The sequence below is a fragment of the Psychrobacter sp. JCM 18900 genome, assembly GCF_904846625.1.
Classification (GTDB): Bacteria; Pseudomonadota; Gammaproteobacteria; order Pseudomonadales; family Moraxellaceae; genus Psychrobacter.
Genome location: NZ_CAJHBL010000003.1, coordinates 173,015 through 403,700, shown reverse-complemented (window position 1 = coordinate 403,700; position 230,686 = coordinate 173,015). Strand labels below are relative to the sequence as shown.

At 42.9% G+C, this 230,686-nt stretch carries 191 protein-coding genes, 4 tRNA genes and 1 riboswitch (1 of these 196 only partly in view); of the genes, 79 read left to right on the top strand and 116 right to left on the bottom strand.

Annotated elements, in window-relative coordinates:
• Window positions 1–346: 346 nt before the first annotated feature.
• Complete coding sequence (gene dxs, locus JMX96_RS07325) at window positions 347–2,419, bottom strand: 1-deoxy-D-xylulose-5-phosphate synthase (RefSeq protein ID WP_201568310.1); 2,073 nt, start codon at window positions 2,417–2,419, stop codon at window positions 347–349.
• A 633-nt stretch (window positions 2,420–3,052) separates the two neighbouring features.
• On the opposite strand from dxs, the gene ribA reads away from it, so the two are divergent.
• From ribA to JMX96_RS07310, 3 genes are all read left to right on the top strand, one after another.
• Window positions 3,053–3,781: a GTP cyclohydrolase II gene (ribA, locus tag JMX96_RS07320; RefSeq protein WP_201568308.1), complete on the top strand. Its 729-nt coding sequence runs from the start codon at window positions 3,053–3,055 to the stop codon at window positions 3,779–3,781.
• Between the two features lie 7 nt (window positions 3,782–3,788).
• Window positions 3,789–4,799, top strand: coding sequence for an oxygen-dependent coproporphyrinogen oxidase (hemF, locus tag JMX96_RS07315; protein ID WP_370587159.1), 1,011 nt, complete (start codon window positions 3,789–3,791; stop codon window positions 4,797–4,799).
• Between the two features lie 376 nt (window positions 4,800–5,175).
• A complete protein-coding gene (locus JMX96_RS07310; RefSeq protein ID WP_057758167.1) occupies window positions 5,176–5,652 on the top strand; it encodes a c-type cytochrome in 477 nt (158 codons plus the stop codon).
• Window positions 5,653–5,779: 127 nt separating this feature from the next.
• Here JMX96_RS07310 and JMX96_RS07305 read toward each other — a convergent pair whose 3' ends face one another.
• From JMX96_RS07305 to JMX96_RS07295, 3 genes are all read right to left on the bottom strand, one after another.
• Window positions 5,780–6,757: a mechanosensitive ion channel family protein gene (locus JMX96_RS07305; RefSeq protein WP_201568306.1), complete on the bottom strand. Its 978-nt coding sequence runs from the start codon at window positions 6,755–6,757 to the stop codon at window positions 5,780–5,782.
• A gap of 72 nt (window positions 6,758–6,829) precedes the next feature.
• Window positions 6,830–7,393, bottom strand: a complete 564-nt coding sequence (gloA, locus tag JMX96_RS07300; RefSeq protein ID WP_201568304.1) for a lactoylglutathione lyase — start codon at window positions 7,391–7,393, stop codon at window positions 6,830–6,832.
• 186 nt (window positions 7,394–7,579) lie between these two features.
• Window positions 7,580–8,218: a carbonic anhydrase gene (locus JMX96_RS07295; protein WP_057758161.1), complete on the bottom strand. Its 639-nt coding sequence runs from the start codon at window positions 8,216–8,218 to the stop codon at window positions 7,580–7,582.
• Between the two features lie 401 nt (window positions 8,219–8,619).
• Between JMX96_RS07295 and potA the strand changes: the two genes are divergently transcribed.
• The 4 genes from potA to JMX96_RS07275 all read left to right on the top strand — a co-directional run bounded on the left by potA (window position 8,620) and on the right by JMX96_RS07275 (window position 12,551).
• The gene (gene potA / locus JMX96_RS07290) at window positions 8,620–9,861 is read left to right on the top strand and encodes a spermidine/putrescine ABC transporter ATP-binding protein PotA (protein WP_201568302.1); all 1,242 of its coding nucleotides are present in this window, start codon (window positions 8,620–8,622) and stop codon (window positions 9,859–9,861) included.
• On the top strand, window positions 9,861–10,739 hold the full coding sequence (gene potB, locus JMX96_RS07285; RefSeq protein WP_201568300.1) for a spermidine/putrescine ABC transporter permease PotB: 879 nt from the start codon (window positions 9,861–9,863) through the stop codon (window positions 10,737–10,739). Before potA ends, potB begins: the two co-directional genes overlap by 1 nt.
• Entirely contained in the window at window positions 10,739–11,545 is an 807-nt protein-coding gene (gene potC, locus JMX96_RS07280; RefSeq protein WP_201568298.1) for a spermidine/putrescine ABC transporter permease PotC, read from the top strand. The genes potB and potC overlap by 1 nt, the downstream gene beginning before the upstream one ends.
• A 115-nt stretch (window positions 11,546–11,660) precedes the next feature.
• Complete coding sequence (locus JMX96_RS07275; protein WP_201568297.1) at window positions 11,661–12,551, top strand: LysR family transcriptional regulator; 891 nt, start codon at window positions 11,661–11,663, stop codon at window positions 12,549–12,551.
• A 301-nt stretch (window positions 12,552–12,852) separates the two neighbouring features.
• On the opposite strand, the gene JMX96_RS07270 is transcribed toward JMX96_RS07275, so the two are convergent.
• The 6 genes from JMX96_RS07270 to JMX96_RS07245 form a co-directional block, all read right to left on the bottom strand.
• Complete coding sequence (locus JMX96_RS07270; RefSeq protein WP_201568295.1) at window positions 12,853–12,990, bottom strand: hypothetical protein; 138 nt, start codon at window positions 12,988–12,990, stop codon at window positions 12,853–12,855.
• Window positions 12,978–13,295 (bottom strand): hypothetical protein, encoded by a 318-nt coding sequence (locus JMX96_RS07265; RefSeq protein ID WP_201568293.1) that lies wholly within the window; start codon window positions 13,293–13,295, stop codon window positions 12,978–12,980. The genes JMX96_RS07270 and JMX96_RS07265 overlap by 13 nt, the downstream gene beginning before the upstream one ends.
• 890 nt (window positions 13,296–14,185) lie before the next feature.
• Entirely contained in the window at window positions 14,186–14,557 is a 372-nt protein-coding gene (gene crcB, locus JMX96_RS07260) for a fluoride efflux transporter CrcB (RefSeq protein ID WP_201568291.1), read from the bottom strand.
• A 44-nt stretch (window positions 14,558–14,601) separates the two neighbouring features.
• Complete coding sequence (gene tsaD, locus JMX96_RS07255; RefSeq protein WP_201568290.1) at window positions 14,602–15,660, bottom strand: tRNA (adenosine(37)-N6)-threonylcarbamoyltransferase complex transferase subunit TsaD; 1,059 nt, start codon at window positions 15,658–15,660, stop codon at window positions 14,602–14,604.
• Between the two features lie 237 nt (window positions 15,661–15,897).
• A complete protein-coding gene (locus JMX96_RS07250; RefSeq protein ID WP_201568289.1) occupies window positions 15,898–16,428 on the bottom strand; it encodes a c-type cytochrome in 531 nt (176 codons plus the stop codon).
• Between the two features lie 125 nt (window positions 16,429–16,553).
• Window positions 16,554–16,925, bottom strand: coding sequence for a hypothetical protein (locus JMX96_RS07245; RefSeq protein ID WP_201568288.1), 372 nt, complete (start codon window positions 16,923–16,925; stop codon window positions 16,554–16,556).
• 638 nt (window positions 16,926–17,563) lie between these two features.
• Between JMX96_RS07245 and rpsU the strand changes: the two genes are divergently transcribed.
• Window positions 17,564–17,779, top strand: coding sequence for a 30S ribosomal protein S21 (gene rpsU / locus JMX96_RS07240; RefSeq protein ID WP_010195908.1), 216 nt, complete (start codon window positions 17,564–17,566; stop codon window positions 17,777–17,779).
• A 203-nt stretch (window positions 17,780–17,982) separates the two neighbouring features.
• A complete protein-coding gene (locus tag JMX96_RS07235; RefSeq protein ID WP_057758141.1) occupies window positions 17,983–18,432 on the top strand; it encodes a GatB/YqeY domain-containing protein in 450 nt (149 codons plus the stop codon).
• A gap of 42 nt (window positions 18,433–18,474) precedes the next feature.
• Here JMX96_RS07235 and JMX96_RS07230 read toward each other — a convergent pair whose 3' ends face one another.
• Entirely contained in the window at window positions 18,475–20,046 is a 1,572-nt protein-coding gene (locus tag JMX96_RS07230) for a M48 family metalloprotease (RefSeq protein WP_227676962.1), read from the bottom strand.
• Between the two features lie 547 nt (window positions 20,047–20,593).
• Between JMX96_RS07230 and JMX96_RS07225 the strand changes: the two genes are divergently transcribed.
• The 4 genes from JMX96_RS07225 (at window position 20,594) to thiS (ending at window position 22,879) form a co-directional block, all read left to right on the top strand.
• Window positions 20,594–21,049 carry a sulfurtransferase TusA family protein gene (locus JMX96_RS07225; protein WP_201568287.1) on the top strand — a complete coding sequence of 152 codons (456 nt, stop codon included), beginning with the start codon at window positions 20,594–20,596 and terminating at the stop codon, window positions 21,047–21,049.
• 240 nt (window positions 21,050–21,289) lie between these two features.
• The gene (rpoH, locus tag JMX96_RS07220; RefSeq protein ID WP_197099889.1) at window positions 21,290–22,153 is read left to right on the top strand and encodes an RNA polymerase sigma factor RpoH; all 864 of its coding nucleotides are present in this window, start codon (window positions 21,290–21,292) and stop codon (window positions 22,151–22,153) included.
• A 24-nt stretch (window positions 22,154–22,177) separates the two neighbouring features.
• Window positions 22,178–22,552 carry a DUF423 domain-containing protein gene (locus JMX96_RS07215; protein WP_201568286.1) on the top strand — a complete coding sequence of 125 codons (375 nt, stop codon included), beginning with the start codon at window positions 22,178–22,180 and terminating at the stop codon, window positions 22,550–22,552.
• A 126-nt stretch (window positions 22,553–22,678) separates the two neighbouring features.
• A complete protein-coding gene (gene thiS / locus JMX96_RS07210; protein WP_201568285.1) occupies window positions 22,679–22,879 on the top strand; it encodes a sulfur carrier protein ThiS in 201 nt (66 codons plus the stop codon).
• Window positions 22,880–23,099: 220 nt separating this feature from the next.
• On the opposite strand, the gene hpf is transcribed toward thiS, so the two are convergent.
• Both hpf and rpoN read right to left on the bottom strand, forming a co-directional pair.
• Window positions 23,100–23,480: a ribosome hibernation-promoting factor, HPF/YfiA family gene (hpf, locus tag JMX96_RS07205; protein ID WP_057758130.1), complete on the bottom strand. Its 381-nt coding sequence runs from the start codon at window positions 23,478–23,480 to the stop codon at window positions 23,100–23,102.
• Between the two features lie 359 nt (window positions 23,481–23,839).
• Window positions 23,840–25,498 carry an RNA polymerase factor sigma-54 gene (gene rpoN / locus JMX96_RS07200; protein ID WP_201568283.1) on the bottom strand — a complete coding sequence of 553 codons (1,659 nt, stop codon included), beginning with the start codon at window positions 25,496–25,498 and terminating at the stop codon, window positions 23,840–23,842.
• A 287-nt stretch (window positions 25,499–25,785) separates the two neighbouring features.
• On the opposite strand from rpoN, the gene JMX96_RS07195 reads away from it, so the two are divergent.
• Window positions 25,786–26,655 carry a nitrilase-related carbon-nitrogen hydrolase gene (locus JMX96_RS07195; RefSeq protein WP_201568281.1) on the top strand — a complete coding sequence of 290 codons (870 nt, stop codon included), beginning with the start codon at window positions 25,786–25,788 and terminating at the stop codon, window positions 26,653–26,655.
• A 33-nt stretch (window positions 26,656–26,688) separates the two neighbouring features.
• Here JMX96_RS07195 and JMX96_RS07190 read toward each other — a convergent pair whose 3' ends face one another.
• The 4 genes from JMX96_RS07190 to lptM all read right to left on the bottom strand — a co-directional run bounded on the left by JMX96_RS07190 (window position 26,689) and on the right by lptM (window position 30,854).
• Window positions 26,689–27,711 carry a tyrosine recombinase XerC gene (locus JMX96_RS07190; protein ID WP_201568271.1) on the bottom strand — a complete coding sequence of 341 codons (1,023 nt, stop codon included), beginning with the start codon at window positions 27,709–27,711 and terminating at the stop codon, window positions 26,689–26,691.
• Window positions 27,712–27,757: 46 nt separating this feature from the next.
• Window positions 27,758–28,645 carry a diaminopimelate epimerase gene (gene dapF, locus JMX96_RS07185; RefSeq protein ID WP_201568270.1) on the bottom strand — a complete coding sequence of 296 codons (888 nt, stop codon included), beginning with the start codon at window positions 28,643–28,645 and terminating at the stop codon, window positions 27,758–27,760.
• Between the two features lie 329 nt (window positions 28,646–28,974).
• Window positions 28,975–30,204 carry a diaminopimelate decarboxylase gene (lysA, locus tag JMX96_RS07180; protein WP_201568593.1) on the bottom strand — a complete coding sequence of 410 codons (1,230 nt, stop codon included), beginning with the start codon at window positions 30,202–30,204 and terminating at the stop codon, window positions 28,975–28,977.
• Window positions 30,205–30,539: 335 nt separating this feature from the next.
• The gene (gene lptM, locus JMX96_RS07175; RefSeq protein ID WP_201568269.1) at window positions 30,540–30,854 is read right to left on the bottom strand and encodes an LPS translocon maturation chaperone LptM; all 315 of its coding nucleotides are present in this window, start codon (window positions 30,852–30,854) and stop codon (window positions 30,540–30,542) included.
• An 805-nt stretch (window positions 30,855–31,659) separates the two neighbouring features.
• Between lptM and JMX96_RS07170 the strand changes: the two genes are divergently transcribed.
• From JMX96_RS07170 to JMX96_RS07110, 13 genes are all read left to right on the top strand, one after another.
• A complete protein-coding gene (locus JMX96_RS07170; protein ID WP_201568268.1) occupies window positions 31,660–32,892 on the top strand; it encodes an acetate/propionate family kinase in 1,233 nt (410 codons plus the stop codon).
• Between the two features lie 153 nt (window positions 32,893–33,045).
• Entirely contained in the window at window positions 33,046–35,193 is a 2,148-nt protein-coding gene (gene pta, locus JMX96_RS07165) for a phosphate acetyltransferase (protein WP_201568267.1), read from the top strand.
• A gap of 219 nt (window positions 35,194–35,412) precedes the next feature.
• On the top strand, window positions 35,413–36,375 hold the full coding sequence (locus tag JMX96_RS07160; protein ID WP_201568264.1) for a nicotinate-nicotinamide nucleotide adenylyltransferase: 963 nt from the start codon (window positions 35,413–35,415) through the stop codon (window positions 36,373–36,375).
• Window positions 36,376–36,506: 131 nt separating this feature from the next.
• Window positions 36,507–36,920, top strand: a complete 414-nt coding sequence (rsfS, locus tag JMX96_RS07155) for a ribosome silencing factor (protein ID WP_057758112.1) — start codon at window positions 36,507–36,509, stop codon at window positions 36,918–36,920.
• A 214-nt stretch (window positions 36,921–37,134) separates the two neighbouring features.
• Window positions 37,135–37,914, top strand: coding sequence for an MOSC domain-containing protein (locus JMX96_RS07150; protein WP_201568262.1), 780 nt, complete (start codon window positions 37,135–37,137; stop codon window positions 37,912–37,914).
• Window positions 37,915–38,071: 157 nt separating this feature from the next.
• Window positions 38,072–39,424, top strand: coding sequence for an APC family permease (locus JMX96_RS07145; protein WP_201568260.1), 1,353 nt, complete (start codon window positions 38,072–38,074; stop codon window positions 39,422–39,424).
• 28 nt (window positions 39,425–39,452) lie between these two features.
• On the top strand, window positions 39,453–40,334 hold the full coding sequence (locus JMX96_RS07140) for an N-acetylmuramoyl-L-alanine amidase (RefSeq protein ID WP_201568259.1): 882 nt from the start codon (window positions 39,453–39,455) through the stop codon (window positions 40,332–40,334).
• A 29-nt stretch (window positions 40,335–40,363) separates the two neighbouring features.
• The gene (locus JMX96_RS07135; protein ID WP_201568257.1) at window positions 40,364–40,561 is read left to right on the top strand and encodes a hypothetical protein; all 198 of its coding nucleotides are present in this window, start codon (window positions 40,364–40,366) and stop codon (window positions 40,559–40,561) included.
• Between the two features lie 394 nt (window positions 40,562–40,955).
• Window positions 40,956–42,146: a glycine C-acetyltransferase gene (gene kbl, locus JMX96_RS07130; RefSeq protein ID WP_201568255.1), complete on the top strand. Its 1,191-nt coding sequence runs from the start codon at window positions 40,956–40,958 to the stop codon at window positions 42,144–42,146.
• 63 nt (window positions 42,147–42,209) lie between these two features.
• Window positions 42,210–43,235 carry an L-threonine 3-dehydrogenase gene (tdh, locus tag JMX96_RS07125; protein WP_201568253.1) on the top strand — a complete coding sequence of 342 codons (1,026 nt, stop codon included), beginning with the start codon at window positions 42,210–42,212 and terminating at the stop codon, window positions 43,233–43,235.
• Window positions 43,236–43,352: 117 nt separating this feature from the next.
• Window positions 43,353–43,523: a hypothetical protein gene (locus tag JMX96_RS07120; RefSeq protein ID WP_201568252.1), complete on the top strand. Its 171-nt coding sequence runs from the start codon at window positions 43,353–43,355 to the stop codon at window positions 43,521–43,523.
• A gap of 113 nt (window positions 43,524–43,636) precedes the next feature.
• Entirely contained in the window at window positions 43,637–44,338 is a 702-nt protein-coding gene (locus JMX96_RS07115) for a hypothetical protein (RefSeq protein WP_201568251.1), read from the top strand.
• A complete protein-coding gene (locus JMX96_RS07110) occupies window positions 44,328–45,407 on the top strand; it encodes an XRE family transcriptional regulator (protein WP_201568249.1) in 1,080 nt (359 codons plus the stop codon). Before JMX96_RS07115 ends, JMX96_RS07110 begins: the two co-directional genes overlap by 11 nt.
• 128 nt (window positions 45,408–45,535) lie before the next feature.
• On the opposite strand, the gene JMX96_RS07105 is transcribed toward JMX96_RS07110, so the two are convergent.
• Window positions 45,536–46,039: a hypothetical protein gene (locus tag JMX96_RS07105; RefSeq protein WP_201568248.1), complete on the bottom strand. Its 504-nt coding sequence runs from the start codon at window positions 46,037–46,039 to the stop codon at window positions 45,536–45,538.
• Window positions 46,040–46,425: 386 nt separating this feature from the next.
• Window positions 46,426–50,454 (bottom strand): phosphoribosylformylglycinamidine synthase, encoded by a 4,029-nt coding sequence (gene purL, locus JMX96_RS07100; protein WP_201568247.1) that lies wholly within the window; start codon window positions 50,452–50,454, stop codon window positions 46,426–46,428.
• 482 nt (window positions 50,455–50,936) lie between these two features.
• Here purL and JMX96_RS07095 point away from each other — a divergent pair, with 482 nt between their 5' ends.
• The gene (locus JMX96_RS07095; protein ID WP_057758090.1) at window positions 50,937–51,431 is read left to right on the top strand and encodes a pyridoxamine 5'-phosphate oxidase family protein; all 495 of its coding nucleotides are present in this window, start codon (window positions 50,937–50,939) and stop codon (window positions 51,429–51,431) included.
• A gap of 102 nt (window positions 51,432–51,533) precedes the next feature.
• On the opposite strand, the gene pgsA is transcribed toward JMX96_RS07095, so the two are convergent.
• The 9 genes from pgsA to JMX96_RS07050 all read right to left on the bottom strand — a co-directional run bounded on the left by pgsA (window position 51,534) and on the right by JMX96_RS07050 (window position 63,691).
• Complete coding sequence (gene pgsA / locus JMX96_RS07090; RefSeq protein ID WP_057758088.1) at window positions 51,534–52,217, bottom strand: CDP-diacylglycerol--glycerol-3-phosphate 3-phosphatidyltransferase; 684 nt, start codon at window positions 52,215–52,217, stop codon at window positions 51,534–51,536.
• Between the two features lie 610 nt (window positions 52,218–52,827).
• A complete protein-coding gene (locus JMX96_RS07085; RefSeq protein ID WP_201568246.1) occupies window positions 52,828–54,027 on the bottom strand; it encodes an NAD(P)/FAD-dependent oxidoreductase in 1,200 nt (399 codons plus the stop codon).
• Between the two features lie 281 nt (window positions 54,028–54,308).
• Window positions 54,309–56,270, bottom strand: a complete 1,962-nt coding sequence (acs, locus tag JMX96_RS07080; RefSeq protein WP_165597556.1) for an acetate--CoA ligase — start codon at window positions 56,268–56,270, stop codon at window positions 54,309–54,311.
• A gap of 414 nt (window positions 56,271–56,684) precedes the next feature.
• Window positions 56,685–57,929: an ABC transporter substrate-binding protein gene (locus JMX96_RS07075; RefSeq protein WP_201568245.1), complete on the bottom strand. Its 1,245-nt coding sequence runs from the start codon at window positions 57,927–57,929 to the stop codon at window positions 56,685–56,687.
• Between the two features lie 121 nt (window positions 57,930–58,050).
• The gene (locus JMX96_RS07070; RefSeq protein WP_201568244.1) at window positions 58,051–60,027 is read right to left on the bottom strand and encodes an AMP-dependent synthetase/ligase; all 1,977 of its coding nucleotides are present in this window, start codon (window positions 60,025–60,027) and stop codon (window positions 58,051–58,053) included.
• A 5-nt stretch (window positions 60,028–60,032) separates the two neighbouring features.
• The gene (locus JMX96_RS07065) at window positions 60,033–60,827 is read right to left on the bottom strand and encodes an ABC transporter ATP-binding protein (RefSeq protein WP_201568592.1); all 795 of its coding nucleotides are present in this window, start codon (window positions 60,825–60,827) and stop codon (window positions 60,033–60,035) included.
• Window positions 60,828–60,874: 47 nt separating this feature from the next.
• On the bottom strand, window positions 60,875–61,642 hold the full coding sequence (locus tag JMX96_RS07060) for an ABC transporter ATP-binding protein (protein ID WP_201568243.1): 768 nt from the start codon (window positions 61,640–61,642) through the stop codon (window positions 60,875–60,877).
• Window positions 61,639–62,736: a branched-chain amino acid ABC transporter permease gene (locus tag JMX96_RS07055; protein ID WP_201568242.1), complete on the bottom strand. Its 1,098-nt coding sequence runs from the start codon at window positions 62,734–62,736 to the stop codon at window positions 61,639–61,641. Before JMX96_RS07055 ends, JMX96_RS07060 begins: the two co-directional genes overlap by 4 nt.
• Window positions 62,737–62,812: 76 nt before the next feature.
• Window positions 62,813–63,691, bottom strand: a complete 879-nt coding sequence (locus tag JMX96_RS07050; RefSeq protein ID WP_201568241.1) for a branched-chain amino acid ABC transporter permease — start codon at window positions 63,689–63,691, stop codon at window positions 62,813–62,815.
• A gap of 347 nt (window positions 63,692–64,038) precedes the next feature.
• On the opposite strand from JMX96_RS07050, the gene JMX96_RS07045 reads away from it, so the two are divergent.
• Together JMX96_RS07045 and JMX96_RS07040 are read left to right on the top strand one after the other, a co-directional pair.
• Window positions 64,039–65,379: an NAD(P)/FAD-dependent oxidoreductase gene (locus JMX96_RS07045; RefSeq protein ID WP_201568240.1), complete on the top strand. Its 1,341-nt coding sequence runs from the start codon at window positions 64,039–64,041 to the stop codon at window positions 65,377–65,379.
• A 241-nt stretch (window positions 65,380–65,620) separates the two neighbouring features.
• Window positions 65,621–66,586 carry a pirin family protein gene (locus JMX96_RS07040; protein ID WP_201568239.1) on the top strand — a complete coding sequence of 322 codons (966 nt, stop codon included), beginning with the start codon at window positions 65,621–65,623 and terminating at the stop codon, window positions 66,584–66,586.
• Window positions 66,587–66,673: 87 nt separating this feature from the next.
• On the opposite strand, the gene JMX96_RS07035 is transcribed toward JMX96_RS07040, so the two are convergent.
• Both JMX96_RS07035 and JMX96_RS07030 read right to left on the bottom strand, forming a co-directional pair.
• Window positions 66,674–67,777 (bottom strand): alkene reductase, encoded by a 1,104-nt coding sequence (locus JMX96_RS07035; RefSeq protein WP_201568238.1) that lies wholly within the window; start codon window positions 67,775–67,777, stop codon window positions 66,674–66,676.
• A gap of 244 nt (window positions 67,778–68,021) precedes the next feature.
• A complete protein-coding gene (locus JMX96_RS07030; RefSeq protein WP_201568237.1) occupies window positions 68,022–68,951 on the bottom strand; it encodes a DMT family transporter in 930 nt (309 codons plus the stop codon).
• Between the two features lie 604 nt (window positions 68,952–69,555).
• Here JMX96_RS07030 and JMX96_RS07025 point away from each other — a divergent pair.
• From JMX96_RS07025 to JMX96_RS07010, 4 genes are all read left to right on the top strand, one after another.
• Window positions 69,556–69,969 (top strand): hypothetical protein, encoded by a 414-nt coding sequence (locus JMX96_RS07025; protein WP_101205128.1) that lies wholly within the window; start codon window positions 69,556–69,558, stop codon window positions 69,967–69,969.
• Window positions 69,970–70,257: 288 nt separating this feature from the next.
• Window positions 70,258–71,262 carry a lipoate--protein ligase gene (locus tag JMX96_RS07020; protein ID WP_201568236.1) on the top strand — a complete coding sequence of 335 codons (1,005 nt, stop codon included), beginning with the start codon at window positions 70,258–70,260 and terminating at the stop codon, window positions 71,260–71,262.
• Between the two features lie 210 nt (window positions 71,263–71,472).
• The gene (locus tag JMX96_RS07015; protein ID WP_191114585.1) at window positions 71,473–71,889 is read left to right on the top strand and encodes a VOC family protein; all 417 of its coding nucleotides are present in this window, start codon (window positions 71,473–71,475) and stop codon (window positions 71,887–71,889) included.
• A 128-nt stretch (window positions 71,890–72,017) separates the two neighbouring features.
• Window positions 72,018–72,785 (top strand): lysozyme inhibitor LprI family protein, encoded by a 768-nt coding sequence (locus tag JMX96_RS07010; RefSeq protein ID WP_201568235.1) that lies wholly within the window; start codon window positions 72,018–72,020, stop codon window positions 72,783–72,785.
• 145 nt (window positions 72,786–72,930) lie between these two features.
• Here JMX96_RS07010 and JMX96_RS07005 read toward each other — a convergent pair whose 3' ends face one another.
• Window positions 72,931–75,066 carry an NADPH-dependent 2,4-dienoyl-CoA reductase gene (locus tag JMX96_RS07005; protein ID WP_201568234.1) on the bottom strand — a complete coding sequence of 712 codons (2,136 nt, stop codon included), beginning with the start codon at window positions 75,064–75,066 and terminating at the stop codon, window positions 72,931–72,933.
• A 403-nt stretch (window positions 75,067–75,469) separates the two neighbouring features.
• Between JMX96_RS07005 and JMX96_RS07000 the strand changes: the two genes are divergently transcribed.
• Window positions 75,470–77,134: an AMP-binding protein gene (locus tag JMX96_RS07000; protein ID WP_201568233.1), complete on the top strand. Its 1,665-nt coding sequence runs from the start codon at window positions 75,470–75,472 to the stop codon at window positions 77,132–77,134.
• Window positions 77,135–77,338: 204 nt separating this feature from the next.
• On the opposite strand, the gene JMX96_RS06995 is transcribed toward JMX96_RS07000, so the two are convergent.
• The 4 genes from JMX96_RS06995 to hemA all read right to left on the bottom strand — a co-directional run bounded on the left by JMX96_RS06995 (window position 77,339) and on the right by hemA (window position 81,433).
• Window positions 77,339–77,758 (bottom strand): DUF6691 family protein, encoded by a 420-nt coding sequence (locus JMX96_RS06995; RefSeq protein WP_201568232.1) that lies wholly within the window; start codon window positions 77,756–77,758, stop codon window positions 77,339–77,341.
• A 98-nt stretch (window positions 77,759–77,856) separates the two neighbouring features.
• A complete protein-coding gene (locus JMX96_RS06990; RefSeq protein ID WP_165597767.1) occupies window positions 77,857–78,294 on the bottom strand; it encodes a YeeE/YedE family protein in 438 nt (145 codons plus the stop codon).
• 234 nt (window positions 78,295–78,528) lie between these two features.
• On the bottom strand, window positions 78,529–79,665 hold the full coding sequence (locus JMX96_RS06985; RefSeq protein WP_201568231.1) for an aminotransferase class V-fold PLP-dependent enzyme: 1,137 nt from the start codon (window positions 79,663–79,665) through the stop codon (window positions 78,529–78,531).
• 355 nt (window positions 79,666–80,020) lie between these two features.
• The gene (gene hemA / locus JMX96_RS06980; RefSeq protein ID WP_201568230.1) at window positions 80,021–81,433 is read right to left on the bottom strand and encodes a glutamyl-tRNA reductase; all 1,413 of its coding nucleotides are present in this window, start codon (window positions 81,431–81,433) and stop codon (window positions 80,021–80,023) included.
• Window positions 81,434–81,984: 551 nt separating this feature from the next.
• On the opposite strand from hemA, the gene JMX96_RS06975 reads away from it, so the two are divergent.
• From JMX96_RS06975 to JMX96_RS06930, 10 genes are all read left to right on the top strand, one after another.
• Window positions 81,985–83,940, top strand: a complete 1,956-nt coding sequence (locus JMX96_RS06975; protein ID WP_201568229.1) for a tetratricopeptide repeat protein — start codon at window positions 81,985–81,987, stop codon at window positions 83,938–83,940.
• 191 nt (window positions 83,941–84,131) lie between these two features.
• On the top strand, window positions 84,132–84,764 hold the full coding sequence (gene lolB / locus JMX96_RS06970) for a lipoprotein insertase outer membrane protein LolB (protein WP_101205138.1): 633 nt from the start codon (window positions 84,132–84,134) through the stop codon (window positions 84,762–84,764).
• A 90-nt stretch (window positions 84,765–84,854) separates the two neighbouring features.
• Window positions 84,855–85,820 carry a 4-(cytidine 5'-diphospho)-2-C-methyl-D-erythritol kinase gene (gene ispE, locus JMX96_RS06965; protein ID WP_201568228.1) on the top strand — a complete coding sequence of 322 codons (966 nt, stop codon included), beginning with the start codon at window positions 84,855–84,857 and terminating at the stop codon, window positions 85,818–85,820.
• Window positions 85,821–85,987: 167 nt separating this feature from the next.
• A tRNA-Gln gene (locus JMX96_RS06960) sits at window positions 85,988–86,063 on the top strand.
• A 240-nt stretch (window positions 86,064–86,303) separates the two neighbouring features.
• Window positions 86,304–86,379, top strand: a tRNA-Gln gene (locus JMX96_RS06955).
• 109 nt (window positions 86,380–86,488) lie between these two features.
• Window positions 86,489–87,436, top strand: coding sequence for a ribose-phosphate pyrophosphokinase (locus tag JMX96_RS06950; protein ID WP_057758042.1), 948 nt, complete (start codon window positions 86,489–86,491; stop codon window positions 87,434–87,436).
• A 421-nt stretch (window positions 87,437–87,857) separates the two neighbouring features.
• Window positions 87,858–88,538 (top strand): 50S ribosomal protein L25/general stress protein Ctc, encoded by a 681-nt coding sequence (locus JMX96_RS06945; protein ID WP_057758040.1) that lies wholly within the window; start codon window positions 87,858–87,860, stop codon window positions 88,536–88,538.
• 176 nt (window positions 88,539–88,714) lie between these two features.
• Entirely contained in the window at window positions 88,715–89,296 is a 582-nt protein-coding gene (gene pth / locus JMX96_RS06940) for an aminoacyl-tRNA hydrolase (protein WP_101205142.1), read from the top strand.
• A gap of 100 nt (window positions 89,297–89,396) precedes the next feature.
• A complete protein-coding gene (gene panD / locus JMX96_RS06935) occupies window positions 89,397–89,777 on the top strand; it encodes an aspartate 1-decarboxylase (RefSeq protein ID WP_010196068.1) in 381 nt (126 codons plus the stop codon).
• A 188-nt stretch (window positions 89,778–89,965) separates the two neighbouring features.
• The gene (locus JMX96_RS06930; RefSeq protein ID WP_201568227.1) at window positions 89,966–90,991 is read left to right on the top strand and encodes a calcium/sodium antiporter; all 1,026 of its coding nucleotides are present in this window, start codon (window positions 89,966–89,968) and stop codon (window positions 90,989–90,991) included.
• Between the two features lie 79 nt (window positions 90,992–91,070).
• On the opposite strand, the gene JMX96_RS06925 is transcribed toward JMX96_RS06930, so the two are convergent.
• The 3 genes from JMX96_RS06925 to JMX96_RS06915 all read right to left on the bottom strand — a co-directional run bounded on the left by JMX96_RS06925 (window position 91,071) and on the right by JMX96_RS06915 (window position 92,424).
• Window positions 91,071–91,733, bottom strand: coding sequence for an RDD family protein (locus JMX96_RS06925; protein WP_201568226.1), 663 nt, complete (start codon window positions 91,731–91,733; stop codon window positions 91,071–91,073).
• A gap of 343 nt (window positions 91,734–92,076) precedes the next feature.
• Window positions 92,077–92,153, bottom strand: a tRNA-Arg gene (locus JMX96_RS06920).
• Window positions 92,154–92,334: 181 nt separating this feature from the next.
• Window positions 92,335–92,424 (bottom strand) — tRNA-Ser (locus JMX96_RS06915).
• Between the two features lie 351 nt (window positions 92,425–92,775).
• On the opposite strand from JMX96_RS06915, the gene JMX96_RS06910 reads away from it, so the two are divergent.
• A complete protein-coding gene (locus tag JMX96_RS06910) occupies window positions 92,776–93,570 on the top strand; it encodes a hydroxymethylpyrimidine/phosphomethylpyrimidine kinase (RefSeq protein ID WP_201568225.1) in 795 nt (264 codons plus the stop codon).
• Between the two features lie 103 nt (window positions 93,571–93,673).
• On the opposite strand, the gene JMX96_RS06905 is transcribed toward JMX96_RS06910, so the two are convergent.
• From JMX96_RS06905 to ppx, 5 genes are all read right to left on the bottom strand, one after another.
• Window positions 93,674–94,243, bottom strand: coding sequence for a YggT family protein (locus JMX96_RS06905; RefSeq protein ID WP_201568224.1), 570 nt, complete (start codon window positions 94,241–94,243; stop codon window positions 93,674–93,676).
• Window positions 94,244–94,362: 119 nt separating this feature from the next.
• On the bottom strand, window positions 94,363–95,196 hold the full coding sequence (proC, locus tag JMX96_RS06900) for a pyrroline-5-carboxylate reductase (protein WP_201568223.1): 834 nt from the start codon (window positions 95,194–95,196) through the stop codon (window positions 94,363–94,365).
• 177 nt (window positions 95,197–95,373) lie between these two features.
• The gene (gene tilS, locus JMX96_RS06895; protein ID WP_201568222.1) at window positions 95,374–96,936 is read right to left on the bottom strand and encodes a tRNA lysidine(34) synthetase TilS; all 1,563 of its coding nucleotides are present in this window, start codon (window positions 96,934–96,936) and stop codon (window positions 95,374–95,376) included.
• Window positions 96,937–97,103: 167 nt separating this feature from the next.
• On the bottom strand, window positions 97,104–97,907 hold the full coding sequence (locus JMX96_RS06890) for an acetyl-CoA carboxylase carboxyltransferase subunit alpha (RefSeq protein WP_102078709.1): 804 nt from the start codon (window positions 97,905–97,907) through the stop codon (window positions 97,104–97,106).
• Between the two features lie 177 nt (window positions 97,908–98,084).
• Window positions 98,085–99,650 (bottom strand): exopolyphosphatase, encoded by a 1,566-nt coding sequence (ppx, locus tag JMX96_RS06885; protein WP_201568221.1) that lies wholly within the window; start codon window positions 99,648–99,650, stop codon window positions 98,085–98,087.
• Window positions 99,651–100,110: 460 nt separating this feature from the next.
• On the opposite strand from ppx, the gene JMX96_RS06880 reads away from it, so the two are divergent.
• Entirely contained in the window at window positions 100,111–100,446 is a 336-nt protein-coding gene (locus JMX96_RS06880) for a DUF962 domain-containing protein (RefSeq protein WP_227676987.1), read from the top strand.
• Between the two features lie 125 nt (window positions 100,447–100,571).
• On the opposite strand, the gene JMX96_RS06875 is transcribed toward JMX96_RS06880, so the two are convergent.
• From JMX96_RS06875 to JMX96_RS06865, 3 genes are all read right to left on the bottom strand, one after another.
• A complete protein-coding gene (locus JMX96_RS06875) occupies window positions 100,572–102,293 on the bottom strand; it encodes an AMP-binding protein (RefSeq protein WP_201568219.1) in 1,722 nt (573 codons plus the stop codon).
• A gap of 264 nt (window positions 102,294–102,557) precedes the next feature.
• The gene (gene hemL / locus JMX96_RS06870) at window positions 102,558–103,859 is read right to left on the bottom strand and encodes a glutamate-1-semialdehyde 2,1-aminomutase (protein ID WP_201568218.1); all 1,302 of its coding nucleotides are present in this window, start codon (window positions 103,857–103,859) and stop codon (window positions 102,558–102,560) included.
• Between the two features lie 103 nt (window positions 103,860–103,962).
• Window positions 103,963–104,316, bottom strand: a complete 354-nt coding sequence (locus JMX96_RS06865; protein WP_057758016.1) for a zinc ribbon domain-containing protein YjdM — start codon at window positions 104,314–104,316, stop codon at window positions 103,963–103,965.
• Between the two features lie 468 nt (window positions 104,317–104,784).
• Here JMX96_RS06865 and JMX96_RS06860 point away from each other — a divergent pair, with 468 nt between their 5' ends.
• On the top strand, window positions 104,785–105,537 hold the full coding sequence (locus tag JMX96_RS06860; protein ID WP_201568217.1) for a YgfZ/GcvT domain-containing protein: 753 nt from the start codon (window positions 104,785–104,787) through the stop codon (window positions 105,535–105,537).
• A gap of 91 nt (window positions 105,538–105,628) precedes the next feature.
• Window positions 105,629–106,954 carry a D-amino acid dehydrogenase gene (locus JMX96_RS06855; RefSeq protein WP_201568216.1) on the top strand — a complete coding sequence of 442 codons (1,326 nt, stop codon included), beginning with the start codon at window positions 105,629–105,631 and terminating at the stop codon, window positions 106,952–106,954.
• A 92-nt stretch (window positions 106,955–107,046) separates the two neighbouring features.
• Here JMX96_RS06855 and JMX96_RS06850 read toward each other — a convergent pair whose 3' ends face one another.
• Complete coding sequence (locus JMX96_RS06850) at window positions 107,047–109,245, bottom strand: molybdopterin oxidoreductase family protein (RefSeq protein ID WP_201568215.1); 2,199 nt, start codon at window positions 109,243–109,245, stop codon at window positions 107,047–107,049.
• A 63-nt stretch (window positions 109,246–109,308) separates the two neighbouring features.
• Window positions 109,309–110,007 (bottom strand): TetR/AcrR family transcriptional regulator, encoded by a 699-nt coding sequence (locus JMX96_RS06845; RefSeq protein ID WP_201568214.1) that lies wholly within the window; start codon window positions 110,005–110,007, stop codon window positions 109,309–109,311.
• 210 nt (window positions 110,008–110,217) lie between these two features.
• On the opposite strand from JMX96_RS06845, the gene JMX96_RS06840 reads away from it, so the two are divergent.
• The 4 genes from JMX96_RS06840 to JMX96_RS06825 all read left to right on the top strand — a co-directional run bounded on the left by JMX96_RS06840 (window position 110,218) and on the right by JMX96_RS06825 (window position 113,942).
• Window positions 110,218–111,459: an NADH:flavin oxidoreductase/NADH oxidase family protein gene (locus JMX96_RS06840; protein WP_201568213.1), complete on the top strand. Its 1,242-nt coding sequence runs from the start codon at window positions 110,218–110,220 to the stop codon at window positions 111,457–111,459.
• A 435-nt stretch (window positions 111,460–111,894) separates the two neighbouring features.
• Window positions 111,895–112,098 (top strand): CsbD family protein, encoded by a 204-nt coding sequence (locus JMX96_RS06835; protein ID WP_057758006.1) that lies wholly within the window; start codon window positions 111,895–111,897, stop codon window positions 112,096–112,098.
• Window positions 112,099–112,821: 723 nt separating this feature from the next.
• Entirely contained in the window at window positions 112,822–113,484 is a 663-nt protein-coding gene (locus JMX96_RS06830; protein ID WP_201568212.1) for a hypothetical protein, read from the top strand.
• 83 nt (window positions 113,485–113,567) lie between these two features.
• Entirely contained in the window at window positions 113,568–113,942 is a 375-nt protein-coding gene (locus JMX96_RS06825) for a hypothetical protein (protein WP_201568211.1), read from the top strand.
• A 142-nt stretch (window positions 113,943–114,084) separates the two neighbouring features.
• Here JMX96_RS06825 and JMX96_RS06820 read toward each other — a convergent pair whose 3' ends face one another.
• From JMX96_RS06820 to JMX96_RS06785, 8 genes are all read right to left on the bottom strand, one after another.
• The gene (locus JMX96_RS06820; protein WP_201568210.1) at window positions 114,085–114,396 is read right to left on the bottom strand and encodes an NGG1p interacting factor NIF3; all 312 of its coding nucleotides are present in this window, start codon (window positions 114,394–114,396) and stop codon (window positions 114,085–114,087) included.
• A gap of 37 nt (window positions 114,397–114,433) precedes the next feature.
• The gene (locus JMX96_RS06815) at window positions 114,434–115,066 is read right to left on the bottom strand and encodes a DNA-3-methyladenine glycosylase (RefSeq protein WP_201568209.1); all 633 of its coding nucleotides are present in this window, start codon (window positions 115,064–115,066) and stop codon (window positions 114,434–114,436) included.
• 290 nt (window positions 115,067–115,356) lie between these two features.
• Window positions 115,357–115,866, bottom strand: coding sequence for a hypothetical protein (locus JMX96_RS06810; protein WP_201568208.1), 510 nt, complete (start codon window positions 115,864–115,866; stop codon window positions 115,357–115,359).
• Window positions 115,867–116,091: 225 nt separating this feature from the next.
• The gene (gene purC / locus JMX96_RS06805) at window positions 116,092–116,805 is read right to left on the bottom strand and encodes a phosphoribosylaminoimidazolesuccinocarboxamide synthase (protein ID WP_057757995.1); all 714 of its coding nucleotides are present in this window, start codon (window positions 116,803–116,805) and stop codon (window positions 116,092–116,094) included.
• Window positions 116,806–116,933: 128 nt separating this feature from the next.
• Window positions 116,934–117,260, bottom strand: a complete 327-nt coding sequence (locus JMX96_RS06800; protein ID WP_370587156.1) for a hypothetical protein — start codon at window positions 117,258–117,260, stop codon at window positions 116,934–116,936.
• 141 nt (window positions 117,261–117,401) lie between these two features.
• The gene (dapA, locus tag JMX96_RS06795; RefSeq protein WP_201568207.1) at window positions 117,402–118,307 is read right to left on the bottom strand and encodes a 4-hydroxy-tetrahydrodipicolinate synthase; all 906 of its coding nucleotides are present in this window, start codon (window positions 118,305–118,307) and stop codon (window positions 117,402–117,404) included.
• A 449-nt stretch (window positions 118,308–118,756) separates the two neighbouring features.
• Entirely contained in the window at window positions 118,757–119,965 is a 1,209-nt protein-coding gene (locus JMX96_RS06790) for a hypothetical protein (RefSeq protein WP_201568206.1), read from the bottom strand.
• Window positions 119,966–120,230: 265 nt separating this feature from the next.
• Window positions 120,231–121,595 (bottom strand): Do family serine endopeptidase, encoded by a 1,365-nt coding sequence (locus JMX96_RS06785; RefSeq protein ID WP_413786739.1) that lies wholly within the window; start codon window positions 121,593–121,595, stop codon window positions 120,231–120,233.
• Window positions 121,596–122,530: 935 nt separating this feature from the next.
• Between JMX96_RS06785 and JMX96_RS06780 the strand changes: the two genes are divergently transcribed.
• Window positions 122,531–124,804 (top strand): cation:proton antiporter, encoded by a 2,274-nt coding sequence (locus JMX96_RS06780; RefSeq protein WP_201568205.1) that lies wholly within the window; start codon window positions 122,531–122,533, stop codon window positions 124,802–124,804.
• A 160-nt stretch (window positions 124,805–124,964) separates the two neighbouring features.
• Here the strand turns inward: JMX96_RS06780 and tmk are convergent, their stop codons facing one another.
• Together tmk and mltG are read right to left on the bottom strand one after the other, a co-directional pair.
• A complete protein-coding gene (gene tmk / locus JMX96_RS06775; protein ID WP_413786735.1) occupies window positions 124,965–125,696 on the bottom strand; it encodes a dTMP kinase in 732 nt (243 codons plus the stop codon).
• An 88-nt stretch (window positions 125,697–125,784) separates the two neighbouring features.
• On the bottom strand, window positions 125,785–127,074 hold the full coding sequence (mltG, locus tag JMX96_RS06770) for an endolytic transglycosylase MltG (RefSeq protein WP_201568204.1): 1,290 nt from the start codon (window positions 127,072–127,074) through the stop codon (window positions 125,785–125,787).
• A 170-nt stretch (window positions 127,075–127,244) separates the two neighbouring features.
• On the opposite strand from mltG, the gene JMX96_RS06765 reads away from it, so the two are divergent.
• Window positions 127,245–128,009, top strand: coding sequence for a DpnI domain-containing protein (locus JMX96_RS06765; RefSeq protein ID WP_201568203.1), 765 nt, complete (start codon window positions 127,245–127,247; stop codon window positions 128,007–128,009).
• Here the strand turns inward: JMX96_RS06765 and JMX96_RS06760 are convergent.
• Entirely contained in the window at window positions 128,001–128,567 is a 567-nt protein-coding gene (locus JMX96_RS06760) for a hypothetical protein (protein ID WP_201568202.1), read from the bottom strand. The two genes, JMX96_RS06765 and JMX96_RS06760, sit on opposite strands and share 9 nt — an antisense overlap.
• A gap of 143 nt (window positions 128,568–128,710) precedes the next feature.
• On the opposite strand from JMX96_RS06760, the gene JMX96_RS06755 reads away from it, so the two are divergent.
• Window positions 128,711–128,908, top strand: a complete 198-nt coding sequence (locus JMX96_RS06755) for a DpnD/PcfM family protein (RefSeq protein ID WP_227676961.1) — start codon at window positions 128,711–128,713, stop codon at window positions 128,906–128,908.
• Window positions 128,909–128,911: 3 nt separating this feature from the next.
• Here JMX96_RS06755 and JMX96_RS06750 read toward each other — a convergent pair whose 3' ends face one another.
• Complete coding sequence (locus JMX96_RS06750) at window positions 128,912–129,922, bottom strand: aminotransferase class IV (RefSeq protein WP_201568201.1); 1,011 nt, start codon at window positions 129,920–129,922, stop codon at window positions 128,912–128,914.
• A gap of 3 nt (window positions 129,923–129,925) precedes the next feature.
• Window positions 129,926–130,588: a hypothetical protein gene (locus tag JMX96_RS06745; protein WP_201568200.1), complete on the bottom strand. Its 663-nt coding sequence runs from the start codon at window positions 130,586–130,588 to the stop codon at window positions 129,926–129,928.
• Between the two features lie 490 nt (window positions 130,589–131,078).
• Between JMX96_RS06745 and aroE the strand changes: the two genes are divergently transcribed.
• A complete protein-coding gene (gene aroE / locus JMX96_RS06740) occupies window positions 131,079–131,942 on the top strand; it encodes a shikimate dehydrogenase (RefSeq protein ID WP_201568199.1) in 864 nt (287 codons plus the stop codon).
• 31 nt (window positions 131,943–131,973) lie between these two features.
• Here aroE and JMX96_RS06735 read toward each other — a convergent pair whose 3' ends face one another.
• Window positions 131,974–133,095, bottom strand: a complete 1,122-nt coding sequence (locus JMX96_RS06735; protein ID WP_201568198.1) for an FUSC family protein — start codon at window positions 133,093–133,095, stop codon at window positions 131,974–131,976.
• Window positions 133,096–133,476: 381 nt separating this feature from the next.
• Between JMX96_RS06735 and JMX96_RS06730 the strand changes: the two genes are divergently transcribed.
• Window positions 133,477–135,297: an acyl-CoA dehydrogenase C-terminal domain-containing protein gene (locus tag JMX96_RS06730; RefSeq protein ID WP_201568197.1), complete on the top strand. Its 1,821-nt coding sequence runs from the start codon at window positions 133,477–133,479 to the stop codon at window positions 135,295–135,297.
• A 113-nt stretch (window positions 135,298–135,410) separates the two neighbouring features.
• Here JMX96_RS06730 and JMX96_RS06725 read toward each other — a convergent pair whose 3' ends face one another.
• Both JMX96_RS06725 and ybaK read right to left on the bottom strand, forming a co-directional pair.
• A complete protein-coding gene (locus tag JMX96_RS06725) occupies window positions 135,411–135,785 on the bottom strand; it encodes a 5-carboxymethyl-2-hydroxymuconate Delta-isomerase (protein WP_101204592.1) in 375 nt (124 codons plus the stop codon).
• Between the two features lie 204 nt (window positions 135,786–135,989).
• A complete protein-coding gene (gene ybaK, locus JMX96_RS06720) occupies window positions 135,990–136,478 on the bottom strand; it encodes a Cys-tRNA(Pro) deacylase (protein ID WP_201568196.1) in 489 nt (162 codons plus the stop codon).
• A 406-nt stretch (window positions 136,479–136,884) separates the two neighbouring features.
• Here ybaK and plsB point away from each other — a divergent pair, with 406 nt between their 5' ends.
• Window positions 136,885–139,521 carry a glycerol-3-phosphate 1-O-acyltransferase PlsB gene (plsB, locus tag JMX96_RS06715; RefSeq protein ID WP_370587176.1) on the top strand — a complete coding sequence of 879 codons (2,637 nt, stop codon included), beginning with the start codon at window positions 136,885–136,887 and terminating at the stop codon, window positions 139,519–139,521.
• A 102-nt stretch (window positions 139,522–139,623) separates the two neighbouring features.
• Here the strand turns inward: plsB and ettA are convergent, their stop codons facing one another.
• On the bottom strand, window positions 139,624–141,285 hold the full coding sequence (gene ettA, locus JMX96_RS06710; protein WP_057757965.1) for an energy-dependent translational throttle protein EttA: 1,662 nt from the start codon (window positions 141,283–141,285) through the stop codon (window positions 139,624–139,626).
• Between the two features lie 449 nt (window positions 141,286–141,734).
• Between ettA and JMX96_RS06705 the strand changes: the two genes are divergently transcribed.
• From JMX96_RS06705 to JMX96_RS06690, 4 genes are all read left to right on the top strand, one after another.
• Complete coding sequence (locus tag JMX96_RS06705) at window positions 141,735–142,934, top strand: flavin reductase family protein (RefSeq protein WP_201568194.1); 1,200 nt, start codon at window positions 141,735–141,737, stop codon at window positions 142,932–142,934.
• Window positions 142,935–143,092: 158 nt separating this feature from the next.
• Complete coding sequence (locus tag JMX96_RS06700; protein ID WP_227676960.1) at window positions 143,093–144,553, top strand: fatty acid desaturase family protein; 1,461 nt, start codon at window positions 143,093–143,095, stop codon at window positions 144,551–144,553.
• Between the two features lie 200 nt (window positions 144,554–144,753).
• Window positions 144,754–145,047, top strand: a complete 294-nt coding sequence (locus tag JMX96_RS06695) for a GNAT family N-acetyltransferase (RefSeq protein ID WP_201568193.1) — start codon at window positions 144,754–144,756, stop codon at window positions 145,045–145,047.
• 155 nt (window positions 145,048–145,202) lie between these two features.
• Window positions 145,203–145,496: a 4a-hydroxytetrahydrobiopterin dehydratase gene (locus JMX96_RS06690; protein WP_057757953.1), complete on the top strand. Its 294-nt coding sequence runs from the start codon at window positions 145,203–145,205 to the stop codon at window positions 145,494–145,496.
• Window positions 145,497–145,629: 133 nt separating this feature from the next.
• Here the strand turns inward: JMX96_RS06690 and JMX96_RS06685 are convergent, their stop codons facing one another.
• Window positions 145,630–145,785 carry a DUF1328 domain-containing protein gene (locus JMX96_RS06685; protein WP_082624527.1) on the bottom strand — a complete coding sequence of 52 codons (156 nt, stop codon included), beginning with the start codon at window positions 145,783–145,785 and terminating at the stop codon, window positions 145,630–145,632.
• A 502-nt stretch (window positions 145,786–146,287) separates the two neighbouring features.
• Here JMX96_RS06685 and JMX96_RS06680 point away from each other — a divergent pair.
• Entirely contained in the window at window positions 146,288–147,574 is a 1,287-nt protein-coding gene (locus JMX96_RS06680; RefSeq protein ID WP_201568192.1) for a saccharopine dehydrogenase family protein, read from the top strand.
• 750 nt (window positions 147,575–148,324) lie between these two features.
• Window positions 148,325–148,903 (top strand): hypothetical protein, encoded by a 579-nt coding sequence (locus JMX96_RS06675; RefSeq protein ID WP_201568191.1) that lies wholly within the window; start codon window positions 148,325–148,327, stop codon window positions 148,901–148,903.
• A gap of 115 nt (window positions 148,904–149,018) precedes the next feature.
• Here JMX96_RS06675 and JMX96_RS06670 read toward each other — a convergent pair whose 3' ends face one another.
• Window positions 149,019–151,565, bottom strand: a complete 2,547-nt coding sequence (locus tag JMX96_RS06670; protein WP_201568190.1) for a Tex family protein — start codon at window positions 151,563–151,565, stop codon at window positions 149,019–149,021.
• 378 nt (window positions 151,566–151,943) lie between these two features.
• Here JMX96_RS06670 and ompR point away from each other — a divergent pair, with 378 nt between their 5' ends.
• Complete coding sequence (gene ompR / locus JMX96_RS06665; protein ID WP_057757943.1) at window positions 151,944–152,702, top strand: two-component system response regulator OmpR; 759 nt, start codon at window positions 151,944–151,946, stop codon at window positions 152,700–152,702.
• A gap of 64 nt (window positions 152,703–152,766) precedes the next feature.
• Window positions 152,767–153,993: a CobW family GTP-binding protein gene (locus JMX96_RS06660; RefSeq protein ID WP_227676959.1), complete on the top strand. Its 1,227-nt coding sequence runs from the start codon at window positions 152,767–152,769 to the stop codon at window positions 153,991–153,993.
• 251 nt (window positions 153,994–154,244) lie between these two features.
• Here the strand turns inward: JMX96_RS06660 and JMX96_RS06655 are convergent, their stop codons facing one another.
• The 4 genes from JMX96_RS06655 to ubiG form a co-directional block, all read right to left on the bottom strand.
• Window positions 154,245–154,511 (bottom strand): DksA/TraR family C4-type zinc finger protein, encoded by a 267-nt coding sequence (locus JMX96_RS06655; RefSeq protein WP_101204603.1) that lies wholly within the window; start codon window positions 154,509–154,511, stop codon window positions 154,245–154,247.
• A 149-nt stretch (window positions 154,512–154,660) separates the two neighbouring features.
• Window positions 154,661–155,497, bottom strand: a complete 837-nt coding sequence (locus JMX96_RS06650) for a YciK family oxidoreductase (RefSeq protein WP_227676958.1) — start codon at window positions 155,495–155,497, stop codon at window positions 154,661–154,663.
• Between the two features lie 75 nt (window positions 155,498–155,572).
• Window positions 155,573–156,283 carry an HAD family hydrolase gene (locus JMX96_RS06645; RefSeq protein WP_101204604.1) on the bottom strand — a complete coding sequence of 237 codons (711 nt, stop codon included), beginning with the start codon at window positions 156,281–156,283 and terminating at the stop codon, window positions 155,573–155,575.
• A 67-nt stretch (window positions 156,284–156,350) separates the two neighbouring features.
• Window positions 156,351–157,178 carry a bifunctional 2-polyprenyl-6-hydroxyphenol methylase/3-demethylubiquinol 3-O-methyltransferase UbiG gene (gene ubiG, locus JMX96_RS06640; protein ID WP_201568189.1) on the bottom strand — a complete coding sequence of 276 codons (828 nt, stop codon included), beginning with the start codon at window positions 157,176–157,178 and terminating at the stop codon, window positions 156,351–156,353.
• 504 nt (window positions 157,179–157,682) lie between these two features.
• Here ubiG and JMX96_RS06635 point away from each other — a divergent pair.
• Window positions 157,683–158,303, top strand: a complete 621-nt coding sequence (locus JMX96_RS06635; protein ID WP_057757933.1) for a thiol:disulfide interchange protein DsbA/DsbL — start codon at window positions 157,683–157,685, stop codon at window positions 158,301–158,303.
• A gap of 200 nt (window positions 158,304–158,503) precedes the next feature.
• Here the strand turns inward: JMX96_RS06635 and yjgA are convergent, their stop codons facing one another.
• The 8 genes from yjgA to mazG form a co-directional block, all read right to left on the bottom strand.
• Complete coding sequence (gene yjgA / locus JMX96_RS06630; protein WP_057757930.1) at window positions 158,504–159,016, bottom strand: ribosome biogenesis factor YjgA; 513 nt, start codon at window positions 159,014–159,016, stop codon at window positions 158,504–158,506.
• 49 nt (window positions 159,017–159,065) lie between these two features.
• Window positions 159,066–160,031 (bottom strand): RNase adapter RapZ, encoded by a 966-nt coding sequence (gene rapZ, locus JMX96_RS06625; protein WP_201568188.1) that lies wholly within the window; start codon window positions 160,029–160,031, stop codon window positions 159,066–159,068.
• Between the two features lie 51 nt (window positions 160,032–160,082).
• Complete coding sequence (gene panC, locus JMX96_RS06620; RefSeq protein ID WP_201568187.1) at window positions 160,083–160,985, bottom strand: pantoate--beta-alanine ligase; 903 nt, start codon at window positions 160,983–160,985, stop codon at window positions 160,083–160,085.
• Between the two features lie 66 nt (window positions 160,986–161,051).
• On the bottom strand, window positions 161,052–161,852 hold the full coding sequence (gene panB / locus JMX96_RS06615) for a 3-methyl-2-oxobutanoate hydroxymethyltransferase (RefSeq protein WP_201568186.1): 801 nt from the start codon (window positions 161,850–161,852) through the stop codon (window positions 161,052–161,054).
• A gap of 126 nt (window positions 161,853–161,978) precedes the next feature.
• Window positions 161,979–162,500: a 2-amino-4-hydroxy-6-hydroxymethyldihydropteridine diphosphokinase gene (folK, locus tag JMX96_RS06610; protein WP_201568185.1), complete on the bottom strand. Its 522-nt coding sequence runs from the start codon at window positions 162,498–162,500 to the stop codon at window positions 161,979–161,981.
• Between the two features lies 1 nt (window position 162,501).
• A complete protein-coding gene (gene pcnB / locus JMX96_RS06605; protein ID WP_201568184.1) occupies window positions 162,502–164,706 on the bottom strand; it encodes a polynucleotide adenylyltransferase PcnB in 2,205 nt (734 codons plus the stop codon).
• Between the two features lie 166 nt (window positions 164,707–164,872).
• Window positions 164,873–165,247, bottom strand: coding sequence for a ComEA family DNA-binding protein (locus tag JMX96_RS06600; RefSeq protein WP_201568183.1), 375 nt, complete (start codon window positions 165,245–165,247; stop codon window positions 164,873–164,875).
• Window positions 165,231–166,097 carry a nucleoside triphosphate pyrophosphohydrolase gene (mazG, locus tag JMX96_RS06595; RefSeq protein WP_201568182.1) on the bottom strand — a complete coding sequence of 289 codons (867 nt, stop codon included), beginning with the start codon at window positions 166,095–166,097 and terminating at the stop codon, window positions 165,231–165,233. Before mazG ends, JMX96_RS06600 begins: the two co-directional genes overlap by 17 nt.
• Before the next feature lie 138 nt (window positions 166,098–166,235).
• Here mazG and JMX96_RS06590 point away from each other — a divergent pair, with 138 nt between their 5' ends.
• Window positions 166,236–167,723 carry a phosphomannomutase CpsG gene (locus JMX96_RS06590; RefSeq protein ID WP_201568181.1) on the top strand — a complete coding sequence of 496 codons (1,488 nt, stop codon included), beginning with the start codon at window positions 166,236–166,238 and terminating at the stop codon, window positions 167,721–167,723.
• A gap of 101 nt (window positions 167,724–167,824) precedes the next feature.
• Here JMX96_RS06590 and JMX96_RS06585 read toward each other — a convergent pair whose 3' ends face one another.
• The 20 genes from JMX96_RS06585 to sdhC all read right to left on the bottom strand — a co-directional run bounded on the left by JMX96_RS06585 (window position 167,825) and on the right by sdhC (window position 195,504).
• Complete coding sequence (locus JMX96_RS06585; protein WP_227676957.1) at window positions 167,825–169,210, bottom strand: UDP-glucose/GDP-mannose dehydrogenase family protein; 1,386 nt, start codon at window positions 169,208–169,210, stop codon at window positions 167,825–167,827.
• Between the two features lie 37 nt (window positions 169,211–169,247).
• A complete protein-coding gene (gene pgi, locus JMX96_RS06580) occupies window positions 169,248–170,927 on the bottom strand; it encodes a glucose-6-phosphate isomerase (protein WP_201568180.1) in 1,680 nt (559 codons plus the stop codon).
• Window positions 170,928–170,930: 3 nt separating this feature from the next.
• Entirely contained in the window at window positions 170,931–171,815 is an 885-nt protein-coding gene (locus JMX96_RS06575; protein ID WP_201568179.1) for a UTP--glucose-1-phosphate uridylyltransferase, read from the bottom strand.
• Between the two features lie 115 nt (window positions 171,816–171,930).
• Window positions 171,931–175,470: a hypothetical protein gene (locus JMX96_RS06570; RefSeq protein WP_201568178.1), complete on the bottom strand. Its 3,540-nt coding sequence runs from the start codon at window positions 175,468–175,470 to the stop codon at window positions 171,931–171,933.
• A 31-nt stretch (window positions 175,471–175,501) separates the two neighbouring features.
• Entirely contained in the window at window positions 175,502–176,551 is a 1,050-nt protein-coding gene (pseI, locus tag JMX96_RS06565) for a pseudaminic acid synthase (RefSeq protein ID WP_370587174.1), read from the bottom strand.
• Window positions 176,552–177,016 (bottom strand): GNAT family N-acetyltransferase, encoded by a 465-nt coding sequence (locus JMX96_RS06560; RefSeq protein WP_201568176.1) that lies wholly within the window; start codon window positions 177,014–177,016, stop codon window positions 176,552–176,554. It abuts the gene before it with no gap.
• Window positions 177,013–178,113: a UDP-2,4-diacetamido-2,4,6-trideoxy-beta-L-altropyranose hydrolase gene (gene pseG / locus JMX96_RS06555; protein WP_201568175.1), complete on the bottom strand. Its 1,101-nt coding sequence runs from the start codon at window positions 178,111–178,113 to the stop codon at window positions 177,013–177,015. The genes JMX96_RS06560 and pseG overlap by 4 nt, the downstream gene beginning before the upstream one ends.
• Window positions 178,110–178,799, bottom strand: coding sequence for a pseudaminic acid cytidylyltransferase (gene pseF / locus JMX96_RS06550; RefSeq protein ID WP_201568174.1), 690 nt, complete (start codon window positions 178,797–178,799; stop codon window positions 178,110–178,112). Before pseF ends, pseG begins: the two co-directional genes overlap by 4 nt.
• Window positions 178,792–179,964 carry a UDP-4-amino-4,6-dideoxy-N-acetyl-beta-L-altrosamine transaminase gene (gene pseC, locus JMX96_RS06545; RefSeq protein WP_201568173.1) on the bottom strand — a complete coding sequence of 391 codons (1,173 nt, stop codon included), beginning with the start codon at window positions 179,962–179,964 and terminating at the stop codon, window positions 178,792–178,794. Before pseC ends, pseF begins: the two co-directional genes overlap by 8 nt.
• A complete protein-coding gene (pseB, locus tag JMX96_RS06540; RefSeq protein WP_201568172.1) occupies window positions 179,964–180,962 on the bottom strand; it encodes a UDP-N-acetylglucosamine 4,6-dehydratase (inverting) in 999 nt (332 codons plus the stop codon). Before pseB ends, pseC begins: the two co-directional genes overlap by 1 nt.
• A 223-nt stretch (window positions 180,963–181,185) precedes the next feature.
• On the bottom strand, window positions 181,186–182,238 hold the full coding sequence (gene galE / locus JMX96_RS06535) for a UDP-glucose 4-epimerase GalE (RefSeq protein ID WP_201568171.1): 1,053 nt from the start codon (window positions 182,236–182,238) through the stop codon (window positions 181,186–181,188).
• Between the two features lie 94 nt (window positions 182,239–182,332).
• Window positions 182,333–183,208, bottom strand: coding sequence for a succinate--CoA ligase subunit alpha (gene sucD, locus JMX96_RS06530; RefSeq protein WP_101204626.1), 876 nt, complete (start codon window positions 183,206–183,208; stop codon window positions 182,333–182,335).
• A gap of 150 nt (window positions 183,209–183,358) precedes the next feature.
• Complete coding sequence (gene sucC, locus JMX96_RS06525) at window positions 183,359–184,525, bottom strand: ADP-forming succinate--CoA ligase subunit beta (protein ID WP_057757869.1); 1,167 nt, start codon at window positions 184,523–184,525, stop codon at window positions 183,359–183,361.
• 158 nt (window positions 184,526–184,683) lie between these two features.
• Entirely contained in the window at window positions 184,684–186,138 is a 1,455-nt protein-coding gene (gene lpdA / locus JMX96_RS06520) for a dihydrolipoyl dehydrogenase (protein ID WP_179798602.1), read from the bottom strand.
• A 261-nt stretch (window positions 186,139–186,399) separates the two neighbouring features.
• Window positions 186,400–187,647, bottom strand: a complete 1,248-nt coding sequence (gene odhB, locus JMX96_RS06515) for a 2-oxoglutarate dehydrogenase complex dihydrolipoyllysine-residue succinyltransferase (protein WP_101204629.1) — start codon at window positions 187,645–187,647, stop codon at window positions 186,400–186,402.
• A 155-nt stretch (window positions 187,648–187,802) separates the two neighbouring features.
• On the bottom strand, window positions 187,803–190,679 hold the full coding sequence (locus tag JMX96_RS06510; RefSeq protein ID WP_201568170.1) for a 2-oxoglutarate dehydrogenase E1 component: 2,877 nt from the start codon (window positions 190,677–190,679) through the stop codon (window positions 187,803–187,805).
• A 915-nt stretch (window positions 190,680–191,594) separates the two neighbouring features.
• Window positions 191,595–192,305 carry a succinate dehydrogenase iron-sulfur subunit gene (locus tag JMX96_RS06505; RefSeq protein ID WP_055123743.1) on the bottom strand — a complete coding sequence of 237 codons (711 nt, stop codon included), beginning with the start codon at window positions 192,303–192,305 and terminating at the stop codon, window positions 191,595–191,597.
• A 223-nt stretch (window positions 192,306–192,528) separates the two neighbouring features.
• A complete protein-coding gene (gene sdhA / locus JMX96_RS06500) occupies window positions 192,529–194,379 on the bottom strand; it encodes a succinate dehydrogenase flavoprotein subunit (protein WP_057757857.1) in 1,851 nt (616 codons plus the stop codon).
• A 331-nt stretch (window positions 194,380–194,710) separates the two neighbouring features.
• The gene (sdhD, locus tag JMX96_RS06495) at window positions 194,711–195,115 is read right to left on the bottom strand and encodes a succinate dehydrogenase, hydrophobic membrane anchor protein (protein WP_057762261.1); all 405 of its coding nucleotides are present in this window, start codon (window positions 195,113–195,115) and stop codon (window positions 194,711–194,713) included.
• Between the two features lie 2 nt (window positions 195,116–195,117).
• Window positions 195,118–195,504 carry a succinate dehydrogenase, cytochrome b556 subunit gene (sdhC, locus tag JMX96_RS06490; protein WP_082624524.1) on the bottom strand — a complete coding sequence of 129 codons (387 nt, stop codon included), beginning with the start codon at window positions 195,502–195,504 and terminating at the stop codon, window positions 195,118–195,120.
• A 1,016-nt stretch (window positions 195,505–196,520) separates the two neighbouring features.
• Between sdhC and gltA the strand changes: the two genes are divergently transcribed.
• Window positions 196,521–197,801, top strand: a complete 1,281-nt coding sequence (gene gltA / locus JMX96_RS06485) for a citrate synthase (protein WP_201568169.1) — start codon at window positions 196,521–196,523, stop codon at window positions 197,799–197,801.
• A gap of 132 nt (window positions 197,802–197,933) precedes the next feature.
• Here the strand turns inward: gltA and JMX96_RS06480 are convergent, their stop codons facing one another.
• Together JMX96_RS06480 and JMX96_RS06475 are read right to left on the bottom strand one after the other, a co-directional pair.
• A complete protein-coding gene (locus JMX96_RS06480) occupies window positions 197,934–198,866 on the bottom strand; it encodes a hypothetical protein (RefSeq protein WP_201568168.1) in 933 nt (310 codons plus the stop codon).
• 219 nt (window positions 198,867–199,085) lie between these two features.
• On the bottom strand, window positions 199,086–199,619 hold the full coding sequence (locus tag JMX96_RS06475) for a type IV secretion protein Rhs (protein ID WP_201568167.1): 534 nt from the start codon (window positions 199,617–199,619) through the stop codon (window positions 199,086–199,088).
• A 437-nt stretch (window positions 199,620–200,056) separates the two neighbouring features.
• On the opposite strand from JMX96_RS06475, the gene JMX96_RS06470 reads away from it, so the two are divergent.
• Complete coding sequence (locus JMX96_RS06470; RefSeq protein ID WP_201568572.1) at window positions 200,057–201,346, top strand: replication-associated recombination protein A; 1,290 nt, start codon at window positions 200,057–200,059, stop codon at window positions 201,344–201,346.
• A gap of 345 nt (window positions 201,347–201,691) precedes the next feature.
• Window positions 201,692–202,804 (top strand): bifunctional 3,4-dihydroxy-2-butanone-4-phosphate synthase/GTP cyclohydrolase II, encoded by a 1,113-nt coding sequence (gene ribBA / locus JMX96_RS06465; protein WP_201568166.1) that lies wholly within the window; start codon window positions 201,692–201,694, stop codon window positions 202,802–202,804.
• A gap of 142 nt (window positions 202,805–202,946) precedes the next feature.
• Here the strand turns inward: ribBA and JMX96_RS06460 are convergent, their stop codons facing one another.
• The 6 genes from JMX96_RS06460 to JMX96_RS06435 all read right to left on the bottom strand — a co-directional run bounded on the left by JMX96_RS06460 (window position 202,947) and on the right by JMX96_RS06435 (window position 208,932).
• Window positions 202,947–203,438 (bottom strand): acyl-CoA thioesterase, encoded by a 492-nt coding sequence (locus JMX96_RS06460; protein WP_201568165.1) that lies wholly within the window; start codon window positions 203,436–203,438, stop codon window positions 202,947–202,949.
• 52 nt (window positions 203,439–203,490) lie between these two features.
• A complete protein-coding gene (locus JMX96_RS06455; protein WP_201568164.1) occupies window positions 203,491–204,525 on the bottom strand; it encodes a hypothetical protein in 1,035 nt (344 codons plus the stop codon).
• A 60-nt stretch (window positions 204,526–204,585) separates the two neighbouring features.
• The gene (locus JMX96_RS06450) at window positions 204,586–205,572 is read right to left on the bottom strand and encodes a uroporphyrinogen-III synthase (protein ID WP_201568163.1); all 987 of its coding nucleotides are present in this window, start codon (window positions 205,570–205,572) and stop codon (window positions 204,586–204,588) included.
• Window positions 205,573–205,669: 97 nt separating this feature from the next.
• Complete coding sequence (gene hemC, locus JMX96_RS06445; protein ID WP_201568162.1) at window positions 205,670–206,704, bottom strand: hydroxymethylbilane synthase; 1,035 nt, start codon at window positions 206,702–206,704, stop codon at window positions 205,670–205,672.
• 228 nt (window positions 206,705–206,932) lie between these two features.
• Window positions 206,933–207,670 (bottom strand): LytR/AlgR family response regulator transcription factor, encoded by a 738-nt coding sequence (locus tag JMX96_RS06440; protein WP_102078269.1) that lies wholly within the window; start codon window positions 207,668–207,670, stop codon window positions 206,933–206,935.
• Window positions 207,671–207,999: 329 nt separating this feature from the next.
• On the bottom strand, window positions 208,000–208,932 hold the full coding sequence (locus JMX96_RS06435) for a histidine kinase (RefSeq protein ID WP_227676956.1): 933 nt from the start codon (window positions 208,930–208,932) through the stop codon (window positions 208,000–208,002).
• Between the two features lie 332 nt (window positions 208,933–209,264).
• Between JMX96_RS06435 and argH the strand changes: the two genes are divergently transcribed.
• Window positions 209,265–210,638: an argininosuccinate lyase gene (argH, locus tag JMX96_RS06430; protein WP_201568570.1), complete on the top strand. Its 1,374-nt coding sequence runs from the start codon at window positions 209,265–209,267 to the stop codon at window positions 210,636–210,638.
• Window positions 210,639–210,955: 317 nt separating this feature from the next.
• A complete protein-coding gene (locus tag JMX96_RS06425) occupies window positions 210,956–211,246 on the top strand; it encodes an oxidative damage protection protein (RefSeq protein ID WP_057757820.1) in 291 nt (96 codons plus the stop codon).
• A 99-nt stretch (window positions 211,247–211,345) separates the two neighbouring features.
• Here JMX96_RS06425 and phoU read toward each other — a convergent pair whose 3' ends face one another.
• The 5 genes from phoU to pstS form a co-directional block, all read right to left on the bottom strand.
• Complete coding sequence (gene phoU, locus JMX96_RS06420) at window positions 211,346–212,128, bottom strand: phosphate signaling complex protein PhoU (protein ID WP_057757817.1); 783 nt, start codon at window positions 212,126–212,128, stop codon at window positions 211,346–211,348.
• A 119-nt stretch (window positions 212,129–212,247) separates the two neighbouring features.
• Window positions 212,248–213,084: a phosphate ABC transporter ATP-binding protein PstB gene (gene pstB, locus JMX96_RS06415; protein WP_201568568.1), complete on the bottom strand. Its 837-nt coding sequence runs from the start codon at window positions 213,082–213,084 to the stop codon at window positions 212,248–212,250.
• A gap of 172 nt (window positions 213,085–213,256) precedes the next feature.
• Window positions 213,257–214,162, bottom strand: a complete 906-nt coding sequence (pstA, locus tag JMX96_RS06410; protein WP_201568160.1) for a phosphate ABC transporter permease PstA — start codon at window positions 214,160–214,162, stop codon at window positions 213,257–213,259.
• A 61-nt stretch (window positions 214,163–214,223) separates the two neighbouring features.
• Window positions 214,224–215,177: a phosphate ABC transporter permease subunit PstC gene (pstC, locus tag JMX96_RS06405; protein WP_102091376.1), complete on the bottom strand. Its 954-nt coding sequence runs from the start codon at window positions 215,175–215,177 to the stop codon at window positions 214,224–214,226.
• A gap of 209 nt (window positions 215,178–215,386) precedes the next feature.
• Window positions 215,387–216,553 (bottom strand): phosphate ABC transporter substrate-binding protein PstS, encoded by a 1,167-nt coding sequence (pstS, locus tag JMX96_RS06400; RefSeq protein ID WP_201568159.1) that lies wholly within the window; start codon window positions 216,551–216,553, stop codon window positions 215,387–215,389.
• 292 nt (window positions 216,554–216,845) lie between these two features.
• Window positions 216,846–216,990: riboswitch (TPP riboswitch) on the top strand.
• A 248-nt stretch (window positions 216,991–217,238) separates the two neighbouring features.
• Between pstS and thiC the strand changes: the two genes are divergently transcribed.
• Together thiC and JMX96_RS06390 are read left to right on the top strand one after the other, a co-directional pair.
• Window positions 217,239–219,353, top strand: a complete 2,115-nt coding sequence (thiC, locus tag JMX96_RS06395) for a phosphomethylpyrimidine synthase ThiC (RefSeq protein WP_227676955.1) — start codon at window positions 217,239–217,241, stop codon at window positions 219,351–219,353.
• A gap of 331 nt (window positions 219,354–219,684) precedes the next feature.
• Window positions 219,685–223,302: an autotransporter domain-containing protein gene (locus tag JMX96_RS06390; RefSeq protein ID WP_201568565.1), complete on the top strand. Its 3,618-nt coding sequence runs from the start codon at window positions 219,685–219,687 to the stop codon at window positions 223,300–223,302.
• Window positions 223,303–223,403: 101 nt separating this feature from the next.
• Here the strand turns inward: JMX96_RS06390 and JMX96_RS06385 are convergent, their stop codons facing one another.
• Window positions 223,404–224,294 carry a fructose bisphosphate aldolase gene (locus JMX96_RS06385; RefSeq protein WP_201568158.1) on the bottom strand — a complete coding sequence of 297 codons (891 nt, stop codon included), beginning with the start codon at window positions 224,292–224,294 and terminating at the stop codon, window positions 223,404–223,406.
• Window positions 224,295–224,469: 175 nt separating this feature from the next.
• Complete coding sequence (locus JMX96_RS06380; protein ID WP_201568157.1) at window positions 224,470–225,318, bottom strand: EamA/RhaT family transporter; 849 nt, start codon at window positions 225,316–225,318, stop codon at window positions 224,470–224,472.
• A gap of 369 nt (window positions 225,319–225,687) precedes the next feature.
• On the opposite strand from JMX96_RS06380, the gene JMX96_RS06375 reads away from it, so the two are divergent.
• The 3 genes from JMX96_RS06375 (at window position 225,688) to JMX96_RS06365 (ending at window position 229,214) form a co-directional block, all read left to right on the top strand.
• Entirely contained in the window at window positions 225,688–227,604 is a 1,917-nt protein-coding gene (locus tag JMX96_RS06375) for an ABC transporter ATP-binding protein (protein ID WP_201568156.1), read from the top strand.
• Between the two features lie 81 nt (window positions 227,605–227,685).
• Entirely contained in the window at window positions 227,686–228,576 is an 891-nt protein-coding gene (locus JMX96_RS06370; RefSeq protein ID WP_201568155.1) for an alpha/beta fold hydrolase, read from the top strand.
• A 20-nt stretch (window positions 228,577–228,596) separates the two neighbouring features.
• A complete protein-coding gene (locus JMX96_RS06365) occupies window positions 228,597–229,214 on the top strand; it encodes an alpha-ketoglutarate-dependent dioxygenase AlkB family protein (RefSeq protein WP_201568154.1) in 618 nt (205 codons plus the stop codon).
• 32 nt (window positions 229,215–229,246) lie between these two features.
• On the opposite strand, the gene JMX96_RS06360 is transcribed toward JMX96_RS06365, so the two are convergent.
• Together JMX96_RS06360 and JMX96_RS06355 are read right to left on the bottom strand one after the other, a co-directional pair.
• Window positions 229,247–230,104, bottom strand: coding sequence for an EcsC family protein (locus tag JMX96_RS06360; RefSeq protein WP_201568153.1), 858 nt, complete (start codon window positions 230,102–230,104; stop codon window positions 229,247–229,249).
• A 195-nt stretch (window positions 230,105–230,299) separates the two neighbouring features.
• On the bottom strand, window positions 230,300–230,686 hold the 3' portion of the coding sequence (locus tag JMX96_RS06355; RefSeq protein ID WP_201568152.1) for an NADP-dependent oxidoreductase. The gene runs 645 nt beyond the window's last position; 387 of the gene's 1,032 nt are visible here — the last part of the coding sequence; its start codon lies beyond the right edge, outside the window — the gene reads right to left on this strand; the stop codon is at window positions 230,300–230,302.

Below are 230,686 nucleotides of genomic sequence, written 5' to 3'. Positions count from 1 at the left end.
TTTGCTTGATGAATGAATATAAAAAAATAAGACTAACTTTGTGCCCACAACATGCCAAACAGCCGCCGCATCACACCACATTTATGCGATTAAAAACGTGTCTCTTATAAACGAAAACTTATAAAAGACACCCGCATTATACTAAAATTGTTCGATAAAAACGAAAAAACCGTCACGCTGACCAAGCCAGTACTTTGGCGATCATCTAAACTGCGCAAGTTGTAAAAAAGTTAGCACCTACGGCTAGCAGGCGTTTGCTCTGTTTAAAGAGCTTATATCGGTTTTAATTCATGCCTTTTTAGCGCATTAATTTTTTAAAATAATATTGTAACGTTGAAAACAATGTTTACAATAAGAGCGTTTTAAGCTGTTTAATTACGCCTTCGACATCTAGACCACAGTCAGCTAGCTGCTCTGCTTGAGAGCCGTGAGCAATAAAGCGATCAGGAATACCGATATTAGCAATAGCTGGACGATTTCTCTTGAAGGCTGCCGACTCGTTGAGTAAATATTCATTCACTGCACTACCTGCGCCGCCCATAATCATGTGCTCTTCTAGGGTTGCTATATGAGTGACCCCTTGTGCTAATAACGTCTCAAGCATGGCTGTGTCTAGCGGTTTTACCCAGCGCATATTGACCACCTGTATCTGGCAATCTAACGCTACATCGTTATTTATTAAGCTTTCTGCTGCTTGCTGAGCAGTTGCCACCATCGTACCAAAGGCCAATAGTGCCAATTTATAAGGCGCATTAGCTTTACCTAATACTGATTCGACAACCGCTTCACCAACTTTATAAGTTTGAGCTGGCTGCTTAATATCAGCACCTGTGCCTGTACCACGTGGATAACGTACCGCCGTGCAGCCTGAATATTCATAGCAAGTATTGAGCAAATGGTAGCATTCGTTCTCATCTTTTGGCGCTGCAATCACCATATTAGGCACACAACGTAAAAATCCAAAATCAAACACGCCAGCATGCGTGGCACCATCTTCACCGACTAAGCCCGCTCGATCGATGGCAAACATCACATCGAGATTCTGTAGAGCCACATCATGAATCAGCTGATCGTACCCACGCTGCAGGAACGTTGAGTAAATCGCGACAATCGGTTTGATACCTTGGGTCGCCATCCCAGCCGCTAGCGTGACGGCGTGTTGCTCAGCGATGGCCACATCAAAGAAACGCTCTGGAAAGTGACGAGCAAAGTCCGTCATCCCTGAGCCTTCTTCCATGGCAGGGGTGACAGCTAGTAGCTTATCGTCTTCGGCCGCTTTATCACATAAGAATTGGCCAAACACTTGCGAATATTTTAACGCTGGCTTTGTACTTGGTTGTTTTTTTAGCTGATCTATAGAGTTAGCTTTAGACGCTTCATGCTCTTTATGATTTTCGACTGGCAATTTACTGATTGCGTGATAGCCCACTGGATCTAATTCTGCTGGTGCAAAGCCTTTACCCTTAGTAGTATAGATATGTACCAATACTGGGCCTTTTACTTGCTTCGCCAGTGACAATACGCGCAGTAGCTCAGGAATATTATGCCCATCAAATGGACCAAAATAAGTAAAACCAATCGCTTTGAATAAGTTGTCCTCTAGCTGCGGAACATCGCGCATCTCTTTATGACGTTTGCGGCGATCGAACGCTTGCATATCAGGACGGTGGCAGAGTACTGGCTCACCTGACTCAGAGATATCAACTTGATAACCTGATTCCCAAAGCATCGCTAAATGTCGTGAAAACCCACCAATAGAGCAAGATATCGACATATCATTATCGTTTAGGATGACTAGCAAATCAGCATCTTGCTGTACTGCGTCATTCATGGCTTCAAATGCCATGCCACCTGTCATCGCACCATCACCAATGACGCAAGCAACCGTTTGCTCGCGGCCTTGATAACGCAGTGCGAGGCTCATGCCCAGACCAGCTGAGATAGAGGTCGATGAATGCCCAACGCCAAATGTATCGTAGACAGACTCTGCACGCTCAGGAAATGCTGTCAGACCGTCTTTAGATCTGATAGTGCCTAGCTGCTCACGGCGACCAGTCAGTACTTTATGAGCATAGGCTTGATGACCCACGTCCCAGACGATTTGGTCTTGCGGTGTATCTAACAAATAATGCAATACTATGGTCAGCTCGACCACGCCCAAATTGGCACCAAAATGCCCACCGCTCTGACCAGCTGAATACAATAGAAAAAGGCGCAATTCATCAGCCAGCGTAATAAGCTTAGCCGTTGAAAACGTGCTGAGGTCAGTGGGTGTATCAATTGCATCAAGCAATGGCGTATGAGGACGCACACGTGGAATCACAGTATAGGTCTGCTGTAAGCTCGATAGCTGAGCAGCAGAATCCAGCACTGATGTAGATAGGGACTGAGACTTTGGAGAATGAGGTGACTGCTGCATAAACCGTACGATACCTACCAATCTGCTGACAAGACGTGTCTTTAAAATATAGCGGTGACTATAATCAAAAGACGTCAATAATACCTACATCATTATTGATGTAATCGACCATATAATTATTCATGCAACTTTCGTATTTGTATAGCTGCGCTACTTACGACAGTAGACACGCTAGCACAATAGACTGCGCGTCAATACCAACGTTTTGATATTAAAATATTGATGCTTTCATACTATTGACAACTGAGGGGTGACATTATGCCCTATTATTTTGCATCAATAGCGGATGTTAGTGACGACATAGTAATGTAAGGGTAAAGACTTGTCACTGTATCCGTCAAAATAGTATGGCATAATAGCATTTTTTTTTAATTGTCGCTTTAATCATCGTGCGTCGTCTGTGAACTTTGTGTGTTTTTATAAAAAATACAATGAGCACGCTGTCTTTATGAACAGGTTATACTGGTATCATCTTAATCTTAGCAGTAAAGTTTAGATGACATGCTCATCTCAACTAATAGTTATTTCGAAAACCATAGTTATCTCGAACAGTAACCGTCTCAAACAGCGCTCGTTTCAAACAGCAATAACATACTTTTCACCGCCACGACTTTAGGCTTATGTAGGACAGCAATGTCATATCAATTTATCACTAGTGCCAAATTACCCACTCGTCACGGCGAGTTTGATATTCATATCTTTGAAAATAGCGAAGGTCAAGAGCATGTCATGCTGACCGTTGGTCTAGCTGTGGTCGATCAACAGACAGATGATGTGGCTAGTCAACCCTCAAACAACAAGATATTGAGCCAAAAAGATGAATCAGTATCGAAGCAAGTACCGCTCATTCGCATTCATTCTGAATGTCTGACAGGCGATGCGTTTAGCTCATTGAAATGTGACTGTGGTCCACAGCTCAATACTGCTATGCAAGCCATCCAAGAGTCAGGTTGCGGTGCGATTTTGTATTTGCGTCAAGAAGGTCGCGGTATTGGTTTGACCAATAAGATACGTGCGTACGCCCTCCAAGATCAAGGGCATGATACGCTGGATGCTAATCTCATGTTAGGCTTGCCTGCCGATGCGCGTATCTATGATATGTGTGGTCCGATGCTTGCCCATGTCGGGGTCGATGCTGTCAGACTCATCACCAACAATCCAAACAAAGTCGCTTATCTGACTGAGCATGGTATTGATGTTGTCGAACGGGTGCCATTGTTGGTCGGTGTCAATGATATGAATGCGGAATATCTAGCAACCAAACGTGATCGCATGGGCCACTTGTTTGATAAAAATATCAATCTTGATATAGACGCTTCTCTCGATACAGACTTTAATACCGCCATACACCTGAATAAATAGATATCTTATGAGTATTACAAATACAAATAACGAAACAGACTTATCAACGGTGGCGTCCGTGACGACGCCAACCAATAACGACATCATGCGAGTGCGTGAATTTTTGGTTGATTTACAAGCACGTATCTGTGAATCGTTAGAAGCACAAGAGCGTGACGGCAGCACTAACGACAACGAGTATGCGACCTTTGTACCTGATGACTGGGAACGTCCTGAAGGCGGCGGCGGTCGATCGTGCGTATTGGCAGATGGTGAAGTCATCGAAAAAGCGGGCGTCATGTTTAGCCATATTCATGTACATAACCTACCTGCCTCTGCGACCGCGCGTCACCCCAATATCGCTGGACGTAAAGCTCAAGCAATGGGTGTATCACTGGTTGTCCATCCCAAAAATCCAAACGTGCCTACGAGCCATGCCAATGTGCGTTTATTCGTAGCAGAAGCGGAAGGCGAAGCTCCTATCTGGTGGTTTGGCGGTGGCTTTGACTTAACGCCATTCTATCCAGTACTCGCTGATTGTGTACACTGGCATCAAGTTTGTCATGACTTGTGTGCGCCTTTTGGGGACAATATCTACGCTGATTTTAAACAGTGGTGTGATGAGTATTTCCATCTGCGCCATCGTGATGAGCAGCGCGGTATTGGTGGTCTGTTTTATGATGACGTCAGTACTGAGAGTCGCGGCTGGGACTTCGAGACCTGCTTTAACTTTATGAAAGCAGTTGGCAACGGTTATCTTGACGGTATCATGCCGATTTTTGAACAACGTAAAAATACGCCTTATACTGAAGCGCAGCGCGAGTTTCAACTCTATCGCCGTGGTCGCTATGTTGAATACAATCTGGTCTACGATCGTGGCACACTATTTGGGCTACAGAGCAACGGACGTATTGAGTCAATTCTAGTCAGTATGCCGCCGCTTGCCAGCTGGCATTATCGTTTTGAGCCTGCTGAAGGAACGCCTGAATTTGAGTTGACCGATTATTATCTAAAACCGCGTGATTGGTTAGCACTATAAGTTTCGTAAATATCACAGCATTCATATTTTTGGAAAATATTAAAAAGGTCAGCTACTATTCGCTGGCCTTTTTTATTGTCAGTACCATCCAAACTAGCCATTCTCACGTTGTTATCGTAAAGAATACGTTGTGTAGCTACCATAAAATCACTGCAACCAACCATAACCAAGTTAAGGTATGCTTATTTAAAATATTACGAGGATATAACAACTATATAATTCCCAACGCGCAGATAACCGTTACAATAGAAGACGTTCTTTATTAGCAACTGTGCTCAGAAGAATTTTAGGCAGTATTTTGTATAACTATATTTTACGACAAAGCGAGCGTTTGTAATCGCGCTTACTATTAGCCAAGTTTAAAGGAGTAAGTCATATGGCACAGGTTCATACCAACAAATCTTTCAAATCTCTGTTTAGCGTTACCTTGATGGCGGCTGCACTGGGTCTAACGGCCTGTAGCACCTCAACAGGATCTAACCCTGATGTGCAAGCGCGTCAAGACACCATGAAAAACTGGGGCGACGCAATGGGCGTCATGGGTGATATGGCAAAAGCACCTGACACATTTGATGCGGACGTATTTAAAGAGCAAGCGGCGTTCTTGGCAGAAGATGCCGCCAAGCCTTGGAGTCATTTTGAAGACCCAGAAGCGGTAGGCAATGCTACCGAAGCGGTTTGGTCTAATGCTGATGGCTTCAGTGCTGAAGCGGAAAACTTTCAAAAAGTTACTGCTGAGCTAAACGCCGCCGCCCAAAACGCCACTAGCATGGACGATGTTAAACCTGCCTTTGGACAAGTTGGTGCAAGCTGTAAATCATGCCATACCGACTTTAGAGCAAAAGACGAATAAAGCTTTGTATTTATCGCAAGTAGATACGTATAAAAAACCGCCATATCAATTGATGTGGCGGTTTTTTAGTTTTCTAAATATTATTAGATATCACGTTTTTGACACTAATTGAATATTTCACCGAGCGCTACTCTGCTACTGTTTTATTCACATCCACAATGTCTTGCTGCTCGTTCATCTTATTAACGATTGCATTTACTGAAGGATCACTCAAATCGATCGTACGTATTGGGAATGGAATGTTTACGCCCGCTGCATCCAACGAGTTTTTGATACCTACAATTACTTGATGAATCGAGGCAACCTTATTGGCTTGCGTACCATCTTCGATAAACCAGCGTACCATTAGATCAATGGACGAACCCCCGAAACCAGTAGCAATCACGCTTGGCGTTGCTTTCTTTGAGACACTCTCTATCTTATCTAATGCTTTTATAATCTCAGCTTTGGCCGCTTCAATATCATCTTCATAACCGATACCAACTGCGACTTGCAGACGGCGCTGCTTATAAGCGGTATTGACGGTCAATGCTGAAGTATAGAGATCTGAATTTGGAATCACTACTTGCCTGCCATCATAAGTCCTGATGGTAGTTGCGCGGATTTTGATATCTTCAACTGTTCCTTCATAGTCGCCTGAGACAATCTGATCACCGATACGAAACGGCTCTGAAATTAGTAGCAAGATACCAGAGAGCAAATTTTGGAAGATATCCTTAAAAGCAAAACCGATAGCAACGGAACCAATACCGAGCGCGCCAATCAACTTAGCAGGAGTGAACCCTGGCACCGCAATAACCATCGCTATCATAAAACCAATAAAGAAAATAAGCGCCCCACCTACTCGCTGAAACACTTTAACCAAGTTCTGATGCCGACTACGACTGCCTAATAATTTGTGAACGATTTTTTTGAAGACAATCGATAAGAACCAAAAAATTAGGATAACGATAATTGATGCGACAAAATATGGGATGCGCTCAACAAAGCCAATCCATATCTCATTTGCCGAACCAAGGATGCTTTGATAAGTCAATCCATCCGTTGTCGTAGACTGCGCAGCTGTCTCAGCACTCAGTGTCGTGTCTGCCTCAGAGGTAGGCATATGGGTGATACTCCTTTATTCTATTTATTCCTATTAACGCACTTATCTTAATAGGTGCTATCGTTATGACACTTAGCCCATCAAATCGGCCTGTACGATTTCGATCCAGTAGCCGTCCACATCTTTGATAAAAGCAATGTTTTTCATACTGCCATCTTCTGGACGTTTTTTGAATTCGACATCGTTTTTGTCAAACCAAGCAACGGCTTCATCCAAACTTGGAACACTAAAACAAATATGACCAAAACCTTGCGGCTCTTGATTGCCATCATGATAGCTAAAATCAGCTTTTGTCTCGGTGCCGTAGTTATGCGTCAACTCTAGAATACCACGCTGACGGAAGGCAAAGATTTCTAGATCATCGCCAGTTGGCAGGTTTTCGCGCTCGCTCTCGGTCAACTTAGCCAAGAAATATAAATCGAATCCCATGTCAGGGAACTTCTTAACAGCAAGCAGCGTCATACCCAAGACACCAGTGTAAAACTCTAATGATTTAACAGGGTCTTTGACACGCAACATGGTGTGGTTAAAAGTAAAACCGGTCGTCTGTAATGAGATTGGCTGAACACCATCAGTATTAACGCTGCTAGCAGGTTGGTCTAGTGCGTCGTTATTGTTGTTAGATGAAGTAGACATAATTATCCTAATATAATTCAAAAAATAAAGGCAAAAACACGCAAATCACGATTGTCGTAATTTGCGTCGTTCTCTTATCATAATAAAAAATGGCGAAATAACTGATAGGGTTTTGTAAGAATATGAACAAGGTGTGTTCGTCTGTATGCCCTAACTAGCTAGTTGTCTGAAGCTACCTAAGACTGATTAGCTATCTAAAAAACGCACTTTTCCTGTCTCAAGATCATACTCAGCACCGACTACCAGCAGCTGACCACTATTAGTTAAGTCCTCTAATGCACGTGAGCCATGCTTTAGCTGACTGACTGACATACGTACGTTCGCGCGGATAGAGCGATCGACCAGCTCGTCTGCATCGACGTCTTGACCATTGGCAGTTGCCAGTTCGTGCAAGTTATAAACGCTTGGGCGAATACGATCAACGATAGATTGCAAGTTAGGTGAATAATTCTGCTCAGGGTTAATCAATGTCTCAACACAAGCCGTGACAGCACCACATTTTGAGTGTCCAAGTACCACTACCAATTGCGTGCCAAAGGCTTCGGCTGCAAACTCGATTGAACCAATCTGTGATGGTGCAACCACATTACCCGCGACTCGTATAACAAACAAATCTCCCAAACCTTGATCAAAAACAATCTCAACTGGTACTCGTGCATCGGAGCAACCCAAAATAATGGCCAACGGATTTTGATCCTTGACCAACTCTGGACGGCGCTGCATATACTCATCGGTACTGGTGAGGCTATCAACATAGCGTGCATTACCTGCTTTTAAAAGCTCAAGTGCTTCTTGACCTGTGGTTGGACGTATATCGGTAGGCATGAGAGATCCTTTATCATCAATAATATTAGAGTTATAAGCTGTTTTGCATACATGTATTCAATCATAGATTGACTAATTATCGTCAAACTATGAGGCTAATCATGTTTGTCAGCCATAACGTGATTGTATAGCAATAAAAACCAAAAAACGGTAAAAAAATTTGTCTAAATATCGTTAGGTGAATGTAGTCACATGTAAAAATACAGCTGTATATATCGCTGCTACGACAGTATGACTCGCGTAACTTATAACGAACTTGCACTGACTTATATTAATGGTTTGTTATAATACGCAGCACTCAGGCAGCATTTAGACAGTAATCAAATCGTGCTTACGCTCATGCCAATCCCTATAATGACAGGCAGCTGCATATAGCTATTGGACGCTCAGGAACAGATATTATGACCGATTTATCTCAAAATACGCATAACACCTCTGCGTTACCTCATGATGATCAGGTGCTGCTGCAACTGACTGGTCTAAAAAAAACCTATGATCAAACCGAAGTCCTAAAAGACATCAACCTTGATATCAAGCATGGTGAGTTTTTGACGCTGCTTGGCCCATCAGGCTGTGGTAAGACGACATTACTACGCTTAATTGCAGGCTTTGAGCAGCCGAACGCTGGAGCGATATATTTGGATGGCGTACAGATGGCGGGATTGTCCGCTGATAAACGTCCGGTCAATACCGTATTTCAGCAGTATGCGTTGTTTCCTCATATGAGCGTTGCCCAGAACGTGGCTTATGGCCTAAAGCTAAAGAAAGTCCCAAAAGATGAAATCCAAAGACGTGTTAGCGAGATGCTAGCGATGGTACAGCTAGAGCATTTGGCCAACCGCAAGCCGCAAGATTTATCTGGTGGTCAGCAGCAGCGAGTTGCGATTGCTCGTGCGGTGATTAACCGTCCTAAACTGCTATTGCTCGATGAGCCATTATCCGCGCTCGATCATAAACTGCGCCTGCAAATGCAATCTGAGCTAAAGCGTCTGCAACGTGAGCTGGGCATTACCTTTGTCTTCGTGACCCATGATCAAGAAGAAGCGCTCTCGATGTCAGACCGTATTGCCGTAATGAAAGACGGTACGTTCCAGCAAATCGGTACGCCTATCGAGATTTATGAAACCCCTGCCAATTTGTTTACTGCAAAATTCATCGGTGAGACCAATTTGTTTAGAGCTGAGGTCAAAGGTGTCCATCCAGACCAGCCAGATCGCGATGGTAAAGTGACCAACGGACGTATCGAGGTCGAAGTCTGTGAAGCGCAAGCGCAAGAAGGGCCGACCACCTTACGCAACTTACGTCGTCCCAATTTTGCCAATGACGTGCAAGTGGGCGATATCGTCAATTTACTACTTCGCCCCGAAGACTTACGAATATACGATCCAAAAGACAATGAGCATAGCGGACTGTTAGGCCGTGTCATCGAGAGTAACTATAAAGGTAGCACCTTAGATTCGATTATCGAACTGGCAAATGGTCATATAATTAAGGCCTCTGAGTTTTTTGATGAGGATGATCCAAGCTTTGATTATAAATTAAACGAGGGTGTTAAAGTCTCATGGGTAGATGGCTGGGAATGGGTATTACCAGAAGACTCTGAAACTGTGCCAGACACGACTGTACAAAAGGATGGTAGCTGATGGCTCGCAACCACTTAGGCAGTAAAAGTCCATTTCGTACCGCCACGCTTTGGCTAATTTGGGGTTGGCTACTGATATTTGCACTATTACCAAATATCCTAGTCATCGCTGTCAGTTTTTTGACTCGTGATAGCAGTGCGTTTATCAGCTTACCTGTCAGTATCGACAGTTATGTACGGATGATTGACCCGTTGTATTTTGAGGTATTTGTCCACTCATTATGGATGGCAGGTATCACAACGGTTATCTGTCTACTGCTTGGCTACCCTTTTGCATGGCTGATCTCCAAAGCAAAAGTACGTTGGCAGCCATTGCTGATGCTACTACTAATACTGCCTTTTTGGACCAACTCTTTAGTGCGGACTTATGCGCTCAAATTACTATTTGCTAACAATGGCTTGATTAATAAATTGCTATTGGCAATTGGCGTAATCGACACCCCTATCGATATTCTATATACCCAAGGCGCGGTGATTGCAGGACTAACTTACTTGTTATTCCCGTTTATGGTGCTACCGCTATATGCCGTATTTACCGATTTGCGTAATGACATGCTATTGGCTTCTCAGGATTTGGGTGCAACTAGAACACAAACTTTTTGGCATGTGGTACTGCCATTAACGACACCTGGTATTATTTCTGGTGTACTGCTCGTACTATTGCCTGCGATGGGTATGTTTTATGTGGCAGATATCTTGGGTGGTTCTCGTAACTTATTGGTCGGTAATATCATCAAAAACCAATTTTTGGATGCGCGTGACTGGCCCTTTGGTGCTGCGGCCAGTGTGTTATTGACATTGGCTATGGCAGTATTATTGCTTGCCTACCGTGCCAGTAGTCGCCGCATTGGCAAGACTGACTTTAACGAGGTGGCCTAATGTCTTACAGCTCACCGAACAAAAAAACTCGTACGCTTAAGATTGGCAGTATCGCCGCTAAAGGTTATCTCGGACTCATTTATACCCTGTTATATCTGCCAATCATCGTCTTGGTGGTGATGTCCTTTAACAAATCAAAAATCGGCTATAACTGGGGCGGATTTAGCTTAAAGTGGTATGAGTCACTATTCAATAACCAAGCGATGCTCGATGCATTTTGGCACTCGATTGTCTTAGGGTTGGTGGCAGCCACCGTCTCAACTTTGATAGGCACGCTTACAGCGCTGGCGTTACACCGTTATAATTTTCGTGGTAAAGGCTTACTAAATGGGCTACTGTTTGTACTTATGATGTCGCCTGAGATTGTATTAGCTATCTCATTATTAGCATTGTTCTTACTGATTGGTTTGCAATTGGGCTTTGTCTCACTGCTATTGGCGCACATTACTTTTTGCCTACCCTTTGTTGTGATTACCGTCTTTGCACGATTGAGTAGCTTGGATGAGCGATTGATGGAAGCGGCACGTGACTTGGGCGCTAGCGAATCTACGATGGTACGTACAGTGCTCATTCCCGTTATTCTGCCAGCGGTTATGGCAGGTTGGTTGCTGGCTTTTACCTTATCGCTAGATGATGTAGTGGTATCGACCTTTGTTACAGGGCCTAGCTATGAGATTTTACCGCTGCGCATTTATTCTATGGTGCGTGTAGGACTCAAGCCAGAGGTTAACGCCATTGGTACGTTATTGCTGGTTGCTTCGCTAGTATTGGTGGTTATTTCACAATTATTGTTACGCAAGCGCTAGATATTGATTGCTGACTAATTGCTTATTAACTACTCATTAATAATGGACTATGAGTGAAAGTCAGCGCTATATTGACTATAATGAATTTTTCTCACCTTAGCGGTTAGGTCATATTATGCTTGAGCTACGTCATCTTAATACATTAACCGCGCTACGAGCGCATGGTTCACTTGCAGCAGCGGCGGATGAGCTACACGTTACTGCCTCGGCCGTTTCGCATCAATTAAAAGAGCTTGAGAACTATTACGACATCAGCTTAGTCAATCGCCGAACTCGTCCGCTTAGTTTTACGCCCGCAGGTAAAGCAGTATTGGCATTGGCAGACAATATCCTACCGCAAGTTACTCGCACCAAATCTAACCTTAAACGCTTAGCACATGGTCAAGCAGGCAGATTACGCCTAGCATCAGAGTGCCATAGCTGCTTTGATTGGCTCATGCCAATACTAAACCACTATCGCCGTGAGTGGTCAGATGTTGAGCTAGATTTTGCCACAGGGTTTGAACCTGAGCCGCATCATCTACTTATGGAAGGTGATATTGATCTGCTTATCACTACCAGTGATTTACCGCTCGACGGTATCAGCTATCAGCCATTGTTTGAATATGAGAGTCGTTTGGTACTCTCACCAACACATGATTTAGCTACTCAGAAATTTATTGAACCTGATGATTTAATTAACGAGACCTTGATTGCCTATCCGGTAGAGGCTAAGCGTCTCGATATCATTGCTAATTTTATGACGCCAGCACAAGTAAGCTTTGAGAGTGTTCGTACGACAGAGCTGACCGCGATGCTGATTCAGTTGGTTGCCAGTGAACGCGGCGTAGCAGCATTGCCTGATTGGGTGGTTGCTGAATACGAGAGAAAAGGTTGGGTAGTATCACGACCACTAGGAGAAGGCGTGCATTGTCAGCTGTACGCCGCAACGCGTACCTCAAGTAAAGATACGGCGTATATGCAGGGATTTGCGAATTTATTGGAAGGGATTGTAAAGCCAGTTTAATACTCCACTGTTCATTACATTTTTTGGTTATAAAATATCGTTCACTTTCTTACTTTATGATAGGCGTTGGGGAAAATGATGGTTCCCTAGTGAGGACTTGAATATTTAGCTGTAGACCACTGGTATCAATAGTTTGAATTCTTGTGATAACTGTAGTGTACTTCACAGTGTACTTGTTGAACAATCTAAGATTGTTCAAAGCTAGGGAAGATTTCATTCCATTTGCCTTCATCTTGGTATGAATAAAGGAGTTGGAAAAATTAGATCCAACTTAATTAGTTAGGCTTTATGATAAAAATCATCAAGCATCTTCTTCATCGCTCAAATACCAAATCATAAATTCATAGAAGCTATCCCAATGCGGTAAAGTACCGTCGGCTAGTTGCTGTAGCTGTCCCATCTGATAATCCCATACACTATCATCTTCTATGTTGTACAAATCCCCCCCCCTTCACCTTCGCCTGTACTGAATAGAATATAGTTCTTAGAAACTCCCCAAACTTCATGTGCGAATTTTACTCCAAGAATGAAACTTCTTGTCGGTAGAGGATCAACTATTTCATCAGCACCAGAACGTAAAGCTCTTAAAAAATATTTTGTATATAATTTAAAAAATCCACTGTCTTTTTTGACACCATACTCTAAAAGAATAACCTCTGCTTCAAGCCTATGTTCAGGTTTTTTCTCTATCACAGGATAACTCTGCTTAGCTAGCAACTTCTCAACTGTGCTAAATAAATTCATATTTGAACCGCCTCAAATTTATCGAAGGTAGATTTACTTGCGTCAGACAGCAATGCCTAACTAGGTTAAATTATCATAGTAATGTTTTTCAAAATTACAGTGTTGCATATAACCTATCTTGGGAGACATTCATTTGTGATCGGTGCGCTATACAGGAATCGAACTGCTTTGGGAAATTCTTTTATTCCAACTTCCTTTATATCTAGGAGATTTCCACAACTCAGGCATATGAGGGAAATTTACAAACTCTTCATCTATTCTCTCAATATATGTTAATCCATCTATAGCAACATAGTCTTCATCGAACAAATAGCTCCATAAATTAAGTAGAACATTTCATTACATTATTCACGCTAGTATTTAACTAAGTTACAACCAATACAGTTAGCTTGAGATGCGTCAAGCGACGTTGAATACATGTAAAATAATGGATTGGATATGACCAAAAGAGTAACCAACAAAGCAATTTTCAGTAGTAGAATTTTTTCAATTAATTATGTTACCTACCCTACTAACCACAGCGTTATGAAGCACTGTGACCCCGTGCAAAAAGGCCGTTATTACAAATTAAACTTTGTTTTAATTCAGCCTAAAGTTGGTGGTGTGTTCGAGTGTTCAAACTGCATTATAAACCTGTTCGACAGAGTTTATTTATTTCGTCCCGATAAATATGAGCACAGTGTTTCACGAATTCAATCTGGTAAACGCGTGTTATTGAGTTTTACTTTGAATATTTAGCCAAAGCTTATTAAAGCTGGGCAAACTGTCGAATTATTTTCCTTTGATTGGTTTGCCATAGGTATATCCCAACGGAACCAGCTATTTCACTCTTCAAACGTATTAATAGACCACTTATAACAGACTATTAAACGATTAATATCTATCAACGCCTACAAAACTAGCTTAAAGAAATAAAACCCCAGCGCGGTTGCCAGTAACGTTAGCCCAACATGCAAACCGATGAGCGCTAAACCTGCTAGCAACCGCCCATCATGAATAAAGCCAAATACCTCCGCACTAAACGTACTAAAGGTAGTTAACCCACCCAAAAAGCCAGTTATCACAAACACGCGTACATGATCGGACAAGTTGCTTCCCATGCGCTCGAACCATACTAGCGCAAGCCCTATCAGCAGTCCGCCTAAGATATTAGCGCTCAGCGTACCGAGTGGCATCCAGCCGTGCAAGGCATTAAAACGCGATAACCAAGCTCGCAGACAAGCACCAAATGCTGCGCCCAAACCGATAGCAAGCCACTGCATAAACTGTCCTTAATTCATATAAACGTGTTGAACCAAATGCTCATTTATACGGCTGGCAATTCTGTCATCGGCCAACGCGGAATACAGCTAACGGCCAAATCATCAGACTGTCCAGCTTGCAAGCGCTCAAAACCTGCGTAAGCAATCATCGCGCCATTGTCCGTACATAGCGCAGGCGGTGCATAATGAACCGTCGCATTGATCTTAGCCAGTTCCGCTTCTAATGTCTCGCGCAGATGAGTATTGGCACTGACCCCGCCCGCAATTACTAAGCGGCTCATATCTGCTTGCTTAAGTGCTTTGACACATTTTTTCACTAGCGTGTCGACCACTGCATGCTGAAAACTCGCGGCAATATCAGCACGAACCTGTGGATCGCTGTCAGCGCCATTACCCGACCCTCCTGAATGTGGCGTATCTTTAATCAGATTATGTACGGCTGTTTTCATACCACTAAACGAAAAGTCTAGACCGCGATGTAGCATTGGTCTTGGTAGTGCATAGGCATCAGGGTTGCCATTTTCTGCCAGTTTGGCAATATTAGGGCCGCCAGGATAAGGCAGGCCTAGCATTTTAGCTGCTTTATCAAAGCACTCACCCGCCGCATCATCTATCGACTCGCCCAATATCTCATATTGTCCAACACCGTGAGCAGCAATCAGTAACGTGTGCCCACCAGATACTAGTAGCGAGACAAAAGGAAATGCCGGAGGGTTCGCGCCCATAAGCGGCGCCAAAAGATGCCCCTCCATATGATGAATACCAATCGCTGGAATATCCAAACCATATGCTAAGCTACGACCGAACAGTGCGCCTGTCATCAATGCACCAATAAGACCAGGTCCTTTAGTATAGGCAATCGCATCGATCTCGCTTTTTTTCATATCGCACTGTTCTAGCAGCTCATTAAGTAACGGCACGAGCTTACGAATATGGTCGCGGCTAGCCAGCTCAGGCACAACGCCGCCATAAAGGGCGTGCAGCTCAATCTGAGAGTACAGTACTTGCCCGACCAAACCTTGGTTGTCGCTATTTATTTGCTCACTATCAAAAATCGCCAACCCCGTCTCATCACAAGAGGTCTCTAAGCCCAATACTTTCATACTTTTGCCTTTATACTTTCGTTTTCGTGCTATTTTTATCGCACTTTTATCTTACATCATTTTGAGAAACTGGATAACGAATACAGCCAGTCACACACTATCTCGAATTCGCTTGATACAGCTGTATATTCTCAGACTGGCATGACAAAAAACGTGCATAAAAAAACCGTCATTGTCAGTCACAATGACGGCCAGTTTAGCAAATTTCAATAGCTGACATACTCTATATATACCGTATCAGCTTACCGACGCTAACATATAATCAACAGCCGCTTTGACTTGTGCTTCGCTGACACCGTTTACCGCTTGCGCTGGCATTTTATTAAAGCCTTTAGCCGAGTGCATGTACAGCGTCTCTTTATCTTTGGTTAGACGAGCTGTCCAAGCCGCTGTATCACCATACTTTGGCGCATCGAGCAAACCTGCAGCATGACACACCTGACAGTTTGATTCATACAGTTTAGCCCCTGCATCTGCGGCCAACACTTCAGGCTCAGAATCAGTTTCAGGTGTTGCCACTGCGTCATCTACTATGTCAGCAGACTCTGTTGCTGCTTTTGGTTCTGTATCTGGCTCAGCCACAGACACAAGCGTCGTGCCTTCGGTTTCTGATACAGCTTTCTCTTCTATAGCGGTAGCAGGTTCATCGGCTACTGCAGACTCTTCCGTAGCTGTGTTATCACCGCTACAAGCACTCACAGCAAATACCACGCTCATACTGATCACAGACAATTTCAGCTTGTTCATATACGGTTGTATATCAATCATGGTTTTACCCTTACTTAGTCAGTCTGCAATCAATTAGAGATGCGTTATATCAGCTTAAAGTACTTACATATACGACTAACGACTGTTTAATAGTCTATTAAGCTAATAGTCCATTGACCACTAGATTACTCAGCAGTGGCTGCAGCTGTGTCGTCAGTAGCCGCCATATCAGCGCTGTCAGTAGGAGCAGCGGCTGTATCCGCACTATCGGTAGCTGCTGCTTCTGCAGTATCAGCGTCAGCCGTTCCTGCTTCAGCAGTAGCTGTACCGTCAGCTTCTGTACCAGCTGCATCAGTTGCTGGCATCGGTGCTGTCTCTGGGAATTCCATTTCTTCAGCTGGTGGCGCATTTTTGATGGCAAGTTCAGCAGCTTCGTCAACGCGATCGATTGCCATTACTTCTTCATGCTCTTCGCCGCCACTACAAGCGCTCACGCTCACACCTAAAGCTACGATAAGTGCGGTGCTTAATGCCGTGTTAAATACTGTTTTTTTCATTCCAACATCCTCAATAAAATACACACAAAACGGTTCATAGGCTTACTAGGGTCTATTGAACTTTCAAATGTGGTGCTGGCAGTCACTATTTTTTAGACAATATGCAGTGAAATTGTTGAAGCCTAGTCATTCTAGGTTAAATTATTTCGCCATATATTGGCAAAAAAGAGTACTGCCCTGAAAGGCTGATGCTAAAATTACCCCAACCGTTGTTGAAAACCTAGCTAAGGTCTCGACATTATCGTCGGTTTTCGCCTAGTTTGGTGTAACTTTAGCCATCAGCAGCCCTAATATTTGAATGTTCAATAGACCCTATAATATGAGAATTATCATAGCATAAACTCCAATCAAACCGTTATAGACGGTAGGGATTTTTTATTGATAAAGCGTTGTATATATGTCGAACTCATAGTTTGAGAGCCAAATTCAAATAGCTATCTAATTGAACAACCTATCGGCAATAAATGCTTAAAATTATTGACTTTGTTGGTATTTTTTATTAAAATACCTGCCCTTACGCTAATGCGTGAGAATTGTCCTAGTTTGAGCTGATGCCTGTAATCTTGAGATATTACGGCTAAATACTAATACACAGCCAAACTAATGCCCTTATATCTCATCCTAATCGAGGAGTCTTCATGCCTGCAGTTAAGGTTAAAGAAAACGAACCAGTTGATATCGCTATCCGTCGTTTCAAACGTGCTTGTGAAAAAGCTGGTGTATTATCAGACGTACGTAAGCGTGAGTTTTATGAAAAACCAACGCAAGTACGTAAGCGTAAAAAAGCTGCTGCCGTAAAGCGTTATAAGAAGAAGTTACAACGCGAAACTATTCGTACCACTCGTATGTACTAATCAGTAATCTGATTAGCTAAGTACAAGCGCTACACTAACGCCACTGTTATCAATTGATATCAGTGGCGTTTTTTATGCTACAATTTTTGTTATTGCTGCTGACATAATTTTTTATTAAAACCACTATCAGCAGGTTTGGTTCTAAAAATTTAACAAACGACATCTAACGAATAGCATTTAACAGATCGATAAGGATAATAGCAGTGAGCCAACTTAAACAGACGTTATCAGACAATATCAAAGTTTCAATGAAAGCTCGTGAGCTTGAGCGCGTCAAAGTACTGCGCAATGTACAGTCAGTAGTGAAACAAATCGAGATTGATCGTCAAACAGAACTTGATGATGCGCAAGTATTAGAAGTTTTGCAAAAGCAGCTAAAGCAGCGTCAAGAATCATTAACTATCTTTACAGAAAATGGCCGTGATGACTTGGCCACCAAAGAGCAGTTTGAGATTGACATCATCAACGAGTTTATGCCACAGCAAATGAATCAAGACGAGATTATGGCATTGGTAAATGCTGAAATCGCTGAGCAAGGTGCTACGTCTATGCGTGATATGGGTAGCGTCATGGGTGTTTTGAAGAATAAAACAGCTGGCCGTGCTGATCCTGCTTTGATTTCTAAAATGGTCAAAGACGCGCTACAAGGCTAGCACTTGCTATTGATTGGCAGGCTAATCTGTACAAATAACCGCTTAAGGCTTAAAGTCTTTGGCGGTTTTTATTGCTTTGAGTTCTGCATTAATATTGGCCAATAACGGACGCGCACTATTGGCTTGTTCCGTGGTTTGCAGATTTTCCGTCAACTGTTTGGCTTGCGTTAAAGAGGTCAGCGCACTCTCATAGCGTCCATTCCATAGCTGATCGTAACTACGATAGCGCAATGCATTAATCGTCGCGATATTGGCTAACTGTGGTGAGGTGGTGGTCTTAGCAAGTTTTTCATTGGCAAGTTGCAAGCTTTGCCATGCATAACGATCGCTTGGCTGCTGTTCTGTTAGTGGCTTCAACAGCGCCTGAGCTTTTATCGGCTGATTGCTATTAGTCAGCGCTTCGGCCAGATAAAGGCGTAAGTCACGGCGCTCCGGATATAGACGCTGTTGGCTCTCTAAGACATCTACGGTTTGTTGCATTTTTCCTTGTTCACTTAATAACTGACTGTGGGTAATCGACAATAAAGGCTCTAAACTTTGACGCTGCGTGCTTGATAACGCATTTATCTCAGCCAATACCTTATTAGCATCTGTAAAGCGCTGCTGCTCTCCATACCAATGCATTAGCGCAAGTTTGGCCCCGAGACTGTTTTTAGCGGCCGTTGTCAGTGTGACTTCTGACGCATGTTTACCAGTCACTTGCACACGCCAATACAACAAATCAAACAATGCTTGATGGCGCTGCTGTTGGCTCAATGAGAGCGCTGGATACTGCTGGGCGCGACTTTGTGACTCGCTCAACCGCTCGTTACTCAGAGGATGTGAACGTACAAAGCTCGGTAAGAATTGATTCTCAACTTGGTTTAACTGACTCTGCTGATTCATCGTGGCAAAGAACCGCGGCATCGCCCGAGGATCATAACCCGCTTGGGTCATAATCTGCATCCCTACTCGGTCAGCCTCGCGTTCATTACTACGGCTAAACGCCATACTGCTATTCATAGAGGCTGTCTGACTGCCCATCATCACAGCCGCAGCGGCATCACCATCGACAGCTGAGGCAGCAATCGCAGCTAGCATACCGCCTAGCTGCATCAGCAAAGCTTTTTTACGTTCGTCAGCGCCGCTTTCGTAGTGCCGTTGACTGATATGCGCAACTTCATGCGCGACGACGCTTGCCAGCTCATCCATGCTACTAGCTGACAGTATCGTCCCAGTATTGATACCGATTACGCCACCAGGCGCTGCAAAGGCATTAATACTAGGATTATCAATGATAACGACGCCAAGTGGTGCTTGCTGACGAGCTTGGGCATTGAGACGCCACGTCATGTCTTTTATCGTTTCTTGTACCCAAGGATCATGTTCCATTCTGACACGGCCATTGATATTCTGTAATGACCACTCGCCAAGCATCTTGTTTTGATATTGCTCAGCAAAGCTTAAGCCTTGCCCGCGCAGATTTGGTAGATCTAGCGTTTGCGGATCTGTGACTTGCCACGAGCTATCAGCAAATGGCATTGTTTGACTCTCACGACTATGCGCACCGCTGGCTATGGCTAGTAACATTATTGGCAACCCTACCTTGATACCATTTGGCAAAGCTACACTCATAAAATGACGTTTACCTTTTTGCTTAGACAACATAATTGGCAAGCCTGCAGAATTTGTGGCTACTAAAGAGCTGTTGCTGTCAGGTCGCTTCGTTCTATTAGCGTGGTACAAGTGCATATCCTATAAGATGGTTAACGACGTCTTTTCGACTATACGAGCTTGTTTATACAAGGTCAATTCTACAATGAACTTAACTACCAATAACTTAGCCACCCGTCACGATTGCGCAACATGGTTGTGTAATTATTCATTGGGCCATTATTTATGCAGTAAGTCTCAATCGTATAACTATTAATAGGTCAATTGCTAATCGGGCAACTCTTGGTTATATGATTCTAGTGAACCGAACACAGCGTTGATTATATTCAACTGCAACTATACATCGTCTATTTGGTATAATAAGCAACAATGATAGTAGGTTTAGATGACTGTGATGGCTGTTATAAAGACCTCATAATTTATGATTGCTGGATTATGTTCGTACTCAATATCAAAGCCTATTACTAATAAAACAAATTAAAATATAGATATCTACAAGGTTTAAGTTATGCCCGCTGCTAGTGAATTAGTCATCGAACGTGTATCGCACTCTATACAGTTATCAGAGAATTTGACTGATACACAGCAGAACGACATTGCGAGTTTACTAGAGTTACTACCGACTGAAAGTCATAGCTCAGATAATGTAGCTACAGTGCAATCTGAACTAGATATAAAAGGTTTTGTTGATGGACGCGGTCTTGCATGCCCGATGCCATTGTTAAAAACTAAGGTCGCATTACGTGACGTAACAGTTGGCGAATCACTGTATGTGGTTGCAACCGACCCTAACTCGCAAGCTGATATCACAGCGTTTTGTCGACAAAGTCAGCAATCACAGTCGGCAGATTGTTTAGAGCTAGTGGTCAATGAAGTTACTGACCATTCGTCAGTTGATGGCACATCATTACAGCGTTTCGCTACAATATATCACTTCATCATTACCAAAACTGATAGCAACTAAGCGCTGCTATCCTTTACAATTAAATCATAAAGATTTTTATCTGACTATTTGCTTAACTATTTAACCAAGGTCAAGAATATGGCTAATACTTCTACTGATGCTGTAAATACAAATAAAAAAGATGGCTCAGCTCCTATAAAAAATGATGCACGCGATGCTGCATTAAAGGCCGCTGCTCAGCGACCACCCTATGACGCGAGTGCATTGGGCAATACCAGTACGCGCGACTTAGTACCAGCTATGCCAACTCACCTATCAGCGCCAGGGGTCAACTTGGGTGCGTATATCAATACTGTCCATCAAATCCCGATTTTGACGCCGGTACAAGAGCAAGAGTTGGCGCATCGCTATTATGATGAAGGTGATGTCGAAGCCGCTCGACTACTGGTGATGTCGCATCTACGTTTTGTGATTCATATTGCGCGTAGTTACTCGGGCTATGGATTGCCGCAAGCAGATTTAATCCAAGAAGGTAACTTAGGATTGATGAAAGCGGTCAAACGTTTTGATCCAAATAAAGGCGTACGTCTGGTGTCGTTTGCCGTACATTGGATTAAAGCTGAAATTCATGAGTTCGTGATTCGCAACTGGCGTATCGTCAAGGTTGCGACCACCAAGGCTCATCGTAAACTGTTCTTTAACTTGCGCAGCCTTAAGAAAACCAATAATCAGCTGACACTAGAAGAAGCGGATGCTATCGCTAACGACTTGAATGTCACGCGCAAGCAAGTGTTAGAGATGGAATCACGTCTAACCTCTTATGATGCTTCGTTTGAGGCGCAGTCAAGCGACGATGATGATGGTCGCTACGCACCTCAGCTATTTTTGGAAGACGGTATTGATCCAGCTGAGCAATTAGAAGAAGCGGATTGGGAAGAAAACAACTCATCAGCACTCATCGCTGCTATGGGTACTTTAGATGATCGTTCGCGTGATATCGTCGAACAGCGCTGGTTGTCTGAGCAAAAATCCACTTTGCATGAGTTAGCCGCAGTTTATTCTATCTCAGCTGAGCGAGTCCGTCAGATCGAGAAAAATGCCATGGACAAGATTCGTGATGCGATGACCATTGATAGTGTGATTCTGCCAGATGATATCCAGTAGCCTCAAAATGATACGAGCTGTTCAATGTTAAATTGGATCGGTATTGCCGCAATTAATATGGCTATTGGTGTTGCTCTGGGCGCGTTTGGTGCGCATGGTTTAGAAGGCCGTGTCAGCATCCAACCACTCGAGTGGTGGCATACGGCAACGCTGTATTTGTTCGTACATGCGCTGGGATTATTGCTTGTCGGTCTGCTAATTCGTTTAAAATATATTACTCAGACGACTGCTTGGTTACTACAAATTGGCATTATAATCTTTGCTGGTAGCTTATATGCCATGACGCTTGGTGCACCGCGCTGGTTCGGTGCGATTACGCCTATTGGCGGCGTTCTTATGATTGCAGGTTGGCTATGGTTGGCCGTTTCCGCCTTTCGATTAAAAGATTCAGTTAACTGAGCTGTTTAATAATTAATGTGATTTTAGCTCTTTGCATTAGCTGCAATGAATTATCAGTAATAAAATAAAAGATACGTAGTGAATAGCAGATAAACAGGAATTTTAATTTAGTAGGGAGTATTTAATATGAGCACCATTAGTGTCAATGGTAAAAGCTTGCAAACCACTCATCAGACTGTACAACTGGTTATCAATGAGCTTGGTCTTAGTCAGGGTCGTTACGCTGTGGAAGTCGACGGCGAGCTGACGCCAAAGAGCGAGCTTGCTCAATTACGTCTCGTAGAAGGTATGAATATCGAAGTAGTACAAGCCGTCGGCGGTGGTTAATAATGTTTAGACAGATAAGCTTGAGCTGATAGCTAGTTCATTTTCGTTCTAAGTTTACCAACTAAGTTTACTAATGCTAAAAAAGACCTCAACGTATTACACGTTAGAGGTCTTTTTTTATGTCAATTACAAAATAATGCAGCAGCTACTTATAAATTTTTTATTCTATTAGTCTGCTTTCACTAGCTTGTAACGATAATGTTCAAAGTTTAGACTCGAACTATGCTGCTGGTACTGCTTCTGCAGGGGTTAGATCCTGATAGCGACTATCGCGTCCCGCACCCTGAGTCTTTTTGCGCTCTTGACGGGTTTTGTACTTACGTACTTGTCTATCTAGCTTGTCTGCCATCTCGTTAATGGCTTTATACATATCATCTTCATACGCTTGGACAAACATTTCTTGACCCGAGACACGCATAATTGCTTCAGCTTTATGGCTCTTTTTACCGCCATCGCTAGCACCGCTATTGTCTAACGATAAAATCACTTGAATACTTTGTATCTGATCAAAGTGACGCTCTACTTTTTCAAGCTTCTCGCGTACTGCTGTGTCCATAGCTTCGGTAACGCTGATATGATGACCACTGATAGAAACATTCATATTGTTGTCCTTTTATTTGTAACTTACAATCAACAGATGAGGTAGCATTCTTGCTTTTGTCATCCTGCCTTACCAATAACTACTCCAATGCCTCTAGTAATGTGTCGACGTATCCTTTTATCGTCTCCTTTATTAATTGTAAATAAATACTATAAATCGGCACTTGGTTTTCGTTGTTGGTATGACTCTAATTTGTCATGAAAATCGCCCAGTAGCAAGCCATTAAATTGTAATTAAGTGTAACAATACCTATTATTTCTACTTGGTTTCTATATAATCAAAAAATTTTATTTTTTATATCTGTATTGCACTATACAGACAGGTAGCCATTAAGCTTATAGAAAGGTGAGCTTAGATAATTAATATTTCTGTTTGCGCTGAGTAGACGAGCCAATATTCATTGCTTCACGATATTTGGCGACGGTTCTTCTGGCTATATCGATACCATCTGCTAACAGCTCATCTTTGATACGACTATCTGACAATGGTTTTTTGGGATCTTCGTCAGCGATGAGCTTTTTAATCATGGCACTGATAGCGGTCGATGAGATATCTCCATCAGCACTACTTACGTGAGATGAAAAGAAGTGTTTCAAAGAAAACAACCCTTGCGGCGTCAAGATGGTTTTACTGGTGGTAAGGCGTGAGACCGTAGACTCGTGCAAGTCAACTTCTTCAGCAATTGCCTTTAATATTAGGGGTTGCATGGCGGTTGCACCATGCTGCAGGAACTCTTGTTGATAGCGTACAATGCTAGTCGCTACTTTGAGTAGGTTTTGATTGCGCTCTTCGATACTACGAATAAACAATCGAGCATCGGTGAGGTTTTCGCGCAGATATTGATTGTCAGGGCTGTCATCGCCACGCTTGACCAAATTGGCATATTCTTGGTTTACGCGTAGTTTTGGTAAGGTGTCTGGATTGAGGCGTACATACCAACCATCCTCTTCAGCTTCAGAGTTACTTGTCGCCTTATTATTCCTAACAGGTGTGACCAACACATCTGGAATATCGTAGCTCTCAGGCGACTGGGCATAGTCAGGCTGGCTAGACTGAAACAGCAGCCCTGGCGAAGCGTTTAAGGTACGTAGTAGCGTAAGCGCAGGTGTGATGTATTCTGGTGCAAGCCCTGTACGTTCAGTCAGTGCTTTAATATTATTACTGACTAAATGCTCGCTCGCTGATAATAGCGCTTGAGCTTCTTGTAGGTATTCGGTGTGGGCATCTAGTTTGGATAGCTGAATTGATAAGCACTCGCTTAAATGACGCGCCCCCACACCAACTGGATCACAGGACTGGATAATACGTAATACCGTCAAGACCTCTTCTTTTTCAACGCGCTCGTCCCATTGATAGAAACTTGCCATCGTATCAAAGCTCTGCAGTAGCTCATCTATATCAATTCGAATAAAGCCCATGTCATCCATGGAGTCTATTAAATACTCTGCAATCAGCGTATCAGCCTCTGATAGACGCTTAAAGTTCAGCTGCCAGCGCACATGATCTTGAATGGTAGACGATGTACCGCCTTGATAACTATCGAAATCTTCATCACCCCTACTATTGCCAGAGCCCGCTGCGGTAGAGGCATAGTTACCAGTGTCAAAGCTACCTATATCAAAGCTATCGGCATCAGAACTGCTGTAGCTATCTACATCTATTGCACTATCATCGATATTAGGTTGTTGTAATTTGTCCAAACTATCACTGAAGCTATCGCTACTATCGCCGCCGTACTCTGTACTGGTAGTAGGTACTGAGTCAAATGAGTCACTGCTACTTTGATTCCAGCTATCAAGCGTCAACGGCTCGCTCCACTCCTCTATTTCATCGTCACCACTGTCGTATTCGTCATCGTTTTCGATACGTTCAAGTAATGGATTACTATCTAGCTTTGCTTGAACCTCTTGTGCGAGCTCAAGACTAGAGAGCTGCAGCAATTTTATGGCTTGCTGCATTTGCGGGGTTAGCTTTTGTGAGTTGCTCAGCGTGGTCGCCAATCCGAACGACATACTCATGGGCGGCTTATTGCACTCCGATCTTAGTGATATTGTGTTTATTCTGTCAGTAAAGGTAACGACATAAATCTTATCAGGACATGACGATAGCATTTTTTGCCACAATTTTGCTATGATAATTTATGTTTTGTCCGGATACGTTTGGTTTGCTATCGATAGCAAACTATCATCTTGGCAAGGATGAGCGATCTATAAATACGAGCAGTCTGTTTATTACCGCGAAAATATTATAATAAATAAATTGCGGCAAATGACCAATACAGCTCACACCAAATAGGAATATTGTCATGAATTCAAGTAACCATCAACTTAACGTCGCTGCTATTCAAATGAACAGTCAGCAGAATGTTGAGGATAATCTAGCAGATATCAAAGCTGCCATCATCGATGCACAAGGCCAAGGGGCTGAGCTCGTTGTATTGCCTGAGAACTGCTGTAGTATGGGGCAGCAATCTGCTACTGCCGAGCGTTTTGATGACTTATCAGCGACGATAGCAGACTACGCCCGCACTGCTGGTATCCATGTACTAGCAGGCTCGTTACCCTGCCATTATCGTCCTAATGGCACTGTCGTTCCTGATGGTAGATTGCGCCAAGTGAGCCAGCTGTTTGCACCAGATGGCACCCGCGTCGCACGCTACGACAAGATTCATCTGTTTACCGCAACTGTGGCCGACAAGCATGGCAGCTATAACGAAGCGGCGACCTTTGAGCCAGGTACCCAGACCGTAGTTGCGCCATTAGCAGTAGGCAATACAGTCTATCAACTCGGCATGATGGTATGTTTTGATTTACGTTTTCCAGCATTGGCGCAGCGTCTGCGACAAGCCGGTGCTGAACTATTGAGTGCCCCCTCTGCCTTTACGTACTTGACTGGACAAGCACACTGGTCGTTGTTGTTACGTGCTCGTGCTCTAGATAGTCAATGTATGGTCATTGGCGCAGCACAAGGTGGTGATCATCTCTATAAGGATGGTAGCACCCGTCAGACATGGGGACATGCAGCCATTACAGCGTTTGATAGTAGTGTTATCGCAAGCTATGACGATAGCGAACTGGATAAACAATATGCCATCGTCATGGCGTCATTAGACAAGCAGGCGCAAGAGCAAGGCCGCCAAAAACTGCCTATCTTTGATTGCCATCGTTTGGCGTAGATTATGAAATACAGTGGATTTCGTACCTAATTGCTAGGACAATTCTTCATTTTGAGTATGAGTTGCTCGTGGATGGGCGCGATCATAAACCTGCGTTAATTTTGCAAAGTCAACGTGGGTATAAATTTGCGTGGTGCTAATATCACTATGCCCGAGCATCTCTTGTACGGCGCGCAAGTCACCACTACCTGATAGCATATGTGATGCAAAACAATGACGCAGTAGATGTGGATACATGTTTTGGGCAATACCCGCGCGGGTGGCAGCAATTTTTAAACGCTGCTGCACTGCCCGTGTTGATAATCTGGTACCGAGCTTTTCACTGATGAACAATGCGCTATCCATCTGCTCTACCCATAGGTTACGATGCGGCAGGTAGCGACTAATCGCTTCTGCGGCCTTTATCCCTAATGGTACTAGCCGTGTTTTATTTCCTTTACCTGTGACGCGTACCCGCAAATCAGACAAGTCTACATCTGCCATATCGAGTGCGACCAATTCGCCAACACGCAAGCCACTACTATAGAGCAGTTCAAACATGGCCTTGTCACGCAACCATAAGCGCGCTTGCTCTGGTGTATCAGGGGTCTCTTGATCGAGTAGCTGAGTCAGCAAATCGACATCAGCGATAGAAGGCAGCGGTCTAGGACTGCGCTTCAGCTGATAGCCAGTGGTTGGGTTGATACGTGCTAGCGCTTCTTCAATCATCCAACCATAAAAATGCCGAATCGCAGACAGCTCTTGCTGGACACTGGCAAGCGCCAACTTATCTTCATCAAGACGCTGACTAATATGCTGGGCAAGTTGCCGTTTATCACAGCGTGTCCACGTTAGACGCTTACCACGCAAAAATAACGCTAGTTGATTTAAACCAGCAAAATAAGCGGTCAGAGTATGCGGCGAATGGTTGCGCACAGACAATGTATTGAGCCAACGATGCACAGGTGCGAGTAGCTCTCGTAACGCAGCATCTGACTCTATAGTGACGGCCAGCTCAGTAGATAGCCAAGGTGCTGAGCTCGCTGCCTGAGTGTCTTTATTAGTAGACATAACCATATTAGAACCATCCTTGGCATTTATACCATGTGCCTAATAACGGCTATCAGCTATCAGCACCGGGTTTAAGTCCCGCTTGTGCCATCAGGCCATCTGGACTAAATACACCTTCATAGACGAAAGCGGTCGGTCCCGTCATCATAACTGAATAACCTGGCTGCCATTTGATAATCATGCTGCCACCATATAGCTGCGCGCGGACTTCCTCACCTTCATCGAGCCAGCCTTCACGTATACCAACAGCCACTGCTGCACAAGCACCCGTACCACAAGCTTGGGTCTCACCCACACCGCGCTCGTACACACGCAAACGAATATGGCGCTGATTCATCACTTGCATAAAGCCCACATTGACGCGATCTGGAAAGGCAGGATGCGATTCAATTGCTTTGCCTAAAGTCTCGACCTCAGCATCGAGTACGTCATCGACTTTTATTACAGCGTGCGGATTGCCCATATTGGCAACGTACAGCTGTACAGGCGTACCATTTACATCAAGATGATAGGTGTTTTGAATTTTAGTCGTCGCTCTTGGGCTAAACGGAATCTCATCTGGCTCAAATTTAGGCTTGCCCATATCGACATCTACCCAACCGTAACGATCAGTAGTCAGGGAAATAATGCCGCTAGCCGTCTCAACGCGTAGACGCTGCTTAAATGACAGTTTACGTGCTTGCACAAAACGCGCGAAACAACGCGCGCCATTGCCACATTGTTCGACTTCGGTGCCATCAGTATTAAAGATACGATAACTGAAATCAACATCAGGGCGCATGGGTGGCTCGACTACGAGCAGCTGATCAAAACCAATGCCTAGGTGACGGTCGCCCAATAACTGCACCAAATCCTTGGTCAAATCTAAGCGCTGGGTCACTAAATCAATGACCATGAAATCATTACCCAACCCATGCATTTTAGTAAACTCTATTAGCATATCTTTGATGTCCTATCCTATTTTTATGTATGCCTTATATTAGCACGCTGTCAGATACAATCATAATAATACCAATCCCAAAAAATACGATTAGCGGTGTCAAACTTGTTTAGTCTACAGTGAGTAGTACTTGCCCTCGTTTTCCTTGCTACTCTAATTTTTGTGAATGGTGTTGCCTTCAACTAAAGGCATGCCTTCAATTAAGAATCAGCTTTAATTAAAAAACACTTTCCTCAAAATCCAGTCATAAAAAAACCCATTGTCATTATCACAATGGGTTCTCTTCAATCATCAAATACGGCGATAGTTTTGGCTCGTCTTTAATAACCTTACTGCGCCTGCCACAATGTTTCATTTTCATATAATGATTCAATCGTTTCGCGCTTGCGGATTAGCTGATGACTATCACCAGACACCATCACTTCGCTGGCACGTGGGCGTGAGTTATAGTTACTACTCATGGTAAAGCCGTAAGCACCTGCACCCGTGATGGCCAATACATCATCTGTGGCCAATGATAGTAGGCGGTCTTTTGCCAAGAAATCACCCGTCTCGCAAATCGCGCCAACGATGTCCCATGGCTGTGTACCATCTGTATCGATACCGGCACTAGGTAGTACACTTGGAATCACCGCCATCTCAGCTTGATATAAAGCAGGACGAATCAAGTCATTCATCGCGGCATCAACGATCGCAAAGTTCTTATGCTCGGTTGGCTTGAGTACGTCAACTTGAGTTAATAGCACGCCAGCATTGGCAACGATACTACGACCTGGTTCAAAGAACACAGTCAAGCCAAGTTCACTAAGCTTTGGTAACAAAGCTTGGGCAAACTCATCGATAGACACAGGTGTCTCATCGATATAGCGCACACCTAAACCGCCGCCCAAATCGATATGCTGCAACTCAATACCAGCGTCACGCAGGCTATGTATCAGCTCAATAACTTTATCTAACGCTGCAACAAATGGCTCTACCTCAGTTAACTGCGAGCCAATATGACAGTCAATACCAACGATGTCGATATGTGATAAGTCGGCCGCTTGCTGATAGACCGCTAATGCGTCTTCGTGAGTGATACCGAACTTGTTGTCTTTGAGACCTGTTGAGATATATGGATGGGTTTTGGCATCGACGTTAGGGTTGACACGCAACGAGATTGGCGCAGGCTTATCAAGTGACTTTGCCACATCATTGATTAAAGTCAGCTCGCTGATAGATTCAACGTTAAAACAGCCGATACCTTGAGTCAGCGCATATTCGATATCACTGTACGTTTTGCCCACACCTGAGAATACCACACGTGATGCTGCGCCACCTGCCGCCAACACACGCATTAGCTCACCGCGAGAGACAATATCAAACCCAGCGCCTGCCTGTGCCAAGACACCAAGCACAGCAAGGTTAGAGTTTGCTTTTACGGCATAGCATACCTGATGATTCAGACTGGCAAAGCTATCAGTATAAGCTTGATAAACGTCCAATATTGCTTGCTTTGAATACACGTAGCATGGTGTGCCATATTGTTTTGCCAACTCATCGATACTGACCTGCTCCATATACAGCGCATCGCCGCGATAGCTTAGCGCTGGCAAGTGAGCACTCAACGCTTTCGGGTCAACATACAACCCTTGCTCAGTTTGGAGAGTAACGGATTCGCCAGTAGCAGAATCGGTCAAGTCAGCAGGTAGTTCAGAATGACTCATATAAACATCTCTAATATAATCAGATTATCAAGGGTGAAAATTAAATTTAGGTAGCAAAGCTATTTAGCCAATCAGGCAGTAATTAACCGCTATCTCTTGGCTCAGCTTAGCGATTATTAGCCTCGCAACTATTAGCCTCGCAACTATTAGCCTCGCAACTATTAGCCTAGCAGTTATTGGCTTAGCAATTAATAGTCGTTAGGATCGGTACTAGGCTCAGGCAGTACCATTTGCTCTTCTAGGTAGCGGTTTTTTTGATAGTTATCATCGTCGATGCCGGCAAAGGCTGCATCTTGTGGATGGCTAGTACTATCCAGTACAGACGCACTGCCCTCTATCGTTTGACTACTAGAGTCTGCCAGATATAGATCGCCTTTTTGCCCGCAGCCTGACAATCCTAGCATAACCACACTGCCAATAAATAAAGTGGCAACAGCCTGACGACTGGTACGAGCGAACGAGCTAGCATGCTTGGCTGCTGAGGGGCTGTGTATAATAGACATATAATAGATAACCTGTGAGCTTACGACGGCATAATGGCGATAGTAAATCGTGATAAATAAAAAACAAACGGACAGCAAAACCAGCAATTAAAGCACTGTTGTTATGACCATTTTAATCATAGCATTATTACATAAAGCTGTACGGATACTGAATATGATTGGTGAATAAATTTGCGTGATGTTGGATATTTTCTAAAACATTAGTCGAATTTTTATAGTAATATCGTCTGCGAGCTTAGATATGAATGTATGACATATGGGTGTCTCGACAATATTTCTTACAATTTCGTGAGCAATAGCACTGTTATGCCGCCCATACAGGATATCCATTTATAGTTCTATAACTCACTGAATATAATTGATTTATTCCGTATTTAGCCATTTATTAATCACACATCTTAAACCTTGCCCCTGTCGTGGTGTAGAAACAAAAATGTGTTACATTATATTCCCAGTTTGCGGCGGCAATAGGATGCTAGCCTGAGATGCAGACGCATTACCTCATAAGCATGGATGCATAGCAATGTCAGAAATAGTAGCCCAAGTATAAACAAAATCGCCAATATGCTTGCTTGATATGATCAGCATAGATATGGCTGATTTTTATTTACTCGGCGGTTATCAACTTCATCAACTCCATATAATAATGACATCATGTCTCAGTGACCCTTACTACAGCACTTGAGATATCAGCGATGTAGCATTTGATGATAATAAAATAGGACGTGGCAATAGACGTCTTTTTTGTATCGAACGAACGATATAATTGATTTGCCCTTTATAAAAACCAATCTAAGGATAGAGTATGAGCGCCAACCTAAGTACCACTTTTGATGATAAGAATAGCGAAACATCAACCCTAACCAGCCCCACTTTAGTCCTCAACTGCGGTTCGTCTTCTATCAAATACGCGTTGATTAGCGATGACAACTCTACTCGTATCACCGGTCTTGCCGAAAACTTAGGTCTCGATACAGCCCGTATCAAACACACCACGCTAAATGGCGATAAGTTAGAGATCTCTATCCCTGGCGGTAGTCACAAACTCGCCTTACAAAAAATTCTAGAGCTACTAGAGCAATATCACTTTATCGCAGTCGGGCACCGCGTGGTACATGGCGGCCGTGAGTACTCTGAAGCGGTTCGCGTTGATCAACATGCGCTAGAAGAAGTAAAACGCTTAAAGATACTAGCTCCACTACATAACCCTGCAAATGCTTTGGGTATTGAAGCGGTTCAAGCTATTTACCCTGATATCCCACAAGTTGTGGTATTTGATACCGCCTTTCACCAAACCATGCCACCCGTCGCCTTTCGCTATGCGTTACCAAAATATCTATACGAAGAGCACAAAATCCGTCGTTATGGCTTCCATGGTACATCTCATGCATACGTCTCAGAACGTGCTAGCCAAATCACTGAAGCAAAAGGTCCTCATGGCTGGATAACCGCACATCTAGGCAATGGTTGCTCAGCAACTGCCGTATATGATGGCAAAAGTCTCGATACCAGCATGGGTTTGACCCCGCTTGAGGGACTGATGATGGGCACACGTAGCGGCGATGTCGACCCAAGCTTACATATGCATCTAAAGCGTCAGCTCGGTATTAGCCTAGAAGAAACGGATAAGATGCTCAATAGTGAAAGCGGTCTGCTTGGTATTTCTGGCCTATCAAACGATTTGCGTACTATTGAGCAAGCTGCGAGCGAAGGCCATAAAGATGCGCAGCTCGCTATCGAGATGTTCTGCTACCGCGCTGGTAAATACCTTGCCAGCTTAAGCTGTGCACTGCCTGAATTTACCGGTATTGTTTTCACTGGTGGTATTGGCGAAAACTCTGTCACCACGCGCGCAAGCATTTTAGCCGTCATGCGTCATTTCGGTATCAAAATGGACGCTGAAAAGAACGCTGGATTGTACGGTGGCCAAGAAGGCAGCTTCCAAGCAGAAGGTAGCAGTGTCGAGCTGTGGGTCATTCCTACAGATGAAGAATACCGCATCGCTCAAGAGACTCGTCAAGCATTGAAATTAGTATAAGACGATTGATTATAATGCCTAGCGCTTATCGTTCTAAACGATTTTAAAAAGCTGAGAACAAATAAGATAAAGCGCTTGGTGTTTTTATACTGCACTGCTTATGCTGCTCAAAATGACTCGACGTCTAAAATAAAATAAATTGTAGGACACATTATGCAAACCATTTTACTTGTTCCCATTAGTCGCGGTATCGGTGTAACATCAGCCGCGCTCGGATTGATTCGTGCCTTTGATTATAACGGTATCAAAGCGGGCTTTATGAAGCCATTTTTGCAAGATGATACGCTAGACAAACAGCATAGCTTAGACAGCTCAAGCGCATTGACCATGCACGCATTTGGCCTAAATCCACCTGATTCTATCAGCCGTCAACACGTCGAGCGTATGCTAGGCGATGACAATCTTGATGACTTGATGGAAGAAGTGATTGCCAATTTTCATATGATCGATGATGGTCATGACGTGATTATCTGTGAAGGTCTGGTGCCGACCACTGAGACCTCTTATGCTTCACAAATCAACCGTGCACTTGCTCACGCGCTAGACGCCAAGATTATATTTGTCAGTACCGCTGATATCAGTAAACCTGCCTATTTAGCAGACAAACTGGATGTCCATGCCCGTGAGTTTGGCGGTGTCATCGATTCACGTACGCTCGGTGTGATATTGATGCGTGTACAGGACGTGCCGAACACCTTTGACAATCAACCTGTCGCGCCGGGTGAGGCCGTTGTTAGCTTAGATCCCAACTTCCTACAAGAGGTTCAGCGTCTATCGCCTTCGTTTAATACCGAAGTATTCCGCCTTATCGGGGTTGTCCCTTTTAGTGACTCTCTATCTGTGCCACGCACATGGGATATCGCAACGGAGCTTGATGCGACTTGGCTAAATATTGGCGAAGCAAAGACACGTCGTATCAACCGTATCAGCCTAACCGCACGTTCAGTGGCGCGCGTCAATGAAGTCTTTAAGCGTGGTACGTTAATGGTGGTGCCTGGCGATCGTGATGACTTGCTATTGGCTGCCGGATTAGCCTGTATCAATGGAATTCCATTGGCAGGTCTGGTGTTAACAGGTGGCATCACCCCAAGTGAGACCGTTGCTGAGCTTTGGCAATCAGCGCTCAAAACTGGCATCCCTGTCATGAGTGTCGAAAGCGACAGCTACGAGACGGTACAGAGCCTGATGCATATGAGTTCTGAGATTCCAAGTGATGATACAGAACGTGCTGATGAAGTGGCTCGTTATGTGGCAGCGCATTTGGATCTAAGTTGGATTAAAGAATACTTCAGCCGCAATCATGAGCCGCGTCTGTCACCATCAGCGTTTCGCCATCAGTTGGTCAAAAAATCACAGCACGCCAAAAAACGTATTGTACTACCAGAAGGCGCGGAACCACGTACAGTCGAAGCTGCCTGTATCTGTCAGAGTCGTGGTATCGCCAACTGCGTGTTACTTGCTAAGCGTAGTGACGTTGAGCAAGTGGCAAAAAACCGTGATCTAACGCTACCTGAAGGGTTGGAAATTATCGATCCTGATAACCTCGATATGAGCAAATATGTCGCCGCTGTCGTAGAGCGCCGTAAAGGTAAAACCACTGCGGAAGTTGCTGCTGAGTACCTAAAAGACACGGTCTATTTAGGTACTATCATGCTCCAACTGGACGAAGTCGACGGTCTTGTCTCAGGTGCGATTCATACCACTGCCAATACAGTACGCCCAGCATTCCAGCTAATCAAGACCGCGCCGCAATATTCGCTCGTGTCGTCAGTGTTCTTTATGCTGTTGCCTGAGCAAGTGGTCGTCTATGGTGATTGTGCGATCAATCCAGATCCTAATGCTGAGGAGCTGGCAGAGATTGCCATTCAATCAGCACAGTCTGCTGCTGCCTTTGGTATCGATCCAAAAGTTGCAATGATCAGCTACTCTACCGGCTCATCAGGCGCAGGCGCGGATGTCGAAAAAGTTGCCCGTGCAACCCAAATCGTTCGCGAGCGTGCACCAGACCTCAAAGTCGACGGCCCGCTACAGTATGATGCGGCGTCTGTCATGAGCGTCGGTAAGCAAAAAGCGCCTGACTCACCTGTCGCTGGACAAGCCAATGTCTTTATCTTCCCTGATCTCAACACTGGTAACACCACTTATAAAGCAGTACAGCGTAGCGCCAACGTCGTCAGTGTCGGCCCTATGCTACAGGGTCTGAATAAACCGGTGAATGATTTATCACGTGGTGCCTTAGTCGATGATATTGTCTATACCATCGCGTTAACCGCTATCCAAGCGTATAGCGATTTGATTTAATCGCTGTAAAACTTAACCGTTAAATTCCTATACAAAGCCGACTATCTTTATGATGGTCGGTTTTTTATTGGTGCTCTGTGACAGACAGTGGTGACAGATGCTCGCCTGCCCTCTACAATAGCGCTATCATCAAATTATTTACCCTAAAGAGGCCAGCCAGTAAAAGAGTAAGGTGCATGAAAGTTTACGTGCGCCCTATCTACTTTTACACATTTATTTATGCCAAATACGAGCAACAGCCCACAAGAAAAAACACCTGCACCTGCCATTCGTGCCTACCTTGGTGGCTCGTTCGATCCCGTACATAATGGTCATCTAGAAGTAGCAATGTTTGTCTATCAGCACCTACTACCAATCGCAACGCGGCTACATCGTACACTGCATGTGTCCTTATTACCCAATGCACGCTCGCCATTTAAGACCCAAAGTACAGACCCTAACCATCGTTTAGCGATGTTAAAACTAGCGACGGAAAATATGCCGATACAGATTAATGAGCTGGAGCTGTGGCAAGCGCCGCCTGTCTATACGATCGACAGCGTACGTACATTAAGACAGCGGTATCCTAATGACAGTTTGTTATTTATCATGGGTATGGACAGCGCACATAGTTTGGACAAATGGAAAGATGGATTGCGTCTCACTGACTATGTCAATTTATGGGTATTTAATCGTCAGAGCAGTACCGATGTGAGCGATGGCATTAGCCGAAAATTTTCTGATAGTATTATATCTTCTGAAAACCATACAGCGACCGTACAAGATATTGCTACTCTACAATCGCAATTGCCGTTGTCATTGCAGCCCCATATAACAGACTCACCTATAGAGCTATTAACTCCACCTATTCATCACTCGACAAATAGCTTAAACTCAAATAGCACTGATCCGACTAGCACTGACTTAAAAAGCCCTGACTTGAAAAACGCCAATCAAGGACGCATTTATATAGATTCGAGACCTATTACTGCGGTATCAAGCACACAAATACGTGAACAACTACAGAAACTAGACGATCAAACAAATAAAATGCCAGTCGCTAAGAGGCAAATCGCATCTATAGCATCAATAAATGATATCATTAGCAATACTGAATCTAATCCATTAGCTAAATGGCTAAATCCTGCTGTTTATCAATATATTATCGCCCATCAGCTATATTCTGCTGCTCAATTCCGTTAAAATCGCCTTATCTATGTCATTTTGCCTATCCTGTCTCTATGCGTGACTGACAACATATGATCAGTCGGATAAGACAAATTGACGTTTTACCCCTTTATTTTACATATTTACGATTCAAGAGATTAAAATTTATGACCAACACCATGACTGCAGAACGCCTAACAGAATGTTTGACCCTAGTACAAAGCGCTCTAGATGATATGAAAGCAAAGAACATCACTGTAATGAATGTAGAAGAGTTGACTGACGTAACAGAGCGCATCATCATCGCTGATGGTACCTCAAAGCGTCATGTACGTGCGATGGCTGATAGCGTCGGCGCTGAAGCTAAGCAAGCTGGTTTTATGCCACTTGGCCGTGAAGGCGGCATCGATTCTGACTGGACGTTGATTGATTTGGGCGCAGTTGTCGTCCATATGATGACGCCGCAAGCACGTGAGTTTTATGATCTAGAAGGCCTATGGTCATCACCTGAGCAGTTGGCTGAGCTAGTTGCTACGCCGCGTGAAAAGAAAACTGCAGGTCGTCGTAACAAAAACAAATAAGCTTGTCAGTGACGATATTCGTTCAAAATTAAGAAACGCTCCACCAAAAAGACCAGAATACTTATTCTGGTCTTTTTTTATGTAAATTTTATGATGATGAACCAGTATAATCAGATACATCATTGAGTACGGATAAGCTCATTTCATATTAATATCTATTAGCCACTAAAATTAAACCGCCTTAGCCTATTCATTTTACCTATTAGGAAACCTTATGAGCGCAGAATCGATCACATCATCACCTGAGCAAACTTCAACAGACTTTAACCAAGACTTGCCACTACATATCGCCAACTTAACCTGCGTCCGCGCTGGCAAATCTATGCCATTCGCCCGTGAAGAAATGAGCGCCATTGATAAAGCACCTATTAAGTCTCCTGTCGCCGTCAACTTTATGGGCTTAACCACTGATGAACAGGCTGACCGTAAGCATCATGGTGGCCCACTAAAAGCCGTGCATCAGCTAGCACCTGCGACGTATGCAAAAATTAATGCAGAGTTTGGTTTAAAAGTGCGTGTAGGTACATTGGGCGAAAACCTTACGACTGAAGCTGTCGATGGTTTGCCTGAAATGACCGAATCTACGGTTTGTATTGGTGATGTTTTTCAATATGGTGGACATTTTGAAAATGGCCAAGATAACAGTAATGATGGTGATAGCGTTCAACTACGTATCGTCCAACCACGCCGCCCATGCTACAAAATTAACGACCAAATTGGCCAATTTACCAAAGTACCAAATATCGCGGCATGGGTCAGCAAGCAAGGGATCTCTGGCTGGTATTTCCAAGTTGTGCGCGATGGCGTTATAGACGCTGATTTACCTGTGTATCTGGTTGAGCGCCCTTATCCGTTTGCGACATTGGATACGCTATGGCAACTGGCAAACTCAAAAGAAAAGTTTGATGCAGATACTATTGAGCCGTGGCTCGCGATTGACTGTTTAGAGGACAGTTGGAAAAAGGTTCTGGCTAAAAAAATCCAACAGGATTGAAAAGGTAACACTCAACAAAAACCTTTAATATGACTTTTCTATTTATAAAAGATAGCCAGTACCCTGCGTAATGGCGTCACAAGGTTTTTCATGTTCTATGTCAGCTCCATAATAAACACTCTCTCCTTCTCCATCTTTGATCGTGAAGGAGCACTCCATGAGTGAAAAGACAGAAAGTATCAGCTACTTACAAGCGATAGCGATTAGCGTTGGTGCGATTATCGGCTGGGGTGCGTATGTCATGCCAGGCGATTTGTTTTTGCCGCAGTCACAGCTATTAGGCTCTTCTGTTGCTATTATTATCGGTACTTTAGCCATCTATATGGTTGCGCGTGCCTATATTAATTTGCTGACCCAAACGCCAGAAAACGAGTCAGGCGGCATCTATTGGATTGAAAAATACATCAATCGCAAGCATGCCTATATTTATGGTTGGGGCGTCACGATAGGCTATATTTCTATTATCGCGCTCAATATATCAGCCGTCGCTTTGCTACTGCGCTATTTGTTACCTAGCGGCTTACAATTAGGCTATCTATATACGATTGCTGGTTGGGAAGTCTACGCCAGTGAAGTGTCTCTATGCAGCGCGGCTATTATTTTATTCAGTTATATCAATCTAAAAGGCGTACGAGTCGGCGCAAAAATCCAACTCTATATCGCCCTCTTTATGATTCTATCAGTCACCGCGCTGTTTTTTGGCTCACTTTGGATGACACCAACGAACCAAGCATTTTTGCCAACTGATATGTCTAGCGGCTCTATTACCAGTCTGGCATGGTTACCTATCTTGGCCGTTATGCCGTGGGCGTATGTTGGTTTTGAGACCACACCGCAGATTTCAAAAGCCATCAGCGATTCAAAAACCAAGACCAAAAGTATTATCCTAATTTCACTCATCGCTGGTGTGTTGTTTTACTTTTTAATCAACTACTTTACCGCGCTAAACATGAGCTTTGACTATCAAGCGATCAAAGACAGCCACTGGGCGACAGGTGAAGGCATAGACAATCGGATTGGTAGCATTGGCATCTGGCTGCTATCGATCGCTATGATTGGCTCGATAATGAGCGGTATCAACGGCTTTATATTGTCATCGGTTAAACTCTTAGAGTCTATGGGCGACACGTCATTATTGCCCAGCGTATTTACAGATAAACACAACCAATTCAGTAAGCAAAAGACCGTTATATTGATATGCTTGGTGTGCCTACTCTCTCCTTGGCTGGGTAGAAACTACCTACTCGATATCGTGACAATGGCGTCTTTGGGTATAACCGTTGGCTTCGCTTACGTCACGACCGCTGACCTCATCAATGAGCGAAAAAAGAAACAGGCAGGTTTGCTAAATTATCTCTCTGTATTAATCAGTGTGGTCTTTATATCGCTATTGCTGCTACCATTTTCACCAGCGGCGCTGTCGTTCAATGCTTATGTCTTGCTAGGTTTCTTTATTCTGCTCGGGGCAATTGGTTATAAAAAAATCGCAGTTCATTCTAACGTTAATTAACCGCAACTATTCCCACACAGAGCATTTCATGGCAAAAAACATTTCCTCGATTGCATTGGCATCAGTATTAATATCATGTTCCATGCTATCGCTCGTTGGCTGCGTATCAACGACAGCGCCGCGTTATGTCATCGATAGCGATAGCTATCAAGCTACTGGCAAAAGCGAGCGCATTAAAACCATCGTCTTGCACTATACGGTCTCAGATAACGAGCGCTCGATAAAGACATTGACCACAGGCAATGTGAGCGCGCACTATTTAGTATTAGACAATGATGACAATAAAATCTACAACCTTGTACCAGAGAGCGAGCGCGCATGGCATGCTGGTGATGGCGGCTTTGCAAGACGGACGATATTAAATGATACCTCTATCGGTATCGAGATCGTCAATAGTGGCATCAAGCCTGAATATCGAGACGCGCTGAAAAATGGCACGCTCGACTATCATCCTTATGAGCATTATGTGGCATTTGATGAGTTGCAGATTAAGAAAGTCGCACAACTGGTGCAAGATATCGCCATGCGCTACGACATCTCACCGAAGAATATCATTGGTCACTCGGACATGGCACCCTCGCGCAAGATAGACCCTGGTGCAAAGTTCCCATGGGAGCGACTGTATTTCGATTACGGTATTGGCGCTTGGTATGATGAGTTTGATAAGCAGTTCTTTATGAATCAAGATGGATTTGCGTCGGCCACGATACCTGAGATCAAGCAAGCGTTTCGCAAGTATGGCTATCAAATCAATGACACTGATATATGGGACAAAGCCAGTCGCGATGTCGTCTATACGTTTCAGCTACACTTTAGATCGCAGCAGCCAACGGGGAATATGGATAGCGAGACCTATGCGATATTGCAGGCACTAAATAAAAAGTATGCTGGTCGGGATGATTTTTATTGAAGAATACAGGCTATCAGGAGACATAAACCATGAATAATTCTCAACAAAATGAGCAAGATGATCTGCAAAAATATCTAGAAGAAAAAGCCAAACAAGAGCAGGAGCAGGAAGAGAAAGAGGAGCAAGAACCTGAGCCACTCTCTGCCTATGATGCTTGTGTGCTAAAGGAAAGTGCGAAGATTCATGAGTTGATTGCTGAAGCTAAGAAGCGCCCCAAAGATGAATAACTGGATAGACAGTACTTATCAATACTTAGCAATCAAGAATATATAAATGCGCAAGTTAATGTCTTATGTTTTGAGACATAGCTAAGCTGCTATAAGAGCAATACTATAACCAAACAACGCTATATCACTTTATAAAAGAAGGCCTATCTACCAACTATTTAGGCTATTTATTGCGATAGGCTAATGATAAAATCACCGCTCACAGGGTTATAGATAGTATCACTGCTCGCACCATCTCATTGGCTTCCCGCATCTTTGGTTTTATCGTTGATTTTAATGATGACTAGGATGATGCGCGGCTTTTGATAGCTTGGCTTTGATAACTTGATTCTATTACCAGTCCCAATATCTCTATTATCAAACGAACACCAATAATACTAAAAAAGGAATATTTATGTATCAAGCCTTTCAAAAACACCTACAACAAGAAATCAGTGATATACGCGCAGCAGGACTGTATAAAAACGAGCGCGTTATTACCTCTCCGCAAGATGCGCTAATCAAGATCGCCGATGGCCGTGAGATGCTTAACTTCTGTGCCAATAATTACCTTGGACTGTCTGACCATCCTGAGATTAAAAAGGCGGCGATCCAAGCCATTGAAAACTCAGGTTACGGCATGTCATCAGTGCGGTTTATTTGTGGTACGCAAGATTTGCATAAGCAATTAGAAGCGTCGATTTCTCAATTTTTTAATACCGAAGATACTATTCTTTATGCCGCTTGTTTCGATGCCAATGGTGGTGCCTTTGAGCCACTGCTGACCAGCGAAGATGCCATTATTTCTGATTCGTTAAATCATGCCTCAATCATCGATGGGGTGCGCCTGTGTAAAGCTGCTCGTTATCGCTACGCCAATGCAGATATGCAAGATTTAGAAACGCAATTACAAGCAGCGCAAGCACAGCGTTTTCGTTTGATTGTCACCGATGGTGTGTTTTCAATGGATGGTAACGTGGCGCCGATGGATGAGATCTATGCGTTAGCACAAAAATATGATGCCATGGTCATGATTGATGAATCACATTCAGCAGGCGTGGTCGGTCGCACTGGTGGCGGCGTAACTGAATTGTTTGATTTACGTGGCGATGTTGAGCTGATTACTGGTACCTTGGGCAAGGCATTTGGCGGTGCTATTGGCGGCTTTACGACGGGCAAAAAAGAAATGATTGAGATGCTGCGTCAACGCTCACGCCCGTATCTATTTTCAAATTCTATTCCTCCTATGGTGGCTGCCGCTGGGGTAAAAGCGTTTGAAATGCTATCGCAAGACAATACCCTACAAGACCAATTACATGAAAATACCGCCTATTTTGTGAAGCAAATGCAAGATGCGGGCTTCGATATCAAGCCTACCGAATCGGCCATCTGTGCGGTGATGCTCTATGACGCCAATGTCTCCCAGCAAATGGCAGACGCACTGCTTGAAGAAGGCATTTATGTGATTGGCTTCTTCTATCCTGTCGTGCCAAAAAATGAAGCTCGCATTCGTGTGCAGCTCTCTGCTGCTCATACTCGCGAGCAGCTCGACCAGTGTATCGCCGCCTTTATCAAAGTCGCCAAGCAAATGAAGGTGATTGATTAAGCGTCGCTCGATATTTACCTAGATTCAACCCTTAAGTACAACACCGTTAAATAAGAGAAAAGTATGAAAGCACTGGTTAAAGCTCATGCCGAAAAAGGCATCTGGATGCAAGACATGCCAGAACCTACGGTCGGCATCAATGACGTTAAAATTAAAATTAAAAAAACTGCCATCTGTGGCACAGACTTGCACATTTATAAGTGGGATGAGTGGTCACAAAAGACCATAAAAACGCCAATGATTATCGGACACGAATACGTCGGTGTCATTAGTGAAATGGGCGATGGCGTCAAGCATCTTGAAATAGGTGACCGAGTCACAGGCGAAGGCCATATCGCTTGCGGGCATTGCCGTAACTGCCGCCGAGGTAAGCTCCATGTGTGCGAAAACACCATCGGCGTGGGCGTTGACCGCGATGGCGCGTTTGCCGAATATTTGGTGATACCTGCCGATAATGTCATCAGACTCGATGAGCGTATCAGCGATGAGATGGCGGCCATTATGGACCCCTTTGGCAACGCTACTCATACCGCATTGTCTTTCCCTGTCCTTGGTGAAGATGTGCTAATCACGGGTGCAGGATTGATTGGTTCGATGGCAACAGCGATTTGCCGATTCGCAGGGGCGCGTAATATTGTGGTCAGCGATATCAGCGATTATCGCCTAGAGCTTGCCAAAAAAATGGGCGCGACGATGACCATCAACCCAGCCAAAGGTGAAACCATCGAAGGCGCTATTGCTGAGTTAAAAATGCACGGCTTTGATATTGGGCTTGAGATGTCAGGCTCGCCTCAGGCCTTTGATTCGATGATTAGTAACATGTATAACGGCTCTAAAATTGCGCTCTTGGGTATTTTGCCTAACACCACCACGGTGGATTGGAGCAAGATTATTTTTAAGGCATTAACCCTAAAAGGTATTTATGGCCGCGAGATGTGGGAGACGTGGTATCAGATGGAGCAAATGCTGATTAGCGGTATTGATCTGTCGCCCATCGTTACCCATCGCATGCACATTGATGACTTTCAAGAAGGCTTTGATATCATGGAAAGTGGGCAATGCGGTAAGGTGATTTTAAGCTGGGATTGATTTTGGTGATTCAGCACTTGATCAGCCATGGTTAGCTTTTACATTGTCATGACTTATAAAACGGCACTGATTTCAGTGCCGTTTTTTATAGGGTAAAAATCATACGGGGGACAAATTATGGTCGATTCTGAAGCCTATAAACTTGAAAAGTATTTAGCAGAAAAAGCCAAGCAAGATCAGGAAAAAGAACAAGCGTCTGAGCCGCTCTCTGCTTATGATGCTTGTGTGCTAAAGGAAAGTATTAAGATTCATGAGTTGATAGCTGAGGCTCAGAGAAAAAGTAAATAGAGTGATTTGGATGATTAAGTAGATTATAAAAAATTCAATTTATCACATTATTTTTATTTTTTACTACATCTAATGATGTTATAATTTATAAAAATAATATGGATTGAATAAATATGTATCAAGAACCACAGTATGAAATGTTCAGTGACTTAGATAGTCACAACAAAGATGGCGAGCTAATAAATAACAAAAAGGCTATAGAAATCCTAAAGGATAAGTTCGGCTTTGAACCACAGATATTATTCGATGCCCTTCTGAAAGCTGATGGAAACTTCAACCTTAAAACTAAATTAAATCGTGGTAGCGGTATGGCTCGCTGGGGCGATGTTGGTGAGCATCTTGCATTACAACTCATACCAAAAGGTGTTTTGTATAATTGCGATCGTGGACAGCCAACACTAGTTATAACTGATAGTAATATTCAAATTATTATAATGTCAGGCAACGATGCTGTAGGAAATATAGATTCACCTATTTCCTCTAACTGCGCAAAAGGCGTGGAAACGAAAAACAAAATTGATAGTAATATATATAGAAATAGTAATTCCGAAAAATTAGAAACTTGGATTCTATATTATCCGTCAAGAAAGCATGGCCTGTATGATGCGGATGATCCAAATTTAATTTGCGAACTTGCGCGTCCAACCTCCTATCAGGTAATAAAAAGCGGGAAGATATTTCCAACTAATCATGACTGTAGGTTAATGTTTACTTCAAAAGGCGAGATTCAGTCATACGTGAGTGAATTTGCTGATGAATCAGTGAATGAAGACTCTTTTGAAATTGAGTATAAAGATGCGAGTAATGAAGAGTAATTTTGAATTTAATAAGCGCCGTTTAAAAATAGCGAAGGACTTAAAGGGTAAGACTAACAAGGACTTAGCAAAAATATTATCATGTACTGAAGTTACTATTTCAAACTATCTAAATGAAAAAAAATCTTCAATCCCTGACTTTGAAAAAGCAGTAACTTTAAGTAAGTCATTAAATTTACCCTTTAGTTTCTTTAACTCTACTTTTGAGACACAAGTCGTAGATGAGCAAATTTTCTTTCGCTCATATAGTCGTATAAAAGCCCAATATAGAAACTCTGCTCGGGCTTATAGTGAGTTTGCAATTCAAACCTTAGAGTATTTTGATAAGAAAATCTCTAATCTTCCTGTTTTTCAAGGCTTTGATATTGATACTCTAGTGAACGAGCCTGAAAAATCAGCTTTAACACTTCGTGGTGATTGGCAGTTGGGTATATTACCGATTAAAAATATTATTGCCTTGCTCGAATCACATGGCATTGCGGTATTCCGCTTACCTATGGAAGTAAAAGAAGTTGATGCATTTTCTTTTTATCATGACGGACGACCTATAGTGTTTTTGAATACAGCAAAGTCAGCAGAGAGAATGCGTTTTGATGCTGCTCATGAGCTTGGTCACTTAGTTCTGCACAGTGATGATAAAAATGTACTTGAAAATATGAAAGACAAAGAGCACGAAGCTGATAGGTTTGCATCTAGCTTTTTAATGCCAAAAGAAGCCTTTGTTGCTATGGCTCCAAACAACCTAAATCTAGCGAATTTAATAAGCTATAAAAAATACTGGAAGGTGTCTCTTGCAGCTATTAATTATAATCTTCACGAGCACAAGTTATTAACTGATTGGCTTTATCGCTCTAATTGTATCGAGTTTAGTAAGCAAGGATATAACAAATCGGAGCCTGAGCCTATTGAGCGTGAAAAACCTGTTTTGTTGAATAAGATCATTAAGATTCTTTTGGAAAAAGAAGGTAGGAATTTTTATGAGAATATTGATTTTGGTTATCAAATTTTAGATGATATAACGTTCAAGTTAATCAGTGAAAATACTAAACCTAGACTAAAACTACTTTAAAATATATATGATTTTTAATAATTCACTTAGTAGACCTCTTGCAAAAGTACCAGTTCATTGACCTCCAATAACGGATTTACGAGGGCTAGCAACGACTTTTGCAAGAGATCTAGTATAAAATTATTTTTTTAAGGGATTTTAAAATTAAGCTCTTCTCTTAAAAAATTTAAATTATAAAACGAAACTAGTAACATAACTATCATGAGTAGAGTAAAAATAGTTGTGACAACAAAATACTCACTTGCTGATGATACACCTAAAGGATTATTGTAAACATACCAAGTTATTGCATACATAACGCCTGAGATTGAAGCACCGTTCCCAATTATTAAAGTTTTTACAATCGAATCTGAAAGTCTATTTTTATTCTCGGCTTCAGTATTTTTATATAGGTATATTTTTATTTTATAATATACACAATAGCAGGCATAAAATAACAAGGATAGCAATGTAATTATAGATATTCTACCAATAACATTGTTATTGATAGTGTAGTTAGCAATCCCACTAAGTGCTTCAATATTTTTAAGAAAACTAGTAGATACAACTGTAGTTGCAAATGAAATCATTGTCCAAAAAAAGTATAACTGTACTAATCCACTATCTCTATAAACATATTTGAAAGAGTTCATTCTAGTTCCTTTACAATTTATATGGCTTTTCAATGATAGCTCCTTTTGATATTTAAGGTGTTCTTCATAATCATATTTTTTTGTTAAATATTGTAAAATAGTTTTATATGACAAATAATACTTACGAGAATATGATGTTTTTCCTAGCCCTGATTGCAGCGGATATACTTGGTTGTTCACAGGGCTGCAGAGGATTAGCTAGAGGGGGTCATTCGAATGTTGGAACACCTCTAGCCTTAGCCACCGCCCCAGTGGACGACCAAGATAGTAGCGAAAAGCAGGATTAGCTCCCACACATTCAAAAACATCAAACCCTAAACACAAAAAAGGTGAGCATTACGCCCACCTTTTTTTATATCTACGATAATACTCTAAATCAACTTAGCCTATCTAAACCAAGCACGAGCGTTACGGAACATACGCATCCACGCGCCGTCCTCATCCCACTCTTCTGGTTTCCAGCTGTGGTTATACGCTTTTAGGTTACGCTCAGGATGCGGCATCATGATAGTGACGCGACCGTCGGTGCTACATAGACCCGTGACACCGCCGAGCGAACCGTTTGGATTGAGCGGATAGGTCTCGGTTGGATGGCCTTGGCTGTCGACATAACGCATCGCGAGCTGACCGTGGTTTGCCATACCGTCGATCTCGGTATTGTTCAGCGTGGCATAGCCTTCACCATGCGCCACTGCGATTGGCAAGATGCTGTCTTGCATACCTTTGAACAGGATCGACTTGGTACGCTCGATTTTCACATTGACCGTACGCGCTTCAAAACGCGCCGATTTGTTAGCGATGAAACGTGGGAAGTTTTCTGCACCTGGGATGAGGTCTTTTAACTGCGCCATCATCTGACAACCGTTACAGACACCTAGTGAGAAGGTATCAGGACGGGCAAAGAAGCGGACAAACTGCATGCGTAGCTCGTCATGGAACAAGATAGAGTTCGCCCAACCAGAGCCTGCGCCGAGTACATCACCATAACTAAAGCCACCACAAGCGACCAGTCCGTCGAAGTCACGTAGGTTGATACGGCCACTGAGTAGATCACTCATGTGTACATCGACCGCTTCAAAGCCCGCTTGGGTAAAGCCTGCTGCCATTTCTGTCTGACCATTGACACCTTGTTCGCGGAGGATTGCGACTCTTGGTTTGCTGTTATCAGAATCAGCACGACTGTTTACATACGGTTCTTCTACTTTTTGATTGAGATCAAAGTTTGGCGCAGCGATCAGACCTTGATGGCTCGCATCAGCGATTAAGTCATACTCTTGCTGTACGCACGCTGGGTTATCACGGCGACGAGCGATTTGATAGCTGACCTGAGTCCACGCTTGCTGCAATTCAGTACGGCTAAAGCGTAAAGTGTCATCACCCATGAGTGTTGGCGTTTGGATAAGTAAGCTGTCTTCTTCCGAGCTTTGACCCACGAGGCTCAGCATGTCAGCAACGTTCAACTCTTCTGCCAATTGCATTAAAGCCGCGACGTTTTCTGGCAATACTTGGATGACTGCACCCAGCTCTTCACTGAACAATTGACCGAGTAAGTTATCATCGGTCAATGACAGCTTGATACCCTGACGGCTAGTGAACTGCATCTCTGCGATAGTTGCCAGCAGACCACCATCACCGATATCGTGATAAGCGCTGATGACGCCTTGCTCATTACCCGCTTGGATAAAGTTAAAGAAGTCGATCAAATCACTTGGCTGCGCTAGATCTGGGCAATCGTTACCCAATTGGCTAAGCGTTTGCGCGAGGATTGAGCCACCTAGACGCAATTTGCCTTTAGACAAGTCAATGCGGTAAAACGCGCTATCGCCATTGATTAGCTCAGGGGTTAGTGTTTTTGCTACATCAACGACAGGAGCAAACGCAGTCACGACCAAACTCATTGGTGACACGACTGACTTATCTTGATTGGCGCCATTGTCGTTAGCATTGTCAGTCCAGTTAGCACGCATTGATAGCGAGTCTTTACCAACTGGGATAGCGATACCGAGTGCTGGGCATAGCTCTTCACCAACGGCATGCACCGCGTCGAACAATGCAGCATCTTCTACGTCATCACCACACGCGGCCATCCAGTTCGCTGACATCGTGATATCAGACAACTGAGCGATACGCGCACCAGCGATGTTGGTAATTGCTTCACCGACCGCTAGACGCGCCGAGGCTTTTGGACTAATAAGCGCAACAGGTGTACGCTCGCCGACACTCATGGCTTCGCCGCTCATCACCTGACCATCGAGTGCAATCAAGCCAGACGCCGTCACCGCACAATCTGATACAGGCACTTGATAGCGACCCACATACTGATCACGCACGACCATACCGGTGATAGAGCGGTCACCAATGCTGATTAAGAATGATTTGCTAGCGACAGTTGGGTGACGCAACACGTCTTTGATAGACTCAGCTAGATTGACATCACCAAGCTCTAATGCTGGTAACGTGCTCTCGGTACGCTCAAAGCTGCGTTGCATTTTTGGTGTACCGCCGAGCAGTACTTGCATCGGCATATCGACTGGTTGCTCGTCCAACAGTTCATCATCAACGATTAGCTGGCGGATATCCGTCGCCTCGCCCAAGATGGCATATGGGCAGCGCTCACGGGCACAGATGGCATCGAACTGATCTTTGCTCTCTGGGCGAATCGCTAGCACATAACGCTCTTGCGCTTCGTTTGACCAGATGGCCATTGGCGACATGCCAGCTTCTAACGATGGAATCTTACGCAAGTTCAGATGCGCGCCCATTTCATGGTCATTGACCAGCTCTGGCATCGCGTTAGACAGACCACCTGCCCCTACATCATGTAGTGAAACGATTGGGTTACCGTCTTTACTGTTATTACTTACATCGACATCATTACCAGCGAGGGCCCAGCAGCGATCAAGGACTTCTTGGCAACGACGCTCCATCTCAGCGTTATCGCGCTGAACTGAGGCAAAGTCTAAACCTTCATCAAGGTCACCACTATCGACCGAAGATGCGGCACCGCCGCCCAGACCGATTTGCATCGCAGGGCCACCAAGAACGATAAGCAAATCGCCTTTTTGGATTGCATTTTTTTCAATCAGATTGCGTTTGATATTGCCGTAACCACCTGCCAGCATAATTGGCTTATGATAGCCGCGCATCTCGCTACCGTCTTTTGCGGCAGAGGTATCTAGCTGAAAACTACGGAAGTAACCGCATAGATTTGGACGACCAAATTCGTTTGAAAAATTGGCACTGCCTAGTGGCGCTTCGGTCATGATCTCAAGGCTGGTTGCCATACGATCTGGCGTGCCATAATCCTGCGTGCTCAATTGACCTGACTGCTCCCACTTTTCGCTAAGCTCTGGGATATGCAGATGTGACACGTGGAATCCTGTTAGACCCGCTTTTGGCTTACCGCCACGGCCTGTCGCACCTTCGTCACGAATCTCACCGCCCGCACCTGTTGCCGCACCAGAATAAGGGGCAATCGCTGTTGGGTGGTTGTGCGTCTCAACTTTCATTAAGATATCGATGTTTTCTTGATGAAAGTCGTAAGGATGGATTGAATTGGCATCCATCGCGTCAGTCGGAATAGGATAAAAACGCATACCATCAGATCCTGCCATCACAGCGGCGTTGTCTTTATAGGCTGACAAGATACCTTGTGGGTTCGACTGGTACGTGTTTTTAATCATTTGGAACAGTGATTTTGGCTGTATTTCGCCATCGACTGTCCACTGAGCATTAAAGATCTTATGACGGCAATGCTCTGAGTTTGCCTGTGCAAACATCATCAGCTCAACGTCAGTCGGATTACGCTTTAGCTCATTGACATAGGCATTCATCAGATAGTCGATATCTTCACTTGATAACGCAAAGCCGAATTCTGTATTAGCTGATTCTAGCGCTGCCTGACCTTGTCCGATCACATCGATATGATTTAGTGATGCTGGCGCTTGATCATCAAACAATTTGCTGACATCGCTCAAGTCATAAACCAAGCTCTGAGTCATACGGTCAAACAATAACTGCTCAGCGTCTACTGGTAGTTTTTCGCCTGCGTCACCGTCTATTTTTTCATCGAGGGTTAACGTATAAACAACGACACGCTCAACGCGGTTGATCTCGATTTCACAGTTATTAAAGATATCTGTCGCTTTACTTGCCCATGGCGATATCGTACCAAAACGTGGCCCAACGATGACTTGTAGTTGGTTGTCTTGCGGTGCATTTAGCGTTGCTGATTGGTCAACAGCCAGTAAATCTAGCGCTTTTTCATGTTCATCACCAGATAACTCTCGTGATAGCACATACACTTGCTGGGTACTTATTTGACTGACATTTAGCTCGGTTTTTTGCTGAAACTGACTGATGAGTTGCTGCGTCTGAAAATCGGTAAGAAACGGTTGTCCGGCGATGGTCATCATAAAGGCATAATCCGTAAGATCAAGGCATCTCTGCCATGCTAAGTAAATGGTCTGGGTATTATAACAAGAAGACCTGTAATAAGCAGGTCTAAACCAAGATAAATTGCCGATAAGTTGCGTTCTATCGCGACTTACTATTTGCGAATCGATAATTCAAAAAAACTAAATCTCCAGCCATTTTTGACTAACCTATTGAAAAATAGAACGCTCAAATCTACGCTGTCACAATTTTTACCTAACCTTCATATTCCTTACAAACACTCACATCGCATTACTGGGAACCTATATAAATGTAGGGTGACAACTCGGTATTCTAGTCTCAGTTGTTAAGGCGACGATGACGTTTAACTTTTAGATCTATTTAATGGTTAGACATGCCTCGCCTAAAGAAAAATTACTATAAATAATCAACTGTTCAATTCGGCTAATTAAAACAATGCTATATAAGCCCAATTAAAACACTATAAAAAAGGAAATTTATTATGAGTAGACAAGACCATATCGATAAAGTACAAGAGCTGGTAAAAGAAGTAAAATTTGCCATGATGACCACTCGTACTCACGAAGGCCATTTACATGCCTGCCCAATGACCACTAGCGAGACGAGCATTGGCGCAAAAGAGATTTGGTTCATTGGTGATAAGACTACCGAAACCATCAAAGATATTGAAAAAGACCCACAAGTGAACTTGGCCTATGTCAGTCAAGATTCAAAAGATTATGTCTCAATTAACGGTAAAGCAGAATTGGTCGAAGACCAAGAGAAGTTAGACGAGCTATGGTCACCAATTTACAATGCGTTTTATGAGCAAGGTAAAGAAGATCCAAATGTCCAATTAATCAAAGTCGTCCCTCACGGTGCTGAATACTGGCTAAGCGGTAGCTCAGTAGTCAACATGTTTAAGATGACTACTGCTGCAGTAATGGACGGCAAAAAAGCGACTAACTTGGGTGAAAACAACTCAGTGACACTATAAGTTGTCTGATTTATAAGCAGTAAAAACAAAAACGCCAGTGGCTAATGCAACTGGCGTTTTTTATGTTCTAAATTTTATGCTGATTAATTTTGTCTGATGAAACTACCCACTTTGCTTTAAGTAAGGCCAAGCGGCTTTTAGATAAATCATCATCGACCACAAGGTAAGTATCACAGCGGCGACCATTAATACATAACCGATGGTTTCAAGCGACTGCCAGTTAAGCAGTAGTACGGTAATAGCTACCATCTGGAACGTGGTCTTTAATTTGCCAACATAAGATACTGCGACGCTGGTGCTCTTACCTAACTCCGCCATCCATTCACGTAACGCTGATACAGCGATCTCGCGCGAAATAATGACGATAGCCGCTATCGCCATTATGATATTGGGGTGCCACTGTACAAGAACGATGAGCGCTACAGCTACCATTAATTTGTCAGCGACAGGGTCCAAAAATCGACCAAAGGCTGACATAACATTTAGTTTACGAGCAAAATACCCATCGAGCCAATCGGTAATCGCGGCAATAATAAAGACGCCAGTTAATAATAAATGGCGCAACAAACTATCGCTAAACTCGCTCATCCCAACGCGCGCAATGACATTGTCTGAAATCGCAGGCATACCAATACCCATGGCTGGCGGCCAATAAGCAATCGCGACAAATAGCGGAATCATCAAGATACGCGCAATCGTAAGGTTGTTAGGCAAGTTAAAAATACTCTTGGTATTTTGCGAACTTGGCGGTTCTTCCTGCGTATGCAAATGCGTGCTGTCAGTCATGGCAAACCCAGTTTAATATGAACATAATAATGGCAGATAGCTTAGCATTTTTCGGACAAGGCGTCATGCCATCTCTGCAGCGATTAAGTTATCAAAGATATCAAGAGTGACTAGATGACCTGTTATCGACATAAGCTATTGAAATTATTGGCAGCCTTTATTAATGATTTCATCATAAAGCTCCGCTACTTACTCTAAATATCAGTGCTTCATACCAGTCTTTGCGTCTTTTGGATTTTTACAACGTAATATACTGTAACCAAAACCGCCAGACAGCACTCAATTGCGCTATCATAGCGACTGTACCAGAACACTTGTACACTTAAATCAGTAAATGTTAATAGGTAAATATCTCCACCTATTGTATTGATAATTATTACCCTTATAAATAACAGTAGCGAGCACCAATAATTATAACAACTCTTGACCACGGCCTGTGTAGCTAATACATGACCCGTTTTCCTCAGCCCACAGTACCTCCTCTGTGGGCCTTTTTTTGCTTACATTTTGTTAAATGCCGAGTTTTCGACTGTCCAAATATCGCCAAACATTAGCTTTAAAATAAGCCTCAGTTCTAAACAATGTAAAATAATGAGCATGGATATCACGCTTACTGCGTTTGCATGATTGCCTTAACAGTTTGCTGCGCTATTCGATAGCAGCTCTCAATATTACCTTTTGCACACCAGTCACCACTGACGATCCATTGCTTGGTTGCATCGATTAAGATGCCTAGCTCTTCAGTATCCTTATTTACGATAGTAGCTGCATAGCGCCAACGATGGCAGTCTATTTGGCTAGGTGCGCTAGCTTCGTTCCAGTTCAATGCTTGTTTTGCCGCCTGTAATAATTGTTCTTCGACTGACTCCATATCATCATCGACGTGGGCTTCTGACCAGTCATTACGTGCATGAATGGTGACACTTGGTAGTAGTTCACCATGGGCAGGCTTTTTATGCTCAATAAATATCCTATCGAGAATAGCGCTATTTAAATAAGCGACATCCCATTGCGGTGCTAACTTAACCCTTAATGTCTCAGGTAGCTTCTGTACATTATCCCAACCAAGCATTAGCGTATAGCAGGCTTGCATTTGCGGTTTAGTAATTTTTTCTTGTTGAGCAAAGCCGCTATCTGCCATTAGCTCTACTGCCTGACCATTTGGCGCTGTGCAGATCACCCAATCAAACAAACCAAGACTGGCGCCAGTTTCGTCAAATAGCTCAGTTTGCTTGTTGTTTTGATTAAAAGTTTGGATCTGATGCTGAGGCTGCTGCAGGTCTTGATGGTGCAAATACTGAGTGAGCGGTGCGACACGGGTCTTAAATACTATAGTCGTGTGCTTGAGCGCGGCGGCCAATTCACGGCCCCAACTGGTCATTTTCGGTGTGCTGATATAGCGTGCATGTACCGCGTCCCATTGTTCTTTGCTTTGGATATTAGGTGACTGACCATTTTCACTTGCTGGCGTTAACTTAATCACTTCAGCACACCACGGCTGTAGTAATCTGGTATCTAACCAAGGCGCAATAAACTGTTGAAAGTCAGCAGTTTTCGCAGTGAAAAACTGCGCGCCGAACGACCATTGCCAGTTTTTACCAGTCTCACTATCGCTGCGATAGCGGGTCGCTAAACGGCCTACACTACGTGATTTTTCAAAGATAGTGATTTGCGGGGTGTTAGATGGTGAACCTGTATAATTTGACGCGCGCTCTAATAGTGTTGCTGTGAGCAATCCAGTTAGGCCACCACCAATGATGGCGATTTTTGGGTCAGATAGAACAGTTGAGCACAAAGCATGATCAGTCATGATGACAGTAGACCTTATAAAGTATTTATGAGTCGCTACTATATTAATTAGTTAGCCTAGTAAGTACCGAGTAGCTCGTCAATTAATCCTCAATTAAAATGGTAGCGATGTTGTCTTGTTAGCATTATTGAACCTTTTAAATGCGCTAATATCAATATCGTCTACGTAAAAAAGCCATGCTATTCTCGATAACATGGCCTTTATTCAACTTTAATATACAAATATTAATGGCTAGTATTGAGTCACTATCCTTAACACTACAGGTTCGTTATAAGGCTGAATTACTCTCCACGGCCCGCTTTGACTTCTTCAACCAAGTCATTAATCACTGAGCTATCGGCAAGCGTAGACAGGTCGCCCAGTCCCACATATTGCCCTGCTGCAAGGTTACGCAAGATACGGCGCATGATTTTTCCTGAACGCGTTTTTGGTAGTGCATCAACCATATAAATGGCATCTAAAGTCGCAATTGGTCCAATCTCGGCACGCACATGACGTTTTAGTTCTGCTTTTAGATCGTCGGTCTTTTCTTCACCTGACTTTAGAATGATAAATGCACAGATACCTGTACCGCGTATCTCATGCGGCATACCGACAATCGCAGCTTCAGCAGTTGCAGGATGCGCAACCACGGCGCTCTCAATCTCTGCTGTGCCCAAGCGATGCCCTGCCACGTTGAGTACATCATCGACACGACCGGTAATCCAGTAATGCCCATCTTCATCACGTTGAGCGCCATCACCTGTGAAATAATGACCCGGATAATCGCTAAAGTAAGTCTTCAAAAAGCGTGGATGATCATTGTAGATAGTACGCATCTGCCCTGGCCAACCGCTACTGATCACCAAATTGCCTTCTGCAGGGCCTTCTAAAATCGCACCATCACTATCGACGACTTCTGGTTTTACCCCATATAGCGGTGTCATTGCCGCGCCCGGTTTGAGATCGACCGTACCTGGTATTGGCGCCATTAAGATACCACCAGTCTCGGTCTGCCACCATGTATCGACGATAGGACATTTACCATCGCCGACGACATTGTAGTACCAGTCCCACGCTTCTGGGTTGATTGGCTCACCGACCGAACCTAGCAAACGCAAACTAGAACGATCCGACTCTCGAACAAAGGCGTCGCCCTCTTTCATCATCGCGCGAATGGCTGTTGGGGCGGTATATAAAATAGTCACGTCATGCTTATCGATAATATGACCAATACGCGCCCATGTTGGGTGCTCTGGCACACCTTCGAACATTACCGTTGTCGTGCCATTGGCCAGTGGTGCATAGGTTGAGTACGTGTGGCCAGTAATCCAGCCCACATCTGCCGTACACCAGTAGACGTCATCTTCTTTGATATCAAACACATCACGGAACGTTGAGATAGCATAGGTGATATAGCCGCCTGTAGTATGCACTACACCTTTTGGCTTACCTGTCGAACCAGAAGTATATAATAAAAATAGCGGGTCTTCGGCGTTCATGACTTCAGGCTCGCAGATCTCTGATTGACCATCGACCAAATTGTGATACCACACATCACGGCGGCCACTCATCGGTATAGAGTTACCCGTACGATGAACGACGATGACTTTTTCGACACTCTCAGTACCATCCATATCGAGTGCATGATCGACATTGGCTTTGAGCGGTGTGTGCTTGCCGCCGCGTAAACCTTCATCAGCGGTAATAACAACTTTTGAGCGACTGTCTATCAAGCGATTACCCAGACTCTCGGCAGAAAAGCCACCAAACACCACTGAATGCACCGCGCCAATACGCGCACATGCCAGCATCGCTACCATGGCTTCCGGTATCATCGGCATATATAGCGTTACGCGGTCACCTTTTACAACGCCAAGCTTGCGCAATGAATTACCCAAGCGGCAAACAGCTTCATGCAACTCTTTAAAAGAAATGATTTTGTGCAATGAAGGGTGATCACCTTCCCAAATGATAGCAGGCTTGTATGGGTTTTCTTCGAGGTGACGGTCAAGACAGTTGACTGAAATGTTCAGCTCACCATCTTCAAACCATTTGATGCGAAAATCATCTAAGTCATAATTGACGTTACTGACTTTGGTCGGCTTTTTTATCCAGTCGATTAGCTCAGCACGTTTCGCCCAAAAAGCATCAATGGCTTCGGGTGATTCGATAGATTGCTGGTAGTCTGTAAGGTACTTATCAGGTGTGGTATTGGCAGCAGCCATAAACTCGGCTGAGATAGGAAATGATTTCTGAGTCATAGTGTTGGGTCCCTTTTAATTATTATGACCTACACGGATAAACGTCTATGACGCGCCCCATGTAAGCGATAAGAGTCATCTTCCATAATGTGTGACACTCATCGTTAGTTTGACAAATAAGCGTGACGGTTGCAAGACATCAAAAGCCAAACATAACAATTTCACTGTACATCTGTATGTTTAGGCACAAATAATTTAGTTGCTATAAGGGAACTGACTCATCACTCTAGTCAATTTCTATTGTCTATGACTTATGGCTTACTTTGTATTGAGAAGGGTTTTGGACTTATGAATAATCGTAAAACGCTTAAAATATAAATGAAATTATTGTCAAACCCAAAGCTTATAACCGACACAAGCCATACTTATGTATGGCTTGCTACTATCGAAAATCCACTAAACATCTAGGATGTGTTATTTAAGCTGCGTTACTGTTTTCCATTGACCATTTTGTACTTGCGACAAGTAGATATCATTAATCGCGACATGGCTCTCAGGCGTGATGGCAACTGTAGATCCTGTAACGCCATCGACAAAACTGACAGTCTCAAGACCCTTGTTGAAAGTGTCGGCATTTAAGTCAGGACCTGCTGCGGTTAGACCATCAACGGTTACTTTAGCGGCAAGATAACCAAGAATAGCACCCGCTGATACCTCTTCACCTGTGGCTTTTTCAAACTTCTCAACCCAAGCTTTAGTCTCAGGTTCATTCGCTCTTAGTGCCAAATCATTATAGTACGACACAGAGTATAGGCCTTCACTTGCGCCACCTGGTGCCGCTGCAACTGCAGGATGGAAACCAGTGACAGGAGCGATAAATTTCACGTCACTCCAGCCCATAGCGTTTGCTGTACCGACCGCTGTGATAGCACCGCGAATGGTTAGAGATAAGGCAATAAGCTCACATTTAGCATCTTTTAACTTGGCCATTGCCCCAGCAAAGTCTGTTTCATCAGGACGATGGGAGCTGGACTGAACTAAAGTGACGTTAGGATTGTTATCGCTGATATCCTTAGCCGCCTCATTGGTCTCTTCACCGTAGTCTGATGGGATGTACATGACACATAAATTGCTAACTTTGTTTTCGGCAATAAGATACTCCATGCCTAGCTTTATTGAATCATAATAGGTACTACCAGCGGTATAACGACGATTGAAATCCCCTTCTTCTTGCATAGCCCGAGCAAAAGTGAGCGGCATAATACTAGGAACATTGGCGCGATCCATAATAGGGAAACTCGCTAAGTTATGCGGTGTGCCAAGCGACATCAGCATGGCAAACACTTTATCGCGGCTGACCAGTTTATTCGCAGACTGTACGGCCTTTGGTACTTGATAAGAATGGTCCTCAACGATATAGCGAATCTTTCGACCATTGACACCGCCTGCCGCATTCACCTCATCAAAATACATATTGGCTGCGGCGACTGCAGGATTACCAAATCCAGCAAACGGACCCGATAAATCATTTGCACCGCCTAAGATAATCTCCGTATCGGTCACGCCTTGTACTGGCATATCACTTGTAGAAGTAGATGTAGATGTAGCAGCCTCAGTATCAGTGCCCGTCGCTGCGGTTGTTTCCGGATCACTACACCCTATTAAACCTATCGTACCGACCGTGAGTGCTAGTAGCGTGGTCTTGAATGTCCATTTCATTGCCTTTCTCCTTGCGACTCAGTCGCTGTTAGTTTAATGCTCTTGAGATTAATACTTTCGAGGTTGAGACGACTTCAAAAAAGCTGAACGGTGCTAAACTAAACTGTATTAACGGGCTAGATCAGTACATAGAGTCGATGAGAGCATGATGCTTTTTCTCAACCAAATTTCTTTTCAATTTCATCGTCGCGGTCAATTCGTCATCTTCAGGACTGAGCAGCACATCAATAAGCCTGAATTGCTTTATGGTTTCTACCTGAGCTAATGTCTCGTTAGCAGACTGTACGACCTCATCTATCAAGGCAATGACTTCTGGCGCATGACACAACGAGCGAAAATCAGAAAACATCACTTGATTGTCTTGTGCATATTTTTCGACGTTTTCTTGATCTATCATGATCAGACAAGTTAGATACTTTCGCTTATCGCCAATGACGACCGCATCTGAGATATAAGGTGAAAATTTAAGTTTGCTTTCAATCGCAGCTGGTGTGACGTTTTTGCCGCCTGCGGTGATGATAATGTCCTTGATACGACCTGTGATAAATATATAACCGTCTCTAATCTCACCGACATCCCCCGTATGTAGCCAGCCATCCCGTAAATCCTCAGCCGTTTTTTCTGGCTTATTCCAGTAGCCTGCAAACACGTTAGCGCCTTTTACGAGTATCTCCCCATTATCGGCAATACGGACTTCAGAGTCTGGTAGTGCCTTACCTACGCTGCCAGCCATCTGCGCTTCAGGGGTATTGACCGATATCACGCCCGCACTTTCGGTCATGCCATAGCCTTCATAGATAGGCACCCCTATCGCATGAAACCAGCGGATAATATCTAGGGATATGGGTGCAGCACCAGTAGTGGCACGGCGAATATTACTCATGCCTATAAGGTCACGAATTTTATATAGCACCAGTCGATTCCAAAACTCGTAACGCAGTCGTTGACCTGCCGTAGGAGTATTGCCTGCCATCACGATATCAGCATAGTCATGACCTGCTTTTATGGCTTGATCAAATGCCCAGCCATTGAGTGCACTGGCGTCGCTCCGCATATTACTGATAGAGGCGTACATTTTTTCCCATAGTCTAGGTACAGCGGTAAAGGTATCAGGCGATACTTCTTTCATATTCTCAAATACCGTTTCTGTGCTCTCAGCGAAGTTGACGATACAGCCTCGATGGATAGGCAGATCTACTGACGTTAGACGTTCTAGTACATGACATAAGGGCAAAAAGCAGAGCTGCTCATCAGTAGGCAAAATAGGAAGAATATCTATGCTTGTTTTTAGCTCAAAGAGGACATTGGCATGCGTTAAAATCGCGCCTTTTGGGTTACCTGTCGTGCCAGAGGTATAGATTAAAGTACGTATGTCATTGGGCGTACCTTGATCGATATAATCGCTAAAACGCTCTCTTGCGTTATCAACACTTCGACCAATCGTATATAGCTCATCAAGGAAGATAACCTGATCATCTTCTAGGCTCCGCAAGCCTTTACGGTCAAGGACAATGACTTTTTTAACATGAGGTGTTTGCTCGCGAATCTCTAAAAACTTATGCAATTGCTCATCGTTTTCTACGATCAGAAACTTTGAGTGGCTGTCATTCAATATATAAGCAAGCTGCTCAGGACTGTCTGTCGTATAGACACCGTTAGGTATCCCGCCTACGCCGCAGACACCCATATCAAAATAAAGCCATTCTTTATTGTCTTCACTCAAGATAGAGACGGTATCGCCTTTGCTCAGACCAAGCTCGACGAGTGCCATGCCGATATCGCAGCTATGATGATAATAGTCTAGCCAACTATAACTCTGCCAAATACCAAAGCTCTTTTCGCGATGAGCAATTCTGTCGCCTCTGCTCAAGCAAACTTGTCGCCAAAGTTTACTCAACGTATCGCACCCTTCTAGGATTTGAGGTGCATGTTCGAAAGGCGCATTGTGGATCTTTCGACCCGTATTGTAATCATGATTCTCTGGGTAATCGTGGGACGATACTGGCGCAGCAGATGTTTCTTTCATGTCTGCCGTATCCACAGGAGAAAGTGAAGTATTGTTTTTAGTATTAACATCAATATCAATGGAGGTCGTCATGATTATTATCGCCAAGTCTTTTTGCGTTTCCACCGAGTGGCTTCCGCAGTGTTGTCTTTGGTTTGTCCCAAATAGAACTCTTTAATATCATCAGAGTGCATCAGTTTGTCCGCTGAGCCTGCCATGACAATACGCCCTGTTTCTAACACGTAACCGTAATCCGCTGCTGCCAAGGCAACTCTGGCATTTTGTTCAACCAGTAGAATTGTGACGCCTTGTTCTTTATTTAATCGTCGAATAATGGCAAATATCTCCTGTACCAATAATGGAGACAGCCCAAGAGACGGCTCATCGAGTAGCATAAGAGAGGGTCGTGACATCAGCCCTCGACCGATAGCGAGCATCTGCTGCTGACCACCAGACATCGTGCCAGCTGCTTGTGTACGGCGATTTTTTAGAATAGGAAAATACTCATATATCATCTCTACATCGCGCTGTATCTCAGACTTGTCACGCCGAGTATAAGCACCCATCGCTAAGTTTTCGGCGACATTCAAAAAGGGAAATACCTCGCGCCCCTCGGGTACGTGCGACAGCCCTTTTTTGACCAAGCGATCAGGCTCAGTGCCATCGATACGCTCTCCGTGGAACCATACTGCGCCCTTACGAGGATTGATAACCCCCGAGATGGTTTTCATTAGCGTCGTCTTGCCCGCACCATTAGCGCCCAAAATAGTGACGACTTTACCTTCGGGCACTTCTAGGCTCACGCCTCTCAATGCCATCACTGGACCATAAGCGGATTCTAGATTTCGCACCTCTAGCACGTTATTCTTTACTTCAGAGTCGACCAAATTCATTTCAGTAGCTGGCGCGGCAGAGGATAGTGATTTTTTGATAGATGACATTACACACTCTCCTGTCCAAGATAGGCTTCAATGACCTGTGGATTGGCTTGCACCTCAGCTGCTGTGCCCTGAGCCAAAAACTTACCTTCAGTGACGGCCAATACGCGATCTGATACGCGATTCACAAGACTCATGTCATGCTCTACCATCAAGATAGTCAAGCCAAGATCCTTTTGCATATCTTCGATCCACCATGCCATCTCGGACGTCTCCTCTACGCTGAGACCAGAGGCTGGCTCATCGAGCAAAATAAGCTTGGGGTTAGCAGCTAATGCACGCGCAATTTCGACCACTTTTCTAATACCATAAGGCAAACCTGCAATCAACTTATCTCTATAAGGCGCTAACTCTAAAAAATCTATAATTTTTTCAACTTGCAAACGATGCTCGCGCTCGCTACGGCGCACTTTTGGCAAAAACAATAAGTCCTGTATCCATGACGTATTGCGCTGCGAATGGCGACCAATGAGCAGGTTTTGAAGCACGCTTGAGTGATCAAATAACTCGATATTTTGAAACGTACGGGCGATACCCAGTTTTGCAATATCGTGAGCAGGTAGCTTGGTAATATCAGTGTCATCAAAGGTAATACGACCACTAAGCGGCTCGTACAAGCGACTGATTAAGTTAAAAATCGTGGATTTACCAGCCCCATTAGGTCCTACGATAGTAAATACCTCGCCCTCGTTTACCTCAAAGCTAATATTATCAACGGCTTTGACGCCACCGAACGCAATAGATAAGGAGTCAACTTTTAATAAGCTCATCGCATACGCTCCGTTTTAAGATAAGTTTTAGAACGGCGAAACAGTCCTTTTCGATATAGCGGAAACATCTGAAACCAAGTCCGTATCTTTATCCAAATGCCGTATATACCGCGTGGCTCATAGATGATCATAATGACAATAACTAAGGCAAACAGCGCCGTATCAATACCAGGAATACTGGTGATACTAGAGCCCGCACCTTGACCAACCATATCGCCTAAGATAGCAATCACTTGTGGTAATAAGACAACGACGACAGCACCAAAAAACGCACCATGTATGGAGCCCAAACCACCGATGACAATCTGCAAGAGGATGGTGATAGAGATGATAACGGTGAAGCTCTCATAATTGACCGCTTGCACAAAATGTCCGTACATAGCGCCACCCACAGCGGTAATCGCACAAGATATGCTGAACGCTAGCGTTTTGGCTTGCGGCACATTGACGCCAAGCGCACGGGCGGATACTTCACTGTCTCTGATGGCTAAGAACGAACGCCCTGTGCCGCTTCTGAGCAAGTTGATATACCCTAAAGTCACCAACACCACGAGCGCAAGGCACAAGTAATAAAAGGCTTTTGGCGTGATGTAGCGATCGATGGTGTAGCCAAACAGATTGATAGGAGAGGCAAAGGTGCCAGAGATACCGCCCGTAATAGGCTCAGCTACGATAGCGATGTCCTCAACGATAATACTAAGTGCTAAGGTTGCGATGGCTAAGTAGATACCGCTGGTTCTTAAGATTGGTCTGGCGATGATCGCACCGATAACCCCAGTGATGAGTGCACAGGCAACCAAAGCAGGGAAAAAATTCCACCCTCGAGCCATCAGTGCCATATGGCTAAATGCTCCTATCGCCATAAAGGCGGCATGCCCTAAGCTGACCTGTCCGGTATGTCCCGTCAAGAGCATCAGACCCAGTCCAGAGATAGACCAAATCAATATGGCGCTAAGCTCACTGATGTAATAGTTGCTCAACAACCAAGGCGCCATTAATAGTAGCAAGAGGAGCACGCCATACTTTATGAGTTGGCTTTTGGCATCGAAGATATTGATATCTTGATCATAGCTGTGTTTAAACTGAGCTTTCATGGGCAGTACTCATCCTTGAAAATTTTTGGAGGCCGCTTTGTCATCCTTGAATCAAAGCTGCCTTGGATCAAAGCTTCTATACTTTTTTCTGTTTGACCTGAGAAAAAATACCGCCCGGACGTACGATTAGTACGATCAACATAACCACATAAGGCGCAATTTGACTAAGACCTAGCGGTAGATAACGCCCAGCAAAAGGCTCTATCACCCCTACTAGCAATCCGCCTGCCAGCGCACCAGGCAAGGAGCCTAATCCACCGATTACCGCAGCGGCAAAGGCCTTGATACCGAATAGTAATCCGACAGAGGGTTCGATAGCGCCTTTGGCCGCAAATAGTATGCCGGCAAGTGCGGCAACCACCCCTGACAATGCCCAAACGATACCATTGACCCGCTTGACGGGAATACCCATATAGTAGGCTGCCATTTGGTTTTGACTGCTGGCTTGCATCGCAATACCAAGCCGCGTGTGGGCAAAAAAGAAGTACAAAATAGAGGTTAACGCGATAGTAGATATGATGATAATGAGGTCAACATAAGCGATACTGAGTGAGCCTAATGCCAACATCTTGCCTGAAAACGGTGTCTGTAGTGAGACTGGGCTATGTCCCCAGATGACACCAGCGACAAAGCGCATCAAGAAACCAAGCGAGATGGTAAGGATGACCATCGCAAATTGCGGCTGACCAAAAATACCACGTAGGATAAAGCGATCGAGTAAGTAGCCGAATGCACCCATGATGACAGCAGCAAAGGTGATGCCTAATAAGAAGGGAAGGTTTGCCTGATCGGCATTGATGAAAGATATGCCCAAAAAGGCACCGAGCATAAGCATGTCGCCTTGGGCGAAATTGACCGCTTCTGAGGCTTTGTAAATGAGTACAAAACCCAGCGCTAACAGCCCATATATACAACCATTAGCAATCCCGCTAATGAGCAGTTGTAGGATATCCATAAAGTCCCTTTTGTCTTAACATTATCATCCGTGACAATGTTTGAATAAGCGGTTCAATCGACTGACTTTTTCATCAACTACTTGTAAAGAAATTCATTTTCTTCATGTCAAAACGACTAGCGTTTTAGTAAGTAATCAATATGGCAGCAGTAGTAGCGAATAATATTCATATATTCACATTATACCAACTACGAATTATTGTCTATAGAAAAATCAAAGTTATTCAATGATTTATAGCAAGTGGCAAAAGCTATTTATATTACTCACCTAAAAACACCGCCATTATTGCCATGGTATAATTAGCTACTTTATATCGTCTATCCAAACCTATTCTATAAGTCATCATCATGAGTCAAATGCCAAAACAAGCAAAGCCAGTTAAGCCAAGCAATTCATCAGCGGGTAATCCATCGTCAGCCAAAAAATCTACTGATAACCACTATGACGTCATTATCATCGGTGCTGGTGCTTCAGGATTGTATTGCGCACTGACTGCTGGTCGCCGTGGTCGCCGCGTATTGGTCTTGGATCATGCCAATAAAGCTGGCAAAAAGATTTTAATGTCGGGTGGTGGTCGCTGTAATTTCACCAATTACTTTGTAGAGCCTGAGCATTTTATCGGTGCCAATCCCCACTTCTGCAAATCAGCGCTAAGTCGCTACCCGAGTTGGGAGTTTATCGGCATGGTAGAGTCGCATAAGATTGCCTACCATGAGCGCGAACATGGTCAGCTGTTCTGTGATGACTCGGCACAAGATATCTTGTCTATGCTGCTAGATGAATGCGCGGCCGTAGGCGTACAAGTAAAACTTAACGCTCAAATTGATCATGTTAAAACTACCGCTCATGATAACGGCGAACGCTTTTATCTAACGACGAGCAAAAAGCTTGGTAAAAAAGACATCGCGAACGGTACTCAACCTTCGCAGACACGCTATAGCTGTGAATCTTTGGTTGTCGCTACTGGTGGTCTGTCTATCCCGACCATGGGAGCAAGTGGTATCGGCTATGAGTTGGCACAGCAGTTCGGGCATACGCTCGTGCCTACTGATGCCAGTCTCGTACCGTTTACCTTCACTGATAAAACAGGCGAGCTTATCCGTGCCTTGGCTGGTATCAGTCTGCCAGTTATTGCCAGTAACGAGCGTATCTCTTTTAAATTGCCCGTCTTATTTACCCATCGCGGACTCTCTGGCCCTGCCATGCTACAGCTCTCCAACTATTGGCAGACTGGCGAAACCATCAGTATCAATCTGTTGCCTGAAATAGACGTCACTCAGCTTTTGCTCACTCGCAAAAAATCGCATCCACGCCAACTAATTCGTACCGTATTGGCAGAAAACACAGACAATGCGCTACCCAAGAAGCTATTAGCAGCGCTACAGACGCATCTGTGGGAAGACATCAAAGATACAGAACTTGCCAACATTAAAGACGAGCGCCTTACAGAACTTGGGGCTACGCTCAATGGCTGGCAGCTCAAGCCCTCTGGTACAGAAGGCTACCGTACCGCTGAGGTCACACGCGGCGGCGTCACAACCGATGAAGTGTCCTCCAAAACGATGCAAAGCAACTTGCAAGATAACTTGTACTTTATCGGTGAGGTACTCGATGTGACTGGCTGGCTTGGCGGCTATAATTTTCAATGGGCTTGGGCCAGTGGTTTTGTCAGTGGTGAAGTCGTTTAATAACATCCATGGCCTCCCTATTTATAGCGATAATAGTGGCTTTAGTGTCTGTTAGCATTTGAATAATTGACTACTACTCAGATAATGGCTGACAGTATGTTTGATGATAGTTGAATGGTTTTAGACAGTAATCTTAGAGAGCAATGAGAATAAACACAACATAAGTCTATTTTTATAGTAGAATTAACCTAAGGCATTCATCCTATTGATAGCAATGCCACTTAGACTTATGAGGTAATCCATGCGTCCAATCAAGCATATTCATGGTGATAAAAAGCCGCATTGGGTAGGTGATGGTTTTTTTGTAAAAACCCTAATCAATCATCTCGATGACAATCCTGATTTCAACTATAGCCATACCGATCCTTTTTTACTATTTGACTACGGTAAGCCTACGACCTTTTCACCCAATCCTGATTATAAGCTGCAACCGCATGGTGTTGGACTGCATCCACACAAAGGTTTTGAAACCGTAACCATCGCTTATTCAGGTGAGATTAGTCATGCAGACTCGACAGGTGGGCGCGGCGATATTTTAGAAGGTGATGTACAGTGGATGACTGCGGGTCGCGGTATTCTGCACGAAGAGTTCCACTCTGAAGCCTTTGGTCAACGTGGCGGCGTCTTTAGTATGGTGCAGTTATGGGTCAACTTGCCAAGCGCCCACAAACTGACCGACCCCAAATATCAATCTATCAAACGTGCTGACATGCCTATCGTTGATCTGATAGACGATAGCGATGAGCAAACTGTCATCGGCCAAGCTGCCATTATTGCCGGTGACTGGCATGGGATAACGGGAGCAGCAACGACCTTTACGCCAGTCAATATGTGGGATATTGAGCTACATACAGCAGGTACAACCACGCTACAAGCGCCGAAAACGCACAACACCCTACTGCTGGTACAAGAAGGTCAAGTATTGGTCAACGGTACAGCCGTCAGCGCAGGGAGTTTGATAGAATTTTCAGCGCCTATTCGAAATCATGTAGGCACTCAATCTGAATATTCATTCTTACCTACGACCGATACTATCGAATTGACCTACCCTGCAACTACCGATGAAGACACACCTATCAAATTGCTATTGCTAAGCGGCGAGCCAATCGGTGAGCCAGTCGCAGGTCATGGCCCCTTTGTCATGAATACTCAAGAAGAACTACGTCAAACCTTTCGTGATTATCAAATAGGCATTTTCGGCAAATAATGAAAATTTATGCATAAAAAAAGCCGCTCAACTATTGATAGTTAAGCGGCTTTTTTATGTTGCGTTATTTAGCTAAAAATCCAACTATTACGCTTGGTCTAAAAATGGATAGTCGGTATAACCTTCAGCACCGCCACCATAGAAAGACTCTGGATGCTGCTCATTGAGTGGCGCGCCTTTTTGAATGCGCTCAGCCAAGTCAGGGTTGGCGATATAGTCACGGCCAAAGGCGACAGCATCGATATAACCTGCTTTTACATTTTGCTCTGCTTTTTCGGCAGTATAGCCACCAGCTGCGATAATCATTTGATCAAAAGCAGCACGCACACGCTTACGGAAGTCTTCGCTATACGGCGTACCACCTGCCCAATCTGGCTCTGACAGATGCAGATACATGATACCGCGCTTGTTAATCTGCTCAATCATCCAAATATTTTCGTCTTCGTTATATCCAGCTTCTACGTTGTTGAACGTACCCAGTGGTGAAATACGAATACCAACATGATCTGCATCCCAAGCGTCTACGCACGCATCGATAACATCAAGCGTCAAGCGCGCACGGTTTTCGCGGCTACCGCCGTATTCATCATCACGTTGGTTGGTTTGCTCAACCCAGAACTGATGCAATAGGTAACCGTGAGCACCGTGAATCTCTACCCCATCAAAACCCGCTTCTTTGGCATTCTTAGTTGCTTGACCAAAGTCAGCGATAACTTGTTTGATTTCTTCAAGCGTGGCTGGACGTGGCGGCGTTGCATCTACACGAATGGCTTGGTTGTCGCTGTCACGTAGTGAGGTACGTACACCAACATCAACGTTAGAAGCAGAGATAGGCGCTTTACCGTCTGGCTGTACGCTCTCATGAGAAACTAGGCCCGTGTGCCATAGCTGTACTACGATTTTACCACCTTTAGCATGGACATTATCTACGATGGTTTTCCACGCAGTGATTTGGTCTTTGGTATGAACGCCTGGCGCACCAGCATAACCTTTCGCTTGGAAAGAAACTTGCGTCGCTTCAGTGATTACCAAGCCAGAACCTGCACGCTGTGAATAATATTCGCTTGCCAGTGCTGTTGGTACATCGCTTGGCTCAACCGAACGCAGACGCGTCAACGGTGCCATAATGATGCGGTTTTTTAGGGTTTGGGTACCCATTTTGACGGTTTCAAATAAATTATCGTGTGCCATAAAAAGCCCTGTTTATTGTTTTAAACCTTAGTATCAGGTTTACTATTATTGGTAATAAATAGCACTTATATTAGTAGGTAGCACTCAGCTATCGTTCTATAATTTGCGAAGTACGCTACTCATAAGCCGAGTTCTTTATAGGGGGCAAATGCAATTATTCCAAGCAATATTTACAAACAGAAACACCAATATTTAGATATTCGAATCTTTATAATTAAAGGCTACGAAGACAGTTTACTGTAGCTTAAACTCTCGTCGTCCGCGTGGAATTCTTTGGTTGTAGCATTTTTTTGACAGACAGCTCTAATGACAGATATGTACCAAACAATATCACTACTGAACCGATGATGGCTTGGATATTTAGAGCTTCACCAAGTAGTAGATACCCTAAAATAATGGCGAAAATTGGAATAACTAGCGTGATACTGGTGGCGCGCGTCGGGCCAATATTTTTAATAAGCTGATTCATAAAAATAAGGGCGATGGCTGTCGAAAATACACCAATACAGATTACGGATACCCATGCCTTTATGCTGATATCTTTACCATAAGGGAACTCATTAAAAGCCACAGGCAGCATAATAATACTACCGATGATAAGCGAGCCTGCGGTGATAGCGACTGGCGATACTTCATACAGATAGTTTTTAGTGATGTTGGCCCCAAGCGCATAACCTACACAGGCTAGTAGCGCGTAACCCATTGGTAGTAGCCCTTCGACCAACCCTTTGCCTGGCTCGCCGCCACCAAATAAGCTTTCGCTCATCAATATGATTACCCCTATTACCCCAATGACCAAACCAAGTGCTTGTTTTTTCGATAGCCTATCCTTAAAGAAGACTCTAGCGATAAAACCACTCATCATCGGTACAGAAGCATTTAGCACGGCTAGCACGCCTGCGTTCACTGATTGCGCGGAAAACGAGAACAACACAAAAGGTAGCGCTGCTGAAAACAAGCCAACGAGCGCTAGCATTTTCCAATGCTCCTTGATACCGACTCTGTTTTTCTTATTGAGCAATACAAAGACCAACATGACCAATCCGGCGAATATCACACGCAAACTGGCGAATGCCAATGAGCCAAACTCAGGCACGCCGATACGATAAAAAACGAAGGAGAGTGACCACATAAAAGAGAGCGTCACAAAAATGATAAGGTCACGGTTGGTCATTGGGTAATCCTATTAAGCGCTTAGACTGCGTTTACCAACTCGTGTCGGTCATAAGCGTCTGATGCGTTGTAAAAATTATCATGCGATTAAAAACTCATGATGATAACTTTTTAATTGTTTGATGGGTAATTTTTTATAAAATTTATAGTGAGTTTTTATCCATTTATTAATTTTTTTAGTACAGTTTTAAGGTTTGCACCTTTTGATAATTTATAAATCTGGACAAATCCCTTTTAGTAAGCACCATATAGCAAGCAGCGCTGATCCTATATTTCTTATACTTTAGCTTATTCCAGCGCTTTTCTATTCACATACTAAAGAACTCCAAAGTCATCCTTAAGTAAGTCTTCAGATCAATACCTATAAAAACAGATTTACGGTCATAGTAAACCCTGCTTATATCACTACCTTATAACAGCTACTCTTAATAATACTGATGTTAAAAGTAGCTTTAATACATCAGTTCAAGATTTTCTTAAAATATATTAGTTGATATTTGTTTGCTAATTTTCTACTATCTAAAAGGTATTGGTTAGTATTTGGCAATACACAAAATAGATGGCAAACATCATTAGTAGGATTTATAAATTATTGAGGAATGATTATGAAAAGGATAGCGTTATTTATCGGTATGATGTCAGTTGCAACGGCAGGTTTTTGCGGGGTTGGTCAGTTCTCAGATGAGACCACTTGCTATGTTTATAAACAAGATAAACTGCAAAAAAAACTAAACTGTCAGTATGAGGGCGCTGAGGGTGCAGCGATGAGTTATAGTTTTAGGCAGGTCTCCTATAACCTGCCAGGATTTGGCAAAATGGCAACCTCTACCAGTGCAAATTATAATGACCGTAATGAAGTGACTGGATGGACGACCACCGTCAATGACGAGCCAGCAATCATCAGATATCGTCTGCCAACCAATCAGCGTATCGTCAGCGATGCCTATGCGCAGTCTGGTAAAGCGGTTATGCAGTGTTATCTTAGTACAAAATCGCAGTGGGAGATTTGTGCTAAATAGAACAAAGTACTCTCACAATTTATTGTCTTAAACTGTAATTAAGCTGAGCGTTTTGCTTGGCTTTTATTGTCGCCCGCTAAAAACTGAAGCATCAACCTTAGCGATATCCTCTATGAAACTTTCTCACCGTTTTCTCTATATACTCAACGCCTTCACCACTAACAAAACCACTAACAAAACCACCCTTCCTATGAGACAGCCATTGAATTACAAGCTTGCATCAGTAAGAATGATGCTACCTATTTACAAAACCTACTCACCAACCCAGTTTATTAACGAGTCAAATACATGAAACTGCGCATCCTAAAATCTGCTGTGACCAACCCTTGGTTTAATCTTGCTACCGAGGATTGGATATTTAATACACTGAATCCCGATTCGCATACTCTATTTTTATGGCGTAACTCTGAGACCGTGGTTATTGGACGCTCACAAAATCCATGGGTAGAGTGCAAAACCGATAAGATGGAAGCAGAAGATGTGTTTTTAGCGCGGCGTCAGAGCGGCGGCGGCGCTGTGTTCCATGACTTGGGTAATACCAACTTTACTTTTTTATCGCCCAGTGATGCTTACGACCAAGAAGCAAACTTCACTATCATCATCAATGCGCTTCAGAAACTCGGCATAGACGCTACGCTATCTGGCCGTAATGACATGCAGGTCGGCGACCGCAAAATATCGGGCAGTGCATTTAGACATGCCGCCGATCGTAGCTTTCATCATGGCACATTGCTGGTCAATGCCAACATGCAAAAGCTTGGTGACTATCTAAACCCGCATCCATTAAAGCTTAAAGCGAAAGGCATCAAATCTGTGCGCGCTCGTGTGGCAAACTTGGTAGATTTTAATGAGGCTATCAATCACGAGACGTTGTCTGAGGCGATTATCGAAGCGTTTTGTGAATATCATGGAGAGACTACACAGGTCGAGCAACTAGATGAGGCCAGTCTTGCTAAGCAGCCCACGCTAAACGCTTACTATCAGCAGATGGCAGACTGGGATTGGCGCTTTGGTAAAACGCCTGAGTTTACTCATCATATCGAGACACGCTTTGATTGGGGCATGATGGATGTGCATATGGATGTGAAGCAAGCGATGATCACCGAAGTTGTCATCTTCTCTGACGCGCTAAATGTTGAGCTTATCGACCTGCTTAAGAATACATTGACTGGCGTTAAATATAATAAGCATGAGATAAAACATGCGCTCGCTGAATTATCAAACTCGCAACCTGAGTTGGCGACGCAGGTTAATGATTTTGAGCAGTGGTTAGTTGGCGAGATGGAAGGTTAAGATTTTGCGACGTCAGATTTAATCTAGCAAGTATTGCAGGGTATGCCGCTTGCACTGCTTGATAAAAAGTTACTGACACAAATGCGCTGTATATAGTTAACGGTATTGACATCGTACATATGCCATTTGAGATTTTGTATATTAACGATGCATAAAAACCACCCTGCCATTACTCCATTTTTTATGAATAATCAATATTAAGGTATTTTCATGAAGTACTTACATGCAATGATTAGAACCAACAAACTAGAAGAAACGTTATTTTTCTATTGTGACCTTATGGGCTTACAACTGCTAAGAAAGAAAGACTCTGAATCAGGCAGATTCAGCTTATATTTTTTAGCAACGCATGAGGGTGCGCCAGAGATTGAGGTGACACACAACTGGGATGAAAGAGAATATACCAATGGCGATAATTTTGGGCACTTTGCCTTTAGAGTCGATAACATATACGCACAGTGCGACACCTTTATACAGGCAGGGATCGAGATATTAAGACCGCCTAGAGATGGCCATATGGCTTTTGTTAAAGACCCTAATAACATCTCAATTGAGCTGCTACAAAATGGCGAAGACTTAGAACCTATTGAGCCTTGGATTTCGATGGAAAATATTGGCAGTTGGTAAATGAGTGAGGCTGGTTAGTTGGGCTAGGATGGATGGACTGATTTGTTTTTTGCAGATAGTGATGATGACACGTATATCACAGTTATAGCGTTCTTAAAATACAATCAAGCTCTAAAAATGAGGGTAATATGAAAAAGTTATGCATCACTACAATCGGTATTTTAGGCACTTGCCTACTCTCCACTTATGCCAATTCAGCAAGTTTTGATTGCAACAAAGCGGCTAGTTGGGTAGAAAAAACCGTCTGTGACAGCCCTGAGCTTTCTAAGCTTGATGACGCAATGGCGAAGAAATATAAAAGCAATCTTGCCACCTCTTCTGACTATGAAGACAGCAAAGCCTTTAAAAATAGGTCCATTGCGAATCAACGCACATGGCTTACGTTTCAGCGTAATACCTGTAAAAGTGAAGAATGTCTGATACGTGAGTATAAAGAGTATATCGAAGAGCAAACCAATTACGGTGTGGCTTGGAATTTTTCAGATGAGTTAAGTCCTTCTGATTTACCGAGTAAAAGTGCCTTTGGTAAGTTTTCTCAAACCTCTCAAATCTCAATATATAATTCAGGTACTCAACGCTGGGAAGATACGGGAGAGGCGAAAAACACGGTATCGATTCATAGTGTCGCTAATAAACCTTATCTTTCTATTATCGAGGGCGTTTTGATTTTTACCAATGCTCACACCTGTGATTTGGGAGAAAGTAAAGCCATATGGTCAGAAAACTATTGGGTCATCAACGATGATCAATCAGATAAAAATGTTGAGCTACGCTTATATCCAGCACTTTATAAGGGTAAAACTCAATTATTATTAAGAGATATGGATGATCAATATAGAAGACTGCATTGTGGTATGCGAGGGTATTTTGACAGCATTGTATTAGAGCGTGAGTAAGTAAACAACACCTCTCGATTCTCTAGAAATAAACATAAGTTGAACTGAAGATCTAATTTAATAAGTCAAATTTTCATTCCAAATAAAAAAGGACGGCAAGAGATATCCCCTCGCCGTCCATTATTTAACATTCATGCTAAAGAGTTTAGATCTGAGCAGCGACTTCAGCCCCATCACGAATCGCACGTTTGGCATCCAATTCAGCGGCCAGTTTTGCACCACCGATTAGGTGATATTGCGCGTCTGGCGCATCGCCCACATTTGGCATCAACTCAACGACTGACTCTTGACCGGCACAGACAACGACACTATCGACACGTAATAACTGGCTCTGACCTTGTGGGTTAGTCACCCAGATACCTTCGTTGGTGATTTTGTCATATTGCACGCCAGCGACTTGGATGACACCATGCGATTTGATATGCGCACGATGTACCCAGCCTGAGGTTTTGTTCAGACCACTGCCCAGACGGCCTTTGCTACGCTGCATCAAATATACTTGGCGAATTGGTTTGATCGCAGCTGGTCTGACCAGACCACCATCACTTTGATAGTCGGTATCATTGGTCACGCCCCACTCTTCGCGCCACTCGCTGATTGACTGTGGCTCAGGGCGATAGCTTGGATCTTTTAGTCCCTCAGGACCAATTTCATCCAGCGACTTACCATGATTGGCTGTCAGATACTCACTTACATCAAAGCCAATACCACCAGCACCGATGACCGCTACTGTGTTACCCACTGCTTTTTCGCCAGATAGCAGCTCAGCATAGCTCATTACTTGTGGCAGCTCAGCACCTTCGAGCTTACCTTCTAGATTCCTCGGTACGACACCCGTTGCCACGATGACATGATGGAACTTAGCCTTTTCAAGCATGTCTTTATCAACTTTGGTGTTTAGTTTAATCTCGACACCCAGGTGCTCAAGCTCATTAATATAGTAGCGAATAGTCTCAAAGAACTCTTCTTTACCAGGGATGACTTTAGCGTAGTTAAACTGCCCGCCAAGTACGTCTTTAGCTTCAAAAAGAGTCACATCATGACCACGTAAGGCCGCCACATGTGCCGCTGACATACCAGCGACACCGCCACCGATGACGGCGACTTTTTTCGATTTTTTGGTTTTCTTATAGACCAGTTCAGTCTCATAACAGGCTTGCGGATTGACCAAACAAGTTGAGCGTTTGTTTTCAAATGTGTGGTCGAGGCAGGCTTGGTTACAAGCGATACAGGTATTAATACGATCTGTCTGTCCGTTTTTGGCTTTATTAACCCAGTGCGCATCAGCCAAGAATGGACGTGCCATCTGAATCATATCTGCTTGACCAGTCGCAACGATTTCTTCTGCTGTTTCTGGCATGTTGATACGGTTGGCTGCCATCATTGGGATACTAATATGCTTTTTGATTTCAGCGGTGAAATCAACAAAAGCGGCTCGTGGCACACTCGTCACGATAGTCGGAACACGCGCTTCATGCCAGCCGATACCAGTGTTCATGATGGTCACGCCCGCTTCTTCTAACGCTTTGGCTACGGTAATGACTTCCTCCATGACGTTACCGTCTTTGACCAAATCAATCACTGATAAGCGGAATAAAATAATAAAGTCTTCGCCAGTCGCCGCGCGTACCGCTTTGACCACGTCGACAGCAAACTTCATACGTCCATGAATATCACCACCGTAGATGTCTTTACGCTTATTCACATGGCTTGATAAAAACTGGTTGAGCAGATAACCCTCAGAGCCCATGATTTCGACACCATCATAGCCTGCTTGCTTGGCAAGTTTGGCTGAACGAGCATAGTCTTTTACCGTTTGTTCGATATTTTTGATGCTCATCTTGCGTGGTTTAAATGGTGAGATTGGTGACTTGATTGGGCTAGATGATACGGCAAAAGGATGATAGCCATAGCGACCACTGTGCAATATCTGCATGATGATTTTGCTGTCGTGCTTATGCACAGCACGGGTGACGCGCTGGTGATTGATCACGTCAGCTTTAGTATTCATCGTTCCGCCAGCAGGCAACAACCAACCTTCGCGGTTAGGCGAGATACCACCAGTGATCATCATTGCCACGCCGCCTTTGGCACGTTCTGCAAAATACGCCGCCAGCTTGCCATAATTATAGAAACGGTCTTCAAGCCCAGTATGCATTGAGCCCATAACCATACGGTTTTTTAGCGTAGTAAAGCCCAAATCTAGCGGCTCAAATAAATGCGGATAGTGTTCATTGGTGCTAGCGGTTTGGATCGTATTGACACTATGGCTGGCAGACATATCATTTTCCTTATGAATAGTTTATGAGGCTACTTCTTAAAAACGGCTTTTTAGAATTAATCGGGCTAAGAGATTTAGCATCATCGATATCGTAACACACCGCGATTATTGTCAGCTATGCAGACAAGCGACTGATGAGTGAGCACTATATTAATTGCTATAACGAGCGGGACGGTGTATCAGGCTGTAATGTGGCATACGGTTAAGCAAACACCACAAAACCTAGCCAACTTTTGAGGTAGATTATATACCGTTAGCTTAATGTTATTTAGAGATTAGACTAAGGTATAAATGGATAAATATCGACTTATACCTATAACTTCTATGCTAGATTACTGTACTAAATAATATACTGACGTTAATGTACTGACGCATTATAGAAATACGATAAAGGACTATCATCATGACAGATTTCCATACAGGTCTCGGCAAAAACGCCGCCAACCATCAACCACTTACCCCTATTGATTTTATCATTCGCAGCGCGCAAGTTTATCCTAATAAGACTGCCATCATTTATGACGATCTAGAACACAATAACCTCACTCAGACATGGCAACAGACTTATACTCGCTGTCGCCAACTGGCTGATGGCCTGCGCAAACTGGGTATTGATAAAAACGACACCGTAGCCGTGATGCTACCGAACACGCCTGCGATGGTCGAATGCGCCTTTGGTGTGCCGATGTCAGGCGGCGTCCTCTGTACTTTGAACACGCGCCTTGATATCAATGCGCTTACCTTTTGTTTGCAGCATTCCGAAGCGAAGGTTTTAATTTTAGATAGCGAATTTGCTGAGCATGCTGAGATCATCGATGAGACTTTTCCAGACTTAATCGTCATTCATTCAACGGACAAAGCTGTCGATGTCGAGCGTTTTGGGCTCATGAGTTATGAAGCATTGATTGCCAGCTCAGACAGTTTGGATAATTGGGAGATGCCGAAAGATGAGTGGGACGCCATTGCGCTGAATTATACCTCTGGCACGACAGGCAAGCCCAAAGGCGTGGTCTATCACCATCGCGGCGCAACTCTCAATGCTATTTCTAATATTTTAGATTGGGACATGCCCAAACACCCGATGTATCTGTGGACGCTGCCGCTGTTTCACTGTAACGGTTGGTGCTTTCCATGGACCATCGCCGAGCGTGCTGGGGTCAATGTATGCTTGAGAAAAATTGATGCTGATTTGATATTGCAGCTGATTGCTAAGCATCAAGTTAGCCACTACTGCTCTGCGCCAGTCGTGCACAATATGATTGCTGGCGGCAAACCAGAATATAAAGACGCTATCACACATACGGTCAAAGGTTGGGTCGCGGGTGCACCGCCGTCCGAAACCATGCTGGCCGCGATGGAAGCAATGGGCTTTCATATCTCGCACGTCTACGGTCTCACTGAAGTATATGGGCCAGTGACGGTTTGTGCTGAGCAGGAAGAATGGAATGAGCTTGATGTGGCCACCCGTGCCCAAAAGAAATCACGTCAAGGCATGACTTCTCATCTAATGGCAGGATTTGAGGTATTTAAGCAAGGTACGACTGAACCCGTAGCCGCTGACGGAGAAGAGATGGGTGAGCTGGCGCTACGTGGCAATATGGTGATGAAAGGCTATCTAAAAAGCCGTAAGGCTACCGAAGAAGCATTCGCTGATGGCTGGTTCCGTACAGGCGATTTGGGTGTTAAATACCCTGATGGCTATATCAAAATCATGGACAGACTAAAAGATATCATCATCTCAGGCGGTGAGAATATCTCTAGCATCGAGGTAGAAAACGTCTTGTACAAACTACCTGCGATTGAAAGCTGTGCTGTCGTCGCCGCACTACATGATAAATGGGGGGAAGTGCCCGTTGCCTTTATCGAGATTCATGCTGGTAGCACGCTGCAACGTGACACGGTGATGGAGCATTGTAGTCAGCACCTAGCAGGTTTTAAAGTGCCAAAATATATTGTTTTTGCAGAAATACCTAAGACCAGTACCGGTAAAGTGCAAAAGTTTGAGCTACGCCAAGCGGCAAAATCATTGGCACACGAAACGCCAAAAGTAACCGCCAGTGCTAAATGATCTGACAATATATTAAATCCTGTCACAAATTAATATTCATAAAAAAGGTCAATCACGTATAAATGACTGACCTTTTTTTCGAGTGCTAGCCTATTTATACTATAGTTGGTTCAATATAATTTGGAGACAAGGAAGCTAAGTGAAAGTACTACAAATAGTAGACTAAGCGAGACACCGTATCCAATTTATAGAGAACTAACTATATCAGCCAAGCTTAGGCTCAAGCCATTGATAAACTAGCATTCCTATAATCATGGCAGGAATAAAGACATAGGCTTGCCATTGACCAGTACCAAGCAATACAATTCCTGGTCCTGGACAGATACCAACCAGCCCCCAGCCGATACCGAACAACATCGCACCGATAAGCAATTTTTTATTAATGACGGTTTTGCTAGGCATATCAATTGGTGTGCCAATCCAACTGCTCTGTTGACGCTTTGCTAATCGCACACCGAAGAAAGCGACGATCAGACCACCACCCATCACCAGTGCAAGGGAGATATCCCATGCGCCAAATACGTCCAAAAACCCTTGTACTTTCACAGGATCGGTCATACCTGACACCAGTAGTCCGAGTCCAAACAGCAGTCCTGCTAGCAATCCGATTATATTTTTTAGCATCGTCATATCTCGCTATTATTATTTTTTATTAACCATCGTATGTCGTTCACGCGTTAGCCCGACTATCAGTCTTCATCTGGCAATCTGCCATGAGTTCGCTATAGTAGGCCTAATACGTGACGACCGATATAAACGGTCACAATCCCAAACAGCATAAAGGTGACAGTCGCTGCCAATGACCGTGGAGACAGCCGTGCATTACCGCAGATACCATGTCCACTCGTGCATCCTGAACCTAAACGCGTGCCGAAGCCGACCAATAACCCTGCACCAATCAATAATGGCACGGAAGTACTGATAGCTACCTCAGGTAGCGGTCTCGCCAACTGATATAGCAGTGGTGAAATGACCAAACCCAGTATAAATAGCACCTGCCACATCTCTACACGCTTAGGTTTTAGTAGGCTTGAAAAAATGCCACTGATACCTGCTATACGGCCAATACCTAGCAGTAAGATAACCGTCGCTACGCCTAGCATTAGACCCCCAACTAAGGAGATCGGCGTAAATGCTTGCCAGTCTATTTGTATGCTCATAACGGACTACCTGATTAAGTTTATTAAATACGTACTTGAATATTAATTTATAAAAATACATTATATTATAAAATATAATAAAAAGGTAAAAAAATACTGAACCTAGCATGACACTAATGGTTCAGTATTTTTTATAACTATAAAGACTGTACTGTAAAGGCTTTAAAAAAGGCGGTGAAAAAACTTAATAAGCTATCATATTACTATCTTTATCAGCCCTCTTAATTGGTATCTTTACTGGCTCAGCACTTTATCAAGTGCCTTTTCAAAACGCGCTACTGTGCCATCGATATCAGTCAATTTATCCAAGCCAAATAGACCCAAACGGAAAGTTTTAAAGTTATCAGGCTCGCCCACTTTCAATGGTACGCCAGCCGCGATTTGCACTCCGATTTCAGCGAAGGCGCTACCTTTATGCATATCATCACGATCAGTATAAGAGACGACAACGCCAGGTGCTTTAAAACCTTCGGCAGCGACGCTCTCAACACCTTTGGCTTCTAATACTTCACGGATACGTTTGCCAAGTGTCCACTGCGCCTCACACAATTTATCAAAACCGATTGCTTTGGCTTCATTCACGGCATCACGGAACTGACGTAAGCTGTCTGTCGGCATAGTCGCATGGTATGCATGACCGCCATTTTCGTAAGCACGCATAATGTTTAGCCATTGCTTTAGGTCGATACTAAAACTATCAGATTCAGTACTGTCCACTTTTTTGACAGCAGCCTCGCTTAGCATTACCAAACCAGCGCCCGGCGTACTGCTCCAACCTTTTTGCGGTGCGCTAATCAGTACATCGATACCCAATGATTTCATATCTAGCCATACACAGCCTGAGGCGATGCAATCAATGACTAACAATCCACCGACGCTGTGCACAGCCTCGCTCAACGCTTTGATATAGTCATCTGACAAGATGATACCCGATGAGGTTTCGACATGCGGGGCAAATACAACTGCTGGCTTTTCTTCTTTGATTTTGGCTACGGCAACGTCGATATCGACTGGAGCAAACGGTTTTGGCGACTCACTATCATCGGCACGATTGGCCGTAAGGACTGTAGATGATTTGGCGATTTTGCCTTTTTCTAGGATTTGCGTCCAACGATAGCTGAACCAGCCATTACGAATGATTAGACAGTCTTCATCATTTGCCAACTGGCGAGCGACTGCTTCCATACCATAAGTACCAGAACCAGGAACGATCACCACTGCGTCAGCGTTATACACAGATTTTAGGTCACTAGATAGGTCATTCATCACTTGCTGAAAGGCTTTTGACATATGGTTCAGCGCACGATCGGTGTAAACCACTGAATACTCTAATAAGCCGTTTGGATCGATATCTTGACGTAATGCAGGCATTGAACACTCCTAGTGTATGGTTAGATAATATGCGACATGGATTAGATAGCACTATAATCAAGTACTATTATTTGATGGTGAGGTCTTGCGCTGTCTAGAGATGCGTTGTTTTTAAACAAATAAAAAACAACGAACACTGATGAGGTCTACTAACGTGAAGCTAATATATTTATAGTCATATTACGAGCAAACACCAGCACATATCTTGACCTAAGCCATCCATGAGAGCTTGATATTAGCACTGATACTGAAGGTTGACAACGATACGCTCAGGCAACGATATGACTTGCGCTATCGAGCATTTATTGGTAGGTATTGGTTGATAAGTTTTGATTTAAAAGCCACGATAAAAACATCAATGCCCTCGATGAGCATCTTGTAGTCCTGACACCACGAAGTCTAGCAACTCACTATCGCCTTCACGTGCGGCTTTGCGCATCAGTTTCGATGGTGCATGGGTCAATGTTTGGGTCAAACGTCGTGACAGCTCAGTGATGATATCTTCTGGACTGACATCGTCCTGTTGCAGCTTAGCAATAGATTCATGCAGCAATTTATCGACTTGACCTTGAGTACACGCGCGGTACTGCTGAATATCTTTGCCAACTTGGCGAACCTGAAAGCGGCGATCTATCTCGACCACCAATTGACTGACTAACAGTTCAGCATCCACTGCGGCTTGACGACGCTGCTCGATATTACCTGCAATGACATGCTGCAAATCATCGACAGAGTACAAATAAACATCATCAATGCGGCTAATAGTCGAATCGATATCGCGCGGTACGGCCAGATCTATCATAAGCATTGGCTGATAACGGCGACGCTTTAGCGCTTGTATGGTCATTGTCTTATCAATCAACAAATCCATACTGCCACTACAACTGCTAACGATATCGGCTTCCGCCAATACTTGCGGCAACTCTTGTAAGGGTCTAACGTCTACGCGGCGATTAGGGCCACGTAGCTCAGCCGCTAATGCTTCGGCACGTTCGGGATTACGGTTACAGATAATGACTCGTCCGACCCCTAGCCCTGCGATATGGGTGGCCACCAAGCGATTCATCTCACCTGCGGCAACGACCAAAAGCGTGCGACTGGGTAAATCGTCAAATATTTGTGTGACCAATTTGGCTGCAGCAAAGCTAAGCGATACGGCCTGTGCGCCAACCTGCGTCTCGTTACGCACTCGTTTGGCAGCAGCGAATACTTGATCGATGATCCAGCCGAGCTGATTACTGAGTACTTTTTGGTCTTGAGCCAGATGTACAGAGTTTTTGATTTGCCCGAGAATCTGTGGCTCGCCCAGTATCATAGAGTCGAGACCAGCCGCTACTCTTAACCAATGAGTCAATGCATGGGTATCACGATGTACATAGAGATAAGGATCAATATCAACGAGTGGCAATTGCTTGAAGTCAGCCAACCACGTTTTGATTTTGGTAATGTGCGCACTAATCGCAGCAGACGAGATATTCATGCTACTACTAAAAGTATTATTGGATGATGATTGGCCAGCAGCTTTGACATCCTGTATATCGGATGTTTGTGAGTCAGATAGTTGGCCGTTAGCGTACTGCGACGTTGACGTTTGTGGCACTAGCGCATAGATTTCAGTGCGGTTACAAGTAGAGACGATCACGCTACCATCAGTAAAGGCTTCTATTTGTTTGAGTGCGACATTTACATCGTCACCCACAAGCGCCAAGCGCTCTCGCAGAGCGACTGGTGCAGTTTTGTGATTGACCCCAATGACCACTAATCTCATTATCGATAGACCATAAACATGACGCTCAGTTGCCCCTTACGCTATCTTATTATTTTTAAAAGACAGTTTTTGACGACAGCGCTAAAAAGGAAGACCCTAAAAACCGCCTATTATATCATTATTGCGGGCTTTAATTAACACTCACACATCTATGATAACCATATCTCTGTATCTGGTCGCAAATGTAACAAATCAACTACTCATACGATTTATAAAATCAATAGCTGGGTTTTGACTTCTGGTCAATAATATATTGTTAAATCATTCGCTTACTCTATCTTAACTTGTTATATTTCTATAATATTCAGTTCGACAGACCTATCTATATTTAATCATCTTCAGTATCATTCTTTGGCAACGTACTCGCTACTAGTAGCACATTCATACAGTCAGACCTGCCAATATCTGAGTAACACGGATGCTATTGTTTATCTCATCGGTCTACTCTTATAATGTTTATCATGGGTACATATTGCCAATATATAACTTAAAATGATTAAAACAAACTTGCCTTATCTGTGTAGGTAAACCATGGGCGAATACGGCTATCTATGATTTTTTTTGGGTCATTACTTCGGTCACCACATCCCTATAGCGAATACTCTAGCTTCCGTGCTTTATTGCATGTCGCTATTGAGCGCCTGTGTCAACGGTATAAGTTAGCGTTGTCTCTAGCAGTGTGCCTGTGTTTGGCAGCCCCTGTTCATGCTAGCCATCCCGATGTATTGCTAGAAGCAAAAATTCCTAAAGTATCCGTTGCTACTGATAATAAGGTAACTGTCAATAAGGTAGCTGCCGATAAACCAAATGAAGATAGTGATGCGATTGATACACCTTACAATGAAGACACGCTCACCATAGAAAACGTAAAAAACATTAACGGCCTAGCGCCAACCAGTCTATGGCAGCCTGAGCTTAGTGAACCAAGCTTGTACGCTCTACTGGATGCCGAGTTTGCTGCTGATCGCGATGACAAACGACGTGCGGTCTCTATTTATAAGCAACAGTCTTTTAAAGAAGATGCGACAGCCGTGTTTGAGAGAGCGCTTAGCCTGTCTTTGCGTAACGAAAAGGTTGAAGATTCATTACAGTTTGCCAAGACATGGCAGGACCAAAACCCTGACCACGTACCTGCTTGGTTTTATGTCGCGCATTTGGCCTTACGTGCCCACGACTACATATTAGCGGGTGAAACTTTAAACCGCATCTTGCGCTATGATCCACGCGCAGACTTAAGCGAAATCCTCATAGGTATTTATCCAAACAATGATGAAGACAAACGTGAACTTCTTGCTGCGTTGCAACCATTGGATAGCGAGCAAAATGCCTCATTGTCAGTATTAAAAGCGGGTTTACTCTATCAGTTTAACGAACCTGAAGTCGCTATCGTTCATATCAATCGAGCGCTAGAGCGTCAGCCAGACTACGTGCCTTTTATTACGTTAAAAGCGGATATATTACGCAAAATCGTGACCGCAGAGACTGTCATCAATTATGTCAGTCAAGCTCGTCTACGTAACCCCGATAGCAAAAGCTTATATCTATATGAGATTCGCTATCTATTAGATTTAAAGCAAAGCGAACAAGCGTGGAAGTTACTACTTGAAGCGCATAGCCGCTTCAATGATGATTCTGAGATTACTCTGCTCGCAGCCTTAGTGAGCTTGGATATTGAAGAGTACGCTAGTGCCGATGAGCTACTCAATATGCTTGCCAAGAGTCCAGCTTATCTTGATCAAGCCTATTATTATCTAGGTATCAGTGCTGAGCGTCAGCAGTTGTTCGATCAAGCTAAATACTACCTCAATGGCGTCATGCAAGAGGATTTGGTATTAGAAGCGCGTAGAAAAGTAGTGGCGTTTGAATTACTCGATAACGACGTCGATGCGGCAATCGCGACTTTAGAGAAGCTGCGCAAAGACTTCACAGTATTCGCGCCTGACACTTTTGTCATGCAAGCCGATATCTTGTGGCAACAAAACGAATCGGATGAAGCACTACGCTTACTAACCCGTGCCGCTCGTAAATATCCTGATAATGAGATGCTACTCTTTGCACGGGCTCAGCTGTTAGATGATAAAGAAGATTATGTCGTTAAGCGTACTTTGCTAAATCACTTGCAGGCATTAGATCCTAGTAACTTATCCTATCAGTTAAGCTATGCACAGTTGCTACTGGCAAATGAGCGCAGCTCAGAGCAAGGTCTGGCGCTAGCGACAGCGATTATTCAGATTCGCTATGATGACCCACGTTATGATAACGACCTACATCTGCAAGCCTTAAATGTCTTGGCGGGCAATGCATTGGCCAAAGAGAACTATCAGCAGGTCATCGACTATCTACAGACACCTTATGATGTGCTGCCAACTTTGCGCTCAGGCACGCTGTTATTGCGCGCCTATCAAGGCTTAGGCAACAATGACAAAGTTGAGGCATTACTCGCCGACTTGCAGCAGCGCTTCTCATTTGGACAGCATAATATCAATGACCGCATACAGCTGTATTAATAGCGCTGATTTTGGATATGCTCTTTGGGCTTTGCAACCATAGAAACATGATAGTTAATAAGGTTTTTATAAATAACGAAGCATTTATAAATTACAAGGTCGTTATAAGAAGCTAACAGCCGTGCATAACCGAGCAACAAATAACGCTTAAGCTAATATCTTTGTTCATCTTTCCATTTTGAGAAACTATTATGTCAGCATCAATCACTTCTTTTAAACCAAATAAATTGGCTTTGTTCACTGCTATAACTGCAGCGATGATCATTACCTCTGGTTGCCAATCATTAAAAACAACTAACGCGACCAACCAACCGACGACCACTGTACAAGGTCAAAACGCTGAGCAACCCAAAAAGCTAGAGAGCTTCAATATCACCGGTAAAATTGGGGTAACGACGCCTGCGAATGATTCGACCGGTACCCAAGGTGGTAGTGCATTTTATGCATGGGGTCAACAAAATGACCGATTTGCCATTGAGCTGATTGGCGCACTTGGTATTGGTAAAACCAACATTGAATACAATGGTCAAACCGCTACTCTAGTCAGCGAAAAGACAGGCACATTGACCGCTGACGACCCTGAAACCTTGCTAAAGAAAGCCACTGGTTGGCAAGCACCAATTTCACAAATGCCTTATTGGATTTCTGGTCGTCCAGCACCTTCAGACAGCGCACCACAAATGGATGATCAGAACCGTTTAGTTAGCTCAGTCAATGGTGAGTGGACAGCCAGCTTTACTTATAAAGGTACGGATAAGCTACCTAGTAAAATTAGCGCAGTACAGCCTCAAGGCAACAAAGTTGTAATGACGATTAATCATTAATCCATCTTTTATTAACAATAGACAGCCTGCTAAAAACTAGCATTGTTAATTAAGATAGCTATTTATAACTGCACCTTATGATAAAAAAATATGACTGAAAATATAGCCGTACCATCTGTTTCTACGATTACTCGTTTATCGCCTGCAAAACTCAATCTGTTTTTGCACATCACTGGTAAACGTGCCGATGGCTATCATAATTTGCAAACGGTATTTCGCCTGCTTGACTGGGGCGATTACTTGCATTTTTCGGTCAGCAACGATGCTGTTATTTCTACTATAGCTAGTGAATTAACTTCTAATCAATTCTGTCATCAGCTACTGATACTAGATGGTGCAGAGTCTATCACTATTAGTATAGAAGACAATTTAATTTTCAAAGCGGCACGCGCATTGCTAGCATTTGCCATACAGTCAAACACTTTACCTGAGCAATTAGCAAAAGTGCATATCACTTTAGATAAGCATTTGCCAATGGGTGCAGGATTGGGTGGTGGCTCATCTAATGCAGCAACGACTATACTAGTGCTCAATGAGCTTTGGCAGCTTAATTTTACCTGTGATGAGCTCATAAAGATTGGCGCGACTGTGGGTGCGGATGTACCGATATTTATCTTTGGCCAAGACGCTATTGCCATGGGAATTGGTGAAGAACTGACTACGATTGAGTTGCCTGACCAGCACTATTTAGTACTGACGCCTAATGCCCATGTCAATACTGCCAAGCTATTTGCGCATCCTAAACTACAGCGAGATATCGCGCCCCTATCGGTTGCAACTATCCAAAACCAATACGCTGACTATGTACAAACGCTCACTACGCCTTATCATAATGTCTTTACCCTAGTGGTCACAAGCCTTGCTCCTGCTGTTGCAGATGCCTTAAGTTATCTACAGGGGTTAGAAGCGCAAACACTGAGCACAGCACGCATGACTGGCTCTGGCAGTGCGGTATTTTTGCCTCTAGATGCGAGTGTGGCTACTAACAAAAAACTTGTGGCGAAGTGGATTGCAAATGCGCCTTGTGCAGGGTATATCGTTGGAAACTTAAAATAGCACATATAACCTTTAGATTTCTTATCATCTAAATAATGACAACGGTAGGATTGCCGATTTTAATTTGCTAAAATAGCGCCAGCAGTAACCTATGATGAATAAATACCAGAAAAAGCCGCAAATGACTTGCAAAATCTGAAAATTTACTTATAATAGGTCGCCACAATAGGGGTATAGCCAAGTTGGTAAGGCATCAGGTTTTGATCCTGACATCCGTTGGTTCGAGTCCAGCTACCCCTGCCATTTTTTAGTACGAAGCGTTAGAGATACATCTAGTATAAGTGGTTTATACACAGCCACTTATCTTATTGTCATTGACAACGTTATCCCAGTTTCGGTATAGTTCGCAATGGACACCGCTAGGGAAAAGTTATGTTTTAAACGGTTTATCCGTTTTTTAGATAACTGACAGGTCATGACACCATATTAAGAACGACTACTTAGTCGCTATTATATATCGGTTGTTCATAGCCTAGACATTACAGGGGTATAGCCAAGTTGGTAAGGCATCAGGTTTTGATCCTGACATCCGTTGGTTCGAGTCCAGCTACCCCTGCCATTTTTTACTGTAATAGTATACTTCAACACCTTCACCACTCTTTTCTTAATTTGAGCAGTTTGACACTGCTTAGCGGTCGCTGCTTGAGTCAATCAATAGGACTTCTGTCATGCCTTATTTGGCGATTTTTACGGGTAATGCCCACCCAGAATTGGCAAAAACCGTAGCCGATCATCTTCACATACCTCTTGGTAAAGCTGACATCACGCGTTTTTCTGATGGCGAAATTGCCGTGGAAATCAAAGAACACGTACGTGGTAAAGATGTGTTTATCATGCAGCCTACTTGTGCACCGACCAACGACAACTTGATGGAAATCATGATGATGGCTGACGCCTTGCGTCGCTCTAGTGCTGGCCGTATCACAGCTGTTATGCCTTATTTTGGTTATGCTCGTCAGGATCGTCGTCCACGCTCAGCTCGTGTACCTATCTCGGCTAAAGTGGTTGCCGACATGCTAAACATCGTTAGTATCGATCGCGTAATGACTGTTGATTTGCACTCAGATCAGATTCAGGGTTTCTTTGATATCCCTGTAGACAACATCTACGGCACACCTGTATTGCTAAATGACCTACAAAAACAAGACTATGACAATATCATGGTTGTTTCACCTGACGTAGGCGGTGTGGTTCGTGCACGTGCGATGGCCAAGCAGTTAGGCGATACCGACATGGCAATTATTGATAAGCGCCGTGCTCGTGCCAATGAGTCACAAGTAATGCACATCATTGGTGATGTTCGTGACCGTGATTGCGTTATCGTTGATGATATGGTCGATACTGCAGGTACATTGTGTAAAGCCGCTGAAGCATTAAAAGAAAATGGTGCCCGTCGCGTCTTAGCTTACATCACGCACCCTGTCCTATCAGGCAACGCACTGAAAAACATCAGCGAATCTGCATTGGACGAAGTGGTTGTGACCGATACTATTCCACTATCTGCTGAAGCCAAAGCTTGTAGCAAAATCCGTCAGGTAAGTATTGCACCGATGCTGGCTGAAAGCTTACGCCGTATCAATAACGAAGAATCTATTAGCGCGATGTTTGACGCCTAATTTGATACAACTGCCTTTTAAACAGCTATTGCGGTAATTTTTAGTAGCAATGACTGTAGTAAGACATCTTAAATAATTAAAAAACAGAGCGTCAAGTATCCTTACTTGGCGCTTTGTTTTGTGTAGGCGCTTTGCGTAGGTCTTTATTATTGCTACAGAATCACGTATAATGCGCGCCTGTGCTGACCTTTTCGTTGTTTTTATTAGGCTAGCACTATCAAAAGTGCTGATCATGCTTAACAGCAACCATCGTTATAGTAATTATCATAGCGAGCGCTGCTATAAGCAAATGGCTAAGCTTAGACATTGCGAGTTTTATTCGTAACGATAATATTAGCTATCATCACGTATTAGTGGATTGGTCGCAAATCCACTTTTTTATGACCAGACACTTCATCATTTTTTTTATAGGATTATATCCATGAGCATTAATCATTTTGAACTAAACGCCGTTGATCGTGCTGCTGAACTACAAGGTAAAGGTGCGAGCCGCCGCCTACGTAAGCAGAACCTAGTTCCTGCCATCATCTATGGTGGTAACGAAGAGCCAACAGCTATCTCTATCAAGCTTAACGAACTAGTAAAATCACTAGAATTCGAAGCGTTTTTCTCACACATCTTGACTATCAACGTTGACGGTGAAGAGCATCAAGCAGTTATCAAAGACTTGCAGCGCCATCCAGCTAAAGGCTTCCCAATGCATGCTGATTTCCAGCGCATTGTAAAAGGTCAGAAAATCCACATGAACGTTCCTGTTCATTTCACTGGTCGTGAAGATGCGCCTGGTACTGCTGCTGCTGGTGTACTATCTACTCTAGTATCTGATATCGAAGTTATCTGCTTACCATCACAACTTCCTGAATACCTAGAAGTAGATGTGTCTGGCATGGAAATCGGTGATTTGTTCCGTCTATCAGACATCAAACTTCCTGAAGGCGTTGTAATTCATGAGCTTGAGCTAGAAGACGGCCATGACCGTACTATCGTTAACATGCAGCCACCAACAGTAGAAGAAGTTGATGCTGATGCTGACGTTGATGCTGATGAAGTACCAGCAACTGAGCAAAACGACGGTACTGAAGAAAACAAAGACAGCGAGTAATATACTATTTCTAACTAGTGCATTATTTTGTGCTGGTTAGTGATACATTCGTTTAGTCAATAAGACAGCAGGTGATTAAAATCTCCTGCTGTTTTTGTAAGTAAGGTTTGAAAATAAACTGTCTATCAGTACTTCAATCCTTACCCCTATTTATCAAATTCAAGCAGGGTGTTTTTATGGCCATAAAGCTTATTGTCGGTCTTGGTAATCCTGGTCAGCAGTATATGTTTACGCGTCATAATGCAGGATTTTGGTTTGTCCATCATTTGGCTCAGCAGTTTAATATCACGCTCTCCCCTGATAAGAAATTTCATGGAGTGACAGGGCGTGGGCAGATTCATGGGTCTGATGTGCGTTTACTTATGCCGCTGACGTTTATGAATAAATCTGGTCAGTCAGTGGTGCCTATGGTAAATTTCTATGGCATCAAAAATGATGAATTGTTGATTGCTCATGATGAGCTCGATATTCCAGCTGGTAGTATCAAACTCAAAACAGACGGTGGACATGGTGGTCATAACGGCCTACGTGATATCACGCCGCATATTGGCAATGATTTTCATCGCCTGCGTGTGGGTATCGGCCATCCTGGTCACAAGTCTAAAGTTAGTGGACACGTTCTCTCTAAAGCATCTCCTGATGAGCAGATTGCGATTGATAGCGCGCTGACAGCTGCTTTTGAAGCGCTCCCATTGTTGTTGGATGGTGATGTCGAAAAAGCACGTTCACAAATTAATGGCTTTAAATTACCAGAATAATATAGTCGTTCAATGATAATGACCTTTTATTTTGGTAATTTTATCCCCATTAACCTTTTGATTTAGTTAATTAATATCAGTTACGCCAAGGAACCAACCTATGCTACTTAATATGCTTAAATGCAAATTACACCGTGCCCGTGTTACCCATGCCGAGCTTCATTACGAAGGCTCTTGCGGTATCGACGGCGATCTATTAGATCTTGCTGGTCTACGCGAAAATGAATCTATTGATATCTATAACGTGACCAACGGTAAGCGCTTTCGCACCTATGCTATCCGTGCTGAGGCGGGCTCTGGTATTATCTCATTAAATGGTGCTGCGGCTCATATGGCAGATTTGGGCGATATCGTTATCATTTGTGCTTACGCGCATTTTGATGAAGTTGAAGCGTCAACGTATCAGCCAAAACTTGTCTATTGCAACGAAGACAACACCGTAAAAGACACAGCAAATATCATTCCTGTACAAGTTGCTTAATATGACAGGATGGTGAGGTTTTGGTAAATTTAAGATAAACACAAAGTTACATCTTTGAATTAACTGCTATTATTACTAAAAATCTCGATGCTAAAGGGAAAGCTGAATCTAAATCAAGATTCAGCTTTTTTTATGCCATTTTTATTTATCAAATTCACATTTTTCATCATATAAAAGGAAACATACTAATGTGGTTGGCCGCGCTTGCAATACTGATTGGGTTAGCAATTTTAGTTTGGAGTGCCGATGTCTTTATTGATGGGGCGACAGCACTAGCAAAGAAGTTTAGTGTGCCTAGCTTCTTAATTGGTGTCTTAATATTGGGTATAGGCACGTCAGCGCCTGAGATGGTGGTATCAGTGCTAGCAGCAATAGAAGGCAGCCCTGAGCTGGCTCTAGGTAACGCTTATGGCTCAAATATCATCAACATCGCATTGGTACTCGGTGCAACTGTATTGATTAGTCCTATTATCATCCGTAGAGGCATCGTAAAGCGCGACTTGCCCTTGCTGCTACTGATTACTGTTATCGCCGCTTGGCAGTTACGTGATGGGACATTGAGCCAAGCTGATGGTATCGTATTGTTGATTTTGTTGGTCGCCGTTTTAGGGCTACAGATCATAATGAGTATACGCGAAGGCTATCATGAGCACGAAGACGATATAGTCGTGGCTAATGCTGACTCAGCGCACTCAAATAACTTAGAGCACTTAAATAACTCAGAGAGCTTAGAAAAGCTAGAACCAAGCGTAACGCGTGGTCTTGTCAGTTTAATTATCGGTATGCTGATGCTCGTAGCCAGCTCACGCGCTATCGTTTGGGGTGCTGTCGAGTTGGCAACGCTATGGGGGCTTAGTGAGCTTATCATTGGTCTAACGATTGTCGCAGTTGGGACCTCATTGCCTGAGCTGGTATCGAGCTTGTCAGCAGCCCGTAAAGGCGAGCATGATATGGCGCTCGGCAATATCATTGGCTCTAATATCTTCAATACTTTGGCAGTTGTCGGCTTAGCAACGGTCATTGCTCCTATCGCCGCCGACCCAGTGATTCTGTCGCGTGATGTGATGGCAATGGGAGTCTTGACTATATTGCTAGTGACACTATGCGCATTTGCTTTTAAAACAAAACGCCAATTCGGTCGTACGTCAGGTGCCACATTGGTACTGTTCTTTATGGGCTACACCGCATGGCTGATTCAAAGCGTTAGTATGTAACTGTTTAGGCTGAACCAATTGAGCAGTGATACGACTAAATTATTACGTCGGTAAGAGTTACTAGGTCAATAAAATCAGACTACGATTTTTTCTTACGATTTTTAAAACCGCGCCATAGCCCTTCATGTGCCACTTTCGGCATTTTTAGAGTAATGGTGTTGGACAGCATATCTTGTACCGCCAGACCGCGAGGGTTGAACAGGCAGAACACATAGTTGAATACCAAACCAAGAAACGCGCTGGCCAATAAGGCGGCGCGTGACCCATCAATGAGACTGCCAATAATGCCAAAAATCAGCGGCATTAGACAAGCGGCCAAAATACGCTTAAACGACTGTCCCCACGTTAGCCATTGACCTGCATCATTAATCGTTTTTAATCGCCACGTCTGCATACCTAATGTCTGACCACCACGGCGCCAAAATATCCCATAGAACGCTACAAGCGTCAGTACAAATGATGGCGTCATAATAGCGTTCTGATACCAGAACGGCAGTGACTGAGCTTGTGATGACTCGGTACCCGTCTCCATAGTCAACAGCGTACCAACGACGGTTAGTATCGTCCCGACCAAAAACAAAAGCGCCAAAATCAGCATACCATCATAGAGAATCGCCACGACACGAATCATAGGCTTAGCGATGGTTGGCTCTTCGTTAGGATCTTGCTGTACAGGCGCACTCGATTGAGGCTTTGATTTGCGAGTCGTTTTTGACGGATGTTTAGATGGACTTTTTGACATGGTACAAGCTCATAGCAAGCAGTGAATAGTAACGCTATTGTACCGTAAATGGTGGGGCTATCGTACATTATCCTAGATGACTATTTAACATCGTAGATGGCCTAACATCGTATATGACTGTCCAATATCTTAGATTGCTCTTTAATATCTTAGATTGCTCTTTAATATTTTAGATTGCTCTTTAATATTATGAGTTGGCTATCCAATCATGCTACATACAAGAGATGATCGTAGAATAAATAAGTAGAAAGGTAAAAATTACAGACATAAAAAAACCGCCAATTGTCATAAGACAGGCGATTATTTTAATGTTTTATCAGCTTAAATTAAGCCATTATGCAAATGGTGCGCCTGGAGAGATTCGAACTCCCGACCCCTTAGTTCGTAGCCAAGTGCTCTATCCAACTGAGCTACAGGCGCGTATTTTGCACTTTATCCACTGCGAAGATAATATCTTTTGCAGTAAATTAGGTTGGTCATTATATAGATAATATCGCTTGTGTCAACATCTTTTTTAATTAAAACAAATTATTTTTTGAATTAATTATTAAAATGTTTAACGCAGTATATTGCGTTACTACTCTAATAACAACTGAATAAATGGCGGTGAAGGAGGGATTCGAACCCTCGATACGCTTACACGTATGGTTCCTTAGCAGGGAACTGGTTTCAGCCACTCACCCACTTCACCTAACGATTCAAGACATTTATAAAAAATCTATAAACATAGTATTGATGCTAACAATACGTCTCATGTCGTGGGCGAGTATTATAACAAAGCCAAAACGAATTGCAAGCGTTGTCTACAGATTTAATGCGGCTTTTATCAAAATTATAGATATAAGTACTTATATTGCATTTTTATAAGGAAAATTGCGACATATCATCGCTAAATATAACGACCAAACTGCTCACTAATATTAGGCCTACTCACTCTACCGTCTTATACCTCATCCACAAGCATAAGACTATGATAGATTTTTTAATAGTAGGTGGCTATAGTATTTGTCACTTATTTCAAAATATCTCAAAAGGAGCTATTATGCGACCTGTCGTACTGTGTTTTTCAGGATTAGACCCTTCAGGCGGTGCTGGATTACAAGCGGATATCGAGGCCATTGGACAATCAGGGGCACATGCAGCCATCGCGTGTACGGCGGTCACTATCCAAAGCTCGCAGCAGGTATTTGGCTTTGAGGCTTGTGCGGCATCATTGGTAAAAGCTCAAGCTACTGCGGTGCTTGATGACTTACCTGTTAGTGCTATCAAATCAGGTATGCTTGGCACTACTGATAATATCGCAATGTTGACCAAACTATTTGCTGATCAAGTTATCGATAACAACACGCCATTTGTCTTAGACCCTGTACTAGTTGCAAATAGCGGTGGCAGCTTGGGTGATGAGAAAACACTGGTTAGCGCCTTTAGACAATTGCTACCCTACGCCACTTTAATTACCCCAAATACTCATGAGCTACGTGCGCTTAGCGGTGAGCAAGACCTGCATATCGGTGCGCAAAAGCTATGTGCTCAAGGCGCTCATGCGGTATTAGTAAAGACCTCACATGATTTTGATAGCGGTGACATCGAGCAGTACTTATATATACAGGGCGAAATGGTCCATAAAAGCACCTTGCCGCGCTTAGATGGTGAGTTCCATGGCTCAGGATGTTCACTTGCCAGCTTCATCGCTGGACGCTTGGCAATGGGCGATGTTCTCATTGATGCGGTAAAAGCAGCTGACAGTTGGATTACCCAGACATTGCGGGCAGCTGATGCACCGCATCCTGATGATTCGCAAGCTCAACTCATACCAAATCGCTTTGTTCGTTTTTAGCATATCTAACAAGCTATAGCTTACCCAAGTAGCAGACGCAAAAAAGGCGCTCTATATTTTTATAGAACGCCTTTTTTATGACAGTCTTTAAATTTAATTAGACTTAACCCAAGGTTGGCAACACACTCGCGGCCAAACCACCAATAAATATCTCAAGCAAATAAAATGCTAAGAAAGCCACCATTGGCGATAAGTCGAGCATACCTAAATTCGGCGTAATACGACGAAACGGGGCCAAAATAGGTTCAGCCAAATTAATGATAATGCCAATAACCGGATGCTCAGATCTGGTAAACACCACAATCCAGCTAACGATGATAGAACCAATCACTAGATAGCGACACATGCGTAAAAAGTCTAACAATAAGCTAGTGGTACCCGTAAAGAATAGCGGTACAGGCGCAATACCTTTATGCGTCAATGCGGCCTTTCCAGAGATGTCGATTAGACGAATCAAAAACATCAACACGATAGCGGCAATGCTAATACGACCCTGTGCGACAGTCGGAAAAATACGCCCAAATACATCGACGATATGCGTTGCTTTATAAGCAGGTGCAATCATCGGATTGCTCGCATCCATCCCTGCAAACTGCAACATAAAACGAATAAACACCAGCATCATAGCGAATGTGGTGACCAAATCAAAAATTTGAAATAACATGTTGTTCATGAAGTGCTACTCAATGTGACATTATTAACAGATTCTAGGATGACAAATGTCATTATCAGATGCTGATGATTACATAAGGTGTGACGTCAGTGGTGACTCACAGCACACCTTGTCAGTGTTTACTTACTCATCTCTTCACTTAACGCTTGGCTACGATCATAGCAAGCTTGCATGGCCTCGCTGATTTGACGACCAATCTCATTGGCTTGCATTGAATCAACCGCTGCTTGAGTAGTACCGTTCGGTGAAGTCACTTTACGGCGTAACTCAGCTGGTGCATCATCACTGTTCATTGCCATTTTTGCAGCACCTAACATAGTCTGCATAGCAAGCGCTGAGGCTTGTTCTTTATCCAGCCCTAATGCAACTGCCCCATCGACCATCGATTCAATGAAGTAAAACATATACGCTGGCGCTGAACCTGATACGGCTGTAACGGCATGCATATGCTCTTCGTCATCGACCCACATGACCAAACCTGATGCTTCCATAACGGCTGTTGCTAGCTGCTTCTGTTCCGCTGAGATATTGTTTGTACCGTAGAGGCCAGTCGCACCCATTTGAATCATAGAAGGCGTGTTTGGCATTGCACGGACGATATTGCTATAGCCGCCCAACATGTTTGATAAAAGATCAGTCGACAAGCCTGCAGCCACTGAAATAACTAATTGAGTGTCTAATACGTCAGCAAAAGCACTTACCACTACTTTCATCATTTGTGGTTTGACTGCGAGTACCACTATATCTGCACCGATCACAGCAGACTTTGGATCAGCCATTGGATCAACAGTATTTAGACCTTTGGCGGCTAATTGCTCACGTGCATTGCTGCTAGGATCGGCGACCGTGATTAGATTTGGTTTGATGCCGCAACCCACAAGCCCGCTAATGAGCGCTTGTGCCATGTTTCCGCCACCAATAAAACTGATTTTTTTATTATCTAATACCGACATACTTGTCTCCTAGTCACAAAATTCAAAGGTATTCAACTTAACATACTGATATGTAAAACGACACTCAGTTTATCATACTGCCACTATCCCCGTTTGATAAATTCAAAATGTCGCGCCTGACATCAACCTGATAAAAATCAATGAGTCAGCCAACGGATATTAAACTTTTAACGCTTTCTATTTTAGACTAAGCTCACTTTTGATGTACTCAGCTAATTGGTTGCTTTTGGCATCGTTATCGGTCTGCTCAGAACTCAAAAGCCAACTCTCAAATGGCGATGCTAGTAATAGAGGAATATCAGTTTCTATTTCGCTTCCATCTTCGGATTCATTTATAAAAGTAATGCTGACTACCATTAAGCTGTCTCGTAGCCATAATGGGATCCCAAGGGTTTGATACAGTTTTTTGCCTGCTTGTGGTCGCGCAGCCATCTCAGTTTTCAACCGTTGCTTACGTTCTAACGGTGCTACTTTTAACACTGCCTGCTGTGCTATACCGTCCGCACTATTTTCTAACAATCGTACCAGCGCATCTACCTTTACTTGCAACTGCCAAGTATAATGATCACTGCTACGTAAAATGAGTGAGACTGAATTATTATCAGCTGAATGACTAAATAAATTATTAGATAAAGTCAGCACCTGCTCGGTTAGCGGTACATTTAGCCAAGATAGCCACCCGCTGCTCATACGATAGAGCTGCTGACGATAGCGCCGAATGGTATAAGACGCCTTACGACCTTGCCAAAACAGTTCTGTCTGGTGATCTTGGTCATCACGTTGGCTGAGAGTTAGCACATCATCGACGAGTTGCTTAGCAGGCGGTAGTGGCTCATCTTGACCGAGCCAATAGTGCAATAATTGCCGCTGACGATACATAGGCAGATTTTGCAACGCATTGATATCTAGTACGCGCTGTGCGGGTAAAAGTTGCAGGTCTGTATGTTCTGTCTGCTGCATATCCTGCATAGCTTGAGCACTGACTGTTTCCTGTGCATCACTTAACAGCTGCGCACTGCGAGCAATATTATCAATGACATTAGGGTTGTACGCAGCCAGTATTGGCATGATATCGCGGCGTAGCCCACTACGTACGTTGTCGCCACTGTCATTGGTAGGATCATCTATATAAGGCAACTCTAAGCGCTTGGCATAGGCGCTAATAGTGGCTCGTCGTATCGTGAGCCAAGGTCGCCACAGGATATTACGCTGTGCGCCCTGCGTTTGCACTCGCCATGGCTGCATACCAGACAGACCATTGACTCCTGCTCCTTGAATCAATCGCATTAATACCGTTTCAGCTTGGTCATCAGCGTGATGCGCTAATAGTAATACATCGTCTTGGTTGATATGAGCACGCATAACATTATAGCGTGCTTGCCGAGCGGCCTGCTCATCATGTCCATTCACTTGTGCCTGTAAAATGCGACAAGGTATTTTTTGAGCCGCTGCCCAATTGGCAACATGCTTAGCCCAATGCCGACTATCCGATTGTAGCCCATGATCGACATGTAACAGCTGCGGCAGACATGGTAATTTACCTTGTCGGTAGAGCTGCACACACAGCGCCGCAAGAGCTAATGAATCACGCCCACCACTACATGCCAGCCAAAGGCGACGACCATGCAGCTGATCATTATACTCAGACATACTGCTCAATAATGCGGTTGCTAGTGTCTTATCAACTGGCAAATCGGCAATCGATTTAATGGGATGTGAGATGATTGCGCTGCTGGTCATAGTCAGCCTTATTTTTCGTTATTTTAGATGCTTCATATACTAACAGCCATAAAAAAACGCGCCATTAAATGACACGTTTTTATTTTAGCATTAAGACTCAGGCTCTAATATGAAAAGCCTATTATTGAATAATAGCGACTTAACAATAAAGGCGCCATAGCAACCAATTAAGCAGGCAACATTACTTCTGAATTGAAAGACTTTAGTTTTTCATAACGTAGCTCACAACGCTCTTGAGGATCTAAATCTTTGATTTCATCAAGCTGCTCAGTAATCAGTGCTTTTAGTGCATTCATCACAGGTTGTGGCTGCACATGTGCGCCTTCGCCCTCTTCGATGACAGCGTCAATCAAACCCATTTGATAAAGGTTAATGGCGTTTAGTTTTAGCGCTTCACTAGCGTCTTGTGCTTTTTCAGCGGTTTTCCAAAGAATAGAAGCACAACCTTCTGGCGAGATGACTGAATAGATGCTGTTTTGTAGCATGTTTACTTTGTCACCAACGCCAATCGCTAATGCTCCGCCTGAGCCACCTTCACCAATGATAGTCACAATCACAGGCACTTTCAGACTAGAGAACACAGCGATGCTTTCTGCAATCGCTTGTGCTTGTCCGCGCTCTTCTGCACCGATACCAGGATAGGCACCTTGGGTATCCACAAAGGTCATCACAGGGATATTAAAGCGCTCGGCCATTTTGACCAAACGAATCACTTTGCGATAGCCTTCAGGGTTGGCCATACCAAAATTATGAGCAATACGCTCACGGGTGCTACGACCACGATGCTGACCAATTACCATTACAGGCTGACCATCAAAACGCGCAAGACCACCCAAAATGGCTTTGTCATCGGCAAAAGCACGATCGCCATGCAACTCGTCAAATTCGGTAAAAAGCTGATTAACATAGTCCATAAATAATGGACGCTTGGCGTGTCGTGCAAGCTGCACACTATCCCAGACAGTGCTCATAGACGCTTCCCTTTAATAATTATACTTAATGTATTTATGTTTAAGAATAATATCGTTATCCGTGTTCAGATAATGAAAGTACAGTTGTAAACTCAATAGGAGCTATAGTAGCACATCTTAAATAGCATGACATTATCGACAACGCCGCTTTTGTTACGTTAATCTTTAACTCAATACTTACAATGGTAACTGCTCAACCTCTGGAGTCTCAGCCTCTTGAGCTTCAATCACATTAAGCTGTACGCCCCATTTGGCAAACTGGTCAATCTCAGTACGCAAATCTGCGAGCAAGAAAGCATAATGTTCACTGCTATCCGCTAAGGTGATTTGCCAGCTGTTTTCAGCGACTACCTTTAGTTCTAGCTCTGGTAACGCATAATCGCTGCGGCTATGATGTGCCAGTACGGCGAGGCGCAACAATAAGCAGAGATAAACCAACTGGTCACCACCAATCTGACAAGTCTGCTCTAGCATATCGGCTTTAAGCTTGCGGCGATGGTTAAGCATCAGCTGCGCCATGCGTTTTTGATCAACTTGCGAAAATCCTGGAATATCCGAGTATTCAAGCAAATACGCGCTATGCTTGTGATAGCTACTGTGACTGATTGCCAGTCCTATCTCATGCAAGAAAGCAGCACGTCTGAGCAAGTCGCAATCATCATTGGACAGCGCAAGCTTATCTTTTACTTGTTCGAATAAATGGCGACTGGTTTTTACCACTTGTTTGGCTTGCTTTTTGTCCCCTGAGTAACGCTTGATTAAGGCTAATACACTGCGGTCACGCACATCTTCACTAGCAAAGCGCCCGAGCATATCGTACATAACGCCTTCACGTAACGCGCCATCTGAGTAAGTAATGGTCTCAACACCCAATACTTTCATTACCGCGCGCAATACTGCCACACCAGCAGGAAATACAGCTTTACGATGTTCTTTGACGCCTTCTAACTCGATATCATCAATATTGCCAATCTTGATCAGCAATTTCTCTAATTTTTTGACACCTTTATAGGTAATGCGTTCTTGCTCATCGGCCCAACCTTTTGATACTAAAACATTACGCACCGCTTTGATTGTACCGCTTGAGCCGACTACGCTACTCCAGCCCGTCTTTTGATAACGACCGTTAATCGCTAAGACTTCTTTGCGTGCACCTGAAATCGCACTATTAAAAGCTTCTTTAGTAATCAGTCCGTCAGCAAAGAATTTTTGAGTAAAAGAAACACAGCCCATTTGTAAACTTTCAGTCAATAATGGGTCGAACTTTTGACCAATAATAAACTCTGTCGAACCGCCGCCAATATCCATAACCAAGCGTTTATCACTACTCTCGTTGGTATGCGAGACGCCCAAATAAATCAATCGCGCCTCTTCGCGGCCCGCGATAATCTCAATAGGTTTTGGCAGGATTTTATTGGCACGGGAAATAAAGTCGTTGGCATTTTTGGCTTGACGCAAAGCATTGGTCGCCACCACACGAATACGCTCTGGCGGTACTGAATCCAAGCGCGCCACAAAGCGGCTTAAACAATCAAGACCGCGCTGCTCGGCGGCTGCGCTTAGAATATTATTTTCGTCCAAACCAGCGGCGAGCTGTACCTTTTCAGACATCGAGACTACTTTTCGCACTTCCCCATGGTCAAGACGAGCAATAGCTAAATGGAAACTGTTGGAACCAATATCGATGGCTGCCATCATTTCATCATCGCCAATTGGCGGATTCGTAAGGTAGTCAATAGGCATAGGACAAGTCGTCACCGTGTTAGAGAGAGTGGATAGTTTACCAAAATCACGTGCTATATAGTTATAAAATCACATGTATAGAAAAAAGTCATAACCACAAAAATCAGGGCAATTTTATCATTAAAGCATTTATACCAAACACTCGCAAGCAATGCAAAACTGTAGCGGTAACATCGAAGACCACCTTATAAACTGACAGGTATCGGCTCAGCATCTAGCGCTTGTGTTACGCATATCGGTTTGCTACATTGAAAGCTATCAATATCATAATAAAAAACCGTTATTTACAGAATTTTTATTCGTATCACTCACTTCAAAAGCCACCAGCTAATCGGTTAAAAACCATCTGCAATTAATAGTTATCAAACCCACCAGCAAGGAAGCTAGTCACATGAATCAGACCACCACAAAGGACGCTACCCAAAATACAGAGACCCCTATCAGTAGCGCTAAAAAAGACATGGTAAAAACTGAAAACCCGCCCAAACAGGCATTTTATGATTTTTACTTAGATGAGCATCAAAACATAGCTTGTCGCCGCCTACATTTTGCAGGTAGTAGCTTTGGCCTACTAGGATTGGCAAAGTCTGTCAAAACTGGCTCAGCTAAGCCTTTGGTAAAGGGCATTGCTGCTGGATATGCCTGTGCATGGGTTGGACACTTTTTCTTTGAAAAGAACAAACCCGCTTCTTTTAAGTTTCCATTGAAAAGCTTTGTCAGCGACTTTCGTATGTATAGCGATGTACTACGAGGCAATCTAAGTTTGAGAGATCGCAAGTTTGATAAAGCACGATAACGTTTAGTCGTCATATAAATTAAGTGACAAAAAAACTGGGCTACTATTTTTAGCGGCCCAGTTTTCAATTATATTGATAGCTTCGTTGATAACATCTCATTTCTATAAGCGAAACGACACATTTCTTATCGTAAGGATTTGCGTAATATTTTGCCAACAGCAGTCTTAGGTAGCTCATCGATAAACTCATAGGACTGTGGACGCTTATAACCAGTTAAACGCTTGCTCGCAAAGTCTTTTAGCTCCTCTACGGTGAGATCCGCGTCTTTTTTGACCACAAACGCTTTTGGCACTTCCCCGCTATGGTCATCTGCCACCCCGACTACAGCGACTTCGAGCACTTTAGGATGTTCAGTCAGCGCAGCCTCTACTTCATTGGGATATACGTTAAATCCTGATACCAGTATCATGTCCTTTTTACGGTCGACGAGTGTCAAAAACCCCTCATCATTCATAACGCCAATATCACCTGATCTAAAGTAGCCATTCGGGGTAAAAGTATCTGCATTGTCTCGCTGCCAATAACCGCGCATGACCTGAGGCCCTTTGATACAGACCTCACCCCTTGTACCTGTTGGGCACGTATTCCCATTCTCATCAATGATATGGATATCTGTCAAAGCCAGTGGTAGTCCAACGCTGCCATTGAACTCTGTAATGCCAGACGGATTGAAAGAAATAACAGGCGCCGTCTCAGACATTCCATAGCCTTCGCTAATAATCATACCTGTCACTTGCTGCCATTGATCAGAGACCGCTTTAATAATCGCTGTGCCGCCACCGATAGATAAGGCTAAACGACTAAAATCTAGACTAGCGAATTTTGGATGATGCAGCATGCCAATGAATAATGTATTCACTGAAGGGATAACATGAGGTCGGTGCTGTTCAATGGTATTCACTAAACCATCGATATCACGTGGATTGGTGACCAATATATCTTCCCAGCCGCCATAAAGACCTAGCAAGCCGCAGACTGTAAACGAAAAAATATGATAAAGCGGTAAGGGATTAAGTATTTTAATCTGCTCGCTACGATTGGCTTCAATCGTTTTACCAAACATCGCGTAGCACTGGCAGACATTGGCCATGACATTATAATGAGTTAGCATGGCGCCTTTTGGCTTGCCAGTCGTACCGCCTGTATATTGCAGTAGCGCCAAATCTTCACGTTCAATCGTAACTGTTTTGAACGCTTCTGCACCATAGGCCTGCATAATATGTGCAAACATTATGTTGTGCTGTGATGATTCATTTGATAATTCGGTCGAGGAATGTGTTTGCTCATCTGTGTTCGCAGGTTGTTCTGAGCCAATCTGACTGAGCAAGGCAATGTCGTTATCAGCAATGCTAGGATCTATGGAACATCTGACCACCCATTTTAACTGCGCTTTGACTGTGTCATCTAATTGCTCATAAGCAGTGCTCATACCATCTAGCACAATTAGACCACAGGCTTGAGCGTCAGTGAGCTGATGTGCCAATTCATATTGGGTATACATGGGATTGACATTGACCAATACCACACCTGCACGTAGGCAACCCAACAGTACCACGGCATACTGCAGTATATTTGGCAGTTGTACCGCTATGCGATCGCCCTTCTCGACACCTTGCGCTTGTAAAAAAGCCGCGAAACGTCGACTGGCAATGTCTAACTGTCCAAAAGTGAGCGTCGCCGCACCCATACTAAAAGCTGGCAATTCACTATGCTGTTCAATCTTTGGTTGCAGTAAGTCAATCAGATTTTGCTTATCTTCCAATACATCCAAATGATTGTCTAGGCCGTATTGGTCGTAAGTGGCTTGCCATAGTGGCGCGGTATTGCTAGAAGTACTGATACTCATTCGTTTGCATCCTTGCTTAATTGTCTGGGTTTACCTCAGAATATCATAACTTATTGTCTGTTTTTCGGATGCGCAGGCAAGAACTGTATAAGCATCAGTCACGTTAACGGCTATATAAACAATCTTCAAAAATACTTTATATTATTCCCAATATGATTATAAATAAGATATCGATAAACAAAAAAACCAGCAAAGATCACGGGATGACCTTGCTGGTTTTTTAAGCTTTAACTTTTTAGTTAGCTAATAACTTACATGGCTAAACTATGCTTTTGCCATTTCTGCAAATATCTCATCAGCCGCTTTGATCGACGCATCAATGTCTTCATCACTATGTTTGATAGACATAAAGCCTGCTTCATAAGCTGACGGTGCCAAGTAAATACCGCGATCTAGCATACCATGGAAGAAAGTATTGAATACGTCCATATCGCACTCTGTCACGTCATCGAAGTTCTTTGGTGTTTCAATTGCACTGTCTTTGACAAAGAACATGCCAAACATGCCGCCAAGCTTATTAGTACGTAGATGAATACCATGTCTGTCAGCTGATGCTTGGAAACCGTCTACTAGGTGATCAACTTTCGCTGCTAACTCGTCGTAGAAACCCTCTGCCGTTAAGTCTTCAAACATAGCGATACCAGCGCGCATCGCTAGTGGATTGCCTGATAACGTGCCAGCTTGATAGACGCCGCCAAGTGGCGCGATGCAAGACATGACTTCTTTTTTACCACCGAAAGCACCAACGGGTAAGCCAGCACCGATAATTTTACCGAAGCAAGTCAAATCAGGGTCAATACCGAAATGGCCTTGCGCGCCACCAAGACCAACACGGAAGCCAGTCATCACTTCATCAAAAATCAATACTGCGCCATTAGCTGTACATTCTGCGCGCAACGTATCATGAAACTCTTGTGTTGGAATAACCATGTTCATGTTGCCAGCGATAGGCTCTAAGATAACGCAGGCAATCTCTTCACCCCATTTCTCAAAGCAGTCCTTAATCGCTTGCGGATCATTATAAGGAATCGTAATCGTATGCTTAGCAAAGTCTGCTGGCACGCCTTTTGACGTTGGCTCACCAATATCAAGCATGCCAGAGCCTGCTTTTACTAGCAGACTGTCTGAATGTCCATGGTAGCAGCCTTCAAACTTCACGATTTTGTCACGCTGAGTATAACCACGTGCTAGACGAATTGCACTCATGGTTGCTTCGGTACCAGAGCTGGTCATACGAATCATCTCAACGCTCGGCACAATGTCACAAATCTTGTCAGCAACGGTGGTTTCAAACGGCGTTGGTGTACCAAAGCTCAAACCATCATCGGCCGCTTTTTTTACCGCATCGATGACTTTTGGGTGCGCATGACCCAAAATCATTGGGCCCCACGAGCCAACATAGTCAATATAAGCATTGTCTTCGGTATCATAAATTTTGCTACCATTAGCACGGTGCATAAAGATTGGCGTACCACCAACTCCTGCAAAGGCGCGAACCGGTGAGTTAACACCACCTGGGATATGTTTACGTGCTTGTGCAAAGAGCTGTTCGTTTTTAGTACTCATAATTATTCTCTACTTATAGCGACATTTATAACGACAATGTTTTGTAATTAAACGTCTGCTTTATATTTGTTTATTATCGAATCTTTCAAGAAGTTTTTACAATTTAAGCTTTTTTGACCACAGAAGACTTGAGCTTCATTGGTCCGTAGCCATCAAGTTTACAGTCGATATCATGACCGTCAGTAGCATCTGGCAACAGGCGAATACTTTTCGCTTTCGTTCCTACTTTAATCACGATTGAAGAGCCTTTGACTTTTAGGTCTTTAATAACCGTCACCGCATCGCCGTCCTGTAGCTCATTGCCAACAGCATCACGAATAACTGCGTCTTGGTCTTCAGCTTGCGCTGCATCAGTCTCAGCCGCCGTCCATTCATGAGCACACATAGGACATACCAGTAACGCACCATCTTCATACGTATATTCAGCATCACATTTAGGGCAATTTGGTAAGCTCATTATTTCCTCGGCAGCCATCGTACATTAGGTTAATTGTAGAGCTGATATTGTACCGTAACTCACCATCTTTAACCAATTTGTACGCTTGAAAATCAAACGCTATGCCCAATTTAACACTTAACTCATCGCTTACTGATGACGTTTTTTATGACAGGGTTTTTTGTGGTACTCTTCTTAGCCTCATTTAAATTTATATGCACAAACACTGTCAATGATAAAAGCGCCCATATAATTTTTTATCACTTCGATTTACCCTCTATATTAGGGCGTGTCCCTATTTTAAAAATGGCGATAAAAATGAGATAAATCGCAGGTAAACAAGGAAAATAGCGTAGGTAATATCGAGCTATTGGCCAGCTATTTGACGCCGTTTGCTAAAGATATATCCATTTTTAGCCCATTTAGTCATAAACATTTGAATTAGGGACATGCCCTAATAAGTAAGCTCTCATCAGAAGGATAATAACAATGACTCAGTCTTCAAATTTATCAGCCGTACCGCAGTTTTCGCAATTAACTATCCAAGGCGAGGACGCCGAAAAGTTCTTGCAAGGGCAATTGACTTGTGACGTTACCAAACTCGGGCTTAGCTATCAGGCCGCCGCCATCGGTAACCTAAAAGGTCGTATTGAGTTCGGTATCTGGATCAAAAAACAAGCAGAAAAACATTATGATGTGGTCATAAGTAGCGATTGTGCTGAGTCTTTGCAGGCGCATCTTAATAAGTACGGGGCATTTTCTAAATTTGAAACCAGTGCACCAGCAGCGGTTTATCCTTGCGTGCTAGCAAATGAGCCAACTTTTAGCCATAAAGACGACCATAATACTGCTGAGGATACGCGGGCTTGGATGGCATGCAGCTTAGCTACTGGTAATTATTGGATTGTGGCCGCGACTCAAGGTGAGTTTCAACCGCAAGAGCTGCGCCTGCATCAGCGCGGCGGCATGGACTATGATAAAGGCTGCTACTTGGGTCAAGAAGTCATCGCTCGCATCTACTTTAAATCTGCACCCAAAGCATTTTTGCACTATGTACAAGGCACCGGTGCAGTACCAAACGCAGGTGACAAGCTCGATAAAATCCAAGTGGTCAATGCGATGAAAAATGACGATGGCTTTACCGCTTTGGTCGTGGCACGTCCTGAACAATTGGCAGAGAGTGATTTGAGCATATTGGACTTGCCAGCTGCACTACAAGTAGATGTCGCACGCCCGAAATGAAAGCACATCGAATCAGGCAAGCGACGCAGCTAAGTTGACGGTAGTTTAATACAGAGCCCCTGTCATGACTAACATGAGCATAGAGAATCCTATGACACATATTGCGGTACTCGGAGCAGGCGTGGTGGGCGTGACCACCGCATGGTATCTACGTCAGGCAGGCTATGATGTGACCGTGATTGAACGCGAGTCAGCGGCAGGTATGCAAACATCATTTGCCAATGGCGGTCAAATATCTGTCTCACATGCCACGCCTTGGGCCAATCCTGCGACCCCGATGAAAGCGCTCAAATGGTTGTTTAAAGAAGATGCTCCGCTATTGTATCGCTTGCGTGCGGATAAAGCGCAGCTCAAATGGGCCATGCAGTTTCTGCAAGAGTGCCGCGCCGATAGAGCCGATGCCAACCTGGTGCAAATGGTACGCTTAGGATTATATTCTAGAGACACTTTGCAGCAGCTGCGTGCAGATATCGGTATTAATTACGAGCAGCAAACACGCGGTATCATGCATTTTTATACCAATCAGGCAGAGTTTGATGCGGCTATCGAACCAACTGAACGGATGCAAGCACTTGGTTGTGAGCGCCATGTGATTGATATCAATAATGCTGTCAACTTAGAACCAGCGCTTTACCCAATTGCGCATAAGCTCACTGGAGCGACTTATACCAGTCGTGATGAGTCTGGCAATGCGCATCTATTTACCCAACGATTGGCACAGCGCTGTATCGATGCTGGCGTACAGTTTTTATATGATACCGAAATTTTAGCGCTCAATACCGATACCGACTCTGCGCGTCCGCATGTACACAGTATTACCATCCGTCCAAAAGGCGAAAACGCGCAGACCTTCACGGCTGATAGTCATGTGGTCGCGCTTGGCAGCTATAGCGTACCTCTACTAAAACCATTGGGCATCCATGTACCTATTTTTCCGGCAAAGGGATATTCGGCTACCTATACGGTGAATCCACGCGCGCCGCACTTAGCGCCTTTTGTCAGTCTGATTGATGATGAGTTTAAACTAGTCACCTCACGACTGGGTGACAAATTGCGAGTCGCTGGTACCGCGGAGTTTAACGGCTACAACCTAGACTTAAACGCTACGCGCTGTGAAGCCATCACTCGGCGTGTGCAGCAATTATTTCCGAAAGGCATTATCGCAAACTCGGTGCAATATTGGACAGGACTGCGCCCGATGACCCCATCGAACGTACCTTTGATTGGTCGCGCACACTGCGGTCAAGTCAAACATGGTAGTCATAACGCTTCAGCGACTTTTGATAATTTATGGCTCAATACAGGGCATGGCACATTAGGATGGACACACTCTTGCGGCTCTGCAAAAGCCCTTAGTTTATTAATCCAAGGCGAAACCCCTCATGTCGATTTTGATTTTATCGGTATGAGCGTTTAATCAGATCAGTGATATATGCAGATTACAAACAATAAAAGGCGCTCACTTTACGTGAACGCCTTTTTTATACTTTTACAAAGGTATGATTAACTTTATGCTAGTGCGCCTTCCGCTACAGTCTCTGTAGCAGTAGATAAGCCATCTACACCCATATCCAATGCTTCTAATTGCACAGGCACACCATTAACGGCGGCATTACCACTCAACTGATCAATCAACGTCTCATCGGTCAAATCATTAACGCTGACACCTGCATGCGCTTGCGCAATCTTTTGCTTAACCCCTTTACGACCGTGACCAAAGCCATGCGGAATGCTGACCACTCCTGGCATCAGCTCATCCGTCACTTCTGCTGCAATGACCACGCTACCTACTCGAGAAGTTACTCTGACATCTTGACCGTCTACAATGCCATGTTGCGCTGCCGTTTGCGGATGCAACATCAATGTACAGCGAGATTTACCTTTTACCAATCGATGGCTATTGTGCAACCATGAGTTGTTACTACGTACATGACGACGACCGATTAGCAAAATCTCATTACTGTTGTACTGCTGTACCATCTCTTTGACACGGGCCAAATCTGACTGATAAAAATCAACATGAAGATGAATTTGTTTATCAGCGTGTTTGATTGCCTCTGGCAACATACGATGCAACGGACCCAAATCAATACCATGCGGATTTTTGACTAAGGCTTCAAATGTCACCTCTTTATGAGGTCCATACTTTAGACCTTGCTCCAACAAAAACTTGGGACCAAAGGCTTTTGTCGCGGCACGTTCTTTTTGTGTTGCTTCTGGCGCATCTTTGTCTAAGCGATCTGCCAGTCCTAAATAAATCTCCCAGTCATGCTTGGTATCGTCAGTTTTGTCAAACAAAGCAGGCGAATATTTGGCGACATTGTGCACGGCAAAGCCGTTAAAAGTAATGTCATAATGGTCGCGCTCTAATGGTGATACAGGCGGCAAAATAATATTGGCATGGCGACTGGTCTCAGTCACGAAATAATCAAGCGAAACCATAAATTCTAACTGAGATAATGCTTCGTCCAATTTTTCACCATTTGGCGTACTCAGAACCGGGTTGCCAGCGACCGTAACGAATCCCTTTAACTGGCCTTCCCCTTCGACTAACATTTCATCTGCCATTGCAACCACTGGATACTCACCATTAAAATCAGGCAGATTACTTACACGGCTATGACGTTTACCCAAATAGCCTGGGCCAGAACTGTTCACAACATCGACAGCAGGATTTGGGAACATGAGTCCACCCACTTCATCTAAACGACCCGTGACGATATTGATGACCATAGATAGATATTGGCTTAGCAAACCAAACTCTTGTACTGAGATGCCCATACGACCATAACAAACTGAGCTTTCCGCTTCACAAAACTCTTTGACGATACGTTTGATTTCGGCTGCGGTAATACCCGTGATATCTGCCACTGACTCAGGCGTATATTGTTCAGCAAACAAAGCAAGTCGATCGATCTCAGGTGCCAAGGCAGCCACTCTAGTATCGAGCTTGGCATAACCCTGCGTATAGATTTCATTTAGCATAGCCAATAGCAGCAATACGTCCGTCGCTGGACGAATAAAGTGGTGCTCACTAGCGATATCGGCAGTTTCGGTACGTCTTGGATCAACCACTACTACCTTGCCATCGCGCGCTTTAATATCTTTTAGCTTTTGACGCATGTTGGGCGCAGTCATGATACTGCCGTTGGAAGCCAGCGGATTGCCGCCGATGATCAGCATGTATTGCGTGTTATTGACATCAGGAACTGGAATGCGCAGCATGTGACCAAACAGATGCATGCTAATAATATGATGCGGCAGCTGGTCGATAGAGGTGGCAGAAAAACGACTGCGCGTCTTTAAGCTGGTAAGCAGTTGTTTGATGGTCAACATGCCGCCCATGTTATGTACGTTAGGATTACCTAAATAAACGCCTAGTGCATTTTGACCATACTTTTGCTGTATGGATTGAATACCTGCGGCGACTTTATCCAAAGCTTCTGGCCAACTAATAGATTTCCAACCGTCAGCTGTTCTCTCTACTGGCTGACGCAAACGGTCAGGATCTTCATGCAAATCTTGCAAAGCGGTGGCTTTCGGACAAATATAGCCTTGCGAAAAAGGATCGTTTTTATCCCCTTTAATCGACAAGACTTTTTCGCCATCATGTTTTATTTCGACACCGCACATCGCCTCGCACAATGTACAAGTTCTAAAATGCGTTTGCGCTTCGCCTAACGTTGGTACAGCCGTGGTTGTGGCCATAGTTACTCTCCCTGTTGTGTTTTTTGTTCTAGATTTCATGACAATAATTTTTGCTTATTATCATTACTGACTAGTATTGCTTCCGTGCAAAAAATTGGCGAACAGTGCGTCAAAGCTGATACTCAAGGTGGCAATCGCTTGTTGTCTTGAGTAACGCTGCTGATGACAGCCCAATATCAACTCATGTACTTGTGCCGCCGCCATATCAACGCATAGATTGACAGCACTGCGCTCGCAAGAACGATTGGACAACTGCAATCCTTGAATAAATATCTCTGTCCATTCTTCTTGTATTTCGATAATCAGATTGCCCAGTCCATTATTCAATGAAGATTGATTTTCTATACTGTCACTAAACCGTGGGCGATCCTCTAACAAATGCTGAAACAGCGCGATATTCTCAAATGCTGAATCAAAAATCATAATCAAGCATTGTCGACATTGCTGATTAAACTGATCTTTACTCAATACATCATAATCTTTGAGCATATTGACCCATGCCAATCGCATCGGTGATAGATAATTGTCTTTTAGTTGGGCGCTCAGCTCATTTTGTAGCGCCTCTAGGCTCTCAAAATGATTGTAAAAACTGGGCTGTGCAATACCTGCACCTTTGGCAATTTTATTCATGCTCATGCCCTGAGCACCTTCCAAACTATACAACCGCAAGGCACTTTTTAATAACGCACGCCGAGTCTTGGCTTTTGCCAGCTCACGTTTAGATTCTACTGGGACTGTCAAATTTTGCGTTAATACATTCAATGCAGAGGTCTTCCTATTCAATAGATAATTATATCGACACGCCAGTAATTTACCTTAGGTGCTATTGTGCCAAAAAAATGTGATGATAATGGTCAACTGCCGACAGCGAATATCTTAGCTATAAGGTTATAGTCATTTAAACCATATGTCTATAGCCAAACCCATAGTAGAACTCATGCTTCACAAAACAACGATTTCTAGGCCACCATCATGACATCACCTGTATTCTCCCCTTTAGTGCTGCCTTGTGGCGCTACATTACCCAACCGTTTAGCGAAAGCTGCCATGGAAGAAAACATGGCTGATATCGGTCAAGTCCCTGGCCCTACTCTGCTCTGTCTATACAAAAATTGGGCCGAAGGCGGGACAGGTCTGTTAATCACGGGAAACGTGATGGTCGATGGCCGCGCTATGACAGGACCTGGCGGTGTCGTATTAGACAAACACAGTGAGATAGCGCCTTTTAGAGCGTGGGCAAATGCTGCCAAGCAAAACGATACCCATGTTTGGATGCAGCTCAACCATCCTGGCCGTCAAGTATACGCTGCCATGGGTGGCGATGTGCTATCACCTTCTGACGTGGCAATTGACTTGGGCAAGCACTCCCATCTATTTGGCAGACCTCGTGCGATGACGCAGCAAGATATTGAACAATTGATCCAGCGGTTTGCCGATAGTGCACTAAAAGCAGAACAGGCTGGCTTCGATGGTGTGCAAATTCATGCAGCCCACGGCTATCTAATTTCTCAATTCTTATCACCGCTTACTAATAAACGTAAAGATGAATACGGCGGTTCGATTGAGAATCGTATGCGACTGTTAATCGAAGTAATCAAAGCCGTTCGTGCTCAAGTTGCGCCTACCTTTGCAGTCGCTGTTAAGATGAACTCGGCCGATTTCCAGCGCGGAGGATTTGATGCAGATGATGCCAAAGTGGTTATTTCAGCGATGAATGAATTGGCCGTAGATTTGGTTGAACTATCAGGTGGTAGCTACGAAAGTCCAGCCATGCAAGGCAGCACAGCAGATGGTCGTACGTTGCAACGAGAAGCTTACTTTTTAGACTTCGCAAAGGAGATTGCTCAAGTCGCTACCATGCCTATCATGACGACAGGTGGCGTTAGGCGATTGGCTGTCGCAGAAGAGGTACTGGCGCAAGGGATTGAAGTGGTTGGTATGGGAACCGCATTAGCCATGAACCCTGCTCTACCGAATGGCTGGAAAAATGATAGTACGCTTAGTGCTCATAATCCTGTGGTACGCTGGAAAGATAAAACCCTAAGTGCAGTTGCTACAATGGCGGTCATCAAGCGACAATTACAACGCATGGGACAAGGGAAGTCGCCCAAACCAAATGCCTCACCAATTTTCTCATTGATTTCTGATCGTATACGAATAAAAAAACTCACCAAACGCTATCATCAGTATTTGAATAAATATTCGACGAAATAACTTTCAATCAATTTCAAAGACAATAAAAAAGCAGCTACTCTATTTTTGAGTAGCTGCTTTTTTATCTACATAAGTATTTTTGAATAATAATATATTTTCTTAATATTTATATAAACAACAAGTTCATAGAAGAAATTATTATCACGCACAATAGACGCAATTTACGTGGCACTACTACAGTGGTCCTGTAGATAACACTTAGTAAACGCCCACTATAATTAAGTAACACTATAAACATAGCATATACAGACAGCTGAATTGAAAAGTCCTATATTTAATCTCACAAGATATTTGGAACCAATCATTTATCCTTGTGCAATACAATTAGAATAAAAATTAAATAGTATTATCAGTAATCGATATTATGAAATAAGAATCAAAATAGTGATTAAGAAATAAATCAAACACAATAAGTTCAATAAAAGGAAGAATATAATGAACGAACATACTCTAAAAGGCGAATGGAACCAAATGAAAGGTTCAGTTAAACAGAAATGGGCCGAGCTAACAGACGACGATCTTACCCATATCGAAGGTAGCCGTGACAAGCTAGTAGGTCGTGTACAAGAGCGCTATGGTCATGCCAAAGAAGACGCAGAGCGTGAAGTAGATGACTGGCGTGTAGAAAATAAATATTAATATATTTAGTTCATAACTACTGTACTGAATAAACTAAAAAACCGTATAGAGATATATGCGGTTTTTTTATATCAGATTTATACTGTACAGATAAGCTGTTGGAGAAATAAATTACCATTCTCCAGACACAATAAAACCGCATAGCAATCAATTGTTATGCGGTTTTATTGTTAACTATCCATGTTACCTATCACGACTGCGTTTCATGCATCCTTGCACAAATATTCAGTATATTGTGATACTGGGCATCCTGCCCTTTTTACTACACTACAGCTTCAGTATTACTTGCTGCTATCAGCAAAGGGACTGTGTCCTTACTTCAATCGCTATTGTCATCCTGACGCTAGTTATCGAATCATTATCCTTAATGCGGTCAACTCAATCCTTGAGTCACATTCCCTAATGCCGTGTGACTATAATGCCTAACTCTCACTCGTATGTTAAGTCGCGTAAACGTCATTGCGTGTAAGCATATGCTTACAACAATATATTTTATTTGCCACAATTATTACAACTTATTAACGCAAATGACACCTAGCGCAAAGTTTTGTACTCTATTATAGATAATGTAAGGAAATATTTCGAACAATGAATTACTAGAGATGCTTATTAATTACGAACTAATTCAACGCACCAAAATACCTTCAAAATCTTATAGTTACAGCAGTTATAGATATTTATAATCTAAACTGCCTACTTAATGCCATCATAGGATACTGCCCCATGAAAACGATAAAACCATTCTCTATTAAGGCCACTTTGTCTACTGGTCTTGTCGTTGCATTATTGGGTACGACAGTGGGTTGTACAGTTGTAGGCTCAGGATATGACAATCAGCCTGTCTATCGTGGTGGTGATAATAGCCAGAACAATAACTTTCATCGTGTAAGTCAGCAGCTTCGACAAGACTTGCGTCGCAAAGGCTATCAGGTTATAGATATCAGAGCTGATAGTTACCGTGGTGATCGAGCTCTTACGGCTTATGCTAAAAAGAACAACCAAGCCTACGAGCTAAAATATACTTACCCTGCCCTAAGACTCATCAGCTCAAGCAAAAAAGCATGGCCAAATAACTGGGATAATAATAAGTCGCAAAAGAATAATGACCGCTATAAAGAAAACAAGCATCAAGATAATTATCAAAATGGTCAGCGCTATAAAAAAGGCGATGTCGAAGACACTATTAAAAGAGAAGCACGTTACCCAACTATTAAACGCCGTGCTGTCAATAAAGTAAGAGCGATGGGCTACCGTGTTGAAGATATCGATCTTGAGGAAAAAAATAAGCGCGGTGTCTTTGAGATTGAGGCCAAACGAGGTTCACAGAAGTACGAAATATTATTAAGTTATCCAAACTTAGATGTGATCAAAGTCAGAAAAGATTGATTGCCTTCAGCATTTTAGCTAATTACCTCGGTACGTTTAACTTTTACCCATATTGAGCAACGATATATTACTAGGAAATCATTATGAAAACTCTATCATCTTCAACATTAAAAACGGTAGCGACTGGCAGCATAGTCGCAGCTTTATTGGCAGTGACCACAGGCTGTGTGACTGCGCCGAATGGCTACAATGGCTATGACGACCTTTACGAGCATACTCATAAGGACAATAAAAGCCATAAAAAACACAAAGACAAAAAGAACGATAAAAACAGCTATGTCTCCGTTGTCGAGCAACGAGCTGCTAGTAAAGTCCGTAGCATGGGATACCGTGTCAAAGACGTCAAATATAAAAACGGTGATCGTAAGATTAAGATAAAGGCTGAACGTGGACGCGACGATTATAAAATTGAGCTAGGTTATCCAAGCTACAACGTGATTAAACTTAAAAAAGATTAATCAGTTGTTAGGGTCTGATATTCGCTGTTACTACTCAGTTGGAACTTTAAAAACTTTATAACCAAATAAGTCATCGAATGGCTTATTTGGTTTTTTTATGAGAACTCTTACAGTCAATCATCTGATACTTTTCTATATAAAACTAAAAATCTAAAACTTTTATCACATCATAAGCTGGTGTTTCATATGGATGTGCCTTTTTTAATGCTGCAATGGTAGCATCGATAAAGGCTTCATCCACCACCATTTCTACTCGCCACTCGTCGACCGTTTCTAAACTATCCTGTGTGCCAATGTGCGGCTCACTGCCTGATAGTGGCATAAACTGACCAGCTCCTCGTACCTGCCAACAGCATTGCTCATAGTTTCCAATTTTCCCAGCGCCAGCAGCAAACAGAGCAGACTTCACTTGGTCTAACGCTGCATCAGGAATAAAAACGGTCAACTTATACATAGGCTTACCTCATAGAATGGTTTTGAATCTCAATCTGCTAGTTCTTAGATAAAGAAGAATGGTCAGTCCATATATAACGTAGTAGCCAGTCTTTGGCATCACCTGCATAATCAATACCGATACGTGGACGCACTGACACGGGTGGTTGGCAGCCATCATTTTCTATCCAAACGTCTGATGTCGGCGAAATAGGCTTGCCATATAAATCGCGATCAATTTGCAAGCGTTTGGTCAATTTACCAGGGCCTGCGAACTGCTTAGGATGTGTAAATTGCTTATCCGGACTGAGTTGTTGCTCTTCAATCAGACGGTCACTGTCATCAATCAAAAACCCAGCGCGTATCAATACCGATTCAGGCGACTCTACAGAGCCGCTAATCAAATTTAGCATATGATGCACGCCATAGGTCAGATAGACATAGAACACACCGCCTTGCTCATACATAATCTCTGTACGCGCCGTTCGAGTACCTGCATGTGAATGGCAGGCGGGATCATCTTGACCAATATAGGCTTCAGTCTCTGAGATACGCATACGTAGCGTTTTTTGCTGTCCATCACTATCGGTTAGCTGTCGACATAAGACTTTACCAATCAGATCAGCAGCGACCACACAGGTGGGACGAGTGAACCAGTCAGGCTCCAAAACAGTCGATGAGGCAATAGACATTAGCAAAACCTTTTCTTATTTTTATGGTCTAATTGATATGAGTAAGTACTAACAAATTAGCATAAAAGTAAGATAAGGTATCGAGGACAGTGTTGGCGCTATGTTTGATTTTTTATACGAGCTAAACAGCCTGTGGCTAAAGAATGATACTGGTTGATAAATAGATAGGAATTACAGTCTGTTATAAGTGGTTCCATTATAGTGGTCTATTTTAAGTAGTCTGTTAATAGGTTTGGAGGGTAAAATAACTGGTTCTATTGGGGTATATCCAAATCAAGGCTAAAATCTATTTAGAATGCTTTAGAATTTAAACGCTCAAGATAGGCTTTACGACAAGGGCTAAAATCTGTCCAAGATACATGTACGAATAAATATTGAACTGTACCTTTATTTAATACAATTTCATCATCATTTTCTTTATTAATAATAAGACTATACTGATCATAGCAATATTCTTGACTATTAGAGTCTTCTGTAAGCATCTCTTTCCAAATTTTTTGGCTAGTAATATTTTGCATTAATCGATTAACAGTTGTTCGGGTCGGGTTTTCATAAACTTTGACTGCGGCCCTAACCATATATTTTGATCTCTTAGTATTTCGATCTGCGAGAGGAAGCCCTTTAGTTACATCATCTAATAATGAGGCAACTTCTTGCATTGACGGTCTATCTTCTCTGGATGGCGTTTCACCCCCGAACCCTATATAGCCGTCTGTGTAAAAAGTCCACCAAATTAGTGAAAGAAATGATATTACCATTATAATAAAAACAGTTTTTATAATAGAAACGATATTTTTCATTGTTTTATGCCAGTTCGATGCCTGTATAGCGCACCGATCACTAGTAGAATATGTATGGTAAGTACACCATGAAGTACCCTGTGAGTATTTCAGCGAGTTAAAATATTGATATTAGTAGCCTACAGCCAAAGATTCAAATCCTCACTAGGGTACCAACATTAATGTAATGCCATAAAAAAACTGAGCATATGGCTCAGTTTTTATTTTATGCTAAGTATCAGATGCTTATTTTAATGGCACACCAATACGGTCAGCCACTTCTTCATAAGCTTCAATCACATCACCTAGTGACTGACGGAAACGGTCTTTATCAAGTTTCTTCTTGGTGTTCTTGTCCCAAATACGGCAGCCATCTGGTGAGAACTCATCACCTAATACGATACGGTCATGGAATACGCCAAACTCTAGTTTGAAATCAACTAGGATTAAATCACCCGCATCAAACAATGCCTTTAATACATCATTGACTTGATAGGTTAGCTCTTCCATTTTAGCCAGTTGCTCTTTGGTCGCCCAACCAAGAGATACAGAAAGTGATTCGTTAACCATCGGATCACCTAGCGCATCATCTTTATAAAAAAGCTCATAAGTTGGCGGCGTCAATGCCTGACCTTCTTCTAAGCCTAAACGACGTACCAAACTACCAGCTGCAAAGTTACGCACCACGCACTCTACAGGAATCATGTCCAAGCGTTTAACCAACACTTCGTCATCAGACAATTGCTTCTCGAAATGTGTTTCGATACCAGCATCAGACAATTTTTGCATGATAAAAGCATTAAAGCGGTTATTAACCACACCTTTACGTGCTAATTGTTCGATACGCTTACCATCAAGCGCTGAGGTATCATCACGGAAGTGCAAAATCAGAAGATCATTGTCCTCTGTTTCATAGACAGATTTGGCTTTACCTTTATACAGCAGTTGTTGCTTTTGCATTATGGGGGTTCCTGTTCGTTCAAGCTTATGTGGTAAAAACGCGCAGCTACCGCTGACTGATGTAAGATACATGGTTTGCGGCTATAATAAAAAACGCAAAAGTCAGCGATATAGATAAGGGAATAAGTTTAGTTCGAAGTGTTGCTAACAGCACGCTGAGGCTTTGGTAGCTGATACTGATTGCCTGACTCATTTTGTAGTTGGAGTGTGTTTGCCCCAGCATTAGGTGTTGAATACAAAGGTACAAAGGGTGCCGTTTCTTGTGCGGCAGGTAGCTCTATCGGTGCAAGCTTTTTGCTTTGTTGATAATCTAAGCTACCGTTGTCACGTTTACCAAGCAAGTTTTTAGTTGCTTGACAGCCGCTCAATACCAAAGTGCTACCCAAAACCAAGGTCAGCATTGCTGGAAATAATTTTGTCGTTGATGATGTTGTCTTTGATGTTACTGTCATCATGTTGTCTCTCTGAGTTAGCAGTTATTGCTCATGTAGGCGATTGACTTATCGTGATAAGTTGGCATGCTGCTAGCTCGAATGGCACTCATCTAATGTGCAGCAAGTCTTAAATCGCCGAATATCAATTGGCTAAATATCAATTTATAGTATGTTTGCTCGAACCAATGCTTCATCAATAGTTGCATGATGCTGCTCTGCGAGCCAAACCAATGGCAGACGGATACCTTTATCGATAATGCCCATTTTGTGCAATGCATACTTCGCTGGGATAGGGCTTGATTCGATAAATAGGTCGCGGTGCAAATGCTTGACCACGTCATGGATTTTACCAGCCGCCTCGAAGTCACCACGCAAACCCGCAGAAAAAGTCTCGCTCATGGCTTTTGGCGCCACGTTAGCAGTGACTGAGATATTACCTTTGCCGCCTACTTTCATTAGATCAAGTGCAGTGCCGTCATCACCAGATAGCACAACCATTCTGTCACCAACAGCTTTGATCAATTGCTCACCGCGACCGACAGATCCTGTCGCATCTTTGATAGCAACGATATTATCGATGTCACACAAACGCTCGACCGTGTCTTGAGCAATATCAACCACTGTACGGCCAGGCACGTTATACAACATTTGCGGTATATTTACGGCTTTGGCAATGGCTTGATAATGCTGAAACAAGCCTTCTTGTGGCGGCTTATTGTAGTAAGGAGCGACTAGCAACGCACAGTCTGCACCTGCATCGGCAGCATCCTGAGTCAGCTTGATGGCTTCCATCGTGTTGTTGGCACCAGTACCCGCGATGACCGGTACACGACCTTTGACATGCTGGACAAAATAGCGAATGACATCGCTATGCTCTTGCATAGATAGGGTCGCTGATTCGCCAGTAGTACCAACAGCCACAAGGCAGTGTGTGCCTTGCTCGATCTGCCAATCTATGAGATCTGCGAGACGTTTATAATCGACCTTACCGTCAGGGTGCATGGGCGTTACCAAGGCTACCATTGAGCCTTGTAGTCGGGTTTTGATCTCGTCGTATGCTGTGCTCATAACCGTGCCTTACTGTATTATCCTAGCTTTTATTAAAGCTGTCACATGATAGGTCGTTTGCAAGTGGCCATTGCTTTATATGCGTTGATAAACGCTGATGGCTTAACTTACTTGATGTTAATGCTGCGTCTCTAATTACTATAATAGCGTTTGTACCATAGATTATTATATCTACGATATCAGTATCGTGATGGCCATCTACTAAGAGTAAAGGCCTGCTTACTAACCAACAGAAATATAATAATAAGAGTGCTCGTTAGTGTAGCATATTTTGATTTGACCGCTATCAATCAATTGGCAGTCAGCACATAATTTTAGTACCAAAAAACGGGAATTATTTTTTGCTTAAATATATAAAGCTTGGCCTAAAACCTTGTAGATAAATAGTTACATCATTAAAGGAGCAGTTTAGCGTAAGCAATGTGCGCTGATAAGTCTCTTATGTAATATTAACGAATCGTCAACACATCGATAGTAGGTCGATAGAATCGAAAAGGCAACCCTCTCGTACCGATGCCACTACTGACAAATATCTGTGCACTTGCATGTTGATATAGGCCGCGCTGCTTAGCCATACGACTGTTATATAGCAATGTTGATTGCTCACTACTGCGTCGAATATCGTTCTGTTTTTGAGCAAGCAGGATATTTTTTTGAATAGCCTTTGCAGCGCCTGTTATCAACAAAGGGCGTGGTTGTAAAGATTTTGGCAGATCACTGATACTATCAAATCGTGATGCCAAGATAATCACTGGGCTGGTGGCATTGGCTATCTCCGATCCAAGCATTGCTTTATCAGTCGCCTCTGACGTTTCAATATCTGTAGATTGCTTAGGTACATCTTGCCAGCCGCAAAGCACCGCTACTAATGGATTTATATTTGAATTTTCTTGATCAACACTGTCTTGATTATTAGTTTGATTAGTAGACTGATTGACGACTGACTGCTTATTTGTTGCTCTTGCACACTTGAGTGGCAATGACGTACATTGCTGACCGATATAGTTAATATCGAGTACATCAAAAGTACTGGCCAATGTATCTTCTAATAGTGGCTGACCTTGTTTGGTCGTATTCATAGATTGATAACGCAAGTCCGATGTACTCATGACTGTATAAACAGGTTTATTCACCCCTTTAAACAGCATTAACTGACCCACTAAATCTGCACTTGGATAGTATAGCCAGTCGCCAGTAATCAGCACGGCATCTGCTGATAAGGCATTAATAGTAGAGACCAGCTTGCGAATATGACGCGGCTTACCACCGTATATTCCTATGCGCAAATCTGCCAATACGGCGACTTTGAGCGGTGTAGACAAATCTAAGTCAATAGAATGATGCTCTAATCGCAAGCGGTTAGGTTGTACAATGACAGTATAAAAGTATAAGCCCATCATCAATATTGCCATCAGTACGGCAAATAGTGATAGCTGCGCTAACATCGGCATCAGGTCCTGTGACCAAACCATGATAAGCAATATCGCCCAAATAGGCATCGTATAAGCGGCATAATATAATGCGAGCTTCACCCAAATACGCATAAAGCGCTTAGTAGGATTGGCATTAAACGTTTGTAGCCCTGACCACAGTGCAATGTACGCTAGCAATGCTGCTGACGTCGTTGTAATAAGCGTATGTAGAGCGGGGTCAGTCATAATTACCTAGCGGTTGCATAGTGGTACGAGCCTACTAAGCGACTCGGCTCACCTTAGAGCCTATTGATTGCTCAATAACTCATTTGACGAATGGATTGCTGTTGAGGTCTTACTCTTAGCTGTTTGATAAAAAGCCAAACATTATAGAGGTCGACCTCCATGATAGACAAGCACAATTATTGACGTGCGCGCTGCCTTTATACTCTGCACCGTAATCTGAGTTACATTATGAGTCAAATTAACAGCCACGATTTAATCATGACACCTACTCAATACGCAGACCAATAATAGCAGGAATGCCTTGGCGTATAACTTCTATAGTGACCACGCCTTTTTTAGGAAGAGATGAGATAGCACCTGAAAAGTCTGCCACTGTTTCAATCGGCTTTTGATGAAAGTTAGTGATGACATCACCTGCCAGAATACCTGAGCGCGCGGCCAATCCAGTAGGATCGACAGTGGTAACCAATATACCGGTTTTATTATCGACAGCAATTTCTGCTTGTTCATCTGCCGTCAAATCGCGTAAACGTAGGCCCAACTGTACATCATCATTTTGCTCATCACCGCTCTGTGCTCTTACATCATTAGGCGCATAAGCGAGCTTGCCGTTAATCACCATCTGCTTACCGTTACGCTGAATCCGTGCACGGAAGGGGTCGCTTGGACGCGCTCGATTGAGCAAGTTCAGCAAATCTGATGCCTCCATGATTTGTACGTCATTGTATTGCAAAATGATGTCACCAGGTTTTAGGCCTGATTTTTGTGCTGGTGAATCTGGTGATACACGAGTCAGTAAGGCACCTTGAGGGCGCTCTAAATTGTAAGCCTCGGCCAGATTACGATCGATATCTTGTGGATAAATTCCTAGATAAGCACGCGCCACTTCACCGTCATTTTTTAGCTGCTCATAAATATCCATGGCAGCGTCAATAGGGATCGAGAATGACAGACCCATATAACCGCCAGTACCACTAAAAATACGCGAATTGATACCAATCACTTCACCGCGCTGATTAAACAGTGGTCCGCCAGAATTACCAGGGTTTAATGCCACATCCGTTTGGATAAATGGCACACTGGTCTCACGCGAGAAGCTACGCGACTTGGCACTGACAATACCAGCAGAGGCTGAGTAGTCAAAACCAAATGGCGAACCGATTGCTAATACTGGCTCCCCTACTTTTAGACCACTTGAGTCGCCGATAGGCAGGGCTGGAAATTGGTTGCCCTCAACTTTTAGCACCGCCACATCTGAGCGCTCGTCACTACCGACCAAGGTTGCATCAAGCTCGGTTCTGTCATTGAGCGTCACAGTGATTTTGTCCGCACCTGCGATGACATGATGATTGGTTAGCATGTATCCATTGGAGGTAATAAAAAAGGCCGTACCATAAGCATGTTCAATCGCTGGCGTCGCAACTCGATCAGGAATACGTAGACGATCACCAAAGAACTGACGCAATACTTCAGCAGTCTGAGCCTTAGCGAGCTCGGCTTCACTAATCGTTTTGGTGACATTGACGCGTGCCACTGCTGGCGTGACTTGTTGCACCAAACCAGAGAAATCAGCCGTAGTGACTGCAGCCTGAGCACTGTTTATCGTCGTGACATTGATACTAGCAAACATAGCGGTACTAACAGCGAGTGCCAGCGCACTACGTTGTAACCAGCGCTGCATATTGGCAGTGGTCTGTCCTTTGAACATATTGATAGGCATTTTGTGTCCTCCATATGAGTAATCGCTGTTATTAACAGCCACGTTATGATTGTCAGCGATAGCGACTACACCAAGCGGCATGCCCCTATTCGTTACTATTTGGTGAAATTATATTCTCTTATCTATTTATATTGCACAGCACTTTTATTCGAACTTATTGTCATAGCTATTTAGCAATTACTTTACGCTTATTTTTATCCCTACTCATTACTTGAATATTTATAGAGTGCTTGTCTTTAGAAGATGGTTAATAGTGTCTTATAAAAATAAACCATGTCAGCTATCAGTATATGATATTTCATAGCGCCAACACTATTATCCTGTGCGTGACGTGCATGCCTCACGCAGCTACTGTATGATAAATAAAAACTTGAAGTATTGAGCTGATGTCCTTTGCATAGTGCAGGATAACCCAAGGCAGCGTTATTTCATACGGGCTTCGTATACTTTTATGGCCGTAAGATAGCTTTTTAGCAGGTACGGCTTACATCAGCTTGAAATAAAATCATGGTATGATGTCAAACCAAATATTTTACTAAACAAACAAAAGTTAGCTTTTATATAGGGCTGTTTATTGCAGGCTTATAAACTGGCTATCATCACTCTTGTTTTCCATCTTTTGCATTTCTAGCGTATTGTGATTTATCTAGAAGCGCTTTTGTCTTTGCTACTTTATAGTAGTTATATCATATCTAGCTTATGTTGTGATTCATGATGGCTATCAGTGCGATGGTCTAGCTACAACAAAAACGGATAACAACTTAATGTTAAATAAGCGGTAGCGACTATCTTATAACAGCTATCGATAGATATAAAATATGACAAGATTATAAAAGGATTAATTTATGGATACCGCCCTTTTGCTATCCGGCGTGGTTGGGATTGGCATTGCCGCCCAATGGTTGGCTTGGTATTTAAAGCAACCATCCATTTTATTTTTATTACTGATTGGTATTATCGTCGGCCCAGTGCTGGGTGTATTTGACCCAGACTTGGTGTTGGGCGAGCTGATGTTTCCTTTCATCTCTTTGGGCGTGGCGATTATCCTATTTGAAGGATCGCTAACGCTAGAGTTCGATGAGATTAAGCAGCATGGTACCGTGGTACAGATGCTGGTATCGGTCGGTGTACTGATTACCATTGCTATCGTGGCACTATCGACTTATTTACTATTCGATGTCGATCCATTGATTGCGTTGCTGTTTGGTGCACTGGTCTGTGTGACTGGTCCAACGGTTATCATGCCGCTGCTACGCAGTGTACGCCCTAACAAAACCATTTCCAACATCTTGAAATGGGAAGGTATTATCATTGACCCAATCGGCGCTATCGCTGTGGTATTGGTCTATGAGTACATTATCTCAGGCGGCGAAGCCAGTAGTATTCTACTATTTGCTAAGATTGTCGTATTGGCAACGGCAATGGGTATGGCAGGCGCTTGGCTACTTGCATTCCTCATGCGTCGTCATATGATTCCTGAGTTTTTGCGTAATGTTTTTACCCTAGCATTTGTACTGGTCTTATTTTCAATATCAAATCATCTAGAGCATGAATCAGGTCTGTTAACTGTTACAGTATTGGGCGTGGCATTGGCAAACTGGCCAAAATTCCCACGTGAGACGATTTTAGAGTTTAATGAATCATTAACCATTTTACTGATTTCAGTGCTGTTCATTATTCTGGCGGCGCGTGTAGAGTTGGCAAGCTTGCTTAGTGTTGGTTTTGCAGGGCTAGTGCTGCTCGCTATCGTGATGTTTGTCGCACGCCCACTATCAGTCTGGGCATCGGCTATCGGCTCGAACCTTAAGACCAATGAAAAGCTGATGATTAGCTGGATTGGGCCACGTGGTATCGTCGCTGCTGCTATCTCATCACTGTTTGCGATTCGTTTGCAAGAGTATGATATTCAGGGCGTTGAACTGCTTGTACCGCTCGTATTTATGGTCATTATCGGTACGGTCATGATTCAGGGCCTAGGTGCAAAGGTCGTCGGTAATTTACTAGGCGTACGTGAGCCTGAGACCAACGGTATCCTTATCGTTGGCTCAAACCCAATTGCGCTATTGATTGCTACCTCTCTCAAAGACCAAGGCTTTGACGTCATCGTTGCGCACAATAACTACACCAATATTGCTCGCGCACGCATGAGCGGTCTGCGTACTTACTTTGGCAACCCTATCTCTGATCACGCAGATCATCATCTGGATCTAATCGGTATTGGTCGCTTGTTTGCGATGAGTATGGACAAAGAAATGAATACTTTGTCCGAGATTCATTATCGTCATGAATTTGGTGAGCGTAAGCTATACCGTCTTAAATTCAGTGATGAAAAAGTTAAAAGCGAGCGTGATGATAAGCAATCGAACTTCCATTCACAGTGGCTGTTTGGCAAAGATGTGACCTATACCAAGCTTGCCAGTATGCTGTCCAAAAAAGCTCGAATTAAGATTACCAATATCACGGATAGCTATAGCTTTGAGCAGTATAAAGCGGATAATAAGCAATTCGTACCGCTATATACCGTCGACAAAGAAGGCAAACTGCACGTCATCACCGATAAATTTGACGGTACTGTCCCTCGTGACCGTAAGCTTATATCGCTAGTGGTAGACGATGAAGTACAGCCGAAGCCAGTCGATGTAACGCCTAAACAAGAGCAGGCTCGCATGGCAGCTGATGCTAACTTTGAATCCAACTCAAAAGCTCCTGAAAAGCGTAAAGAGCAGGAGCCTAACCCTGACGATAGCCAAACAGCAGCGCCAGAGCCTTCGGTAGATAGTGACAAAAGTGATGAGCAAAACACTGCTAATCCGTCATCAGCTACCCAAAGCAGTAACATTGAGACTAAGTCACCTTCTAGCACTACTGTAGAGAAAAGTGAGCCAGTAGAAGAGCCAAAAACGTCTGCTACTAGTGGGGATAATAAAGGTGTCATGTCTGCAAACTCGACAGCGACTTCGAAGACCAAAACCTCTACGAACAGTAATGGCAATGGTAGTGCCCCTAAAAACAAAAAAGGAGCGCTTGACCCAAATCGACTACCTGACTCTGCTCAAGATAGCGACGCCTCTATCGCTACTACTGAGGATGTAAAAGTAGATAAGTCAGACGACAAATAATATGCGTTGTTATCTGCTTTATTGACTTAAAGATAAAATATTTACCTTCATAAAAAGCCCCAGCATATTGCTGGGGCTTTTTGTTGGTGCTAACTGGCTAACTGGCTAACTGGATATCGATACATCTAACTGCCTTATAAATCTATTTGGCAAAATTTAATTATTTGATATCGAATCTGTCCATAACAGTCTGCCATATACGCGCACTCACATCATCCGTACTGCCCGATGCATCAATACGCTGTATACGCTCAGGGTATTCGCTCGCTAGCTGGCTAAAACCAGTATGCACCCAAGTAAAAAACTCGGTAGCTTGCTGCTCAAAACGATCTGCTGCACTGCGCTTGTTGGCACGTTTCATGCCCTCTGCTACTGGCAAATCCAACCACAATGTCAGCTCAGGAAGCTGCGTCACAAATTGTTTGATCAGCATATCGATTTTGCCGCGTACCAGCTCGTCACCATAAGCACGCCCAAAGCCCTGATACGCAATAGTAGAGTCGGTAAACCTGTCACATATGACCCAAGTACCATTTTGGAGCGCTGGTAAAATGACTTGCTGCATGTGATCACAGCGCGCCGCAAACAATAGCAGCAACTCGGTATCGTCTTCGATATCAGTCGCTGGGTCCAATAATATGTCACGCAATTGCTCAGCAAATGGGCTACCACCCGGTTCACGAGTACGCAGATATGGAATACCATTAGCTTCTAAGCGAAAGCATAACTGTTCAATCGCGGTGGTTTTCCCCACGCCTTCGGTTCCTTCAAAACTAATAAAGCGACCTAAAGTAGGTGCCGTCTCCGTATTTGAAGCACTTGATTCAAGTAGATTCGATGATTGTGTGTTGGTATGTGATGGTGTTGCGCTGGTGTGCATAGATACTGACATGATATGACCTTATGTCATTGATGAGCGCTACCTCTACTTTGTAGCACTCAATAAACGATAAGTTTTTTAAGAAGATTAAGAAGGAATATTACTGCGGCGGCGTTTGAGATTTCTTCTCACGCATGACACTGAGATAGTCTTTTACCGCTTGATTGTGCTCAGCCAAGCTATTGGTAAATTTGTGCCCACCATTGCCCGTTGCCACAAAATACAGCGCTTCACTATCAGCAGGATGTAAGGTCGCTTCGATAGAGGCCGCTGATGGTAGCGCAATTGGCGTTGGCGGTAAACCATCAATTTGGTAGGTGTTGTAAGACGTTTTTTCATTGATGTCTTTGCGGCGAATATTGCCATCATAACGACTGCCCATACCATAGATAATGGTTGGGTCCGTCTGCATACGCATGTTTTTATTTAAGCGATTTCTAAATACGGCAGAAACTAAAGGGCGTTCATCAGCAACGCTGGTCTCTTTTTCAATAATAGACGCCATCACTAACGCTTCATATGGACTCTTGTAAGGCAGATTCGGCGCACGATTTTCCCACGCATCAGTCAGTACCTGCTGCTGACGCTTATACAAGTCAGTCAATACTTTTTTATCGCTGGTTCCTTCACCATAATAATAAGTGTCAGGCGCGAACCAACCTTCAAGATTATAATTAACAATCGGGTCACTACTATTAGCCACACTGTCTGGCAATACACCCGTCAAATCTAATGCTTGGGCGATACTGGCATTGTCACTATCTGCGGTCAGTACTTCTTTTTCGATTTTGTCGTTGTCACGCAGCGCTTGATAAAGGTCTTTAGATGTCTTACCTTCGATAATCTGTACCTTGACCATGGCTGCTTTTGCGCCTTGACCTAGTATTTGTAGTGCCTCAGCGATAGTCGGGTTCTCGGGTAATTGATACGTACCAGCATGCAACGGCGCATCGACTTGCGATTTGATATACAGCTTGGCCACGCCTGCCGAAAACAGCGGAATCTGCTGCTGCCACTGCGGTAATAGACCATAATACGTCTGACCTGGCTCAATCGTGACCATTTGCTGCGGCTGCTCGATACGACCAAACAACGTCTGATAAACCATGACCAATAAAAACGCAGCAATTAGCCCCAACACTAGCAGCACTTGATAGCCGCGTTGCATAAAAAACGATGGGTTATTGACTTTATATTGGCGCGGTTTACTGTTGCCGCTGATGAGCGAGACGTTGGTTGCTGGCGTTGCTGATGTGTCTTCCACCTCATCTACCACTGGTTGCGCGTCCGGCAGCGTAGTATCGACACGCTCCTCGACTGTGCCATCTTGTTTGTTTGACGGCGACTCATTGGGACGTTCAGGTGGTATATTGGGTGTAGGCTTGCTCATGGCAACTCGCGAGGCAGATGTTTGCTAGAATTTAGCACTGAACCGTGCGATTTTCAATGGTATTTGCTTAGCTTATGAATTATCTTGCTATTGATAGCCGTTTATATGGCTTAATACTTAGGTGTTTTTTTCAGTATTCTCAGCTTATCTATTAATAATGAAAATATCTTATGAACCTACATTTTAACCAAAGTCTTGCTAAAAACTATCACTCTGAACCTCAAAAAGTTCGTGTACTCAGTGAAGCATGGGTAAAAGAAAATAGTTACTGCACCAATTGTAGCGCCCAATCGCTAGCTGAGTTTGCTAATAACAAACCTGTCGCTGATTTTTATTGCGAAAATTGTAATGAGCAATATGAGCTAAAAAGTAAAAAAGCCAAGTTAAGCAATGTTGTCGATGATGGCGCTTATAAGACGATGATTGAGCGTATCAATAGTAAGAACAATCCCAGCTTTTTCTTTTTAACCTACTCAAAAGAATACACCGTCAATAATTTTCTGATTATTCCCAAGCATTTCTTTACGCCCGATATTATTGTTAAGCGTAAACCCTTATCAGTGAATGCCAAACGAGCAGGTTGGGTTGGTTGCAATATTGACTTACGCCAAGTACCCGAATCGGGCAAAGTATTTTTGGTCAAAGACCAACAAGTTATACCGCGTGAAAATGTCACCCAACAGTTCCAAAAGACTTTATTTTTACGCAAACAATCTATGGCTTCACGCGGTTGGACACTCGACGTCTGGCAATGTATCGACCGTCTCGATGTCAGGTTTTCTCTCAATCAAGTTTATGCTTTTGCTGATGAGTTGCGGCTCAAACATCCTGAAAACAACCACGTAAAAGATAAAATCCGCCAACAATTACAAGTATTACGAGATAAAGGCATCATTGAATTTGTAAGCCGTGGTCACTATCGAAAATTATACTAGTCGCTTCTCGTTGTAGTGCTTAGGTCTTGGCTGTCCTTTTTTGTCGCGGTATACATCTGCAATTAACTCATCTCTATCATCCCATAGTGGCAGACGAGCTGTCGCAACTAGACGGTCATGAAGCTTATGCGGTGGGTAATCCGAATCAATTTCATCATTTATCCGAAAGAAAACTTCTTCACGATAGTCAACATAAGCATGCATTCTATTCTTTACATATTTATTCCAATACCACACTAATTGTATAGGTGTACTAGCTGGGCGAGTAAACTGCTTTAGATTAACAGTCAGCGCGCACTTTACTGGCTCGTCGTTAGGAAAAATGCGAATACGTTGCTCAATAACTTCTTCGGGTGTTTGTGCATACTCAAACACACCACCAAAGGCTATAAATTTCTTAAAATCCTTTAGATACATAACTCCGAGTGATAACTGAGTAAATTTTGATAAATGAATAATTTCATCAGGTTCTTTCTTCGCTAATTTACAGATTTCATCAAAAACCATCAAACGACGGATTTGTAGCGGGATACTTTCATCTTCATAAACTTCGTACATTGGCTTATCTCCTTATTAGATAAGCAGCATTGATCGATTTGCTTTATGGCACAAGTCTGCGTAACAAAAGACGATCACTTGTTTTGAGGGCTTTTGCTAATCTACTTGGTATAAATGACTGAAGTGATATATGAGAATCGAGTGTGAATATAATAAGAAAAGATAAAAAGGCAGCACAAACCTTTCAAGTTGAAATTGTCGAAACATTAAGCACTATCGTGGATGTTGTCGCAGAAGATGAGCAAAGTGCCCTTTTGAAAGCGCAAGAAATGTATAGAAATGAGCAAGTGGTTTTATATCCAGATGATTTTATTGATACCAAATTTGTTGTTTTTCAATAACAACTAAACGGATTCAAAATCCACAACATCACCTGACAATAAAGTTAGACTGCTCATTGGCATGATACCGCGCAGTGCATTGCAAAAGAATAACTGCGTTACTTTAGGTAAATCCTCATCTTGTAGCGACCTGATTATGACTGGGTATTGTGTCGTGGATAGCGCATCTATAATTACCTGACGCATGACGCCAGCAACACCCGATTGAGCCATAGAAGGGGTGTACCACTGACCGGTGGTTAGGTAGTTTTCATTGTCTTTATGAACGCTAGAGGCAGTTTTGGATTCTGATAGTGGTGCTTCTGCCAATTGATAGAATACATTACTCATCGTACCCTCAACCCACTGCCCGCTCATATCACGTAGCAGACCTTCACCAAGTGTTGAAGCAAGCTTTGATGCCAATGGCTCAGCTTTTATACGTTGTAGCTCACCACTAGCGAGGACATTGTCTAAACGATTAAGGCTCTTGAGACCTGCCAGCGGTGGCGGTAAGCAAGCAATCTGAGAAGCCAAACATATTGCCGAAGCATTAGGTTGGATAGGTACTAAGTTTCCATCAGGCAAGGACAATTGCAGTGCAGTAGAAACTCGCATTGCGGTAGCCTTTAGCCATATCTCACAGTCGCTACCATCTGCACTAGGTGTATAACCATAACCGCGTACATTCTGCGCAGCGCGGGAGACTACTAGCTTGAGCATACCTTGCTCTAACTGCTGGGCATACAGTTGCAGTACGGCTAATAGCTCTTCGCTACTTATGTTTAGCTGCAAGGCTTTAGCATGAGAGACGAGCCGCTGATAATGGTAGTCTGACCATAGTATCAACCCATCGATGATGCCCATGGTGGTAAAAAACCCATCAGCGTATGCCAGCCCGCGATTATCTAAAGACATCGTTACCGTTTGGCTGGTCGACCTATTATCTTCGGTCACACTATTGTCTTCGATCACCCTGTCGTCTTGTGGGTACAGACACACCCAACCGTTTGGCACTGACGTCGTATCGGTCATGATTTAGCTATTGTCTGCTTGAGCAGCGGCTTTATTGATAACCAGCATGCAACTATAAAACTCGCATTTTGCTAGCTCTATTTTTTGTCCACCGACGATTCTATTTTTAATGATTTGACTATTGAGCATATCAGCAACCATTTTTCCGCCATCATCGCCCATCAATTGACGCGATAGCTGATAGGCTTTTTTGGCGTGGTTTTGGCTCAGCTCTTTTTCTTTGTCTGTGTCAGTAGGATTGGCATAGTACCAGCCTAGCTCTAGATATTTTTCAGAGTCGATGATATCTAGATAAGGCGCATCCGTTTTCATAAAGCGATATTTTGCCGCTGGATTACTGGCATAGTCTAGGCTGTTTTCGTCAGTACTCATCACTTCGCCAAACACCGATTTTATACTATCTAACTCATCCACAGCGAGCGACTCAACCTTATCCGTACCCCATGCTGCGACATCATATCTCACTGGCGTGCCTTGCTGAGCAGTGGCACCATCTAGGTCAGGATTGTTTGCGCTGTCCTGTACTGGCTCATTCTTTGTTGCCTGCTCAGTGGTCTCAGCATCTGGATTTGGAGCATCTTCTTTGGTGCTATCACAGCCACTGAGCGTCACACTAACTGCCATTATCGTACCGACTAGAAGGGTCTGTAGGTTAGGATTCCACATGGATAATTTACTCACACTTTTAGATTGATCTCGAAATAGTATTAACGAGCTGGCAGGAACGCCGCTGATAACGAATAGTTTTCAATAAAGAGCATATTTCACAAACATTATAATCTAGCAGTCATTACAGCATATTGATATAGGTTTCCATATTTTATAGTTTACCCAACTGCTCAGCACTTGACTACCTTTTACGTTACGCGGAGCACTCCCCGAGAGTACAGATTTGTTAAATATATAACGTACTAAAACGACCTTCTCTTCAGTAGAAAGTAGAAAACTGCCTGCGTACTAATTACCTAAAGCTGCTTCAATATCATAATTTATTTTCAAAAGCGATAAGGCAGCCTCTGACTAACGCTGTCGCTTTTTAATAATCGATTGGTAATAGCCTCTTGGTTTGTCAATCATAGCGTTATCCCTTATGATGATTGAGCACTACTTATTGCTTCTTTGATAGTATTTTTGTTTTTTAGCCAGCGGACTATTTATGACCCAACACTTTATCGTTATTGGCAATCCAATCGCCCATAGTAAATCTCCTGAAATTCATGAGCAGTTTGCTGTACAAGCAGGGATTGATATTAGCTATCAGCGTCAGTACTGCCCTGATGATACCGCCAGTTTTACAGCTGTCGTTGAGGCGTTTTTTTGCGGTGGCGGTGTGGGCGCTAACGTGACAGTTCCTTTTAAACAAGTCGCTTATGACTGCTGCGCAGCGCGTGGTGGTTTATCAGAACATGCCAAGACGGCAGGTGCAGTCAATACGTTACTATTGAACAAAGCACTACTAGAAAGCGGCGGGCCAATCACTGATGCACTCTATGGTGATAACACGGATGGACAAGGACTTATCAATCACATTATGAGTATGGACTGGCCGCTGACCGATGCTCGTGTGGCGCTAATAGGTGCAGGCGGTGCAGCGCGTGGCGTGGTATTACCGTTATTTGAAGCAGGTATTAACTCTCTCACGATCGCCAATCGCACCGTGTCTAAGGCAGCCGATTTGGTAAATGAGCTCAGTGCGGCCAGCTCAGTAATCGACGACCAAAATATCGAGGTTTGCGCGACCAATGAACTTAGTAGCTCTTTTGACATTATTATTAATGCCACTTCTATCGGTCTATCAGGTGATACGCTACCGCTAGATGATGCTCTAAACTGTCAATACGCTTACGACATGATGTATGGTCGTCCGCTGCCATTCTTGCAGCATTTTTCTGCTCGTGGTGCACAGACCTCAGAAGGCTACGGTATGCTTATCGGTCAAGCCGCTTTAAGCTTTGAGCGTTGGACTGGGCATACTATCGATGTAGCACAAGCGACAACAGCGTTAAATAAAGACCGTTAATCAAAGAGAAAGCATTGTAGAGCTATGGCTATTAACTAAAACGTAGTAGTAGCCAATTTTCAAAACGGCGTAGCGGTACACGCAATCGCGTAGAGTGTATCGCCAGACCACCACTCAATCCAATCACGCAGCCGAGCACCGTATCAATCATACGCGCTTGGATAACGTCTCCAGCGACTGGTGGCACTGACATCGTACTACCGTACTCAGCGATAAATATCGTCAGCGGCGTGATAAATATCACCGCCAGTCCATAATGCCGATCCACAAATGACTCAATCAAAAACATCATACATAGTATCGCGATAGCAATGCCCCATCCTGATAGTCCCCAAGACAGCATCCAGCCCGCCACTCCCATGCCAGCTAATGTACCTAACAACCGATGCAACTGCTTGATCCACATGGTTCGTAGCTGCATACCTTGGATAATAATAAAACAGCTCATCGCTGCCCAGTATGGATAAGGCAGCTCTAACAGAACGGCGATGACCAATGCCAAACTAACAAAACTTACCACGATAAGACTATCGCTAATCATGTCAGGCTGATAGTCATAGACAGGTACAGAAGCAACTGGACGCGTCGCCAATAAGAACAAACTATAGAATAGCGCTAGCAACATCGAGGAGCCACTACCCAATATCACAAGCCCTATCGCTGAGAGTACTTGATCAATCGGCACGGGGATAAATAGCGCAATCGCACCCGCCATCAACACAAACAATCCCGCTGGTGGTGGTTGCCGATAGTAACGACCTAACATCACTACACTAATGCCAATCAGCACAAACACAGGTAGCCGAAATACTGGTAATAACTGCGCGATCAGACCCAGTGCAAAGCTGAGTATCATCGCAAACCCCCAAGCCATAACTGTCACTAGCCGATGTGGTAGTCCTCCTGAAAATGGTAGGTTTAAAATAATCATTGAGCCTAGCGAGGCTTTGATACCTGAAGACAAGTCACCAAAATAAGCCCCTACAAACACCGGAAAGCTAATCGCAATCGCCGCGATGATTGGCATATGCCATGGTCGCTGACTGCGATTGACTGTGAGTAAATGATTCAGCTCACCATCGATTAACCCCTTAATACGAGTTAATAGTGCGCTCCACCAAGAAGCTCGCTGTTGCTTTTTTGAGGTGCTCATAAATGGCTTTCCTATTTGATAAGTCCATTTTCCTTTGAATTTAGATGAGTCTACATAGCCCTTTATAGAATAATTTCAAGCGAAGATACAATTTACCTATACAAACTAAAATGAATTAATAACATAATTAATCATGAATAATAGTTATTAGTTGTATATTTGTCGCTGTTTAAGATTTATAATCATATCAACGCCATAACAGCTGTCCGTCGCTAAAGACGTTCTAATAACTAATACACTAGAAAGCTGTCCACTAATAATTCACTTGATGACTAATATAACGTCTAGCTCATCTAAAATAAGTAAATATCGCTTACATAAGTTGTGACTCAGATATTGCGCCATAAGTCTATGATAGCGAACTAACCAAAGAGAGCGATTATGTTAACTTACAAAGCCCCCTTACGTGATATCAAATTTTTGATCAATGATGTATTTGACTATCAGACGCATTATAAAAGCTTAGACAACGGCGAAAACGCTGATCCTGAAACTGTAGACATGATTCTACAAGGCATGGCTGATTTTGCTGAAAACGTCATTGCCCCGCTCTATCAATCAGGTGGTGAAGAAGGCTGTCATTTTGAAGCTGGCGTCGTGACCACGCCAAAGGGCTTCAAAGAGGCTTATGACCAGTTTGTAGAAGGCGGCTGGCAAGGTATCTCATATCCTGAAGAATTCGGTGGTATGAATCTGCCAACGTCAATCAACCTTATTAAAGCTGAGATGATCGGTACTGCTAACTGGTCATGGTCAATGTATCCTGGTCTTTCAACAGGTTGTATCAACACGCTACTGCAATACGGTACGGATGAGCAAAAAGCCCTGTATCTACCTAAGTTGGTTGAAGGCTCGTGGGCAGGTACCATGTGTCTGACTGAACCACAGTGTGGTACAGATTTGGGTCAAGTTAAATCAAAAGCCATTCCACAAGATGACGGTACTTATAAAATCAGCGGTACCAAAATCTTTATCTCAAGCGGTGAGCATGACTTAACAGATAATATCGTCCATATCGTCCTAGCACGCCTACCAAATGCACCAGAAGGCACGCGCGGTATCTCACTATTTATCGTACCAAAATTCACGCCAAACGCTGAAGGTGAAGCTGGCGAGCGCAATGCCGTAGTTTGTGGTTCAATCGAGCACAAAATGGGCATCAGCGCATCTTCGACGTGTGTATTGAACTTTGACGGCGCAGTCGGCTATCTAATCGGCGAACCGCACAAAGGCCTAAAAGCCATGTTCACATTCATGAACACGGCTCGTATCGGTACTGGTATCCAAGGTCTAGCGCATACTGAATTGTCTTTCCAAAATGCACTGCCATATGCCAAAGAGCGTCGTTCTATGCGTACGCTATCTGGTACTAAAGATCCTGAAAAAGTAGCTGATGCTATCATCCATCATGCTGACGTACGCCGTATGCTACTGACGCAAAAAGCCTTTGCTGAAGGCGGTCGCTCAATGATTTATCATTCAGCACGTTATGCCGACAAAATGGCACAAGGTATTGTCAATGGCGATGATGAAGAGTTCGAAAAGTGGGACGACAAATTGGGCTTCTATACGCCAATTCTAAAAGGCTTCTTAACTGAGCTAGGTATCGAAGCTGCTAAGCATGGTCAGCAAGTCTATGGTGGTCACGGCTACATCAAAGAATGGGGCATGGAGATGATCGCTCGTGATGCTCGTATTGCGACGATGTACGAAGGGACTACTGGCGTACAAGCACTTGATCTACTAGGTCGTAAGGTTATCTTACAGTCTAAAGGTAAGATTATCCGTGACTACACGTCAAGCATCATGAAATGGTGTGGCGAGTACGCACTCGATAAAGAAATGCGTAAATTCGTTTGGGCATTGACCAAGCTATGTGCTGAGTGGAATACCTTGACGGTACGCTTGATGCTGATGGCACGTAAAGATCGTGAAATCATCTCAGCAGCGTCAGAGGACTTCCTAATGTATTCAGGCTACGTAATGATGGGTTATCATTGGGCTCGTATGGCAGCGGTCGCTTATGAAAAGCTAGAAAATGGCGGCACAGAAGCACCAGAATTCTACAAAGCAAAAATTCAGACTGCTGAATTCTATTTTGATAAGTTGCTACCACGTACTTCTGGTCACGCAGAAGCGATGGTTGCACCAAGCGAAAGCATGACATCAATGGAAATCGATCACTTTTCTTTCTTAGACTAAAACTGCATCGATAATCAATAAAAAAGCGCCTATCATTTAGGCGCTTTTTTATGCTTAACTAAAAATCTGCTTATACAGAATACACAGCAATGAGTAATTTAAGGCAAGCACTGTTAGCTACCAAGCATTTTCTTATGATAGACCGCACTTATCTCTTCAACTTCTACACATATCTGCAATGCCGCACGCCCTGACTGCTCTGCGCCTATTTTTTCTTCGATAGTAGCAACCAACAGCTCAGCCAATTGGTCACGAGTGGCCATATCACGTCCGCTCATCAGCTTTAGGTGGGCATAAATAAATCCATTGGCTTGTTCATCGTCTTCAACACCTACTAGAAATGACTTAATAGGTACAATACGTGCTTTGATATCAGTAGGCAGCTTAAACTGACCACTATCCCACAATGCTTTGTTTAGCGATTTGAGCAGTGATTCTTCGTGAGCGATACTGACGTTGGGTGTCACTTGAATGGTTAAATGTGGCATGAGCATGTCCTTAAATGTAGATAAAAATAATAGATAAGCTGGCGTATAAGTCTACGCCTTATCGCTATGGTCAATCTACAACAATCTTGCGCCACAATCTCTTCAATACAAGCAAAACCAGTATAGATTACTCATAAATATGCTTAGCAAAATTACCGACATGGCCATTTTGTAATAGGTAGATTATCGCCTTCGTAGAATCTTTTATTCATCAGTGATATCACTAAAACAAGCATCAAGCGTCGCGGCCAACTGTGCAGGCGGCAATTCAATCTCAAGACCGCGGCGGCCACCACTCACATAAACTGTGGCCTGATCTTGAGCTGTACTATCTATCACGGTTTTTAGTCGCTTTTTTTGACCCAGTGGACTGACGCCGCCCAACACATAGCCCGTGCTGCGCTCTACTTGTTTGGGGTCAGCCATCTGTACTTTCTTGCAGGATAACAATTTATTAGAAGATAGCGCCTTCGCCATTTTTTTAAAATTAAGTGTTTTATCTACTGGTAATATCGCCACAGCGAGCACACCAGTATCGGTAGTCACTACTAAAGTTTTAAATACCTGTGCCACCGCTACGCCGAGTTTTTCTGCGGCTTCTAAACCAAACGATGCGGCATTGCTGTCGTGAATATATTCGTGTACTTTGTAATCAAGGTTACGTTTTTTGGCAAGATTGATAGCTGGAGTCATAAGTTTTAGGCTTAGTAAAATGAAATAGAGAAGTAGACGCTATATTTATGAGTCATCGGTGATAAAAATATATTATTACCCTAAACATGTGAACTTTCAAATGTTTGAGCATTTTGTATAATTGGTCACTCACTACAGCGTAACCAAACCGTATTAATATTGGTAGTATATACAGACACTATATATCGCTTTGGTGGCTTTTATGGCATCATAAGCGCAACATATTTGACTATTTTTGATACTGATTATGATACCGAAGTTCCTAAAAAAACGGATTTTTAAAGCGCCGGTCGCGACTGACCGTGCGTCTGAAGCTGACACTGCTGAAACTGATGGCAATGCAATCGCTACTAAGCCTTATTCTAATGCACCGATCAATCAGCTGTATCGTAAGCTGTCAGGTCAGATGCTCGATATCGCCGTAAAACCTAAGCTATTAGGCGAGCTACCTGAATTCGATAATGATGATCAGACGCTACGGTTTTATGTACTGCAGGACTACTCTCGTTCCAACAGTATTCTGATTGACTTGCAGACGCAAGAGCACAACTTACCGCCTGCACTGGTTGGAGTAAATGATGCCGCCCATAATATTAAAGAAAATGCGGCCATCATATTTTTGACTCATCCAAGTGCCAAAGACAGTCAGCTGTCTCCTCGCCTTTCTCGCTTAGTATCTGCTGTGTTGCAATATCCAGAGTTGAAAGTACGTCTAGTGCCAGTATCGATTCTGTGGGGACGCGCACCTGAAAAAGAAGATTCGCTATTTAAGCTGCTGACTGCTGATAACTGGCAAGACCCTAGTATCACTAAACAATTATTTAATATCGGAGTGATGGGCCGCGATACTTTTGTACAGTTTCATCCACCGCAAGACTTACGTGCCATTATCAATGATAATCTCAAAGGCGATGTGGAAGGACCTGCTACCTTTGACTCAGATGCACTGAAAGCAAATTTAACAGCGACGGATTCACTCGATACAGAGTCAACGGCCACTAACAGTAATGCAGCAGCTGATACTGAGCAAACGCCAAACTATGCGCTAGTCGCATCGGCTGATAGTAATCGTGAACTGGTTCGTATGTTGCAGCAGCAATTGTCGATTTATTTAGATAAACAGCGCGCCAGTATGCTTGGCCCAGATCTATCAGATAGACGTAACTTGGTAGACAAGCTGGTGTACTCGCCAGCGATCAAACATGCGATCGAGATGGAAGCAGCTGAAAAAGGGACCAGCGTTCGAGAAGCTCGCAGTCAGGCCAGAGGCTATGCTAATGAGATGGTCAATGACTACTCTCACTCTATCATCCGTGGCTTTTATAAATTTCTGACATGGTTGTGGACGCAATTGTATGACGGCGTAGAAGTCCATCATTTCGAGCGAGTACGTGACCTTGCGACCGATTATGAGCTGATTTATGTGCCTTGTCATCGCAGCCATGTCGACTATCTATTACTGTCTTATGTTATTTACAAACGTGGCCTGAGTATCCCTTATGTCGCAGCAGGCGACAACTTGGATGTGCCTGTATTAGGCCCACTATTACGCGGTGCCGTTGCTTTTTATATTCGTCGTAGTTTCCGTGGTAACGCGCTATATACTGCTGTACTGCGCGAATATATGCATACCCTTATCACGCGTAACACCCCGATTGAATACTTCATCGAAGGTGGTCGCTCACGTTCAGGTCGATTGCTACCGCCAAAAATGGGTATGCTAGCGATGACCGTGCATAGCCAATTACGCCAAACCAATAAACCTGTGGTATTTATTCCAACTTATATTGGTTACGAGCGCATTATGGAAGGCGGCACGTATGTCGGTGAGCTAAAAGGTAAGCCGAAAGAGTCAGAGTCTTTGATCGGACTACTCAAAGTTGGCCGCAAAATCGAACGTATCTTCGGTAATGTGCATTTGAGCTTTGGTACGCCGTTGCACCTTAGCGATTTTATGACGAAATTCGATGTACCAGCCAATAGTTTGCCATCTGATCGTACTGACTCACCACTTGATGAAAAGACCAGCGCTATGGTTGATAACATCGGCGTAAAAGTCATGCAGCATATCAATAAAGCTGCAGTCGTCACCCCTGTATCGCTATTGTCATTAGTTTTACTATCGGCACCGAAAGCTGCATTGGATGAAAACATTTGCCGCGAGCAAATCGCTTTATACCAAGGTCTGGCTCAGCAGCTGGTCTACTCAGAGGATACAGTTATCACTGATATGACGCCGCAGCAAATTATCGATTATGGTATTAAACTAAAACTTATTGAGCGTACGCCGCATATCTTGGGCGATATCATTCAGGTCGCAGGTAAGCAAGCAGCATTACTTAGCTACTTCCGCAACAACATTTTGCATGTCTTTATCCTGCTGTCGTTCCTATCTGCGCTAGTCGCACGCAACGGACGTATCAAACGCAGCCGTCTCGATAGTATCGCTGAGCAGCTATATCCGTTCTTACAAAGTGAGCTATTCTTATATTATCCAGCACATGGCTTGGCTGATACGCTCAATAAGAAAGTTGATAACTTGCTGTCTCATGGGCTCATCGTTGACTTGGGCGATGATACGCTCAGCGTGCCTGAGTCTAATAGTAAGCACTATCAGCAGCTGCAAGTGCTGGCAACTCCAGTTGGCCAAAGCCTTGAGCGTTACTTTATGACGCTTGCTCTACTTGCTCAGCAAGGCTCTGGTAATTTAACTGAAAACGAAGTTGTTGACCTATGTCATCTGCTTGGGCAGCGTTTGTCTGTGCTCTATGCTGATGATATTCCTGACTTCTTTGATCGCGCCTTGTTTACCAGCTTCATCAGTGCGTTGACTCGTCTTGACTATCTACAAAAAAATGATGAAACAGGCATATTGATTTTCGATCATCGTATTAATGATATCGCTCATCATGCTAAGTACGTACTAACGCCTGATATGATGCAAATCTTGCAACAAGTCGCTAGTTTAGACGAAGAAGAAATCACTCACGCTATTACTGAGATTAGTAATAAAAAACAGCGTAAGTTTGGACGTAAGCGTTAATTTTAACGACTACCCATACCCTTTAAGATTTTAAGCTAAACAAAAAAAGACCGCTAATGATTAGCGGTCTTTTTTTGGATTGGACTATATTAAACAGCCGTATTAGTTAGTAATTTTCTTATACTTGGCACGTTTAGGACTAGCATCATCACCCATCGTTTTCTTGCGATACGCTTCGAACTCAGTATAGTTACCGTCAAACCAAACTGGGCCTTCTTCTTCGAACGCCAAGATATGAGTCGCGATACGATCAAGGAACCAGCGATCATGCGATACGACCATTACTGTACCTGGGAATACTTGAATCGCATCCTCTAGTGCACGTAAGGTTTCGATATCCAAATCGTTTGATGGTTCATCAAGGAGCAATACGTTTGCGCCTTGCTTTAGCGTCTTCGCTAACTGCAAACGGTTACGCTCACCACCTGATAATTGACCAACGTGCTTTTGCTGATCTGAGCCTTTGAAGTTAAAACGTCCGATATAGGCACGGCTTGGCGTGGTGTAGTCACCAACGGTAATGATATCGAGACCGTCAGAAACTTCTTCCCACACGGTTTTGTTGTCGTCTAGATGATCACGTACCTGACCGACATAGGCAACTTTAACACTTTCACCCAAATCAACTGAACCAGTATCTGGGGTATCGCGCTCAGTAATCATGTTAAATAGCGTGGTTTTACCTGCACCATTTGGACCGATAATACCAACGATACCACCAGCTGGTACGTTAAAGCTTAGGTTTTCATACAGCAGACGATCGCCGAATGATTTAGAGATGTCATTGATCTCAATAACCTTGTTACCCAAACGTGGACCAGGTGGAATATAAATCTCAGAAGTCTCATTACGTTTTTGGAACTCAGTTGAGTTCAATTCTTCAAAACGCTGTACACGAGATTTAGACTTAGCCTGTTGGCCTTTTTGGTTTTTGCGAATCCACTCAAGCTCTTTTTTTAGTGCTTTAGCAAATGATTCTTCTTGCTTGTTCTGCTGCTCTAGACGCGTATTCTTTTGCTCTAGCCACTCAGTATAGTTGCCTTCATACGGATAGCCATGGCCACGGTCAAGCTCCAAAATCCACTGAGCAACATTATCCAAGAAATAGCGATCATGAGTAATGGCAACGATAGTACCGCTGTAGTTCTGCAAGAACTGCTCTAGCCATGCCACAGACTCGGCGTCCAAATGGTTGGTCGGTTCGTCAAGTAATAGCATGTCAGGGCGCGACAATAGTAGACGGCATAGTGCCACACGGCGTTTCTCACCACCTGACAGCTTGCTAACATCAGCATCCCATGGTGGCAGACGTAGCGCATCGGCCGCTTTTTCTAGCTGGTTGTTTAAGTTATGCGCATCCCAAGACTGGATGATATCTTCCATCTTGCCTTGCTCTTCAGCAAGCTTATCAAAATCAGCATCAGGCTCTGCGTATTCTGCATAGATAGCATCTAGACGTGCTAGCGCATCTAGTGCTTCGCGCATACCGTCTTCGACATTACCACGAACGTCTTTGCTATCATCTAGCTGTGGTTCCTGTGGCAGATAGCCAACTTTGGTACCTGCTTGCGCGCGTGCTTCACCACTAAACTCAGTATCCACGCCTGCCATGATACGTAGCAAGGTTGATTTACCTGAACCGTTGATACCCAAAACACCAATTTTGGCACCAGGAAAAAACGATAGGTTGATATTTTTTAGGATTTCACGCTTAGGGGGAACAAGTTTTGACACGTTGTTCATCGTGTAAATATATTGAGCCATTAACACTCCGATAGACTGCATAGAAGAGAACAGCAAATGCAACTCAGCGATGATGCCAAGCGTGCCGTACCTCAAAATCAGGGTTACAAATTATAGGTCATTATCGCATTGTGGCGCATACCCTGCAAGCTGACAGGTTGTTTTACCAGTTGTTTTACTGTTTTTGACAGCAGGCTATGGCCTTTAGCTATAAAACTCGCTTTAAAAGGTAACTCTAGGGGTCTTATCTTAATGAACTAACTTAACATTTTGATTCATTAGCGTTTTATAAAGACCACAAAAAATAGCATCAAAACTTTCGCAAATTTAATCAATAGCCGTTAGCATATTAGTGTGGCTTAACAAGGTCTAATGGTTCGATTTCATGTTCGATTATCAAAATGATTGATCATCTGACCTTATGTTCGTCTCAACACCTACTTCATAGCAATCATACAGGTACTGATAATATGACCAACGGCTATCGCCCTGAAATTATTCAACGTGCGTTTATCGATTTTATCGGAGCGCGCTTACATCCGTTTTGGTCATTGACGACGCCTAAGTTGCGCCTGATCGCGCGCTATACGCTAAGTGATGATTTGATCGCACTTCGTTTTGAGACCAATAGAGCCTTTAAACAGCAGGTTTCTGAGGTGATGGGTGGTTGGCAAGGTGGTCAATATCTTGATTTTCGTGTTTGTATCGATGGGGTTTATCACCAACGTAGTTACTCGATAGTGGGCTTGGCGCATCAACTACTCTGGTGGCTCGACGATACTACCGAGAGCCATACGGCAGACCAACGTCATACGGTAACTATCACGATTAAACCGCAAGGATTGGTATCTGACTATCTAACCAAGCAAATGCCACTGGCTAGCGTCGTTGATACAAGCCTGCCACTTGGTCAATTTACTTTGGAACAAACCTCAATACTAAGGCAGCAAATATCAGAGAATGACAAACTTATTCCTTTACTATTCATCGCTGGTGGTAGCGGTATCACACCTATGCTCGGACTTATCACTCAAGCCCTGAGTAATGGACATCAGGTGACGCTATTACATTACAGTCGAACTGTTTCATCCAAGCTCCAACATCAGTGGCAACAGCTGAACAATGCATATCCAGACTTTACTTATCATCTAATCCATACTGAAGAGCCGACTACCTATTTGGCTGGCACACGATACTTAAGTGTAGAGGGTTTGCTGTCACTAAACTTACCTCTAGCAGATACGCAAATATTTGCCTGCGGTTCACAAGCGTTATTAGCTGGCTTATATAAAGCTGCCGCAGAGATAACACCTACAGAAGAACAGCTGCGCGATAACATCATCGTAGAGAACTTTGGTAATGTCCTAGCTGATTTTGATAACGGTAGCAATCAAACATTCGATAAAACGATACCTGTAGAAGAACACACTGTCTATTTGCGATCACGGCAACGACGATTTAGCAGTGACACGACCATACTGGCTGCGGCTGAGAATGCAGATGTACGGCTAGCGCATGGTTGCCGGCAAGGCATTTGCCAGTTATGCCGCTGTAATAAAGTTAGTGGCGTGGTCAAAAACGTTCAAACAGGGAAAGTGAGTGGTGATGGTTACGAGTCTATTCAGACTTGCATCAATATCGCCATGACTGATGTGGTTCTTGATGTTTAATGACTGGCTTAATAGAACGACCAGCTCAAAAGAAAGCATATGCTAGACAACCTATGAGAAATAAAAGACAAACGTCACTTTATAGGCTAAAACTCAGATAACTTATCAAACCGGATGCAGTGCTGCTTATTCATGCCGTTTCGGTTAAGGATTTATTTATGCGCTTATTACCACCCGTTACTACGCCACAATCTGCTATGCCTATCTTGCCGCCACTGTCCGATGCACAGCTAGCAAAAAACGCGCCTTTGCCTTTGACGCCGCAAACGCCTTACTCGCAGCTTAATGATGCAGCAATCAATGATAGCGGTCAGCCAGACATGTCAACACGGACTCGCTACCCAACGTTGAATGGCGCACCTTTATCAAAGCTTCAAAGTGATGCTTTAGCCGTAGAGCTCAATGCCCTATATAAAAGCGTCATGGACTCGCTAGGCAGTAAGGATGCACGCTACATACAGCGGATATATGCCACCGTAGTATATAGTGAAGTTATTGCCCGTGGTCTACTTGCAGCGGCTGGGCGTATGCCATCGAAACGCAGTCTTGTCGCTACTTGGCTACTAGGTACGTCTTTACTTAGCTTTAGCAAAGTATTGAACAACATGGAGCTGGGTCATAATGTCATGCATGGTCAATATGACTGGATGCAACACCCGCACCTTAATAGTCAAAAATTCGACTGGGATATTGTCTGCCCTGCTCCATTGTGGCAACACTCACATAATTATCTACATCATACTTTTACCAATATTGTTGGCCGTGATCATGACGTAGGCTATCACTTAATTCGAGTAACTGACGAGCAGCCTTGGACGCCAGAAGATCGCTACAATATGTTTAGTACAGCGGTACTGGCATTTGGCTTTGAATGGGCAGTAGCTTTTCACGACATCCAAATCAGTGCAGATGAATACGCTGACTCCCCTGATCTGCACAAAATCATGCAGCAAAAGTCTCGCGCGTTATTTGCCAAAATTGGACGACAAATAGGCAAAGACTATATCGCGCTGCCATCTGTGGTAGCGATGACGCTAGGCCATCGTAGCGCCTTTAGTACGCTGAGCGGTAATATGACTGCCAACACTGTCCGTAATCTATGGACGTGGGCAGTGATTTTTTGCGGACACTTCACTGAGCAAGCGTATATCTATACCCATCTTGATGCCAAGGAAAGTAAAGGCGACTGGTATGTACGCCAAATCCTTGGCTCTAGCAATATCAAAGGCAGCAAATGGTTTCACCTTTTGACAGGTAATTTATCTCATCAAATTGAGCATCATATATTTCCTGATATGCCAGCTGGTCACTATGCAAAAATTGCGCCGCAGGTACAGGTCATATGCCGTAAGTATGGTTTAAGCTATAACACTGGCCGCTTTGGTACGCAACTCAAGCAAGTACTCGGACGTATTTATCATTTTAGCAAACCTAGTGAAAAAGAATGGCAAGCCCATGTACAGTCAGTGGAAAATGCAGATAGTACTATTCATAAAGATGATAGGTCAGCGGCCGATTTAGAAAACAAATTAGAAGACAAATTAGCGATAGAGAATAGTAGTGGTCTCACTCGCTTTTTACCCCCAGTCGTTCGTAAGGCCATATCCTATGCATGGTGACATATTCAGATTTGCAACTAGATACGGCCATGATAAGGTAGGACAAAAGACATAGATGACATTAAAGGTCGTCCTATCAACGATTACGGTAAGCGTCTAGATTGTTAAGCATCAAACCTACATACTAAACTGGCACTATTAAAGTTAATAAAATATTTAATTCATAATAAAAATTCGCTAATAAGAAATGGAGTATATTAATGAGTAACCAAACCTCTAAACCAAATCTAGACATTGTTCATAATCAAGCAGCGAACCGCTTTGAGACCTCTATCGATGGTCAGACAGGTTATATTAGCTATCAGGAAAGTGCTGACAAATTGGTCTACGATCATACTATTGTACCGCAGCAATTAGGCGGTCAAGGCGTTGGTTCAGCACTCGTTAAGCACGCATTGAATTATGCGCGTGAGCAAGACAAGAAAGTGGTACCGCAATGCTCATTTGTCGCGTCATACATTAGCAACCATCCTGAGTATCAAGATTTGATTTAACTAGCTAAGTAGTCGGCTCAATTCATTCGTTAGCTAGGCTCAGTTACGTGACATCGGGCAAAGCAGGAAATGTGTAGATATTTATTTCGCATAGGAGAGATACCACAGCACCACTTTTAATAAACCAATTCGACATAACAATAAAGGTTATTAATATGAGTAGTTTATCTGACAAACAAATCAATCTACAGCTAGAAGAGCTTGCTGGCTGGCAACGTGACGGCAATAGTATCGTCAAGACCTATCATTTTAGTGATTTTATCGAAGCTATGAGCTTTATGAATCAAGCGGCATTTCATGCTGAAGCGCTTGAACATCATCCTGAATGGCGTAACACCTATAATATCGTAGAAGTTCGTTTAACCAACCACGATACAGGCGGTATATCTAGTCTAGATATTCGTTTAGCCAAACGCATGGAGCATATTATTCAGCCCAAACGCTTATAGTAGCCAGTCTACAACGTATGCCTTGATGCCGATTATCCTGACTCTGTACCGATTCCCCTAGTCGAAACAGATAAAAAAAGACCCTCAATTGAGGGTCTTTTTTATAGTAGGTATTTACAACGATAAGCCGTGTCTACATCTTACGACTGACAAAGGCAACGATAAACAAAATCACAGCAACTGCTAAGAAAATGTATGCCAAATTAGCAGACAATCCTGCGACACCGCCAAAACCTAGGAAACTCGCTAATAATGCGATCACTGCAAAAATAATAGCCCAACGAAACATAATCTTCTCCTCAAATAATGGTAAAAAACAGATATTAGAATTTATATAGCATCTATTTAACTTGTTTTTATCTAATGCTAGTTATTACTGTTTACGCTTATAGATTAGCAATGTTCGTCTCTAAAAAACGTTCATTTTAGTAATAGTATCGGTAGGTTATGTAAAGTTTGTAGTAACTGTTAATATCTCATACCTCTTTTTCTTTAATAGATGATATTTTCGAAATAAAATTATATTTCTGAATACAGTGTTATTTAACTGAGAGTTCTTAAACTAAGCGCTTTTTACCTGAATGTGCTTTTATTAAATACTCTTTTACTGAACGCTACTCTTCCAACTGTATGCAGAACTATTTTAAATTTCTCACGTTATATACGATGTTTTATGGAAGGTTGGCTGCAAACTATAAACTGTAGCGACCTCACAAACCCCTAACCTAATCAAACGACTTGGTTTATAGTTTACTATCCACTTATTCTCAAATATATTAAGGACAATACATATGAATACCAATACGGATACTGAAAACCCTATACAAAAAGCCAGCGGCGACACACGCCCTTATGCAGTGGTTCTATATGGTGCGACTAGCTTCGTCGGTCAGATCACTGCCCACTATTTAACCAATTTTTTATCAAATAATAAGAACGAAGATGGCTCAAACGTATCATGGGCGATCGCAGGTCGTGATGAAGACAAACTCAATAAGCTGCAGGCCAAACTTAAGAGCAAGGTAGACATTATTATTGCCAACAGTAACGATGCTGACAGCCTTGATAAGATGACAAAGCAAACTCAAGTCATCATCTCTACTGTAGGCCCATATCTGAAATATGGTGAGCCACTGATCAAATCCTGTGCTGAAAACGGTACAGATTATGTTGATCTTACTGGTGAGGCTATTTTCATCAAAGATATGATGGACAAGTACCAAGATACTGCCAAGCAAAGTGGTGCCCGTATCGTTAACTCTTGTGGTTTTGACTCTATCCCGTCAGATTTGGGCGCGTACTTTACCCAAGCAAAGGCAGAAGAAAAGTTCGGCGAGACCTGTAATGTCATCCATATGCGTGTCAAAGCAGCGAAAGGCGGTATCTCAGGCGGTACTATCGCGTCAATGGCATCAATATTTGAAGAAGCTGGTGAGGACAAAGCACGTCGCAAACAAGTGGCCAACCCTTACTTGTTAAACGATGATACTGATGCACCAAACGTACGTCAGGATAATGTCAGCAAACCAGTATATGACAGTAACCATAAGCGCTGGTTAGCACCGTTCGTCATGGCGACTATCAATACGCGTATCGTCCATCGCACTAACCAATTGCTCAGCTATGAGTACGGTCGCGATTTCAAGTATGACGAAGCGATGTGGATGAAAGATGGCGTCAAAGGAAAACTGTCTAGCTATGCCATGAGCGCAGGTTTATTGGGCTTTGCCACTGCTATGATGATTAAACCAAGTCGCGAGTTACTATCCAAGCACGTCTTACCAAAAGCTGGCTCAGGCCCTTCTAAAGACGAGCAAGAAAACGGCTACTTTGATATTCGTCACTTTGGACAAACGGCTAAAAATGACACTATTACCGTTAAAGTAACAGGTGATAGAGATCCTGGTTATGGCAGTACCTCTCGTATGATTTCGCAGGCGGCATTATGTCTGGCACAAGATATTAGCAAAGAAGATGTTGGCGGCGGGTTCTGGACACCAGCATCTGCGATGGGAGATAAGCTAATAACACGCTTAGAAGCGCATTCTGGTCTTAGCTTTGAAGTGATTGATAGTTAGTCTATTGAGTGAGAACAAAGGTTCAATGTCTTTATGACCGTATCTTGGTTTCGAGATACGGTTTTTTATTACCTACTTTAAAATTTCAGCTAGGATTAAATTGAGAACAACGTATTTTTTTGGTGAACAATGTTTCTGTTTCCCAATTATTTAATACTTTATGATACTAACTACTAATCTAATATTGCTACTATCGTTTTATAAATATTGTAGAAAAATCATATGTAAACATTAGTTTAATTAAATACATGTAACCAAAAAATTTACGTACTGAAATCTGATAGTTATCTAAACACTGGTTTTGAATTATGAATAAAAACTACTGATAAAAGTCTCTATAATACTAATAGACAGATCTAAAAAAACTATTAATAACAATCAGCTAAGTTTAAATAACAACTATAAGCAATCAAATATTCATATTTCTAATACTAGAGATGTCGGTAGATATTTATTCTTAGCAGACTCACTTATTAACAGCTTTAATAACACAATCAACCTTTGCTACTAATGAGCTTTTGAAAAACCTAGAAGTTAAAATATCAGCTAGACTTTAAGTATGGCAGTTTCATAACGTCACAAGAAAACATTAAACTGTTAGAACATTAATGAGTTTGCTACTGAAATATAAACTACATCGTTGATAATTTGCATACAGTATTTACAGACACCTTTAAATAAAAACGGCTCATCATTAAATATGAGTTACTGTTTTTAACTATTGCTAATTATGTATCATGGAGTTTTATAATGAAAAAGAATGTTTTATCACTAATCGTCGGCGCTACCCTTGTACTACCAACTATGGCAATGGCGGCACCCGTTAACAATAGCGATCTAATGCCAGCAGATATGCGTAATGCTGCTGTCAAGAGCACTGTACAGGCTGAAATAGAAGGTCCTGACGGTGAGTTGTTAGCGACCCAACCTGGCGCTGTAGATGTCGAAGAGTCAAACACTGCTGATGTCGATATGGACATGGGTAATGAAGCAGATGAAATGAATGACGAAGCTGACGATATGGATAATGAAGCAAGCAATGATAATGCAGCTTTGATGAACAACGCTCAAGCAACAGCCAATGCGGCAGCAATGACTAATGCTACAACTGCTCAGGCTCCTGTACAGAACACTCAAGCGCCTAACATGCAACACAGCAATCCAGACTATCAGCCTTTAATCGCAGGTGAAGCGGCTACTGAAAACAAAGTTGCAGATGCTGCTAGTACGTTGCAAGAAAAGAAAAAAGACAAGCGTGGTGAGTTATTAGCTACTCAGCCAGCAAACGTACAGTTTAAAGAAAACCGTCGTATCGCTGTATCACGCTAAGCAGATAGTTAGTTTATTTGATTAGTTTGTAAGCGTATTACTTATATAAAAAGGCAGCCATATGGCTGCCTTTTTTTTATATCAAACTATCAATTTTAGCTATTTTTAGTAGTATTTATTTCTTAGTTTTAGTCACGCCAGCTTCTTGTAATAAAGCACCGAGTGTACCCATTTTACTTGGGGCTTCAGCTTTATCATTTTTCACCGGCTTACTACGGTTGCTCGCGTTGTCTTTATCCTGACGCTTGCCACGTGACTTAGATGGACGTTTGTCAGCAGCTGGACGGCTATTATTTGGACGGTCACTATTTGCATTATTATTGCGTGGACGACTGGTTTTCTCGCCATCTGTACTAGCTGTCGTAGACTTGGCAGCCGTACGTACAGGTTTTTCAGATTCAGGTTTCATGCTAAAGCCGATACGACCACGTTTTTCATCGATAGAGATAACCCGTACCGATACGATATCGCCAGGTTTGACACGGTTCATAGGATCTGCGACAAAGTCATTGGCCATTTGTGAGATATGCACCAAGCCATCCTGATGTACACCAACATCAACGAAACAACCAAAGGCCGTTACGTTAGTGACTACCCCTTCTAACGTCATGCCTTCGCTCAAATCTTTGATGCTATTGACGTCATCACGGAAATTAGCTGTTTTAAACTCAGGACGAGGATCACGAGCAGGTTTAGCAAGCTCTTCGATAATCGCTTTTACGCTGACATTATCGTCGTTAGCAGCCAGTGTAGTCGTATCAATCGTATTTAGCACGCCATCATTACCGATGACTTCTGACAACGGCTTGCCCGCTTGTGCGAGTAAGCTATCCACCAATGCATAACTCTCTGGATGCACACCAGTGGCATCTAATGGATTGCTACCATTATGAATACGCAAGAAACCGGCTGCTTGCTCAAATGTCTTAGCGCCTAGACGTGGGACGTTTTTAAGCGCTTCACGGCTACCGAATGCACCGTGCTCTTTGCGATAGGTGACAATTTGCTGCGCCACATTGCGGTTAAGACCTGCGATGTGAGCCAAGATAGCTGGACTGGCTGTGTTTACATCTACACCCACGGCATTTACGCTATCTTGAGTTACTTTATCCAGACTGTCTGCAAGCTGGTTTTGATTGACGTCATGCTGATATTGACCAACGCCAATTGCTTTTGGATCAACTTTAACAAGCTCTGACAATGGATCTTGCAAGCGACGCGCAATAGAAACTGCACCGCGTACAGAAACGTCTAGATTGGCAAGCTCATCACTAGCAAGTTCGCTCGCTGAATAAACAGACGCTCCTGACTCGTTAACGATAACGGCTTTGGCTTTTAGTGCATCGTTCGCAGCCAAAATCTCTTTGATCATCGCATCTGTTTCGCGACTTGCCGTACCATTACCGATAGCGACCAAATCAACGTTATAAGTACTTAATAACGCATCGATGACTTTCTTGGCTTCATCCATCTTATTATCAGGTGCGAACGGATACACTGTCGCTATGACAGGCTTCTCTTCGCTATCTGACATGACATGACCTTGCGCATCAACGATAGCCATTTTTACGCCATGACGAATACCAGGATCGACACCTAAGATTACTTTAGGGCCTGCAGGTGCAGACATTAGCAAATGCTGTAAGTTGCTAGCAAATACATCAATCGCATCCGCTTCTGCGGCTAAGCGCTTTTCAGTTAATAGGCGATGCTCAATATGCGGACGCCATTTGTCTTTCCACAAGCTACTGGCTGCCTCTGCCAAAAACTCACGGCGGGCTGCTGGGGCTTTGGCATCGACATCGAAATGACTGATAATTTTTTCGATAAATGGTGCGTCTTCGCCTTCAATTTTTAGACCCAAGACGTTTTCTTGACGACCGCGCAACATTGCTAATAGGCGATGATTTGGCAATCGAGCAAGGCTTTCGCTATGCTCAAAGTAGTCTTTGAATTTCTCGCCAACTTCGCGCTTTTCTTCGCTCGCAACGCTCGATACGATACTGGCAGTTTTGGCGAAGCCACTGCGTAAGTTGTCCAACAAGCCCAATGCTTGTGTCCATTCATCAACGATAATCGCTTGTACGCCAGCGAGTTGTTTTTCGATATCGCTAAAATCAACCTCGATTTCATTACCACTGTCATCAGTGATACTTGACTGGACTTGATAGTCAGCCAAGGCATCCGTCGGGGTGATTTCTTGGGTCAAGACCGCTTGAGCAGCAGTATCAAGACCAGCGGCACGAGCTTTGGCAGCAGGTGAACGACGACGCGGACGATATGGCAAATAGATGTCTTCAAGCTCAAGCTTAGACGTCGCATTATCGATACGCGTCTGTAGCTCATCGGTCAGATTGCCCTGTGTGCTTAGCAGCTCAGTAATTTTGAGGCGACGTGTTGCCATGTCACGCTCATAATTAAGAGACTTCTCTAAAGCACGCAGCTGCGCATCATCAAGATTCTGAGTCTTTTCTTTGCGGTAACGCGCAATAAAAGGAACCGTCGCGCCTTCATCATAAAGTTTGACAAACGCATTGACTTGAGCAGTCTTAATGCCAAGCGCGCGAGCAAGCTTGTCGTGAATATTCGCGTGTGTGGTTGCATCTAAAACCTGTGCATTTGTCGAGGTTTGAGATGACGTTAAGGTATCAGTGCTACTCATATACGTATCAATCGTTGAGAAATGTAGCTTTGCATTATAGCAAAAGCTGCATGAATAAAAATCCTTTTTATCTTTTCGTTATTTATTGCACATTTTAGGACGCAAATCGTTCTATATCACACATCCTATGGACTTGTTAAACAAACGCATACAGCATTTATTATCATGGGTGATGCAATTCTCGGTGCAATCTTATACACTAAAGTATCAATAACACAAATATTGATATGTGCTGACATATTGAACAATAGTTTTTAATTTTATGAAGTGCTTATTCGTAACCAATAATTAAATAATGATAATTAGTGGCAGTGTTTTTGCTCATAGCTATTTACTTGTAGTTTCTGATAACAATAATTTTTATAAAAGGATGCCTGTATGACTGATAACAACAGCCCTGACACGTTGACTCAGCGTATTTTAGTCGTCGATGACGACGCTCGTCTGCGCTCTTTGTTGCAACGCTTCCTAGAAGACGACGGTTTTGTCGTTCGTACTGCTCATGATGGCAGCCAGATGGACAAACTCATGCAACGTGAGCTTTTCTCTTTGGTCGTACTCGATTTGATGCTACCAGGCGAAGACGGTATCAGTATCTGTAAGCGTTTACGTGAAGACAATGCGGACATTCCTATCATTATGCTGACTGCTAAAGGTGGCGATGCTGACCGTATCGCCGGTCTAGAAGCGGGTGCAGATGATTACTTGCCCAAGCCTTTTAACCCAAAAGAGCTGTTGGCTCGTATCAAAGCTGTATTACGTCGTCAAAACCGTGAATTGCCAGGTGCACCAAGTCATCAAATGGAAGTGGTCGAGTTTGGTCCATGGACACTAGATCTATCGACACGTACACTTAAACGCGATGGTAACGTAGTCACTTTGACAACAGGTGAGTTTTCAGTACTAAAAGCACTCGTACAGCATCCACGTGAGCCACTGACTCGTGATAAATTGATGAACCTTGCCCGTGGTCGTGAATGGGGTGCGATGGAGCGTTCTATCGACGTCCAAGTATCACGTCTACGTCGCTTGATTGAGGACAACCCTTCACAAGCGCGTTATATCCAGACCGTCTGGGGCGTTGGTTATGTGTTCGTTCCTGATGAAGCTGAGGTAGAAACCATCAAAAGTGAATAACTTTTGACTGATCTAATTTCTTTTAATATAGGCCGTGTTTGATTACTCTCAAACACGTGCCAATATGATGAGCATACCTGTGAAAAACCCAATTATTTTTCAAAACATACCCTGCACGTTAGTGACAGGGTTTTTAGGTGCGGGCAAAACCACCGTAATTAATCAGTTACTGGCCACAAAACCGAATGACGAGCGCTGGGCTCTCTTAATCAATGAGTTTGGCCGTATCGGTATTGATGGTGCACTTCTAACAAGCTCCCAAGACACAAATCTTGAGCAAAAGAACATCGCCATTCGTGAGGTCAGTGGTGGCTGTATTTGCTGCACCAGTCAGCTGCCCTTACAGATTGCAATCAGTCGTCTGCTCAGTGACCATCATCCGCAGCGATTACTCATTGAGCCCACAGGGTTGGCTCATCCACGTGAGCTGATACTACAACTTAGTGCGCCGCACTGGCAAACTGCCCTAAAAATGAATGCTGTGATAACCGTACTGAGTGGCGAGCAGTGGCAACAGATTAAGTATCGTGACCATGATGGTTTTCAAGCGCATGTCCGTGATGCCGATGTGCTGATAATCAATCGTTATGTCCAATTAGATACTATCGAAAAACAAGCCTTGGTAGAATGGATAACCAAGCTAAATTCGCAAGTAAAAATCATTTGGGCAGCATCAGGACTAACAGCATCTGAGACAACAGCTTCATCAGATAGTCTTGTAACAGATGCATATTCGTCTACGTTAAACGACCAACTGAATCAGCCTAGCTCTATCATTTCGAATCAACGAAAAGTCAGTATCTCTAATCCTAAAAAATCGATGATTGGTTTACAGTCTCCAGCCAATTCTTTAGCAACTGTACCATCATCGAGTTCATCTACCGATGAGACTAAAGCTCAGGCTAGTGCTGATAGTGGTCTCCCTTATCGCTACCATGAAGAGCAGCAAGATTTTCAATTGGCTGGATGGCGACTACCCGCTCACTACATACTAAACGCTGACGATTTACAGAATTGGTTGTTAGCATTGCCAAACTGGCAACGTATCAAAGGCGTGGTACATACTTCTGATGGCTGGCTGCAGATCAATTTTAACCCTGGTAGTCTAACCACCAGAACCATCGACCCACAGACTGATAGTCGATTGGAAATTATTTTGCAATTAGACAATGCTGTCGATACAAATGCTGCCAATACAGATATAGAAGAAACTGAGAATGATGCCAAAGCGTCATCAATATGGATAGATTGGGAAGAGTGCGATCGCGAACTGATGGCACTGGTTATATAGAAACAGACAAAAAAAGTGCGGACATTGCTATTTTAGCTAGCAATGTCCGCACTTTCTTTTCAACGCAACTAGGGCGTGTCCTCATTTCAAAAATGGTGATAAAAATGAGATAAATCGCAGTCAAACAAGGAAAATAGCGCAGATAATATCGAGATATTAGTCAGCTATTTGACGCCGTTTGGCAAGATTTAGCCATTTTTAACCCATTTAGATGACTATCGATTGAATTGAGGACACGCCCTAACTATTTTTTAACGCAATTGACTGTCTTTACTACCACGACGATTAAACAGCTCAGCCGCTTTTGCTTCTTGTTCAAGCTCCGTCTGGCAGCTAACACAATGCTGAATACCGGGCACTGCCAATCGCCTTGCCTCTGGAATAGGTTTACCACATTCGTCACACAGCTCAGCACTTACACCTGTCGGTAACGAACGTCGCGCGCGTTCCAATGCATCATTTACCGTTGCATCCATTTGCTCGTGCTCAGCACCATCTCTTGACCAGCCACCTGCCATAATTTTATCCTATTTTTTATTCATTATAATTAGACAATACAAATGTCTTTAATAACAAATAGATGGGGCTAGCTACGGTTAATTGCAACCTGCGATAGTGTATAAAACCATCAATAAAGAATGACGCAATCGATTTACAAACTTTGCTACTAATCTTTAGGTTGTAGCTCAATTACTTGACCGCGTACGCCAATACTTTCGTCACTCATCAGACAGACATAGCCTGCCATGATATCTTCAGGTGTTTTTAAGCTCATAGGGTTTTCACCTGGATACGCATGCGCACGCATGTTAGTGCGAGTACCACCTGGGTTGACACAATTGAAACGTAGATTAGTGGTGTTCTGCGTCTCTTGAGTAAAGATATCACTCATACCTTCTACTGCTTGTTTGGAGAGTGCATAAGCCCCCCAAAATGCGCGAGGATGTGTACCTACAGTGCTAGAGGTAAAGACAACAGACCCATGATCGGCATCTTTTAGCAGTGGTAGCAACGCTTGAGTCAGCATAAAAGTCGCTGTGAAATTGACTTTCATCACTTGGGCAAAAGTATCGACGTCATACATCTCAAGCGGCGTCAGTTGTCCTAATACACCAGCATTATGCAATATGCCATCTAACTGGCCGACTTCTTTATTAATTAGCCCTTCAAGCTGCTGCATTTCGGCGTAAGTCGCCCCTTCTAAGTTCATAGGCAACATAGCAGGCTGCTTACCACCAAGACTCTCAATCTCATCGTAGACGTATTCAAGCTTGCTACTAGTGCGTCCTAACAATAAAACTGTGGCACCATAACGAGCATAGGTCAGTGCGGCAACACGGCCAATACCATCCCCCGCACCAGTCACCAAAATAGTCTTACCATCTAAGCAATTACTGGACGGTACAAAGCTACGAATATCATCATGAGTCAAAGGCTGAATAGGACTCTGAACCGTTTTTTTATTGTCTTGTTGAACGACTGGTTGATTATTATTGTCACTCATGGCATTGCTCACTACTTATCATTAAATCGTTGAGGATATGTGCTTATGGTTGTAAATCTGATGATATATAGCAGTCTATAAATATTCAAACTTACCAGACGATAGCAGCAATTTATTTAACTGCTCAGGGGTATCCGTAATATAGTCGGCGCCCCATTTTTTTAAAGACTTTTGATCTTCAGGCGGAATATATCCATAAGCGGCCAAAATCGTTGGCATGCCAGCGGCATTGCCAGCTTCAATATCACGCACATGATCACCGACATAAAGTACGCAGCCTGCCGCCCCTCGTGGGATACCAAGTTTTTCTAGCGCCATATACATTGGCTCTGGGTCTGGTTTGGTGCGAGATACATCATCTGGACAGACCAAAACTGCACAGCGCTGATCCAGTTGCATCTCACTTAATAGCTTTTCAGCTAAATAACGCGGCTTGTTGGTAACGATACCCCACGGCACACCCTTTGCTTCAAGCTCTGTCAGCACCGCTTCAAGCGCCTGAAACACGCAGCTATCGACACAGATATCTGCTTCATAATCATCTAAGAACTGCTGACGAAACTCAAGCAACGCTTCCTCGCTGACTTCGAGTTGATCGTTATGTCTTAGCATCAATTGCACCATGGCTGAGGCACCGGCAGAGACTTGCTCGCGGATTTCCGCTTCAGGCGGTGCCTGCCAGTCATTTTCGAGACTCATTTTACCAATGATACGAACAAAATCAGCAGCAGTATCGATTAATGTCCCATCAAGGTCAAATAAAACAGCTTTTACAAATTGGGTCATAGTGAATGCTCTTGAGATTGATGACGTGTTTAGTGAAAGTATGGCAAATAAATGGACGCTTGCAGCATTAACCCAGTGGCTTTTGTACGGCTATCATATAATTAACATCGACGTTTTGGGCAAGCCAGTAGCGTTTGGTTAGCGGATTATAATGCAAACCGATAATATCCTGACGAACAAATCCAGTATTAAGGGCCATTTTGTCTAATTCAGCTGGCGTAATAAATTTGGCATAGTCGTGGGTACCGCGATCAAGCAACCGCAGCACATACTCTGCACCAACGATGGCAAACAGATAAGACTTAGGATTGCGATTAATCGTTGATAGTACACAGACACCGCCAGGAGCCAGTAATTCATAACAAGCCTGCACAATCGAGCTGGGATCTGGCACGTGCTCTAGCATCTCCATGCACGTCACCACGTCAAACTGACCAGCCTGCGTTTTTGCCAACTCTTCAACGGGTATATGCTGATAACGAAGCGTACTCTCCAACTGGCTTTGCTCTGCATGTAACGCAGCAGCTTTTAGGTTCTCTGTACCTAAATCAATCCCTGTCACATCAGCACCGCGGCGTGCCATAGATTCTGACAATATTCCGCCGCCGCACCCTACATCGAGTACTTTTTTGCCAAAAAGTCCTTGCTCAGCAGTTTTATTAGCAGCGTTTTGATAGCCACGTTTGACGTTTTCTTCTATCCAGTTTAAACGTAATGGATTGATCTCGTGTAGCGTTGCAAACGCCCCTGTATTGCTCCACCATTCACTCGCCAAGTTATTAAATTTTTCGACTTCGCTAGGATCCACGTTGATGGTGTTAGACTCTGTATTATTGAAAGCACTATTATTATTCTGATCATTTGAAGTTGATGAAGAATTTAAAGCAGAGCTCATGGTATATTCCTTGATTGTCACTATCGTTATTATCGTTTACAGTGCACGATTATGTGCTTAATATTAGCATGAGAGTAGCAGTTTTGTCGTAAGCACATCGTCACCGATTGTGAATAGGCTCAAACTTTACCCTGTTTTTAGGCAGTATCTTAATATAGAAAAGCTAAATACTTTTGTGACAATACCGCCTCCTGATATTTTCGACTGTCTTAAATCTTACATAGAAATAAAGCAGACGTTTGAGAAACAGTAGGTTCAGAAAGTAACAAGCAATATACCTTAAATAATAGCTAACAGCTTTACAACTATCGGTTAAGAATGCGATTCACAAGTACATACATTTTACGTTATCATAGTCGATACTTTGCTATTGTTCGATTATACTCGACACTGTCTGGTTTAGACCCTTTAAAAACTATATATTTTAAAGTGTCACATGTTTAACAACCATATAGACACCAACCTCTTAACCCATTCTAAGTCTCCACACCTCAAGGATAAAGTATGAAACGTGTCATCACACTGACTGGTCTAGCCATGGCCATTGGACTTGCCTCTATGGGCGCACAAGCTGCAGACTATGTCGCTGGAAAAGATTACCGTGTGCTAGACAACCCAGAGAAAATCAGCGGTGATGCTATCATTGTTCGTGAATTCTTTTGGTATGGTTGCCCACATTGTAATGCGCTTAATCCGCATATGGAAAAATGGGCAAAAACCAAAGACAAAGATGTTGCCTTCTTCAAGACACCAGCAGCACTTAACCCTGTTTGGGAAGCCAATGCTCGCGGTTTTTATGCGGCTCAGCTTTTAGGCTTTGAAAGCAAAACTCATGACGCATTATTTGACGCTATCCATAAAGATGGTAAAAAACTGTTTGATCAAGCGTCACTAAGCAAATGGTATGCATCGAAAGGCGTTGATGAAAAGAAATTTAACAGCCTATATAACTCATTTGCTGTTGGTACAAAAATTGGTCGCTCTCAAGAAGGCGCCAAGCGTTATCAAATCACTGGTGTTCCATCTGTCGTTGTACAAGGCAAATATGTGGTAACTGGCGAAAACGCTAAAGTCGCTAAAGTTGTTGACTATTTAGTTGACAAAACTCGCGCTGAAAAGAAATAATTCAAGCCATAAGTACTTGAATAACTCACATGACGTATAGCACATTTGTATGTCGTGCACAAAAAAGCCAATCATATATTGATTGGCTTTTTTGCATCTTAACCTTTTAGCTATACGTCTTTTAATTACTCATTTTTTAATTGCTAGTCTTTCAACTAATAAAATTCTAATTAATAGATTTCTAGCTTGGTATATAGATGTTATTTCTTCAGCTGCGATAAAATAGCCACTTCACGAATATAACTTGCCAAATCTGCTTTAGATTCTGCCAGCAACTCATCATCTTGCATGTGTTTGGCATACTCTATCCACAATAATAACTGATACATACTGTGGTGCTCAGAAGCTTTATATTGCTTCACAAACTGCTTGAGCGTACCTTCATCATTGATATTCAGACGCTCGTACCAGCTCTCTATTTTTGAGACTTGCTCTTTAGGGAAAAAGGCATCAAATAGTGCCTTTATCAGCTCATGGCGATTTTCTTCAATCATCAGCTTGCCAACACGTTTGGTCTGACGGTTGCGAGCATTGGCGCTAGTAATATCAGCCAATGCCATTAGCTCCGCCATAAAATAATCACTGGCAGGTAAAGCTTTTAACTGTTTTTTCGATAAGCTAGCAAGCGGTATAGATAATTGCTGCAAGCGCTCATGGGCTTTTTTGAGTTCTGTGCGCGAGACGCGCATATCCTGTTCTTTCCAGTCAATCATAAAAGCTTTCCAAAATAATAATTAATAAATTAAATAGTGTCTGATATCACTACCAACGACTTTTTTCGCGGTGTTTTGCCAATACCTTCACGCCTTTAGGCATGGCCTCAGCAAGGCGGCGTTGTAGATGATCAGTGATAAAAACAGAGCGATGTTTGCCGCCCGTACAGCCTATGGCAACCGTGACCGTATGACGATTATTGTGTAAAAACTCTGGTAGCCAACGGGTCAAAAACTTATCAATATCACCCATCATTTCTGCTACTTCTGGATAATCTGAGAAGAATGCGCCTACCTCAGTATCCAGACCTGTCGAGTCACGTAACTTAGGGTTCCAATGCGGATTCGGTAAAATTCTAACATCGAATACAAAGTCAGCATCGATAGGGCTACCGTATTTAAAACCGAAAGACAGTAGATTGATGACAATCTGGTTGTCCATGCCTATGTGTTCACGCAAGCTGTCTTTTAACTGATGGATATTTAGGCTACTGGTATCAATCCTAATATCAGCATGACCAGCAATTGGTTCTAATAGCTCAACTTCTTTTTTGATAGCAGCAGGTAAATTAAAGGCAATATGCTTAGCATTGTCACTATCAATATCTTGAGACATTAGCGGATGTACACGGCGTGTCGCATTGAAACGGGCTATTAGCGTACTCTCTTGTGCAGTCACATATAAAATCTGTACCGCATGAGACCCATAAGTTTCCTTGAGAGAAGCATACGTTACTGCAAAGTTAGATAAATCAGCACGTGGCGTTCGAATATCGACACCCAGCGCAATACGATAAATGCCGCTTTCATTGACCAGTTTATGAGCAGCATTAGGTAACAAAGACAGCGGCAGATTATCAATAGAGTAATAGCCTAGATCTTCTAAGATATTCAATACTGAGGTTTTACCAGATCCTGAACGCCCTGAGACCACCAATATACTGAGCTTATTCGTAGACGTTTGATCCGCTATCGTTGCTGCTGCATTACTATTTTGATCCTGACTTACACCCATGATCTACTCACCCAAGTTTATTGTATCTAGTCTACTGCTATGTCATAAAAGCTAATTTACTACTACCAACTGATTGTCTAACAAACGCGCTTTTCCTAGCCACGCTGCGACTAAAATAACGATGTTTTTGTTTTCTGTATTAAATGTTTTAGAGTCATTTACGACAGAACCTAACTCCTCAGTCTTTATTTCCAGATAATCAATAATAAAACCTGCGTCACTAATACGTGTCCGCGTATCTACTAATAGCTTATCAAATGCTTGCTGACTAAGAGCCGTACTTTTCAAACGCTTCGCTAATTCTTGCAATACTTGATGTAATACGGGGGCAACTTGACGCTCATTTGCACTTAAGTATTGATTGCGCGATGATAGCGCTAAGCCATCATCAGCACGAACAATAGGCGCACCAATGATATTAATAGGATAACTCAAGTCACGTACCAACTGCTTAATGATAGCAAGCTGCTGATAGTCTTTTTGTCCAAATACTGCCACATCTGGTTGTACGATATTGAATAATTTAGCGACAACAATACCAACACCATCAAAGTGTCCAAGACGTGATTGACCACATAACTGATTAGCAATAGCCCCTGCCAACACAGCAGTAGGTGGTGGTAATACTGGATACATTGCATCAATGCTAGGTGCAAACACGTAATCTGCATCCACTGTCGCAAGCTTGGCCACATCTGCATCTAATGTACGTGGATAGCTGTCAAAATCTTCCCCAACGCCAAACTGAGTAGGGTTAACGAAGATACTGACCACCACTACATCCGCATGCTGGTTGGCAATCCTTACCAGCTCAAGATGACCGTCATGCAGATTACCCATCGTTGGTACTAACGCAATGCGCTGCTGACGACCTTGTTTGTCATTTTGCTGACCACGATAAGGCTGAAGCGCTTCACGTAGTGACGAGATATCATGATAAATAATTGGAGACATGATTACTTTTCTTCTATTCAAACGTTCTGTTGTTCAATAGCGTAAATAACTTTAATAACTTCAAAATCAGCTAAATTGGTGCTGCTCAGTCGGGAAACTACCTTCGCGTACTGACTGCTGATAGAGCGCAAAAGCACTTTCGATACTGTGTGCGCTATTGCGCTCATCCGTTAAGAAGTCATGGACAAAACGTGGCACTCGGCCATGCGCCATACCTAGCATGTCATGCATCACCAGTACCTGACCATCAGTATCGGCTCCAGCACCAATACCAATAACTGGCACGGCAACCGCATCTGTCACGGCTTTTGCAAGCGCGGCTGGAACACATTCTAATACCAGCAGTGCGGCACCAGCGGCTACAACTGCCTTGGCATCAGCAAGCAGTTTATCAGCCGCCTCATCACCGCGACCTTGAATTTTATAACCACCAAACACGTTGACAGACTGCGGAGTCAAACCAAGATGTACACAAGTTGGTGTACCTGCTTGCGCCAAGATCGTTACCAATTCACACAGCTCGCTACCACCTTCGATTTTTATGACATGCGCCCCTGCTTGCATTAGCGTGCGGCTATTAGCAACGGCTTCTGGTAGTGTCACATAACTCATAAACGGTAGGTCAGCCAATATCAGCGCGTGTTTGTTGCTACGGGCAATATTGGCAGTGTGATAAGCCATATCATTGACTGTCACAGGTAATGTTGAATCATGACCTTGTACAACCATGCCCAAGCTATCGCCAATTAAAATCGTATCAATTTCGGCTTTTTCCATCATTCGTGCAAACATCGAGTCATAACAGGTCAAGCACGTGAACTTGGTACCTTCTTTTTTAAACTTATTTAGAGTAGATAATGTCGTCATATGACCCTCAATTAATCTGCAATGCCTTTGATTATTAATACTGCTACTATTCTAGCTATGATTGAGATGTCTTAGACAAACCTCCCAATCATCTATCGTCTATCACTTAGTATTATTTACTTATAATCAATCGCTTGATAGTAATGTTAAACCTGTCCAATCGCGACTTTGAGAATAGTCACCTATCGACTTACCTGCGATAGTTAAGTTTGATGCCAACTCTCGCAGTGGTATTAAGACAAAATTGCGCTCACTTAAACCAGCGTGCGGTATTATCAGTGTTGGATCAATAATCTGCGTTTCACCGTATAGCAAAATATCAACGTCCAGACTACGTTCGCCCCAACGGCGTAAACGTGCTCGCTTGGCCATGCTCTCTAACTGCTGACAAAAAGCAAGCAGCTCATAAGGGGTAAGTGTCGTCTCAAAACCAGCCACTGCATTAACAAAATCTGGCTGGTCTTGTGGCCCCATCGGTGCTGAAGCGTAAAAAGAAGATACACTTACTTCACGTACCTGCTCATGTGCTCGCATCATTGCAAGCGCCTGCTGCAAATGATCGGTAGGCGAACCCAGCTCATTAGCGAGGTTGCTACCCAAGCCCACATAACAGGTAACCCAGTTACTATTATCTGTACTGTTATCCATATTATACGCTTTCAGTACTAGGCTGACGGCGGCGGCGCTTCGATGGTACAGGGCCTTTGTTATCAGTGACTTTCACAGCAGGCATCTGAACATTCGTATCTTGCTTCGCTTTAGCAGCCTTTGCAGTAGTTGCTTTCACCGATTTCCTGGCTCTCGCAGGTGCAGCAGTTTTTGTCGCGTCTTTGCTAGCTACTTCCTTGCTAGCTACTTCCTTTACACTTTTAGTATCGCTTTTATCAGTTGATTCAACTGCAGGTTTAGGTGCTTTTTTCGCATACTTCGCTGCTGGCTGCGCTTTGTCATTACTGCCTTGTACTTCGATGTTGCTCACACTATCTACAGTAGGTTGACGACGGCGACGCTTATGCGGGATCGGCTCGTTATTCATACTGACTAGCGCAGGTGATCTTGCGATCGAGCGAGCTGGTCTAGCTGATGCCTGAGCTTCTGGCTGGTCAGTATTAGACGGCTGAGTGCTACTATCTACGCGCTCGGCTTTAACCGTTTGCTTTGGTGCATCTTGATTGGTTGATGCTGGCTTTCGCACAGGTGCTTTACTACGTTTCGACGTATCATCAGCTGACAGTTGCTTCTGCAATGGCGGTACAACGTTCTCGTGCTCGATAACAAATAATGGCTTAGGCTTTGCTTGCTGGTTTGCCGATTGTTTTTTATTAGCAAGAGACAGCTGCTGTAGCTGAGCAAGCTCGTTATTATCTTGCTCTACTTGCTGCACGTTATGTCTACCACCGTCAGTGCGGCCAGCTTTAGATTGGCTGGCAGCACGGCGGCGACGGGCTGGAATATTTGACGAATCATTTACCATTGTTTGATCATTTCTACCTTTTTCAGCACGGTCATCGGCTTTATTTTGCTTTGTACTGTTCTGATTAGGTGTTGCGTTATCAGTAGTCTGTGTTTTTGATTCTTGACGATTACGTCCGCGACCACGTTGCCCTTTTTTATAAGCACCTCGGCGAATATTTTCGTCAAATTCATCAATCGCCTGCTGTTGCTCTTGTTCAGACAAGGTTTGATACGTCTGCCACCAGTCACCCATATCGTTGGTTGACTCTGATAGCGGATGCTCAGCATCGCCACATTGCTCACGCAATAACAAAAAGTCAAAGCCAGCACGGAAACGTGGATGCTCAGATAGCTGAACGATTTGCTTGCTACGTGGGGCTGCAAGTTTCGGCTGCAATATCCAGATATCACGGATGAATTGCTCAGCAAATTTCGGAATAGCGGTTTTGATACGCTGACGGTCGATGACTTTACCAGCAGCATGCATTTGCGCTTCGGCAAACGGCATATTGCGTTTCTTGGCTTTTGCTAATTGATGTAGGTAATTTTCCCACAGTAAGGCAGCATAGAAGAACGCAGGGTTGATGCTCTTGCCCGCTGCAATACGCTTATCAGTATTGATAGCTACCTGATTGACTAAAGCACTTGGCTCAGATGGTGGATAGATAATGAGACTATCAATCGCACCTGATTCAAATAATAGCGGCAATAGGGGTACTAGATAGCCACCAGTAAACATCTTTTGCGTTTCGTCATAGAGACGATGCGGCGATATCTGCTCAAGCAGCGCCCAGTTCCCGTCGTTAAATTGCGCGGACAACGCTTCATCAAACTCAAAACCTAACTTGGCTTTGAAACGTAAGGCACGGAGCAAGCGCACAGGATCTTCTTCGATACGTACTGGCGCATTGCCCAATAGACGAATGATTCTGTTGTCAATATCATCAAGCGCACCGCAGAAATCATGTACGATGCCTTTGAGCGGTTGATAATAAAGCGCATTAATAGAGAAATCGCGACGGGAGAAATCTTGTTGGATATCGCCCCAAACATTGTCACGCAGAATCATACCGTCTTGATTGGTATTGGCATCATTGGTTGGTGGACCACGGAAAGTAGCAACTTCAATCAGCTCGCGACCTGAATACACATGCGCCAACTGGAAGCGGCGACCGATAATGCGGCAGCGCTTACCAAAGACATCTTTAATCTCATGCGGCTTGGCATCGGTGACAGCGTCAAAGTCTTTCGGGCGCAGACCTAATAAAGTATCGCGCACCCCACCACCGACGATATACGCATCAAACCCAGCACGGGTCAATGTGGCAATCACTTCAGTAATGGAATTGGGTAATTCAGATTTGTTCAGTTCTAACTGCTTGGCGGCACGCTCGGCCATGCATCTACTCCTCGCCGGTATTCTTTAACCACCCCTGAATAACACAGCGTTTATCAGGCGGATGTACCCGCTAGTTTAACAAATTTTGGACCTACTGGGGGTGTTATGACATTTACTTACATGCTATTTTGTCAATATTGGGGTTAATTAATGCAAAACACCGCCATTAATCACGCACACTTAAACGTCTTTGGTTTTTCTCTACCGTTTTTGCACCGATACCTTTCACTTTTGCTAACTCATCCACTGTCTTAAAATCACCAAACATATCACGATATAAAATTATCGCCTGCGCTTTACTGCTGCCGATACCATCTAACGAAACCAGCTCACCTTCATTGGCTCGATTGATATTGATGACTTTCTGCTCACGCGCTTGTGTGATAGCTTTTTCTTTTGCGATTAAATACTCATAGGCACGTTTAGGGTCGTCAAAACAAGGATCTGCATTCGCATTACTGAGTGCGACCACAGACAATAGGAGACTAAAAGCTATGGTCGTCAGTAAGCTGGCAAATGAAAATTTACGATGAGCGTTCATGTTGTTTCGCCGCTTCCCACAGTGCATCCATTTCTGTTATATCGCTGTCTTCAATACGCTTGCCAGAGAGCTCTAGCTGCTCCTCAATATAACCAAAGCGAGATTTAAACTTGTGCACGCAGGTTAAGGTAGCCGCTTCTGCATCAAGGTTTAATTTGCGTGCGACATTGACCAGCGCAAAAATACAATCGCCTAATTCCTTTTCGACCTCTCTGATGTTAGCTTTAACCTCAGCTGTAGATTTATCTGTCAGCTCATGTTTTAGCTCAGCAATCTCTTCGTCTAGCTTATCTACGGCACCTGCAATACCTTCCCAATCAAAACCCAATTTTGACGCTTGCTTTTGTACATCCTGCGCCTGCATCAAGGCACTGCCCGCCTTAACCTGATCTAAGCGACGCTTTGATTTACCACGTGCTTCGCGTGCCTGCTGCTCCTCGAGCTTAATCTCATCCCAACGTACTTTTACTGCCGCATCGTCTTTGAGCGTTTCGGCTTCAAACACATGTGGATGACGGCGAACTAACTTCTCTTGCAAAGTACTGATAACATCGCTCATATCAAAGCGCCCTTGCTCCGCATACATCTGACAATGAAACACCACTTGCAGCAGCACGTCACCAAGCTCACCTTTGATGTCTTCATCATCTTCGCTTTGTACCGCTTCGCCTAGCTCGTAAGCCTCTTCAATGGCATACGGAATAAGGCTATGGTTGGTTTGCTTTTTGTCCCACGGACAGTCTGCCCTTAGTCGTGCCATCAACGCTAACAAATCATCAAGCTGGCCAGTAGCGTCTGGAGTTCCTTGCACGGGCTTGGGCACGGTAATTTTATTGTCTGAAATACTCATAAGGATGGCTCTTATCGTTTTATGTGTTGTTTGCTGATTCGTCTAATAGTTAGTGTATCATTGAACACAGCTTGGCTTATAATTGTGCTACTGACGACTTCATTTTACCACTGCTCATGCGCGAGGAACTTTATCATTATGCCCACTTCTGCGACCACCAGCTATCAACCAACCGCAAAATTCGACCCTATTACTATCAGCTCATTTAAAGCCTATGACATTCGCGGTGAGCTTGGGGTCAATCTCGATGAAGAGATTTCCTACCGTATCGGGCGCGCGTTCGCACAGATTTTATATCAGCGTTATCAGGCAGCAGCTCAAACCCAAGCCGATGATATAGTAGATCTAAAACCAGCTATCGTCATTGGTAGTGATATCCGCCACTCTAGTGAGCAATTAAAGCAAGCAGCTATCACAGGTATGATGGATGCAGGCGTTGATGTGATTGACTTGGGTATGAGCGGTACGGAAGAAGTATATTTTGCCACCAGTCACTATCAGGCGTTAGGTGGTATCGAAGTGACTGCCAGTCACAACCCTATCAACTATAATGGCCTAAAACTGGTTAAAGAACATTCAAAACCAATCAGTGCCGATGACGGTCTGGCAGAGATTCAAGCACTGGCAGAATCTGGGCAATTCACTACGGATAATCAGACAGGAAAGTTGCAGTTATTGACGGATAAAAGCGCGTATATCGATCATGTTATGACTTTTATCGATACTGATAAACTAAAACCACTCAAACTGGTCGTTAATTCAGGCAATGGTAGTGCAGGTCCTGTGGTCGATTTATTAATCGATAAATTAGCACAAGCAGATGCACCGATTGAAGTGATTAAATTGCATCATACACCAGATGGTAGCTTTCCTAACGGCATCCCCAACCCAATGATTGAAGTTAATAGAGTGGCTACCCAGCAAGCCGTTTTGGAAAACAACGCGGATCTTGGTATTGCTTTTGATGGGGACTTTGATCGCTGCTTCCTATTCGATGAACGTGGCGAATTTATTGATGGTAGCTACATCGTCGGCATGCTCGCTCAAGCATTTTTGAATAAATACCCAAGCGAGTCAATCGTCTATGATCCACGGGTAATTTATAATACCGAAGCAGTGATAGATGAACATAATGGTAAGGCTGTCATTAGTAAATCTGGACACTCATTTATCAAGCAAGTCATGCGGGACTCAGGTGCTGTATATGGCGGTGAAATGTCTGCCCATCACTATTTCCGCGACTTCTTCTATTGCGATAGTGGCATGATTCCATGGTTATTGACCATTGAGCTATTGTCTATCACTGGTAGAACACTATCCGAATTGGTCACAGGCTATATTGCCGCCTATCCCAGCTCAGGTGAGCTAAACTTTCGTCTCACAACTCATGATGCTTCGGCTATTATCAGCGCTATTGAAGAAAAGTTCAGCTTACAGGGCCCAATTAAATCGACACTTGATGGTTTAAGTCTGAATTTTGGTGACTGGCGCTTCAATCTACGTGCATCGAATACCGAACCACTTATTAGATTAAATATCGAAAGTCGCGGTGATCAACCGTTACTGGCTGCTAAAACTCAAGAGATTCAGCAATGGCTAGCAACACAAGGTGCCGTACCAGCATAAAGTGATTACCCCAGTAAAATAATTCTGATTGTCAGTCGAAAAAGGCTCGCTAATGAGTATTAGCGAGCCTTTTTTCTATACACAGAAAACCTTAAATCAAACTATTTAGTTCGACCAATACCCATATAGTCACCTACTAAGCTATTAATTTGCGAGCGTGTCAGGGCATTTTGCGCATCAAATACTGGCATGGCTTGTTGATTGATTTTGCCAATATCCAATTGATCTCGTGGTGACCAACTAACGATGAAAATAGCATGGGTATCGCAAAGCTGTTGATAGGGACTAGTAATCAGCTCAAGCAATGGTTGTTGCTGATAAAGCTCGGCAAGCTCGTGCTGTGCCTTATCACTATAAACTAGTGTACGAATATTATAAGACCACAGTAATGCTAATAACGGATGGATAGCTGAGCCAGCAGTACGTCCTGAACCTGATTTATAACTACCGCCCCAAATCATGACTGTTTTATTATCAATGAACCCATCAAAATATTGCCAAAATTTACGGAATATCAGCTCTTTCTGATCTTCATTAATATGCATAATAGATTGTAATAAAGGCATATCCAAACTGTGTGTGTGGCTTGATTGTTGCAATTTAGCCAGCTCGGTAGGCAAAGTATTACCACCGAAGCCCCACCCTGCTTTTAGATAACTACTACCTACCCGCTCATCCAATCCCATAATGCGACTGACTTGACTGATATCGACATTTTGACTATCAGCCAAACGTGACATCTCATTCATAAAGCTCACTCTAGTCGCTAGCATCGCCATGATACTACTGCGGGCAAACTCTATCGTTGCGATATCCGCATGATGGGTAGCACGTGCGTGCTGCATTAAAGGCTTCAACACATCTAAGTGCTGGCTGCTACTTGCTGACTTTTCACCCAATAGCCATAACGAAGGATTCAACATCGAGCTATAAGCATCGCCATCTTGTAAGAATACAAACGGCACATAATAGACCCAAGCACGTTGTAGGCGCTGAGCCAAACCGGCTACATGGCCTAATTGCTCAATGCCGCTCATAATCACAGGTAGCGCCTGCTGATGGCTTCGATTAAACGCGGTAATCCAATTGTCTTCTGTCCATGCTAGCTTAATACTGTCTAAAAACAGCCAGTAAAGCACCACCGTACTTTGAGCATCAGTTTCGTTATGACCAGCTGCTTCGTAGCCTTTTATTAGCATATCGGCACTAACTGGTAATTCCTTACTAGTAATAACCTGCTGCTGCTCATACATTTGCCACAGCGCTTGCAGATGATGCTCAAAACCATACTGTTGTATCTGCTGCGTCAGTAGCGCCTTGTCTGCGTAAAGATGTACACACTGACCGAAACTTGCTAGCACCACTGCAGTGGTAATCGCCTCTATGCTGTGACCAATAAGCACACAAACTGTGGAATCAGTTAACTGGTTTGGTTCAGATTTCTTGTTATATTTATTCATATGGCTACCATCTAGAGCCGTCTCCATGAGCGTGCTTTCCTATATTATTGACGTATCAATACTACTAAGACAGCTGTTTAATACGCTGTAGTAATTGGTCAGTAGACGTATCGAATAGACCTTGAGCATCTTTCTGAATATGCTGCATAGCATGGTGTACGGAGTCTGCCATTTGCTTGCCCATCTCGACGCCCCATTGATCAAACGGATTGATATCCCAAATGCTGGCCATGACATAGACCTTATGCTCGTAAAGCGCTATCAATGCGCCTAAGCTATGCGGCGTCAGCTCATCAATCAGTAACGTGGTTGAAGGTTGGTTACCACGGTAATACTTATATTTGTCTGCTTCGGAAACTGTCTGTGGATCGACCAGATCTGTTACAGCAGCATTGCCAAATGCCAATACTCGACTTTGCGCCAAACAATTTGCTAAAGACAATTCGTGCTGTTGCTGCAATGAGGAGTTTCGCGCCTCATCACCGTAGCGACGTACACAAGCGATAAAGTCACAGGAAACCTGCTGCGTGCCTTGGTGTAGCAGCTGATAGAATGCATGCTGTGCATTTGAGCCAATTTCACCCCATAGAATTGGACACGTATCATAGTCAATATGATCCCCATTCCGAGTAACGGACTTACCATTACTCTCCATCTCTAGCTGAGTAAGATAGCTGGGTAAATATCCCAATCGACCGTCATAAGGCAATACAGTATGCGCATTTACTTGTAGAAAAGTACTGTTCCAAACAGCTAGCAAGCCTAGCAGCACTGGTAAGTTATTAGCAAAGTCCGCCTGTGCAAAATGCTCATCCATACTATGAGCACCGCTCAATAAAGCCTTAAAGCTACTCATTCCAATACGGATAGCAATGGCAAGTCCTATCGCTGACCATAAAGAAAAGCGACCGCCGACCCACTCCCAAAGCTGCAACTGATGCTCAGGATGAATTCCCCAAGCACTCATTTTTTCACTATTGGCTGAGATGCCGATGAAGTGTCGACGCAATACACTATCTTCTGTACCTGCACGGAGTTTTGCCGTCGCAAGTAGCCAAGATAATGCTGTCTTGGCATTCGATAAAGTATCAACTGTCCCGAAGGATTTGGAAGAGATAATAAATAGTGTGGTCTCAGGATTTAAATGCTTGAGCAAGTTATCAAGCTGAGTACCGTCCATATTGGAGACAAAATGCACCTCAATACTGGTATCTGCCCATTCATCAAGCGCCGTAGTTGCCATAAGTGGGCCAAGATCAGAACCCCCTACCCCAATATTGACGACATCTGTAATTGCCTTGCCCGAAAACCCGCGCCACGTGCCATTGCGCACGCGCTCTGAGAGGCGTGCTACTTGTGCCAAACTATGATGTACATCAGCGACGATATTTTGTCCATCGACTTGTAATGTCGCTGTGTCTGGCAATCGTAATGCTGTGTGCAATGCAGCTCGCTGCTCGCTGGTATTTACCATCGCCCCTTGTAGTAACGCATCAATACGAGCATCCAGCTCACAGCTATCAGCCAAACTCAGTAAGTTAGACAATACTGCCTGATCGATACGCTGCTTGCTAAAGTCCATATACAGCGCACCAGCCTGCACACTGAAATGCTTGGCACGCTTATCATCTTGCGCGAATAGCTGTGCAAGCGACCACGGGTGCTTTGCAAGCGTTTGTAGTTGCTGCCAGTATTTAGAATGTCGAGCACTGCTATAGGCCTTGTCGCTTCTTATGTCATTCATCAGCTACTCATCATCTGCTAATTGCTGCTCAGCAAAGTAGATAAATGCCTGCATATACGAGCGCATATCGCCTGCATCGTAGCTATCACCACGCATAGTTGTGACATGGACACCATATTCACTGATGAGCGCGTCAATCGCATCTGTCAGCTGAATCTCACCGCCAACTGATGCTTTAGTATTGACTAAGTAATCAAAGATCTGGTTGCTGAATACATAGCGTCCTACCACAGCCAGATTTGAAGGAGCATCAGCTAAATTAGGCTTTTCTACAAAGCCAGCCACTTTAAAGCTAACATTAGTATTTACTTCTTCATCAATGTCATTAGTATCACTGAGTTTTCCATCTAGTTGAGCAATACCGTATTTATGTACGTCTTCATCTGCTACTTGATCAACCAATATCTGTGAATGACCATCTGTAGCAAAGGCATCCAACATAAAGGCCAAATTATCAGCAGACATATCAGTGGTAAATGGATCAAGCACGACATCAGGCAGTAATACGGCAAAGTCATGCTCACCAATGATTGGTCGAGCAGCAAGTACTGCATGTCCCAAACCTAACGCTTTACCTTGACGTATCATCGATACCGTTACGTCTTCTGGCAACCAGTTCAAGCTATCAGCCAACTCATCTTTGCCTTTATGACGTAATTGATTATCCAATTCCGCATTGATATCAAAGTAGTTTTCTATCGCGCTCTTTTGCGCATGACCGACCAAGACAATATGCTTGATACCCGCAGCGATGGCCTCTTCAACCACGTAATGAATAGCAGAACGATTGCCAAGCGGTAACAACTCTTTTGGCACAGATTTCGACAATGGCAACATACGAGTACCAAAGCCTGCGACAGGAATAACAGCGTGAGTGATTTTTTTCATAAGAGTAATGCTCAAGTAGCAATGAAAGCTATTTTCGAAGAAAATAGTTATTTAGACAACTTTAACTAAGAGCCTATATTTATAGGCTCTTAGTTAATAAAAACACAATTAGGTATCATGTCTCTGCAAAATAGACCAATCTCTTGCATATCTCTTCAGATAAAGCTTTCTTATTGCCTTTCTCTGGAACATCGACAATTGTAATCGAATTATGCCAAACATCTGTTCCTGCACTATTAATTTTTCGCCAATCAATTTCTGATGAATTGGAGAATAACCATGTATTAATGCCAAGCGCACCAGCAAGCTCAACTACAGTTGTCGCTGGAGCTATAATCAGGTCCATACAAGACATTAAAGCAGCGACACCGTCAAAATCATTGTATTGATCTAAATCCTCAAAGTTCATAATCTTGCCTGGATATCGAGAATTAATCCATTCTAGTTCTTCATTACATTCGTCATATTGTAAGTTTACAAATTGGACATTTTCAATGGTAAATAAAGGTTCAAGCTCTTCAACGCTCAAGTAGTGTTCATTTCTCGCCGTTGTAGAAAGGCTACTTCTCCAACTAAGACCAACAATCTTTTTATCTTTTGGAATTTTTTCTTTATATGTTAGTTTAAGTTCAGGAGCACAGTGTAGATACTGATTGCCTTTAAAATCTTCATATCCATGCCTAACGACATGCAGCATATCTGTAACATAACAAATAGCATCCACATTTTCTATTACATCGACTATATCATTATTTATAGATTGAAAGAGGTCAGAGCCTGGAACTTTGGTATATTCATTCAGATTAATCAAATCAGTACTTCTAGGTCTTGGCACTCCTATAAATGTTATATTCTTAAAAGAATAACTTAACAGGTTTTTCAATCTTGGCGAGCAAGACATATATATTTCTTTACCCGCAAACTTTCGACAAATAGAATTATAAATGGAAGCAAATCTTATCTCATCACCCGGACCAAATATAGCAAGTAACAAAACCTTGTCAAACCCCTTAAAATCTTTTTGGGAAAAATCTACATATTTATCTTTATAATAAATTTTAGTAAATTCAGTAATTTTAATTTGAGTAAAGGTGTAAAATGCATCGTAAAGTAGACGATTACCAAAGTACGCTTTTCTTAAATGCATATCACCAATTTGCAAACCCCTTCTTTCTGCTCTATGCACTAAAGCAAGTGATTTTTCATAATTTGATGATAATACATATAACCTTAATAACTCTTGTACATTTAATTTAGTAAAAGTCGTCTCTAGTGAGTCTTCCATTAAACTGACAGCTGTAGCTATCTTATTATTGTAAGATAACGATTGAGAATACTGCACTAATGTAGGTATAGATTTACTATTATTTAATAATTTTAAAGAAGTAGATTCTGCTTTTTCAAATCTTTCAACAGCTATATAAGCTTGTATCTTCCTAGTGTCTATATCATTATCAAAATTTAACTGGTTATTAATAATCATGAGATACTCACTTAAGAGTTCTTTATTACTTAAGAAATTGTGAAGTAAATACTTGGCAGCTACAATCAAATTTGGTTTCAGATTCACCAAATTAATGATAAAAGTTAGTAAGTCTTCATCACTTCTAAAACCAGTGTTCTGATAGGACAACATTTCCTGAACAATAGGGTTTCTATTGCTACTAAGTACATTCAATCCTTTATATACTTTTGCTGCAGAATTTAGTTCCTCTGGAAGGGCTAAAAGATTAAGTAATCTACATAACTTACTAAATGTATCTTCAGAGTTATAACCAAGTAAAAGTAGTTTCAAGCAACTATCTAATGCGCCATCTAGTTTTCGTGTTTTCATTTGATAATTGAACATATCAAAAACTGCTTTAGAGACTTGTTCGACTGGAAATTCATCGTGGTCAACTTTCACCGAATTTATACCTACTACCTTTTCGTCAATATCATATTCAGTGTTAATACGCTCTGTAGTAACTATTTTTTCCGAAAAGCTATTGTTCAGTCCACTTCCTTCTAATATGTTCTTTATCAACTTAGAACGTTTAGATTTTAAGGTATTTCTTTCTAAAATCGCCAAAGCGAAGTCGTCATTGTTTGTCTCACTTAACCACCAAACCCAATGAGCATCTAATTCATTTTCAAACCCTAGAACACTTAGTTCTAATAATATGTTGTAATAAACATTACTTGAAACATGATTTCTTAATACATTTAATAAATAGTTCCTACTATATTCATTGAAAGCTAAACCTAAAAGAAAATAAGTTATTATTTTTTGACTGATTTCAGAATTTTTATTGCAATACTGTCCTATTTCCACCTTACTTAAAACGGTAGTAAAAGCACTATCATCCTTTTCTTTACTCGCTTTTAACAACATAGACGGCCAACTGTAAGAGCTGGAAGCCATTACGAGACTATCTTTATCTTCTAAACTTATTTTCTGTGAAGCTACGTTTTTTCCAATATATTTATCTGAAGAAATCCTATAAATCGTCGCAGTGAGACCAACTAATGAATTCTCCAAATTGCATAAATATTTAGGATAAATAATATAAACTATTATAAACAATTCTAGTTTTGTTAATGTTCTGTTTCTTCCAAGATATTCAACTCTATCATCGGTTAGCCCCCATCCACCATAGAAGGCTCTACCCATCAAAGTTACTTTTTTATTTCTTAATACTGCTTCTAAACCAGTAAGAGAACAAATGGTGTAAATATGATCAGCTTTATTGATAGCCTCAATAACATCTACATCAGGACTTTGTATACTAGCGAAGAACTTAACCTTATCTGACTCAAACTTTGAGTTTTGATAGCCTTTATATATTTCTGGATGAGGTCTATATATAATTTGTGCACTTGGATTTTCCATTTTAGCAAGCCTTACAACATCTTCAGCTTGCCAATTATCGATATTAGCATATCGTAGAGACGCATCACTGTCTACTTGACCAATTACAAGAACTGTTTTCTTAGTCTTAATTTCTATATCTTTTTTAGTGTAAAAAGGATTATATTTAGAAACATTAGACTCAATGAAAAAGTTAAATAGTTTCGTCCCTTCATGGACAGTGGATATAGGTATTTCATAATTGTCTAGCAGACAATCTAAGTCAGAGGTTCCATTAGAGTTATAATAAAGACCTTTTCTATCAAAAACTAAAGAGTACGGTGTAACACCATTTGCTCCTAGATCTGCAGATCGGACAAATCCATCTTCTGCTCTCCAAGTATCAATGCCTATAAATTTTAAATACCTTCCCAATAGTTTACTTTCATTGTAGCCCCAAATTAAAGCCAGTTTAGGTTTAATAGATAAACCCATGAGTAATCTAACAGCTTTCATATCTACTTGTTTTCTAGGTGCGAAAGCTACTCTATACTGAGGTAAATACTCAGCTATAAAACCAAACTTCCAGTCATTAAACCCAAATGCAATAACAATAGGTTTATCAGATCCTTCTAACCAACTATCTCCAACTAAATATAGCTTTTCATAGCCAGTATCTTCACCAATAACTTCAAACGGATCATGGACATTAAACTCGTAACCTTTATTAGTAGGTTTTTTTCGACTCCAAAACCCCTCAACCCTTTTCAAAAAGTATATAAACAATTTTTGTTTGGTAGTTTTTTTGAACATTTTTGGCAACATATATATAACTCAAAATTTATATTTAACTCATTTAATTTACTAAAGTAAACGTTACTGGTGTAGCATATTCTATGTCGGTCAAAACTTTTCTTCCTATTATATTCTCATACATTTTGGGGGGTAGGCCGTAGCCTGGTCTTACGCTTCTGATAGAGTCAGGAGTAATCGTATCACCAGCTTTTAAAGATTTTACAAAGTACAATGACCTTCTAAATTGTGCATTGCCCTCTTCACTCGATTTACGTCCATAATCAACCTTACCCAATGCCTCCCAACAAATACGACTCGCATCGCATAAGTGTTTCAATTCGGATGCCTCTAAAGAAAAGCTATCATCTGGACCACCGCCACTTCTGTCTAAGGTGACATGCTTTTCTATAATATTTGCCCCGAGTGCTACACTTGCTATTGCAGTAGTGTTATCCAAGGTATGGTCTGATAACCCTGTGAGCAGATTAAACCGTTGTTGCATATCTGATATAGTTCTTAGATTATAATCACTTGAAGGAGCAGGGTAACCACTAACGCAATGTAAGATAGCTAACTGTTCACAACCCCCAGATTTGGCAGCGTCAATGGCTTCTGCTATCTCCTCATCGTTAGCCATTCCTGTTGAGATAATCATAGGCTTACCAGTTCTTGCAACATACCTAATAAGTGGTAGATCGATTGCTTCAAAACTAGCGATCTTGTAAGCTGGAGCATTCAAATCTTCTAACATATCGACTGCAGTTGTATCAAAAGGAGAACTAAACATAGTAATACCTGTTGATCTTGCCTTGTCAAACAAAGGTTTGTGCCACTCCCAAGGAGTATGCGCGGATTGGTAAAGGTCATATAAAGTTTGACCATCCCATAAACCACCTTTTATCTGAAACTCTTCTTTATCTGAATTTAAAGTAATAGTATCTGCTGTATAGGTTTGCATTTTTACTGCATCTGCTCCGCAATGCTTAGCCATTTCGATTATTCGAAATGCATTCTCAATATTACCATTATGATTAGCAGACATTTCAGCTATAATATATGGAGCATGATTAGGGCTTATTTGTCTATTTTCTATAAAAAAATCTTTCATCAGTTAACCCTTACGATATATATATAAATTAAATTTTGGACAATACAAACTGTTATAACTAAAGCGGTTGGCAGAAAATACTTTCTGAGAAGCAATATTACTTTCATGTATAACAGCATGATATGCATCTAAGTCAGTGACTTTTATTATTTTATTAATTGTCCGCTTAGCATAGCCTTTACCAGCGTATTTGGGGTCAATAGTTAAAGATATTTCTGCTATAGATTCTGTACTGTCTAATAATGAATCAAGTCTTACAACCCCAATGATAATGTCATTATCTACGATTTTAAAAATTTTCGTTGTATCACTCTTTAGCTTGTTATTGAACCATTTTATATGATCATCATATTTAGGAATATTAGAATCTAATGCAAACTTCCGTATACCTTCTATGCACTGAAGATTATATAGATAGTCTAAGTCGGTCTCATTTACCAGAATCAGTTCAAGTGCATCATTAATCATTCATCAGTACCTTTTTCATAAATTAAAATGAGCTCTTTGGCTACTCGATTTGCACCTATCCCATCTACTAAATGTGTAATGCTATGTTTACGTGCTCTATACTTACTACTACTTATTGACAATCGATTTAAATAGCTAGATATAGACTCAACGGTAATAGTATTTAAGTTTCCTAAATAATCCACTAGATTTTTTTCATGCAAATAACTTACTAGGTCTTTTTGGTTGTCAGCAATATCAATTAATGCAGCGTTTAAACCCAAACAAAATCTTTCCCATACTGTAGAACCACAGGCACCTAAGGCGAAGTCGCTAACTTTCATCAAGTATGACATCTGATTAGTTTGCTCTTCTAAATATATATGCTTGGACTGTTTGACTATATTTTTGCAATAAGCAAGATCTTCTGATGATAATTTGCCAGTAATAATATGGAAATTAAATTTATGACACTTAACTAAGGCAGGTAAAAAAACCTTCCAGACTTTTAAATTACCAACGCCTCCAAAGTTTACTAATATAGTCTCAAACCTGCTTGAATATTTTTGTGTTTTGGTCTCTCGTAAAGAGACAAACTCATCTCTAAGCAGAGCATATTTTGGACCTAATAACCGTAAACAATTACCAGATACTAAACCATCATATCTAGAACTCAAGTTGGGCCAATAATTCTGATCAATCAATAAATCGCAAGTATGTTTGCGGTTCTCTAAGTCATCAATTACTGCTACAGGTAAAGATATTGCATTTTTTACTATATTTTCCCAAACGTTATTAATAGAGTAATGATCAAGGACAATCATATCTATGTGTTGCTCAGAAATGGCACTGATAAAGTCTTGAGCATCCTGTTCCTGAGAAACTCCTAACCAATATGAGTGATCTTCAGGAATATTTGCAAATGTAGCATACCCAATAACATGATGAATAAAACCACTAATAGTGATTAAATCCAACAGCTCTTTATCATATTCTCTGACAAAAAAAATGCTCGAAATAGACATCTTTTGCAATTCACGAGCTAATGTAAGACAACGTTGTAAATGGCCTGTTCCTATGTGTTTAGCTACGTCAACTCTAAAACCTACCGATCTCAACCTTGCCTCCAAGCTCGGTATAAAATTTCTGCCATATCCCAATCTTCTAAAGTATCAATATCTTGAACACGATATCGAGGAATCTTGATACCGATAGAGTTTGAACTAAAAATCGGCAATCCTTCCTGCCAAGCGTGCTTTGTTCCCCAATAAAACTGACCAGCGTCATGCCAGCATTCTTCTAAATCTTGAGAGCGAACATCAAACATCTCTGCATTATGCATTGACACTCTACCTTCTTTTTGCAGCAGTAGAGAACGCTGAATAGGAAAAGCATAGCTTGTAATACTAAATGCATAGTCGCAATCTAGTTTTGCCTTTATAGTGTTTAAACCGGTAATTATATCGTTTGAAGATATCATAGGAGCCGTAGCATAAATACAGCATAGATATTCAATATTTGTATTTTCCAATTTTTCAATAACATCTTGGATTACTGGCGTAGTACCAGAGAAGTCATTCGAAAGCTCTTTATTACGAATAAAAGGTACTTCAGCACCATATCTGATAGCTACTTCAGCTATCTCTTCGTCATCAGTTGACACAATGATTCTGTCAAAACACCCACTGTTTATTGCAGCTTTTATTGAATAGGAAATAAGAGGGTTACCATGGAAGTTCTTTATATTCTTGCGTGGTATACGCTTGCTACCTCCTCTGGCAGGTATTACAGCTATACTAGTCATAAGCTAATATATCCTTTAACGTTTCAACCACATAGTCTTGCTGCTCTTGCGATAAGTCAGGATACAAGGGTAAACTAATAGCTTCTCTGTAATACTGTTCTGCTTGTGGAAAATCACCTAGTTTAAAACCAAAATGTTCTCTGTAATAAGGCTGAAGATGTACAGGTATATAATGAAGATTGACGCCAATATTAGCAGCACGCAAAGCTTTAAAAACCTCTAAGTGCGTAGGTTTAATTTTATCTAGCTTTAATCTGATTACATAAAGATGAAGACCAGAATAAGATTCTTGTATTTGAAAAGGCACAATTACGGCAAGCCTAGCTAATTTCTCATTATATCTATTTGCAATCTCGTGACGACTTTTTGTAATGCTTGATAGTCGTTTTATTTGTGAAACCCCAAGTGCTGCCTGCATTTCTGTCATACGATAGTTATAACCCAAGTCAACTTGTTGATAATACCAAGGCCCGTCGGGTTCGTGAGTCATGAGATCAGAATCACGAGTAATACCGTGACTACGTAACAACTCCATCTTTTGTGCTAGCTCTTCGCTTTTCGTGGTTGCTACACCGCCTTCAGCAGTCGTAATTATTTTGACTGGGTGAAAGCTAAAAATTGTAATATCCGAATATTGGCAGTTACCTATTGGCTGGTTTTTATACTTACCACCTATAGCATGTGAAGCATCCTCGATAACAGAAAAGCCATAATTTTTAGAAAGTTGATATATCCTCTCCATATCACATGGTTGACCACATAAATGCACAGGAATCACTACCTTTGGTAATTTACCTTGCTCTTTGGCAGCTTTGAGCTTATGTTCTAGAGACTGAATGGATAAATTATAGGTTCTTGGATCAATATCCACGAAGTCAACTGTAGCACCACAATACAAAGCACAGTTTGCAGATGCTACAAACGTAATAGGAGTTGTCCAAACAATGTCACCCTTCCCCACGTCTAAAGCCAAACATGCAACGTGAAGGGCTGAAGTAGCACTGTTCATTGCTAGAACATATTCAACATTGCAATGTTCTTTAATTGCATTTTCAAATTCTGGTACTTTAGGACCTTGCGTTAGATAATCAGACTTAAGAACATTGACGACTGCGTCAATGTCCTCCTCTGTAATATTTTGGCGACCATAGGGAATAAAATTCATTATATTTTACCGATATTATCTTTGTTCTTTTGTATCCAAGATTCAAGCTCTTCTCTTGGCATCCATTCAGTATTATTATCACTTGAATAGACAAAACCTTCTGGAACTAACTTCCCATCTTTAACTCTTTCAGGAGAATGACCCCAATTGTTGATAGTTGGTAAAATTTTAAAATGCTCAGGGTATTCATAAGTATAATAAGAATCTTCAGCACCAATCATTTGCTCATGTAGCTTCTCACCAGGTCTAATACCAACTACCTTAGTTTTAGCTTCTGGTGCTACGGCTTTTGCTACGTCCATAATATTCATTGATGGAATTTTCTTGACATAAATTTCACCACCTTCCATATCTTCAAAAGCGTGCCAAACAAGCTCAACGCCTTCTTCTAGAGTAATCATAAAGCGTGTCATACGATCATCTGTGATAGGTAGTTCGCCTTTTTCTTTAATTGATAAGAAGAAAGGGATGACAGATCCTCTAGAACCCATTACATTCCCATATCTTACGACAGAGAATTTGGTCACATGCTGTCCGCTATAAGCATTTCCTGCTACGAACAACTTATCAGAAGTGAGCTTAGTAGCGCCATATAGGTTTATAGGACTACTTGCTTTATCAGTTGATAACGCAACTACGCCTTTGACACCTTTATCTATACACGCGTCAATTAGGTTCATTGCCCCATGTACATTTGTTTTTACACATTCAAAAGGGTTATATTCTGCTGTTGGAACAATTTTGGTAGCAGCAGCATGCACGACGTAATCAACTCCATCTAAAGCACGATATAGCCTTTCTTTATCTCTTACATCGCCAATAAAAAAGCGCACACGGGGGTCATCTTGAAACAGTTTAGCCATTTCCCATTGTTTCATTTCATCTCTTGAGAAAATAATGATTTTTTTAGGATTATATTTCTCAAGGGTCATCGGAATAAATTTGTGTCCGAACGAACCTGTACCGCCTGTTACTAAAATCGTTGAATTACTTAACATTTCTTATTAACCTCAAGTATTTGTACCTGTTTAAATAAAGATTCTCTACATTAATAGGGTGATTATACTCTTAAATAATTATCTAATTGTGCATTGTAGCTGACTCAGAGCTTGATTTTTAGCTAAAGTCCTAGGAAATTCCGAGTCTAAAAGCTTCTTTTATATGAACACCATTTTCACTCCCATATAAATAACTAAAGAGTGATTTACTAATAAACAATTTTTACTTATAACCATTTGGGTTCATACTTTGCCAACGCCATGTATCTTGACACATATCAGCAATCGATAATTTAGCTTGCCACCCTAATAACGTTTTTGCTTTATCGGCACTGGCATAGCAACTGGCGATATCACCTGCTCGATGACCTGTAAACTGATAAGGAATGCTCTGACCAGATATTTCAGAAAATGCAGATACCAACTCTAAAACAGACGTACCTTTGCCAGTGCCTAAGTTGATAGGTAAAAAACCTACTGATTTTGTCATATCTGAAGAGTTTCTTGAACTGGTTCGCTGCTCTAAGTAATTAAGCGCTGATACATGACCCTGAACCAAGTCAGTGACATGAATAAAGTCACGGACACCTGTTCCATCGACAGTAGGATAATCATTACCAAAGATACTGAGCTTATCAAGTTTGCCGACGGCAACTTGAGAAATATAAGGCATCAAATTATTAGGAATGTCATTAGGGTCTTCGCCAATCTGCCCGGATGAGTGTGCTCCTACTGGATTAAAGTATCTGAGAGTAATCAGGTTCCAGCTGTCATCAGACACAGCTAGGTCTTCCAAGATATGTTCAACTGCAAGCTTGCTCTGACCATAAGGATTGGTACAAGAACGCTTCGAGCTCTCATCGATGGGTAAGGATTCAGGATCACCATAGACAGTGGCAGATGATGAAAAAACTAAATTTTTAATATTATATTCTGCCATAACTTCTAATAAGTTTATGGTACCGCTGACATTATTATTATAATACAGTAATGGCTTTGCTACTGACTCCCCAACTGCTTTTAATCCAGCAAAATGAATCACCCCAAAGAATTCGTGCGAAGCAAAGACTTCTCTCAGTAAATCAGGATCTCGTATATCCCCTTCGATAAAATCAACTGTCTGTCCAATGAGAGTAGAGACACGGTTAATCGCTTCACGGCTACTATTAGATAAGTTATCGTATACAACAATATCATAGCCTGCTTCGTGTAGTGCTATACAAGTATGCGAACCGATATATCCAGCACCGCCAGTAACTAATATTTGATTTTTCATAATACTTTCAAGCATAAAAAAAAGACACCCCATTGTAGGGGTGTCTTATCAGTAATTCAATAGAGTTTTGGTAGTTAGCGGGCTTTTGCCTATTTTACCAACCAGTAACTTCTTTTAGCTTGTCGCCAAGCTTAGATGGGTCACGTGTGTACGCGATCCCAGCATCTTCAAACGCTTTGAATTTCTCTTCAGCAGTACCTTGACCACCAGAAATGATAGCGCCAGCATGACCCATACGCTTACCTTCTGGAGCAGTAACACCAGCAATATAACCAACAACTGGTTTAGTTACATGGTCTTTGATATAAGCAGCAGCTTCTTCTTCAGCAGTACCACCGATCTCACCGATTAGGATGATAGCTTCAGTCTGTGGATCAGCTTCAAATAGCTTCAATGCGTCAATCTGGTTCATACCAGGGATAGGATCACCGCCGATACCGATACAAGTTGACTGACCAAAACCAAGCTTAGTCGTCTGAGCTACGGCTTCATAAGTCAAAGTACCAGAGCGTGAGATGATACCCACTTTACCTGGCTGATGGATATGGCCTGGCATGATACCGATTTTGCACTGACCTGGAGTGATAACGCCTGGGCAGTTAGGACCAACCAAACGTACGTCGCCAGCTTCTTCAAGATAGCGTTTTGCTTTTAGCATATCGATAGTCGGTACGCCTTCAGTGATCACAACGATCAACTTAACGCCAGCATCGATTGCTTCAACGATAGAATCTAGTACAAATGGCGCTGGTACGTAGATAACAGAAGCGTCAGCTTGAGTCGCTTCCATGGCTTCCGCCATAGTGTTAAATACTGGTAGGCCTAGGTGCGTTTGACCGCCTTTACCTGGCGTTACACCACCAACTACTTTTGTACCGTATTCGATGGCTTGTTCAGAATGGAACGTACCATTTTTACCAGTAAAACCTTGTACCAATACTTTGGTATCTTTATCGATTAATACACTCATTATATTTTCCTTGTATTCGGTTGTCTTGTAACAGTGGATTTTATAGCTATTATTATCAAATTTTGATAACCAATCTTTGTTATAAAAACCACTATTACGATTTGACTACTATGCTTAAGCGTCTATCTCTAAACACTTATGTTTAAAGACTTACGCTTTAACAGCATCGACAATTTTTTGAGCCGCGTCAGATAAACCTTGAGCTGAAATCAATTTCAGACCAGACTCTTCTAGGATTTGTGCGCCTAGCTCAGCGTTGTTACCTTCTAAACGAACAACAACTGGTACTTGTACGTCAACTTCTTTAATAGCAGCGATAATCGCTTCTGCAATCATGTCACAACGTACGATACCGCCGAAGATGTTGATTAGAACGCCTTCAACACTGCTGTCTTCTAGGATAATTTTGAACGCTTCAACAACGCGATCTTTAGTTGCGCCGCCGCCAACGTCCAAGAAGTTAGCAGGCTTGCCGCCATACAATTTGATGATGTCCATGGTCGCCATTGCAAGACCAGCACCGTTAACCATACAACCGATGTTACCTTCTAGAGCAACATAGTTTAGGTCAAATTCAGCAGCTTTAAGCTCACGCTCGTTTTCTTGAGTCTTGTCTTGTAGCGCTGCGATTTTTGGCAGACGATACAGTGCGTTTGAATCGATACCGATTTTGCCATCAACACAAACGATTTCGCCATTTTCACGAACAGCTAATGGGTTAATTTCCATTAGAGCAAAGTCGTTTTCAACAAATGCTTTATAAGCGCCAGTCATCAATTTAACGAACTGGTTGATTTGCTTGCCTTCTAGACCAAGTTTGAACGCAACGTCGCGCGCTTGGAAAGGCATTAAACCTACTAAAGGATCAACATTTACTTTGAAGATTTTTTCTGGAGTGCTGTGTGCTACTTCTTCGATATCTACACCACCTTCGGTAGATGCCATGAAAGTTACACGACGAGTTGCACGATCAACGACTGCGCCAAGATATAGCTCAGTTTGTACTGGATACATATCTTCTGCAACCAATACAAAGTTTACTGGCTGACCATCAGCATCAGTTTGGAACGTTACTAGGTTAGTACCGATCAGCTCTTCAGCAACTTGTTTAGCTTCTTCACGAGTTTTAACTAGCTTTACGCCACCAGCTTTACCGCGACCACCAGCATGTACTTGCGCTTTAATTACCGCAATATCAGTTGGGGTTTTATCAAAAGCTGCAGCAGCTTCTTCGCCGTTATGAGCGATGATGCCTTCTTGAATTGGCAAACCGTAGCTTTTTAATAGCTCTTTTGCTTGATACTCATGTAAATTCATTGATTGTATCCTTTATTTTTTACAATTAATAAAAAGTGAAATCAAGTGCGTACATATACATATTAATCATACGTCTGACGCACTCATGATTGTGGTATCACCAAAATAGCGATACCCCAATCAGGTTGTAAATCGATAATAACTAAACGAGCAACTACTTATTTCTTACGTTTTTTGCGCTGGATAGCGTGAATAGCACGACCATCTGCAGATAGAGCAGCTTCATGTACTGCTTCTGAAATAGTTGGATGAGCAAATGTCATCAACTGCAAGTCTTCAATGCTAGAAACAAATTCCATCGCGATCATACCTTGATGGACGATATCACCAGCACCAGCAGAGATAGCATGCATACCTAACAAGCGATCTGTTTTTGCATCAGCAACTACTTTCACAGAACCTTGCGCTTCACTTTGCGCTAATGCACGACCGTTGGCAGCTAAGTTGAAAGAACCTGTTTTAACTTCATAGCCAGCTTCTTCAGCTTCTTGCTCAGTCAAACCTACCCATGCGATTTCTGGGTGAGTATAAATGACATTGATGATAGTGTCATAGTTAACTTGAGGTTTTTCGCCATGAATACGTTCAACAGCCATCATGCCCTCTTCCATAGCTTTATGCGCAAGCATAGGACCACGGACCAAATCACCGATAGCATAAACGCCATCAAGGTTGGTTTTGCACTGGTCATTAACATCGATAAGGCCACGTTCAGTCAACGTGATACCGCTATCATCGCCAAGTAGCTTTTCAGAATATGCACGGCGGCCAACACAAACGATTAGCTTATCAAAGCTTTCTTCAGAAGACTCGCCTTTGCTTTCGCTAGTGACGACAACTTGGTCACCTTGTACTTCAGCATTGGTTACTTTGGTATCAACACGGATATCAAGACCTTGCTTCTTCAGCATTTTGCCAGCTTCTTTTGAGATGTCTTTGTCAGCAGCAGCTAAGAAACTAGGAAGTGCTTCATATACCACTACTTCTGCACCTAGACGACGCCATACTGAACCAAGCTCAAGACCGATAACACCAGCACCAATAACGCCTAGACGCTTAGGTACTTCAGTGAAATCAAGTGCGCCAGTTGAATCAACAATGCGGTCGCCGTCAGTTTTGGCAACAGGAATCTCGATAGGCACAGAACCTGCCGCAAGAATAACATTCTTAGCAGTGATCGTCGTTTCGCTTTCGTCTTCTAGAGCAGTAAATTTGACTTTCTTGTCAGCGCCTTTACCGTCAACTAAAGTACCCCAGCCTTGTAGCCAGTCAACACCATTGCCTTTTAGCAACGCGGCAACACCACCAGTCAACTGCTTAACAATACCTTCTTTACGCTCTATCATTTTTTCGATATTGATAGCAACGTCACCAGTACTGATACCGTGCTCGTCAAGGTCATGCTTAGTAGCTTCGTAACGATGTGAGCTGTCAAGTAGGGCTTTTGATGGGATACAACCAACGTTTAAGCAAGTACCGCCAAGTGCTGGCTCGCCTTTATAAACGCGCTTTTCGATACAAGCAACACTCATACCGAGCTGGCCTGCACGAATAGCTGCTTCGTAACCACCAGGACCGCCGCCGATGACGACTAAATCATAATTGTCTTTCATAGTACGTTCCTATTTTTAATTGTATGTGTCATTTAAACTGGTTGTTATCTTGCTGATAGATCAGCGTTATTTACATTGAATAGTTAATACACTATGTCAGTGAGATAGACTCACTCATCGATAATCGATAACAAGTCACCATTATTAAATTCATTTAAATACAGTTATCAGCGCATTAAGTAATCGCTGATTAATAAAAATCATTATCTATACCAAAGTTAAAAAGCTTGTATCAGCGGTTGCCAATACAAGCTTAAAAGCTTACAGGTCTAGTAGTAGCATTGCAGGGTCTTCGACCAATTCTTTGATAGTTACCAAGAACTGTACTGCTTCTTTACCATCAATCATACGATGGTCATAAGACAGTGCTAGGTACATCATTGGTAAGATTTCAACTTTGCCGTCAACAGCCATTGGGCGGTCATTGATAGCGTGCATACCTAGGATAGCAGTTTGTGGTGGGTTCAAGATAGGTGTTGACATCAATGAACCAAATACACCACCGTTAGAGATAGTGAAAGTACCGCCAGTCATGTCTTCTAAACCAAGCTTACCTTGCTGTGCTTTACCGCCAAACTCACGGATTGTGCTTTCAACGTCAGCCATGCTCATGCGATCAGTATCACGTAGTACTGGAACAACCAAGCCACGATCTGAAGATACTGCTACACCGATATCATAAAAGCCATGATAAACAATGTCATCGCCATCTAGTGAAGCGTTTACTGCTGGGAAGCGTTTTAGCGCTTCTGTCGCTGCTTTTACGAATAACGACATAAAGCCTAAACGTACGCCATGACGCTTTTCGAACTTCTCTTTGTACTTAGCGCGCATGTCCATTAATGGCTTCATGTTCACTTCGTTAAACGTCGTCAACATCGCTGTATCTTGTGATGCTGATAGTAGACGCTCAGCAACACGCTTACGAAGACGAGTCATTGGAACACGTTTTTCAGTACGCTCACCCATTGATTCAGCAACAGGACGGCCACTGTCAGACTTGATACTGCTGTCTGATTTCAATGTTGGGTTAGCCATATCAGTTTTGGTTACACGACCACCGCGGCCACTACCTTCAACTTCTTTAGGATCTACGCCTGACTCTTTTGCTGCTTTACGAACTGCTGGGCTTTGATCTTTATGATCAGCTTCGCCTTTCTTATCTGTTGCTTGAACAGGCTCGCCACCATCAGCAGCTTGCTTTGCTTGAACTGGCGCAGCTGGTTGGTCTGGATCTACTGCTGGCGCTTCTTCTGCGCTAGCACCAGCACTTGCACCGGCTTCAAACTGAGCGATAAGCTCATCAGACAATACAGTATCGTCAACTTGCTTTACGATTTTGGTCAATACACCATCATCAGGTGCCACAACTTCTAATACAACTTTATCAGTTTCAATTTCAGCCAATAGGTCATCACGATTAACTTGTTGACCTTCAGTGACATGCCACTCAACGATTGTGCCATCGGCAACCGATTCTGGAAAAACGGGGGCTTTGATGTCAGCCATCGATATACTCCTTAGATTTGGATATTCATACTTATTATTAAGTCGTGATAGGCAGTCAGTAGTTTTCTAATAACTTTGCTTATATTTTATTAAAAAACACTGACTGTCATCGCCTGATTCATTTATCTTCTATAATCTTTTGATTAGACAAGGTGTTACTGAGCTAACTCATCAACACTTATGCCAAGGCCACCAGCAATGAGTGCTTGCTGTTGTTGAGCGTGTAGTTTTGGTGATCCTGTTGCAGGGGCTGCACTAGGAGGACGCGCTACTGGCTCCATGACTTTTGCTTTGGTTGGATGAGGTACGACAATACGGAACATATGCGGTGCTAAATAGTACCAAGCGCCTTGGTTCAATGGCTCTTCTTGCGTCCATACGATTTCAGTTAGGTTGCTGTATTTTTCGATTTCAGCGATTAAGCGAGTCTCTGGTAATGGATACAATTGCTCAATACGAACGATAGCCACATGATCAAGACCTAATGCGCGGCGCTGCTCCAACAAATCATAATAAACCTTACCACCACACAGAACCATACGGGTCACTTTATCTGCGTTGTGATCGTCCATCTCTGACAATACCGTCTCAAACTTACCATTCGCAAGCTCTTCTAAATTAGAAGTTGCTAGCTTATGACGTAATAAGCTCTTTGGTGACATGACAATCAATGGCTTACGAATAGGACGTACTGCCTGACGACGTAATGCATGATAAATTTGCGCAGGAGTCGTTGGCGTAATAACCTGCATATTGTCTTCAGCACATAGCTGTAAGAAACGTTCTAAACGTGCAGATGAATGCTCAGGGCCTTGACCTTCAAAGCCATGTGGTAACAACATTGTCAAACCACAAACACGCTGCCATTTGGTCTCACCGCTTGAGATGAACTGGTCAATCACAACTTGAGCACCGTTAACGAAATCACCAAACTGTGCTTCCCAAACGATCAATGCGTTCGGTACGGTGGTCGCGTAACCATATTCAAAGGCTAGTACCGCTTCTTCTGATAACAATGAGTTGTAAGTAGCAAAGCGTGCTTGGTTCTCACTTAAATGAGACAACGGTACATACATGCTACCATCATTGACATTGTATATTTCGCTATGACGATGTGAGAAAGTACCACGGCCAACATCTTCACCAGTAATACGTACTAATACGCCGTCGTTATCGACCAATGATGCATAAGCCAATGTCTCAGCTGCACCCCAGTTAAGAGGCTCTTCGCCAGTTTGCATCGCTAGACGCTGCTCAACGACTTTTTGAACCTGACGTTGTAACTTGTAGCCCTCTGGCATTTCGGCCATACGGCGTCCATAACCTTTGAGCTTTTCGATATCAACACTGGTATCCCAGTCATCAACCAAGTCATGACCTAGATAAGGTTTCCAATCTACGAACAACTGCTCGTTAGGCTCTTGAACCAATGAGCTAACAACATAATCACCACGGTCTAACGACTCACGATAATCATCTTCGTACTGTTTCTCTTCTTCGGCATTCAAGATACCTTCTGCGATAAGTTTTTGCGCATAAAGAGTACGAGTAGTCGGAAGCTTCTTAATAACAGCATACATCAATGGCTGAGTTGCAGATGGCTCATCTGCCTCGTTATGGCCATTACGACGATAGCAGAACAAATCAATGATGATATCTTTGTCAAACTTATGACGATAATCTAATGCTAACTGAGCAGCAAATACGACTGCTTCAGGATCATCACCGTTTACATGTAGGATAGGAGCATGAACCATCTTAGCAACATCAGTACAATATTCAGTTGAACGAACATCTTCTTGACGACTAGTAGTAAAGCCAACTTGGTTATTGATCACGATATGCACAGTACCGCCAGTGGTATAAGCACGGGTTTGTGACATTTGGAAGGTTTCTTGAACCACACCTTGACCAGCAAAAGCGGCATCACCATGAATCACGATAGGTAATACTGAATTACCACCAGTATTGTCTAGTAGTGGCTGATCGTTACGGCGTACTTGACGGGCACGTACTGAGCCTTGTAGTACTGGCGCGACAATTTCAAGATGCGATGGGTTAAATGCTAAAGCCAAATGCGCTTCGCCACCTGGTGTCATCACATTAGATGAAAAACCATTGTGGTATTTAACGTCACCTGAGCCTTTTTCTGGCTGCACTTTACCATCAAACTCGTCAAACAAGTCTGCAGGGTTTTTACCTAAGATGTTGACTAATAGGTTCAAGCGGCCACGGTGAGCCATGCCAATAACCATTTCTTTGGTGCCATAACCACCAGCACGTTGAATGATTTCATTGATAGCAGGAATGAAGCTCTCGCCCCCTTCCAAACCGAAACGCTTAACACCCGTATATTTACGAGCAAGGTATTTTTCTAGACCTTCAGCAGCGGTTAAGCGCTCAAGAATAGATAAACGTTTTTCTTTGTCGAATTTGATATAGCCTAGATTGGTCTCTAGATATTCTTCCATCCAGCGTTTTTCGGTACTGGTGGTAACATGCATATACTCGACACCGATATGGCCACAGTAAACACGTTCCATGATTTCGATGATTTCGCGCAATGTAGCTTCATCTTTACCAATAACTAAATCATTGGTCGGGAATACGGTATCGAGATCAGCTTCTGACAAATTATGATAAGCAAGCGTCAAGTCTTCTACTTCTGCACGTGGATGCAAATCTAAAGGATCAAGCTTGGCACGGCGATGACCACGACGACGATATGCTGAGATTAGTTGCTGTACGCCCATCTGCTTAGGATCACAGTTGGCAGAGCTGCTAGAGCCGGTATCAGTACTGCTACTCTTATTTGCCGTTTGATTACGAGCAAGTAGTAAGAACTGATCTTTGATAGCGTTGTGCTGAGCATCGTTCTGCGACTTATACTGTTCAAAGTACGTTTGCCAGTCAGTATCAACACTATCAGGGTCTGTTAGGTATTGCTCGTAGAGAGCTTCTATATAGTTGGCGTTATCGGCAGCCAGTTCGGTATGTACTTGGCCAGATTTTTCTTTGGTTATACTATTCATAATAATCGTCTATTTGATAGATAAATGAATGGAATCGTGCTTATTATTGTGTCAGTCGTTGTATGCTCAGGTAGTTAGACAATGTGTCATATCCTGTTAAATACTATTCGATAAAACACTTTTATCCCTAAGTATTGCCATCACCATAGAATATTGCTGTCATTGTCTACAAGAGCAAGTGATGCTAAATAGTGGTAACAAGTCTTATTGCAATACCCGTCTAAAAATAAAACTATTTGTGAACGCTCAGTTTTCTTATCTAGCTCGTTTCACAACATTAATTTATATATACTTCTTTGAGTCATAACCAATCCATTAATGATAAGCTATTAATAGATAATTATATTTTCAGCTAACCTATAAACTGGTTATTGATGCTGAATTACCCTAAATTTGCTGATAAATCCTGCCTTTTCAGACAGACATACATTGCTGTATAGATTATCATGCCCATTTTTTGCGACATAGTTTGTTTGTTCAATACTAGGTATTTATGTAATGAATATCTATCATCAATTATAAACGCATAATCATTGTGCGCATAGTATTTTAGCCTGATAATGTCATAATCTGCTCAAACGGTACATATTAAGCGTTAAAAAAGACGCTTTGATCATCTCATCAAATACCAAATACAATTATACCAAAATTCGACTATGTCTATATTCGATTATATAGGGTGATTGTCTATATATTATTTCTTCTTACATACGACCAACGTATTGACCATACAGTTTTACTCTTAAATCGTTTGATACCTATTTTTCAATAGACCGAATTTATCCTATTCTTTAGATAACAAGTTAACTATAAAAAGTAGTAAACCTATATATCAGCTTTTTAACTAACAAAAACACCACCTAATGAATAGGTGGTGTTTTTCGTATAGTAACTATAAAGATCAATTATTTATGCTTAACCAGCTTGGTCAATCAACATATTACGTAGATGACCGATCGCTTTGGTTGGATTCAATCCTTTTGGACAAACTGATACACAGTTCATGATACCGCGGCAACGGAACAAGCTAAACGGATCGTCTAAGCGAGCTAAACGTGCTTGAGTATCACCGTCACGGCTATCAGCAACGAAGCGATAAGCATGTAATAACGCTGATGGTCCTAGGAACTTATCAGGGTTCCACCAGAAAGATGGGCAGCTGGTTGAACAGCAAGCACATAGAATACATTCGTATAGACCGTTCAGTTTTTCACGCTGTTCAGGTGACTGTAAACGCTCAGTTGGCGGTGCTGGCTGATCATTAATTAAGTATGGATGTACTTTTTCATACTGCTCATAGAACTGGTTCATATCAACAACCAAATCACGAACCACTGGCAAACCAGGTAGCGGACGAACCGTTACTTTTTCTGGTAGCGTGTTCATGTTGATTAAACATGCCAAACCGTTCTTACCATTGATGTTCATGCCGTCAGAGCCACAAATACCTTCGCGGCAAGAGCGACGGAAAGTAAGCGTTTCATCTTCTTTCTTTAGGCGTAATAGTACGTCAAGCAACATACGATCTGAATCAAGTAGCTCAATCGTATAAGTTTGCATGCGTGGCGCTGCGTCCAGATCAGGATCGTAGCGATAGATTTCGATGGTGCGAGTACCTCGGCTCATAATGCTAAACTCCACACGTAGGTGATGGCGGGCATACAAAGATTGCAACATATTTGCGCTAACTATTAATCAGTATTGATAACCAATATCGAATACCAATTAATAGTGTAGTAGCGCTGGCATGAGCATGTAGCTGGCGGTCACCTTTTTAATAAATTAATAAGGGATAAAACGTTAACACTGCTGTTATCTATCAACTATATTTAAAGTATGCAGTCTAGAATTAGTAGACGCGAACTTTTGGTTCGATATAATCAACAGTTAATGGCACTTTACGTACTGGCTTATAAATGATGCGATTGCCTTCAGAGTACCACAAAGTATGCTTCATCCAGTCGTGGTCATTACGGCCGTTAGGTGCGTAATCATCATCTTCTGGACGATCATAATCAGATACACTGTGCGCGCCGCGGCTTTCATGACGCTTCGCTGCAGATATCATTGTCGCTTTTGCTACTTCATACAAGTTAGCAACTTCGAATGCTTCAATACGTGCTGTGTTGAACACTTGTGATTTATCGCCAAGATGAATCTTGTCGATTTTTTCACCTAGCGCTAAAATCTTCTCAACGCCTTCGTCCATCATCGCTTGCGTACGGAATACACTAGCGTGTTTTTGCATCGTAGCACGAATCTCATCAGCCACGTCTTGCGCATTGTAGCCTTCAGTAGACTGTTGCAACTTGTCTAAACGCTTCACTGTAAAGTCAAGTACGCGTGGATCAAGTGGCTTATAGTTATGATCTGCATGATGGAACTCATCAACGATATGCTTACCAGCTGCACGGCCAAATACCAATAGATCTAGTAGAGAGTTCGTACCTAGACGGTTAGCACCATGTACACTTACACAAGCACATTCACCGATTGCATAAAGACCTTTAACCACATTGCCTTTAGCATATAGGCCGTCTTCATCAGTACCTGCTTCTAGATCCGGTACAATCACTTGACCATGAATAGTGGTCGGAATACCGCCCATCATGTAGTGAATGGTCGGGATTACTGGAATTGGCTCTTTAGTGATGTCAACGTTAGCGAAGTTCTTACCAATCTCAAATACTGATGGTAGACGCTTCATGATGGTTTCAACCCCTAAATGCGTCATATCCATTACGATATGATCAGCATTAGGACCACAACCACGGCCTTCTTTGATTTCTTGGTCCATTGAGCGCGATACGAGATCACGTGGTGCCAAGTCTTTCACGGTTGGTGCATAACGCTCCATGAACGCTTCACCATCTTTATTACGCAAGATAGCACCTTCACCACGGCAACCTTCAGTCAATAGTACACCTGCACCATGAACACCTGTTGGGTGGAATTGCCAGAACTCCATGTCTTGTAATGGAATACCAGCACGTACTGCCATGCCAATACCGTCACCAGTATTGATATAAGCATTGGTAGAAGCTGCGAAGATACGGCCAGCACCACCTGTCGCTAGGACAGTAATTGGTGACTGGAATACTGCAATCGTACCAGTCTCTTGCTCAAGCGCGACGACACCGTTGATGTTACCAGCTTCGTCTTTGATCAAATCAAGGGCGATCCACTCGATAAAGAACTCAGTGCCCTGCTCTAGGTTTTTCTGATATAGCGTATGTAGTAGTGCATGACCTGTACGGTCAGCAGCGGCACAAGCACGTTGTACTGCTTTTTCGCCATAGTTAGACGTATGACCACCGAACGGACGCTGATAGATCGTACCATCTTCGTTACGGTCAAACGGCATGCCCATGTGCTCAAGCTCATAGACTACTTTTGGCGCTTCACGGCACATATATTCGATAGCGTCTTGGTCACCTAACCAATCTGATCCTTTAACGGTATCATAGAAGTGAAAGTGCCAGTTGTCATTACTCATGTTGCCCAAACTTGCACCGATACCACCCTGAGCGGCAACCGTGTGCGAACGCGTTGGGAATACTTTGGTAAGGACAGCAACCTTCATGCCTGCTTCCGCTAAATGCAATGAAGCACGCATACCTGAGCCGCCGCCACCAACGATAACTGCATCGTAGTTTAGGGTCTTGATATTACTAATGGTATTGTCTTGTCTAGTTGCCATTACGGTTTTCCTAATGCCTGTTAATGCGTAAAAGTAAATCAAAGACTTTTTGAGACATCTCTATTACAGCTATAAAGGCTTACTATTTGGCCATTTCATACACTTATAAAATAAAGAGTCTTGATAGTCGTTGACCACTTAATTTGCATATCTATCGTTATACTGAACTAAGCCTACTCAACTATAATCAAATTAGCTGATCAGTAATGCTAGTCCAATGCTATGACTATTCTTGGCTATCAACGGATGACTCTAGAATACTGTGCCAACTAATGTATCAGTTGGATGCACCCGTCGTTATATATAGATATCAGAGCTTTTTATGAGATGGTTAAACGGCAGCGATACCGAAACCGTTACCCCAAAAAATCATGATGCCCCAAAATAGAAATACTAAAATAGCGATAATCATCAATGACTGTAGTACTAAACGTAAACCTGCTGCGCTTGAGCCCAGTTTGCCTGTTGTAATATAGTCAGTAAATACTGTCCACATCCCAACCCAAGCATGTCCAGCTAGTGCAAGTACTGCAACCAAGCTGAATAAACGCATCGGTAGGCTGGTCATAAATGATGACCATTCAACAAAAGTGACATCGCCATGGGTCAAAAAGAAGCCCAGCAACACCACACTATAAACAGCTAAAACAACAGCACTAATACGCTGAATAATCCAATCACGTGAGCCTGAACCTGTCAGACCAGTAGCACTTTTGATTCCTGAATCATTTTTTATCATTAGAACATCACCCATACAAATGACGCGACAACTAAAATCGCTGCAATCACAAAACTGACCATAGAGGCAGTGCGGCCAGATTTTAGCTCTTCATTCATGCCCATATCAGCAAATAAATGTTTGATACCCATTACAAAATGATATGCAATGGCGGCAACAAATATCCATGCTAAAAAGCGCACAAGTACATTGTCAAATACGGTCGCAAAACTCTCAGGCGATGCCAATGAGTTCTGTAGTATCCATAACATGACAGGAATCAATAAAAATAAAATAATGCCAGAGATACGATGCAAGATAGAGGCGATCGCGATCGGTGAGCGATTAACGCTAATCACTTGGCTTAAAGGCAGATCAATAGGTCGGTTGCTTTTCACAGCGGGCATCCTTTTGCGGTTATACTCCTGTATCTGCTATCAACGCCTGACATAAATAGTGTCAATTGAGCATCGAGCAACACACGAGACGAATAAAGTAAGGAAGAGCTAGCTGACTTCGTTTAGTTTGCGCTAAATATGAAGAAAGGATCATGTATATAAAGGTATTGATAGACTGTTTAATGTCGCTTGTCGAATCGACAGGCCTATCAAACAACCTATCTATTATACAACAAAGAGAATAAACATGAGTAACATCGACTAACCAGTCTATTTTAGAGGTCGTATGAATAGTAAGACAACGTTACTATGTCTTCTATATCAGAGCAGACCTTATATTAGGCACTTGAAATCTTGTGCCAAACAAATAAAAGGATTGGTTAAGAAGAAAGTTCAAACCATAGAATGCGGTTTGGTCTATCGTAACACCAGACAGTCGTAAATAAGCATGAATAGAAGACGCTCTGAACGACACTATAACATGGTCATTTATTAATTCGCGCAAAGCTAGTGCCAGTTAATTCCTACAATTATAAAATGCCTGAGCAATAATTACAAATTTATCCATTCAGTAAGAATATATACATATTTAATCAATAAATGGATGAATAAGGATAATACTGATTTTAACAGTAATTATTATGACAAACTTTAATCCGCTTACTAGGCATAGTCTGCCAGTTTTTGGTGTCATTATTTATGAGTTTTGTCTCTAAAATATATTTACAAACCCAAAATATTGCTTCGATAATGCTGCTATAAACTTGCTCAAAAATAGAGGAATTTTAAGCAAAATAACCTGACAGACATATTTTGATACAAAAATTACAGCGAATAACTACCGCCACACCGCGCCAATTGGACACATGGTCCATAAAAGTTTTTTCAAATCATCAAGAATTGCTGCTAATATACCCTGCGTACTAAATGAGTTGAATGCACTTTTACCGTTCAACCGACAATGACGCGAGGGTATGCGTCTGTAGTAATTTATTCTAACAAGTCAAACCAATGGAGAGCAATTTATGGCTGATACTAATGCCAAACTAACCGTGAATGGTGAAGAATACGAACTTCCTATTATTAAAGGTACTTTAGGGCGCCCAGTTATCGATATTGCTGCTTTACAAGAATCAGGATTTTGGTCTTATGACCCTGGTTTTAAAGTAACTGCTCCTGTTGAATCAAAGATTACTTATATTGATGGTGGCAAAGGCGAGTTATTACACCGCGGCTACCCTATCGACGAGCTAGCGAACAATGCTGAATACCTAGAAGTTGCTTATGCACTTTTACATGGCGACCTACCTACTGCTGAGCAAAAAGAAGAATTTTTTGAAAAAATCCGTGAGCATACTCCTGTTCATGATCAACTGCGTAAGTTCTTTGAAGGCTTCCGCCGTGACGCGCATCCAATGGCTATTATGGTTGGTGTCGTTGGTGCCTTATCAGCGTTCTATCATGAAGACCTAGACGTGAGCAATGAAGAACATCGCGAAATCACAGCTATTCGTTTGATTGCTAAGATGCCTACGCTTGCTGCGATGAGTTATAAATACTCACAAGGCGAACCGTTCATGTATCCGCGTAACGACTTTAACTACGCAGAAAACTTCTTATACATGATGTTTGCAACGCCTGCTGACGTAGACTACGAGAAAAACGACGTTATCACTCGCGCAATGGACAAAATCTTTACCTTGCACGCTGACCATGAGCAAAACGCTTCTACGTCAACAGTACGTTTAGCTGGTTCTACTGGCGCAAACCCTTATGCGTGTATCGCTGCTGGTATCGCAGCCCTATGGGGACCATCACATGGCGGCGCGAACGAAGCTGTTCTTGAGATGCTAGATGAAATCGGTACTGTTGAGAACGTGCCTGAATTTATGGAAAAAGTGAAGAGCCGTGAAGTGAAGCTAATGGGCTTTGGTCACCGTGTTTACAAAAACTTCGATCCACGCGCTCAAGTAATGAAAGAGACCTGTGATGAAGTACTAGAAGCACTAGGTATCAACGATCCTAAGCTTGAATTGGCGATGGCATTAGAGAAAATTGCGTTAGAAGACCCGTTCTTCATCGAGCGTAACTTATATCCAAACGTTGATTTCTACTCTGGTATCATTTTGAAAGCCATTGGTATCCCAACGTCAATGTTTACCGTAATCTTTGCATTGGCTCGTACTTCAGGTTGGATCAGCCATTGGTTAGAAATGCACAGTGCACCGTTCAAAATCGGTCGTCCACGTCAGTTATACACTGGTGAAACGCGCCGTGATTTTGTAAAAGTTGAAGATCGCAAGTAAGCAAAAATAATCGTTACCCAATAAAAAATCCCGCCATCGTGCGGGATTTTTTATTGTCTTAACTCTCGTTATTTGATATTGATTGTTTTATGAGAAATGATTAATTCAATCAGTTCATAAAAATATAGTCAGTTACTGAAACTCTTTTAACGTTTGCTCATATTTGGCAATCTGCTCATCGTATCCTTCGATAGTTTCATTAAACTTAGCCATTAGCGCTTCAAACTCTTGTTGCTGCTTCTGCTTCATTTGCTGCATATCAACCACTTGCTGAGCTTCTATTTGTTCCCATACCTGATGCTGAATAATTAAACGAGCAAGTGCCGGACTTTTTGCACTTACTCTACCAGCAATCTCTGCATGCTCAAATAACTGCGGAACCAAGGTCGCCACATTGATTAATGTATCAGAATCCTCTGCGCTCAGCGGTGTTGTCACCGGTTGATATAAAGCGTCCATGGTCTGCTGATAACGTTCTATAATTTGGTCCTCGGTCAACATAACAGGTTTACGCGGCTCAAGACTGATACGTTTTAAAACCGTTAAATCACGCTCACCAACTTCAGTGCTAGTATTGACGTCAACCTCTGCATCTACATTTGGATTACTGTCTATCGGGGCGATATCGATATTCGATGACACCACTTCTTCAGGACTGGTAGCAGTAGTATTTGCGTTAGGAGCGGTATTATCGGTCGCTACTTCGTTATTACTATCTGTATTTTCACTATTATTAGTATTCAGTAATAAAAGCTCCTCACTGTCTGACGTATCTGCCGCTTGCAATGACTCATACTCTGCTTGCAATCGTCTCTGTAAACTTTGCGCTTGTGCGACATATATCGGCTGAAATTGTTTTATGCGCGCAGCAGCTGAGTCACTTTTTGGCATAGGCTGACTGTCTTCTACATTGGTTTTTTCACTGGTTTGACTGTCATCAGCTACAGGCGATGTGTCAGACTGCTGACAGCCTGTCAAAAACAATACTCCTGACAGTGCGGCTACAAGCAAAGTCGGTGGGTAGCGGGTATCAACATTAGGCTTTACTGACAAAAATTTAAACATGAGAGTATATATCCTTTGGTAAAGCAAAATTATTAAAGGGTAAATTACAATTACGGTTCATTATTTTTTAATTTTTAGCGATACAATTAACTGTTAGATTGTCCAACATAGTTATCCAGTATTTATACAATTGACCTGTATCTCAATTACTATATAGCTCAATCGTTCTATAGCTCGATTATGACTTATCATAACCGAGCTTACTGTTGTTTTTAAAAACTAGATGACTGATGGATCATCAGTATTTTTTGCCTTAATAATAGGCTGCACCGTTAAAAATGGAATACAAGCTTCCCACTCTTGGCAGTTCTGACCACGCTGACGACGTACAAAATAGTCTTGAACCATGCGTGCCTGCTGCTCAATACCATACTTAAAAAATGATTTGCCTGTTTCTAACACGTAGTCGTATTTCCGGTTGATAATCGCTCCGCGTACCACTTTTAAGCCTTGCTGTAACTGCCATACGTGCGTCAGCTCGTGTATGAGCCAGCTTCGTTTGCTCAGTGGAGCTTCGCTAAAATCCTTAATCCAATCGACTGAATTAAAGTAAATATTGCCATTAGGGCTAACTGCATAATGTTTTAGTACCCACCACGCTGTCTTTAACTGCACTTCATCAAGTTTGATGCTGTCACCAAATACTGAATACGCCAACGCTATCTCGCCAGCTGTCAGATAACGTGATTGCTGCTTGCCTCTATTACTACGCAAGTAACGATTGAATAAGCGTTTAAGAGTCGGTTCAGACATCGTTAATGTAATACCTTATATTTGATAAGCTACTTCTAATAGTTAACAATCGCAATTAGCCAACTTTTCTCATCGATACGGTAGAACTGTTAATAGTAGAGCCGTTAATATAGGTAAATAATGAAAACTAAAGTGCGTGGGACACAAGCTATACGCTTAGTTAGCTTTCATTAACATATTTTTGCGTTAGCCTAGCCTGTATGACTTATAACAAGTACCATCCTTATAAACTAGCTTACTTCTACTACTGATGTCTAATACTCATTGCTATTATAAAATTGTTGCGAAAATCATGCCAAACGTATACGAGTGTTAAAATCCAATGAGAATGGTGAAGTTAGCCTATTATGCTGTTATTTAAATTTAACTATAAAGACCTTGCTGTTACTACCTTTGCAGCTAATAAACAGCTTTTTCATTTTCCGATAGAGAGTCTTATGCCACCTAACTTCCATGCTGATACCCCACTTGCTCAGCGTATGCGCCCTACTTCTCTTACTGATATTATTGGTCAAGAGCACTTGCTAGCAGCTGGAGCACCATTACGACGTTTGGTAGAGCAAGGCCACCTGCCATCTATTATCCTGCACGGTGAAGCAGGTATTGGCAAAACGACCATTGCGATGTTGTTAGCCGATGCCGTTAATCGACCTTTTCATGCGCTCTCCGCGTTAAATACTGGTGTCAAACAGTTACGTGAAGTCTTAGATAATAAAGATTCACTGGCATTTGAATCACCTGTAGTCTTCATTGATGAGATTCATCGCTTTAATAAAGCACAGCAAGATGCGCTATTGGGCGCGGTAGAGTCTGGTGACATTACTTTGATTGGTGCCACTACGGAGAACCCGTCATTTAGTGTCAACAACGCTCTACTATCACGTTGCCAAGTTTATCGTTTAGAGCCGTTAACACCTGAGCAGATAAGTACCGTGTTGCAACGAGCCCTCTCAGAAGACAATATACTCAAAAGGTTGACCGTCGATTTACAAGCAAAAGATACCATTAGCCAGCTTGCCCATGGTGATGCTAGAAAAGCGCTAAATTTATTAGAGTTAGCCATTCAAACAGCTGATACCAAGCAGTCGCCAGTGATTATCAATGATGAATTGGTCAGCCGAGTAGCACAGACTGCTTTGGTAAGATATGACAAAGATGGTGAGCAGCATTACGATATTATCTCAGCAATGATAAAGTCAGTCCGTGGCTCAGATCCCGATGCGGCATTGTATTGGATGGCACGTATGCTGGTAGGCGGCGAACCTGCTGATTTTATTGCGCGGCGCTTAGTGATTTTGGCCAGTGAAGATATCGGTAATGCCAATCCTAATGCCTTACTCCTAGCTGATGCAGCATTGCGTAGTGTGCAATCTATTGGTATGCCAGAAGCGCGTATTATTTTAGGTCAAGTTGTGGTGTATCTAGCGACCAGTGCCAAAAGCAATAGCACTTATAAAGCGATCAATGCTGCGATGGCGTTGGCTGAAAAAGATGCCTCACCTGTACCGCTACACTTGCGCAATGGCGTGACCAAACTGATGCGTAGTCAAGGCTATGGTCAAGGTTATGCTTACCCGCACGATTATCCTAACCATTACTATCCTCAAAGCTACTTACCAGATAATTTGGTTGGTACCAGTTTTTACGAGTTTGCAGATAATCAGCGTGAGCAGCGCAGTAAGCAATTTATGGACTGGCTAAAAAGCCAAGCAGCGATCAATGACTAACTGTGATATAGATTAATAAAAATATAACGTACAGATTTATGAGTCAGTTTTAATGTTCATTGATAATATTTATGACTATTTTTGACATACTGAACGATATAGTGGGAAGATGGCGCAGCACGTGACGCTGAAAAGCGTTAAAATAACCTCATAATGATATATACAAGCAATTAAGCAAGTTACTTTTATATCAAATTATATTGCTTATAGCGCGATTTACTTGACCGTAGTAGCGCTTTGCTTGACCGTAACAGCGCTTTGTATTATCTACTGCTACAATAAGCAGATAGAGCCCTATATTCTAAATGACACCTATTTATAAATAATAAAATATTGAGATTTACTATGAGTTTAAATGCAATCCCTGAGATTATCGAAGATATTCGTGCTGGAAAAATGGTCATCTTGATGGATGATGAAGACCGCGAAAACGAAGGTGACATCATCATGGCAGCGACGCATGTCCGCCCTGAAGATATTAACTTTATGATTACTCACGCGCGTGGTCTAGTTTGTTTGACCTTATCACAAGCGCGTTGCCAGCAATTGGCACTGCCACTGATGTCAGATCGTAACGAGGCAAAGTTTAGCACCAACTTTACTGTTTCAATTGAAGCGGCTGAAGGCGTCACTACGGGTATTTCTGCTGGTGATCGTGCACGTACTATTCAGGCAGCGGTATCTTCATCAGCAAAGCCTGAAGACATCGTTCAGCCTGGACATATTTTTCCAATTATGGCCCAAAACGGTGGTGTTCTTCACCGTGCAGGCCATACAGAAGCGGGTTGTGATTTAGCACGTTTAGCAGGTCTAGAGCCTGCAGCGGTGATTGTAGAGATTATCAATGCAGATGGTACGATGGCGCGCCGTGACGACCTTGAAATATTTGCAAAAGAGCATGACATCAAGATAGGCACGATTGCTGACCTTATCAATTATCGTATCGCGAATGAGCAAACGGTAGAAGAGATTGAGTCACATCCGTTTGAAACTGAACACGGTACTTTTACGCTACATCGCTTCCGTGAGTTTGGCGCTGAAGAAACACATTTAGCCTTAGTAAAAGGTGATGTTAGCGAAGGCGTCAGCACTGTACGCGTGCATGGCTTCCACCCATTACGCGACTTATTCGCTGCTAAAAACGATATGACTGGCCGTAGTGGCTGGAGCGTACAGTCAGCACTAGAAGAAATCAGTGCTTCAGATCGCGGTGTGCTCGTATGGATTGGTAGTAATCAGCCAGTTGATTTGGGAGATGCGCTGGATAAAGCCGCGGTCAACGAGTCGCAATCAACCATCACGCAGCAACCTTATCGTAGCATCGGTGTTGGTGCACAGATATTACGTCATTTAGGTGTCCGTGATATGCGCTTATTATCATCGCCAATGAAATTTTTTGCATTGTCAGGTTTTGATCTAAACGTGGTTGATTTTGTTCATGCACCGCAGCAAGACTAACGACTGTTTAAGAAATTAGTTGCAGAATGAGTGATAAAAAAGGCACGCTGACATCATGTTAGCGTGCCTTTTTTTGTTTTTAGCTTTTAATTCAAGACAGTCTTTTTGAAAAAATGAACAATCGACTCACATAGGAACCAACCTAAAGCTCAGGCGTATGACCAAACTTGGCTTCCAGTGCTAGCAGCTGTTGACGCTCTGCTGCCGTCCATGGCAATTTACCTTTTCCATCACTATCTAGACGCACTACCACAGCCTCTGCTGTAGCAACGATAATCTCTTGTGCGGTACTATAGTAACTATATTCCATCGCCATACTTGTATTGCCTAAACGCTTGCAGCGAACACCTAATAATAACGTATCAGGATAGGTAACTGGGCGTAAATACTGACAGCTAGACTGAGCTAAAACAGTGACCATACTACCATCAAACATTCCTAGCGCATGCAGATAACTTATGCGTGCTGACTCAGCGTAACGATAGTAAACCACATTATTCAGATGATTGAAGGCATCCATCTCTCCCCACTGTATCGGCTGATGATGAATAACAGGATAATGAGCTAGTAACTCAGGGCGATGATCGTTTGCTGTATCAGATATGGATGTTGAGCTTTCATTAGAATGGGTCATTGCTTACCTTACGTTTTATATTTTCTGTATTAACTATTGTGACTAGCTTTCGTTAGCGTTGCGGCTTGTCTAAGATTTCTGTCGTCAATAATGGCGCTGGTTTTGGTGCATGAGTAATCAACTGATTTAGCCATACAATTACTTCTGGTATATCACTCGGTGCTTTCATTGTCTCAAGATTACTTTGACCATCGATTGGTTTTTTATCGGCTTGTACAATGCCAATCGCGCCAGCTTGTACTGACTTTTTATTGTCGCTAGTTGAGGCCTTAGGCACCAACGTTTTTAACTGTCTGCGTGCTTGCGTCAAATAGCTGACCAGTTGATCTTGCTTACGCATATTGCTGGCTTGGCTTGCTAAATTTAACGTCATGATGACTTCATGGATAGTGAGCTGACGACGCGTTAAATTTGTATCACTAGCCGCTGAGGCATCATTAGCATTGATTGCTTTAGGCTGCTGTTTATTTCCAATAGCCGCATCTACCAGCTCTCGACGCTGTAGATCCGTACCTTCATAGCTGCCAAGGCGCTCATGACTGTGCAAAAATTCCTGAATATTTTGAATCGCCAGATTTTGTATTTGCCACGGGCTTGGCTGCGAGCTTTGCGCTTGCAGACGCTCAATATCTTTGAGCAAACTTTGCTTGATAACGATAGTGAGCGCAGGCGCAATCTCATTACTGCTTTGCGATAACTGCCAATGTAGACCTCGCAATAACTCAATCGCGGCACTGTCATTACTATCCGCCAACAGTCTATCAGCAGCTTTGATTTGGATACGCAATAGGTCCAACTGATTCTGAGCTTGGCTACTCGCTTTAACTCTAGGTTCTGGCAGCGTCTGCTGACTCATAGCAAATAGACGATCGTCCATTTCGTTTAATCGACTGATTACTTGCTCATTACTTTGCAAACGATCGTTGACACTATGCTGAAATCGCTGCTGACTAATATATAGCCACAATAATGCAGCGATCAGTAATAAGATAACCAGCCATTGCATCCGTAGCAGCAAAATATTTGCTTGCCGGCGCTGCTGAACAGTAGAAGGATCCTTAGATAAGGACTCAGAATTCATTGACATAAGGCAGTACCGTTATTGGTATAGATAAACATGTTTAAAGCAAATGAGAAGTTTAAGGTATTATATTTTGGAATTAATAGCTGAGAGAATCGTATCTGGCGATAAATCCTCTACTCGCCAGTAGCTCAACTGCTGTGCTGCAACCATATTGGCAAGACGCTCACCCAACACAACGTAAGAAAAGTCTTTTAGCGTAAGCGAAGGCCGCTCTGCTATATCAGCCACTGCATCCGTATTTTGCTTTTTGTCTAACGTCTTTGATTGGTCGTCATTGACGATATTTGACCAATGCTCAAAAGCTGCCGCACTGCTGATGACGACAATTGGCTTTGGCTGCTGTGATGACGTAGTACTATGAGTAAGAAATGCTTGTTGCCACTGCTGATACTCAGCCATTGCATCGATAGGCATCGTACGCTCGTACCACGCAATACTATCAATATGTACACCGCGCGCCTGCAATGTATCAACCAATAATCGTCGTCCACCAAGCCCGCGCCATATCAGCAATTTATCGCCTGCTTGTAAACTATCGATTTCAGGCATTGCTAGCATGCCTTCGTTATTGGCCGTCTCAGGCTGAAGTATTTGATAGTTTGTCGTATCTATACGCACCTGACTGAACTCTGCCGCCGTTGCTTCACCAACTGCAACCAGAGGACTAGGTAATGACAAGCCTTCTAGTGAACTCTGTGCGTACTTGTCAGTACTGTCTTCTACTTTGTATTCATGCTCTTTATATTTATGGTCGAGTGACTGCCAAACTGCTAGCCCCGAAGCCGCAGCAGTTGGACTGACAATAACAAGCGCTTTGTATTCCCCCGCCATCCACTGATGCATTAATGCAATATCTAGATCAGTTGTTGGACGTGGTCGTAGCGTCAACATTGGCATATCAACTACTGTCAATCCTGCCGCTTGTAAATACTGAGTCAAAGGTGCTGCTCGCTCTACTGGGCGAGTATTGATAACGACTTGTGGTAGCAACAGATGAGCATCCGTTGCCTGACCTTTATGCACAGATTTGGCGTAAATTGACGATGACATAGATGTACCATGACAAAAGACTGATAAAGTTGGCTTAACCACCCATCAACATAAACAGTAAGGGTGTGATGATTCAGCCAATAAAAATACTGACGTATTATTCAGGATGATAAATCGCTGATAAGATATCGCCAGCGCCATCAGCAAGCAGCATTTCTGCGACATCGATACCCAATTGGTTGGCTTGGGCTTCTTGCTCGGCTTGTGTCCCAACCAACGTAGCTCGTTTGTCTGCCTTTAATAATTTGCTACCATCGGCCTGACCCACTCGTCCACGTAGCCACAGCACATTCCCGCTGTCGTTATTGCCATTATCACCATTGTTATCATTATTAACACTGGTTTCTTCAGCTGTCTGCAAAACTGCATAAGCGGCGATCGGTACTTGGCAACCGCCCTCTAGATGACGGTTCAGCGCGCGCTCAGCGATAAGTCGAATACGGGCTTTATCATCATTGAGTGGTGCAAGTAATTTGAGGACTTCTTCATCGCCTTCACGGCATTCGATCGCTAAGGCTCCTTGTCCAACTGCAGGTAAGCAAGCCGCGATATCAAGCTCACCGCGTATTCTCTCGTCCAGCTCAATACGTTGCAAGCCGCTCGTTGCCAGAATAATGGCATCGTATTCACCTGCATCCAGCTTGCCCAAACGAGTGCCGACATTGCCACGCAACGTTTTGATTTGCAGGTCAGGGCGATAGGCTTTGATCTGGCATTGACGACGTAAACTTGATGTCCCAACGACTGCACCTTGTGGTAACTCATCAATATTATTATAAGTATTAGAGACAAAGGCATCTGTTGGTGAGGCGCGTTTACAGTAGACGCCTAATGTGAGGCCTTCGGGAAGCTGCATCGGCACATCTTTTAGTGAGTGCACTGCAATATCGGCTTGTTTATCATACAGCGCTTGTTCAAGCTCTTTTACAAACAATCCTTTGCCACCGATTTTGGCCAAAGGTGTGTCCAAAATCTTGTCACCTTTAGTGACAATTTTCAGTAAATTAATCGTCAGATTAGGATACAACGTCAATAATCGATCACGAATATGCTCAGCCTGCCATAAGGCTAAAGGACTTTGACGTGTAGCGATATTTAGAGTAGTCAAAACAGGTTGCTGCGGATTGCTCATAAAGGGCCTCAATAAGTTCGATACTAATACTATAATGGCTATAGTCCCTATGTCAGTACTGTTCATCTTTATACTGAATAATATCGATATTACTCGATAGGGTAAATTTGCCAAAGAATAGGCGACTCAAATGATTAATAGTAGATGCTGACGCAAAAAAATACCCCTATTTAAGCATAAATAAGGGTTTGATGATATGGAATGATTGGTCGCTATCAGGACAGCCTATTACATACTTTGAATTTTATCACGTAAGGCAGGTAAGTGACGACGACTGACCGCTAGCGTCTCATCAATACCTTTAAAACGTATCTGATACTGGCCTGCGTCTAGGGTTTCTAAAAAGTCCAAATAACTAAGGTTGATGATGGCATTGCGATGTACTCGGAACAGACGATCATCAAACTCTTGCTCTAACTCTTTTAGCGTTTCATCAATCAATACCATGCCATCTTTGTGACGCACTTTGACGTATTTTTGATCTGCTGCAAAATAGTAGATATCTTTTAGTTTAATCAGTTCAACACCGCGATGCGTACGAGCAGCGATATGTTCACGTATCGGACGTGCTGTCGGGTCTTCAAGCTTGCGAATTTCGTTTAGTTGAGCGGCATTTAGGTTCTTTGCTTTGTTTAATGCCTCTAGTAGCTCATCTTTGTTTGCAGGTTTCAGCAAATAGCCAATTGCATTGGCCTTTAACGCTGCGATCGCATAATGGTCGTATGCCGTCACAAATATAATCGCTGGTGGATGCTCAAGTTTGGCAAGTTCTTGAGCACAGCGCACTCCGTCCATTTCAGGCATTCGGATATCTAATAATATGATATCTGGCTGCTGGGTTTTTACAGCGACAATGGCTTCTGCACCGGTTGTGGCCTGAGCAACTACCTCATGGCCTGACTCCTGTACAATTCTCACCAAGCGCTCACGCGCTAGGGGCTCATCATCACAAACTACGATACGCATGCAAACTCCCATCCAAGGACATACTTAATATTTTTTTCAATAGTATTACGGCTATATTAGCACTCATTATCAATCACTTAGAATATAAAATCTAAATTATTTAATAAAATTCTGACGAAAACTACCAGTTTTTATAGCGGACAATATACTCCTGCTATAGGTAGGTTTTATATGGTGTAATTGTGTTTCACGGTAGTTATGATATTACTGATTCGTAATCATTATTTATCAAACATAAATTATGACGTCTATACATGGTTCTGCAATAAGTATGCCACATAGGCTTTTAGGAGTTGAAAAAATGGAGAAAGCTAATAAAGAACAGTAGGTTATAAACCGACGTCTTGTAGAGGATAGTCGATGATGGTGATAATTTGGGTGCTGGCTACCGAACTTTGAATATCAGCACTTTGTCCAAAATGGGCGCGCAAACGATCAGCTTGAATATAGAAATTCATATGTTGGCGCAAATCATGATTGATAATTAATGTCTTTTTGGGAAGCGCAACATCAATCATAATTTTGACTCGGTGTTGTTCCCACGTAACTTCGATATTGATGCAGATAGTTTCTGTCGTCATCTCTACCACATTGAGCAGTATTTTCTCTAGCACGCTTTGTAGCGTTAGCGCAGTGATAACCATGTCGTACATGATATCTTCTTCAGGTAACTTCCAATTGACTTCGAGCTTGTCTGCCAGACGACTAGATTCGATTGCCAAATAATGCTCACAGAGATCGACCTCTTCTTCAAAGCTAATCTCGCGTGTACCGCTAAAACTAGCACGGAATAGTGCAGAGACATGCTGTAATAAGTCAGCGGCTTTGGGCGGGTTCGATTCAATCAGAGATACGAGTGTATTGATAGTATTAAAGAAAAAGTGCGGAGCCGTACGGGCTTTTATTAGATCGTTTTGCGCAGTCAATTTATATTCAAAGGACAGCTTAAGTGCATTAAGCTCACGGTAGCTACGCAAAAAATATAACAGAAACACAGTCGTAAAACCACCAGACAACACTGTATTGAGCACGATATTCAATACAAACGTGCGACTATCATATGTTAGCCAACCGAAATTAATCATAGATAATGTGACTAACGCCATCGAAACTGCAGCAGCAAACATCAGTAACAGTACAATCCGCATACTTACGCTAAGAATACTGGCGTTTTTAAAAGCAGGGCGTAGATAGTCAACTAAATACAGTGAGGGGATAACCGTCAGAGCGTTTTGGGTGAAACTACGTAGAAACTGAATCATGAAATCTGACCAAGTGGCTAGGCTATGGCGCTCCATTACCGTTAGGAACAAGGACCAAAAAAAGATATATGTCAGCCACTGCCAAGGCCTCATGATCTCCATGAGTTTAGGAATAAAAAACTCTAAGCGTGTAGCTAGTAAGGCAACCTCATCATTTGCTATACTCGAGTTCTTATTCTTTTGACTTGTCTTGTACCGATATGAACGCCAATTCTTCAAAACCTAGTAATCCTGAATCAAGTAAAAGTTCATCTGACTCTGATTTTAGCACAGATGCTCCTATAACAAGTACCAGAACGCAGACTGCGCCTGCTAGTAGCCAAGGCCAACAAATGTGGGGTGGACGCTTCAGTGAAGCGACAGATAGCTTCGTTGCCGCCTTTACTGCTTCTGTAGGCTTTGACCAGCGCTTTGCTCGTCACGATATTCAAGGCTCGATTGCTCATGCAACGATGCTAAAAGAATGTGACATTTTAACTGCTGATGAAGTTGCCACTATTATTGATGGCTTGCAGCAAGTATTGCGCGAGATTGAGGCGGGTGAGTTTAACTGGTCGATCGCCCTTGAAGACGTGCATATGAACGTCGAGTCACGTTTGACTGACATTATAGGCGCCGTTGGTAAAAAGCTACACACTGGTCGTAGCCGTAACGATCAGGTAGCCACAGACATTCGCCTATGGTTGCGCGAAGAGACTGATAATATTATTGAGTTATTAGTACGTTTGCAAAGTGGTTTACTTGATTTGGCTGAGCAACATACTGCTACTATCATGCCAGGCTTTACTCATTTGCAAACAGCACAGCCTGTTAGCTTTGGGCATCACGTGATGGCTTGGTTTGAGATGTTGTATCGCGATACTGAGCGTCTTGTCGATGCACGTCGCCGTATCAATCAGATGCCACTTGGTGGTGCAGCGCTTGCTGGTACGACTTTCCCAATCGATCGTACCATCACTGCTGAATTGCTAGGTTTTGAAGGTATTTGTCAAAATTCACTCGATGCCGTTTCAGACCGTGACTTTGCGATTGAGTTTACTTCAGCGGCTTCTATCTTGATGATGCATATGTCGCGTATGAGCGAAGAGATTATTCTTTGGATGTCAGCACAATTTAATTTTGTGCAGATACCAGATCGCTTCTGTACAGGCTCATCGATTATGCCGCAAAAGAAAAACCCTGACGTACCTGAGTTGGTACGCGGTAAAGCGGCACGTGTCTTTGGTCAGCTGATGACTTTACTTAGTCTAATGAAGAGCCAGCCACTCGCCTACAACAAAGACAATCAAGAAGACAAAGAGCCTTTGTTTGACTGTGTTGATACGTTAACAGGTTCGCTATTAGCATTTGCTGATATGCTACCGAATATCACACCAAACAAAGAAAGCATGCGTGCTGCTACGATGAAAGGCTATGCAACTGCAACTGACTTGGCAGATTACTTAGTACGTCAAGGCGTGGCATTCCGTGATGCCCATGAAGTGGTTGGTAATGCTGTTGCTTTAGGCATCAAAGAAGGTGTTGATCTAAGTGATTTATCATTGGCACAGCTACAGCAATTTAGCGATGCTATCGGTGAGGATGTCTTTGATTATCTAACGCTAGAAGGCTCATTAGCAGCTCGTGACCATTTGGGTGGCACTGCGCCAAACCAAGTCAAGCAAGCGGTGGTTAATGGCCGTGCCCGCTTAAAAGCCTTTGCTTAATCATTAATTTGCAAATAACAGCCAACTTGCTAATTTAAACTTAACACCCGCTACTTATGCGGGTGTTTTTATTTGTCCTATGACCTCTACTGGTTTGGCCAATGTCATTTTCAAAATATCACTAGCTTTGAAAATTTCAATAAAAAAATTAAACGCAGATAGTATTTGTTATAGACCAACTACCAGAGATTTTATAACAAATGGATAGAGGCTTGACGATATACATTAGTACCCTTTGCTAAATCTACCAAGACCGTTATCATAGACTCATATGATATTTGACTTAATCACTTAATATAATGAATAAGGAATGCCTTATGACTGAGACTTTTAATCCTCAAGCAAATACTGTGTTTTGCCGTAAATATAAGCAAGATTTACCAAAGATGCCGCATCCACCCTTCCCTAATAAAAAAGGTCAAGAGCTGCAAGAGACCGTTTCGGAAAAGGCGTGGAAAGAATGGCTTGAGCATCAAACGATGCTTATCAATGAAAACCATCTAAGCATGATGGATCCTGCTGCCAAAAAGTTTTTAACAGAGCAGCGTGATAAGTTCTTAGACAATGAAGACTATGAGCGCGCACAAGGCTGGACACCAGAAAGCTAGGATGTACTTGCCTCCTAGTAGCAATATTTAATAATCATAAAAAAACGCGCTCACTATAGCGCGTTTTTTATTATAAGGTGAAGATCACAGTCATTCTTATCAGCCTTCATCACTGTCTGACGTTTCAAGCTCATTGGCTGACAATGTACTAACTTGACGAGCGGCCAATCGGTCATTGGCTTCTTGTACCGCTTTTTCGACCATGGCATAGTCTGAATGGCGTACGTCTTGTCCACTGATATAGTTAATCACTAGCTCTGCGACATTTTGTGCATGGTCACCGATACGCTCAAGCGATCGTAATATCCACATGATATTGATGACTTTTGATACATGACGCGAGTCTTCCATAATATAGGTCATCAAAGCACGAATGGCTGACTGATATTCGGTATTGACCGCGCTATCATTACGCATCACTTCAAACGCTTGTTCCGCATTCGATTGACTAAAAGCTTCTAGCGAGTTGTTTAGCATCAGACGAACTTGATTGCTCAGATGCTGAACTTCAGCGTAGCCGTATGCTGATTTACCTTCTGCCGCTATTTTGCTAGCCATTCGCGCAATTTTTACCGCTTCATCGCCGATACGTTCCAAATCAACCACACCTTTACTGATTGACATGACTAAGCGCAAATCACTGGCTGCTGGCTGGCGTTTGGCGACCAATAATAAAATGTGCTCGTCGAGTTCGACTTCCATTCGATTGATATCGAAATCCATATCGATGACTTCTTGCGCCAGTGTTTCATCTTTATCGATAAGAGCATGGATGGCTTTGGCCACTTGGTTAGCCGCGCTATCACCCATGTATAAAAATAAACGGATGGCTTCATCAAGATCTTGGTCGAAACTTTTGGAGATATGCTTATCACTTTGCATGAGAGGTATTCCCTAGAATCTATATTTTAATAGCGCAGTGTGCCTATGAATTTAGAAATTCGGCCTATGACATACTAATCAGCTTTGTCTGCTTGTACCGATTTCAATCTCAATCAATGTTAGCCATAACGACCTGTAATATAGTCTTCTGTCGCGGTTTGGGTAGGTTTGGTGAATATCTGATCGGTCTCCCCCATCTCAATCATATCGCCTAGATACATATAGACCGTATAGTCAGATACGCGTGCCGCTTGCTGCATATTGTGAGTAACGATAGCGATGGTATAGTCGTTTTTCAGATCTTCGATCAAATCTTCGATAGCACCCGTCGAGATAGGATCCAGTGCTGATGTCGGCTCATCAAGCAACAGTACTTCAGGCTTGGTCGCCACACTACGAGCGATACACAGACGTTGCTGCTGGCCACCTGATAACGACAGTCCTGATGCTTTTAGCTTGTCTTTTACTTCTGGCCATAGTGCTGATTTTTTCAAAGCCCACTCCACGCGATTGTCTAGCTCAGCCTTACTCAACTTTTCATATAGTCGTACGCCAAAGGCAACATTGTCATAGATTGACATCGGGAACGGCGTTGGCTTCTGAAAAACCATGCCAACTTGTGCACGCAGTAAGTTCACATCGATGTCTTTACCCAAGATGTTTTTGCCATCTAAATTGATATTGCCCTCTGCGCGCATACCTGGATATAGATCGTACATACGGTTAAAGGTACGTAGTAGCGTAGACTTACCACAACCTGAAGGACCAATAAAAGCGGTCACTTTTTTATCAGCGATATCGATATTGATGTTTTTTAATGCCTGAAAATCATCGTAATAGAAGTTTAGATCTCGAACTTCCATTTTTGCAGCAGGCATATTCTTAGGAATATCTTGAATCGTTTGCTTATTAAAATCAGCAGTGTTTGGTTGCTGAGCTTGGGCGCTAGTAGACATGGGTCTATTTAATAGGCTACCTGTTGCCGTATTAAAGTTGTCAGCAGTCGTATTCGTACGGACGTTGCTTAGGACATCATTCATAATATTTCAACCTAGCTCAATTAATTTCATATAAGTTTAAGTAAATGCTTAGCGTGTAGCGTACTACAGTCTGGTCTGCTCTCAGCCCTTATTTGGGCTGACCTCTACCACCGATAAATCTTGCCAAAATATTCAACACTAGGACAGATGCTGTGATAAGTAGTGCTGCCGCCCAAGCCAATGTATGCCAGTTGTCATAAGGACTCATCGCAAACTGGTAAATGGTGTTGGGTAAGTTAGCAATAGGCTGACCCATATCTGTACTGAAGTATTGATTGTTAAGTGCGGTAAATAGTAACGGTGCTGTCTCACCAGTGATTCGAGCAAAAGCCAATAGCACACCTGTGGTCAGTCCCGCGCGCGCAGCTTTCACAGTTACCTGAGTGACCAGTTTCCATTTAGGAGTACCTAGCGCATAGGCTGCTTCGCGTAGACTATTCGGTACCAAGTTCAGCATGTTTTCTGTCGTACGTACGACCACCGGAATAACAATCAATGCCAATGCCAACGCGCCTGCCCAACCAGAGAAACTTTGACCTTTTACCATCAGTGCATAGATAAATAGACCGATGACAATCGATGGCGCTGACAATAGAATATCATTTAAAAAGCGTGTGACCTTGCCCAGCATACTGCCTTTAGCAAACTCAGATAGGTAAATACCTGTCATAAGACCAATAGGTGCACCGATAAACAATCCTGAAAAAGCCAACATGACCGAACCAACGATAGCATTGCGTAAACCGCCTGCACTCATCGGTGGCGGCGTATCGGCGGTAAAGATTGGTAGCTGCACCATACCTTGGAAGCCTTCAACAAACAAAGTCACCAAAATCCATGACAACCAAAACAGGCCAAAAACCATCGCTGACATAGCAAAACCCAGACCTAACTTGTTGGTCAAACGACGCTTGTTATAAAGGCTTTGATTGTAGCGGGTAGCGCCGTTTGGCTTAGTAGGTAGTGGTGCATTGATCGCATTGTTAGCAGGCATAATATTTATTTCCCATATCTTTTATCAATATCTATCAAGGTTCAATAAATCGGTAACAGATTTATCGATTACCTGCTTTGTGATCCATGCGCATGAGCATTAGTTTTGCTAAAGACAGCACAATGAAAGTGATGACAAATAAGATTAAGCCTAGATGTAGTAGAGACGCAAGGTGTAGCTCACTAGACGCTTCAGCAAACTCATTGGCCAAGGCCGAGGTAATCGTCACACCAGAAGTAAATAGACTTGGACTGATATTAAACGCATTACCAATTAAGAAAGTAACTGCCATCGTCTCACCCAATGCTCGACCCAGTCCCAAAATTACGCCGCCAACGACACCAGCTTTGGTATAAGGCAGGATAATCTTGAACATAACTTCCCAAGTCGTCGCGCCCATACCATATGCTGACTCTTTCAGTAAGTCTGGTACGACAGAGAAAACATCACGCATGGTGGCAGCGATGAACGGTATGATCATAATGGCAAGTACTAGGGAGGCGGTAAACATACCCAGTCCCATAGGCGCACCTGCAAACAGTTTACCGATAATAGGCAAAGGGCCGATGTGTTCAATGAACCATGGCTGAATGTGATCACCAAAGAATGGCGCAAATACGAACAATCCCCACATACCATAAATGATAGATGGGATACCAGCCAACAACTCAATGGCGATACCAAGTGGTTTTTTGAGGAACTTAGGGCACATCTCGGTTAAAAATATCGCAATACCGAAACTGACTGGAACCGCGATAACAATAGCGATAAATGACGTGACTAAGGTGCCGTAAATAGGCGCTAATGCCCCGTATTCATTGGCGACCGTATCCCAGTTATTGCTGGTATAAAATCCCAAACCAAACTCTTGAATACTCGGCCATGCTCCAACAATTAGAGACACCAAAATGCCCCCTAAAGATAGGAGGACGAGTATGGCAAACGCTTTAGTAGAGTTCACAAATAAAGCGTCGTAACGTTTTTGTTTAGCCAGTTGGGACCTTAAGTCTGTCATAAGTGTCTCAGCATTGAATGGGATGAATCGAAATATTAAAAAGATGTATATCAGGTCTTAACACAACAAACTTAAATGGTATGAGTAACCATATCTATCGGGATGTATTCATCAAATTTGCTGTGTTAAAACCTCTCAAACAACTACCGGAGAATAGTTATTCGAGAGGATAACTTGTCGGTTGCTAAATCGTATTTAGCAGAAACAAATTACTGAGCTGGCTTGTAGACAGGCTGTCCATCGCTACCTTTCACTTCGTTCCACTTCTCTTTGAACAAGGCTACTGCCGTATCAGAGAATGGTACGTAGTCTAGTTCCATGGCGCTGTCATCACCTTGGGTATAAGCCCAGTCAAAGAAGTTCAATACGCCAGCGACTTGCTGAGGATTTTCTGGTTGCTTATGTACCAAGATAAAGGTCGCAGCAGCGATAGGCCATGCTTGGTCAGTTTCAGAGTTGGTGATGACTTTATAAAAGCCTTCTTGTTGTGACCAGTCGATATCACCTGCCGCAGCAAACGTCTCAGCAGATGGCTGTACGATGTTACCAGCTGCGTTTTTCAGCGCAGTATGTGACATCTTATTTTGCTTAGCGTAAGCATACTCAACATAGCCGATAGAGTTTTTCATGCGGTTTACGTAGCTTGAGACGCCTTCGTTACCTTTACCACCTGCACCAGTAGCAGAAGTCGGCCACTTGACGGTTTTATCAACGCCAACAGTGTCTTTCCAGTTTGGTGAAACCTTGGCAAGATAGTCAGTAAAGTTGAAAGTCGTACCTGAACCATCTGAGCGGAATACTGTTGTGATTGGGGCATCTGGCAAGGTCAAATCTGGGTTCATCGCCTTAATCGCAGGGTCATTCCAGTTGCTAATCTTACCCAAATAGATATCAGCCAACGTTGTGCCGTCTAGTTTCAATGCACCAGGCTCAACACCATCAATGTTGACGATTGGTACAACACCACCGATGACTGTTGGGAACTGGATCAAACCTGCTTCGTCTAACTCTTCAGGCGTCATTGGGGCATCAGAAGCACCAAAATCTACTGTTTTCGACTGAATTTGTTTGATACCACCAGATGAGCCAATCGACTGATAGTTGACTTGGCCGCCGGTCGCAGCGTTGTAGTCATATGACCATTTCGCATAGATAGGCTGCGGGAACGACGCTCCTGCACCTGTAATATTCATAGCGATATTTTCAGCAGATTTAAAATCTGACGTAGCAGAAGATGCTGTCTGAGAGGTTGTTTCAGCTGTTGTCACAGCGCTACTGCTAGTATCAGCAGTTGGCTCCGCCGTATCTGTTGACTTATTACACGCCGTAAGCATTAATGTACAACTGACGGCCACTGCTAATAACGAATAACGCATGTAGGACTCCTGAAGTTTAACAACGGTATAAAAAAGCATTGCTTGTGATATGCGTGTTATCTTGCCAAATCTTTATGACAGTTTAATGACAACTTCTAGAATCCTTCATTCGCTTTACATAATATTTGAATAATTTGTCTACAACCTAATAATACTAAGCATCTTCATTTATTAACACTCAAAAAATTATTCACGAAAATATTGAATAGTATGTGTGGCACAGAATATTTGTATCCAAATACTATTAGCCGTTGGTACAGAATTTTGTTAGTATAAAGGCTGATTTACAACACTGACAGACTCGGGGTGCGGTGTATTTTTGACTCACTTTATTAAACTTGCTTTATTGAAGTAGTCGCCTTAATACATTCGCTGAGAGATCACCCGCCGAACCTGATGCGGTTAGTACCGACGCAGGGAAGTCTTAAGCACTTTGTTATTTATGACAAAGGGCGCGTAGAAATACATTTTTATCGTCACTACTGTCTTAATATGCGTGATGCATAACCAGATAAGAAGAGAGGATATAAAGCTGCGTCCAATATTTGATGAGCACCATGCGCGACGATACTTTTTGGTCGAAGTTGTGGGTTCATGATATAAACTTGTCTAGATGATGGATGCCTACCCCCGCAGATACTGGCGGTGTTGATTTTATTCAAAAACCAACACGCTAGGACAGCATATGACTACTGCAGACACCACCTCAATTGCACCGAAAGCCCAAACGCATAACCCAGCCGACAACTCAACGCTTGCTTTTAATGCTGCTGACACGACCAACGTCAAAGCAGATAAAAAAGCAGATGCGCTAAAAACCCCTGCTCACCGTGCCGCAAGTGATGCCCGTTTCGAAGAAGATGCGCGCGACTTGCACCGTATTTTACCTGCCTCAAGAAAAGTCTATATCGAAGGCTCAAGACCTGACATCCAAGTACCGATGCGTGAAATCAGCTTGGCTGATACGCCTGTTGGTGGCACTGGAGATAAAGACGGTGAGCATAATCCGCCGTTTTATGTGTATGACACCTCAGGTGTATATACCGACCCTAATGTCGATATTGACCTAACACGTGGATTGCCAAAATTGCGTGAGAACTGGATCGCAGAACGCGGTGATACCGAGCAACTAAGCGGCCTATCTAGCTCATACGGACAAGCGCGTGCCCGCGATATCAGTACTGCTAACCTTAGATTTGCTCATATTGATAAACCGCGTCGCGCCAAAGCAGGACAGAACGTCACGCAAATGTACTACGCACGCCGAGGCATCATCACTCCTGAAATGGAATATATCGCCATACGCGAAACGCAAAAGCAGCATGAACTGACCGATATGCGTCAACACGATGGCGAAAGCTTCGGTGCCAATACGCCTCAAATCATTACTCCTGAATTCGTTCGCGATGAAGTGGCGGCTGGACGCGCAATTATCCCAAACAATATCAATCACCCTGAGTCTGAGCCGATGATCATCGGGCGCAATTTCTTGGTGAAAATCAATGCCAATATCGGTAACTCAGCGTTGGGTTCATCTATCGATGAAGAAGTGTCCAAAATGACGTGGGCAACACGTTGGGGTGCGGATACCATCATGGATTTATCAACGGGCAATCACATTCATGAAACTCGTGAATGGCTAATCCGTAACTCTCCTGTGCCGATTGGTACCGTACCAATTTATCAAGCATTAGAAAAAGTAGATGGCGTCGCTGAAGACCTTACATGGGAAATATTCCGTGATACGTTGATCGAGCAAGCAGAGCAAGGCGTAGATTACTTTACTATCCACGCTGGCGTGCTATTACGCTATGTGCCACTTACCGCAAAACGTCTGACAGGTATCGTCTCACGCGGTGGTTCTATCATGGCGCAGTGGTGTCTAGCCCATCACAAAGAAAGCTTTTTATATACGCATTTCGAAGATATCTGCGAAATTATGAAACAGTACGATGTCGCATTTAGTCTAGGTGATGGCCTACGTCCTGGTTGCTTGCAAGATGCCAATGATGAAGCACAGTTCGGTGAGCTACGTACGCTTGGTGAATTGACCAAAGTCGCATGGGAACACGATGTACAGGTGATGATCGAAGGCCCTGGACACGTCGCGATGAACCGCATCAAAGAAAACATGGACTTGCAGCTTGAGCTTTGTGCGGACGCGCCTTTCTATACTTTAGGGCCATTAACGACAGACATCGCCCCAGGTTATGACCACATCACTAGCGCCATCGGAGCTGCCATGATTGGTTGGTTTGGTACAGCGATGCTGTGCTATGTCACGCCAAAAGAACACTTAGGCCTACCAAACAAAAAAGACGTCAAAGACGGCATTATCACTTATAAAATCGCTGCACACGCTGCTGACCTTGCTAAAGGTCATCCAGGAGCACAGGCACGTGATAACGCACTATCTAAAGCCCGTTTTGAATTCCGCTGGGATGATCAGTTCAATCTAGCGCTCGATCCTGATACTGCACGCGAATATCATGATGAGACGTTGCCAAAAGACGCACACAAATCGGCACACTTTTGCTCCATGTGCGGCCCTAAGTTTTGTTCAATGAAAATCACTCAAAACGTGCGTGAATATGCAGCGGGACTAGATAAAGATGCCGCTAACCAAAAAGTAACGCCGCAAACAGGCGACTTAACCGATGCTGGTCACCTAATCAAAGAGGTAGATACAGAACTCGTCGGACAAGTTGGTGAAGCCACTGCTGAGGAAATTCGCCAAGGCATGGCTGAAATGACTAAAAAATATAACAACGAAGGACGTCAGTTATATAAAGAGGTGTAGGGTTAATAACCTATACTTTTGAAATAAGAAAAGCCCTACTATTTGAGTATTTGCATACTTATCTAGTAGGGCTTTTTTGTAATCTCACATTCAGTGACAATGCTTTTATACCATTATTTAGAATGAACTCAAATATAGATAAATCCTTGTAGGTACTATTTGGGCGAGATAGATCTTATCTATTTCAGATAAAAACAGAGTATAAAAAAGGCTAGTACAACCTATAAATAATATGTATCCAGACAAATAAAAATAGACAATTATTATATATCAAGTAATATATCCGTAAGAAACACTAACATTTCCGTTAGTTAACATTCAGGGTAAAAGCATGAATCATATTTATCGTGTTGTCTTTAATCATTCTTTAGGTGTCTATCAGTGCGTATCTGAACTTGCCAAAACTTGTGGCAAATCTTCTGGTAAATCATCAACCTCTACTTCAAACAACAATTTTGCCTTACGCGCATTATCAACTGCTCTGTTTAGCGTGCTCGGACTGAGTATAGCCAGTGTGACTCATGCCATCACCTATGACAATGGCGCAGTAAACATTGTGGGTAATGGCTATACTATCGTTGACGATATCGTGAAAAATGATAGCACCATTCTGAAGAATAATGATGATGATGTGAATACCAATTCTTCTATGCAGATGAATGGTGATCAAGAGATACCTTCACGTCTTCTGATTACAGACAACGGAGTAGTACAGACTGACCAGTTCTTCATAAGTAACAATGCATTAATAGATATTGAAGCTGGAGGCCGTTTAGAAGCTAACGATATATATACAAATGGCTTCTACAGCCCAGTTGACCAACAAGTATCTAGTGATATCAGAATTAATGTAAATGGTTCAGAGTCATTACTACAGGCTCGAGACTTTCTAAATATATACTCTCGAAATGCAGGAACAACCACACTTACCGTAGAAAATGGTGGCGCGGTTGAAGCAGGCCGTCTAGAAATATATTCATTTAACGATTTTGATGAAAACAATCAATTAACACCTGCTGTTACCAGTGTCAAAATTGATGGTTTAGACTCATCCCTGAAGGCACAAAACTGGCTCTCGATTGGTTCTAGAAATTCAGAAACCACGCTTACTGTAGAAAATGGCGGCACAGCCGAAGCAAATTCTCTAGATATATCCTCATATGGTTATTATGATCAAGGTAATCAGCCAATAACAACTGGCGAGACTAGTGTCAACGTTGATGGTGCAGGCTCATCTCTGAAAGTTCAAGAAAATGTGCGTATTTCCTCTGAATATTCAGGGACGAGTACACTGTCCGTAAAAAATGGCGGCACAGCCGAAGCAAATTCTCTAGATATATCCTCATATGGTTATTATGATCAAGGTAATCAGCCAATAACAACTGGCGAGACTAGTGTCAACGTTGATGGTGTAGGCTCATCTCTGAAGGTTCAAGAAAGTGTGCTTATTAGATCTCGAAACTCAGGGGCGAGTACACTTACCATAGAAAATGGCGGTACGGCTGAAACAGGCACTCTATATATAGGCTCAGAGGACTATAACAACCTTAATAGCACTGCTAGTAAGAGTATCGTGAACGTTAGTGGTAATGGTTCATCACTAACTGTAAACGACCTATATGCGGGTATAGGTAGCTATGACAATGGCCCTCATATTAGTGTTGATGCTGTTGATGCTGTTGATGCTGTTAATGAAATTAATATTACTAACGAAGCAGTTCTGAACTCTAATAACGCTTATATTGGTTCATTTGCTGGCGTAGATGCAAAAGTATCATTGGCAAGCGGTGCACAATGGAACAACGCGGAAGCTGTATATATTGGTACCTCTACACTTCCATTCGAGTCTGAACTTCCACTTGAACCTCAACCTGAAGTCGAGCTTGAAACTGCCCTTTTAGAAATCAGTGGAGAAGACACCAAAGTGTCTACAATGGATCTTTTTGTAGGGGCTGCTGCTAGAGGTAAAGGTCAAGTTGATGTTACTGATCAAAGTACACTAGAAGTGACTCGTCAGTTGCAGCTCGGTGGCTCCGATACTGAAGGCGCAAATGCAGTAGGTGAATTGACAGTAGATAATGCTACTTTGATCGCGCCCATCACTGTTGTAGGTGCTTTTGGCAGCGGTACATTAAATGTCGTTAACAATGGCGTCGTAAATACTCAAAATATCGAAAGATTTGAGAACTCTGCAAAATCGGAAGTCAACTTTGACAATGGTACATTGGAACTGACAGAGTTTCAGCCAGAATTATTCAGAAACTTCACGGGTGACAACCTCATTAATTTAGGCGCAGGCGGCGGTACAATTGATACCGCTGGATTTAATGCGCGCTTATTCGAAAATACTATGCTAGCAGGCGGTGGTGCTGTTATCACTGGTGCAGGTGACTTTACCAAGAAAGGTACTGGCATGCTAGCGATGGCGACTACTGCCAAACAGTGGACAGGTGCTACTAACATTAAACAAGGTACACTTAGTCTAGACGGCGATTACACCATGCGTGATGGTGAAATACTAGGTATTAGCTTAAATAGTCTTGATGACTATGGTCAACTAGTTGTGACAGGTGCTGCTGACATTAGTCAGGGTCAGTTGCAAGTCGATGCATCAGAAGCTGTGACAAAAATGACTGGTAGTAATGAGTGGACAGATATTATTAGCGCAAGCAGTCGTACTGGTGAATTCACTGCTATCAATGATAACAGTCCATTGGTGAGCTTTGAAGCAGATTATAGTAATGCTGATGCTGTAAATCTCAAAATGATAGTACCTGTTGTTGTACCTGAACCGCCAGTAGTTACACCTGAGCCACCAGTAGTTACACCTGAGCCACCAGTAACCAATACAACGTTCCTTCAATCAGTGATCAGTCGTTCTAATCGAAATGACATAGGCATCGCTTATGTATTAGACAAAGCCATTCAAGATCGTGTGACAAACGGTGATAATGCGTTGGCTGATAGTTTGATTAGCTCGACCCTCAACTTTAATCAGTCTCAGCTTGCTACAGCTGCCAACCAGTTGCAGCCATTATTTATGGGCGCGACCAACCGTATCATTACTGATGCTAATTATGCAGCATCTGATGCTATTCAGGAACATAGCCAGACTGTTCCTCAACGTAACCTTTGGGCTCAGCTAATTGGCAATAACGGTAGCCATGATGCAGAAGAAGGTGTTACTGGTTATGATTCTAAAGCATATGGTGCCATTGTAGGATTAGACACCCTTATTAATAGTGATCTTAATCTGGGCGTTGCGTTTTCTTATATCAAGAGCGATGCTGATACCGATGGCACTAGTCTTGATCAGGAGCTAACCGCCAATAATTGGCAAGTGCTTGGCTACGGTAACTATGCTGTAAGCGATGCAACTGATCTAAATTTCCATACAGGTCTAGGTAAGAGCGATGTCGAAGGTGAACGTCGTATGACCATACTGACAGATGCTGTTGCACAATCTGATTATTCTGTTGATACCTTACAAGCAGGATTAGGAGTTGCTCATCGTATTGGTACTCAGCAGCGTAATGTTACTCCGTTCGCTCAGGTAGACTATGCGCGTGCCGAGAGCGACAGCTATCGTGAAACAGGGGCTGGTGTCTACAATCTGAACGTTGATGAAAATACCTATGAGTCAATGCGTTGGACTGCAGGACTACGTTTATCGCAGGCTCTAACACCAGCGATTGCACTGACTGGTCAATTGGCTGCTGCTGTTGAGAATGGTGACCGTCGATCTGATGTTACGGCAAGCTTTATTAGTATGCCTAATGATAAGTTCACTACCATTGGTCAAGAAATTGGAAGCGAAATTGGTATTGCAGGTATTGGTTTGAGCTATACACCAACCATCAATACTAAGCTATCTGTAGGTTATCGTGGTGAGTGGCGTGATAATTACGACAGTCAAGGCGCTAATGTGTCCTTACAAACAACCTTCTAAAGCTTAGTATATCTATAAAAAGCAAAAAGCTTGAATCTAATCATATTAGGTTCAAGCTTTTTTTGTATTATTGACTTAAATTTACTAGTACAGATTTGGTTTTACACTTTTGACGCTTCATAAATCTCTTCAATTGAAGCATTAATGGTCTCAGCAAACTCGCTATCGCTTTGTTGCTTACTTAAGCCTTCGGTAAAGGCACGCGAGAAGCTCGCAATCATACCTGGGTTTTGTTTAAGCTTGGTACAAGCATCGCTACGACTATAACCACCAGACAGCGCCACTACTTTGAGCACTTTAGGATGATCAATCAGCTCCTGATAAAACCCAACCTCTTCAGGCAATGTTAGCTTGAGCATCACTTGCTGCTCGTCGCCCAAACGCTCAAGGTTACGTAGGATGTCGGCTTTTAACAACACTTCGCAATCATGCTTTTGTGCACTGTCAATATTGACCTCTGGCTCGACAATAGGCATAAAGCCTTTTGAAATAATCTGCTTAGCCACATCAAACTGCTGCTGTACCACAAGCTCGATACCATCGACGTTTGGCTCATAAATGACTGAGCGCATTTTAGTACCAAATACAGGATAGTTCTTTGCTTTGTCTAATAATAGATCTAGATTCGGAATCGGCTTCATAACTTGTACGCCGCTCATTTGCTCAGCCAGACCTTTATCTACCTTTAAAAATGGTACGATATTTTTATCTTCCCATAGGTGATTGGCCGTCGACTTACCGTTGACTTCGCGCTCCATGGTGTCTTCAAATAAAATTGCACCAAGTACACGCTCACTATCAAAACAGTCACATGTCATGATACGAGCACGCATTTCATGAACCAAATCAAACATGGCCTCATCATTATCATAGTCGTCGCTGTTGACACCATAAGTCTCTAACGCTTTCGGTGTGCTGCCGCCACTTTGATCAAGAGCAGCAATAAAACCTGAACTATTTTTTATACGCTGTAATTGCTTATCGTATTCCATTGAGCCTGCATCCTATTTTTATTGGTTAAATTGAACATAATAAACTAAGCTTTTTTATTCCATACAAGCCCTGTTATTTGTAGATAACCTTATCATAGGATGATTAGTATGCCTATATAGGATACGTGACAATAAGGGTGAAAATTATGAAACCAATACTGTTGGACAGTGTGCATTACGCCAAAAACAGTACCCCTACACAGCAGACTGCCAATAATAATCCTATTATATTGATACGGTTCAACTGCTCTTTGAATACACCTACGCCAATCAATATGGCTACGGCAATAACACCGACATTCATACCAGTGAAAACAATACTAGGAGAGTCATGCAGCACTTGGTGTGCTCGTACATAAGCATAAATATTGCCCATGTTTAATGTGCCGAGCAGCAAGCCTGTCATAAGCGCTTGTTTTTGCCAACGTACCCCTGTGACAAGTAAATATACTAAAAGCAATACACCTGCTACCCCGAAGCTAACCAGTAGAGTCAACGGAAAGGCCGCACCCTGTTTGGCAACTTGTTTGAACAAGATATCAATAATGCCGTAGCCTGCCCATACCCCGAATAACCACAGTGGCGTATGCTTTGCTTGCCGAGTAATATCGTTATGTTGTGGTCGATAGACGAGCGCACCTAATGCCAGAAAACCTAACGCCAGTCCAAGTATACGTGTACCAGTCAGCACCTCACCGAATAGCAAAAAAGCTGCTACGATGGGAATAATGAGTGATAAGCGCTGAGACGCGTCGGTTGCTACCATCCCCACCGCTTCAATGGCTCGTCCCAGAATGATAAATACGGCAGGTAATAGTATCCCAAGTGCGATGATGATGCCCCAAGCGCTATCAAGCGCATGAATGGCACTTACATCAGGTTTTAGTAATACCCAAGTCAGTAAAAAAGCCACAGGATAGCCTGCCACGATAGTCTGACGAATATCTATATTTTTCTGGCGCAATATCTTCAAAAGTACTGAGACAGCGACGCTACATAGCACCGCTATTATTAAATACATCATTCACTGCTACCTTTTGAACTTCAATGTTGAGTTATTACTGTTTGTATATTGATAAAAACCATTAAATTAAATCCCTGCTAATCAGCTGATTTTTGCAATGAAATCATACTTATAAAAGCAACATTTAAACCATGAATAAGTTTGGATGTAGAATGTAACAAAATATGTTTTCCACAGCAATCTATTTATTATGGTTGTGACCAAGGTTATAAAAACACAGCTATTCTTAAGCAAATTACAATTAGCATGCAGCTATGATTAGTAATTTTGCTAAAATAGCACCTAATCCCAATCACAAAAGTAAAGATTCTAGATAACGAGTCCTCTCGTTCATCTTGACGTACTGCTATTGATGTTTTATTACTGCCTATGAATGCTTTATTTCGCTTTTTTGAAAACCGCCTACCCGCCTTTCCAGACACCCCTATGCCATTGCCATCACCTCGCGATGGTATGCTAAAGTTTTTGTGGGCATGCACCAATGGCCTACGCGGCTGGCTACTAATCTTTATGATTTTGTCCGCTGGTATCGGTATTTACGAGGCCATGCTGTTTGCTTGGATAGGTAATATCGTCGATTGGTTGGGCGTTTATACGCCGCAAAACTTATGGGTAGAAAAAGGCGACATGTTGCTCATCATGCTCGCTGTCATGATAGTAAGCCCATTGTGGATCGCCTTGTCATCGTTTATCCACTTTCAGACCTTGCAAGGTGTGTTTCCTATGCAGATGCGCTGGCGTTTTCATCAGCGCATGCTTGGGCAATCCATGCAGTTCTATCAGGATGAATTTTCGGGTCGTGTCTCAGCTAAGGTAATGCAGACAGCCCTAGCAGTACGCGATACCGTGATGACTGTCACCGATATGTTTATGTATGTCTCTGTCTACTTTATCACCTCAGGGGTGATTTTGTTTAATTTAGACAGCTTACTACTTATTCCATTTGTCATTTGGCTGGTCTTGGTTGCCATTACCATTTGGTACTTTATCCCTAAGCTCAAAGAGACAGCGATTGTGCAAGCGGATGCCCGTGCCTTGATGACGGGACGAATTACGGACGCTTATGCCAATATCATGACCGTAAAGCTATTTAGCCATTCGCGTCGTGAGCTTGGCTACGCCAAAAACGCCATGGGACAATTTCTAGGTACGGTACATGCGCAGATGCGCTGGGTCAGCTATTTAGAAGTATCGACCCATCTTATCAGCGTGATCTTGGTCAGTAGTACGGCAGGTATTGGATTGTACTTGTGGCAACAAGGCGCAGTTGGTGTTGGTGCCATTGCTGCTGCGACCGCTATGGCATTACGTCTAAATGGTTTGACGCGTTGGATTATGTGGCAGACAGCCAGTTTGTTTGAGAGTATCGGTACAGTTCAAGATGGTATGCGTACGTTATCAGCGCCGCAGACAATCATTGATAAACCTGACGCGCCAGCCCTAGCCGTCACGGTCGGGCGTATCGTATTTGACCATGTTGACTTCAGTTATGAAAATGATGAAGAAGACAATGGACAAACTGGTGAGACTGTTGATAGTGCAAACATTGCTAAACGCGCTCCTAACTCATATATCAAACTGTTGGACAACTTCCACTTAGATATTAAGCCGGGTGAAAAGATTGGTTTGGTTGGGCGTTCAGGTGCTGGTAAATCAACTTTGGTCAATTTGCTATTGCGCTTTTTTGATGTCGATAGCGGTAAGATTCTGATTGATGGTCAGGCTATTGATGCGGTTACGCAAGAATCGTTGCGTCAACAGATTGGTATGGTGACTCAAGATACGTCATTGCTACATCGTACTGTACGTGAAAATATCGCTTATGGTCGTCCTGATGCTACCGACGAAGAGATTATAATCGCTGCCAAACAAGCCCAGGCATGGGATTTCATCAAAGATCTGTACGATGATAAAGGCAATACAGGACTTGATACCCAAGTGGGTGAACGCGGAGTCAAACTATCTGGCGGTCAACGTCAGCGTATTGCTATCTCACGTGTTATGCTAAAAAATGCGCCGATTTTACTTTTGGATGAAGCGACCAGTGCGCTAGATTCTGAGATTGAATATGCTATTACCGAAAGCTTAAATGACATCATGACCGGCAAGACCGTTATTGCTATCGCTCATCGCCTGTCCACTATCGCCGCACTGGATAGACTGGTCGTTATGCATCAAGGTCGTATCATCGAGCAAGGTAGTCATGATGAACTGTTAGCATTAAACGGTGTCTACGCTCGACTGTGGCAGCGTCAAAGTGGTGGCTTCTTAGGTGAAGACAACTAAGATTCATTAAGTAAGCTCAATCATAAGAAGACAAACTGCAAAAAAATCACTCAAAATAAGTCACAAGGAAGTGTTTATTTTATGGAAGCATTCACAAACCGCATTAATCTTAGCGGAAAACAGGCTCGCTATTATGACCTTAGCCAATTTAATCAGCCGCTAGATTCAAGCTCTACTCCCCGCGCGCCAGCACATTTTTATAGTGGTAATAGTTTTACCGTTGGCACTTATACACCACTATTGAGCAAGCTAGCCACTGAATTTGATATCAGCTCACTTGCCCTACGTGGCTACTGGTATGATAAGCCGCACAGCCGCCGTCTGACGCGCGAGCAAGATGCCGACATGCTGATTGAGTTCTTAGAAAAGACCCAAGACAAGCCTGTCGTCGGTATTGGTCATTCGCAAGGCGCAACAGCCACAGCAATGGCCGCTGCCAAACGTCCAGAGCTTTTTTCGCATTTGTACCTGATCGAGCCTGTCACATTTACCAAACACCAAGCCACCTTTTATAACTTTTTGCCACGCCCTGTCCTACTGAGCCGCGAGCCTTTCAAAAGCACGTTAACTAAGCAATCTACTTGGCCAAGTACCCATAGTTATTACGAGAGCCTACGTGCGCAGCGTGCTTATAAACGTATTAGCGATGAACACTTGCAAGTATTTGCTGAGCAAAGTCTGAGCAAAAACACAGATGGTAGCTATACGCTTATGTTTGCACCAGAACAAGAGCTGGCCAATTATTTTGGCGCACCTCATATCGATACCGCACTCAAAAAACTACGCTGTCCTTATACGTTGATTACAGGGAAGCCTACCCTGTTCATCAATGGCAAAGTACGAAAGCAATGGCAAAAATTTGTACCAGATAGCAGTCTTATTTCGCTGTCGGATTATGGGCATCTATTGCCAATGGAAGCACCTGAACTATGTGCTCAAATCATCAACGAGCACTACCAAAGCAGTAAATAAGGATTTACAACGACTGAATTATGACTGATCTTTTTGCCCCCGCATCCACCGATAACTTACTACCCTATGATGGTAAGGTAAATGATTTAGGCGTGATTATCGACGATGCCACTGCCCTTTATAACACTCTACTAAATGAGCCACCTTGGCAGCCAGACATCGTGACGTTATTTGGTAAGACCCATATAACCACTCGGCAAATTGTTTGGATGGGAGACAAAAATGCCAATTACCAATACTCGGGACACGTGCGACAAACCGTTCCATGGTCAGATAAAGTGTTTCACGTGAAACAGAGAATTGAGCAAGCTTTAGTAGAAATCGGTGTTACCGCTAATTTCAACACCTGCCTGCTTAATTATTACCCTTCTGGCGCTGATGGTATGGGCTATCATGCTGATGACGAAAAAGAGCTCGGTCATCAACCAGTCATCGCCTCCTTATCGCTCGGTGCAACACGTAAATTTGTTTTTAAGCATAAAAAAACTCAAGACAAAGTTGAACTTTATCTTGAGTCTGGTCAGCTCGTTGTGATGCATGGTGACACACAGACCTTTTGGAAACATACGATTACTAAGACAAAGACGGTCGATGCTGGGCGAATCAGTCTAACGTTTCGGCATATGCTTACATCTTGATACTATCGCTGACTTAACGAGTCATCTGATATTTATGCAAGGCGATCTAAAAAACGCTCACGGTAACACTGATAAGCAGCTTCACAAACATTGGCAGTGTAGCTAGCATTAACACCACCTGCGACCACTGCACCTACCGATGGAATAATTTGCGCCGCTTTTGTCTTAACGATGTTAGTGGCTACTTTAGTCGCTGTTTGACGCAGTACACGAGACATGACTTCTTCGTTAATCTGATTGAATGCTTGAGTTTCTGGATCTTTGATCATCGCCTGAGTGTCATCTAACGCTGCTTTACGTTCCTCAACAGAGGCAGAAGTTGCTACAGCCAACAAAGACATCGCAAATAGTTGTTCGCCTTCATTATTGATATCAAAGCCATAGTACGTTGCATATTCTCCAATCGCACGTAGGTTGGCCGTAATAAGCCCTACTACGTCAGCAGGGATACCTACCCAGCCTACAACCCCTGTAGTCACCCCTTGCGCACTGGTTAGCGCTACATATTTGCTTTTAAAAAGCTTAACTTGTTTATCTACAACCGCAATGGGTAGACTTTTAATATCAGCCAGCGTTTTGATAGAGGAGTCGTTAATATCTGCTGCCTCTTGATAGCTATCGATAACATCTTGAGTATCTAGTGTCCAATTGGCTGCATCACTCAAAGCAGTAATTGTTTCTTCAGTTGCTTTTTTTAGAGAATCGCCAAATTGTGGAGCCTCCATTAATGCATCACCGGCTGCTACCACAGGGGTATTAAGCACTGCTAGCGTTTTATCCAAAATTCCTTTATCAGGGTTCTTCCATGCTTCTATTTCTTCACGGACTTTGGATTCATAAGCAACCTGGTCAGTTATTTTTTCATTGGTAGTCTTATTGTTGATAGTCATATTATTCCCTTTATTAGTATCGTTCGCTTTCTATCCTATGATAAATAAGCAAAGACTACAGGGATGTTCTGTTGTCCAAAATAAAACTTTTGTATGATTTGTTAGGTCATCAGTTAAGTTTACTGGGTTTCAACAGACATCCCCTTACTAATAAATCCTATCAAACACTACCTAATAATTAGCCAATCTTGACATTCACTCAGCCGCTGCTAAGACAATCTTGCCAAAAGCATCGCCTTTTTGTAGCTCGTGGTGCGCTGCAACAACTTCTGAGAGTGGATAAGTTTTTTGAATTTTTAAAGTCAGCTTACCATCGGCTACTTCCTGTAAAACACGCGCCATATCTTGACCACTACGCTGCGCTTTGTAGCCTGCTACTGCTAGGTCTTTTTGCTGACCGGCTTCTTTAAGCTTATCAACCCAGATAGTTGGCAACACATTTACTCGAGCACCTGTCTTGAGAACGCTAAGCGCGCGGACACCTGCTTCGTCACCGACTAAATCAAGCAGCACGTCGGCTTGTAGATCAGGAAACGCTTCATCTTTTGTATAATCTATCCAACCCGCCAGCTTAGATACGTC

Bases quoted from the DNA above. Each gene is read 5' to 3' on its own strand.
- dxs (WP_201568310.1), bottom strand. From the start codon at position 2,419: ATGCAGCAGTCACCTCATTCTCCAAAGTCTCAGTCCCTATCTACATCA.
- ribA (WP_201568308.1), top strand. From the start codon at position 3,053: ATGTCATATCAATTTATCACTAGTGCCAAATTACCCACTCGTCACGGC.
- hemF (WP_370587159.1), top strand. From the start codon at position 3,789: ATGAGTATTACAAATACAAATAACGAAACAGACTTATCAACGGTGGCG.
- JMX96_RS07310 (WP_057758167.1), top strand. From the start codon at position 5,176: ATGGCACAGGTTCATACCAACAAATCTTTCAAATCTCTGTTTAGCGTT.
- JMX96_RS07305 (WP_201568306.1), bottom strand. From the start codon at position 6,757: ATGCCTACCTCTGAGGCAGACACGACACTGAGTGCTGAGACAGCTGCG.
- gloA (WP_201568304.1), bottom strand. From the start codon at position 7,393: ATGTCTACTTCATCTAACAACAATAACGACGCACTAGACCAACCTGCT.
- JMX96_RS07295 (WP_057758161.1), bottom strand. From the start codon at position 8,218: ATGCCTACCGATATACGTCCAACCACAGGTCAAGAAGCACTTGAGCTT.
- potA (WP_201568302.1), top strand. From the start codon at position 8,620: ATGACCGATTTATCTCAAAATACGCATAACACCTCTGCGTTACCTCAT.
- potB (WP_201568300.1), top strand. From the start codon at position 9,861: ATGGCTCGCAACCACTTAGGCAGTAAAAGTCCATTTCGTACCGCCACG.
- potC (WP_201568298.1), top strand. From the start codon at position 10,739: ATGTCTTACAGCTCACCGAACAAAAAAACTCGTACGCTTAAGATTGGC.
- JMX96_RS07275 (WP_201568297.1), top strand. From the start codon at position 11,661: ATGCTTGAGCTACGTCATCTTAATACATTAACCGCGCTACGAGCGCAT.
- JMX96_RS07265 (WP_201568293.1), bottom strand. From the start codon at position 13,295: ATGAATTTATTTAGCACAGTTGAGAAGTTGCTAGCTAAGCAGAGTTAT.
- crcB (WP_201568291.1), bottom strand. From the start codon at position 14,557: ATGCAGTGGCTTGCTATCGGTTTGGGCGCAGCATTTGGTGCTTGTCTG.
- tsaD (WP_201568290.1), bottom strand. From the start codon at position 15,660: ATGAAAGTATTGGGCTTAGAGACCTCTTGTGATGAGACGGGGTTGGCG.
- JMX96_RS07250 (WP_201568289.1), bottom strand. From the start codon at position 16,428: ATGATTGATATACAACCGTATATGAACAAGCTGAAATTGTCTGTGATC.
- JMX96_RS07245 (WP_201568288.1), bottom strand. From the start codon at position 16,925: ATGAAAAAAACAGTATTTAACACGGCATTAAGCACCGCACTTATCGTA.
- rpsU (WP_010195908.1), top strand. From the start codon at position 17,564: ATGCCTGCAGTTAAGGTTAAAGAAAACGAACCAGTTGATATCGCTATC.
- JMX96_RS07230 (WP_227676962.1), bottom strand. From the start codon at position 20,046: ATGAGTGTAGCTTTGCCAAATGGTATCAAGGTAGGGTTGCCAATAATG.
- JMX96_RS07225 (WP_201568287.1), top strand. From the start codon at position 20,594: ATGCCCGCTGCTAGTGAATTAGTCATCGAACGTGTATCGCACTCTATA.
- rpoH (WP_197099889.1), top strand. From the start codon at position 21,290: ATGCCAACTCACCTATCAGCGCCAGGGGTCAACTTGGGTGCGTATATC.
- JMX96_RS07215 (WP_201568286.1), top strand. From the start codon at position 22,178: ATGTTAAATTGGATCGGTATTGCCGCAATTAATATGGCTATTGGTGTT.
- thiS (WP_201568285.1), top strand. From the start codon at position 22,679: ATGAGCACCATTAGTGTCAATGGTAAAAGCTTGCAAACCACTCATCAG.
- hpf (WP_057758130.1), bottom strand. From the start codon at position 23,480: ATGAATGTTTCTATCAGTGGTCATCATATCAGCGTTACCGAAGCTATG.
- rpoN (WP_201568283.1), bottom strand. From the start codon at position 25,498: ATGAGTATGTCGTTCGGATTGGCGACCACGCTGAGCAACTCACAAAAG.
- JMX96_RS07195 (WP_201568281.1), top strand. From the start codon at position 25,786: ATGAATTCAAGTAACCATCAACTTAACGTCGCTGCTATTCAAATGAAC.
- JMX96_RS07190 (WP_201568271.1), bottom strand. From the start codon at position 27,711: ATGGTTATGTCTACTAATAAAGACACTCAGGCAGCGAGCTCAGCACCT.
- dapF (WP_201568270.1), bottom strand. From the start codon at position 28,645: ATGCTAATAGAGTTTACTAAAATGCATGGGTTGGGTAATGATTTCATG.
- lysA (WP_201568593.1), bottom strand. From the start codon at position 30,204: ATGGAGCAGGTCAGTATCGATGAGTTGGCAAAACAATATGGCACACCA.
- lptM (WP_201568269.1), bottom strand. From the start codon at position 30,854: ATGTCTATTATACACAGCCCCTCAGCAGCCAAGCATGCTAGCTCGTTC.
- JMX96_RS07170 (WP_201568268.1), top strand. From the start codon at position 31,660: ATGAGCGCCAACCTAAGTACCACTTTTGATGATAAGAATAGCGAAACA.
- pta (WP_201568267.1), top strand. From the start codon at position 33,046: ATGCAAACCATTTTACTTGTTCCCATTAGTCGCGGTATCGGTGTAACA.
- JMX96_RS07160 (WP_201568264.1), top strand. From the start codon at position 35,413: ATGCCAAATACGAGCAACAGCCCACAAGAAAAAACACCTGCACCTGCC.
- rsfS (WP_057758112.1), top strand. From the start codon at position 36,507: ATGACCAACACCATGACTGCAGAACGCCTAACAGAATGTTTGACCCTA.
- JMX96_RS07150 (WP_201568262.1), top strand. From the start codon at position 37,135: ATGAGCGCAGAATCGATCACATCATCACCTGAGCAAACTTCAACAGAC.
- JMX96_RS07145 (WP_201568260.1), top strand. From the start codon at position 38,072: ATGAGTGAAAAGACAGAAAGTATCAGCTACTTACAAGCGATAGCGATT.
- JMX96_RS07140 (WP_201568259.1), top strand. From the start codon at position 39,453: ATGGCAAAAAACATTTCCTCGATTGCATTGGCATCAGTATTAATATCA.
- JMX96_RS07135 (WP_201568257.1), top strand. From the start codon at position 40,364: ATGAATAATTCTCAACAAAATGAGCAAGATGATCTGCAAAAATATCTA.
- kbl (WP_201568255.1), top strand. From the start codon at position 40,956: ATGTATCAAGCCTTTCAAAAACACCTACAACAAGAAATCAGTGATATA.
- tdh (WP_201568253.1), top strand. From the start codon at position 42,210: ATGAAAGCACTGGTTAAAGCTCATGCCGAAAAAGGCATCTGGATGCAA.
- JMX96_RS07120 (WP_201568252.1), top strand. From the start codon at position 43,353: ATGGTCGATTCTGAAGCCTATAAACTTGAAAAGTATTTAGCAGAAAAA.
- JMX96_RS07115 (WP_201568251.1), top strand. From the start codon at position 43,637: ATGTATCAAGAACCACAGTATGAAATGTTCAGTGACTTAGATAGTCAC.
- JMX96_RS07110 (WP_201568249.1), top strand. From the start codon at position 44,328: ATGAAGAGTAATTTTGAATTTAATAAGCGCCGTTTAAAAATAGCGAAG.
- JMX96_RS07105 (WP_201568248.1), bottom strand. From the start codon at position 46,039: ATGAACTCTTTCAAATATGTTTATAGAGATAGTGGATTAGTACAGTTA.
- purL (WP_201568247.1), bottom strand. From the start codon at position 50,454: ATGATGACCATCGCCGGACAACCGTTTCTTACCGATTTTCAGACGCAG.
- JMX96_RS07095 (WP_057758090.1), top strand. From the start codon at position 50,937: ATGAGTAGACAAGACCATATCGATAAAGTACAAGAGCTGGTAAAAGAA.
- pgsA (WP_057758088.1), bottom strand. From the start codon at position 52,217: ATGACTGACAGCACGCATTTGCATACGCAGGAAGAACCGCCAAGTTCG.
- JMX96_RS07085 (WP_201568246.1), bottom strand. From the start codon at position 54,027: ATGACTGATCATGCTTTGTGCTCAACTGTTCTATCTGACCCAAAAATC.
- acs (WP_165597556.1), bottom strand. From the start codon at position 56,270: ATGACTCAGAAATCATTTCCTATCTCAGCCGAGTTTATGGCTGCTGCC.
- JMX96_RS07075 (WP_201568245.1), bottom strand. From the start codon at position 57,929: ATGAAATGGACATTCAAGACCACGCTACTAGCACTCACGGTCGGTACG.
- JMX96_RS07070 (WP_201568244.1), bottom strand. From the start codon at position 60,027: ATGACGACCTCCATTGATATTGATGTTAATACTAAAAACAATACTTCA.
- JMX96_RS07065 (WP_201568592.1), bottom strand. From the start codon at position 60,827: ATGAATTTGGTCGACTCTGAAGTAAAGAATAACGTGCTAGAGGTGCGA.
- JMX96_RS07060 (WP_201568243.1), bottom strand. From the start codon at position 61,642: ATGAGCTTATTAAAAGTTGACTCCTTATCTATTGCGTTCGGTGGCGTC.
- JMX96_RS07055 (WP_201568242.1), bottom strand. From the start codon at position 62,736: ATGAAAGCTCAGTTTAAACACAGCTATGATCAAGATATCAATATCTTC.
- JMX96_RS07050 (WP_201568241.1), bottom strand. From the start codon at position 63,691: ATGGATATCCTACAACTGCTCATTAGCGGGATTGCTAATGGTTGTATA.
- JMX96_RS07045 (WP_201568240.1), top strand. From the start codon at position 64,039: ATGAGTCAAATGCCAAAACAAGCAAAGCCAGTTAAGCCAAGCAATTCA.
- JMX96_RS07040 (WP_201568239.1), top strand. From the start codon at position 65,621: ATGCGTCCAATCAAGCATATTCATGGTGATAAAAAGCCGCATTGGGTA.
- JMX96_RS07035 (WP_201568238.1), bottom strand. From the start codon at position 67,777: ATGGCACACGATAATTTATTTGAAACCGTCAAAATGGGTACCCAAACC.
- JMX96_RS07030 (WP_201568237.1), bottom strand. From the start codon at position 68,951: ATGACCAACCGTGACCTTATCATTTTTGTGACGCTCTCTTTTATGTGG.
- JMX96_RS07025 (WP_101205128.1), top strand. From the start codon at position 69,556: ATGAAAAGGATAGCGTTATTTATCGGTATGATGTCAGTTGCAACGGCA.
- JMX96_RS07020 (WP_201568236.1), top strand. From the start codon at position 70,258: ATGAAACTGCGCATCCTAAAATCTGCTGTGACCAACCCTTGGTTTAAT.
- JMX96_RS07015 (WP_191114585.1), top strand. From the start codon at position 71,473: ATGAAGTACTTACATGCAATGATTAGAACCAACAAACTAGAAGAAACG.
- JMX96_RS07010 (WP_201568235.1), top strand. From the start codon at position 72,018: ATGAAAAAGTTATGCATCACTACAATCGGTATTTTAGGCACTTGCCTA.
- JMX96_RS07005 (WP_201568234.1), bottom strand. From the start codon at position 75,066: ATGTCTGCCAGCCATAGTGTCAATACGATCCAAACCGCTAGCACCAAT.
- JMX96_RS07000 (WP_201568233.1), top strand. From the start codon at position 75,470: ATGACAGATTTCCATACAGGTCTCGGCAAAAACGCCGCCAACCATCAA.
- JMX96_RS06995 (WP_201568232.1), bottom strand. From the start codon at position 77,758: ATGCTAAAAAATATAATCGGATTGCTAGCAGGACTGCTGTTTGGACTC.
- JMX96_RS06990 (WP_165597767.1), bottom strand. From the start codon at position 78,294: ATGAGCATACAAATAGACTGGCAAGCATTTACGCCGATCTCCTTAGTT.
- JMX96_RS06985 (WP_201568231.1), bottom strand. From the start codon at position 79,665: ATGCCTGCATTACGTCAAGATATCGATCCAAACGGCTTATTAGAGTAT.
- hemA (WP_201568230.1), bottom strand. From the start codon at position 81,433: ATGAGATTAGTGGTCATTGGGGTCAATCACAAAACTGCACCAGTCGCT.
- JMX96_RS06975 (WP_201568229.1), top strand. From the start codon at position 81,985: ATGATTTTTTTTGGGTCATTACTTCGGTCACCACATCCCTATAGCGAA.
- lolB (WP_101205138.1), top strand. From the start codon at position 84,132: ATGTCAGCATCAATCACTTCTTTTAAACCAAATAAATTGGCTTTGTTC.
- ispE (WP_201568228.1), top strand. From the start codon at position 84,855: ATGACTGAAAATATAGCCGTACCATCTGTTTCTACGATTACTCGTTTA.
- JMX96_RS06950 (WP_057758042.1), top strand. From the start codon at position 86,489: ATGCCTTATTTGGCGATTTTTACGGGTAATGCCCACCCAGAATTGGCA.
- JMX96_RS06945 (WP_057758040.1), top strand. From the start codon at position 87,858: ATGAGCATTAATCATTTTGAACTAAACGCCGTTGATCGTGCTGCTGAA.
- pth (WP_101205142.1), top strand. From the start codon at position 88,715: ATGGCCATAAAGCTTATTGTCGGTCTTGGTAATCCTGGTCAGCAGTAT.
- panD (WP_010196068.1), top strand. From the start codon at position 89,397: ATGCTACTTAATATGCTTAAATGCAAATTACACCGTGCCCGTGTTACC.
- JMX96_RS06930 (WP_201568227.1), top strand. From the start codon at position 89,966: ATGTGGTTGGCCGCGCTTGCAATACTGATTGGGTTAGCAATTTTAGTT.
- JMX96_RS06925 (WP_201568226.1), bottom strand. From the start codon at position 91,733: ATGTCAAAAAGTCCATCTAAACATCCGTCAAAAACGACTCGCAAATCA.
- JMX96_RS06910 (WP_201568225.1), top strand. From the start codon at position 92,776: ATGCGACCTGTCGTACTGTGTTTTTCAGGATTAGACCCTTCAGGCGGT.
- JMX96_RS06905 (WP_201568224.1), bottom strand. From the start codon at position 94,243: ATGAACAACATGTTATTTCAAATTTTTGATTTGGTCACCACATTCGCT.
- proC (WP_201568223.1), bottom strand. From the start codon at position 95,196: ATGTCGGTATTAGATAATAAAAAAATCAGTTTTATTGGTGGCGGAAAC.
- tilS (WP_201568222.1), bottom strand. From the start codon at position 96,936: ATGACCAGCAGCGCAATCATCTCACATCCCATTAAATCGATTGCCGAT.
- JMX96_RS06890 (WP_102078709.1), bottom strand. From the start codon at position 97,907: ATGAGCACTGTCTGGGATAGTGTGCAGCTTGCACGACACGCCAAGCGT.
- ppx (WP_201568221.1), bottom strand. From the start codon at position 99,650: ATGCCTATTGACTACCTTACGAATCCGCCAATTGGCGATGATGAAATG.
- JMX96_RS06880 (WP_227676987.1), top strand. From the start codon at position 100,111: ATGGTAAAAACTGAAAACCCGCCCAAACAGGCATTTTATGATTTTTAC.
- JMX96_RS06875 (WP_201568219.1), bottom strand. From the start codon at position 102,293: ATGAGTATCAGTACTTCTAGCAATACCGCGCCACTATGGCAAGCCACT.
- hemL (WP_201568218.1), bottom strand. From the start codon at position 103,859: ATGAGTACTAAAAACGAACAGCTCTTTGCACAAGCACGTAAACATATC.
- JMX96_RS06865 (WP_057758016.1), bottom strand. From the start codon at position 104,316: ATGAGCTTACCAAATTGCCCTAAATGTGATGCTGAATATACGTATGAA.
- JMX96_RS06860 (WP_201568217.1), top strand. From the start codon at position 104,785: ATGACTCAGTCTTCAAATTTATCAGCCGTACCGCAGTTTTCGCAATTA.
- JMX96_RS06855 (WP_201568216.1), top strand. From the start codon at position 105,629: ATGACACATATTGCGGTACTCGGAGCAGGCGTGGTGGGCGTGACCACC.
- JMX96_RS06850 (WP_201568215.1), bottom strand. From the start codon at position 109,245: ATGGCCACAACCACGGCTGTACCAACGTTAGGCGAAGCGCAAACGCAT.
- JMX96_RS06840 (WP_201568213.1), top strand. From the start codon at position 110,218: ATGACATCACCTGTATTCTCCCCTTTAGTGCTGCCTTGTGGCGCTACA.
- JMX96_RS06835 (WP_057758006.1), top strand. From the start codon at position 111,895: ATGAACGAACATACTCTAAAAGGCGAATGGAACCAAATGAAAGGTTCA.
- JMX96_RS06830 (WP_201568212.1), top strand. From the start codon at position 112,822: ATGAAAACGATAAAACCATTCTCTATTAAGGCCACTTTGTCTACTGGT.
- JMX96_RS06825 (WP_201568211.1), top strand. From the start codon at position 113,568: ATGAAAACTCTATCATCTTCAACATTAAAAACGGTAGCGACTGGCAGC.
- JMX96_RS06820 (WP_201568210.1), bottom strand. From the start codon at position 114,396: ATGTATAAGTTGACCGTTTTTATTCCTGATGCAGCGTTAGACCAAGTG.
- JMX96_RS06815 (WP_201568209.1), bottom strand. From the start codon at position 115,066: ATGTCTATTGCCTCATCGACTGTTTTGGAGCCTGACTGGTTCACTCGT.
- JMX96_RS06810 (WP_201568208.1), bottom strand. From the start codon at position 115,866: ATGAAAAATATCGTTTCTATTATAAAAACTGTTTTTATTATAATGGTA.
- purC (WP_057757995.1), bottom strand. From the start codon at position 116,805: ATGCAAAAGCAACAACTGCTGTATAAAGGTAAAGCCAAATCTGTCTAT.
- JMX96_RS06800 (WP_370587156.1), bottom strand. From the start codon at position 117,260: ATGATGACAGTAACATCAAAGACAACATCATCAACGACAAAATTATTT.
- dapA (WP_201568207.1), bottom strand. From the start codon at position 118,307: ATGAGCACAGCATACGACGAGATCAAAACCCGACTACAAGGCTCAATG.
- JMX96_RS06790 (WP_201568206.1), bottom strand. From the start codon at position 119,965: ATGACTGACCCCGCTCTACATACGCTTATTACAACGACGTCAGCAGCA.
- JMX96_RS06785 (WP_413786739.1), bottom strand. From the start codon at position 121,595: ATGTTTGCTAGTATCAATGTCACGACGATAAACAGTGCTCAGGCTGCA.
- JMX96_RS06780 (WP_201568205.1), top strand. From the start codon at position 122,531: ATGGATACCGCCCTTTTGCTATCCGGCGTGGTTGGGATTGGCATTGCC.
- tmk (WP_413786735.1), bottom strand. From the start codon at position 125,696: ATGTCAGTATCTATGCACACCAGCGCAACACCATCACATACCAACACA.
- mltG (WP_201568204.1), bottom strand. From the start codon at position 127,074: ATGAGCAAGCCTACACCCAATATACCACCTGAACGTCCCAATGAGTCG.
- JMX96_RS06765 (WP_201568203.1), top strand. From the start codon at position 127,245: ATGAACCTACATTTTAACCAAAGTCTTGCTAAAAACTATCACTCTGAA.
- JMX96_RS06760 (WP_201568202.1), bottom strand. From the start codon at position 128,567: ATGTACGAAGTTTATGAAGATGAAAGTATCCCGCTACAAATCCGTCGT.
- JMX96_RS06750 (WP_201568201.1), bottom strand. From the start codon at position 129,922: ATGACCGATACGACGTCAGTGCCAAACGGTTGGGTGTGTCTGTACCCA.
- JMX96_RS06745 (WP_201568200.1), bottom strand. From the start codon at position 130,588: ATGTGGAATCCTAACCTACAGACCCTTCTAGTCGGTACGATAATGGCA.
- aroE (WP_201568199.1), top strand. From the start codon at position 131,079: ATGACCCAACACTTTATCGTTATTGGCAATCCAATCGCCCATAGTAAA.
- JMX96_RS06735 (WP_201568198.1), bottom strand. From the start codon at position 133,095: ATGAGCACCTCAAAAAAGCAACAGCGAGCTTCTTGGTGGAGCGCACTA.
- JMX96_RS06730 (WP_201568197.1), top strand. From the start codon at position 133,477: ATGTTAACTTACAAAGCCCCCTTACGTGATATCAAATTTTTGATCAAT.
- JMX96_RS06725 (WP_101204592.1), bottom strand. From the start codon at position 135,785: ATGCCACATTTAACCATTCAAGTGACACCCAACGTCAGTATCGCTCAC.
- ybaK (WP_201568196.1), bottom strand. From the start codon at position 136,478: ATGACTCCAGCTATCAATCTTGCCAAAAAACGTAACCTTGATTACAAA.
- plsB (WP_370587176.1), top strand. From the start codon at position 136,885: ATGCTCGATATCGCCGTAAAACCTAAGCTATTAGGCGAGCTACCTGAA.
- ettA (WP_057757965.1), bottom strand. From the start codon at position 141,285: ATGGCTCAATATATTTACACGATGAACAACGTGTCAAAACTTGTTCCC.
- JMX96_RS06705 (WP_201568194.1), top strand. From the start codon at position 141,735: ATGACCAACGGCTATCGCCCTGAAATTATTCAACGTGCGTTTATCGAT.
- JMX96_RS06700 (WP_227676960.1), top strand. From the start codon at position 143,093: ATGCGCTTATTACCACCCGTTACTACGCCACAATCTGCTATGCCTATC.
- JMX96_RS06695 (WP_201568193.1), top strand. From the start codon at position 144,754: ATGAGTAACCAAACCTCTAAACCAAATCTAGACATTGTTCATAATCAA.
- JMX96_RS06690 (WP_057757953.1), top strand. From the start codon at position 145,203: ATGAGTAGTTTATCTGACAAACAAATCAATCTACAGCTAGAAGAGCTT.
- JMX96_RS06685 (WP_082624527.1), bottom strand. From the start codon at position 145,785: ATGTTTCGTTGGGCTATTATTTTTGCAGTGATCGCATTATTAGCGAGT.
- JMX96_RS06680 (WP_201568192.1), top strand. From the start codon at position 146,288: ATGAATACCAATACGGATACTGAAAACCCTATACAAAAAGCCAGCGGC.
- JMX96_RS06675 (WP_201568191.1), top strand. From the start codon at position 148,325: ATGAAAAAGAATGTTTTATCACTAATCGTCGGCGCTACCCTTGTACTA.
- JMX96_RS06670 (WP_201568190.1), bottom strand. From the start codon at position 151,565: ATGAGTAGCACTGATACCTTAACGTCATCTCAAACCTCGACAAATGCA.
- ompR (WP_057757943.1), top strand. From the start codon at position 151,944: ATGACTGATAACAACAGCCCTGACACGTTGACTCAGCGTATTTTAGTC.
- JMX96_RS06660 (WP_227676959.1), top strand. From the start codon at position 152,767: ATGATGAGCATACCTGTGAAAAACCCAATTATTTTTCAAAACATACCC.
- JMX96_RS06655 (WP_101204603.1), bottom strand. From the start codon at position 154,511: ATGGCAGGTGGCTGGTCAAGAGATGGTGCTGAGCACGAGCAAATGGAT.
- JMX96_RS06650 (WP_227676958.1), bottom strand. From the start codon at position 155,497: ATGAGTGACAATAATAATCAACCAGTCGTTCAACAAGACAATAAAAAA.
- JMX96_RS06645 (WP_101204604.1), bottom strand. From the start codon at position 156,283: ATGACCCAATTTGTAAAAGCTGTTTTATTTGACCTTGATGGGACATTA.
- ubiG (WP_201568189.1), bottom strand. From the start codon at position 157,178: ATGAGCTCTGCTTTAAATTCTTCATCAACTTCAAATGATCAGAATAAT.
- JMX96_RS06635 (WP_057757933.1), top strand. From the start codon at position 157,683: ATGAAACGTGTCATCACACTGACTGGTCTAGCCATGGCCATTGGACTT.
- yjgA (WP_057757930.1), bottom strand. From the start codon at position 159,016: ATGATTGACTGGAAAGAACAGGATATGCGCGTCTCGCGCACAGAACTC.
- rapZ (WP_201568188.1), bottom strand. From the start codon at position 160,031: ATGGGTGTAAGTCAGGATCAAAATAGTAATGCAGCAGCAACGATAGCG.
- panC (WP_201568187.1), bottom strand. From the start codon at position 160,985: ATGTCTCCAATTATTTATCATGATATCTCGTCACTACGTGAAGCGCTT.
- panB (WP_201568186.1), bottom strand. From the start codon at position 161,852: ATGACGACATTATCTACTCTAAATAAGTTTAAAAAAGAAGGTACCAAG.
- folK (WP_201568185.1), bottom strand. From the start codon at position 162,500: ATGGATAACAGTACAGATAATAGTAACTGGGTTACCTGTTATGTGGGC.
- pcnB (WP_201568184.1), bottom strand. From the start codon at position 164,706: ATGGCCGAGCGTGCCGCCAAGCAGTTAGAACTGAACAAATCTGAATTA.
- JMX96_RS06600 (WP_201568183.1), bottom strand. From the start codon at position 165,247: ATGAACGCTCATCGTAAATTTTCATTTGCCAGCTTACTGACGACCATA.
- mazG (WP_201568182.1), bottom strand. From the start codon at position 166,097: ATGAGTATTTCAGACAATAAAATTACCGTGCCCAAGCCCGTGCAAGGA.
- JMX96_RS06590 (WP_201568181.1), top strand. From the start codon at position 166,236: ATGCCCACTTCTGCGACCACCAGCTATCAACCAACCGCAAAATTCGAC.
- JMX96_RS06585 (WP_227676957.1), bottom strand. From the start codon at position 169,210: ATGGAGACGGCTCTAGATGGTAGCCATATGAATAAATATAACAAGAAA.
- pgi (WP_201568180.1), bottom strand. From the start codon at position 170,927: ATGAATGACATAAGAAGCGACAAGGCCTATAGCAGTGCTCGACATTCT.
- JMX96_RS06575 (WP_201568179.1), bottom strand. From the start codon at position 171,815: ATGAAAAAAATCACTCACGCTGTTATTCCTGTCGCAGGCTTTGGTACT.
- JMX96_RS06570 (WP_201568178.1), bottom strand. From the start codon at position 175,470: ATGTTGCCAAAAATGTTCAAAAAAACTACCAAACAAAAATTGTTTATA.
- JMX96_RS06560 (WP_201568176.1), bottom strand. From the start codon at position 177,016: ATGATTAATGATGCACTTGAACTGATTCTGGTAAATGAGACCGACTTA.
- pseF (WP_201568174.1), bottom strand. From the start codon at position 178,799: ATGACTAGTATAGCTGTAATACCTGCCAGAGGAGGTAGCAAGCGTATA.
- pseC (WP_201568173.1), bottom strand. From the start codon at position 179,964: ATGAATTTTATTCCCTATGGTCGCCAAAATATTACAGAGGAGGACATT.
- pseB (WP_201568172.1), bottom strand. From the start codon at position 180,962: ATGTTAAGTAATTCAACGATTTTAGTAACAGGCGGTACAGGTTCGTTC.
- galE (WP_201568171.1), bottom strand. From the start codon at position 182,238: ATGAAAAATCAAATATTAGTTACTGGCGGTGCTGGATATATCGGTTCG.
- sucD (WP_101204626.1), bottom strand. From the start codon at position 183,208: ATGAGTGTATTAATCGATAAAGATACCAAAGTATTGGTACAAGGTTTT.
- sucC (WP_057757869.1), bottom strand. From the start codon at position 184,525: ATGAATTTACATGAGTATCAAGCAAAAGAGCTATTAAAAAGCTACGGT.
- lpdA (WP_179798602.1), bottom strand. From the start codon at position 186,138: ATGAAAGACAATTATGATTTAGTCGTCATCGGCGGCGGTCCTGGTGGT.
- odhB (WP_101204629.1), bottom strand. From the start codon at position 187,647: ATGGCTGACATCAAAGCCCCCGTTTTTCCAGAATCGGTTGCCGATGGC.
- JMX96_RS06510 (WP_201568170.1), bottom strand. From the start codon at position 190,679: ATGAATAGTATAACCAAAGAAAAATCTGGCCAAGTACATACCGAACTG.
- JMX96_RS06505 (WP_055123743.1), bottom strand. From the start codon at position 192,305: ATGAGCCGAGGTACTCGCACCATCGAAATCTATCGCTACGATCCTGAT.
- sdhA (WP_057757857.1), bottom strand. From the start codon at position 194,379: ATGGCAACTAGACAAGACAATACCATTAGTAATATCAAGACCCTAAAC.
- sdhC (WP_082624524.1), bottom strand. From the start codon at position 195,504: ATGCCCGCTGTGAAAAGCAACCGACCTATTGATCTGCCTTTAAGCCAA.
- gltA (WP_201568169.1), top strand. From the start codon at position 196,521: ATGGCTGATACTAATGCCAAACTAACCGTGAATGGTGAAGAATACGAA.
- JMX96_RS06480 (WP_201568168.1), bottom strand. From the start codon at position 198,866: ATGTTTAAATTTTTGTCAGTAAAGCCTAATGTTGATACCCGCTACCCA.
- JMX96_RS06475 (WP_201568167.1), bottom strand. From the start codon at position 199,619: ATGTCTGAACCGACTCTTAAACGCTTATTCAATCGTTACTTGCGTAGT.
- JMX96_RS06470 (WP_201568572.1), top strand. From the start codon at position 200,057: ATGCCACCTAACTTCCATGCTGATACCCCACTTGCTCAGCGTATGCGC.
- ribBA (WP_201568166.1), top strand. From the start codon at position 201,692: ATGAGTTTAAATGCAATCCCTGAGATTATCGAAGATATTCGTGCTGGA.
- JMX96_RS06460 (WP_201568165.1), bottom strand. From the start codon at position 203,438: ATGACCCATTCTAATGAAAGCTCAACATCCATATCTGATACAGCAAAC.
- JMX96_RS06455 (WP_201568164.1), bottom strand. From the start codon at position 204,525: ATGTCAATGAATTCTGAGTCCTTATCTAAGGATCCTTCTACTGTTCAG.
- JMX96_RS06450 (WP_201568163.1), bottom strand. From the start codon at position 205,572: ATGTCATCGTCAATTTACGCCAAATCTGTGCATAAAGGTCAGGCAACG.
- hemC (WP_201568162.1), bottom strand. From the start codon at position 206,704: ATGAGCAATCCGCAGCAACCTGTTTTGACTACTCTAAATATCGCTACA.
- JMX96_RS06440 (WP_102078269.1), bottom strand. From the start codon at position 207,670: ATGCGTATCGTAGTTTGTGATGATGAGCCCCTAGCGCGTGAGCGCTTG.
- JMX96_RS06435 (WP_227676956.1), bottom strand. From the start codon at position 208,932: ATGATTCAGTTTCTACGTAGTTTCACCCAAAACGCTCTGACGGTTATC.
- argH (WP_201568570.1), top strand. From the start codon at position 209,265: ATGTGGGGTGGACGCTTCAGTGAAGCGACAGATAGCTTCGTTGCCGCC.
- JMX96_RS06425 (WP_057757820.1), top strand. From the start codon at position 210,956: ATGACTGAGACTTTTAATCCTCAAGCAAATACTGTGTTTTGCCGTAAA.
- phoU (WP_057757817.1), bottom strand. From the start codon at position 212,128: ATGCAAAGTGATAAGCATATCTCCAAAAGTTTCGACCAAGATCTTGAT.
- pstB (WP_201568568.1), bottom strand. From the start codon at position 213,084: ATGTCTACTAGCGCCCAAGCTCAGCAACCAAACACTGCTGATTTTAAT.
- pstA (WP_201568160.1), bottom strand. From the start codon at position 214,162: ATGCCTGCTAACAATGCGATCAATGCACCACTACCTACTAAGCCAAAC.
- pstC (WP_102091376.1), bottom strand. From the start codon at position 215,177: ATGACAGACTTAAGGTCCCAACTGGCTAAACAAAAACGTTACGACGCT.
- pstS (WP_201568159.1), bottom strand. From the start codon at position 216,553: ATGCGTTATTCGTTATTAGCAGTGGCCGTCAGTTGTACATTAATGCTT.
- thiC (WP_227676955.1), top strand. From the start codon at position 217,239: ATGACTACTGCAGACACCACCTCAATTGCACCGAAAGCCCAAACGCAT.
- JMX96_RS06390 (WP_201568565.1), top strand. From the start codon at position 219,685: ATGAATCATATTTATCGTGTTGTCTTTAATCATTCTTTAGGTGTCTAT.
- JMX96_RS06385 (WP_201568158.1), bottom strand. From the start codon at position 224,294: ATGGAATACGATAAGCAATTACAGCGTATAAAAAATAGTTCAGGTTTT.
- JMX96_RS06380 (WP_201568157.1), bottom strand. From the start codon at position 225,318: ATGATGTATTTAATAATAGCGGTGCTATGTAGCGTCGCTGTCTCAGTA.
- JMX96_RS06375 (WP_201568156.1), top strand. From the start codon at position 225,688: ATGAATGCTTTATTTCGCTTTTTTGAAAACCGCCTACCCGCCTTTCCA.
- JMX96_RS06370 (WP_201568155.1), top strand. From the start codon at position 227,686: ATGGAAGCATTCACAAACCGCATTAATCTTAGCGGAAAACAGGCTCGC.
- JMX96_RS06365 (WP_201568154.1), top strand. From the start codon at position 228,597: ATGACTGATCTTTTTGCCCCCGCATCCACCGATAACTTACTACCCTAT.
- JMX96_RS06360 (WP_201568153.1), bottom strand. From the start codon at position 230,104: ATGACTATCAACAATAAGACTACCAATGAAAAAATAACTGACCAGGTT.